Here is a 230,686-nt window from a genome sequence, read left to right as displayed (position 1 = left end):
TACAATTAGCATCGATCGGCTTTGACGTTTTCTTAGAGGAAATTCTACCGACATGGCTAGTTGGTGGTGTGGTTGTCCTACCACATGAAGCCAAAGTAATTACCGCTACACAACTAGAGCAAATCATCAGCCAGCAGAAAGTTACAGTCATGGAAATGACTACAGCGCACTGGCATGAGTGGGTATCGCAACTAACTAGCTTGGGGATGCGTCCACCGAGTTCACTACGCTTACTGTTGGTCGGTGGCGAAACTATCTTGTCCGAGTATATAAAGCAATGGCAACAATTTCATCTGCCCCTAGTTCATGTCTACGGTTTGACGGAGACGACCATCACCTCAACCATGTATCAGTTACCACCAGATACAGCGCCATTAGAGATGGGATACAAGTTGCCTATCGGTCGTCCCTTAAGTAATACCACACTCTATATCTTGGATGAAATGTTGCAACCAGTACCGATTGGAGTAGCTGGAGAACTCTATATCGGTGGTGATGGATTAGCCAGAGGCTACTTAAACCGTCCAAAATTGACTCAAGAAAAATTCGTTCCCAATCCCTTTTCCTCTGACAAATCAGCACGCCTATATAAAACAGGCGACCTCGCTCGTTATCTTTGTGATGGCAACATCGAATTCCTGGGACGCATTGACCATCAAGTAAAGATTCGCGGCTTCCGCATCGAACCAGGCGAAATCGAAGCAGCGTTGAATAATTATCCTCAGATTCAACAAGCTGTGGTCATAGCCAATGCAGATACTTCTGGAAATCAGCGCCTCATCGCCTATGTCGTCAGTGAAGAGGAAACCGTCAACACTCATCAACTACGGGAATTTCTCCAACAGCGACTCCCCGCCTACATGGTACCTGCGGTCTTTGTCATCCTTGATACCTTGCCGTTAACTCCCAACGGCAAAATAGACAGAAAAGCACTACCTGCACCCGATCCCGAGAGCGACAGAACTGGAGAATATGTAGCCCCTCGCACACCAAGCGAAGAAATCATCGCCGACATTTTTGGTGAAGTGTTAGGGATAGAAACTGTCGGTATCCACGACAACTTCTTTGAACTGGGCGGACATTCTCTCTTGGCTACCCAATTAATCTCCCGACTCAGACAGAGCTTTGAAGTAGAAATTCCCCTCAAAGCCGTCTTTACATCGCCCAGCGTCGCGCAACTCGACCAAACTATCGTTCAATTACGGACAGAGGGACAAAGCTTGAATCTGCCATTGATTAAGCGGATTGCCCCAGACACAGAGAAAATCCCCCTCTCCTTTGCCCAAGAAAGGCTGTGGTTTCTCAACCAACTCGAAGGAGCATCGGCAACCTATAATATGCCTGCCGCCTTGCGGCTGAGTGGAAGATTAAATCTCAATGCCTTGCAGCAAGCCCTAGCCGAAATCATTCGTCGCCACGAGGCACTGCGTACCAGTTTTGCCAACATTAATGGCACGCCGATGCAGGTGATTCACTCAACGGCTAGCATAGATATGGAAGTAGTGGATTTACAACACTTAGAAGAGAGCGAACGCAAACTAGTTTTAGAGCAACAATTACAACTTGCAGCGATTGCTGCCTTTGATTTAGAGAGTGCTCCCTTAATTCGGTGCAATTTATGGCAATTATCAAACAGCGACTACGTATTTGGCATCAACATACACCATATAGTCTCGGATGGGTGGTCGATGGGCGTGTTGATTCAAGAACTATCAGTGCTGTATAAAGCCTTTTGTGCTGGAGAATCATCCCCCCTACCAAATCTAGAGATTCAATATGCCGACTTTGCCCTGTGGCAGAGACAATGGTTGAGTGGAGAGATACTAGAGGAGCAAATACAATACTGGGTATCGCAATTACAGGGTGCACCAGAATTGCTGCAACTACCCACCGACCGCCCGCGTCCCAGCGTGCAAAGCTATAGAGGTGCAACGCAAAGCTTTGGATTGAATCGGGAATTAACTCAGAAATTAGAATCACTCTCAAGGCGGGCGGGTAGTACGTTATTTATGACCTTGTTGACTGCCTTTGCCACCTTACTCTATCGTTACACCGGCCAGTCAGATGTGGTCATTGGTTCAGCGATCGCCAATCGCCACCGCAGTGAAATAGAGCCATTGATTGGCTTTTTCGTGAATACCTTAGTCTTGAGAACTCGCTTAGAGGATAATCCCAGCTTCGAGCAGTTGCTCGCGCAAGTCAGAAAAACTACCCTCCAAGCTTATGAACATCAGGATGTGCCCTTTGAACACGTAGTAGAGGCATTACAACCCCAACGCTCTATGAGTTACTCCCCGCTGTTCCAAGTGATGTTTATGTTGCAAAATGCACCGATGGGCGAGCTGGAACTACCAGGAGTATCGTTGAGTGAGTTAGAGCAGGAAAGGACGATTGCTAAGTTTGATTTGACCCTAGATATAAGCGAAACTTCGGCGGGATTGGAGTGTGAATGGGAGTACAACACTGACTTGTTCGATCGCTCAACCATTGAGCGGATGGCGAGTCATTTTGAAAACTTGTTGTCAGCCATTGTGGACAATCCCCAGCAAAGGGTGAGTGAATTACCTTTACTGAGTCCTGCCGAACGCCAGCTGTTGTTAGTGGAATGGAATGACACCGAGTGGGAATATCCAAAAGACAAATGTATCCATGAGTTATTTGAGGAGCAGGTAGAAAGAACACCGAATGCTGTGGCGGTAGTATTTGAACAGCAACAATTAACCTATCAACAGTTAAATAGTCGAGCAAATCAACTGGCCCATTACCTGCAAACCCTCGGTGTGGGGCCAGAAGTCCTGGTGGGCATTTGTGTCCAACGTTCGCTGGAGATGGTGGTAGGACTTTTGGGGATACTTAAAGCTGGTGGTGCGTATGTGCCTGTTGACCCCAATTATCCACAAGAACGGTTAAGTTATATGTTGGCAGATTCGGGTGTTGAGGTGTTGTTGACGCAAGAAAACTTGTTGTCATCTGTGCCATCTCATACTGCCCGAACGGTTTGTTTGGATACTGATTGGGAGGTAATCTCGCAGCATAGTCAGGAGAATTTAGTAAGTAGTGCGGGTGCAGATAATTTGGCTTATGTCATCTACACTTCTGGCTCTACAGGTCAACCCAAGGACGTTGCCATCGAACATCACAGTGTGGTCAACTTCCTAAATTATATGAGTCATTTTCCAGGATTAACTCAAGAAGATACTTTCTATGCAGTCACTACTATTGCCTTTGATATTGCAGCCCTTGAGCTTTATTTACCATTGATAGTAGGAGCAAAAGTTATTGTCACTTCCCATGAAATTGCTACTGATGCCGATAGGCTGTTGTCTGAGTTGTGCGAATCAAAAACAACCCTTATACAAGCTACTCCAGCTACTTGGCAAATGTTATTAGCTGGGGGTTGGTCTTCTAATTATCCTCTAAAGGTATTGTGTGGTGGTGAAGCATTATCCAAGCGTCTAGCCCATCAAATTCTGGCAACTGGTAGCGAATTGTGGAATTTGTATGGTCCAACTGAAGCAACTATCTGGTCTACACTTGAACAAGTGAAAGTAGCAACTACCGAAGATAGACCTTCTTCTATTGGTCGTCCAATTGCCAATACTCAAATCTACATCTTAGATCGACAAATGGAACCAGTACCCATTGGTGTGCCTGGAGAACTATACATCGGTGGCAATGGTTTAGCTAGAGGTTATTTGAACCGTCCCGAACTCACTCAAGAAAGATTCATCCCCAACCCCTTCTTCCCTGACAAATCAGCACGCCTGTATAAAACTGGCGATCTGGCTCGTTATCTGTCTGATGGCAACATCGAGTATATTGGTCGATACGACCATCAAGTTAAAATTCGTGGTTTCCGCATTGAATTGGGAGAGATCGAAGGCACTTTGAGCCAACATCCCGATCTACAGCAAGCAGCAGTAATTGCTCGAGAAGATGCTCTAGGGAATAAACACTTGGTTGCCTATATAGTCGCCAATACAGAAGAGCGTAATCTGCAAGCACAAATAAATGAATTGCAAACTGAATATCTATCTGATACATATTTGGTTTGGCAAAATATGTACGAACAAAGTTATCAGCAAGTGCATCGAGGTCGAGACTGGTCTTTCAATATTACTGGTTGGAATAGTAGTTACACAGGTTTACCAATTCCAGATGAGGAAATGCGGCAATGGGTAGATTACACAGTACAACGCATTTTAGAGCTACAGCCCAAGCGAGTACTAGAGATTGGCTGTGGCATGGGACTGCTGTTATCTAAAATTGCGCCCCACTGTTATGAGTACTGGGGGACAGACTATTCAAAAGTAGCACTGCAATATGTTGAGGATATGCGGCAGCATGTTGGTGGCTTGGAAAATGTCACTCTTTTTCACAGAATGGCCGATGATTTTCAAGGCATTGAAGCAGAAGTTTTTGATACGGTAATTATCAACTCAGTCATTCAATATTTTCCGAACATCACTTATCTACTGCGCGTCATCGAAAATGCCGTCAGCATGGTTAAACCAGGCGGCTGTATTTTTATCGGCGACATCCGAAACTTATTGTTACTGGAATACTACCATGCTTCTGTACAGCTAGATCAAACGTCTGACTCTACCTCTATATCACAATTAAAAAAACGTATCCAACAGTGGGTCACTCAAGAAGAAGAATTATTAATCGACCCCGCCTTTTTCGCAGACCTTCGACAGCATTTGCCTTGTATTACTCAGGTGCAAATTCAGCTCAAAAGAGGCACTTATCATAATGAACTCACAAAATTTCGCTACGATGTAATTCTCCACATCGACAGTCAAGTACCTGCTGCTAGCACCACAGAGATTGACTGTTTGAATTGGCACACCGAACATCTCACCTTAGACAAGGTGCGGCAGCTATTAGAAAGCGATCGACCAGAAACTTTAGGGATATCATATGTCCCTAATGGTCGCCTCCAGAAAGAGTTACAAGTTTTAAATCAAAGCGATCGTCTGGAGACCGTTGAACAATTGCGGCAAGAAGCCATTCTGGTCAGTAATTGGGGAGTAGACCCGGAAGATTGGTGGAATTTAAGTCTCGACCTTCCCTATTCTTGCGAAATTATCTGGTCTAATTCTGGTACAGATGAGTCTTATGCAGTTATCTTCCAACTATCGTCAGCTCCTAAAATTATTGATGTACCGCCAGGCAGTCTCAGACCTTGGCATACCTATGCAAATAATCCGTTGCAAGGGAAGTTGACTAAAAAGTTAGTTCCCCAATTACGTCAATTTTTAGAAACACAACTGCCTGGGTATATGATTCCTTCTACTTTCAAATTGTTGGAATTCATGCCGTTGACTCCCAATGGCAAAATAGATCGCCAAAATCTTCCCATACCGAATATAAATCAGCAAATAACAGTCGATTTTGTCGCTCCCAGAACACCAATAGAAGAAATACTGGCTAATATTTGGTCAGGGATATTAGGATTAGAAAAAGTAGGCATTCACGATGACTTTTTTGAATTAGGGGGTCATTCTTTGCTGGCAACTCAACTCATGGTTCAAATTCGGGAAGCCTTTTCATTTTTAGTTGATTTACCCCTGCGTTTACTATTTGAAAAAACTACCATTGCGGAATTGTCTGAGTTCTTATTAAACCAACTTATGGAGCAGACAGAAAACGATTTGCTGGAAAAAGTCTTAGAAGAAATAAATAGATGAATCATTAAATAAATGACTATGCTTTGAAAAGTAATTGATATACTCTGCGTTTTTTGAATCAAATCCAGAAATTCCTCATATTAATTAAGACAAATATCATGAGCAATCTGCACGACCGATTAAGCAATCTCTCTTCAAAGGAACTTCAACTTCTTTTTAAGAAACTAGAGGCTAAAAAATCTACGATCGATAAACAAGAGAAAATTTCAGAGGGATATGCCCGTAGAGATCAGCCAACTCCTTTATCCTTTGCCCAAGAAAGGCTGTGGTTTCTCAACCAACTCGAAGGAGCATCGGCAACCTATAATATGCCTGCCGCCTTGCGGCTGAGTGGAAGATTAAATCTCAATGCCTTGCAGCAAGCCCTAGCCGAAATCATTCGTCGCCACGAGGCACTGCGTACCAGTTTTGCCAACATTAATGGCACGCCGATGCAGGTGATTCACTCAACGGCTAGCATAGATATGGAAGTAGTGGATTTACAACACTTAGAAGAGAGCGAACGCAAACTAGTTTTAGAGCAACAATTACAACTTGCAGCGATTGCTGCCTTTGATTTAGAGAGTGCTCCCTTAATTCGGTGCAATTTATGGCAATTATCAAACAGCGACTACGTATTTGGCATCAACATACACCATATAGTCTCGGATGGGTGGTCGATGGGCGTGTTGATTCAAGAACTATCAGTGCTGTATAAAGCCTTTTGTGCTGGAGAATCATCCCCCCTACCAAATCTAGAGATTCAATATGCCGACTTTGCCCTGTGGCAGAGACAATGGTTGAGTGGAGAGATACTAGAGGAGCAAATACAATACTGGGTATCGCAATTACAGGGTGCACCAGAATTGCTGCAACTACCCACCGACCGCCCGCGTCCCAGCGTGCAAAGCTATAGAGGTGCAACGCAAAGCTTTGGATTGAATCGGGAATTAACTCAGAAATTAGAATCACTCTCAAGGCGGGCGGGTAGTACGTTATTTATGACCTTGTTGACTGCCTTTGCCACCTTACTCTATCGTTACACCGGCCAGTCAGATGTGGTCATTGGTTCAGCGATCGCCAATCGCCACCGCAGTGAAATAGAGCCATTGATTGGCTTTTTCGTGAATACCTTAGTCTTGAGAACTCGCTTAGAGGATAATCCCAGCTTCGAGCAGTTGCTCGCGCAAGTCAGAAAAACTACCCTCCAAGCTTATGAACATCAGGATGTGCCCTTTGAACACGTAGTAGAGGCATTACAACCCCAACGCTCTATGAGTTACTCCCCGCTGTTCCAAGTGATGTTTATGTTGCAAAATGCACCGATGGGCGAGCTGGAACTACCAGGAGTATCGTTGAGTGAGTTAGAGCAGGAAAGGACGATTGCTAAGTTTGATTTGACCCTAGATATAAGCGAAACTTCGGCAGGATTGGAGTGTAAATGGGAGTACAACACTGACTTGTTTGATCGCTCGACCATTGAGCGGATGGCGAGTCATTTTGAAAACTTGTTGTCAGCCATTGTTGAAAATCCCCAGCAAAGGGTGAGTGAATTACCTTTACTGAGTCCTGCCGAAAGTCATCAGTTGTTAGTCGAATGGAACGATACACACACAGACTATCTTAAAGACAAATGTATCCATGAGTTATTTAAAGAGCAGGTCGAGAGAACACCGAATGCTGTGGCAGTAGTATTTGAACAGCAACAATTGACTTATCAACAGTTAAATAGTCGAGCAAATCAACTGGCCCATTACCTGCAAACCCTCGGTGTGGGGCCAGAAGTCCTGGTGGGCATTTGTGTCCAACGTTCGCTGGAGATGGTGGTAGGACTTTTGGGGATACTTAAAGCTGGTGGTGCGTATGTGCCTGTTGACCCCAATTATCCACAAGAACGGTTAAGTTATATGTTGGCAGATTCGGGTGTTGAGGTGTTGCTTACTCAACAATCATTGTTAGAATCTTTGCCACACAATCAAGCACGGGTGGTTTGTTTGGATACTGATTGGGAGTTAATAGCTAGTGAGTCTGATACCGACTCAAAGCCTCAAGTGCAGTCCGATAATTTGCTTTATATCATTTACACTTCTGGTTCTACAGGTTTGCCTAAAGGGAGCGCCTTATCCTATCGGGCGCTAAACAACCTCATCCAGTGGCATTTAGCAACAATGGCGACAGGGGTTGGAGTCCTTCAGTTTGCCTCCCTCAGTTTTGATGCCAGTTTTTATGAAATGTTTGTTGCTTGGTGTTCGGGAGGGACACTGTTTTTAATTCCAGAAAATTATCGTCTAGATTTGGATAAATTAATACATTTTTTAGCAGAAAACCCGATCCACAAGGCAGTCCTGCCAGTTGCCATTTGGCAGCAATTAGCACAAGCATATGGAGACCAACCCAAATTGTTTGGCAACCTTAGAGAAGCGATCGCTACAGGGGAGCAGCTTCAGATTACTCAACAGATGATCGACCTATTCTCTTGCCTTAACCACTGTAAACTTTATAACCAATACGGTCCTTCTGAAACCCATATCATAACTTCATACGTTTTCACCGATACCCCCCAGAGATGGCCAAATAATCCTCCTATTGGTAAGCCAATTGCCAATACTCAAATTTACATTTTAGATCGTAATCTCCAGCCAGTTCCCATAGGGGTATGGGGGTTTCTATTTATCAGTGGGGTCAGTTTAGCTCGTTGCTATCTCCACCGTTCTGATTTGACGAATGAGAAATTTATTCCTAACCCTTTTAACAATTCAAAATCGCAGCGTGCTGACGTATCAGAGCAATCTCAAAATTCAAAATTATTTAATAGCGGAGATTTGGCTCGCTATTTACCTGATGGCAATATCGAGTTCTTAGGACGGATGGACGATCAAGTGAAGGTTCGGGGCTTCCGTATTGAATTCGGTGAAATAGAGTCAGTACTTAACAAACATCCTCAAGTCAGTCAGGCTGTTGTGGTGCTGTATGGCTCAGAAGCACGAGAAAAACGTTTAATAGCTTATATCGTCTTAATTCAGGAGCAGATTATAACGAGCGAGCAGTTACGGGAGTTTCTCAAGCTCAAGCTACCAGAATATATGCTACCTTCCGCTTTTATTTTTCTCGACACTTTACCTTTGACATCCAATGGCAAAGTGAATCGACGTGCTTTACCTGCTCCTAATGAAGCTTTATCAAACCAGGGTCGCGCATTTGTCCCACCTCAAACCCCCGCAGAGGAGGTCTTAATTCAAATTTGGCAAGAAATTCTCAGTCTTGAGCGTATCGGCATTCACGATAACTTCTTCGATCTAGGGGGTCATTCTCTATTAGCAATGCAGCTAGTCAACCATATTCATCAGAAGTTCGATCTAGAGTTATCGGTGCGTCAGCTATTCCAGAGTCAGACAGTAGCTCAATTAGTAGATACTATGGCTCACATAGCGGGCGATCGCGATGTAATCGAAGAAATTGCTCGTACCTGGCAAGAAGTCGCTGCATTTTCTCCCGAGCAAGTACAGTCGATGGCGGCAGAACTTAAAACAGTGAACAGTGACCAGTGACGCTTTCTCGGGCTGGTGGGAGATTTAAACCCGCCACCAACGCTTTCTGTGTTCTTGGTGTGGTGTTTCCCCCAACGATGAAATTGATAACTGATAACTAGTAACTGTTAAAAAATAATAATCTAGGAGATTTAGAAATGATTGGACTAAAAACAAAAAAACTACCCTCTTCTATCCCGTTAAAAATGTCTTTTGATATTGAAAGAATTCAAGAAGAACTGAAAATAGTCAATTCCTTTACCTGGATAGCAGAGGAGCCTTTTTCATTCAAGGATTTATGGGGTTCTTCCCCAGAAGTTTTCCATGATGGCAAGTGGAAAGGTTTAAGTTTAAGATCGCAAGGAGGAAGATGGGATAAATCCGATCCAGGCGGTCCGGGTTTAGAGCCTTTTGAAGAAACAGCAATTCTTAAGCACACTCCTTACTTTAAAGAAATCATTGACAGCTTAAAATGCCATAAGCGAAGTGTCCGCTTATCTCTGCTACCAGCAGGGGCTTCTATTCAAAAGCACTGTGATACCTATCATGACTTTAAATACGGACAAATACGTTTACACATACCGCTTGTTACTCATGAAGATGTAGTAATAGTGATTGACGGCGATCGCTGTAAGTGGGAGGCTGGTCAACTTTGGTATGGTAACTTTTCAAAACCCCACTGGGTTGTGAATAACAGTTCTTTGGATAGGATACATATGATCGTTGATGTCATTATTAATGATTTTGTATTAAGCCTATTTCCTAAGGACTTTGTTTCTAAAGTTAGAGCTAATGGCATCATTGAGCATCAAGAGCCAGTAAATCTTTCTGAAAAAGATATCAATAAATTTGAATGTAAATTTATTATTCCTGCAGCTCTTATGAAGGGGATTTTCGAGACTGATGATGGAATTCCTGGTGAATTTGATGCAAGTATAAAACTACTAGACGGACAGCTTGTATTCTTCGTAGAAGAGAGACCATTGATCTCACTGGTTCCCATCTCTCCGACACGTTTTTGCTTTAATGGTTGGACTTGTGAGCGATACTTAGAATTTGAAGTTTTCAACAATTCAGTATGCAACCTACAGTTAGTTATACGAAGCGGATATCACAATACGAGGATTAATCTGCCCCTATTCAATTAAGAATGGGTACATTTTCACAAGATTCTGTTACGAAATTTGTCAGAAAGACCCTGCAAGGGGTTCAGAGACTTTTTATACCAAGTGACCAGTGATGCTTTCTCGGGCTGGTGGGGGATTTAAACCCGCCACCAACCCTTTCGGTGTTCTTGGTGTGGTGTTTCCCCCAACGATGAAACTGATAACTGATAACTGCTAACTCTTAAAGTCCCACTAATTATAAATAGAAAAACGAACTACCATGAAACTTACCCAAGATCAGATACGAAAGTACGAAGAGGAGGGGATGTTATTTCTTCCCAATTATTTATCTGAGGCAAAAGTTAGTGTTTTGTGCAAAGAACTTTCACAATTACCAGAGAACCTCGCTGGACGAATGATGGAAAAGAATAACCAAACGGTACGAGCCCTTCATGGGGTTCATGCCCACAGCAAAGTTTTCCAGAGTTTGATTCAACATCCACTTCTGTTAGAACCTGCTCAACAGATTTTAAGGGACTTTGTCTATCTTTACCAGTTCAAGATCAACATGAAAGCAGCTTTTACTGGCGATATTTGGCCTTGGCATCAAGACTATGTATTTTGGTACGAGGAAGATGGTATGCCAGAACCCAGAGCAGTCAATGTCGGCATCTTTTTGGATGAAGTGAATCACTTTAATGGTCCACTGTATTTAATTTCAGGTTCTCACAAAGAAGGACTTATCAAATGTGAGGTCCGTAAATCCTTAGTTGAAGGCGAAGATGCCGGCTGGGAAGCTAATGTCAGTACTAATCTTAAGTACTCTCTAGACAATGCAACTGTAACTCGACTTGTTGAGAAAGGAGGCATAATAGCTCCTGTTGGTTGTGCTGGCTCTGTTCTCTTCTTCCACAGCAATATAGCTCATGGTTCAGTTCCTAACATCTCTCCTTACCCTCGTAAACTGCTTATGATTACCTATAACAGCATCAAAAATATACCGCGCTCTTATCACAAACCAAGACCAGAATTCTTAGTCTGTCGAGATTATACGCCACTGCAACCCATAGGAGATGATGTTTTAATGCAACAAGTTGAATAAAAGAAAATGTCTTAAGAATCTTCGTCCCTTTAGGGCGGGGAGCGTCAATTTTTACAACTTCAAGCATAGAAACAAAGTTATGAGTACCACAAACCATTCTGTCTCCTCAGATAGTTTCTCCAACGATGCAAAGCATGCTGTGTTCAAACTCCTGCTGGAGAAAAAAGGAATGCGTTTCAACACCCAAATCATCCCTCGTCGAGATGGATTAACTTCTGTGCCTCTCTCCTTTGCCCAAGAGAGGCTGTGGTTCCTCAACCAACTCGAAGGAGCATCGGCAACTTATAATACGCCTGCCCCTCTGCGCCTAAGTGGAAGATTAAATCTTAATGCCTTGCACCAAGCCCTAGCCGAAATCATCCGTCGCCACGAAATACTCCGCACCAGTTTTGTTAATATCAATGGCACGCCGATGCAAGTAATTCACCCAGAAGCCAGCATGAATATGGAGGTGGTGGATTTACAACACTTAGAAGAGAGCGAACAGGAATTGGTTGTAGAGCAACAAATCCAACAATTAGCCATGACTCCCTTTGACTTAGAGAGTCCTCCCTTAATTCGATGTAGCTTATTGCGGCTATCAAACAGTGACTATGTATTCTGCATTGATATGCATCATATAGTGTCTGATGGATGGTCGCTTGGCGTGTTGGTACGAGAACTATCAGCGCTGTATAAAGCCTTTTGTGCTGGAGAATCATCCCCCCTACCAAATCTAGAGATTCAATATGCCGACTTTGCCCTGTGGCAGAGACAATGGTTGAGTGGAGAGATACTAGAGGAGCAAATACAATACTGGGTATCGCAATTACAGGGCGCACCAGAATTATTGCAACTGCCAACCGACAGACCGCGCCCCACAGTCCAAACCTTTCGAGGCACAAGGCAATCTATTGAACTACCTAAGACTCTGACTGAGGATATCAAGGCGTTAAGCCGTCGGGAAGGAACTACGCTATTTATGACTCTAGTAGCAGCATTTAAGAGTATGCTGCATTACTATAGTGGTCAAGATGACATTGTAATTGGTACTGATGTTGCCAATCGCAACCGTGTTGAGACAGAAGAAATTATCGGTTTCTTTGTTAACCAACTAGTATTGCGTACCGATTTATCTGGCAATCCTGCCTTTCGGGAGTTGCTCTGGCGCGTTCGCAAAGTAGCTTTAGAAGCTTATGACCATCAGAATATGCCATTTGACAAACTGGTAGCAGCCCTCAACCCAGAGCGCCATTTAAATCGCACACCACTGTTTCAAGCAAAGTTTGTCCTTCAGAATACCCCAATGCCAGATCTGGAGATTGAAAAACTGACCGTAAGCTTGCTAGAGGTTGATAACGGTACAGCCAAATTCGATTTGCTCCTAACCATGTGGGAAACAGAGCAAGGACTGAGTGGAGAATTGGAGTACAGCACAGATTTATTTAACGCTGCTACCATCGTGCGGATGTTAGAAACTTTTGAAACCATTTTGCATACTAGTATTTCACAGCCCAGTATCAAGCTAAACGCCCTAATAAGAATACTCAAAGAAGCAGAGAAGCAAAAACGGGTCGTAAAACAGAAAGAATTCAGAGAATTTCGTCGCAGTAAGATCGAGAACCTAAAACCACAACTTATTAATGCATCAAAATTGGAGAAGAAGGAAACAGGACAATGAAAAATATAGAAAAACAGAATCTTATTATCAAAAAATCGTGGGAGAATAAAAAAAGAACTTTCAAACCTGAAGCTATTAGCTTATCACATGAAGAATTACTTGAGGTATCTTATTTGCAACCAGAAGAACTGTTACCTCTCGTAGTTAAGCCTAAGTTAACAGATTTAAATCTAAAAATTTGGGCTCAGAGCAATATGGAATTCATTGAAGCGAATTTATTGAGGCATGGAGGAATACTATTCAGGGGATTTAATGTAAGTACACAAACTGATTTTGAGCAGTTTATCGATAGCATTTCTTCGCGGCTAATGCCTTATATGGAAGGTGCAACACCGCGTACTAAATTGAGCGAAAAAATCTATACATCTACCGAATTTCCTCCAGATCAATTCATCGCCTTACATAATGAATTATCATATGTTATGACCTGGCCCATGAACATATGGTTTTGCTGTATTAAACCTGCTAATCTGGGAGGGCAAACGCCGATTGCTGACATGAGAAAAGTTTTCCAACGCATTCACCCTCAAATTAGAAAGCGCTTTATGGAAAAGGGGTGGATGTTAGTCCGAAACTTTGGTGATGGATTTGGTCTTCGTTGGCAGAAAACCTTTAACACCACTGACAAGATGGCTCTGGAGGAGTATTGCCGTAAAGCCAGAATTGAAATTGAATGGAAAGGCGATAATCGCCTAAAAACTCGTCAGATTCGCCCTAGTGTGGCAAAACATCCAAAGACAGGTGAAATGGTTTGGTTCAATCATATTGCTTTTTGGCACATATCAAGTTTAGAACCAAAACTATGTGAAATGCTCTTAGCAGAATTCAACGAAGAAGACCTTCCATACAACACTTATTACGGTGATGGTTCTTCAATTGAAGCTTCAGTAATAGATGAGATTCGTGAAGCTTATCAACAAGAAACCGTTGCTTTCCCTTGGCACCAAGGTGACATATTGATGTTAGACAATATGTTGGTTGCTCATGGAAGGAATCCTTATGAAGGCTCTAGGAAGGTTTTGGTAGCGATGGGCGAACCATTTACCCGTACAGACATTTAAGTAGTTGAGAACTGTGTTCATCAAAAATTTTCAGCAATTATTAAAGCGAGGTATTCTCATGTCAAAAGAAACGATTCAAGGTTTTCAACTTTCACCTCAACAAAAACATCTGTGGCAATTGCAAGAATCTGATAGTAACCACCCCTATAAATCCTTATGTACCATCCTCATAGAGGGAAAAGTCGATACAGAAACTTTAAAAACTGCCTTAAATAATGTCGTTAATCGACATAATATTCTTCGCACTACCTTTCATTGCTTGCCTGGAATGAATATCCCACTTCAGGTGATAAATGATAGCAGTATACTATCCATTCAAAACCATAATCTGATTGGTTTAGAACCCCAAGAACAAGACTTGAGAATTGAAGAACTTTTTCAAGAAGCGAAGCAGCAAACTATTGACTTTGAGCAATGTCCACTATTGCACATATCTCTAATTACTTTGTCACCATCCAGGTATGTATTGCTTGTCAGCTTACCTGCTATGAACGCGGATGCAGCTACACTTAAGAATCTGATGCTTGAAATTAGCCAAGCTTATACAGCTTGCTTGTATGACGAGGTACTGTCTGATGAAGCAATGCAATACATTCTTGTCTCCGAATGGCAAAATGAATTGCTTGAAGCAGAGGAGGCAGAAATAGGAAAAGATTATTGGCGCAGGCAGAATATTTCTCATCTTTTCAACTTGAAGCTGCCTTTTGAAAATCAAACTGCTAGTAAAACCGGATTTAAACCTCAAATTCTGACTCAGACAATTGATCCTGATGTGGTGGTAAAGATAGAAGAGTTAGTGAGTCACTACGATACTTTATTACCAACATTCTTACTGTCATGCTGGCAAATCCTACTTTGGCATCTCAGTAAAGAGTCAGAAATTATTATTGGTACTTCCTTTAATGGCAGAACTGATGAAGAGTTCAAGGGAGCACTGGGGCTATTTGCAAAATATTTACCGCTTCATTTTTATCTTGATAGTAACTTCAAGTTTACTGAAGTCTTAGAGCAGGTTCAACTGGTTCAAAATGATGCATATGATTGGCAAGAATGTTTTGCTTGGGAGCAAATTTTAGGAACTGATGCAAAGTATACGCTTTTGCCCTTCTTCCCTTTTTGTTTCGATTTTGAGGAATTATCTACCAATTGCTCTTGTGACGAGATATGTTTTTCAATTTATAAGCAGTATACATGTTTTGACAGGTTCAAATTAAAACTCTTGTTTGTTCGTAAAAATGATTCTCTGATTGCAGAGCTTCACTACGATTCTGATATCTTCTGCCGAGAAGATATCAAACGCTTAATAGGACAATTCCAGACACTGTTAGAAAGTGTCATCGAAAATCCGCAAGCAGCACTGAGGAAATTAGACATAATTGATAGTGTTGAGCGTCACCAACTGTTGGTTGAGTTCAACAACACAAAAACTGATTACCCTCAACACAAGTGTCTCCACGAACTTTTTGAGGCACAAGTAGAGCGCACGCCAAAAAACATTGCTGTTGTGTTTGAAAAGGAGCAATTAACTTACTCTGAACTGAATGCTAAAGCAAATCAACTGGCACATCATTTAAGGAAACTAGGCGTAGGGAAAGAGGCACTAGTGGCAATTTGCGTAGAGCGTTCCTTAGAGATGATTATCGCCCTACTTGGCGTTCTCAAAGCTGGTGGGACATACTTACCTGTAGACCCCATGTATCCAAAGGAGCGGGTGGCATTTATGTTATCCGATGCTCAGACATCTGTGCTGTTAACACAGCAGCGGCTTTTGAAAAGTCTCCCCGAACAAGGGACGCAGATCGTCTGTCTGGACACTGACTGGGAAAGCATTGCCCAAGAGAGTGAGGAAAATCTTTGTCGGAATGGTATTCAACCAGACAACTTGGCTTATGTCATTTATACATCTGGTTCCACAGGCAAGCCTAAGGGAGTGATGATTTCGCACTCCTCAATTTGCAATCATATGTTCTGGATGCAATCGACTTTCCCCCTGACCAAAGAAGATAAACTGCTACAGAAAACTCCGTTTAGCTTTGACGCTTCGGTTTGGGAATTCTACGCACCATTGTTGATAGGAGCACAGTTGATTGTGGCGCGACCTGGGGGTCACCAAGACAGCGCTTATATCGTCAAGGCGATTACTGACCAGAAAATCACGGTTCTTCAACTTGTTCCAACGTTGCTGCGAATGCTCTTAGAGCAGGAAGGGATCGAGAATTGTAAATCCCTAAAACGCATCTTTTGTGGGGGTGAAGTTTTGCCTGTCGCGCTCCAAGAGCGGTTATTTGTTAACCTTGATGTAGAATTGCACAATCTTTACGGACCTACTGAAGCTTGTATTGATGCAACCTTCTGGACTTGTAAGCGCGGGATGCATCAACAATCTGTGCCAATTGGTCGCCCTATCTCCAACACGCAAGTTTATATTCTTGACTCCAATCTTCAACCAGTTCCCATAGGAGTTCCAGGCGAACTGTACATCGGCGGTGCTGGGCTTGCCCGAGGCTATCTCAACCGTCCTGACTTGACTAAAGAGAAATTCATTCCCAATCCCTTTAACGATGAGTCAGGTATGCGCTTATATAAAACAGGGGACTTAGCTTACTACAGAAACAACGGTACTATTGAATATATATGTCGTACTGATAATCAGGTGAAGATTCGTGGCTTCCGTATCGAACTGGCAGAGATCGAAGCAGTGCTGAGTAGCCATCCCCAGATTCAACAAGCCGTAGTCATTGCCACAGAAGATACTTTTAGTAATAAGAAACTAGTAGCCTATGTAGTCAGCGAGCAAGAAACTCTCAGCAACCATCAACTGCGGGAATTTCTCCAACAGCGACTCCCCGCTTACATGATGCCCTCTGCCTTTGTCAGCCTCGATACCCTGCCGTTAACACCCAATGGTAAAATAGATAGACTTGCCTTACCTGCACCTGATGGCGACATCGAACGAGAGCGCGAATATGTAGTTCCCCGCACGCCAAGTGAAGAAATCATCGCTGACATTTTTGCTCTAGTGTTAGGAATAGAAACCGTTGGCATTCATGACAACTTCTTTGAACTGGGAGGACATTCCCTCCTGGCTACCCAATTAATCTCTCGACTCAGACAGAGCTTTGAAGTAGAAATCCCCCTCCAAGCTGTCTTTGCAACGCCCAGCGTCGCGCAACTCGACCAAACCATCGCTCAATTACGGACAGAGGAACAAAGCTTGAATCTGCCACTGATAGAGCGGATTGCCCCAGACACAGAGAAAATCCCCCTCTCCTTTGCCCAAGAAAGATTATGGTTTCTCGACCAGTTAGAGCCAGATAGTGCAGCATACAACATGCCTGCCGCCGTCAGAATAGAAGGAAAGTTACAGCCGACGTCTTTCCAAAGGAGCATCAGTGAAATTATTCGTCGTCATGAAGTCTTACGCACCAACTTTGTCAAACAAGACGGGGAAGCAATACAAATCATTCATCCTGCAACTGACTGGAAAATGACCACCATTGACTTGCAAGCTCTGCCAGCCAACCAGCAAGAAACCGAAATTAAAAGCCTAGCCACCACCGAAGCCGCCAAGCCTTTTAACTTGGCAACAGACTCCTTAATCAGAGGTACACTACTAGCATTATCAGATAGCGAGCATGTCTTGTTACTGACAATGCATCATATTGTCTCTGATGGTTGGTCAATTGGAGTATTCATCCAAGAGATTGCCACCCTCTACTATGCATTTGTAGAAGGGAAACCTTCACCTCTGCCCGAATTACCGATTCAGTATGCAGACTTTGCAGTATGGCAACGTCAATGGTTGCAGGGAGAAGAATTACAAAATCAACTGAACTACTGGCAAAAACAACTGGCTGGCGCACCAGCCTTATTAGAATTAACTACCGACTACCCTCGTCCAGCAGTGCAGACCTTTCGAGGAGCAAGTCAATCTCTGCATTTATCAAAGACTTTGACTGAGGGAATTAAGACGCTAAGTCATCAAGAGGGAGTCACTTTGTTCGTGACACTATTTGCGACATTTACATGTTTGCTGTATTACTACACTGGTCAGGAGGATATAGTTGTAGGTACTGCTGTCGCTAACCGCAATCGTACTGAGGTTGAACAATTAATCGGCTTCTTTGTTAATCAGCTAGTTTTGCGAACCGATCTCAGCGGCAATCCTACCTTCGCAGAATTATTAGGACGAGTTCGCGAGGTGGCGCTGGGGGCTTATGCTCACCAGGATCTACCATTTGAAACGCTGGTAGGAGCCATGAAATCAGAGCGAGATCCTAGCCGAACCCCTCTGTTTCAGATAAAATTTGTTTTCCAAAATACTCCCATATCAGATATAAAGCTTTCAAAGCTCAATATAAATTTCATAGAGGTCGATAACAAGACAACGAAATTCGATCTTCTCTTAAATATGGAGGAGACAAAAACAGGATTGTTTGGCTTGTTGGAATACAATACAGACCTCTTTAAATCTACTACTATTACGCGATTTTTAGAACAATTTAAGACACTTTTGAGCCATATTGTAGTACAGCCTCATATCAGGTTGAACACCATCAAAGAAATACTTTCTGAGGCAGACAGACAAAGGCAATTGGTAAAAGAAAAAGAACTACAAGAGGTTAGCGTTCAGAAACTAAAAAAATCGCACAGACGTAACTTGAATAATTCACCTGAAATTGAGAACAGATTATGAAAATCATACAAACCACAGAAAACAGCATCAATAAGTTACACAATGCTAAGCGAAAGCCGATCGATAAAGATCGAGAAAAATTGATTGAGGAAAAATTTCTTGACTCTGACAACTTTCTTCCTTTAGTTATTTCACCCGTTCTAGATGGGGTTAATTTAGTAGCATGGACTGCCAAAAATCGAGATTTTCTTGAAGCTCATTTACTAAAATATGGAGGTATAGTTTTTCGGAATTTTAATGTAAATGGAGTGCAAGAGTTCCAGGAATTTATTGAGGCAATTTCTAGAGGAAAATTAGTAGAGTACAATTATCGTTCAACTCCACGCACTCAGGTAAACGATAAAATCTATACTTCAACTGAATATCCTGCCAACCAATCGATCCCTCTCCATAACGAGAAAGCTTATTCTTCTGTTTGGCCGATGAAAATTTGTTTTTTCTGCGCCCAACCTGCCAAAGAAGGCGGAGAAACACCGATTGCTGACAGTCGAAAAGTTTTTGCAAAACTCGATTCTGTCATCAAAGAAAAATTTATGCAAAAGAAGGTGATGTACGTTCGTAACTACGGTGACTTAGATTTGTCCTGGCAAGATGTTTTTCAAACCACAAATAAATCAGAAGTAGAAAGTTTTTGCCATAAAGAAGGGATTGAATTTGAATGGAAAAACGATCGCCTAACAACTCGTCAAGTTTGCCAGGCTGTTGCCAAACATCCTCGTACAGGTGAAATGGTTTGGTTCAACCAAGCTCATTTATTTCACATTTCAAGTTTGGAAACAGAAATACGCGAATCATTATTCTCTTTGTTGGCAGAAGATACTATTCCGCGCAATGCCTATTACGGTGATGGTTCTGCCATTGAACCCTCTACGATCGAAAAGATTAATCAGATATACCAACAGGAAAAGGTTATTTTTTCCTGGCAGAAAGGAGATATTTTGGTGCTGGACAATATGTTAACTGCTCATGGACGTATGCCTTTTGTCGGCGCGAGAAAAGTTTTGGTAGGTATGTCCGAATCTTGTTAAGTTGGAAGCATTTTTAGTAGAAAAAGGACGTAGAGATATGCAAAGTACAATTGGTGATGGGTTTCGTATTTCACCTCAGCAGAAGCATCTATGGGTGCTACAGCAAAACGATTACTCTAGTCGCGTAGGTAGAAGCGATGCCTTCGGCGGGCTACGCCTACGCCAGATCGCTTATTATTCTCAAATTGCTATACGTATTGAGGGAAATTTCGCTCCAGATATTTTAAAAGTTGCCTTAGAAAACATCATTAAGCGACAGGAAATTTTTCGTACCGTTTTCAATTATTTGCCTGAGGTGTCAATTCCGCTTCAGTTTGTAACCGAAAACAGTATGCTAATGTTTGAAGAGCGCGATCTAAGCAGTTTGGCTTCCCAAGAACAAAAGATTGCGATCAATGCACTTTTTCAAGATCGAGGTTGGCAAACTTTCGATTTGCAAAAAGGGCCTCTTTTGTATATAGTCTTAAATAAACTGTCATCAGGCGAACAGATCTTATTTATCAGCTTACCTGCCATTTACGGCGATTTAACAACGCTTCATAATTTGGTAAAAGAAATCTATTATTTTTATGAAGCATACTTGCACGGTAGAGAACTTGACGATGAATCGATGCAGTACGCAGATATATCTGCATGGCTAAATGAATTATTGGAATCAGAGGACACAGAAACAGGAAGAGAGTTTTGGCAAAAACAGGATGTTTTTTCGCTTTTAAAGGGGAAAATTCCTTTAGAAAATCACTCATCTGCCAAAGTACGATTCGAGCCTCAATCTCTAACACTAGAAATTAATTCCGATACAGTAACAAAGTTAGAAATGCTTGTTCGCAAGTATGGTACTTCGATTTCTGTATTCTTACTAGCTTGCTGGCAAATTCAACTCTGGCGTTTCACCGAACAGTCAGATATTATTGTCGGCACTGCCAGCAATGGGCGTAAATATCAAGAATTAAAAGATATTTTAGGATTATTGACCAAGTATTTACCCATCCATTCCCATCTTGAAGAAAATCTTTATTTCAAAGAACTGCTAGAAAAAGTTGAGGAAACTTTAAGCTCTGGTCACAAATGGGAAGAATATTTTAGCTGGGAGCAAGTTGCCGCTAAGAATGGAAATGGGACAGAGCCACCCTTTTTTCCTTTTTGTTTTGATTTTCAAGAACAGCCTGCAAATTGTGTTGTTGGTAACGTCTTATTTTCTCTGTACAAACAATATACTTGTATCGATCGCTTTAAAGTAAAACTTTCTGGGGTTCGTCTCGACGAGGGCTTGTTGCTGGAGTTTCATTATGATTCCAACTTATTTCCCCTCAAAAATATCAAAATCCTTTCAGAACAATACCTGACTTTACTCGAAAGCGCGATCGCTCACCCAGATAACGCGATCGCCGATTTAGAAATGTGTAGCGATCGCCAACGACAGCAGTTGCTATACGAATGGAACGAAACATTTACCAATTATCCTCAAGAACAGTGCATTCACTCCTTGTTTGAAGCACAAGTCGAACGCACGCCAGAAGGGGTAGCAGTGGTGTTTGAGGATCGACAACTGACCTACAGAGAATTGAACAATCGCGCTAATCAACTGGCACATTACCTAAAAACATTGGGGGTACAAACAGAAACATTGGTAGGTATTTGTGTAGAACGCTCGTTGGAGATGGTGGTAGGTATATTGGCAGTACTCAAAGCAGGAGGAGCTTATGTGCCACTTGACCCTAATTATCCATCAGAGCGTTTAGTCTATATGCTGCAAGATGCTGGAATTGTAGTATTATTGACTCAACATAAACTACAAAAAAATCTTACTGATTGTCAAGTTAATATTATCTGCCTCGACACAGATTGGGAGAAAATAGCAAGCGTTGCAAACGAAAATCCCAAAACTCAGGTAAAACCAGAAAATCTAGCTTATGTCATTTACACTTCTGGTTCTACTGGGTTGCCTAAAGGTGTAGCGATCGAACATCGGCAATTGTTTAACTATCTCAACAGCATCCAAACAGTACTTAATCTTCCTTTAAAAGCCAATTATGCGACAGTTTCTACCATAGCAGCAGATTTGGGTCACACTGTTATCTTCCCTTCCTTGTGCGGTGGTGGATGTCTGCATATAATCTCTTCCGAGCAAATCACTAGTGCCAAAGATCTGAGTGATTATTTCGGGTACAATTCAATCGATTGTCTTAAGATTGTTCCCTCGCATCTAAAAGCGTTGTTAACATCAGAAGCTGGCGCGCAAATTTTGCCACGTCAGCGTTTAGTTCTAGGTGGAGAGTCAACCAGTTGGGAGTTGATCGAACAAATTCAACAACTAGCTCCAGAATGTCAGATTATCAATCACTACGGACCGACTGAAGCTACGGTAGGGGTTCTTACTTACCAAGTTGAAGGAGTACCTGACACTCGACAATCTTCAACTGTTCCCATCGGTTGCCCCTTAGCCAACACTCAAATTTACATACTTGACTCGAAAAAACAGCCGACACCCATTAGTGTTCCTGGGGAAGTATACATTGGCGGTGCAGGATTAGCCAGAGGCTATCTCCATCGTCCCGAACTGACAGCAGAAAAATTCGTTCCTAACCCCTTCAGTGATAATCCACAATCGCGACTATACAAAACAGGGGACTTAGCTCGGTATCTACCAGATGGCAATATTGAGTATATCGGTCGTATTGACAACCAAGTCAAAATCCGTGGTTTTCGGATTGAATTAGGCGAAATTGAAGCAGTTTTGAGCCAATATCCCCATGTACAGCAGGTTACGGTAATTGCAAGCGTTGATACTCCAGGTGATAAACAATTAGTAGCCTATCTAGTGAGCGATGCCGAGGAGAACCCCAGTATTAGTGACTTGCGACAATTCTTGAAAGAGAAGTTACCAGAGTACATGGTTCCTGCTGCTTTCGTGTACTTAGATGCACTCCCCTTGACCCCCAATGGCAAAATAGATCGCCGTGCCTTACCCGTACCCGATCTTAATAATATTGCTGTGGACAATCGCTTTTTTCGATCGCTCGATCTCGTAGAACAGCAACTAGCAGAAATATGGTCACAAGTTCTAAATCTTTACCCCATCGGAGTCAAGGATAACTTTTTTGAGCTTGGCGGACATTCCCTTTTAGCTGTTCAACTGATGGCCAAAATCGAACAGCAATTCCGAATCAATTTACCCTTGTCAGTACTCTTTCAAAACTCGACTATTCAACAACTAGCGACTTTTCTGCGTCAGCCAGTAGATACATCGATCTGGTCTCCCTTGGTGGCAGTTAAGCCCAGTGGTTCCAACAAACCTTTCTTTTGTGTGCCTGGGGCCGGTGGCAATCCGATCTATTTCTACAATCTTGCTCATCATTTAGGCCCAGAACAACCTTTTTATGGACTACAAGCACTTGGTCTTGATGGAGAATCAGAACCACATACACAAGTCGAGATTGCAGCAACATTCTACATTCAAGCAATACAGTCTATTCAACCGAAAGGACCATATTTGTTAGGAGGTCATTCTTTTGGATCTAAAGTAGCTTTTGAAATGGCGCAGCAGTTACAAAAACTAGGTCACGAAGTAGCACTTTTGGCTCTTTTTGATACTGCTGCACCAAATGTTGATGATGTTGATGCCAAATCGCAACATGTTGGGGTGGATAATGCTTTTTGGTTAAAAGAGGTTGGCGTAGTAATGGAAGAACTTTACGAAACAAGCTTAGATATATCCTACGAAGTTCTTAAATCCTTTGAGTCAGAAGAAGAACAATTAAAGTATTTTCAAGAACGATTACAACTAGCCAATGTCCTACCCGCTGAGATTGGAATCAAGCAACTGCGGGGACTGGTTCAAGTTTATAAAACTCAGGTTGATACTATTTATCAACCAAAAAACACTGAGACTATAAATCAAATCACTTGTTTTATGGCTAGTGATGAGAAAAAGTTTTCTGAAGACTTAGAAAATAAAGCTTTAAGCTGGGGAAAATTTTCCAAATTACCAGTGAATATCCAAGTTGTTCCGGGCAAACACATAACAATGCTTAATGAACCTCATGTTCGAGTTTTAGCAGAAAAATTAAAAGATTGTCTTGAAAAAATTCAGGAAACTGGTTAGTCATATGATTCCACACAAAGTTAGATTCTTCTCAAAAAGATGCTTAAATCTTTATCTGTTAATCAAGCAATCAAAACTCTGAAACCATTTTTGATTGTTTGGTTTGGACAATCAGTTTCTCTAATTGGGTCTAATCTTACCAGTTTTGCTTTAGCTCTTTGGGTCGATCAAAAAAACGGTTCGATTAAGCTATCCGCCTTCATACCCGGTTTAACGGTATTAATGTATTTTATCGCTGATGCGATCGCCGTTCCTAAGTTACGCACTGCCGAACCCGCAGATATTTTTTAGAGACATTTAATATCACGTCGGATTAAACAACCGCAGTATAAGTTTTGTCAAATTAAAAGTTACCGCTTAGTTTTATTGTTGGCAATTTACCTGACTTGATATTAGCAGAGTTAAAAGAGATATCTGAGTCATAAACTGAGTTAATTTTGTCACAAGAAGGAGGAAATAAATGAGCAATCTAACAAATTTAAATAACTTTACAAATAAAATTGCACCTGCTCTCTTAGAAAATTGGATGAGAAATTATTACTTTAATACCGAAATTGATATCGGTAGTAGTGGTGTGGAGAACTTTTCACTAGCCCAGCTTTACGAACTCACTAATCTTACCCAAGAAGAACTCAATAGTGTAGTCTTCCACGATAGTTCTAGTCTGGGAAACTTGGAGTTGCGTAAAGTAATTTCCTCACGTTGGAGTAATGGAGATCCAGAGCAAGTTATGGTAACTCATGGCTCAAGCGAAGCCATTTTTTTAATTATGAATGGACTTCTTAATACCAATGATGAAGTAGTCGTCTTAGATCCTTGCTATCAACAACTCTTTTCTATTGCTGAATCTATTGGATGCCACTTAAAGCGTTGGCAACTTCGATTCGAGCAGAATTTTACTCCTAATATTGAGAAAGCCAAAAGCTTAATCAACTCACGCACTCGAATGGTAATTGTCAATTTCCCTCATAATCCTACTGGTGCTTCGCTGACTAAAAAAGAACAAGACGACCTAATCGACGCAGTAGCTGAGGTAGGAGCTTATCTCGTTTGGGATGCAGCTTTTGCCGATATCGTTTACGACGGTTTCCCACTTTCTAATCCCAACTTACGTTATGACCGCTCTATCTCAATGGGAACTTTTTCCAAATGCTATGGATTACCAGGGTTGAGATTTGGATGGTGTTTGGCTTCCCCAGAGGTAATGACACGTTTTATCCACCTGCGCGACTATACGACTCTCCATCTTTCGCCACTGGTTGAGCTGATTGCTCAGAGAGTCATAGAAAGAGCAGATGACCTCCTTAAAATTCGTTTGCAGCAAGCCCATACTAACTTAGAAATATTATCTAAGTGGGTTGAGCAACATCAAGAATTTGTAGAGTGGTCGCGTCCGCAAGGTGGCGTTTGTGCATTCTTGCGTTTGCGCGGCATTTCTAATTCCGAAGCCTTTTGTCATCATCTGGCGAACGTTCACAAAGTCTTGCTTGTACCAGGTACTTGTTTTAATCATCCCAGTCATGTGAGGTTGGGTTTTGGAGGAGCTACATCCAACCTTAATGAAGGTCTGAGTCGTCTATCCAAAGCTTTAGTTACAGACAGATTATATGTGCACTAGTCGGACTTGAAATGCGATTCTTGTTCGCTCGAATTAATTTGAATAAATTTTGAAACCCACATAGCTGAGACAAAAGAAACAGCAGGAAAATTAATAGGTAAAAATCATGGAAAAAATTGTTTTGTGCGATAGCGAAATTAACGAGATTAATTCACTTATAAAAAGTGTTGTTTTTCAATATTCTTCAGTTGAAAATAACGACTTTCTTAAAGATGCATTAATCATTGCTCACGAGCTTCCTAAAAGGATCCGTACATTTATTAACGATTTCAGACTATTAGAACCAGCATCAGGTGTGTGTCTAATTTCTGGCTACCCGATCTCAGACCAAAAAATTGGTAAGACACCATCTCATTGGCAGTGTAGACCAAAAATTTCACCTGCTTTAGAAGAAGAAATCATTTTTATGCTATTTGGCTCGTTACTAGGCGAAGTTATTGGTTGGTCTACTCAGCAAGCTGGACATATCGTTCATGATGTTATTCCTATTAAAGGTCACGAACACGAACAACTCGGTAGTAGTAGCGAAGAACTACTCTGGTGGCATAACGAAGATGCCTTTCATACTTTCCGAGGCGATTATTTAGGAATGATGTGCCTGCGAAATCAAGAAAAAGCGGTTACTACTGTTGCTCCCGTAGATACAAGTCAACTAGAGCCTCAAGACATAGAAATTTTATTTGAGCCACGCTTCACAATTCGTCCAGATGAATCACATTTGGTAAAAAATCAAGCCGATTCACACAAAGATCGCAATAAAAACGATAATTTGCTCAATTCTGCTTATCATAAGATCGATAAGATAAATAATGAACCAGAAAAAATTTCTGTGTTTTATGGCGATCCTAAATGCCCATATTTTCGTCTCGATCCTTACTTCATGGATATAGATAAACTAGAAGAAAAAGACAATAAAGCATTTAAAACATTGAATAAATTAATGAAATCGATTGAGAGTAACTTAACCGATGTTGTTCTACAGCCTGGAGATTTCTGCTTTATTGATAATTACAAAGCAGTACATGGAAGAAAACCGTACACAACTATGTATGATGGTCAGCATCGTTGGCTCAAGAGAATAATTATTACAGGAGATTTAAGGAAATCAAGAAGTGCGAGATGTACATGCACATCTCGAATCATTAACTAACTCTCTTTTATCACTCTGGTATCAGGACTTACGCAATGACCTGACGGGGAATGGCACTAAGATAAGCAAAAACGCTTATGACTCAAGCAGTAAGTGGCGCAGATCGGTGCGAAGGTATCACCAGTGGCAAGATAGGCTGAAAGTGTTTCATAGCAAACAACATCCAAAAAATATAGGAATGCAAATTTTTACTCTCATCTGCTTCGGACAGATGATTTCCCTGATCGGCTCTGGGTTAACTAACTTTGCCTTGGGTGTATGGGTATACCAGCAAACTGGTTCGGTAACGCAGTTCAGCCTCATCTCCCTATTTATAAGCTTGCCGATGATTCTGATTTCCCCTATAGCTGGCACAATGGTAGACCAATTTCCACGCCGTTGGATGATGGTATTTAGTGACTTGGGAGCAGGTATTGCTACAGGGGTGATTGCGTTTTTGTTCGCTGCTGACAACTTGACATTTTGGCATATATGTGCATATGTTACCATCAGTTCCTGCTTCAGCGCCTTTCAATTGCCTGCTTACATGAGTGCCGCTACCCTCCTCGTACCAGAGCAAGACCTTGCTCGTGCCAACGGTTTGTTGCAAGTAGCAGAAGGTGTAGGTTCGTTGGTCGGACCGATGCTAGGAGGTGTGCTGCTGCTGATTATTGGCATCAATGGCATTATCTTTATTGATTTTGCCACCTTTATTTTTGCTCTAAGTATTCTTTTATTAGTTCCGTTCCCAAAACAGTACATCGATCGACATCGTGCCGAAAAAACTCCTTGGTTCAAAGAAGCATCCTACGGCTTGGTATATCTAGTTAAAAGAAGAGGACTGTTTGCGCTGCTACTTTTCTTCGCCATTAACAATTTCCTCGTCGGAATTGTGCAGATGCTATTTACGCCCTTAGTATTGTCCTTTGCCTCAGCTACGGACTTAGGTACAATTTTGACTATTGGCGGTGTGGGAATGCTGGTAAGCAGCGTTCTCATCATTACAATGAAAATGCCACCATACTTAATTATAAGTATATTTGCCTTTAAGCTATTGGGTGGAATTAGCATTATGTATGCCGGGTTATACAAATCTGTCCCCCTGTTAGCGCTGATAGCCTTCTTCTTCTTCTTTGGTCTGCCAATCATTAAAAGTTCAACCCAAATTATTTTCCAAAAGAAAGTACCTTTTAATGTTCAAGGTAGGGTCTTTGCAACAATAGGGGCGATTTCCAGCGCATCGCAGCCTCTTGCTTACACAGTTGCAGGACCACTAGCAGATAAAATTTTCGAGCCATTAGTGACTCCTAACGGGCTTTTAGCAGGAAGTATTGGCAAAATTATTGGTGTCGGTCAAGGACGTGGTATCGGTTTGATGTTTATTCTGATGGGAATACTAACTGTATTGGCGACGATTATCGCCTATCAGTATAAACCGTTGAGACTATTAGAAAAGCAACTGCCTGATGCTCTAGCTTAGGATACCATAATGTCGGAAAAATTCTTGATTTTTAAGAGCGATCGCTGCATAAACGATTTAGATAAATACCCACTAAGTACAGCCGACCATAAAAAAGGGTCGGAAATCATGCCGCTTTCGCATCTACGATTTTAGTATATTGTTGGAATTAACACTTTCACACTTGGCAAGAATTTTTGTAGTTGATTTTTGACTCCAATTAAAAGGGTGTGCGATGACATTCCACTCATTAATGGGAGCAACGCGATTTTGTGATGTTGGACTTTAAAGGAGCGATCGCTAAATTAGTTTATTACGTACACATGAAGATTTAGTACACGTAAAGCAGGAATATTACTTAAGTTAGTTGCTAAAGCTATCCCTCTCCTAAGAAACAGTATTTGCTTGGGGCTGAGGAGAGGGATAGAATAATTGACTTTGACTGAGATAAAATTCGGCTAATAACCTTGGCTGCTTCCTTTAAATAGTGAAAATGGCATAGACCATGAGCAATTCCCGGTAATGCCACTTCAACGGCTTTGCGAATTGACTGTTGTCCGTCACTGATTACCCCATCAATCTCTACATCAAGAGTATTTTTTACCTCTAATAGCAAGGCGGCTAAATCCTCATTCCTTGACGATAATAAAGTTTTTGCCAGCAAAATTTCTCCTGATAAACTTTATACTCCTCATCTTCTCTGTGTTCCCTAGTTTACTTGAATATCTGAGCCTCTCTAACAAACTTTGCGGTTCTAGAAAAAAATTGAGTAATTACGCCAAAGGTGAATGCGTCTACGCATCCGTAGGCTGCGGGAGAACTTTATAAATAAGGGTTTTTGCAATCATTGAGTACAGCTTCATTAACTTTTGCTGTGTAATGAAGCTGTAACAATCATACTAGGCGAACAAATTAACCTACAACACTGCTAGAGAAAACAAAGTCATTTGCTGTGAGCTTAGTTGATGTAATTCCTAGCAATGAAACTAACTCGGTATTTCCGATTTTCACGATAGTATCACTACCCTGTTGCAATATTGTCAGGGTATTAAACTGAGTAACACCAATACCGCCCAGCCCGATTTTATCAATGCCAACTGTAAAATCAGTGACAATGTTCTTGCTAGTTGGCAGAGTGGCGTTAGCAATCCAGAACTGGTCAGTACCAGCACCACCACTCAGGCTATTACTACCTCCTTGACCAGCAAATAGCACATCATCACCATCGCCACCAAACAGGGAATCATTGACATTAGAGAAAAGTTTGTCATCTCCAGAACCACCGTAGAGACGGTTATTGCTACCGTTACTGGTGAGGGTGTCGTTACCTGAGCCACCGAATAATGATTGACGAGAACCTTCAATTACTGTGAGATTATCATCACCTGCCGCCCCAAACAAATTATTACTACCATTGGCTTCCACCACAGTAATAACATCATCACCACTGCCACCATCGACACTGGTATTTTGAGCCGAGCCATTTTGACCGATAAATATGCGATCGCTACCATCTTCCCCGAAAACTGAAGAGTTATTCCCTGCAAGCACTGTGTCATCTCCGTTTCCAGCTAGGATTGTGTTACCTTCAGCACCTTCTACAAAGTCTGCTCCATCACCTGCATTAAAGAATTGTCTTGGCTCAAGATTGACAGTATCGCTATTGCTAGAACCAAAACCGTTCGGGAAAGTAGGCTCTACACCTGTTAGGTTATTGGGTAATTCGAGAATACCCAGTTTTTCAGCAGCCGTATTACCTGTAATATTGAAATCGTTGTCGTTAATCAAGGCTAGAGTATTGGGTGCTACCAATGCTAGACCTTCTAATTTTTCCACCCCGGTGTAACCCAATTGAGCAGCATTAGCAATCAAACTCTTGCTGACAGGGGTAATCTTGGCAGCAGCTAACTCTGTAGAGGTCAGTTGTTCAATAGTTTTACCAACTGGCAAGGTAAAGTTAGCAGGGTTGTTGATGTTAGTCGCCCCAGCTAAATCAATTTGGTAAATTAGTTTATTGCCAGCAGATGTACCATTATCATCTCGTTCAACTACTGCAAATTTGCCGTTACCCAAAGAAACTGCATCGCCAATCTTATCGGTTCCTGGTAGACCTTCTAGGTGATATAAATACTCTCCTGTTACCTGCTTGGTGGCAATATCAAACTCCAGAATTCGCAGGTTGAGAGAAGCTTTGGAAGTCGCATCATTGGCGACATCTGGATCATCGATCGCACTCTGAATAAAGGCATATAATTTGTTACCTTCTAAAGCGACAGCTTCAAATCCTCGGTTATTGCGGCGTTGGGCATAAACTGCTGGCAATACCTCAGTGCCAAAAGTTCCAGGCGATCGATCTGGGTTGGTTGCTGTGGCAGTTCCTTGAGGAATAAAGCGGTCAATCAGTTTACCATTAGTGTCAAAGTGGTAAATTGCCGGACGGTACTCATCCACCAACCAGTAATCTCCATTTTCTGCAACGACAATGCCTTCTAAGTCAGCACCCAAAGGATCGTTAGGTAGAACATTGTTGTTTAAGTCAACGGCAATTTCATCTGTGTAGGCTAAACCGTTTCCTACAGCTTGCAAGTTAGGCAATCCCGTTAATGGGGTCGTTCCATCTTGGCGGAATAGTTCTGTTCTGTTGGTAATCTTGATTTCGCCTGTGGTGCGGTTAAGTTCAAAACTGACTATTTCTGGTTGGAAGTCGGGTAATAAAAATGGTCTTTTGACACCATCAGGTTCTCCATTGGGGCCACGATCTGTGTTGGTAACAAATTTCAGGTTGCCATTTGCCGCAAACCCTTGGAAATACAACCCAGAAAAACCACCCAAGAAAATATCTTGATTTTTAGAGGTTGTTCCTAACTTGGGTAGGTTTTCAAATTCATAGATAGTCAGCTTGGGTTGGGCAACAGGATTGCGAGGATCGTAACTAGTGGTATCGATATTTAGAGAATTGGGGAAGGCATTGGCAATATTTTCCCAAGGCACCAGTTTAAAGTTAGAGCTGATGTTTTCTTCTTCACCTTCATCGTTAACTATTTTGGCAGGTTCATTAGAGCCATCTTGAGTGACAAATAAACCAAATGGGAAGTTAGGCCCCAGTGGCACATTTATTACATCAGCCCCATCTGACTCTTGCACGCTGTCAATTGACCCATTGTTACCAATGGCAAAGTTACCCACGTATTCGTTGTTACCTTCACGTGTGTAGGCAACAAAGGTGCTATCGCCTTGGCTGGATGCTAATAAGTAGCCTGTGCCGTTTTTGCCGTAATAAATAGTCAACCCTTCGGCATCATCGGTAAGGTGAGAGCCACCCTCAAAACGGACGCGATCGATCGGCTTGCCTGTTGTGCCACCGTCCGGTTCTGCCTGGAATTTCCAGATGCCCACATCTTCTTGGGCGATGTAGAGAAAGCCGGTTTCTTGGTCAACCACCATACCCTCTGTTTGGGGAGAACGCCCTTCTGTGGTAGGCGAAGGGATGGTAAACTCCCGCACCAGTTCTGCGCCAATTTTGCCATTCCCTTTGTCAATCAATTTGAACTGAGCTATATCTCCAGTTTCTCGCCGACTGGTAAAGACATAGTAATCATTAGTTATGGGGCTACGGTATAAGGTAACTCCGTAAGAACTGCGAGTTGATGCAGAATAAGGAGGTTCAAAAGGTGATGCTTGGAAGATAGTACCAATATTGCGATCAGTGATATCTTCCAAGTATTCTCCGGGGGTGGTGGGATTGGGATTAATTTTGAAGATTGCTAGTTTATCATTTTGGCGATCGCTAGCTACGGCAATATCAATAGATTGATTGCCTAATTTAAAACCGTATTGCAGGTCAATGTTATTGTAGCGAATGCCACCAGGATTAACTGTTTGCAACAAATTACCAGACAAGTCATAAACCCGCAGTCCAGCATTTTTGACTGAGGTTAATACTAGACTATCGGAAGCATTTGTGGCGTTCACATAGATAGCAGGATCGTCAGCATCAGCACGTCGATCTACTGGTAGGGTTTCATCGTCTAATAAATCGGGACGAGTTTCTAATCTGGGTGCAGCAGTGGGAACTAAGTCTGCATTCAAAGTGAGGATTTGGGTAAATTGGCTTTGGTTGAAGTTGTTATCACTTACCAGCACAATCGACTGGCTACCATCTGCTAGTTTGGGGCCAAAGGTAATACCTTCGATGTTATCTGTACCGTTAGGCAGGTTTAAGTCATTTAAATTCAACAGCAGACGTTTTTGAGCGGGTTTGATAGCCGCTAGTTGTTCAGTACTCAAATTCTTGAGAGAATCGTAGAAGCTAATGTCAGTTGCACCTTGCAAAGAAATTTCGTAGATTTTGATCGTGTTACCTACACCTTGGGCAAAGGAACGTTCTAACGCTAGTAGTGTGCCACGATTATCTATTGCTAGTAAATCTGTCAAACCATTGTCAGCTGAACCTGTGCTAGGGTTGGGTGGTTCGGGAATTGCATCGGTAATATAAAGGTATTCTTTTTCTGGTTGTCCACTAACCAGATTGTATTGCAGAATTCGGGAAGGGCTGCCACTAGTGAGTGAAGCTTTTAATCCATCTTGGGACAGTGCGTTTTCGGTGGCGGTGAATAGAGTTTTCTGGTCGGGTGTAATGGTAAGGCTTTCAAAGGCTAAGTTATTGTAAACACCTGATGTCTGCGTATCGCCGGCATTGATAACACCATTGCCGTTGGTGTCTTCTACCACTGGTAGAAATTTGCGGGGAACAAATAGCGAAGCTACTTCTTGCCCTGTAGTCAAGGAAAATTCTTTAATGAAGGGATTGGTAACGCGACCAGCAGCAGGGTTTACTTCGCCTTCGGAAGAGATAAAGACTGTACCATTGTTGGTTAAAGCAATGCCTTCTGGGTCAAGGCTATTGAGTGCAAAGAATTTGCCACTGGTATCTTTTAGGGGTGTGACATTGGTAAAAGTCACCCTGGAATCAGAAGCAGTGAAGGTATAAAAGCGGGCAGGGGCAACTTGGGAGCGATCGTCTGAGATTGCATAGTAGCGGTTGTTAGCTGCATCGTAGGTGACACCAGATAGTCCTCCTAATGGAGTTGGTGTTCCGTTCACAGTTCCCGCCGCACCAGTAGGAATAAAGCCTGTAGTAAAAGTACTCTGCCCGACAAATCTTACATTGGGAATGGTTTTACCTGGTTCGGCTGCTCCTGTTTGCACATCTGCGAACACCAAGCGATGGTCAGAACTGGGGAAGGGAAAAGTACCTACCAAAGGAAACGTTGAATCAGTATTTAGAGGCCAAAATACTCCTGAGTTGTCAATTGTCAGGTTAGCGGAAGGTAGCACATAGTCAGTCCGCAGGTTTCCGGGAGTCGTATCGGCAAAGTCTGCGGTGTCAAAGCTAGGATTACCCTTTTGGCTAGCGTTTGCACCAGCTTGTAAGTCTGCTTGTTGGCGCGCACCCAGACTCGTAGGGATGACATTAGTATTGATATTGGGATTTTGCAACAGTTGACGAACAGCGTTGTCAAAACTATCACCATCTAACGGATCTGCATTTTGATCGCCCACAATCACAAAGCTCGACCCAGCAGCAATCCCACCAGTTTTACCTTCATCATCGTAAATGTAATTACCATTACCAGGGGTAATATAGTCTGCCCAAAAACGGATCTCGTCGTGGTTGCGCTTACCGTTGCGGTCTTCCACGCCATCAAAGGTTGGCGGTGTGGGGTGGCTGGCGAGGACATGAATTATCTCACCGTTTACTTGGATGGGTATATCCCAGTGACTTTTAGAAGAAAGGCGTAGAACTGCCAATTCCTCCTGAGAATACCAATCATTTGGCTGTGGTGTTGTCGGATCGTCAGGAAGCAAAGCATTAGGCATATCCTTCCAGAGAAAATTTTGAAAGGTGCGAATGTTGGCAGTGTCAATGGGATATTTGGACAACAGCAACATCCCGTATTGACCAGGGAAATTCCCGAATCCGAAAGCATCATCGCCATATCCTGATTCGCCTGGGGTTGTAACTGCTGTGCCATTGTTGTTCAAGTCAAAACCAGAGGCAATACCCGTATTGGAAGGAGCGATGTAAAAGTAGGGGTAGTCAACGGGTGTTGTACCATTCTGGCTAACGGCTAGGTAATTTTGCCGGAATAGTTGAACTGCCTCCGGGGAGTAGTCAAACTCGTTAATTAGCAACACATCCGGGTTATTACGCTGGATAATTTCTGCAACAGCTTTTGCTTGAGCGTTGTCAGGGGTAGACAAATCGCTGACTAACTGACCTTTGGCATTACGATTCAAAGAAGCGTTGAATTGAGAAAAGCGAATTGTATTAGTAGTTACCATGTTTAATTCTGAGATAGATTCTAGACATGAGACTGCTTTGAAAATCGGGAATAAGGAACCGCAGAGGCGCAGAGTACACAGAGAAATCGGAGTTGGATTAAATCTGCGTTAAATAAAGACGAAACGAGTAACAGCTACTTATTTTGTATTGTTTGAAAATTGCCTGAAAAGCTGATGTTCAGTAATAATTTGCAAACATAATCAAGTCACATTGACAATCGCAATATCACCCTTTCAGAAAAACTATTTTTAGTCAAAAAAGCTACTATTTTTACTAGTATTAATCCATATTCAGCAACCTCAAGTTATCTCAGCAACGTTAAGAAACTGCTAGCAAAAGGTTAAAAGAATAAATAATATACAGCTGGATTTAGATACCCGACATTTTTAATAAGTCCGAGGGACAGCAATTTTATGTGCATAAAAAAAGGCGGACAAGATGTCCGCCCCACGATAAGTAGTTGGATATTTTTTATTTGAAAGTCATTTTGTATTAAAAACCACTCTTGCTTACCGGAATTTACCAGGGTTGAGACGAACACCGTTGGGTTGAGACTGACGACGAATTGCAACTCCACTGCGCAAATTGTTTCCAGTACCACCATCTTGACGATCGAGGAAAGGTTTCAGATTAATCCCACTTCTAGATGAGCTAATCCGATTATTGCCACCGCCTAGAAGTGTGCGTCCTAAATTATATAATTCGTTGCCTCCACTACTGCGATCGCCATAAGTATTAACGGCAATAGTTTGTTGTCCACTGTCAGCAGTAGTCAAGTTTTGGAAAATGCTATTGCGGATAACGTAGGGATCTTTGCCACGCGGGACTGTTAACACAATTCTACAAGTTGGGTTAGCTTCTGTTGTGACACAGACAATATTTTCGTTATTTTCTACGGCTGTCTGGAGTTCTTGTAAACCATCTGGGCGATAAAGTTCCAAACGACTGGCAATTGCTGTACAACGCCTTTGTGCGTCCCAACCACCACCTAAAGCCGCAGGTGCTGCCCAAGCAAAGAATTGTCCTGGTTGACTTTGTGGCTGGTACATGACAGTATACTGTCCATTATAAGTCTGACAGGTAAACCGAGTTGTACCATCAGCAGAGGGTGAAGGTGGTACACCTGTCGATGTGTCTATTGGGACTGGTGCTGATGTGCCACCTGATGGTACTGTTGGTACTACTACACCATCGCCATTAGAATCATATTGCGCCATTGCTGCCGAATTGCCCAGACACAAAGATAAGCCAAGACTGCCCAAAGATATCAACCGCAGCATTTGTGATGACATAAATCATCCTCCAGGAGAAATAAGTAGGGAATTGATAGTTTAAGTGACGAATAATTCTGGCTTTTGATTCAGCAAAAACCTATTTTTTTCCTCTCGTGCCTTTTTCCCAGCGATTAGCTTTTTCAGCTGTACTTGAATTTCTGTATGATGCCCACTCCTTGATAAGCGCAACGGTTGTAGCACTTATTTGCTTAAACTGAGTCACTCAAATACTTGAAAATTTTATTTGTATATGCTAAGGCAAATTATTTGGATCGATACCTTGAGATTGTAGATAGGCAATTAGCCGTTCTTTTCGCTGGCGTTCCTGTTCGGCACGTTGGCGTTCCTGTTCAATTTGTTCCACTGCCCAAAGTAACAAATTACCTGCCTCATCCCACCAGCGCAACCAGTAACCAGTTCTGGCTTCTTTTGTTCCTTGCCAAGTTCCTAGAAATAAACCTATTGAATCAATCCAATGACGACCATTTTCATCAGGTTGCTTTAACTCGTAGCGCCTGTTTTCGAGTTGGTAAAATTCTAATAAACCACCATTTGGATCAAAAATTATGTAAATTGGGACTTGAAGAATCTGCTCGTAAAAAAACCATTTTCCTGGTGGATAGGTTCGTTTAAAAGAGTATTCTCCACCCTCCGTGTCAGATAGAAATTCCATCACAATTGCCGGAATATCTCCATCTAAATTAGGTGTATAGCTTTTGCGTTCTCCTAAAACCTGATTTACCGATGGCACATAAACCCAGTCGGGTGCTTTAGCTATAAATTGCCCGTTTATTGTCGCACAAAGTCCAAAATTTGAAGCTATTAACATCTGCGGTTGAATGAAACCACTTATCTCAAGGCTTTCGCGCAAAGCACCAGCTAATAGTGGCTGACCTGTATTTTCCACTGGTTCATCCTCTAGGTGAAAATCTGCGGGCAATGCTTCCCAAGATACTACTAGTTCTGTTGAAGATTTAGCGTCACCGAGTTGGGTTGCCATAAACACCCCCTTTTATTGATTTGTCTTTATTTTATGGCTGACCAGTGGTTTGTTGCTGACGGGGCGATAAAAAAAGCTAGGATGCAGATAAAATCGCACTGATTCTCAACAAACACAAAAAACCCCAGCTAATTTAGCCGAGGTAAAGTCGAGAAGTGAGATTGACGATGAGATACAGCGATACTGAAATCAAAAAATCTTAGCTAACGCTAAAACCAACCAAAACTAAAGCGGTGACGATTAAAGTTGCAAAAAGACCCTGTAAAACGTATTTACGTTGTTCCCAAATTGCTGGGTACTCAGAGTAGTACATCTTGGGTTCTGCTGCGTAGTTGTTGAGAATGCCGTCTTCGTTGGTGGTGGTGTACATAGCTTTTTCTTTTCTTTGTTTTGTTATCTTATGTAACTAAATATAACAATTTCGTTACAAATCGTCAATATGACTTGACAAAAAAAGACTGATAGTAGATATAAAAATGACTTATCAGCACACCATTAGCGTTTGGGATACGTAAAACACAAAAAACCCCGGCGAAACTAACCGAGGTGACAGAGAGAAGTATGAATGACAATGAGATACAGCGATATTGAAATCAAAAATCTTAGCTAACGCTAAAACCAACCAAAACTAAAGAGGTGACGATTAAAGTTGCAAAAAGACCCTGTAAAACGTATTTACGTTGTTCCCAAATTGCTGGGTACTCAGAGTAGTACATCTTGGGTTCTGCTGCGTAGTTGTTGAGAATGCCGTCTTCGTTAGTGGTGGTATACATGGTTTTTCTTTTTTTTGTTTTGTTATCTTATGTAACTAAATATAACAATTTCGTTACAAATCGTCAACAAGGCTTGACAAAAAAAAGACTGATGGTAATGATAAAGCAAACTTATCTGCGATCGCAGATACTGGCGAAACGATTCTAGGCAATGAAAGCAGCTTGTATAAGCTAATCAGCATTAAAGTTGCTCCCATCAGGGCGGGCAAGATGCCATTAGTGTCAACTTCAGGTTAAAACCAGTCTAGAAAAAGCTTTTAGTAGATTATCTCCTTCCCAGTCTCCGACTGGGAATACCCCTGATTGAGGCTCCGCCTCCCTTTCCTCGCGGCAGAATAGCATTTCCAGCCAGAGGCTGAAAACGAGATTTGAAAAGGGTTTTGGCTAAAGTTGACACCAATGGTAAGATGCCCACCCTACTAAAATTAGAGAATTTACGTCTGATGTGAATTAGAAACACCGCTTATTCTATAAGGGTTTCTAGATTCACTCAAAATCATAGTTTTGGGATTACCTATGAAATTACAAGGGTTTCAAAGCTTAATTCACATTAGGCGTAATTTATTTTTTAATATTCCCTAAATTTCTAACCCAACTACCATTAAGTCGGGCGGATGTTCAACATTAAACTGGTAATATATCTCTCGTCGCTCTTGGGCTGGAAGAGTTAACAGCCATTCTAAAATCCCCATTTCACCGAGTTGAATTTGTGGATTGCTGCGACTGAGACGTACTTTAATTTGCTCGTTGCGGCTAACTGGCAATTGTTCAGTTAATTTTAGATTTACTTCTTTCTCTAGTAAGTTAGTAACAATCAACCGATAACTATAAGTAATCCGGCGCTGGTTGCTAATTAATCTTTTATCTACCAGGCGTTCAACTAAATCGCGTTCAATTTTTAAACCTTCGTCAATTCCTAAGTTCAGTTTGAATTCTTGCCCTGGTGCAATATTTTCTAACCCAGTAGTACCGACAAAAACGTTATCGCGGAAAATATTCGCTTTGCCTGGTAACAAAGTTGCACCGTTGGGACTATTTTTCACATTCGCTTGCAGATAAGCAAAACTTACCAAGCGCGGCATTGCTACATAATCGAAGCTACAAGGATAATCATCGTTGAAAATCGTAGTCTTATGAGGTGCGCCATCGCTGGGAATATTACCACCGCCACTCAATTTAAAGGTGACTACACTCCCTTCTTTGGATACTTCTGCTGTAACGGTTTCTGCTGGGATGAGACTATCTTCTGTAACTTCATCTTGTTCTTGCCAATCTGCTCTGGCAGCAGAAGCAGGTGGTTCTGGTATGCTAGGTAGCAGTGGTGGCTGGGCAGTAAATCGTTGTCGTATTCTTCGAGGAAGTGGGCTATCAATATACCAGGGTTCAAGTTTGGGTGGAAGCGTACCTAACCCCGGTTTAGCGGTAGAAAGGGTGAGATTTGCACCAATCCAATCTTCACCAGTGCTTTGAGTGATTTCTGCAAGGTAACTCAGATGTACAATCTCGCTAGTAGTGCTAAAGCGCAAGTCATAAAGCGGATTCCAACTAGCGCGATTTACTATGTAGGATATCTCTAATTCAAATTCGCCTTCACCCGCGACTTCAACTGCTACAACTAAGCTAAAACTCTCTTTAGGATGGGGCGTTTGGATTATTTGCAATGAGGTGTGGAGTGCTTGCAGTTGTTTGTCTAATTCCTGCTGTTGAGTTTTGCACTCTCCAGATGCGATCGCATATTCACTATACTGGCTTCCAAGAAAGTTGAGGAAATCCAAAGTTTCGCTGAGGCTGAGATTTTTCCGAGACAAACTTTGTGCAAAGGGTTCTTCTGTTTTTTCGCGTAAGCCAGCGATAAAACTAGATTGCAATGCCAAAGCGTCTACTTGGGCTTGCAAGTGGCGTTTTTCTGCTTCTAATTGCTGAATTTGCCTTGTCAAATGTGCTACTCGTTCTGCTACAGGTTCAGTAGTGTAGATGCGATCGCTACTAACTCCCATCAAGCGCACCCCTACCGTACCTGTACCGCTAACCCTAACAGACTCAGTTTCTAGAGTCATTGGCACTGGGGTAATTACTAATTCCTGTTCAATTCCTGTTAAATCAACTACACCTCGCCGTGTAACCAATGCTCTGTCAGAATACACTGTAACAGCTACAATCTCGCTTTGTACTGTTTTGCGCCAAGATGGTATTTCCGGGTTAACCACTGCCAGTTTTCCCCCATTTTTAATGATTCTGCTGGTCAATTGTCAATGTTTATCGGTCTAACAGTCAACCCCTTTAGAGAATTCGTAATTCACAATTACGAACTACGAATTACGAATTCTCTTATCCATGAATTGGTTCAAAAGTACTATAAGCAGTATCAGCTTTTTGTTTAACAATATTTTTTGCTGCTGCTAGTAGATACTCATAATAGGCACGAGCGACAATAGATAGCTGCTTGCCAGATGGGTAAACCATGTACCAATCCCGCTGAATGGGGAAGTGTTGCACATCTAAAATGCTGAACTCTGAAGCGTCTGATAGTAAGGTATGACGGGATAAAACAGAAATTCCTAAACCACCTGCTATCGCTTGTTTAATTGCTTCGTTACTTCCCAATTCTAGCTTGACTTTTACTACTACCCCTTCTTCTTCAAAGAGCTTTTGGACGGCGCGACGAGTTCCGGAACCTGGTTCCCGCATAATAAAAGGTTCGTTAGATAGGCGTTGTATAGGAATATTTTTTTCTTTGGATAAAGGATGATTAGTCGGTGCAAAAACTATCAAAGGATTTTCTAGAAATGGTTCACAAGTCACATCGATATTGTCTGGAATTTGACTCATAATATATAAGTCGTCCAAATTTTGACTCATCCGCTCTAAAATTTGTTCGTGATTTGTTACTTGCAGCGAGATATCAATCCCTGGATAAAGGTCGCAAAATGGCCCTAACAAACGTGGGATAAAATATTTTGCTGTTGTAATCACTGCCAAACGTAATTGTCCCTGTTTTAGCCCTTTTAAATCTGCTACCTTCATTTCATACTGGGCGATATTGTGAAAAATCTGCCGACAAGTAGCAAACAATTCCCGTCCTGCCTCTGTCAGATACAATCGCTTCCCCACTTGCTCAAATAATGGCAAACCTACTGATTTTGTGAGTTGCTTGATCTGCATAGAAACGGTAGGTTGGGTGAGAAACAATTCCTCAGCAGCACGAGTAAAGCTACTGTGCCGTGCCGCTGCCTCGAACACCTTTAACTGGTGCAGCGTCGCTTGGTTCAAGAGTGATTCTCCTATATATAGCGATTAATAGATATAAAACTAGTATTACTGAACACTGGCAAATGATATAGTTATGCTCACAGAAAGTTACGAGTTTTATCATAGATAAAACTCTATTACTTATATTAAAACAAAAGTATTTACTTATGGATTGAAAAAGCTATTATTCAGAATAGCTAAAGCGTAAGATGCCTTCTATCTAAACGATGAATGCTGAACGATGATTTGACAAAATTCATCTATCATCATTCATCATTCCATAATTCTTCTTGAACTTTTGTCGGTAGCTTGGTTAAGTCTGGTAATCTCAGTACCTCGATTTCTGCAACTTGTTCTTTAATATTCACTGGCAAGTTTAACGGTTCGCGTTCTTCTATCCAGCAGCTTGCTAATGGCAAAGTTAACTCCATTTCGTCCAGCGGTCGGGGAATTACCATCACTGCATTCAATTCCCCAATGCGTTCTGCTTCAAACATTCCCGCTTCCACTGCTACCGCCACATTTGCTACAGAACCACGAATAATTGCTGTACACAAACCCCCACCAATTTTTTCATAAGCTGCTAAATGAACATCAGCAGCTTTGAGCATGGCATCACATGCTCCTACCATCGCCGGAAATCCTCGCGTTTCTACCAAACCAATTGCTTGGTTACTCAGACGGCTGGAATTGCCCTCTTGCATTAATTTAGTGAAACGGGTTGTGATGGGAAGTACTATATCTAGGTTGGGATAAGGTCGGGGAATCACTAAACTAGAAACCAACTGACCAAACTGTTCAGCCGTTTGCACGCCAGATTCTACCGCCAGACGCACGTCAGCAATTCCACCCCGAACGATCGCAGTACAATGACCACTACCAATTTTTTCATACCCAACCAGGTGAACTCCCGCTGATTTCAGCATCATATCGGCCGTCCCAACGATTGCCGGAAAGCTACGGCAAGAAACCAAACCCAAAGCAGTATCCTGAAAGGTTTCTTGAATACTCGCTCCCTGGCTCGCTCCCTGGATAGTACGAATCGACCGTTGATTATATGTTTCCATGATGAATTCTCCAAAATACGGAAAAAGGCGACACCTTACAATTAACACTTACTCTGACTAATCGTCAGGGTTTGGGTCGTTCAAGGATTGTCTGTGAGGAAACAATGTAGTCAACAGTCTGCTTATGCTCCCTTGTCCATAAATTTGAGTCCCAAAACCATTAGGGGATTCTAAGGCAGACTGACTGGGATCTGAATGATGTTCTGTTGACTCTTGGGATTCCCTTAAGGTGGAGTCAGTATCATTGGTCGGTTCTTCCATAGGAGGAGACTGACTTTCGGGAGTGGCGGGAGATTTAAAATAAGAAATCGACTTGTTTTGTTTGAAATCTACAAAAGCCGAAGCTGAGAAGTTAGTTGAGGAAATTACCTTTTCCTGACCTCCACCTGAGCTATTTTCTTCTTCTTTCGGTGGTGTATTTGTAGTAGAAGTTGGGTTATTTGTAGATGCTTCTAGCTGTTTTGTTGGCTCAATCTGCCGACTGGTATCTCCTAAAATTGAACCAGGCGGTACTACTTGTTCGGGTGCAACCGAATAGTTAAAAACTGTAGTCGCTGAACCAATACAAGCATTTGCGCCAATTTTGCCTTTGCCAATCATCAAAAAACCGGCTCCCAGGTTTGCACCTGCTTCTACCTCTAGGGTGCCTTCATGGACTTGGAGAATTGCTCCCATACCAATACAGACCCCTGGCCCAATGACGATCTTGCTGTTTACAGCCGCTTGGAGGATCACCCCAGGTGCAAGTACCGCGCTTGGATGAATAGTCACCTCACCACTAATGTAAGTATCAAAGTTATTGCTGAGGCGCAGTAGCGGCACAGACATGGAAATTTTAACCTCGCAAGCCCTAAGAAGATAGGAGTTAAAAGTGAGGAGTTAGGAGTTAGTTAAAAGTGGGGGAGTTATAAATTTTAAGTTTGGAGTTATCAATTAACAATCTTTTTTAACTCCTAACTTCTAACTCCCAACTCTTGTACAGACGCGATTAATCGCGTCTCTACTCCTAACTCCTTAAGGTCGTTGAATAATCGTTTCTAATACACGACGCTTGGCTTTGGGGTCAACACCAATTAAGCGCACATATTCACCTTGGTATTCGCCGAGTTGTCTTTCTATGGCGGCGATCGCTTCTCTTTCTGAGGAGGCTTGAATTTGACCAGTACTAGTCCAAGAACCTGTACGGAACCGTCGTTGATCTACGTGTTCAATACTAATTTTTGAGCCGCTAGCCAATAATTGCCGGAGTTGGTCTACTACTTCACTATTCAAGCGGGTAGCAGTCGCTGTGGCTGTGGCTGTAGGAGTAGTATAGGGAGCACTGCTAGTATATGATTTCTGACTACCAGAGGAGGCTACTTGACCATTTGGACGTTGGATAATAGTCTCTAATACCCGTCGTTTGGCTTTGGGGTCAATACCAATTAAGCGTACATATTCCCCTTCGTATTCACCGAGGTGTGCTTCTATAGCTGCGATCGCTTCTCTTTCTGAGGAGGCTTGAATTTGACCGATACTAGTCCAGGAATTTATACGGAAGCGGCGCTCATCCACGTGTTCAAGGCTAATTTTAGACCCACCAGCCAATAAATGCCGAAGTTGGTCTACTACTTCAGAACTCAAACGGTTACTGCTAGCTGTTCCCCTATCATAGGATGCTGCACTACTGCTAGTACTAGTATATGATTTCTGACCACCAGAGGAAACTGCTTGACCATTTGGACGTTGGATAATGGCTTCTAGTACCCGCCGTTTCGCTTTGGTGTCAATGCCGATTAAACGTACATACTCGCCTTGATGACTTGCGATACATTCTTCCAAAGCGGAGATGACTTGATTTGTGGAAGTTGCTTCAATTGGCTTGCAACTAGTCCAGGAACCAGTGCGGAAACGCCGCTCATCTACGTGTTCCATGCCAATTTTGTAACCACCTGCCAAGAGTTGGCGAATTTGCTCTAGAGTTTCGCTACTGACTTTGCCACTGCTAGAACCGTTACTATTACCATTATCATAGCTGTTGCTGTAGCTTCTGTAACTGCTATTACCATGACTAGCTGGAGCTTTAAAGCTGCTAGCTGGTTTTGGATCGTCATCGGGACGTTGAATGATGGCCTCTAACACGCGCCGTCTATCTTTGTCAATGCCAAATAGTCGGACATACTCGCCGCTATGCTCTTGTAGACAGCCTTCTAAGGCTGAGATCGCTTCACCAAGCGATCTCGGTTCGATTGGTTGGCAACTAGTCCAAGAACCCGTGCGGAAACGTCTTTGGTCTACATGTTCCGTACCAATTTTATACCCTTGCCCCAATAGATACCGCAACTGATCTATTGTTTCTCCACCCAAGCTATTGCTCGACACTTCACTACTCCTTTCCAACTCTAAAACAGTAATACCATTACCTGTATAAGATTTAGCGTTCTCATCCCGAATGGGTGCTATACATTTAGTATCCGCAGCACAGAGATAACCAGCTCGTAATGCCTGATTAATTCCAACCACATGATGAGCAAATTCTTTATCTTGATCTTGCACATCTGGCAAGCGATCGGCTTGCTGCTGGCTGGTAATTATCGCTCCCGAAGGTACATACTTCCCAGAGGGAATCTCTACGTCTTGAATCAAAGCGTGCATCATTACGATGCAACCTGCACCCACCCTGGCATTAAATATCGTAGAGCGAAAGCCAATGAAGGAATTATCACCTACATAAGCTGGCCCGTGAATTAGAGCCATGTGGGTAATGCAAGCGTTTTTACCAATCCATACTGAGTATTTATTTTGGTCATCGCCAATTACTCGACCTTGCTCCAACCCATGAATGACAACACCATCTTGAATGTTGGTGTTTTCACCCAGATAAAAAGGTGTGCCTTCATCCGCTCTAATCGTAGTCCCCGGAGCAACGATTACATTTGCACCTATTCGTACATCCCCAATCAGATTGGAGAATGAATGTACAAAAGCAGTTTCATGGATTTTGGGTTCAGCTAAATTCCTTGACCACGGGGTTGGGGGTGCCGCCGTGCTGCGGACTGCCATCGCGAGATTCCTCCTCTATTATCATTTGTCAGTTGTCATTTGTCAGTTGTCATTTGTCGACAGCTAATGACTAATGACCCTTCGGGTTCGCAGTTGCTCATGGGGGAAACCCCCTTGGCGCTAGCCTCTCCCTTTGGGAGAAGACCGCACTGGCTCACCAATGAGCAATGACTATCAATATTGATCTTTTTTGCTGTAAATGAGGCGATCTTCAACGTAAATAGTATCTATGATCGCCACCACTGCTGCATCCAATGGACGCTGTTCGTTGCCAACAACTTGACGAGCGGCACTACCACGAGTGATGAGTACCCACTCATCTACTCCTGCTCCCACAATATCTGCTGCTACTTCATACTCTGGTAGGATATTGCCGTTTTCATCTACTAATTGTAACAACAGTAGTTTCACACCTCTAAGAGTTGGCTCTTTTTGGGTGCTAACTACTGTGCCGCGAACTTTGGCAATTTGCATTACAAATTACGGTCTTCTACCGAAAGGACGAATTGCATTTACATTTTCCCGGAACTGCTCTACATCTTCGGTATAACGAATTGGGAGAACGTATTCCAAGTTTTCGTGAGGACGAGCAATGATATGAGTAGACAACACTTGTCCGCCGTTGACCCGCTTTACAGATTCAACCCCAGCAGCTACGGAAGCCTGCACTTCCGAAACGTCACCCCGAACAATTACCGTTACCCGACCACTACCGATTTTTTCATAACCTACTAAAGTTACGCGAGCAGCTTTCACCATTGCATCAGCAGCTTCCACCACTGCTGGAAAGCCCAGCGTTTCAACCATTCCCACTGCAATTGACATTAGTTTTAATCCCTATTTCAAAGTTTTTAGTCTTGGACAAAAGTTATGCTCTTTTCAGGCAAAAAGCATTAATTTCTTTGTTTAAACAGCTTTTAAGTACGGAATTGTTCCACCGCTTCTGTGTAACGTATCGGCAAGACGTATTCCAGGTTTTCGTGAGGACGAGCAATGATGTGAGTGGATAACACTTCACCACCAAAGACTCTTTTTGCCGCTTCAACCCCAGCTGCTACGGAAGCTTGCACTTCCGATACATCTCCCCGAACTATCACGGTGACGCGAGCGCTACCAATTTTTTCATACCCTACTAAGGTGACACGGGCGGCTTTCACCATCGCATCAGCAGCTTCCACCACTGCTGGAAAGCCCTTCGTTTCAATCATTCCAACTGCAATTGGCATCGCAGAACTCCTACAAAATTAATGCAATCTGTACTGTCGTTTGAATTTTTTGACGGGGAGAGCCTGATCTTATAGCTAAGAAAACACTTCCAAATTAAGCATAGGAAAGCTTGGCGTTCCTGGCAATATAAATTACTATAATAGTTTATGATAAGAAAGTTTTAAAAAACTTAACAAAAAGTTATCTAGGCTTCTGAGCAATTAAAGTTTACAGATTCCTTGACCAGGCACTTATGCTTTATAATTTCTTTATCACATTTACAAAACGACATTCATAACCAGGGCTAATCCTATCCGATAAAAGGTAAGCAGCGGCTGTATGTTTTGCTGTATCTATCTTTTCTTAAATATTTCTAAGTGTACAATGACTAGGTGAAACATACATAAGTTTTTTAAATATATCGTATAAATTACTTTGGTTAAAGTAGAAATACAAATGTAAAAAGGTCAGTGATATTAAGGCAAGTAAATGCTTTTGCTTATGTAAAGTTATATTTTAAGTATATTTAATAGGGTATCGTTAAGTAAAAGTACTTCTGGAAGTTCAGTTAAAATAATAGTAAAAAAACATCGGTAATTTTGGTAAATTAATTTTATTAAATAAATAATTGGTTAGAAATTTTTTAAAATAAAGGCTGAGTCATTAAGGGAAATTTAAATGGAGCAATTTCTATTTTCAACAAGTTGGTTTGTGCCTTTGTATAGCTTATCAGGCGCAATTTTGACCTTGCCGTGGGGAATAGGAATAATTAAGCGAACAGGGCCAAGACCTGCGGCATACTTCAACTTGTTGACGACCGTTTTAGCTTTTGTCCATAGCCTATTTATATTTAAAAATGTCTGGGATAGAGAGCCAGAAAACTTAGTAGTCAATTGGTTCAAAGCAGCAGATTTAGACTTATCTTTTGCCTTGGAACTATCGCCAGTCAGTATTGGGGCAACAGTTTTAATTACAGGGTTAAGCTTACTGGCACAAGTTTACGCTCTGGGTTACATGGAAAAAGACTGGTCGTTAGCGCGTTTTTTTGCGCTGCTGGGATTCTTTGAAGCAGCGCTATGTGGTCTAGCGATTAGCGATTCTTTGTTTCTCAGCTATGCCCTTTTGGAAGTACTGACGCTTTCGACTTATTTGCTGGTGGGTTTCTGGTACGCTCAACCATTAGTAGTGACGGCGGCGCGGGATGCATTTTGGACTAAACGGGTAGGAGACTTGTTGCTGCTGATGGCTGTAGTGACACTTTCTACCTTAGCTGGGAGTTTGAACTTTTCAGATTTATATGAATGGGCACAAACCGCTAATTTAAGCCCAATGACATCGACACTGCTAGGGTTAGCACTAATTGCTGGGCCTGCTGGTAAATGTGCCCAATTTCCACTACACCTGTGGTTAGATGAAGCAATGGAAGGGCCCAATCCTGCCTCGGTAATGCGGAACTCTTTAGTCGTAGCTGGTGGTGCTTATCTGCTGTATAGATTTCAACCATTATTAGCGCTGTCGCCAGTTGCCTTGAATGCCTTGGTAATCATGGGTACAGTAACGGCGATTGGAGCGACATTAGTATCCATAGCTCAAATTGACATTAAGCGATCGCTATCTCATTCCACCAGTGCATACATGGGCTTAGTGTTTTTAGCAGTGGGGTTACAGCAAGGGGGTGTAGCCTTGATGTTGCTGTTAGCTCATGCGATCGCTAAAGCGTTATTATTTATGAGTTCTGGTTCAGTCATCTTAACTACCCAAAGCCAAGACTTAACAGAAATGGGCGGTTTGTGGTCGCGGATGCCAGCCACCACCACAGCCTTTGTAGTTGGTTCAGCCGGGATGGTGACACTGCTACCCTTGGGAAGCTTCTGGGCAATGCTATCATGGGCTGACGGTTTCGTGAATATTAGCCCTTGGGTAATTGGGGTTTTAATATTAGTCAATGGTTTGACAGCATTGAATTTGACAAGAGTATTTAGATTAGTCTTTTGGGGGAAACCGCAACAAAAGACTCGTCGCACCCCAGAAGTTGGTTGGCAGATGGCCTTCCCAATGGTGTTTCTCACAGTGCTGACTCTGCTTCTACCTTTAATGTTACAGCAATGGTACTTACTACCAGATTGGGAAAGTATTAATTGGTATGTGGCGTTAGCCTTGTTTGGGTCTACCGTAGTGGGGGTAGGTGTAGGGTGTACAGTTTACCTGCACAAAGCTTGGTCAAGATCCAGAATCTTGACGTGGAGATTTCTGCAAGACCTGTTAGGTTATGATTTTTATATTGACCGAGTTTATTATGTAACCGTGGTAAGTGTAGTAGGACTGCTATCTAAAATTTCTGCTTGGAGCGATCGCTACTTGGTTGACGGTTTAGTAAACTTGGTTGGGTTTGCGACCATTCTCGGCGGACAAACTTTAAAGTACAGCATTTCTGGGCAATCTCAGGGCTATATGTTGACCATCCTAGCAGTTGTCAGCGTCCTGGGTTTTTTCATCAGTTGGTCATTGGGTTTACTAGATAAATTGCCTTTTTAGAGAGACGCGATAAATCGCGTCTGTACGTTTTGTAGAGACGCGATTTATCGCGGCTGTTATTCATGCCTCATCTCCCCTTACCCGAAGTCTATGCTTAGTGTTTTAATTCTAGTGCCGTTGATTGGCGCGGCTTTAATTGGTTTCTCGCCCTCTAGCATCAGTGGGAAATTCGCTCGTGTGGTGGCTTTGGTCTTTGCCATTATAGCTTTCTTGTGGACAATCGTATTAGTAAGTCAGTTCCATCCAGGAGAAATTACTCAACAGTTTGCTGAGTCTCTCCCTTGGGTAGATGCTATAGGGCTGAACTATAACCTTGGAATAGATGGTTTATCTTTGCCGTTGCTGGTTTTAAATGGATTGTTAACTGCCATTGCCATCTACAGCAGCGAAGAATCGCTACAGCGTCCTAAATTTTATTACTCTTTGATACTATTATTAAGCGCTGGGGTGACAGGAGCCTTTCTAGCACAGGATTTACTGTTATTTTTCCTGTTTTACGAATTGGAACTAATTCCACTGTATTTGTTGATCGCCATTTGGGGTGGCGCCAAACGGGGTTATGCTGCGACTAAATTTCTGATTTATACAGCCGTTTCGGGAATCCTGCTTTTAGCAAGTTTCCTCGGTATGGTTTGGCTGAGTGGTTCCTCTAATTTTGCACTAGCAACCTTGAACGCGACAACTCTACCTCTAGCCACACAGCTTTTATTGCTAGCGGGAATTTTGATCGGTTTTGGAATTAAAATTCCCTTGGTTCCCTTCCATACTTGGTTGCCAGATGCTCACGTTGAAGCTTCCACGCCGATTTCGGTGCTATTGGCTGGGGTGCTATTGAAGTTGGGAACCTACGGCTTACTGCGCTTTGGTATGAACTTGTTACCAGAAGCTTGGGCTTATGTGGCTCCTTGGTTGGCGATTTGGGCAGTAGTGAGCGTACTCTATGGTTCATCTTGTGCGATCGCCCAAAGCGATATGAAAAAAATGGTAGCATACAGCTCCATTGGACACATGGGTTACGTGCTTTTAGCGGCGGCGGCGGCCACACCTTTAAGTGTGTTGGGTGCTGTGATGCAAATGATTAGCCACGGCTTGATTTCGGCAATGCTATTTTTGCTGGTAGGGGTTGTGTATCAAAAAGCCGGAAGCCGTGATTTAGCAATCATCAAAGGATTGCTGAACCCAGAACGGGGTATGCCAGTAATCGGTAGCTTGATGATTGTCGGAGTTATGGCCAGCGCTGGTATACCGGGAATGCTAGGGTTTATTTCCGAATTCGTAATTTATCGGGGAAGTTTTGCAGTTTTTCCAGTGCAAACTTTGTTATGTATGGTTGGTACTGGTTTAACAGCAGTTTACTTCCTATTACTTGTTAATCGCGCCTTTTTTGGACGTTTATCTTCACCTGTTGTTAATTTACCACGTGTGTATTGGAGCGATCGCATCCCAGCTGCAATTTTAGCTGTGCTGATTGTGATTTTTGGCATTCAACCTAGTTGGTTAGTGCGTTGGACTGAACCAACAATTACAGCAATGATAAATACCCAAAACGTAGTAGTAGCAGTGTCCTTAGATAAAGCAATGGGGGCTAGTACCGCAAGGCGGAATTAAAAATTAAAAATTAAAAATGAATACAACGTAAGCGTTTCATAGATTTGAAATGGTGAGGCAGTCCGGTCTTCTTCAAAGGGAGAGGCTAGCGCCTTTCCTCCGGAACGCTACACGAACGCAAAGCGTATCGTAGAGAAGGGGGTTCCCCTATGAGAGACTGTCGTTAGCGCCGGCGGCAAGCGAGCCTGCGAGCGTCAGAGGTGGTTTACTTCCGACGTGCTTTACTAGGGATTAGGGACAAGGAGACAAAGAGAATAACCATACCAAATGACAAATGACAAATGACAAATGACAAATGACAAATGACTAATCCCTAAACTTTTTGGAGAGATGGCAATGGTAACTATTAAAAAGAAAGCTACTCACAATCCTTTAGCTGAGTATATTGAACGCCTACAAAATGGAGATGCATTACTCCCCGATAGTCCAGAGAATGTCCTGGAAGTTGTTGGTATTCTGAAAAGCTATGGGGTAGTTTTAGATGCTTACTCAATAAATCTTAACTATATTGCCGAGCATCAGTTTTTAGTATTTTTCCCATTTTTTAAATACTTTAATGGAGAGGTTTCTTTTCAGAAATTACTCCGTCACTGGTGGCATGACCGAATAAATTTTGAATATGCCGAATATTGCATGAAAGGCATGATGTGGCATGGTGGCGGCGGATTAGATACGTATTTAGATACACCAGAATTTCAAGAAAGAGCGCAAGCCGTTATTAACGCAAAATTTAAAAATAATCCTTTGATTCTGAGTATTAACCAACTGTTTCCAGATTTCTTAACAGAACAGTTGCGCGTCTCTGCTTACTACACCGGTTTAGGTCAATTCTGGCGAGTCATGGCTGATATGTTCCTCAACTTATCAGACCGCTACGATCGAGGCGAAATCAAATCGATTCCCGAAGTTGTAGACCATATTAAAGCCGGGTTAGTGGCAAATGCATCAAACCCAATTACCTACGCTGTCAAAATTCGAGGTAAGGTCTATGAAATAATTCCTAAAAGCGTTGGTTTGACTTTCTTAGCAGATACAGCAATACCTTATGTAGAGGCAGTATTCTTCCGGGGAACTCCTTTCCAGGGTACTGTTTCATACAACGCCCAAGCTTATCAAATCTCCCCAGATCAAAGTCGATTTCAATATGGTGCATTGTATGCCGATCCTTTACCCATCGGTGGCGCGGGTATTCCTCCTACCTTGTTGATGCAAGATATGCGTCATTATCTTCCAGAATATTTGCACGAAATTTATCGTCGCAGTCTTCGGGGTGAAGATGATTTGCGAGTTCAAATTTGTATGAGTTTCCAAAAATCGATGTTTTGCGTGACGACAGCAACGATTTTGGGACTGATGCCTCATCCTTTAGATACTAAAGATCCAGATGAGCAAAAAGTTAATCAAGTTTATTTAGAGAAGTGGATGAGTCGATTCCAAACTTCGCGGTTGCTGGATGTGAATAAATGACGGATGATTCCACCATTACTCACGAGGCATTCAAGCAATTCGAGCGTGACAAATTTTCTCTTGTAGCTCAAGAATACGATCGCGCGATCGCTGTTGTGACTTCTCAGGTAGATGAAGCCATATTGGATGCTGTGGGAGCTAAGTCTGGTATTCAATTGCTGGATGTGGCTTGCGGCACTGGCTGGCTTAGTGCCGCAGCACTAAAGCGGCAAGCTATAGTCACAGGATTAGACTTTGCAGAGAATATGGTGGCCATTGCCAAAGTGCGATGTCCTCAAGGGTCATTCTATCAAGGAGACGCTGAAAACTTAACTTTCGAGTCGGGCCAGTTTGAGGCGGTGGTTTGTAACTTGGGTATTCTCCATTTCCCAAACCCAGAAAAAGCGATCGCTGAATCCTTTCGCGTACTCAAACCGGGAGGACGCTATGCTTTCACTTGCTGGACACCGCCAACACGCAATCCATTTATGGCTTTGATACTGGGTTCGGTGCAGACTTATGGCAGCATGGATGTGAATTTACCTTCTGGGCCACCCCTGTTTCGCTTTAGCGATCGCACTGAATGTGAAATGGTTTTAAGCGCCGAGGGATTTACTCAAGTATCCGTCACCGAACTACCCATCACATGGATTTTCTCTACACCTGAAGATGTGATGCCAAAGATTACTGTAAGTTCGGTGCGTCTGGGGTCGATGTTGGCAATGCAAACCGATGAGCAACGGCGCAATATTGAAAACGCAATTATCGAGGGAGCTTCAAAGTATATCACAGAAAATGGTGTGGAAATTCCCGCTTCTGTGATGCTGACTCTCGCTTACAAAGCATAAGCTAGAACAACCTTTGAATTTAGTAATTTTTGTAAGGATTCAGGAGTCAGAATTCAGGAGTCAGAATAAATGAGACAGCCAGCTAAAACATTTCAAGATTTGATAGTTTAGCAAAAAGCACACCAGTTTGTTTTATTGGTATATCAATTTACTGGTCAGTTCCCTAAATCGGAAATATATGGACTTACTTCCCAATTTAGACGAGCAGCAATCTCTATTGCAGCAAATATAGCTGAGGGTTTTAAGAAAAAGGGAGCAGCAGATAAAGTTCGTTTTTTAAATATTGCACAAGGTTCTTTAGAAGAATGTCGCTACTATCTAATTCTTTCAAAAGACCTTGACTATGGTGAGGCAGCGCGGTCTTCTCCCAAAGGGAGAGGCTAGCGCCAAGGGGGTTTCCCCCATGAGCGACTGCCGGTGACACTTCAGGATTAATGCTTCAACTTGAGGAAGTTAGTAGGTTACTAACAAGCTATGCTAATTCCATTCTGAATTCTGACTCCTGAATTCTTACTAATTTTTTAAGTATTTTTCCATGACAAAATTTATCAGCTTTTGCCCTCTCCGCTCTACTTCTTGCTTTTTGATAATAATAAATCCCTGACTTTCAAAAAAAGGTTTAGCTGTAATACTAGCTTCTGTAAATAACTTTTCCAACCCTAAAGAGTTTGCTTTTAATTCAATCTGTTCTAAGATTTTCTTACCAACACCTTTCCTTTGAAAATCTTTATGGCAATAGAAACGGTCGATATGACCATTAGCCTCTAATTCTCCAAAACCTATAATTTTGTCTTCTTCTGCTACATAAGTAAACTTACTTCCTAAACTTTTAATCCAAACTTCAATATCCATATTTGCTGGTGCCCAAGCATCTACTTGTTCTTGTGTGTAATCGCGAATATTCACTTCATGAATAGTGTCGTAGAACAATTTCATAATTTCTTCAGTATCAGCTATTTCGTATATTCTTAATCTCATAAAAAAAGTAATTAATCACAAATAATCCCTCTTCTAAGAAACAAGGCAGAAGGGAGAAGGGAAATCCATAACGGAATGGATGTAAATAAGTAGTTGATTTTTGATCGATATTATGCTTCTGGTTCAATGCCGAGCGATCGCAATTGAGCAATTAGAATCTCATTTCGTTGGCGTTCTTGTTCAGCGCGTTGGCTTTCCTGTTCGGCTCTTTCATTACCAGTCAACAACAAATTACCTTGCAAATCCCACCAACGTAACCAAGGCAATTCCATATTCTGATAAACTCCATGCCATATACCTAGCTCAACGCCTAAAGGATGTATGAGATAATGTCCCCGTTCATTTGTTGGTAATGGCTGATACTTGCCCTCAATTAAGTGATACACTTCTGTGCTGGCTTTATCCACTTCATAAATGCCATAAAACGGAGTCCGAATTATTTGCTCATAAATCCAAAATTTGCCTTTCCAAGGAGTTTGATCTCGTTCCTCACTCCCATCTCCAGAGACAAATTCTAAGGCAATTAATGGGGCAATAAATTCTCGCCACAGTACATAAGACCTGCGTATTTGCCCGTCGAATAAGGACGGGACATTGGCGACATAAAACCAGTCCGGTGCGACTGCGCCTTTTTCTGGCGGGTCAGTTAAGCGCCAATAGATGCCACAATCTTGACCAATACAATATTGCCCATCAGGGTGAAGTTTTTGCAATATCGGTTGAATCGAGTCTGTTAGTAGAATGCTTTGGGGATGTTCCTGGAAGTTTTTCACAAATGTGCCATCAGACTCTGGTAGCTGCGTGTGGTCTGGGAAAGGGGTAAGGTCAGTGGGGTTGATGGCAGAGGTCATAAACTTACCTTTGCACTGGTAAAGGTTGTTTTTTAGTTTAGCAATAGATTTAAGCTTCTGGTTCAATGCCAAGCGATCGCAATTGAGCAATCAGAATCTCATTTCGTTGGCGTTCTTGTTCAGCGCGTTGGCTTTCCTGTTCAGCGCGTTGGCGTTCAAGTTCTGCTCTTTCATCACCAGTCAACAATAAATTACCTTGCAAATCCCACCAACGTAACCAGGGCAATTCCACGTTTTGATAAACTCCAAGCCTTATGCCTAACTCCACTCCTAAAGGAGATATAGGAAAATGTCCTCGTTCATTTGCTGCTAATAACTGGTATTGTCCACCAATCAATTCATACACTTCTATACTGGCTTTATTCACTTCATAAATGCCATAAAACGGAGGACGAATTACTTGCTCATAAATCCAAAATTTGCCCTTCCAAGGGGTTGTATCTCGTTCTTCACTCCCATCACCAGAGACGAATTCTAAGACAATTAATGGAGCGATGTGTTCTCGCCAAAATACATAAGAACGGCGCGTCAATCCATCTAGTAAGGGCGGGACATTTCCTACATAAAACCAATCCGGTGCTGCTGCTCCTTTCTCTGGAGGATCTGTCAACCGCCAGTAAATACCTAAGTCCTGACCTATACAATATTGACCTTCTGGATGTAATTGCTGGAGAATGGGTGTAATTGAATCCGTTAGTAAGATACTTTGGGGATGCTCTTGCCAGTTTTTCACAAAGGTGCCGTCAGAGTCTGGTAGCTGCGTGTGGTCAGGAAATGGAGTGAGATCGGTATCGAGGTTGATTGCAGAGGTCATAAGTTACCTTTGCACTAGCTAAAGGTTGTTTTTAGTTTAGCAATAGAGAGAGAAAAAAGCGTAGGCGTAGCCCGCACTTCGACAAGCTCAGTGACCATCGTAGACATCGCACCAGTTCTGTTAAGCTAGGCTCAAGTTATTAAGGCTCTCTTGTGTGAGAATTAATCTAAGCATTTTGGGAGTTGCAAAGATGGCTTGGGTAGCTGGCGATCGCTTGCAAGGTGGAAAATACACCATTGAAAAAGAGTTGGGAAGAGGACGCTTTGGCATTACTTATTTGGTAAAAAATAGGAATGGCGATCGCCAAGTCATTAAAACCTTAAATGACGATTTACTAAATTCCCTGAACCAGTTGGAACGCGGACGACTGGAAACAATGTTTTGGCAAGAGGCGGTAAAACTTACTCAATGTAAACACAAACATATTGTGCAGGTTGCAGAACCGTTCAAAGAAGGAGAACACTGGTGTTTAGTAATGGAGTATGTCGATGGTGTGAGTTTGGCTGACCGTCGCCAACAAATACTTTCTGAATCAGACGCTTTACGCTACATTCAACAAATTGGGGAAGCACTGATTAAAGTACATGAAAATCGGTTGATTCATCGAGATGTACATCCAGGAAATATCTTTTTGCGAGTGCGAGAAGGACAGCCGGAAGCGGTGCTAATTGATTTTGGTTTAGCTCTCGATTTCGACCATATCTTAACTACAAGTAGAACTAAGGAAACTTCTGAGGGATTTACACCGCCTGAGCTTTATGCTCAACATACTAAACCAACTGGAGCATATAGCGATATTTATTCTCTGGCGGCAACTCTTTATGTGCTTTTGACTGGAAAAACACCAGTCAGTGCGCTCAAACGTAAAGCGGACGATGCTCCTTTAGTGGAACCGAAAAAATATAATCCTCAAATTAGCGATCGCACCAACCGCGCAATTTTAACTGGTATGAAGCTAGACCCGAAACAGCGATCGCAATCGATGCGGGAATGGCTCGATTCTTTGGGTTTGACTGGAGAAAACTTGCAGCCTTCAGTAATTGAACCATCTAAAACTAACTCAACTTGGGAGCGAAACATCCAGTTTTGGGGAGTGGTGATAGCTGCGATCGCTGCTCTTGGAGCCTTACTAGCAGGCATAGCTCCTTTCTTAAATCAATCTCCACCTCCTAGCCCATCCTCAGTATCTCCCAGCCCATCATCTACCAAAACTCCATAGATTTAGGTACACTTTCATTAAAGTGCTGATATTATTTTTGAGCGTGCCTTAATTACGAATTACGAATTACGAATTACGAATTATTAGAGGTATTCATGCCCTGGATAGCAGGACAACAATTGCAAAATGGCAAATATGTAATTGAGCAAGTCCTGGGACAGGGGGGATTTGGGATTACTTATAAGGCTTTGCATATTGAACTAAACCAGACAGTTGTAATTAAGACACCTTTGGGCTGTGGGGCTGTGGCTTGGGCTGGGGCTGTGGGTGTGGGTGTGAGTGTGGGTGTGGCTGTGGCTGTGGCTGTGGCTGGAGATGAATTACAAAAATCTTTTAGCAAATTTCATACTTTTCTAATTTTAGCTAGCACTTCTAGTCTAGGCTTGGGTTTGGGATGGTTAGGACATAGGATTTTTGGTACAGGTTTATAGCTTGCTCCAGATATAGAATCTAAATGACAAAAGATTTTGTAGCTGTTGTATCGAGTAGAAAAGCGATGTCTAAGGACAGGCCGCTGTGCGTCTACGCACCTTTAACCTCATACCAAAATATAAATTTTTGGCTTAATACCAAACGCTGATTTTAAGAGCGTTGTTATAAAAGATAAACTAAGTAAATAAACTGATATCTACATTAAAATAGTCCGCCAATGCTTCTGCTTGAATTTTACTAATGGTGCCGCCATTAACAATTTGCAAGGCAATTTCCAATGAACCAATTACCTCAGCTAATGCTTCTGTTGTAGTATCGCGTGCGTCCATTAGATGTACTAACATCGAATTGGGTGTACCTTGGGGAATTGGGTAATGGGTTTCTTCAAACTGCTCAATTAAAGTCACCAACAGTTGCAACAGCATTTCTTCTTCTGCTGTACGATTGGGACGATGTTCTAAGGTTAATGCAAGTGCGTAGACGCAAAGCGGCTTGTCTTTGACATCGCTTGTTCGTTTTCTGCATCCGTGGTAATAATTTTTGGCTGATACTCGGCTAGCAATTTCCCATAAGATTCTGGATTAAAAGTACGGGTCATTTTTCCATTTATCCTTATCGTATTCAGCGTGAGTCAGGACATATTTAATATAGATTCTTTGAGTTTCGTAAACAATAAAAGTGACGCTTCTCTCTGTTATCTTTTTTCTATTGGTTCGCCACCTAACCAAGAATCTCCCGAATTCAATTCGGGAGAGTGTCAAAAAACCCAAATGTATTGTTTTTATAAAGCAACAACCTCTTGCTTAGGCTTCCGCACTGGACGCTTGCGTTCGCTGCGACGAACGCCCCCTGTCATTTTGTATTCATCACTATTCTTGCCATACTTTGCAGCTACACTGACTAACACATGTTCTGTTAGTTCCATCAGCAACTTTTCCTCTAATTCAAAGGCTCCCTGAGTTATATCCACAGTGGAGAGGCTGGAGTTATAAACTTCCAATTTGTCCTGTGTTTTTTTGATGGCGGCGGCAAAGGTGTCAATAGTAACTCCATTACCTAAATCTAAGGTGGGACTAATCGATTTCAAAGCCGCAATTCGACGCTGTGCCCTATCAAGTACTTTAGACCCACGTGTTCGACGTGACATAAATAACTTTCCTTTTATCGATCGTGTACTAAGATAAAAACTGACTTCTATCCTGTCTTTACACCATTAGGATAAACAAAATCGTGGCGAACGACACCAGCAATATTCAGTATATATAAACTATTTAATACAAAAATTATTATATTTATTACGTGAATTTATTGAAACTTATCCGAATTCAATAAACGCTTGCCCGAATTCAATAAACGCTTGCCCGAATTCAACAAACGCTCAAACGAATTCAATAAACGCTCGCCCGAATTCAACAAACGATCGCCCTGATTCCTCATACTCAATTTAAGTAAAAATATTTAGAAAAGTATATTTATAAGTATAAAAATATACTTTATAATAGATGCATAAGAAAGGCGATCGCCCTCGCGCAAGAGTCTGCGATCGCCTTCTTTTAACCCCAAAATCGGAGTCAAATATTATCATGACACAATCAAAAAAGTTCGCCAAATCACAACCAGCCCAGTTTCTCGGCACACAAAGCGGTGACGTACCTCCTTTGTATTCATCTTTCCAAGACTCATCACCCAGAAGAGAACGAATTAAACATTTATTAATTGGTTCACCCAAAGCTGTTACCGCCACCATTCACTTGTTGCATGTTTTGGGCTACGCAAATGTACGTGATTGGAGTCCACTACTACCAACAGCTAATTCCAATGAAGTTATGAGTATTTTAAACCGTCAGATTTTGACGCAATAATAGACTTCTTGGTATTTGTCGGGGAAAGGGTAAAGGGTAAGGGGGAAAGGAATAACAAAAAACCTTTAACCTTTCCCCTTTACCCACGAGAGTGCAAAAGTTACTTTTGCCAAGAGGTCTAATTCGCTGTGCTTCCCTTATTCTCTTTTAGGCATCATTATTATACAGTACAAATATACTAATTAACTGCTAAAATGCTTTAAAAGTCCGCTAGCCTTGCTTGAGGTAGTATGAAAAAAATTCCAGACACGGACAAAAAGCCCATTTTGCTGTTCCAGCCTACATTTGTAACTACTGCTATAGTGCCACTGCAACCCCAAGAAAAAAAAATCATCAGCGAAAGGGAGCGTTTCATAACACAAGTAGAACGCATTAATCAGATAGCGGCAGAGTTAGAAGCAGCGATATTAGAGTTAAAAGCGATCGCTAATAAAATGAATACTCAAAAACGTTGCCCATTCTTGATAAAGGAGATATGTAAAAATATTTGTCAGTATTTCGCAGTTAGCATCCCTTGGGTGAAACGAAAGTCTGACGAATCATTTATTTTGACAACGCGAAAAGTTGATTTATTTCGAGCCGAAAGGGAAGCTGCACTGCTAGCACAGCAACTTCGTCAGCAAACCAAAAAAAGATTAGCATCGCAGCGACACAGAAAAAACAAGAATGGGGCTGAAGCTGACACAAAACCCTTCTTCAAAAAGGTATTAGTCAACAAATCTTAAAATTATCAACATTCAACGGCAGATCGCCTCTGAGGTTGTAACAGTTATGCTGATTGAAGTGGCAGAAGGAACTTATTCCTCAAAATTGCTAGATACTACACTGCCATTATTTCTTTGCAACCATAGTTGGTGACAAAGAAACAAAGCCGCCCTAATATTTGCACTTCCGTAAAACCAGAGTGTAACATCAGGGACAATCAATCAGCGCCCAGAAGAGGTAAAAAGAAGGTGTTAAAAACACTTTTAGTGATTGCCGTTGGTTTTTTACCGTCCCTGTTTTCCTTGTGGATGATTCGTAGAACCCAGCGATCGCGCTTGCGGATGAGACAAGCAGCCATGAATTTTCCAGTGGTACAGGGACGGCAAAACCTTAGACCTGTGGAAGGCGATCGCTATTATTTAGAAGGGGTAGGTTATCTGATTGGCGATATCAGCTGCAAGTTTAATGCCCGATCTGGCTATATCCGCTGTGCTATTAATCCTGAAGGCCCGTGTAACGGTTGCCGTCACTACGAACCTAGAGAATTAACTGGTAATGAAAAAAGTAGTTAAGATTCCTCACTCAATACTTAACCTACCTAAAATTACCTAGTTAACACAGACGCTATGACGTAGATAGTTTTCTGGCGACTTCATAGCACTAGAACCAGGGAATGATAAAATCATTACTAATTATAATAATTTGTATTTACAAGCACTTTGAATATTTCTCTTTGCATGGTGAAATAAGAATGATTTAATAGAATTCGTGCAAAAGTGTAAATCTGCATCATTTTGTTTGCAGATTATGAAAATTACTATTAGCTTTTGCCGAATATCTCATAACTAGATGATTATCCAACGATGAACAACGCGATCGCTCGGACAACAGCATTATTATCAACTTGCGCTTTGCTACTAACAGGCTGTGGTGGTGGCACTAGCACAGTGACAAATTCTCCCACTAATAGTCCAAATACTAGTCCAAATAGTACCCCAAATAATACTGCAACCAATACCCCAGCAACAACGAATACATTATCAACTGCTATTCCCATTGGTATTGGTGTTGCCCAAACTAGCAATGTGGCATTACTGGGTCAAGAGCAAGTCGCTGGAGCCAAACTTGCCCAGAAGTATTTTAATAGTAAAGGTGGTGTTAATGGCACACCAATTAAATTAGTTTTTCAAGATACTAGCGGTGATGAAGCAGGAGCAATTAACGCTTTTCAAACTCTAATTAATAGAGATAAAGTTATTGGAATTGTCGGCCCGACTTTGTCACAGCAAGCTTTTAGTGCCGATCCCATTGGCGAACGGGCAAAAGTACCAATTATTGGCCCATCAAATACTGCTAAAAATATTCCCGAAATTGGTGATTACGTTGCTCGTGTTTCTGCACCAGTTTCCATCGTTGCACCTAATTCGGTGAAAGCGGCACTTAAGCAAAATCCCCAACTAAAAAGAGTCGCAGTTTTCTACGCCCAAAATGACGCATTTAGCAAATCAGAAACAGAAATTTTTCAGCAAACAGTTAAGGATCAAGGGCTAGAATTGGTAACAGTGCAAAAATTCCAAACTAGCGACACAGATTTTCAAAGTCAAGCAACCAATGCAATTAATCTCAAACCAGATTTAGTAATTATTTCTGGCTTGGCTGCTGATGGTGGTAATTTAGTTAGGCAATTGCGGGAACTGGGTTATAAAGGTTTAATTGTCGGTGGGAATGGTCTAAATACATCGAATTTATTGCCAGTTTGTAAAGCACTTTGTGATGGAGTATTGATTGCTCAAGCCTACAGTCCAGAACATCCAGGTGAAATTAACACGGCATTTCGTAAAGCTTATATTGAAGAATATAAAAAAGAACCACCCCAATTTAGCGCCCAAGCTTTTGCAGCAGTGCAGGTTTATGTCGAAGCACTCCAATCTTTAGATAAAAAGAGCAAAGTCAATAAACTACAGCTACCAGAATTACGGACGCAGCTAAACAAACAAATACTTGAAGGAACATACAATACACCATTGGGTGAAATTGGTTTTACTCCCACAGGTGAAGTTGTGCAAAAAGATTTCTATGTTGCCCAAATCAAAATGGAAAAAGACGGTAGTCAAGGTAAATTTACATTTCTAAAATAGTTGCTAAATGAATATTAATATCTTTTTGCAGCAATTATTAAATGGGTTATCCATTGGCAGCGTCTATGCAATTTTTGCCTTGGGATATACCTTGGTTTATTCGATTTTGGGCATTATTAATTTAGCTCATGGCGCGATTTTTACCTTGGGTGCATATTTCACTTATGCGCTGATGGGTGGGAACTTTGGATTTAATGGTTTGCTGGCTAATGCAGCCTTGCCGATAAAATTACCATTTGCTATATCCTTGATTTTAGGAAGCACCTTGGCAGGATTGGTAGGGGTAGTGATGGAACGCGTTGCTTTTCAACCTTTGCGTCGTCAAGGCTCCGATCCTTTACTGACTGTTGTTTCCAGCTTGGGGGTAGCAGTGGTAATTGTGAATTTAATTCAATATTTAGTAGGTGCGGAAAGTTATACATACCCCGCAAATACTTATGGTAATTTGCCACCTGCGATTAACTTTGGTAGTTCAGAAAACCCAATTCCGATTCGCAGCGTTCAGGTGGTAATTTTTACTGTGTCAGTAGCAATCGTGGTAATTCTTACCTATTTTATTAATCGAACTAAATATGGTAAGGCAATGCAAGCGATCGCAGAAGATCCAACTACAGCTAGTTTGTTAGGAATTAATAGCGATCGCTTTATCATCCTAACATTCTTCATCAGCAGTTTTTTAGCAGGATTAGCAGGAACTTTAGTTGCCTCTAGTGTTAGTATTGCAGGGCCATATTTCGGCATTGCTTTTGGTTTGCGCGGTTTAGCAGTAATTGTTTTAGGTGGTTTAGGTAGTATTCCTGGTGCGGTAGTAGGAGGTTTGTTAATTGGATTAGTTGAGGCATTTGTCCCTGTTGATTATTCTGGATATAAAGATGCAGTAGCTTTTGCAATTTTGTTTATCATGCTATTAGTTAGACCCCAAGGTTTGTTAGGGCGGCGGTTTATTCAGAAAGTTTAAAGAGAGTAGCGCTATGAAAACATACACCAAACAAAAATTAACTTTTGACCAATTTTTAGAACAGTATCCAGAGGAGGGTTTATATGAACTTGTAGATGGAGAAATTGTAGAAGTGCGTGCAACTAGAAATCATGATGATGTCGCTGACTTTACGGCTGACTTTTTCAAAGATGAAATTAAACGTCTAAATCTGAATTACGTAGTAAAAAACACAGCAGTCTTTAAAACTATAACTGCCAATGGCATAGAGCAAGGGCGCAAGCCTGATGTAAGTGTCATAGATAAAGATAAATGGCGCTCAAATCGTTCTGCTTATGCTGCACTTGAAGAACCTATCCAATTAGCTGTAGAGGTGACATCAACTAATTGGGAAGATGACTACATTGATAAATTAGATGAGTATCAACACTTAGGTATTATAGAATATTGGATTGTAGATTATTTGGCAATTGGGCTAAGAGAGTATTTGGGAAATCCAAAAGTTCCGGCTATCTTTGTTTTTTTATTAGATGCTGAGGGAAAATACCAATGCACACATTTTAGAGGTTCAGAACGAATTGTGTCACGAACTTTTCCTGAACTGACGCTGACAGCAGAGGAAATCTTAACGGCTTAAAAGTTGACAAAAGTGATAGTTTGATTGAGCTTATATAAAAATATTTTAAAATAAAATGGCTGATTTTTTTGCTACTTACGCTTCTTTAATTGTCTCTATGGTATTGGGGGCGTTACTAGGGTTATCGCTTTACTTACCGCTAATGACAGGACAATTGTCTTTAGCTAGTCCCGGATTTTATGCTTTAGGTGGATATATTGCAGCAATTTTATCCACAAAAGTTTTTACATCTAGCAGTAGTTTATTTCCAATTCCCTTGTTGTTATTGGAGATGTTAATTGCGGGTGTAATTTCTGGTTTTTTGGGTATATTAGTGGGAATTCCAGCGTTACGCTTGCGAGGAATTTATTTAGCGATCGCAACTATCGCTTTTGTAGAAGTTCTACGTGTCATCTCCCTCAATCTAGATATTACAGGCGGTGCTGTCGGAATTTTTGGTATTCCTCAACCTTTTCAAACACAACTTGAATATTTATGGATTGCTTTGCCATTACTATTAATTAGTATGGTACTACTTTATCGTTTAGAACGTATCCGCGTCGGCAGGGCTTTTATCGCTATCCGCGAAGATGAATTAGCTGCGGGTGCAATGGGAATTGCTCCCACTTATTACAAAGTTTTGGCGTTTACGTTAGGGGCTATGCTTGCAGGGGTTGTAGGTGCAATTAGCGCTCACTTCCTCAATACCTGGAATGCTCGTCAAGGTACTTTTGATGCCAGCATTATATATTTAACTTTTGTTTTAATTGGTGGTTCGAGAACTTTTTTAGGCCCGGTAATTGGAGGTATGGTATTTACAGCTTTACCAGAGATTCTGCGAAGCCTCGCCGATACTGGTGGTTTACCTAATTGGTTAGCACAGTTTTTGCGAGATGGTAGATTAATTATTTTTGGCTTTTTAATAGTAATAGGTACAATATTTTTCCCTCAAGGGCTAATTACTCCAGATGTTTTTCAAAGAAAAAAACGAACCGCCTTTCCTCCGGAACGCTAGGCGAACGCGAAGCGTCTCGAAGAGAAGGACGCCAAAGACGCAAAGGAATAAGAGTTTTAAAGAGTTATTGCGTAAGTTTTATATTCATAATAATATGCAAAAATGTCACATAGTATTTCAGTAACTAATAACAGTATTGTCTTAGAAGCAAGAGCATTAACTCGCCGCTTTGGTGGTTTAGTGGCTGTAAATAATGTATCTTTTAGTGTAAATAAACATGAGATTTTTGGACTGATTGGCCCTAATGGTGCTGGCAAAACAACACTGTTTAATTTAATTACTGCCTTCATTCCACCTTCTAGCGGTAAATTAATTTATCAAGGTGCAGCAATTTCTCAACTGCGTCCTCATCAAATTGCGGCTTTAGGTATCGCCCGTACCTTCCAAAATATCCGCTTGTTCGGAGAATTATCAGCCTTAGAAAATGTGATAATTGCCCGACATTTACACACTAAAAGTAATATGATTACAGGTGTTTTGGGATTACCACCAGCGCCTCGTGAAGAATTGAAGACTAAGCAAAAAGCTTTCGATTTATTAGATTTGGTGGGATTAAGCGATCGCGCTGACGAAAAAGCCAAAAACTTTGCTTACGGCGATCAGCGTCGGCTAGAAATTGCCCGTGCTTTAGCATTACAACCGCAAATTTTACTTCTTGATGAACCGGCGGCGGGAATGAACCCAAATGAAAAGCAGCAACTCAGTGCATTTATTCGCAGCCTGCGCAATGACTTCAATTTGACGATCGTTCTGATTGAACACCATGTACCATTGGTTATGGGTTTGTGCGATCGCATTGCTGTATTAGATTTTGGTCAATTAATTGCTTTGGGTGAACCATCTGTAGTCAGAAACGATCCGGCTGTAATTGAAGCTTATTTGGGAAATGATTGATATAGCAAGGGACTGGGGACTGGGTGAAAAGCCTTTTTGTGTCTAAGTTTTATCGTCTGTTGATGTCCTAACCACCAAAGCTTGTGCTATAACTAACTTGAGAATTATAAAATTTGTTGCAATTCCTCAATAGTATTTGCAGTGACAATATTCCGTAAAATTGTCTTTAAACGCTCTAAATCCTGAATCTGGTTAATTTCTGGCATCAATTGTAAGCCGCGATCGCCAAACTTCAACTCTAAATTAATTTCAATCGCAGAAAGTATTCCTTGCAGTTCCCCGCGTGCTTCTCCGCGTGCTTCTCCGCGTGCTTCTCCTTCGCGTAAAATTTCTTGATACCAAGGTGACTCACGTAATACGGCCATATCCCACCTCATGATTTCTTGAACGAGTGTATTCTCTAAAACAAACGTAGCAAAAAAAGCTAGAACTGTTTCTAGTTGGTTGAGTTGTTCATCAGCACGAAGAATTTGCAATGCTTCTCTAATAATAAATTCATTTTCACCACCTTTGAGAATGGGTACAAATGGCAGTAAGGATGGTAAGGGTTGTTGAAAAGCAATATTGACATCAATTTCCCACAGATTAATTACTCGATAATCTTGGATTGCCCGTAATCCGGCAATATTTGATGTAAAGCTTGTGGGTATTTCATTGTTACCAGTTTTAAGAATGTTGATCAGAACGGGGTATGTTGGTAAGTTATATTTTTCTTCTGCAAGCGCAGTATAAGCACGCATCCGACGCGGCATTTGGGATTTATAGCGTAATTGTAATTCGTTAAGAAGCAAAAATTCTCCATGTTGGGGACTACTGACACGGATTAAAACATCACTTTCCCGGCTAATCCACTGAAATTCACTATTTAGAATTTCCCCAGCAACAATATCAGGAATTTGTGTTACCCATCTTGCCCAGTTATTGGGTGCGAGGCTGATTAATTTTTTGGTACTGACATCAGCAGGCTTTGTCATCAGCGTGTAGATGCTCTCAATAAGTCAGATTTATCGTAACTTGAAGTGTGACATATTTATCAGGTAAAATTTTATCTAACTTATTCCTCAGCAATGTTGCTACTGGTGATGGGTTAGTGCGATCGCACCTGTAATATCTCACTTCATGATTTGTTGCACTAAAGGCGATCGCACCTGTGAAATTTACATAAACAAAATACTCACAAATTCCTCTAAAGAATTCACTGCGATCGCACTATCCATTAAATTTTCTAATTTTTCCACACTCTCGCCCTCAAACCTTACTTCTACTTCATGGGGAATTTCACCAAAGCGTTGTTCCAATACCCGAATTAGCTGCCGTCGCGCGCCTTGCTGAATACCTCTTTGCTCAATTTCGTGATACCAAGGCGATTCTCGCAATACTGCCATATCCCACCTCATGATTTCTTGCACTAAAGGCGTATCTAAGACAAAGCTAGCAAAAAATGCCAGCAATGATTCTAACTCGTTCAGCTGTTCATCTGCTCGTAGCGCCTCTAATGCGCGTTGCACAACTGATACCTCTTCTCCTCCTCGGAGGATTGGCACAAAGGGTAACAACGATGGTAATGGTTGCTCAAAGACTATTTCAGCATCGATTTCCCACAAATTGATCGTGCGATAATCTTGGATAGCACGTAATCCCAAAAATTCCTGCTCGTAACTACTGACAATAGTTAAGCTGGATGAAGGCGGTAAAATGTTGATCAGTACTGGGTAAGTTGGCAATCGATAGCGTTCTTGTGCCAAGGCAGCATAAACTCTCATCCGTAGAGGCATCTGTGTTGTGTAACGCAACTGTAGTTCATTGAGTACGAGAAAATCCCCGTGAGTGGCACTGTATGCTTTCACTAACACATCTGTTTCGCGGCTAATCCAGTGAAACTCAGAGCCGAGAATTTCTTTAGCCACAACTTCAGGACGCTGTGTTACCCACTGTACCCATGCATCGGGAGCTAAATTAATTAGTCCTTTGCTACCAATATCTGCTACTTTTGCCACTGGACGCTTGATATATTTATCAGTAATTAATGGTACATCATAAAGATTGCGGTATTATGGCGTTAGTTTGAAGTTGAAGCAATAGACTTCTTGGCACTGTTTTAAGAAATGTATGATTGATATATCTTAGAGGGTGAATGAACAAGTATTTTTGGTAGCATTTAAATCCCAGAAACCTAACCCCCCTAGCCCCCCTTCCTTCCCTACAAGGGAATGGGGGTTTAAAAGCCTCTATGCGCTTGCTTAACGGCAGGCTGATGCCAACGGGGAGAGGTTTTGAAAGGGGTTTATAGTATACTTTGCGACTTTTCAAACAACCTCTTAGATTTTGAATCAACATTTCTGGATGTAAACCGCCGATGAAAGCCGATAGTAAGCCAGACTATACAATTTTAGAAGTTCAAGAACTTGATGTTAATTATGGCGGCATCCAAGCTTTAAAAAAGATTAATTTAATTATCAAAAAAGGCGAGGTAGTTACTTTAATTGGTGCTAATGGTGCTGGAAAAACAACTACACTTCGCGCTATATCTAAAGTAGTTAATCCTAAAAGTGGCGGAATTATCTATAATGGACATAATATTACTCGTCGCCAAACTCACGAAGTTGTCCAACTTGGTATTGCTCATTGTCCTGAAGGACGTAGAGTATTAGCGCGGCAAACTGTATTTGATAATTTACTTTTGGGTGCTTATATTCGCTCCAATCAAGCCGAGATCAAAGCAGACATTCAGCGCCAATTTGAGCTATTTCCCCGCTTGTCACAAAGACGCAATCAACTAGCAGGAACCCTCAGCGGTGGCGAACAACAAATGTTAGCGATCGCTCGCGCTGTCATGAGTAAACCACAACTGTTGCTTTTAGATGAGCCTAGCTTAGGTTTAGCACCTGCGATCGTCCGGGAAATCTTTTCTATTATTGAAAATCTTCGGGCTACAGGCGTGACTATTTTGTTAGTTGAACAAAACGCAAATTTGGCGCTGCAAATTGCCGATCGCGGTTATGTTTTAGAAGCTGGTTCTATTACTTTAACAGGGGCAGCATCAGAATTGATTAGTGATGAGCGAGTTAAAAAAGCTTATTTAGGGTAAATATTATTCTGAATCCTGAGTTCTGACTTCTGAATTCTTCTTCAATTCCTTCCTCTCTCTATTGTTGTAACACCGAGAGAGTACCTTCTAGAATCACACCCAGCGGTGCAGTTAGTTCGCGAAGTAGACGTTCATCATTGGTATCAAAGGAGCTACCTCCTAGTTTGTTAGTCAATACCACCACTGCAAACACTTGGTTTTTACTATTGAACATGGGTAAGCAAAGGATATTACAAGTATGATATCCAGTTGCTCGATCGATTTCTCTATAGAACTGAGGATTTTGCTGAACATCAGTTATATTTACACTTTCACCAGTTGTGGCAACATAACCGCTAATACTAGCATTCATCGGCAGGAAAATTTCTACCGCTTCTTCATTTTCACTCCGGGAAACCTTAGACCAAAGCTGGTTTTTTTCCCGATCGACCACAAAGATAGTTGCTCGATCCGCAGCCATAATTTGGGCAATTTTCCAAGCTAACGCCCTAATCACTTCCTCAATGTTTGCTTTTAGCATTTGCTCGCTGAGAATATTCATTGCTTGCAAAACTTGTTCAAATTCTTCTTTGAGCTTTTGAAGCAAACTCAAAAACTGAGGGATTGTTAATTCTTCGAGCGTGCGGCTCAATTCCTCTTTTTTCGCTTTAACTAATGAGGTCGTTGTACTCTCAATGTCTAGAATTGCTTGCTCTGTAGGCGAGGCTAAACGACCATCTTCTAAATGAACGATGCGATCGGCAATATCTAAAATTCGGTTGTCATGTGTTACTAGCAAAATGGTACAATTTTGCTGCTTTGCCAGTTTTTGCATTAGTTCCACCACATCTCGACCACTGGCTTTGTCTAGCGCTGCTGTTGGTTCATCTGCCAAAATCAGTTTGGGTCGGTTTACCAAAGCCCGCGCGATCGCCACTCGTTGTTTTTGTCCGCCCGATAACTGGTGTGGATAAGAATGAATCCGCTTTTGCAGTCCCACTTGTTCTAATATTGCTTGCGATCGCTCTTGCGCTTCTTCCATTGCGATCGCATCATTCAACACCAAAGACATTTGCACGTTTTGGTTTGCAGTTAAGGAACCTAACAAATTATGAGCTTGGAAAATGAACCCTATCTGCTTGCGGACATTTTCCAGCAACCGATTGCTGGCTTTGCTTAACTCGTGTCCTAGTATCTGAAGGCTACCTTCTTGAACAGAACGCAATCCCCCAATTAAAGTCAGCAGTGTTGTCTTTCCAGACCCAGAGGGGCCGGACATAATCACAATTTCTCCAGGATAAATTTTCAGGGAAATATCAAATAATATTTGTTTGCGTAATTGACCCTTGCCATAATAATGGTTGAGGTTTTTGATGACAATAATTGGTTCGTTAGACATCGGTTTATATCAATATCTATTCAAAATCTTTGTTAATAAATATCAGCAGGATCTATTTTTTTAAGTTTTCTGCTGGCAATCAGTCCGGAAATCACACACATTAAAATTGTTAAACATAGCACGAGGCTGATAACTTTAAAATCCATTTCTAATTGCAGCCCTGTAGCCGTAGAAATTAATTTATAAAAAATAGTACTTAAGCAAAAGCCCGGAAAAAAACCAAAACATGAAAGAATTATAGATTGCAGAAAAACAATACTGACAAGATAAAAATTAGAATGGCCAATGGCTTTCAAAGTACCATATTGAGGTAAATTATCTGTAACATTACTATAGATAATGTTGTAAACAACGACAATACCAACCACAAAACCGATGATTGTTCCTAGTCCAAAAATAGCCCCAATTCCAGATGCTTGCATCCAATAATCTAGTTCTTTGGCAATAAAATGTTGTTTTGTGTAAACAACTATATCAGATGGTAAAGCTTGATTTAAAAACTTTTCTAGGCGATCGCTATTCGTTCCCGGAGTCACTTTGATTAGACCAATATCAACATCGTTGAGCGATGGACGAAGCTTGGAATCAATGCCAGAAGGTCTAGTTGCAAAGATTCTCAGAAAATTAAGATCGCTGACAATTAAATTGCCATCAGTTACAAAGTCAGCACCCAGTTCAAACGTGCCAATTATTTTGATGTTGACACCAGAAAGCTCAGTCGTCACACCCGGTTGCATAGAACCATAATCTTTGCGAGACCTGCTATCGGTCAATACAGTGTTGGGCATTTTGAGAACGGATTCAGCGGCTTGAATTTCAGGCAAAAGAAAAACAGGATCGTCTAAGTTAAATCCCAGTACTCTGATAGACCTTTCCTCAGCAGTTCCATAACGTCTCCAACTACCGAGAGTGATATAAAGAGGATAAGCGGCGGCAACGCCCTCAAATTGTCTAGCTTGATATAATCGAGTTCGATTAAAAGTTTCGTCAATAACGGTAACATAGCGTCGCTGACTGAGCATGATTAAATCAGCATTTAATACCTGAATAAACGCAACGTTACTATTCAACATTGCATTCTGAAATCCGAGTTGGGAAAACATCAGAAAAACTGCAAAGGCGATCGCGGCTAATGCTGTGACAAACTGCGATCGACGCTGGAGCAGGTTGCGCCAAGCAAGGGAAAACTTAAAAAGGACAACTCGAACCTTTTTCCTAGAAAACATCAGCGGGATCTGCAACTAATACTTTGCGAGCAACAATAAGTCCAGACGCACTACATGTCAGAATCGTCAAGCCAAATACTAATAACATCCGGCTAACAGTCATGGCGACTGGTAGTCTTGTGGAAATAAAAATGGCATGGTACATACCCAAAGCCAGAAGACAACCGGGAATAAACCCCAGCGCCGCCAGCACAACCGCTTCTTGGACAACGACTGTCAACAAACGCAGATTAGTATATCCAATGGCTTTTAAAGTTGCGTATTCGTGCAAGCGTTCAGTGACATCAGAACTCAGGACTTGATAGACAATGACAGTCCCAACTAAAAAAGCCATGACAACGGCAACACCAATGATATAACCGAGCGAAGAAGATTTAACCCAAAATTCCTGCTCTCTGGCCATGGCTTCCTGGCGATCGAACACCTTAATCGTTGCCGGCATGATTTGGCGTAAGCGTTGTACGACTTCATCAACGTTTACACCCGGCTCAACTTTCAGCAGCCCCAGACTCACATCATTTAGCGATCGCCCCGGATTGAGACGAATAAAATTTCCATCGCTAACAATCACAGTGCCATCAGCACGGATAGTGTTATTTAAGCTAAACAACCCCACAATCTCAACTTGTCGCCTGCTCAGTTCAGTTTTCAGACCTACTTCTCTCGGGCCAAATTCGGAGCGTGAAAAGCGATTCATTAGCAAGGTATCTTGGCGTTGCAGGTCTTGTAAATACGGATAAACTTCTGGCACGCGCAACACAGGATCTCGATAATTAAACCCCAAAACCAAAAGCGCTCGTATTCGCGTCGTTTCTACATTGCGCCACGAGCCAAATGACAGGTATAGCGGTCTAGCAGCAGCAACGCCATTCATCCCTCCCGCCTGATACAAATAACGTCGGGGAAAGGGTGGAACATTGGTAGACTCTGGCGACTTGGATGAAATCAATACAATGTCAAAATCGAGGCTGTCATAGAGGAGCGTCGCTCCCTTCATCACTCCGCCAAAGAGTCCAAGTTGCATAAATATTAAGGAAACCGCAAAGCTGATGGCTGAAACTCCCACGCTTAAGCGAGCTTTACTCTGCATTAAGTTGCGCCATGCCAACGGGGGCCCTTTCCAGTGTTTGCGGTGCTGACGTTTAGTCACTATATTTTTCCTTGCCTCCTATTCCCTGTTCCCTGTTCCCTATTCCCTTTTGAAAAACCTTTAGCGAATTAATTTAAATCAATCTCGGTATCTACTTGCAGATTACTTAGATCGGAGACAAGTTTGCTTCGATCTAAGCGGATTTTCACTTCTACCACTCGGACATCTGATTTTGCTGTCGGATCGTCCCCAATAATGTCGTTTTTGAACACCAGTTGACCAATTTTGGCGACAGTGCCAGTCATTTTTTCTTCAAAAACCGGACTGGTAATCGTTGCTCGCTGTCCGACTTTAATCAACTTAACGTCTGTTTCAAAAACCTCTGCCACTACATACATATTACGTGTGTTGCCTAGAGCCAGAAGCCCGCGATCGGAAATCACTTCTCCAGCCTGGGTGTAAATCTTCAAGACTTGGCCGTTTTTGGGCGCACGGATAATAGTTTGCTCTAACTGTGCCTGGGCCAGTTTTAAATTTTGGATGGCTGAAGTCAACCCACTATGGCTAGCGACTCGCTTTAAATTCATTTCTGAGCGTTTGAGGTTCTCTTGAGCTACTTTGATATCTTCTGTGCGGGTTGTGGTTAATTGCTCTAACTTGGCTCTGGCTTGACTTAAATTCTCCTGGGTTTGTACAACCAGTAACTTCCTAATCTCATAATCTTCTTTAGGAACTGCACCTTCAGCATAAAGTTTTGTATAGCGATCGCGTATGATAATTGCTTGATCCAACTCTGCTTGCGATCGGCGAACAGCAGCCTGTTGAGAGCTAATTTCTTGCAAACGAGGAGTAGAAATCTGACCAATCTGTGCTTGTGCTTGACCAATCTCAATTTTATTGAGGGAGCTATCTGTTTGTATCTGTTTTTGCACCTCCTCTAACTGGCTAGCAACCAAATTTCGTTTAGCCAGCATTTCTTGGTGACTTTTGAGATAAGCCAAAACTTGTCCGGCTTTAACCCAATCGCCCTCAGAAACTTTTAATTTATCAATCTGCGCCCCCACTGGAACTGCAACTTTGGTAATCTCCCCTTCTGGTTCCAACCGCCCCAATGCCAAGACTTTTGTTTTTTCAGGGGGCAACGATAACGAAGATGACGAGGCGTTGTTGGCGGGTGACGGGCTAGATACTTTAGACAGGAAAACGTATCCAGCCCCGATACTTAAGGCAAGTAGACCAGCAAAGATACTAAAATTGCGAGCAGTAACAGTAGGGGTCATAAGTAGTGAAAGTTACCAGTTCTTATTCGTTCTTCAAGTTCAGCCCCGATCGCTGAATTTCGCTTTTAAGTTCGTCTAGAGATTGCTTGAGATTTTGAATTTCTTCAGATGTCTGTTCTTGAACTCCCCGTATTTGTTCTTCGGTGGTCATCACAATCCCAGCTTCTTGTTCTTGGAGCATTTCTTGTAAAAAGATGCTGAGAATTCCTCTAATCGGTTGCCACAACTGATGCCATCGTTTTTTGTCTTCTTGGAGCAGTTGAATGTAGGTATCGAAGCTGTGAGGGAAAGGAATACCTCCCATAAATTCTGCCGCTCCCCCAAAATTCAGAGAGACACCGTGATTTCCCAGTCCGATTACGTGATGAACTTCTCCCACATGTTCGTAATTACCTAAGTAAAGTTCTCCCAATCTCAAGCCATTGCCAGCAACCATACTTAAAGGGAAAGGAAAGCTAAAAGGTACTCGAGTAAACAGATCCAGTTGATTTTCGACGCGGTAACTAAATCCTTCTCCTAATTGTTCGTTGTAGTAATTGGCAAAATGCTGATTGCCAACTTTCACAGATCCAAAGGTGTATACTTTAACTCGTAAAGCTGACTCTCCCAAAGAACTAAAACGGCGTTTTAAGAACAGAGCGCCGAGTTGAGCTAAACCACCGCCCAAACTATGACCGCCCACAAAAACCTCAAGGCGGCTGGTATTTTTAGGTATCTTAGATATAGAATTTAAGCTAGCGCCAGCCCTGCGACTATTCGATAACTGACTCATTTCTCTAGAGATATCTTCAAAGTTCAACAGTTCATCGCGGGCAAAACTCCAGGCTCGATTCAGGTTGCCGATCGCATCATAAGAGAAAACTTCCGAAATTAGTTTTTTTAATCGGCGCTCAAAGGCCAATCCGAATCGGATTCCTCCAGCCGCAGCAATGGCATGGGCAATAGCAATTTGTTTGCCAGAATTCAAGGTTTGAAATATCTCAAAATCTTGAGCATTAATTTGACCTAAGAGAACCTGGAAAAAAACAGCAAGTTCGTCTTTGACGGCTTCAAATCCTTCAAAAAATCCCCGTGCAACTTTGACTCGCGTATCTGGTAGAGAACCATAGTTAATTAATGACCAATTGAGATCGGTCAAAATATCCGTTAATTCAATTTGACCGCGATCGGTAACAATCGAGCCTCGAAAAATCACCGCAAATTGATTACTTCCTTCTCGTTTAAAAATGAAACCTCGGATATTAGTTTCATTATTATGCAAGCTATGAACTAATTTCCAGCCCTCATTCTTATACAGAGAGTTATAGATATCTTGGACTTCGGCATCCTCAACAGAGCCTCCTCCGACTTGAAATATTTCATAACTTCGTTTGGAGAACTTAGCCATTAAAATCGCTTCATCAAAGCTAAAACCACTGCGAAGCTTTAAAGGTATACTCATAAGAAGTAGGTCGGTGTGAATATTGATTAGTGGAATCGGGCAGAAGGTAAAAGGGTTTCAGCCTATTTTATTTTTCTTTACATAGTTTGGTTTTTTGAAACCGTTCTACTTATTGCTTGATTTTTTATCCTTTGAATATAGATAGAGACTTGATAGGATAATATCAGTTACTGCTGTTTTATAACTATCAGTAATCAAAGCGAACATTTTGGTTATTATTTATTTTTATAAATCTCCTGATAGTATTATCAAGCTAATACAAGCCTCTTAGAAAAGGGAAAATCTACAACACCTCCATCTTTTGAACCTGCACGCGATCAAGACAAGCTTTTAGCTTTTCGGCAAGTACCTCTACATGGGGCGGGAGAACTAAATTCAGATGGTTTCCCGGAATTTGATGAATCTCAACTCCGCCAATTGCTAGATCGCCCCAGCCAAGGGTTGCATCTTGGGGATTTTTTCCAGTTTGTTTGCTCGTCCGAAAGAGGGTAACTTTACCTGGATAAGGCTGTGGCTTGTATTTGAGGAGGGCTGAGTTGTTAGCTTGCATGACTTGGAATAGCCGTCGCGCAGCTGGTTGGAAAAGCTTACTCAGCCTGGACTGGTGGGCGACAACCTTAGCTATACTTCCTGGCTCAACTAAAAAATGCAATGGCTTCGAGGTCTTAGTTCCAATTTGTTGGGTGAGTTGTCGTTCTTCGACAGCAGTCAGAAAATGGTCTACTGTTTCATCCAGATAAGGGCCAAGATTGCGAAGCACGGAATTCAGTAGAAATTTAGCCATCTGGAAGAAATTCTGAGTGCGATTGTCGCAAAAGGCGGGAGTATCAATCAGTGCCAGTAAGACAATGGTCTGTCCTGCTTGCTGTAGCTGTTGGGCCATTTCAAATGCCACTAGCGCCCCAAAAGACCAACCTCCTAAACAATAGGGGCCTTCTGGCTGCACCTGTTGGATACCGTGGATATACTCAGCAGCAATGTCTTCTATACAATCTTTTGATTTGCCTTCGCCAGTAATCCCCGCAGATTGTAGCCCATAGAAAGGTTGTTCTTGACCCAATAACTCTGCCAGATCGGAATAAACGGAAGCGACACCCATCACCGGATGAATGCAGAAAAAGGGTAGCTTTTCGCCTTGCTGCTGAGAATTTACTCCAGTCAATTGTCTGAGAATTTGAGCAGCGAGATTTCTGATGGTCACACCTTCGAGAAACTTGACCACAGGAACATTCACTTCTAGATCGACTTCGATTTGATGTTTAATCTCGATCGCAGTCAAGGAATCGAGGCCTAGCTGATGCAAGGGTTGTTGGGGATGGAGTTTTGCCAAGTCAACTTTCAGTCCCCTTGCTAGTTTTGCTTGAATGTAAGACTCTAAGTGCTGCTGTCTTTGTGTGGGAGCGATCGCTAACAGTTCTGCTGCTGTGAGTTTATATTCGCTATCTGTGCTATCCCATTGGGGCAAGATGTCAGCAGCAATAATGTCCAAACTCTCTGTATGAAATCCATTGCGGCAAGCAGTACGGGAAATCTTACCACTTGATGTTTTGGGAATGCTGGCAGTCTTGAGCAGCAACACTGCATAAACTGATAACTCATGAACCTGTGACACCACTTGCCGAATTGCCGCGATCACTTCATCTGCATTGAGCTTTCTTAAGTAGGTGCGCTCGATTTCTTGAGCAACGACGATTCTTTCTTCTCCTTCTACCTCAATGGCAAACACTGCTCCACAACCTTGTCGGAGAGCCGAATGACTTTCCTGCACCGTCAGTTCAATGTCTTGAGGATAGTAATTGCGACCTCGAATCACAATTAAATCCTTGAGTCGCCCGGTAACAAATAATTCACCATTATGTAGAAATCCCAGGTCGCCCGTTCGCAGAAACGAACCCTCATCTGTATCGTCTAAACAGGCATAGAATGTTTCTTGCGTTTCTTGGGGTTTCTGCCAGTATCCTTGAGCAATACTCGCTCCTGTAACCCAAATTTCTCCAACTGTACCATCTGGACATCTCTGGAAAGATTGCGGATTGGCGATCGCAATTGTTTGACTTAACCCCGTCTTACCTTGCCCAACTATCTTGATACTATGCTGCTGTTGCTCTGCACACAGCACAACTTGGTTTTGTTCGAGAGCAGTACTTTCTACATTACACACTGTTGGGTAGCACTCTTTTACCCCCCCGGAAATCAACAATGTGCCTTCAGCCATCCCATAGCAAGGATAAAAAGCTTCAGGGCGAAAGCCGTAAGGCTCAAACTTGGTAGCAAATCGCTCTAGGGTCTGGGCACGAACTGGTTCGGCACCATTGAAAGCAACTTTCCAACTGCTCAAGTCAAGACCCACTAATTGTTCTGGCTGAATCTTCTGCACGCACAAATCATAGGCAAAATTCGGCCCGCCACTAATCGTCGCCTGATAGCAAGAAATTGCTTCTAACCAACGGTAGGGCTTCTGCAAAAACGCAACAGGCGACATCAAAATGATTGAGGAACCGGCGTAGAGGGGTTGGAGGATGCCGCCGATTAAGCCCATATCATGATAAGGGGGCAGCCAGGATACGCCTAATTCGTTGGCAGTGGTTTGGAAAAATTGATGAATCAGTTCTAAATTGTGCAGTAAGTTGCCATGACTGACCATAACCCCCTTGGGCATCCCGGTTGAGCCAGAGGTGTATTGCAAAAATGCGATCGCGTTTGCATCGAGTACGGGTTCGTGCCAAAACTCTGCTTGCTGATTAGCGATGGTGTCGGTAGTTAAAATCTGTTTTGTGGTCAGGTCTGGATGGTGGTTAAATTGAGTAGCGATCGTGGTGAGCAGAGAAGTTGTAGTCAGGGCAACCCTAGCTTGGGCATCTGCCATAATTGCCATCAACCTGGAGATCGACTGATTTTGTCGAGGCGGATAAGCAGGAACGGCGATCGTACCAGCATATAAGCAGCCAAAGAAGGCGGTAATAAAATCAAGACCAGGCGGGTAGAGAAGCAGGACACGCTCATGCTTGGCACTGACAGTTTGCAGCTGAACCGCGATCGCTCGTGCCGCTAGATCCAGTTCTCGATATGTGAGACTAATTACTTCCTTTTCTCCATCCACCAAAAAGGTGTAGGCGAGGCGATCGGGCTGTTGTTCGGCGCGATAACGCGTCAGTTCTACTAAATTTTTGACTGACAAACTAGATGTTAACAATTCATTGAATACCATATTCAGCCCTCTCCAAAACCCGATCTGCTTTTGCTTGTACTCGTCTCAAAACCGAATTGAGGCTAAAGTGTTAACTCCTCTATTTCTTCAACAAAATTAGCAATCTGAATAGTTGGTATCAAATTTTTCAAAATTAATTGTTCGTGGCAAGCTTGAGCTAATTCCGCAATGCTAGGGCTAGCAATGAACTGTTCGATTGGCAGTTCAATCTTTAAATTGGTGACAATGTGATTTCTCAGACTTACAGCCATCAGAGAATCGATGCCCATACTATTAAGTGGCTTTTGGACATCAACTTGAACAGGCTCACACTCTAAGGCTTGGACAATTTGTGCTTGAATGTAAGTGCTTAATAAATCGGTGCGTTGGCTATTTATCGCTACTGACCATTGCTTTATAATATCAATCTGTTCGGCAATCTTAGAATCAACCACACTAGAGGCTTGGGCTGTATTAGATTCTCCTAATCTATCTTGCCGTGAGGCTTCTGATTCGTGCCAGTAACGCTGTCGTTGCCACGGATAGGACGGCAAACGCACAAAAGAACCACCATGAGGATAAAGAGCATTCCAATCAATGGAATCTTCTAGGGTATACTGCTCTGCTAAGGAATTCAATATCTGAGCGCGTTCAGTAGCATAATTTAGAATTTTGAATTGAGGACTTCTCCTCTGCCCCTCTGCTCCCCTGCCCCTCTGCTCCCCCTGTTGCTCTACATAGCCGGAAAACATATAGGGGCGGTTTTCTTGTGCGAGAAAAGCCACTAAATGCTCGGCGAGTTGTTTCTTAGAATCAACCACCATTGCCAAACGGTAGGAATGATGGCTGCGGCGCAGACTAGTTGTATAGCAAATGTCTGCCAATGAAATTGTCGGGTTATCCTGGGCAGTAAAAAACTCAATATAAGCTTTAGCAAAGGCTTTCAAAGCCTCTGGACTACGAGCTGACATTAAAAACAGTTGTGGTTGGTTAGCGATCGCAGTATCAATTGGCAAGGATTCTACACCTTGCAGAATCACATGAACATTCATACCCCCCAGACCAAACCCATTCACACTGACGATTGGTGGTTGATTACCCTTATTCGTTAGTGGTTCTAAGGATTCTGGCACTCGCAACCGTAGTTCCTCCCAAGGAATTTTGGGATTGGGGGTTTGAAAATGCAGATTGGCTGGAATCTGACGATGGCTAACTGCTAGCGCTGCTTTAATCAGTCCGCCAATGCCAGCAGCCGCTTCCATGTGTCCAATATTTGTTTTTACAGATCCGATGGCGCATTCATTGCCCAAAGCGCGATCGCTGCCGATGACAGCCCCGATCGCTTTGGCTTCAATCTCATCCCCCATCGGCGAACTGGAGCCTTGCGTCTCTACATACTGCACCTGCTGAGGGAGAATTTCTGCCTGCCGACAGGCTTTTTGCATGACTGCTTGTTGTGCCAAACCATCGGGGGCTGTAAAACTGCTGCCGCGACCGTTTTGATTGACAGCACTGCTGCGGATCGTTGCATAAATAGGATCGCCGTCAGCAAGGGCATGAGATAGCGGCTTTAGAACAACAACCCCCACCCCTTCAGCCCGCACAAAACCATCTGCTGCGGCATCAAAAGTTTTGCAACGACCATCCGCAGACAGCAAAAATGCCTTACTCATGGCGATGCTGACTTCTGGTTTGAAGATGACATTGACCCCACCTGCTAGGGCAAGGCTACATTCCCCATTCCAGAGACTAGAGCAAGCAAAGTGAACGGCGACTAATGACGAGGCACAGCCAGCGTCAATCGGCAGACTGGGGCCTGTGAAGTCAAAGCAGTAAGAAATGCGATTTGGTACCAAGTTGAGGTTTGAGCTAACTATGGTATGGGCATTAATCGCATCGCGATCGCGCTCCCCCAATTGAATGTAATTGTAATCCCGGTTAAGTACCCCAATAAAAACCCCGGTATCGCTGCCAGCCAGATGTTCCGGCACAAGTCCCGCATCCTCTAGCGCCTCCCACGTTGTTTCTAACAAGAGTCGTTGTTGGGGGTCAATCCGAGCCGCTTCTGCACCAGAAATTCCAAAGAATTTGGCATCAAACTGGTCTATCTGGTCGAGAAACCCACCACAGCGGCTATATGTTTTACCTGGTTCCACCGGATCGGGATGATAAAATTTGTTAACGTTCCAGCGATCGCCAGGTATTTCGGTAATTGCATCCCTGCCATTTTGCAACAGGTTCCAGAAGCTACCTGGGCTTTGGACACCTCCAGGAAAGCGACAACCAATACCAACGATCGCGATCGGTTCTTGATTCATATCCCACTCACTCGCCGATGAATTTCAGGTAAAAGCTGAACGCCAGATTCAAAATCAACAGCTCTAGCACCCAAGTAAAACACGTACATTGTCGTCAGCCAGTTGGTAAATTCTTGCTTAGAACCTAAGTGCCGCTCCATATTCAGCATAATCCAGCCCATCTGCGACCAGGTTTGGTAACAGGTTGAGCAATCGGGATGTTCGCTGGTGCAGCATGTCCTGGTTGATTTGCCATCAGGATTGTAAGCGCGAAAGTGAAGATTATAGGGTTTACCATTTTGGAATCGGGCTGCATTCTCTGGGCGATTTTCACTAATGCAAGGACAGACATCATAGCCCCAGGTTTCATCGTACATTTGTCCTGTAGTAAATACTTGATTCATGTACGAGGTCATCAAGATGCGATCGGGATAGCGGGCAATCATCCGGTCGATTTCATGACGCACATCTGCAAACCCTTGTTGATTATCATAAACACCTCCTAACCCTGCCTTATCCCCGTAAAAGTTAAACATTACGCAATTACCGTTTTCGACACATTTTTCAACAACCCGTTCAATTTCATGGGCGTTACCAGCGGTCGTTGTGTAGTACCAAAAGGCTCGACGGTCGTCTTTGTAATTTTTGAGAGCCTTGCTGAAAACATCTAACTTGCCTTTTCCCCGCAGCTTTTTATCGGTTTCGCTATCTCCCCAAAGCGAAACACTAATAGCTGTATTTTCAAATCCCTCATAAGGAATTTTGATCATCCCGTTTGTGACAACAATCATCCAAAAATTTTGCGCCAGCTTTCGCAATCGATCCAGCATTAAGGTAGGCTCACCCCCAACTGCCGTAATGTAGTTAGTGCCTCTAGCTTTTTCTTGTGCAATTAAAGCCTCAAACTCAGCATCGTCTTTGGGTGCTGCATTTTGATCCAGGTCATCGGTGAAAAAACAACAACCCTCACACCGCAGATTACATAGATGAGTTAAGTCTACAGAGATTCCTTTAATAGCGCCCGCTTTTCTAATCTGTGCGAACAAGTGATACAGAAAGGGGTCTTCTAAATACTCCATTAAAGGATCTTGTACCTCGGTTTCTATTACTTGAGTAGCCATAGCAATTTATTTCCTTTGCGAAAAACCGAGCAATATAGAAACGAATAGATCCTGAATTACTAGCAATTTACTTTACTCTGTGCTGAGTCTTGAGTAAGGAAAATTACTCAATACTGATGGACACAGGTATTAGCTTTGACCCTTCCGGGCAGTTTTTTACTCAGCACTGGCTCAACACCCCGTTACTGCTAACGGAATTCAGTACTCTTGATTCGTTGATGAATTTCAGGTAAAAGTTGCACGCCGGATTCAAAGTCAACCATGCGGCACATCAGGTAAAACAGATATGTCGTAGTCAGCCAGTTAGTAAATTCTTGTTTGGAGGCGAGGTGTCGTTCTAGATTAATCATGATCCAACCAACCTGCGCCCAAGTTTGGTAACAAGTTGAGCAATCTTGATTATCACCTGTGCAACAACGCCGAGTTGATTTCAGATCGGGATTGTAAGCGCGATAATGGGGGTTATAACGTTTACCATTTTTAATCCGGTTTTGATTAATTTCATGATCTACAGTGAGACTAGTGCAAACTTCATAACCCCAAGTTTCATCGTAAAGTTGCTGTGTGGTAAACACGCTGCTCATGTACGAAGTCATTAAAATTTTGTCAGGGTAGCGGGCGATCGCTTTATCAATTTCACGCCGCACATCTGCAAATCCCAGATTGCGATCGTAAACTCCTCCTAAGCCCAGGCGATCGCTGTAAAAGTTAAACAAGACGCGATTACCGTTGGCTACGCACTGCTCAACAACGCTAGCGATTTCATGGGCGTTACCTGGTGTAGTAGTGTAATGCCAAATAGCACGCGGATCGTCTTTGTAATTTTTTAAAGCTTTGCTGAAAACATCAAGTTTACCACCTCCTCGGAGTGTCTTGTCAGTTTCACGATCGCCCCAAAGAGAGATCGCGATCGGCATTGTTTCAAATCCCTCATAAGGAATTTTGATCAGGGCGTTGGTAACAACCATTAACCGAAAATTCTGGTAAAGCTTCTGCAATCGCTCTAGCATCAGGCTGGGTTCTCCCCCAACCACTGTAATAAAATTTGTTCCTCTGCTCTTTTCGTGAGCAATAAATATATCAAATTCGGCTTCATCTTTGGGTGCTTTGAATTGATCCAATTCATCTAAAAAGAAATAGCATCCCTGACACCGAAGATTGCACGCATGGGTTAAATCAACTGATATCCCTCTAATTTGTTCAGCTTTTCTGATTTGTTTAAAAAGGTGATTTAAGAACGGATCTTCCAAGTATTCCATTAATGAATCTTGGACATCGGACTCGACAGTTTGAGTAACCATTTTCACCTGCTTACTGGTTAAGGTTTTTTGATGAAAGTTATAGATTACAAAGACGCAATTTATCGCCGTCTATACGAAGGATTGAGCGTTGTTATAGAGACAGCGATTTATCGCTTCTTGTACCTTAGAACAATTTTGACTGGGGAATTTTTATGGCGTAACTTTAACTTCTTGAGAAGCTTCGTCTTTAAACTTGGCGAACAGTTCCACCAAGTCATCGATTGTCTTAAAGCTAGAAACTTCTGTTCTGGGAATTTTTATTTTGAGTTCTCGCATACAAGCAGAAACAATTTCTACGCCGTCAAGACTACTGGCTCCATATTCTCCGATGGTTTTATGTGGATCTATTTCAACATTTTCCAGTCCATCTATGTTGAGCTTGATATGTTTAATTACGACATTTAATACTTGCTCTCGATCCATGATGTCTTGTCTCCTATATTGAAAATTAAAAAACAAAATTTAGGCTAAATAAGCCGCTTCGATGTGTGCCAATGTCCCTGGAACGCCAAAACAGATTTTGTGCATTAGGTGTTCGCGGGACAATGCTGCTTGGAGAGCTTGACGCCGGGGTAGACACAGGGTGTCTTTTACCATCTCCAAAACATGTCTGGGTTTTTCGGCAATTCTCCGTGCCATATCCAAGGCTAAAGTCATAACTTCCTCAGCTGGAACTATGTAGTTAAATAAACCTCGTCCCTTGAGTTCTTTGCCTTTGTAAAGCTTGGCACTGAGGAGCATCTCGCTAGCAAAGTGATGTCCAACCATTGCAGGTAAGACAGACAAGATACCCATTCCGGGGGTAAATCCCAAATCTGTAAAATTAACTCCGTACCGACTGTTTTCGGATGCGATCGCCATATCGCAGTAGAGTGCTAACGCTATGCCACCTCCCACAGCATGACCTTGCAAAGCTGCAATAATTGGTACGGGAAAGCTGAGTAGTTGGTTGGGGAGTGATAAATCTTTGACATCTGCATTGCCACTTACAACTTGTTTGATGGTGTCCAAGCTGGCTCCCGCGCAGAAGACATCCGATCGCCCACTCAAAATCAAGACTTTCAGGCTCGGTTCTGTCGCTAGATCGGTCAGGGCTGTCATTAATTCATCACATAGTTCTTCGCTCAAACGATTTTCGTTTTCAGGGTCATCGATTTGCAGTTGGAAGATACCGTCTTCTAGATTAGCGAGCAAAACTTTAGACATGGGTTTTTCCCCTGTACTTTTGAAACCAAGGTGGCGAGAATCCCTCGGTGAAACTTTGAATTCCTTCTAAGACCTCCGGTTGTGCTAACCATGAAACAAGTTGATTCAGGGCAATATTAATTTGTCGCTGTAAATCTGACCCATAGAGTTGTTCAAAATATTGTTTACTGGCAGCGATCGCTTCGGGAGAAGAACGAAATAGTCGTTGTAATTGTCGGTTCAAGGTGGTAGCCATACCTTCAGTTGCAACTTCATCCACTAACCCAAAGGCCTTGGCTTCTAGGCTGTCAATGCCCCGACTGCTGAGGGTTAAATACTTGAGCTGTGCTATGGTCAGACGATGCAGCAAGAACGGTGCAATCAAAGCCGGAATCATGCCAATGATGACTTCTGGCAACATAAATATTGCGTTCTCGTTGGCAATAACCAGATCGCAAGCCGCAACTAAACCTAGTCCTCCACCTGTAACATTACCTTCAACACAGGCGATTACGGGTAAGTGAGAATGGCAAATCAGTTGCAGACAATTTATAAAGGCTTGAAACAGTTCTATTTGAGGTCTTCCTCCCTGCTGTAATATCCATTCCAAGTCAAGTCCTTTGCAGAAGTCAGTTCCCTCAGCCCGAAGCACGATCGCCCGACAAGATGAATCAGCGATCGCAGCTTGTAACGCTTGACTAAGTTGATTAATTAAAGATGGATTGAGTGCATTACCTGTTTGGGGCTGCACCAAGGCAATCTGGGCGACTCCTGAATCGATTTTATATCGGACGGACTCTACTATTAACTCCATTGATATTGCCTATAGTAATTTTCAACATTGCTTAACACAAGTAAACCTTGGCCTCGATAGCGTTTTTCATAGCGTTCATCTAAATAGTTTTCTAAGTTAAAGTCCCGGCGATCGCTATATTTTTCACGGGTCAATTCACTAGCTTCATAATCTGCAACGGATAAACGAAGTCGCTGATTGAGGTGTTCGTCAATGTTGAGCGATCGGACAATTTCAGTTGCAGCCTTTCCAATGGTGGCGCTGTAGAATTCTGCTTGGCAACCACCACCATAAGCAAACAGGGAAATGCGATCGCCCGGATTAAGATCCTTGGCATAATTCAAAAGACTTAACAAACAAATAAAATTGGAACCTCCATAGGAACTACCAATTTGTTGAGCAAAATGTATACTCTCTGCAACTTTTGATTGAAAACTTAACTTAGCAGCCGCTTTGCCTACCGCCTCAAATCGGTTGAGTATGGTGCGATGTGCCTGAAATGTCATTGCTGGAAAGGGCGCATGATAAATGTGTTTTTGAAAATCAGCATCATAGTCTACAGAACCCACGATTTGCTCGTAGTGACTGAATGCTCCCTCCAAAGCATCTAAATAAGAGTAAAGACTCGTTTCACTTTTGATGACTTCGGTGTTGAAAGTGGGGCGCAGATAGTCAGAAATCTCCTTTGTCCAGTAACCCGCCTTATCCAGTTCAATTTCGAGAATTTGAGGATTAGTACTAACGAGCATCGCTACTGCACCACCGCCGCAGATAAACTCCTGGTCAGTATTGAGCGTGACGCTGCTGAAGTCAGTATTAATTACCAATGCCTTTTTTCCAGGTCTAGCCCCTGAAGCTACCCAGGAAGCGGCCATTTTGAATGCCGCAGTGCCACCGTAACAAGCGTGTTTCACCTCAAAGTTACGGCAATTTGGAGACAAGTTACAAAACCGATGTACCCAGGTAGACAGGGATTTGCCACAATCAACCGCAGATTCTGTACCGACAATTAGTAGTTCGATGTCTTGGAGGTCTTGAGGTGATAAGAGTTGTTTGGCTGCATTCACCGCCAGAGTAATCGCATCTTCATAGACCGGATAAACCGATCGCGTTTTGCACATTAAACTATCGGCAATGTGCTGGAAGTTTTTACCACGCGCTTCGGCAAGATCGGCAATATCTAGATAGAACTGCCCTGAGTACAGATTAAGTTTCTCGATTCCTATAGGCATAAAATGTTGGCTAATCGTTGACTGGTAACAGTGGGGTATTTTCTATTTGGAAGTTTTTCAAAGAGAGTCAATCAATTTTGGATTTTGGATTTTGGATTTGGGATTGAGGAATTTTTAATCTAAAATCGGCAATCTAAAATCTAAAATTTAAGCGGGGCGGGGCATGAACCAAAAAATCTAAAATCTAAAATCTAAAATCTAAAATTCATTGTCAATCCAACAGCGTTGGCGCTGGAAAGGATAAGTGGGCAGAGCAACTCGTTGTCTGGGAGAATCTCGATGAAATTCTGACCAATTAATGTTTATACCCTTCTCGTATAAAGTAGCTAAGGTGTCGAGCAGCGATCGCCAGTCATCATGTCCTTGTCTTAAAGAAGACAAGCAAGTAGCAGTGTTTTTAGGTAGACAGCGCTTAACCATACTTGCTAGGGTATCTGTTGGGCCAATTTCCAAGAAAATATTATACCCTGCTTCTGCTAAAGTTTGGATACCTCGATCGAAACGCACGGGCGATCGCAGTTGGGAGCGCCAGTAGTTAGCATCTAGTACCCCTGCCTCGAATTCTCCCGAAAGATGAGAGATAAAGGGTAGACAAGGTGGATAAAACTGCATTTTCCTCAAAGTCTGCTCAAAGGCATTTTGGATGGGGTCTACTAAGGGTGAGTGAAACGCGTGGGCAACATTCAACTCACGAGTCATAATGAAATCCGATTCCAGACGGGCGATCGCTGCTGCAACCGCTTGTCTATCGCCCGCAATCACAGTTTGGGTAGGGCCGTTAAAGGCGGCAATGGCAACAGCATCCTGGTAAGATGCGATCGCCTCCTCTACAATCTCCCTAGCTGCAAACACCGCCACCATTTGCCCTTCTCTAGCTTGCGTTGCCATCAGTCGTCCCGGTTCTGCGCTCAAGTACAGCCCTTCCTCTAAGCTAAATACACCTGTCACGCAAGCTGCTACATACTCTCCGACGCTATGACCCATCACTGCATCGGGTTCAATGCCCCATGACTGCCACAATTTCACTAAGGCATACTCTAGGGCAAATAGAGCAGGTTGGGCATAGGCAGTTTCATCTAGAAGATGAGGCACTAAATTTCTTTCCCTTTCCCCTTTCCCCTTTCCCCCTTTCCCTAAGTTTGGATACAGTACTTCCAACAGTGGCCGATCCAAATAAGAGCGTAAGATGCGATCGCAATCGTCTAAGGCAGCACGGAAAATAGGTTGGCTGTTGTAAAGTTCCCATCCCATACCAACGTATTGCGAACCCTGTCCAGCGAACAAAAATGCAATCTTCGGGCAATTATCCGGCTGTAGCCGTCCTGTTGTCTGTTTGCTAGTGGCGAATGTCCTCAGTTGAGAGATTAAATGGGGTAAATCGCCTGATGAAACGATGGCATGACGATAGTTAAAATGCGATCGACCGATATTAGTTGTGAAACAGATATCGGGAATCGATTGAGCAGCATGGTTTTCTAAACTATCTGCATAGCAACTTGCTAGTTCCCGTAACGCTGTCTCAGTTTTTGCCGAAAGCGTCAACAGCGATTTGACATGAAAATTTACTCCCCTGCTCCCCTGCCCCTCGGTCACTGAGCGTAGCCGAAGTGCTGCCCCCCTGCCCTCCTCTGGTGCTGCTTCCAGCACCACATGAGCATTAGTACCGCCAAAACCAAAAGAATTAACGCCAGCAAACCGAGGTTTGATATCTATCGGACGATCGATTGTAGGAACCAAGAATGGTGTTGACTTGATGTCAATATGGGGATTGATGGTTTTGAAATGGGGATGAGGAGGAATTTCTCCGTGTTGCAAACAGAGGACAGTTTTGATGAATGCGGCAATCCCACCAGCAGCTTCTAGGTTGCCAATATTAGTTTTCACAGAACCGAGTCCGCAGGGTTGCTCAAGGGTTCGCCCCTGTCCTAGCACCCCGAAGATTGCTTGTAGCTCGATGGCATCACCCATTGGAGTACCCGTACCATGTGCTTCAACATAGTCAATTTTATGGGGTGCCAGCTTCGCATTTGCTAATGCTTGCCGAATCACTGCTTGTTGAGCCAACCCATTTGGCGCAGTTAGTCCAACACTGCGACCGTTGTGATTTACGGCGGTTCCCCGTAGTAAAGCTAAAATGCGATCGCCATCTTTGACTGCATCTGAAAAACGCTTCAGGATAACTATCCCACATCCTTCTCCTCGGACGTAGCCATTGGCTGTAGCATCAAAGCTTTTGCAACGTCCATCAGATGACATCATGCCAGCCTGGGAAAAGGTAATATTCACCTCCGGTAACAACATAATATTCACACCGCCCACCAATGCCAGATTTGACTCTTGATGCCGCAGACTTTGGCAAGCGGTATGAATGGCAACCAGGGACGACGAACAAGCAGTGTCGATTGTCACACTAGGGCCTCGCGCATCCAAAAAATAAGACAGGCGATTTGCCGCCATACTGTTGGCAATCCCGGTGCCGGCTCTCGTGGGAATTGCGGTCATGGCTTTGTAATAATCACAAGTAGCAATTCCCACAAACACACCAGTCTGAGAACCAGCCAATTGTAAAGGGTCGTATCCAGCGTTTTCTAATGCCTCCCAACTTACTTCTAATAGCAGCCGTTGTTGGGGGTCAATGGTAGCTGCTTCGCTCGTGGAAATTCCGAAAAAGCCGGGATCGAATCGATCGATATTTGCTAAAAAGCCACCCCAACGAGTGTTAGTTTTGTCATAACTACTTAGATCGGGATCGTAGTAAGCATCTACATCCCAGCGATCGCTAGGAACTTCGGCGATCGCATCACCACCATTTTTGCATAACAGCCATAACTGCTCTGGAGAGTTAACTCCTCCAGGAAAGCGGCAACCAATACCGATGACTGCAATCGGTTCAGTTGCAGCATATTCGAGGGTATCGAGCTTTGCTTGTAAGGCTGATAGCTCCAACAATGCGTTCTGCATTAATTGCCCATAATCTCTGGTTTCGGAAGGACGACTCATAGCAGTTTTCCCTCTCTGATTGATGCTAGTTTTGCAGCCAGCAAATCTGCAATTTCGTCAAGCGATTGCTCCGGCGATGACAATCTCGCTCTGTTTTCTAATGATGATTCTTCCAGTAAGGCTTGTTGCTGGACACTCTCTGAGTTAGGGTTAGCCTCCTGGGCTGATGCTTGTGGATCTAACGACAACACTTGCGTTTCCAGATAATTCGCCAACGCTGCCACTGTCGGATAATCAAATAGTGTGGTTGAGGAAAGCGAACAGCCTAAACTATTTTGCAATTGGTCTTTCAACTCCGTAGCAGTTAATGAATCCATCCCTAATTCAAAAAATCCTTGCTGCAAACCGATGGACTGGGATTGCTTTAAGCCTAAAACTTTGGCTACCAATGAGCGGACATGAGTGACTAATTCCTCCTGTCGCGCTCGTGGAGGCTTTGATACTAGCGATTGGAGAAATATTGATTTTGGCGTGTTGATGGTGGCAGCAATGGGCGATGGAAGATGATTGTGGTTAACTGGGTTATCGGTGCTGATGCTCTGAGCCAGGATGACAACCTGTTGGAATGAATCGCCGATCGCTTCGCAATCAGGTGCAAGATGCACAGCTTCTTGAAACCCACAATCAGACAACAATTCCAGCCAGTCAGTCACCGCTAACAAAGGGTAGAATGGTCGCAACTCGTAGTCTGAGAATTTCCACCACCCTGGCGTTAATCCAAAGACCAAATCTAACCAGCGTCGGGGACTTGTTCCCTCCAGCAACACTAACAATCCTCCTGATGCTAACAGGCTGCGAACGTGACGTAAGGTTTGCTGTAAATCCTCAGTTGCGTGCAGGACATTTGCTGCCACAATGATGTTGTATTGATGGTTAGTAAATCCCTGAGATTGGGGGTCTTGTTCAATATCTAAAGACTGATAGCGGATAAATGGGTAATCCCGGAATTTCTCTTGAGCTTTGGCAGTGAACCAGGTTCCTAAGTCTGTGAAGACATATTCAGTTCGATCTGCTGGGAGATGAGGTAGAAGGTAAGCAGTTGTTCCGCCGGTTCCGGCTCCAATTTCCAAAATGCTGACTGTATCACTAGAAATCGCGGTTGAGATTGCCTTTTGGACTAGTGCGTTCATTACCTTTGCGCCAGGAGAGTCCTGGTAAAGCTGGGTTAATGCTGTCAAATCGCCTTGGGGAAATAGCAACTCCAGTGGGCGAGTTTCACCTTGGAGCACTTGAGCTAGGTGCGAACCGCAACGCTTTAGTAGTGTCAGTTCTGCATTTGCTTGGGGATATTGCGATCGCAAATTATCCAGTTGCGCTTCTGGTGTGGGTAACTCCAGTATTCGAGTTACTTCCCACTGATTACCAATTCGCTGAAGAATTCCTTCTTCAACCAGCATTTCCAACAGGCGCAGTGCGAGTTTCTGATGTTGCTCGATGACTCCTAGTTTGGTGAGTTGGGGGATGGAATAGCGATCGCCTAGCTGCAAATTCCACCCCATCTGCCGGAATGCCGCCACTACATAAAGAATACTTAGGGATTCCAAAGTACTTAGGGCTTCCCCATAGTCTTTTAGACTAAGTTGGGCTGTCAATTCAACCAACTGGGGCACGAGCAAACGCTTGATTTCTGCTGGCGAGTAGAGCGATTCTCTAGCAGTCACGCTACTAGATGCAGTTTCCATCCAGAAACGCGATCGCTCAAAGGGATAATTGGGCAACACTACCCGACGATGTTGAGAGCCATGATGGAAGCCTACCCAATCGACTGATATTCCACATTCATACAAAGTTGCCAAACTGGACAACATCTGCTGTGAATTCGATTCCTTTTTGAGGCTGGGAAGCCACACATAATCGTTACTCGGTAAGCACTGGCGACCCATTCCCAATAAAATCGGTTGCGGCCCTACTTCCAAATACGCTAAGGCTCCTAGTTCTGCCAGAGTTGCCATTCCATCAGCAAACCGGACTGGCTGCATTATATGTTTTACCCAATATTCAGGCGTGGCGATCTCTGCTTTTGCCAGTTGACCTGTGAGATTAGAAATAAAGCGAATATCGGGGTTTGGCGGATAGTAGTTTACTTGCTGGACAATTTGCTCAAACTCCGCCAGCATGGGTTGCATCAACGGCGAATGAAAAGCATGGGAAACCTCAAGTGCTTTTGTCTTGATTCCCTTTGCTTCTAACCGAGCCACAGCCGATGTCATAGATTGAGATCCACCTGAGACGATCAAATGTGCCCCGTTCATTGCGGCGATCGCCAAATCTGAATACTCATCGATGATGCTCGATACTTCTTGCAACTGGGCAAATACCGCTACCATTGCTCCCATAGACGGTAATGCTTGCATCAGTCTCCCTCGTGCAGCAATCAACTTCAGTCCATCTTCCAAACTAAACATTCCTGCTACACAGGCAGCAACATACTCACCGATACTGTGTCCCATCACCACACTCGGTTTGATTCCCCAGGACTGCCATAGTTGGGACAATGCATATTCCAATGCAAATAAAGCAGGTTGAGTATAAGCAGTTTCATTAATAGAAGCTTGAGTTGGGTTGTCTAACTGACTACTTGGATATAGAACCTCTAACAAAGGTTGATTTAAGTATGGCTGTAAGATTTCAGCGCAGCGTTCTATGGCTTGCCGGAAAACAAGTTGCGTGTTGTAAAGTTCCTGCCCCATACCGATATATTGCGAACCTTGGCCAGTGAACAGGAAAGCAACTCCCTGACAACGATCGCCTGTTCTAGAAGGCGGTGAATTATAAATGAACGCTGCGAGTTCCTCGCAAAATTCCTCAGAGGATTCTGCAACCAGAGCTAGTCGATGGTGAAAATGCGATCGCCCCACATTGCTCGTATAACAAATATCCCTCAAAGATACTTCTGAATCACATTCCAGAAACGCCACATACCGCCGAGCTAATTCCCGTAACGCCCTCTCACTTTTTGCCGAAATTGTCAACAGCGATTTTAAATGCTCCTCTGCTCCTCTGCTCCCCCGGTTACTGAGCGACTTGCCCTGAGCGTAGTCGAAGGGAGTCGAAGTATGCTCCCCTGCCCTCTGCCCCTCGGTCACTGAGCGTAGCCGAAGTGCTGCCCCCCTAGTCCCCCCCGGTGCTTCCTCCAAAACAACATGGGCATTCGTACCGCCAAAGCCAAAGGAACTTACTCCTGCAAAACGTTGCTCCCCAAAACCAGACCACTTCTGAGTCTCGCGGGGAATTGAAAAAGGCGTGTCTTGGATGGTAATCTTCGGATTTAACTGCTGGAGATGAAGCGTACCGGGAATCTCTTGATGTTGCAAAGCCAGTACAACTTTAATTAACCCTGCAATTCCGGCTGCTGATTCTAAATGACCGATATTAGTCTTCACCGAACCGATCGCACAAGGTTGTTTTGGAGAACGGCCTGACATCAGCACTGATTGCAACGAATTAACTTCAATCGGGTCGCCCAAAGCTGTACCTGTCCCATGAGCTTCCACATAGCTAATGGCTGCGGGTACGACTCCAGCATTAACAAGCGCTTGATGGATAACGCCTTGTTGGGCAATTCCTCTAGGAGCAGTCAGCCCATTGCTGCGACCATCCTGATTGACTGCCGAGCCGCGAATCAGCGCCAGGATATTATCCCCATCTTCGATCGCATCAGTTAAACGCTTCAGCACTACGATTCCACAACCTTCTCCCCGAACATAACCATCTGCATCCGCATCAAAGGTTTTACAGCGACCATCCCCTGACATGAATCTTGCTTGGGAGAGGGCGATTGTCATTTGGGGGGTGAGAATTAAATTCACACCACCTGCCAAAGCCAAGTCACATTCTCCTAACCGTAAACTTTGACAAGCCTGGTGAACTGCAACCAAAGATGAAGAACAGGCAGTATCGACCGCCCAACTGGGCCCGTGCCAATCGAACTGATAGGATAGGCGGTTAGCAGCAATGCTCAGAGCGTTGCCTGTGCTGGCATAGACATCAATATCAGACAAGCGATCGAACTGGAATCGAGCATAGTCATTGGTACTAATGCCGATAAATACACCACTGTTACTCCCTGTCAAGCGATCGCTTGCTAATCCAGCATTTTCTAATGCCTGCCAACTCACTTCTAATAACAGCCTTTGCTGCGGGTCCATCCGCTCGGCTTCACGAGGAGAAATGCCAAAAAATTGGGGGTCGAATTGGTCAACTTGCTCGATAAATCCACCCCAACGAGTACTCATTTTCCCTGGTTGGGCGGGGATGGGGTTATAGAAAAGATGAGAATCCCAACGATTGACGGGAATTTGCTCAATGGCACTTTTACCATTTCGGAGTAATTGCCAAAAGGCTTCTGGGTTATTAGCTCCGGGAAAGCGACAATCAAGACCAATAATCGCGATCGCCTCCACAGATTTAAGATTGCGTCTAGGTTCTGGAGATTCTCGCCGTTGGGATAAAGTTTCTGTGAGATAGGCTGATAGAGTTGCGATCGTCGGGTAATCGTAAGCCAAAGTAGGCAACAACTGACAACCTAACCAATCCTCTAAATCTGCCGACAGGCTGACTGCGGCAATAGAATCTAACCCGTAGTAAGCAAACGATTCACGCGGATCTATAGATTGGGGTGCAATGTTTTGTCGTTGAGCAATCTTATTTACCAACCAATCTTGAATTTCCGCCGCTCCCTTGTCTCCTGACTTGCGACTTCTCCCTGCTCCCCCGGTTACTGAGCGACTTGCCCTGAGCGTAGTCGAAGGGAGTCGAAGTATGCTCCCCTGCTCCCCTGCCTTCCTCCACTGTCCCACCACTTCCAAAGTCCCCGCCAAAAATCCTGCACGGGTGGCGTAGCGCTGAATCTTTCCACTGGAAGTCTTGGGGATACTGGCTGGCTTCAACAGCAAAACGGCATAAACTTCTAACTCGTGCTGTGTTGTGACTGCTTGTCGGATGCAGCCAATTACCTCACTTGCATCAAGCTTCCGCACAGCAGTTCGCTCGACTTCACACGCCACAACGAGTTGTTCTTCACCGTCTACCTCGATAGTAAATGCAGCTACTCCCTGCGTTCCCAAAGCCGAATGACTATTTGTAACTGTGAGTTCAATGTCTTGAGGATAATGATTGTGTCCTCGAATAATAATTAAATCCTTGAGTCTTCCGGTGATAAATAGCTCGCCGTCTTGTAAAAAGCCTAAGTCTCCTGTACGCAGAAACGGGCCTTCCCCTGTATCTGCTAAATAAGCTGCAAATGTATGTTTTGTTTCCTCATATCGCTGCCAATAACCTTGGGTGATACTCGCTCCCGCTACCCAAATCTCGCCCACTTCATCCGGTAAACATCGCGTCAATAATTCAGGATGAGCGATCGCAATTTGGGTATCGCCCTGCTGGCTATTGCCACATCCAACTAAAAGCCGCGTCTTGGAATCCTCTGCTGTTGCCAGCGCTACCCGATTTTGTGCCAGTGCGGTTGCCTCTACCTCGATCGTTATTGGCTGAGTTTGTGCCTCTACGGTAGTCACTTTCAGCGTCGCCTCAGCTAGCCCGTATGCTGGACAAAAAGCTGTTTCTTGAAACCCACAAGAAGCAAATGCTTTGGCAAACCGTTGGAGTGTTTCTGCTTTGACTGGCTCGGCACCATTGGAAGCAACTCGCCAAGAACTGAGATTTAGGCTAGCACGTTGTTCTGCGGTAATTTTCCGAAGGCATAGTTCATAGGCAAAGTTGGGTGCGCTGCTATGGGTTGCCTGATAGCGGGAAATAGCTTGCAACCAGCGAATCGGACGCCCAATAAAGGACACCGGCGCCATGATATAGCTAGGAAAGCCGTAGTACAAAGGTTGAAGTACTCCATAAATTAGCCCCATATCGTGAAAGAACGGAATCCACGTCACCATCACGCTATTAGCTGTGTGATTCCAACCTTGGTCAATGTAGGCTAAATTGTGCAGTAGATTGCTGTGGCTAACCATGACTCCTTTAGGCATTCCCGTAGAACCGGAGGTGTATTGCAGGAACGCTAAAGTATTTCCATTGATATTAGGTGGTTGCCATTCGCCTGCGTTTGCCTCAGAAATCGCATCGCTGGCCAAGACTTTTAGAGATGCTAGTTCTGGATTGTCTGCAAAGTAGTTCTTAACGATTGGCAATAGTGCTGTTGTTGTCAGGATGGCAATTGCTTGGGCGTCAGAAACGATCGCACCCAACCTAGCAATCGACTGATTTTGCCGAGGGGGATAGGCAGGAATCGCGATCGTACCAGCATATAAGCAGCCGAAAAAGGCAGTAATAAATTCTAAACCAGGTGGGTAGAGCAGGAGTACGCGATCGCCTGGCTTTGTAAATGTTTGCAAGTAGGTAGCGATCGCTCTTGCCTGTTTATCCAATGCTCCATACGTGAGTCTACTTCCCTCAGATTCACCATCTACCAAAAAGGTATAGCCTAGCGTCTGAGGTTGCCCAATAGCTCTGTAGCGCAATACGTCTACTAGCGTCTGACTAGTATGTTGTTTTTCCATGCACGGCTACTCCTAAAACCTGGAAATTGTTCAGAACGCTAATCTCTGGCACATTGACAAGCAAAGCCAACATCTGCGAGTAAATAATTGATGGAATTCAAAATCTATCAGACTGATGAAACCATAAGTTTGACAAATTTTGGTGTTCTCCGAGAAAATCTTGGTTTGGTGTTCTCCAAAAAATCTTAGTGTTCTCCGAGAAAATCTTGGTATTGTTTAGAATACCAAGATTTCACTCTTCATGCATAAATTTTATAAATTCTCAACTATTTAAGGGATGACTTTTATATCAAAATAACTTAATAGTTATCGCAGGAGACTTGTGGAATTTCTATTTAAATTAGCAGATGCATTCAATTTAGTGAAGCGATTGCCGTCCTGAATCTTACCCCAATAATAAAGCGACAGGTCTATTTTATGATCCAACGATCTTATGAAGAGAATGGCATAGCAGAGAATCAACAGCTAATTGAGGAACTGAAGGCTCTGCGGCGAGAGGTAGCTGAATTAAAAACAGAAAAAGCTGCTTTCCAAGCTCAAAAAAAGCTGCTGGAGCATTCAGTAGCAACAATCATCCGCGCTTCACCCGAAGAAGAGATGTTGAAAGCTACTTTACAAGACACGTTAGATGTTTGTAGTCAGCTTACTGGTGCCCAAAAAGGCAGTCTGTTTTTACTCGATCGCCAGGGTGCTGTCACCGATAGTATCCTCACCCAAAGGGAGACAACAGCACTGAAGGAGCGCGATCGCCTGATTGGTTGTGTTTTAGCACAGGGGCTTGCTGGTTGGGTATACAGACAGCGCCAGATCGGGTTGATTGTAGACACTGAAACCGACGAACGTTGGTTGCAATTGCCCAATCAGCCTTACACTGTACGTTCAGCATTAGCTGTTCCCATTCTCAGAAATGAAGAGGTTCTAGGTATTCTTACCTTACTACACCAAGAACCTGGGCACTTTAGCCCAGAAATTGCCCATCTGATGCAGCTCACTGCTGACCAAATCGCTATAGTTTTAGAAAATGCCCAGTTATATGGGAAAATTGAAACTTATTCCAAAGCGCTCAACTACGAATTAGAAAAAGGGCGGCAAATCCAGAGAGATTTTCTACCCAACGAAATCCCACAGCTACCTAATTTAGAGATTGCCACGTTTTTCTCTCCTGCGCGTCAAGTTGCTGGCGACTTCTACGACGTTTTCATGCTACCTGGCGACTATTTGGGGCTAGTTATTGCTGATGTCGCCGACAAAGGTGTAGGTGCTGCATTATTTATGGCTTTGTTCCGAAGCTTAATCCGTATTTTTTCGGGACAAATTAGTTTGGGCGGACTCTCTATTATTGCCAATGAGGCGGAATTATCGATTTTGCTGGAGTCAGAGATGGCAACCAATTTATACCAAATTAACCCCCTGAAAGCAGTAGCGCTCACGAATAATTACATCGCCCAGCAGCACGCCCAGATGAGTATGTTTGCTACGCTGTTTTTTGGCGTGCTAGATCCGGCAACTGGCATTCTCACCTACATCAATGGTGGACACGAAACTCTGTTTGTTGTTGGTGAGACTGGTATCAAAGCCAGTCTCAACTCAACCGGGCCAGCGGTAGGGATGATGCCTAATATGAAATTTAAAATTCAACAAGTACAGTTGGAACCGGGCGATATCTTAATTGGCTATACCGATGGAGTAACTGAGGCACGTAGTCCCAGCGGTCAATTTTTTACTGAAAAGCGACTGCGATCGCTCCTAGATCGAGCTGCGCTTTTGCCATCTCCCCTGCTAGAGCGCATTACAACTGATTTGTTCGCTCATATCAGCAACGCACCTCAGTATGATGACATCACAATGCTGATTGTGCAGAGAAAGGCATCAGACTAAAGTTTCATCCTTTCACTTACCCCCAATCTGTAAAATATGGAACCTTTAACTGTGCCTGGAACACTGGACTCTTTAAAGGCGATCGCAGAATATGTGATGGCAGCAGCAATGGTAGCAGGTTTGAATAAAAAAACCGCCTATAGACTGCGTTTGGCGGTAGATGAAATCGCTACAAACATCATTAATTACGGCTATAAGGCAGCAAATCGCCAAGGCATATTGATTTTAAAAGCCGATTTTGACGATCGCTCCTTGAGCATTACGATTAAAGATACTGGTGTTCCCTTCAATCCTACCCAGAAGTTAACTCCAAATGATTTAAACAAGTCGCTACAGCAACGCCAGATTGGCGGTTTGGGAGTTTATCTAGCTCTTAACAGCGTAGATCGATTTATTTACCAACAAGACGAAAACCAAAATTGTAATATTTTAATTGTAAATCGTGACGACGGATTGGGAATCAGTTAAGTAAGTTTGTAGGAATATAAATTATAAAAAAAGAACAATGAATTTAACAAGATACAACAAGAGTTACAAGTTCATTTATTTTTATTTACATAGTTTTGTTTTTCGACACCGTTGCACTTAAAACTGAATGATTTTTGGAAAAAAATCTTCCTAAAACTTGCTAGCAAATATTTACAAAGCTTTAAGTCTAATTTTTCCAGATTCTCTTTTCACGTCACTTGTTACAAATGGTCACGAAGTTAGTAACTACAAAAAAATTTCATGTATTCTCAATATTCACAAGGTAGCGACCTTAAACAGCAAATATGTCAAAAACGGCCAAAAAAAGCATATATAGCAGTTGCCTTGGTAGGTTAGGACATCAACCGATCGTCAAACCCCGACACCAAAAACTTTTAAGCCTGTTGCCTGTTATATCAAACCACCAACTAATAGGGTTGCTTGTAGAAGTGAAGACATCCCGCAACAGCAAACGTGTCTAAGTTAGTTTGGAGCTTATAGATGTTGGAGAAAATTAATACCCTCAATGGTTTTCAGGCAAACTTAGCAGACCAAGCAGCACTGGAAACTGCGCTCCTGAACCATCCAGAAATTGAAGAGTGTCGGGTATTAATCCGAGAAACAGAAACCGCAGATATGTGGTTAGTAGCCTACGTAGTTGCATCAGGAAAATGTTCGTTGGCACAGCTAAATGCATATTTGCAGGTTCATTTGCCAAACACTATCCTGCCTCAATCCTACGTTTGGTTATCCAGATTGCCGCTCACCAGTGAGGGACTGATTGACGATCGCCGTCTAACTGATTTAGCCGTGATTGACATAGATTTGGTCGATCGCTGGGAGTCGTCTTTGCGATCGCTCCCCTCGATTAACCAAGTCGCAGTTATTGTGGAAAACCAGACAAAACAACTGCCACCATTACACGTTTGGGATTTGCTAGGGAATCCACAAGCAACAAAACTCAATTTTCAATTAGAGGATTCTGGAGAAAAACTAGAATCCGGTGGTGTAAATCAACAATTTGAGCCTTTACAATCTCAGATTTCCCAGCCAAAAGCGAAAGCAATTAGTCATGGCGAACCTTTACAACTGGAAACAGAAGCAACCACTAACTTAACGAAACTCCTCCAAAGAGCAGCGTTACAAAGCTCAAAAGGAATTACTTACATCCAACCCGATGATACTTACCAAAACCAATCCTACGAAGAATTATTAGACGCAGCTCAACGGATTTTGGCGGGCTTAAGAAAATTAAGACTTGTACCTCAAGATAGAATTCTCTTTCAATTTGACCAACCTGAAGATTTCATTCCTGCCTTTTGGGGCTGTATTTTGGGCGGATTCATCCCAATTCCTTTATCCGTTCCTCAGAGTTACGATCGCTCTCATGGTTTCGTTAATAAATTAGCTCAAATCTCGGAAAGACTAGAACCAAGTTTAATACTGACTAGCGAGCGATTAGCACCTGAACTGAGACGTTCCCTGACAGATTTGCCACTTGACAATTTGGCGATCGCTACCCTCAATGAGTTGCAATCTTCCCATCTCGATCCTAACTGGTATGTTGCTGCCCCAGATGATATGGCAGTACTGTTTCTCACTTCTGGTAGTACAGGTACGCCGAAAGCAGTGATGCAAAGCCATCGCAGTCTCATCTGTCGGTCGGCTGCGAGTGTTCAGATGAATGGGTTTACCCAAGAAGATGTTTCCTTAAACTGGATGCCACTCGATCACGTTGCCGGATTAGTGTATTTCCATATTCGGGATGTGTATGTGGGTTGTCAACAAATTCATGCTGTCACCGATTGGGTGTTGCAACAACCCCTGAAATGGCTTGATTGGATGTCTGATTATCGCGTGAGTGTGACCTTTGCACCGAATTTTACCTATGGATTAATCAATGCAGCCGAAGCAGAACTTTCTCAGGGGCATTGGGATTTATCATCAGTGCGATACATCTTGAACGGAGCAGAAGCCATTGTCGGCAAAACTGCGAGAAAATTTCTCGAATTGCTGACAGCACACGGACTCTCGACTACGGCAATACATCCGGCTTGGGGAATGGCTGAAACTTGTTCGGGAGTGACTTACTCTCACAACTTTTCTGGGGAATCGACCACGGATGAAGATGCATTCGTAGAAGTTGGCGCGCCGATTCCCGGATTTTCTTTGCGGATAGTTGATGCTCAAGACCAGCTCGTTGAAGAAGAAGCTATCGGAAGGCTGCAAGTTAAAGGACTGACTGTAACATCAGGTTATTTTGGTCAACCGGAACTGAATTCGGAAGTGTTTACAGAAGATGGCTGGTTGAAGACGGGAGATTTAGCTTTCTTACGACAAGGACGTTTAACGATTACAGGCAGAGAGAAAGACGTTATTATCATCAATGGACTGAATTACTATAGTCATGAAATCGAAGCAGTTGTTGAAGAAATTGCAGGCGTAGTTGTTTCCTACACTGCCGCAGTGGCCGTGCATGATGGAGAAAGTTCAGAAAAGCTAGCTATCTTCTTCCATGCAGGTGAAGCGAATGAAATGCAAATTTCAACGTTGATGCAAACCATTCGCCAAAAAGTTGTCCAACGTTGTGGCATCAATCCCAGCTATGTAATTCCAGTTGAAAAAGCTGCGATTCCCAAAACGGCGATTGGTAAGATCCAGCGATCGCAACTGGTTAAACGCTTTGAATCAGGTGAATTTAAATTTATTCTCCGGCAGTTTGATATCCTGACTGGCAATGCTAACACAATACCCGACTGGTTTTATCGCCGAATTTGGTGTGTTAAGCAGTTAAGTCACAAGCATTTGGAGTCAGTTAAACTTCCGATTCAAAAATACCTTGTATTTCTCGATGATTTAGGTTTAGGAAATTACCTGTGTACAGAACTCAAACGCAATAATCAATCTTATATCTGCGTTGAAGCAGGTACGGATTTTATCAAATCTGAGCAAGGCGATCGCTTTACGATCAATCCCGAAAATCCCGATCACTATCGGCGGGTGCTAGAAGCTTTGGCATCGGATATTCCCACTCAGATTTTGCATTTATGGACTTATAACGAATCTATGGGTCAAGTGTCTAGTTTAGAAGAACTAGAACGCGCCCAATACTTAGAGCTATACAGCATCCTATTTTTGGTACAAGCCTTAGCTGTCAAGCAAAAAGACCGATTACTGAATGCAGATATACAGTTACAAATTATTTCTAACAACCTCCAGTTAACTAGCAGCGATGATGCGATCGCTTATGAAAAATCCACACTTATCGGATTGTTAAAAACAATTCCTTTAGAACTATCTTGGTTGCACTGTCGGCATATTGACTTAGAAATTGGGTCACTGGAAACAAATGCTAACTATGTGTTTAAAGAATTAAATGTTACTAAAACAGATAGTGAAATTGCTTATCGTCAAGGTCAACGGCTAGTCTCATCACTTGCCAAAGTCGATATGCTTGCTAGTCCAAGCCAGGAAATACCAATTAAAGCAGGGCAGACTTATCTGGTAACAGGGGGATTGGGTGGAATTGGGGCTTCCGTTTGCCAATATTTACTTAAGCAATTTGGTGTGCGATTGCTAATTGTTGGCAGAACAAGTTTGCCACCAGAAACAGAATGGTCGCAGCATCTCGAACAGAATACAGCGATCGCCAAGCGATTGAAAAATTATCGCTCGCTTATAGCAACAGGTAGTGACTTATTATACAAATGTGTTGATATCTGCGATCTAACTGGCTTGCAGCAGGCTGTAACTGAGGCAGAGTTGAAATGGAATCAACCCTTGGCAGGAATTATTCATCTTGCAGGTGAAGGCGATCTCAAACACCACTGGACGGTGATGGAAAATCACTGGATAGCTGTGGCTACATTAGAAAGCTTTCGTACCATGCTACGTCCGAAAGTTCAGGGAACTTGGACGCTTTTTCAACTGATTCGGAATCGCCCAAATGCCCTTTTCATCGGCTTTTCTTCCGTAAATAGTGTGTTTGGGGGAGCAACCTTTAGTGCTTATGCTGCTGCCAACAGTTTTTTAGATGGTTGTTGTCAGTATCAGCAATACCATTATCATCCTGATACTTACTGCTTTAACTGGAGCCAGTGGGATGATGTTGGTATGAGCGAAGGAAACCCCATTCACAGCCGGGAAGCAGCTCATCGCTTGGGGTATCAGAGTATTACTCAACAACAGGGTTGGCGTTCCTTACTGGCAGGTTTATCGCGTCATCAACCGCAGTTGATTGTCGGTTTAGATGGCAGCAATCCTCATATTCGTCGATATCTGAAGACAGAAGCCGATAACGTCGAGAAATTAACCGCTTATGTCACCACTGTGGATGGTGCAGGGTTGCATGGTTGGGAGCAAATGAGAATTAGCGATCGCTTTGGGACTCCTAGCCATTGTGAAATTGTACAGCTTGCGGAAATACCCTTAACACAAACGGGTACGATAGACATTGCCAAAATTATTGGCAGCAATCAAAGGCACAATCAACCTTGGCAAATCGTTTTCCCCCAAACTGACATTCAACGCCAGATAGCTCAAATATGGCAAGACGTATTAGGCATTTCTTCAGTGAGTATCGATCGCAACTTTTTTGAATTAGGTGGTAGTTCGCTCACCTTGGTTCGGGTTCACGATCGCTTACAAAAACAATTTGGGCAACATCTGTCACTGATTGACTTGTTCCAATATCCAACTATTCAGACGTTAGCAGAGTTTCTGAATCAAGCTCAAATGCCATTGCCGGAGCGATCGCAATTATCGCCATCCCATGACTTGGGTAAGATGAAAAGTACCCAGCAATTGGAAATTGCCATCATCGGTATGTCTGGGCGTTTTCCAGGAGCCAAAACACTCGATGAATTCTGGCAAAATTGCTGTAATGGCGTGGAATCGATTTCATTTTTCAGTGATGAAGAACTGGAGTTAGCCGGAATCGATTCTTCATCCTTGAATGATGCCAATTATGTAAAAGCCAGTGGTATCTTATCTGACATTGATTTATTTGATGCGGCATTTTTCGATATCTCTCCTAAAGAAGCCCAAATCATGGACCCGCAACATCGCCTGTTCCTAGAGTGTGCTTGGGAAACCCTCGAAAATGCGGGTTACGACCCTGCAACTTATACAGGATTAATAGGGGTTTATGCAGGCATGGGGATGAATCTTTATGCAGGTCGAACCTACTGGAATCACAATCTTTACCCAAATCGCGATCGCCTAGAACACGTTGATGACTCGCAACTAGCGATCGCCAATGGTACAGATTTTCTTCCCACGCGGGTTTCATACAAATTCAACTTGCAAGGGCCCAGCGTCAACGTGCAAACCGCTTGCTCGACTTCCTTAGTTGCCGTCCATCAAGCGTGTCGGAGTTTGATCCAGGGAGAATGCGATATGGCTCTGGCTGGCGCTGCTGCCATCGCCGTACCCCAAAAATCTGGTTATCGCTATCAGCCAGGAATGATTCTTTCACCCGATGGTCACTGCCGAGCATTTGACGCCAACTCACAAGGAACCGTTGGCGGCAATGGCGTTGGGATTGTGATGTTGAAACGATTGGCAGATGCGATCGCCGATGGAGATAATATTTACGCCGTGATTAAGGGTTCTGCGATTAATAACGATGGCTCCCAAAAAATCAGCTATACGGCTCCCAGCGTTCAGAGACAGGCAGCAATGATTGCCCAAGCCCAAGCGATCGCAGATATCAATCCAGAAACTATTACTTACATCGAAACCCACGGAACCGGAACGACTCTCGGCGATCCGATTGAAATTGCAGCATTAACCCAGGCATTTCGTAACAAAACACAGAAGCAACAATTTTGCGCCATCGGTTCTGTAAAGACTAACATCGGACATTTAGATACAGCTTCAGGCATAGCAGGATTGATTAAAACAGTTTTGGCACTCAAACACCGATTGCTGCCGCCTAGCCTAAATTTTAAACATCCCAATCCCAAGATTGATTTTGCTAACAGTCCATTTTATGTAAATACAACTCTATCAGACTGGCAAACAGACCAAACGCCTCGGCGGGCTGGCGTAACTTCCTTGGGTGTTGGCGGTACGAATGTTCATGTGATTTTGGAGGAAGCACTGGGGGAGAGTAGGGGGGCAGGGGAGCATACTTCGACTACGCTCAGTAACCGGGGGAGCAGAGGGGCAGGGGAGCATGTCTTGACGCTTTCGGCAAAAACTGAGACAGCTTTACGGGAATTAGCTCGGCGGTATGTGGGGTTTTTGGAGTCTCATTCAGAAGTATGTTTGAGGGATATTTGTTATACGAGTAATGTGGGGCGATCGCATTTTGAGTATCGGCTGGCTTTGGTTGCTGATTCTCGCGCACAATTGAGAAATCAACTCACAACATTTATTGCCGAAAATTCGCGCACTCGCTTTCCGGCTTCAGGGGTAGCTTTCCTATTCACTGGACAAGGTTCGCAGTATATCGGCATGGGACGAGAACTTTACGAAACCCAACCTGTTTTCCGACAAGCACTTGATCGCTGTGCTGAAATCCTGCACCCATTATTAGAGCAACCATTGCTAGAAGTGTTGTATCCATTAGGGGAAAGGGAAAAAAACTTAGCGCCTCATCTTCTGAATGAGACGGGCTATACCCAACCTGTCTTATTCGCTTTGGAATATGCATTGTCTGAGCTATGGCAATCTTGGGGTATCAAACCTAGTGTTGTGATGGGTCATAGTGTGGGCGAATATGTTGCCGCAACTGTTGCAGGTGTACTCAGTCTGGAAGATGGATTGAAACTCATCGCCGCACGGGGTAAATTGATGCAAGCACTACCGCAGACAGGGGCAATGGTGGCGGTATTTACTGATTTGGCGCAAGTCTGTGCAGCGATTGATTCATTGCCGGAGGTAACGATCGCTGCAATCAACGCACCAAGGCAAATCGTTATCTCTGGTGCAGCTGCGGCGATCGCATCGGCTGTGGCTATCTTAGAAGCCAGAGGAGTGCAAACAAAGTCACTGAAAGTTTCCCATGCTTTTCATTCGCCGTTGATGCAACCAATGGTGGCAGAGTTTGGGCAGATTGCCCAGCAAGTGAGCTACCGTACACCAAACCCGAATATTCGCTTCATTTCTAATATCACAGGGCAATTGGCAGGAGTGGAGATTAGCACGCCTGAATATTGGGTGCAGCATGTGTTGCAGCCAGTGCAATTTGCTAACAGTATTGTCAGCCTGTCAGCGTTAGGAAATTTGGCTTGTTTGGAAGTGGGGCCGCACCCAATTTTGGTAAGCATGGGTCGTCAGTGTATCCCAGAATCGGGACATCTGTGGCTGGCAAGTCTCAAATCGCAAGAATCAGATTGGCAGCAGATGTTGACCAGTTTAGCGGCGTTGTATGAGCAGGGAATATCGGTGAATTGGTCGGAGTTTCATCGGGGATCTGAGCATCGGCGCGTAGTGTTGCCGAATTATCCTTTTGAGCGATCGCGTTTTTGGATTGAACCAAACAAAGACAGCAGGCAAAAAAATGTTCAAATTTCCTCTGCAAATCTGAAATCTTCTCATCCTCTGCTCGGTTCTAGATTGCACCTAGCAGACTCGAAAGAGATTCGTTTTCAGACGCAAATCAATTCTCATTTTCCTGCTTTTTTAGCTGACCATCGCGTTTACGGAAAAGCGATCGTGCCAGGAACTGCTTATCTAGAGATGGTTTTAGGGGCAGCAGCGAAGGTTTTGAAATCTAAAAATTTAATTTTAGAAAATGTACTATATAAACGGGCATTAGTTCTATCAGAAAATGAAGTTAAAACACTCCAGCTAATTCTTCAGCCAACGGAACAACAGGGATATTCCTTTGAAATTTTTAGTTGTGAATTAGATGAGGAAGATTCACCATCTTGGATGCTGCATGTTTCTGGAAATGTCACTGCATCCAATCTCAAACCATCGATGGAACTTTTTGCAACGCAATGGCTCCCCAAGGAAGTAGCTTCCCACAACCAAGCCGAACATTATCACCAGTTTCTTCAACGGGGAGTTGATTATGGTGCTAGTTTTCGGGGAGTTAAACAGTTGTGGTTGAATTCAGAAGTAGTAACAGGGGAAATTGAGTTACCCCAAACATGCGTTTTAGAAACAGATACCTATCAGTTTCATCCAGCATTCTTGGATGCTTGTTTTCAGGTTTTGCAAGCTAAATTCCCACAAGATAATAGCAAAGAGGCTTATGTGCCGATCGCCATCAAGCGATTGCAAGTTTGCGATCGCCCCAGCAATCGACTATGGAGCATCGCCAAAGTACATCCTAGCCAAAACAGTAACAAAACACTGATTAGCGATTTGCAATTAATTACAGATGATGGTGAGATTCTAGCGGTTGTTGAAGGTCTGCAACTTCAAAGGGTCGCTGCGGCAACATTAACAGTTTCTCCTCAAGTTCCGCCAGATTGGTTGTATCAAATCGAGTGGCGACCTCAAGCCCGAATGGGGCGATCGCTCTCACCGGATTACCTGCTCAATCCCAAAGACATCAGCCAAAACCTGATTCCTCAATTGGCCGAACTTTTAACAACAACCTCATCAAACCAGGAATTTTTACCCCAACTCGAAGCCCTCAGCGTGTCTTATGTAATCAGTGCCTTACAACAACTAGGATGGGACTTTCAACTCGGATTGCAGTTTTCCTTTACAGAAATAGCAGAACAGTTGGGGGTGATTAGCCAGTATCACCAACTGTTACATCGGTTTCTGGATATTTTGACTGAAGCAGGGTGGCTTAGACCTCTTGATTGTGCTAACGGCAGACATCACTGGGAAGTAATTAGCGCCCTCGATCGCCAAACGCCGCAACCAGACCGATTGTTAGCCCGATTCCCTACCGGAGATACTGAGATTGCCTTAGTAGAACGCTGTGGTGCCAGCTTACCAGAGGTACTTCAGGGAAAACTTGACCCGCTACAATTACTATTTCCCAATGGTGATTTCACCCTGTTGACGCAACTGTATCAAGATGCCCCAGCTGCTAGAGTGATGAATACATTGGTGCAAAAGGCAGTTTCCGCAGCACTGCTGCGAGTACCACAGAAAAGTAAGATCCGCTTGCTAGAAATTGGAGCGGGAACTGGCAGCACAACCGCTTACATTCTGCCGCAATTGAATAATTATCAAGCTGAATACACTTTCACAGACATTTCACCTCTGTTTGCAGCCAAAGCACGGGAGAAGTTTCGGGATTACCCATTTGTCCGCTATCAATCTTTAGATATCAGCCGATATCCAGCGACTCAAGGCTTGGAAGGGCAACAATACGATGTGATTCTGGCAGCCAATGTCCTGCACGCGACACCAGATTTACAACAAACATTGGCCCACGTCCACAGCTTATTAGCACCAGGCGGAATTCTGGTGATGTTAGAAGTCACCGATCGCCATTGTTGGCTGGATCTGAGCTTCGGTTTGACGCCAGGTTGGTGGTTGTTTGCCGATCGCTGGTTGCGACCGAATTACCCGCTCTTAAGTAGTGCCGAGTGGCAAGATGTGTTGCAAGCGAATGGATTTACGTCGGCGGTGGCGATCGCACCTCAAAATCAAGTCATCGGTTCCCTGGCTCAGGCTGCGATTGTTGCCCAAAAAGGAACCGAGAGCCATATACCACAAAACTGGCTAATTTTAGCAGATAATCAAGGTATCAGTCAGAAACTTGCTCGACGGTTTCAAGAACGAGGAGATACCTGTACTCTAGTTTTTCCCGGACAGGAATACGAACTGTTGAGTGAGTTCGAGTTCAAGATTAATCCTCAGAAACCGGAAGATTTTCAGCAGTTGGTTTCGCACATACTTAGCAAGCGATCGCGTCTCTCAGGGGTGGTACATTTGTGGAGCCTAGAGAGTAAAGAAACTGCACCAACCTTAAGCGTCGAAGATTTGCAAGCAGCAACCCGTATTGGCTGTGGCAGTACTCTGTACTTGGTGCAAGCGCTAGTTAAAAAGATGGGTATAACGCCACCTCAGTTATGGGTAATAACTAAAGGAGCAGTTGCCGATAAAGCTGGATTAGTTCAATCGCCTCTATGGGGAATGGGGAAGGCGATCGTCAGAGAACACCCAGAATTACAGTTTCGCTTGATAGATTTAGACCTCCAAGAAAATTATCGGCTAAGTCAAAACCCTCTTGATGCACTATTTGCAGAGTTGACATCACCAGATCGAGAGAACCAAATTGCATTCCGTAATGGGATGCGTCAGGTGGCAAGACTGGTTCCTTACCGTAACTCTCATAATCGAGCAGATATCCCCATCCATTCAGATAGTACCTACTTAATTACTGGTGGATTAGGGGGACTGGGACTGCTAATTGCCGATTGGTTAGTAGAACGTGGGGCAAAGCACTTAGTTCTCATGGGACGCAAAGGGACAAGCGAACAGAGCGATCGCCAGATTCAGCAGCTTCAGGCACAAGGTGTATCGGTGATGGTAATGCAAGCTGACGTGTCTGTGCAGTCACAAGTGGCGGAGGTATTGGCAGAAATTGACCGCAGCCACCCGCCTCTACACGGCATTATCCATGCAGCCGGAGTTTTGGATGACGGTGTTTTACTCCAGCAAACTTGGGAGCGCTTTCATCGAGTCATGGCACCGAAAGTCCAAGGTGCTTGGAATCTGCACGCATTAACCCAAACCTTACCGCTTGATTTCTTCATCTTGTTTTCTTCGGCTGCTTCTGTTTTGGGTTCTGCCGGTCAAGCTAATCACTGCGCTGCCAATGCCTTTTTAGACGCTCTAGCACATTATCGTCATCAATTGGGATTACCGGGATTGAGTATTAACTGGGGAGCTTGGGCTGAAATTGGTGCAGCCGCCGAGCGTCAGTTCGGTAAGCAACTCCAACATCAGGGAATGGAAATGATATCGCCATCCCAAGGTTTACAGGCTTTGGAGCAGAGCTTTTTTTGGGAGGTTGCTCAAGTAGGTGTGATGCCGCTCAATTGGCTGACATTTATGCAGCAATTCTCACTGGGGAATTGTCCGGCATATTTGGCAGAGTTTTCTCAACTGGCGGTTACTCAATCGACATCACCACCACCGATGGAAATTCAGCAGCAATTGCAAACTCATGACTTCGGCGATCGCTTGCAGATTTTAACCATTTACCTGAAAGAAAAGATTGCCAAAGTGTTGGGTTGTTCTGTGGATCGAGTCGATGCTAATCAAGCACTGAGCAAAGCGGGACTAGATTCTTTGATGGCGATCGAAATTCGCAATCGGATCATCACAGAACTGGGAATTGACCTTTCTTTAGAAAAGTTTGTTGAAGGTTCCAGCATCAATCAACTAGCAGACCTGTTATTGAAACAGCTAGCCTTACAGGGACTCAACGAAAATTCGGCGATGGAAATTACTGAGGATGTGGAAGAAATAATACTATGAACCTAAATGCCCTTTTAGCCGAACTTTCAGACCGGGGAGTGAAATTATTAGTTGATGGGGAACAACTCCGCATTCAAGCACCTAAAGGAGTTATCACTCCCGATCTCCGAAATGCTTTAGCTAACAATAAAGTAGAGCTAATCCGGTTACTACATCAGAACAAAATCGGGGCTGCTTCCATCCCTTTGGTTCCGGTTTCACAAACGCAAAATGTGCCCGTATCCTTCCAGCAGGAACGCCTGTGGATTTTGGCCCAGTTAGCTGCTGTAGAATCTGCTCATAATATTGCTCAAGCCTTGCGGCTGAATGGCGATTTAGATTTAAACTGCCTCCAAAAAAGTCTTAATGAAATTTTCCGTCGCCACGATGTCTTTGGGACAACATTTGGGGTGTGGGAAGGTAATCCCGTGCAAAATATAACTGCACCAGAACCTTTTACATTATCTGTTTTAAATCTGGAGCATTTAGATGCAACCGAACAATTAAAAACTTTCTGGCAAATTGCCGATGAAGCAGCCGAAGCTCCCTTTGATTTGGCGAGCGCTCCTTTATGGCGGATTAAACTCATTCGCTTAAATGCACGCGAGCATATTCTCTTGCTCGTCATTCACCACATTATTAGCGATATGATCTCGATGGGTTTATGGATTCGAGAACTGGCGACAGTCTATAGTCATTTCTACAAGGGACAGCCTTCTCCACTGCTAGAACCTTCCATCCAATATCGAGATTTTGCCGTATGGCAGCGCCAGTGGCTCAACAATGATGCACTCAAAAGCGAACTAGCTTACTGGAAACAGCAACTAGAGGGGGCATCATTTGAATTAAAATTACCCATCGACCATCCCCGACCGCCACTCCAGAATTTCCAGGGCCGGCGAAAGTTTTTTAAACTCGATCCTGTGATGTGGGCTGCAATCAAACAACAAAGTCACGAACAAATGGGAATTACTTCCTTTATGACTTTCGTAGCAGCGTTTAAGGCTTTGATTTACCTGTGTTCTCAGCAGGAAGACATTTTAATTGGCTTTACCGCCTCTGGTCGAGTTCATCCGCAAGTTGAGTCCCTAATTGGTTTTTTTGGCTATCCTTTGTTGCTGCGTACAGATTTGTCTGGCAATCCCACTTTTACCGAAGTACTTAGCCGAGTGCGATCGGTGTTGTTATCTGCTTATGCTCACCAAAATGTCCCCTTTGGTAAAGTCGTTGAAGTCATGGGATCGAGTCGGGTTGCACAAGATACTCCCTTTTTTCAAACATTCCGCACCGGATTAAGCTATGTCAACAGCCAACTACCGAGCGACCTAACAAATTTACCCAATCTGACGTTTTCATTGATTGATGAAGGAATTTGGGGGCCGACTGATTTAGATTTATATACTTATATTTACGAAGTCGGAGCGGATTTACAAATAGGAATTGCATATAACACCGACATATTTGAAAGTGAAACAATCGACGCTTTTGGTAATGCTTTATTTCAAATATTAGCACAATGGGTTGAGTCAAAAGATGTTCGCCTCAATGAATTTATACTACCAACAGACCTTGAGAGAAAAGCCAGATTAGCTAGGAGCCGATATCAAAAACAAAAGTTGGCGATCGCAGCTACTTTTACTGCTGATTCGGTTGCAGATTCTCTAAAATTCTGGATGCAGCAACTCAATTTACCCTCAGAAATAACCTTTGCTCCCTATAACCAAGTTTTCCAACAACTGCTGACTCCTGATAGTCTGTTATCACAAAATGAAACGGGAGTTAATATTGTTTTAGTGCGGTTAGAAGATTGGGTGAGGTCGCAGGATTTACAAGAGTTATCTAGTAACGAACAAAAGAATTCCCTTGAGCGCAATACTCAAGATTTAATTCTGGCGTTACGTCAATCCTGCGAACGGACTCAAATTCCCAATTTGGTTTGTTTCTTGCCAAGTAATTCAATAATTGCTGATGCAGAAATGGCAACTTTTTTGCAATCATTGGAAGCAAACTTCTTAACAGAACTTGCTGATATTAGTGGACTGCATATTATTAATTATCAGGAGTTAGCAACAAGCTACCCAGTAACTAACTTCTATGATGCTTATAGCGATGAAATCGGACATATTCCATTTACACCAGCATTTTTTACAGCATTAGGAACAATGTTGGCGAGAAAAATTCACTGCCTACATAGACCGCCTTATAAAGTAATTGTCTTAGACTGCGATCAAACCTTATGGCAAGGTGTTTGTGGCGAGGATGGAGTTGAGGGTATTGTCATAGATTCATCCTATCAAGCATTGCAAGAATTTATGATTCAGCAGTGCGATCGCGGGATGTTGCTATGTTTGTGCAGCAAAAATAATCAAGCAGATGTCTTTGCTGTATTAGACCAACATTCCGGTATGCGGCTAAAGCGTCACCATTTGGCGGCTTGGCAAATTAATTGGCAGACTAAATCAGAAAACTTGAAATTGCTGTCTCAAGAACTAGGGCTGAGTTTAGATAGCTTCATCTTTATTGATGACAATCCCATCGAATGCGCACAAGTCCGCTATCAGTGTCCAGAAGTTTTAACCCTGCAATTGCCCACAAATGCCACTGAAATTCCCGAATTCCTGGCTCATATCTGGGCATTCGATCGTCTCAAGATCACTGTAGAGGATCGACAGCGAACGATTGTTTACCAGCAAAATCGCCAACGTCAGCAAGCGGCAAACGAATCTCTCACGTTGCGAGATTTCCTCAATAGCCTCAATCTGCAAGTGGATATTATGGAAATGCAGCCCTCCCAGGTAGATCGTGTTGTTCAACTAACGCAGCGAACAAATCAATTTAATACCACCACCTTACGCAGAACGTCGGCTGAAATCAAAGCCTTTTGCCTGTTAGATACTCATACTTGCTATGTTGTGGATGTAAAAGACCGCTTTGGTAATTATGGTTTGGTGGGCATGATGATGGTACAGGCCACAGCATCAGCCCTGGTGGTAGATACTTTATTACTCAGTTGTCGAGTGTTGGGCAGAGGAGTTGAATATCAAATGCTCAACTTCCTGGGTAAAATTGCCCTGGCACGCGGACTCAAGCAGATCGATATTATTTACAAACCCAGTTCCAAAAACCAGCCTATTGGCGATTTTCTTGAACAGTTGACAACCATTGCCAAGGAACCTTTAGCAGAAAGCTATTGCTATAAGTTATCAGCAGATGTTTGTCGGGCGATCGCTATTGCTTCTGAACGATTAGACAAAGAAGCAATACATTCGGCATCTGAAGGGAATTTAACCCCAAGCGATCGGGCAATACCCCAACAATCCGCAAATTACACCACCTTATTCCAAAAAATTGCTTCAGATTGGCATACACCAGAGCAGATTCTTCAGCACATGGAAGAGTCTCAAGTTCAATACCAACAACAGCATCAGACATTTGTTGCACCCCGCACCGAAACCGAGAAACACTTAGCCGACCTGTGGCAAAACTTACTTCACAAATCCCCACTCAGCATCTACGATAACTTCTTCGACTTGGGAGGCAATTCTTTGTTGGCAGTGCAACTGCTGTCTCGGTTGCGAGAAAGCTTCCAAGTGACTATACCCATTCATCAATTATTAGAAGTCCCAACAATTGCGGGAGTGGCTCAAGTAATTGAAGCGATCGCTCAGACAGGAGTGGCTACCAATTTAGCGATCGATTTGGCAGTAGAAGCTGTCTTAGATCCGGCAATTCGTCCAACTACACCATTCAAGTTTATCGCTCAACCCCAGGCGATTTTCTTAACTGGAGCAACTGGTTTTCTCGGTGCGTATTTAGTAGAGGAACTCCTGCAACAGACCACAGCTAATATTTATTGCTTAGTGCGAGCGCAGGATGTAAAACAGGGCATCCAACGTATCCAAAGCCATTTACAAGCATACGGACTTTGGCAAGAACAGTTTCGCTCCCGGATCGTTCCAGTCATTGGTGATTTGGCGTTACCCAACTTAGGTCTGAACGAGTCACAATTCCATCAACTTAGCGAGGAAATTGATGTCATCTATCACAATGGTGCTGTCGTCAATTTTCTTTATCCCTACGCCAAACTCAAAGCAGCCAATGTCTTGGGAACTCAGGCGATTTTGCGTCTAGGCGCTCAAACGAAAGTCAAACCCGTGCATTTTGTTTCGACGCTGGGCATTTTTTCGGCTCCTGCTTATGCAAACGCTAACTCCATTCCAGAATCCGATGAATTGGCAGAATTTCAAGGGTTGCAAGGGGGTTATTTACAAAGTAAATGGGTGGCAGAAAAGCTGGTCATGCAAGCAGGCGATCGCGGACTTCCTGTATGCATCTACAGACCAGGTGCAATCTCCGGACACAGCCAAACGGGAATCGCCAATGTGGATGACTTCTTTTGCAGCCTGACTAAAGGCTGTATCGAACTAGGTATGGTGCCGGATTTGGAATTCCCCCTCGATTTGACCCCAGTTGATTATGGTAGCAGAGCGATCGTCCACTTCTCTCAAAACCCTGACTCCTTCGGCAAGGCATTTCACCTTGTTTCTCCTGATTGTCTGTCTTGGGGTAAATGGTGTGACTTAGTTCGGTCTTTGGGTTATTCGCTAGAGCAAGTTTCTTACCATGAGTGGTATGCTAAATTGCTACACAATGCGAAACACAATATTCCAAATGCTTTACATGCTTTTTTGCCATTGTTAGACGAACAATTATTAAAGAACGTGCAGTTACCAGCATTTGATTGCCAAAATACATTGACTGGACTTGCTGACACCAATATTATTTATCCAACAATAAACACCGAATTACTCAATATCTACTTTGCATACTTCAAGAAAAGTGGATTTTTGATCGGAGTTTAGCTTTCTTTTGCCACCTTATAAGTAGGTGGTTAGCCATAACACGACCAAGCTACATTTTCTACAAAGGTTGAGCCGATCCAAATTAAGAACAGATGTGCTTTTAGAATTACCCAAGGAATGTTTATAACGACCAAAAAGCAGGTTATTAATCATGCGTTTAAGTTTTTGCATAAATCTGCTTCGGTTTGATTAGTTTTTATTAAAACATAAATCTTAATAATATGTTATATTATTCATCTCATTCTTAAGACGGATTATTAGTAAAACAATTAACTAAAATAGATCGATGATTTAAGTATGATTTTTTCGTCGGAAATTTGAAGTTAGCAAAAAGATATAAAAATATGCCTTGAATAGTAAAGCTTTGAGTGAGAGCAGACAGACTTTAGTTTTTAATAGCTGATGTTTGGAGAGTTTTAATCAACACTAATCATACTGTAGGTAGAGCCAAAATAAATGAGAAAATATTGAAAATAGAGTTACAAATATTAATAATTTCTGATCGTGGATGAAATCTTGTGTAGCTGCTCCTGGAGATGGAAAAATGGTTTTTATGGAAAGTAAACGCTTGCTCTTCGTTGCTGACTTTCCATCTGTACAGCAGGGTAAAGACTTTTCTCAAACTTTAGTCCAAATACCACCGTCACCGCATTGCGAAGTTTGTGTAATTGTTCCAGTTCGCAATGAAGCTCAGATGTTGGCAGCAACCCTTACTGCCCTGATACATCAAGTTGATTTACAAGGACAGCTTTTAGATCCCAGACGCTACGAGATAATTTTGTTGGCAAATAATTGTAGCGATGAGTCAGCAGCTATAGCCCGGAGTTTCGCCCAAGAACATCCAGATATAGCACTGCATGTAGTGGAAAAAACTTTGCCTCCTGCACAAGCTTATATTGGTCGAGTGCGTCAGATTTTAATGGATGAAGCACACCGCCGTTTGTGTAGCTTAGGACGCACAAGGGGAGTAATCGCTTCAACTGATGGAGACTCGCAGGTAAGCCCAACTTGGATTGCTGCCAATCTGTATGAAATTAACTGTGGTGCTGATGCTGTAGGTGGGCGAATTCTTGTTGAACGCACTGGTCGTGCGGGTCTACACCCTTACGCCAGAGCTTGCTATCTGCGAGAAGTGGGCTACCGCTATTTAATAACCGAGTTAGAAACTTATCTCGATCCCGACCCTGATGATAGATTTCCTAGACATTATCAACACTATGGAGCAAGTTTGGCAGTAACAGCAGAAATGTATGCACTGGCGGGAGGCTTACCACCAGTGCGGACTCCTGAAGATGTAGCTTTTTACCGTGCTTTGGTACGGGTAAATGCCCGTTTTCGCCATAGTTCTTTAGTGCGAGTAGTAACTTCGGCCAGACAAATTGGACGTACCAATGTTGGTTTAGCAAATCAGCTGAATGAATGGATAGAAATGGGACGGCAACAACAACCATTTGTAGTCGAGCCAGCAGGGGCTATCGAAACTCGTTTTGTTGCCCGCCGTCAATTACGAGTGATGTGGTGGTGCGTTCTTAATGGCTATCAACCAGATCGCAAGAGCGTCGTATCCTTGGCAGAGATGCTGGGAGTTTCAGTCCAATGGCTTTTAGAAAAATTAACCCAACCTTATACCTTTGGTCAATTGTTTGAACAAGTCGAAGAACGCCAGCAGTCAGAACAAATTTGGGCTTCGCGCTGGAAATTTGTGGAAATTGAACAAGCAATTGGAGACTTGCGCTTGCGTCTTGAGAGTTTACGGCTCAGTTACAGCAAACTCCACGGAAATTCGACCCAGGATGATTTGGAACTAACTAAAGAGCTTTACCCTACGAAAAGCCTAGAAAATGGGGGTCTTAAACCCTCGATCTAAGCGCGTCACAGAACAACCAATCACACAGAGCGTCGGGAGGAATGCGCGGTTGACGTAGCATTCGCTACGTCAACCAATCTCTTATCGGACATACAGACAACCTGTTTCTGATAAGCAATTCTGCGATAGCGAAGCGGTAGCGAGTATTCGAGCGTCGCGTCTTGATTCTGACGCCTTGGCGAAGCGTTTCCGGCTCCGCTCCTGAATTCTTCTTCAAGCGAAAAGTATTGCACGCTGTACGTGATAGCGTCGGCGTCGGGTAGTTTACACTCGCTCGAATAAATCAAGTCGATATTCTTCATCCCGTTGACCTTTTAAATGCCGCAGTTTATTTGGGGTCAACTCAAAAAAGGAATCATGAACTTCATCTCCACTCAATGGATAATCACGGGCATAAAGTATCCAATGAACTAAAAGTAGATGTCCTCCAGGTTCCAGGTGTTCCAGAATGTGCTGTTGGGATTTTTTCAGGTCTTCCCAGCACCAGTAATAGCCAACTTCTGAGACTAGGGTCAAATCAAACATTTCATCAGGATATTGCTCTGGGACACGCATAATCTGGAACTTGATATTGGAGAGATGCTGACAGCGCTCTTTTGCTCTATCCTGCGCCAATTTTGATACATCAACTGAGAGCAGTGAGTCACAACGTTCTTGCAGTTTTTCAGTTAAAACGCCAATGGAACCACCGATTTCAAATGCAGCCCGATAGCGCTCTTTGGGTAAAGCTGCGATTGTGGCAGCATATTTGTTAGCTTCGTAAACACTTGTCTCAAACTTCCACGGGTCAGGATTTTCGCTGTAGAGTTTATCAAAGTAACTAGGTGGTAGGGAATTAGATTGTAACGGGTTCATCGGTTTTCCTCTATATAAACTTCCCAAGGATGAGTAAAATTTGCTAACATTTCGGGAGTTAGGCGAAAGCCTTCTGGATCGTCATCAATTAAGTCTGTAGTTTGGGAACGATAAGCAGCGATCGCTTGCTGTTTTAACTCCACCACTGCGCTAATATTCAATCGCCAAGTTGTCACCTCAAGAGGTACTGGCAGACTCTCTCGTTGGTCAAAGTCCCAATCCCAAATCGGATACTCAATCAATCGGGGGGATAAGGGCAAGTCATTCAGCACTGTGTGAATTAACTTCCACGTCGCTCGGTGGTCTGTATGAGGGTCATATCGCCAGGGTAAAAAGATAATTTGTGGGGCGATTTCTGTAATGTAAGCACGACAACTAGCTACTGCACTTTGATACTGTGTTGAAATTGACCCATCCTGCATTCTACAGAAGGTGACATCATTCACCTCTACACCCAGCAATTTTAATGCTGATAGCGTTTCTGCTTCCCGCAGAGCTAGGAGTCTAGCTGCGGGATATTTCTGGGAACGAGGGTGTGAAAGACTACCATCACTGATGACTAACACTTGCACATGACAATTTAAAGACCGTAATAGAGCGATCGCACCTCCACAACCTAATGTCTCATCATCAGGATGGGGTGCAACAATCAGTACTGGGCTACAAGCGATCTCGTTCACTGAACGCCAGGGCAAAACATTATGATTGTCTAGTGGTAATGCAATCAAGCCAAATTCATTCATCATTCCAAAGTATTGAAGCCGGATTACTTTCATGCAAGACATATTGCCCGACATTTGCCAAGGCTGCATCAAAAGCAGGTTGACGCAGATATAGAGTCAAATCTCGGATAATTCGTTCCATCGGATTTGGTGGTAGTAAGCCGCGAGTTCCCACAGAACGTTGACACAAATGCATCACATCAATGCAAATTTGTTCAATTGCTGTCCTGACCATGTTGGCATAGGCGACGAGTTGGTTTGCTTGCGGGTGAACAATAGTGGGATCGCCACCAAACACTGGTGCATAGGCTGCTACTCGATCCGCAGCCCCCCGCAGCCAGAGATTACCACTTTCAATGGCGATCGCCATTCTGCCAAGCCGTTCCTGTTGATATGGATCGTTTGTATATTCCAACTTTTGTAGATACTGACGAGTTAGGTTAAACAGTGCTTCTGCTCCACCTAGTTGCACAGCAGCAAACCGAATTACCCCAACAGATAACCAAGGCTGTCGATAGTAATCTCCTGGCTGGCCGATTAAATAGCTCCGATCCAACTCGACACCGCTAAAATCCACTTTGTAACTAGCAGTAGCTCGCATCCCAGAAGGTTGCCACCAAGCGGGATCGCTAACTGTTGTCACTTCGTCCATTGGCACAATGCACATTTGCCAACCGCCCTCTGGCAATACTCCATTCACGAAAGGACGTTCAACATAGCCAGTACCAGTACAAAACGTTTTAGAACCTTCCAACCGATAACGCCCATTCTCACAAGGAATTATCTTCACACCATCAGAGGCTTCAGCATTCCAAACGCCAAATATTTTCTGGCGATCGCGGGCATCATCAGCGCAGCTTGCGATCTGTTCTATGGAACCAAAGGTCTGAATCAGTTGTAGGGCGTTGATATGTCCTTCATAAATTCGCCCAACTGCCAGATTGCCATGCCCTATCTGCTTTAATAGCATTAAAAGCTCGTAGGTAACATTAGCATCAATTCCTGCACCCCATCCGCCTAATTCTTTCGCTAATGGTGCAGCCAATAACCCAACCTTAGCAATTAGCTCAAACTCTTGCTTGGGAAAAGCAGTATTGCAATCGATTGCAGTGGCATTGTTTAAACAATAATCCGCAATTTCTGCGGCACGTTTGAGATCCAGAGCAATGTTGGAACTATGCCATTTTGGGATGACGACATTCTTTAATAATTGGATGCTAATAGCCGACTCCTTTCTGTAATATTTCTTTATATCTTGTTAATAATAATTAAATTAAATAAGTTAACATCTCTATCTTTTGTATGATTATATACCTAACAAAAGGGAGATTATTATATGCATAAATTATTTTTTGCGTAGGACAATGGAGTATACTTTAATTTTACCAGAATCACCAGAGTTTAACCATCAACTCTCATCTGCCAATATTAAACGTGCCAAATTAGAAGAATTTCGTTAAGCAGCGTATAACTATTGAGTTAGAGCGTATGATGCAACTTTTGAACTGATGGATGCGATATTGCTGACGCGAAACGCTTACAGTTTGGTAGATTTATTGCTATCACTGAATGTCTGCTTCATTAGAGTAGTGTTAAGTAGGGCGGCAGACAATACTTGTCGGGTTTTGGGGGAAGGAGAAAAGGTAAAAAACCCTTAACTTTTATCCTTGAGCAATTTCCCAACAATGAACGAGCCTAAAATCCTCTTCCTTCCTGCCCGATCGCAACTACTTAAATCTTACTAAGAATTACTTTGATTTCAGAACTTTTAGTAGTAAAGTAGATATAAAACAACCCATCTTCTATTGGTTTTTCTAAAACTTTAGCATAAATATCAACGCTTAATTCTTTTGAAGAATTTGGTGATAAAACTAATTTAATATTACTGAATAAAGAAGGGATGACATCTTTTTCTATATCCTTGGGACGTACCTCGGCTCCCTTAGTGGAAAGTTTAACTAAATTGCCTTGGAAAAGGGTTTTTTCAATGTGCTTTTCATCTAAAATTGTATATTCTATTGGTATTGCTTCAGCTAAGGGTAGCAATCTTTCTTCTTCTTGAGTTAGAAAGAGATTGTATTTTCCAATAATTCCCCTAACTTCGTAAATATTTATCGGTAGTTTAATTCCTTTTACTTGTACTTGCTTTTGTCCACAGATTTTAATAATTGACTCTACTTCTTTAAATGTCGATTCTGAAATAACAATCTGTCCTCCAATTGTATAGGATTCAATACGATAGGTGAGATTCACCTGGCCACCGACTACACCATATTTGGTTCGGATATAAGAACCAATATTTCCAACAACAACTTCACCGGTGTTGACAGCTATTCCCATTTCTAATGGTGGCAGATTCCACTGCTGCATCTTTTCATTTATATTCATCATTGCTAACTGCATAGCGATCGCACAAGCAATAGCCCTTGTAGTATCGTCTTCTTTAGCAGTAGGCGCACCAAACAACACTAAAATACCATCACCTGTAAATTCATCAATGGTTCCTTGATACTGGGTAATGATATCTGCCATTGATGCTAAATAAAAGTTGAGAATTTGAACAACCTTTTCCGGGGGTAATTGTTCCGAAATACTGGTAAATCCTCTTAAATCGGAGACGAGTATGGTGATTTTGCGCCGTTCGCCCCCAAGCTGTAAACCTTTTGGGCTTTCTAATAAGCTAGTGACTACTTCTTTGCTTAAGTAACGCCCAAATGTATAACGAATTTCTCCAGCAGTACGGGCGATGTAGACTGTAATCGCGATCGCAGATCCCAACAAAGCTAATAATGGTGGTACTACAGGTATCCACCAACTGGCGATAAAGGCTGTATATGTACTAGTCAATAGCACACCTGCTGCCAAAATGGGGCTAGTTATTTTCTGGAGGGATAAAAATTTTATCCCGCCTGCATATCGCCATTGCCAAGTTAGACTTGCACCCACAAAAGACCAGAGAAAAATCCATCCTATTTCTATTGGCTGCGACCAACTCTTAATTAGTGGGCGACCTACTGTAGCTGCACTGATAATTTGGCTAGCCATATTCGCGTGAATTTCTACCCCAGGCATAGGTTCTGGGGAAGTCAACAAACCACTACTATAGGGAGTGAAGAATAAATCCTCAAAACTCTCGCTGACGTTACCAATCAAAATAATGCGATCGCGTCCCCATTCTGGTGGTACCTTGTCTTCTAAAATATCTGTCATCGTGACTGTAGAAAAGCGCCTAGCTGGCCCCCTGTAATTTATAAAAATTTGGTAGCCACGGTCATCAGCTCGCACATAGCCGCCATCATTAGCGGCAAAGGGGATAAATCTTGTCTTTCCTAACTGCCAATTTTTTGTCTGTCCAGAAGTTTCTGGTGCAATGCCTTCGGCATCGAGATAAAGTAAAGCTAAATATAATCCAAAACTGTAAATAGTCTCTCCATTTTTATCTGTTAAGTAGAGCAAACTGCGTCTTACCTTTTTATCTGGATCTAAAACCAAATCATTTGCACCTACTTGCCCTTTATCTTTGAGTGCTGGTGGCGGGTCAATTGGCTCGCGTTGGTTATCTCCTACCACTCTTTGAATCCCGACTAAATTAGGGGTAGATGTAAATACTTTGGTTAATTCTTGATGTCCTGGTTCTACAGGTAAATCGCGGTAGATATCTAAACCAATAGCTCGTGGTTTCCTAGCTTTTAATTTTTGCAACAATTGAGCATACAAACCATCTGGAACGATTGGCTGACGAATTTTTTTCATGTCTGCAAGATTTACTCCCACAATGACAATTCGATCGTCGGGTGCTTCTTGGGGTCGCAGACGCATATATCCATCGAAAGCCTCTAACTCCCAAGGCTGCATTAAACCAGCAAAGCGTAATAAGATGACTACACCAGCCACACTAGGAGTAGTAATCAAAACACCGCGCCATTGCCACAGTAGCTTTTTCCACTTTCTCCAGATCATCTTTTTTATACCAAAATTAATTTTTCCGGGTAGCAAGGTAGCCGTTTTAACTTTGCTGTTCATCTAGCTGTACTGAGGTTAGCGATCGCTCGTGCAGCAGTCAAGGAAAGGTTCTTTGGCGATCGTTTCTAAACCGACTGATTGTAAAAGTTCTTCCCATTCAGTTGGCTTCTGGCGGCGCAATTGAGCAACGGTATTCAGTGCTTCCTGCCAAATTTGAGACTCTGCATAAATTTTTGCCTGTTCTAGAAGTCCTGCCCCAGCTAGCTGATTTTTCAGGGATGAACTTACTTCAGTACGCTGGAGTAATCCCTTGACAGATTCATCCTGAGAGCGGTCTTGAAAATCGCAAATCATCGTGAAGTACCATCGATAATACTTACCAATTTGGAGAGAAACATTTGCAGGTAATTCCAGTTTAATGATGCCGGGAGTACTAGGCAGTTTAAAAGTTGTCAGATAAACCTGATTTCCGGCTTCATCTGTCAAAGCCAATTCTCCAGATTGGGCACTATTTTCAGGAATGTACCAATATAGTGTGGGATTGGCTGCAATCGTTTTCCCAAAATTCTTTTTTGACGGCATCAAAGGCGTTATCGGTATTCCTCTCTCATCGATACAAGAAGAGCCACGCGTTCCTCCACCCAATGTTTGAGAGGGCGCTCCTCGGTCATCTACAGGTGGGAATTTGAGACTAACTTTCCACTCCAAGTCCGATGCCGATCGCCGTGATGGCAAGCTAGCAAAAGTGACAATGGTGGGAGAAAGTGCGCTAACAAGGATCGCTAAAAACAGAAAAGATTTTGGTAAATTCATGATCCGCGTAAGGACTTCTATTGAACGTAAATCTTTGAAGCAGTAAATCAGTCTTTTCAGAAGTATAGTTGAGTGCTGTTAGCGGATAGCTAAGGTTGAGCCAGTGCTGAGTCAACGAAGAGGACAAGGAGCAGGGGGCGGGGGGCAGGGGGAAGACAGAAAAAGATGATTCCAGTAAATTGGAGTGTTTATTTTCTGGAAGTCCCTTACCAGGGATTGCCGACGAGCGTGAAACCGCTCCAATAATAAGGATGAGCAAATTCTTTGTCTCCTATCTGTCTTAACTCCAGCGGTAAAGGAAAACTCTGACTCGCTGTTACCAACCGACCCTTCTCTAGTCGCACCTGACCCTTGAGCATTGCTACCTGTGCTTGCCGTAGAGCCTCTGCTTTGATGGGAGTTTCTTTCAATTTCTCGTAGAAACTTGTCATTAGTCCCATTGTGCTTTCATCGTTGACAGACCATAGACTGCCCATCGCTGATTTCACTCCTGCTAACACCGCCAAACCTGCAAATCCCAACTCCGCTTCTGGGTTCCCTAATGCTGTACGACAGGCACTCAAAACCAATAGTTCCACTGGTGGCTGACTTAATTTCAACTGCTGCAATTGGCTAATTAGTAATTTGCTATACCAAAACTCAATATAGGATTTATTGATATTACCAGGCTGAAAGTTGGCATGGGTAGAGAAATGGACAATACCAAACGTTTGTAAAGCGCGGGCTTGTTTGAGCTTTTCCACTGTGAAGTTTTCGTTAAGGAAAGACTTGCCAGGCCACAATTGACTGACGATTAAAGACAACTCTACTGAAGCTGCTGGTAAGGGCTTTTGATCGGGGAAGCGATCGGCTCCCATCGCTAAGACTTGCTGATTTCTCACATTTGCATAGCGAGTGTCAGTAAGTGATAGGCTGGGCATAAGACCAACGCTGTATCTTTCCACAATAAACCCCTGTCCGTCATGCAGGGCGGCGATGGGCAGGGAGCGTAAACCCGTGTCCATCAAAAAGCTAAGATTCGTGATTTTTTGAGCTTGTAAATCCTTTTCCAAAGGCCCAAGCAGCCACTTATAGAGCTTTTGAGCCAAAGCTAGATATGGGGGAGAGCGTTGAATGTTAGTGATAGCTGCTTGGAATTCTTGAGCGTTTTTGAGGACTTGCTCTCGCGTCGCTCCTTGAATCTGCCGTCTGATTGGTGTTCCAGAGGAAGTGACCATAACTAGTTCGAGCTGGTAGTTACCTTGAGCTTGTTGCGTAGTGGGTTGTACTTGCTGTCGGCGCTGCTCCAAACTTTGAGAATTGAACTCCCAAATAGGTTGCGGTTGCTTAATAGCCTCCTCTGGTTGAGATTTGGAGTCTTCCTCGGTTTTGGGTTGAAATAAGACATAAATCAGGGCAGATTTAATGCCAGTGGCTTGTTCAATTCGGCGCAATATAGCTTGGGCTTCTTTTAAGGTTTTGATGCGGACATTGCTGATGCCCAAATGGTTCTCAAAAGTCTTGGTGAAGGCTTCTTCCAGTTGTGGTAGGTTGGTGTCCGTTGCTGGTGTGGAGGCAAAGGTTACTTGTAGTGGCTGGGTAACAGGGAAGGGATTGCTGAGATCGACGGGATTAAAGTTAACAAGTGGAGTCTCAGTTGCAGGTGGTGGGGGGATAATAGAGATTTTCCCGCCAACGATCGCACCAGCTGTACCATTTACCGAGGCATTGCCAATCTGAAACGGATTTAAGCTGCCTCCCCCATGCCGGATCGTGATGTCTCCCCCACCATTACCCCCAAGGCTGGAAATGCTAGCCAGACCGTTGTTGCTGTCGGTGAAGGTGTCTGTGACGCGGAAAAATTGTCTAGCAGTGATATCTATGTCACCACCTCTACCGTTTTTCCCACCTTGGGCGTTAATCTGGGTAGCTTGAATGTCGCGGCTGGAGTCAAGGGTGACATTGCCACCGTTGCCGAAACTACTGCTGGAATCAATTGCGCCAGTGGTAATATTGGTGGCAGCTTTGGCGATGATGGCACCACCGTTAACTCCTGAACTGTTCAGGTTGCCCGTAGAAATGGCATCGCCGCTTTCGAGAGTGATCGCTCCCCCATTCCCAGTTGTAGAACTAGTGTTGAGAGTTCCCGCACTGGTATTGATATTGCCACTGGTACTGGTTATTCTAATCTCTCGACCTTGATTTACCACATCGCCAGTAGTAATATTTTGGTTGGCTTGCAGGTTAAGGATGGCATTGTCGGCTCCTGTGAGTTGAAATCCACTAGTGTTGATGGAACCTGAGCCAAAGGGCGATCGCAAAGTAACCGGATCGTTGAAAGTCACATCACCTGCCAAGGTAATGCTACCGCTGCTGTTATCTCGCCCGATCGATATTTGAGAAAAGCCATTTTGCCAGGTGTTTAATTTACTGGCATTTAGATTTAAACGGGCATCGTTAATGTTGCCACCCAAGGTAATGCCTAAGCTAGGAGTACGAGGCTGCAACTGAAGGATACCAGTACCTTTGATTTGGGTGGAGCCAAGGAAGTTCATTTCATCAGCAGTGAGGGCGATCGTACCACTGCCTGTTCCAGTGGGGTTAATCGAACTGTTCTTAATGCTAATTCCTTCTGTGCTGTTTCTACTAGCGCCATCTAAGCTTATATTTCCTGTTGCCGTCGATTCCACCTCTGCGCCGTCTTCCAGTAAAATGCCGAAGTTACGATTTCCCTCTCCATTACCGCCAGTACCCATGAGGTTGATATTTCCATTGGCTGAACTGACTTTGGAATTGCGACCGATATATATCCCCTCACTAATATCAGTCCCGACTCCGGCAATCCCCTCAAGATTAATTGTCCCCGTCTTAGTCGCGGTGATGATGCTACTGTTTACTTCAATGCCGTCGTTGTCGCTACCTCCTCTGGCGTTACTAGTACCTTGGAGTGTAATCTTTCCAGTACCCGTGGAACTCACCAGGCTATTGTTAAGCTGAATCCCGTTGTTATTGTTTCCATTCCCGTAGCCTATGCCTGTTAAGCTGATATCTCCATTTTCAGCCATGATGCTGCTATTATTCAGCCAAACGCCTTTCTGTTCGCTCGCATCAGCGTTGTTTCCCTGACCTTTAATCGAAATATTGCCAGTACCAGAGTTGATAGTAGCTCCATTAAGGCTGACTCCAATGGGATTTGCTGCTGTTCCTTGTGTCGGTTCGTTTAAGGGGTTACTACTACCGCCCAGAATTATATTGCCTCCATTAGAATCGATCGCAGCACCGCTTTTGAAGGCGATCGCTCCTCCATTGATCCCGTCTCGATTTGCATTGAGGGTGACATCCAACTTCCCCACACCACTGGCTGTTAGCTTGGCATTTGAGTTGATAAAAATACTGTTATTAGCTTCTAGCGTTAGATTTGCATTGGCAGTACTCGTTGTGCCGATGTTGGCATTGATGTTGATATTGCGATCGGCAGCTAATTTCAAGTCAGAACCGCTACTCCATGAGATCGGATTGCTGACTGTAATATCTCCTTTACCAGCCAAACCCGATGTTGTCGAAACGGTAACATTACTCAAAGCTAGTTGATTTTCTAGCGTAGTCGAGTTGAGATTAGAAGAGGTTGTGGTGGTGTCAGCAAATATACCTTTACCGAAGGTCATACTGTTGGTATCCATCGCGCTGCTGATGGTGATATCAGTCGGATCTAGCAGGAGCGTGCCGACTTCCCCCGCAGGCGAGAGCAAATCAACTAAGCCTTGAAATAAGAGCAATCCCTTGCTAGATACTTCTACTAACCCGCCATTCCCAGCATTAAGCCCGCCGATGGCGTCGATTTTACCAAAGAACTGAGTGTTATTATCTGACCAAACGATCGCCCGACCGCCATCACCGTTTCGCAGGGCGTTAGCATTAATTACCGAATCACTACTAACAAACGTCTGTGAGGCATTGGGCAAAATACCTTGACCTTTGTAGTCTCCCCCAATCCGAACGATGCCGCCACCAGCTGTGCCAGAGGCATTAATGTTAGCACCAATCAATCCGACGCGATCGCCCAAGACGTTTACTGTACCACCTGTCTGCATAACTTTTGTATTGGAAACATCTAGGGTTCCAGAAGCGATCGTAGTTCCTGCGGCAGTTGGGATAGTTGTACCAGATCGTGTTAACTGCACTGTGCCAGCATCTAAATTAGGTCTTACACCCAGATTGAGTCCCTTAGCCCCTTGGGTTAACAGCGTTGGCAAATCCAGAGGGTTAATTGCTAGGTGTTGGTCTGTTGTATTTCTTGGTAGTTCTAGCTCTAAACTCAGCAGGTTTCCCGCTTGAGAGATCCGAATCAGGTTTGTCCCCGGTACTGCTGCAAGAGTGATATTGCCGCCAGGTGCGCTCAATGTAGCCGTATTGATAATACTCCCACCGATTAAAGCCAGATTGTGTTTTTCTAAAACTGCCAAACTACCAGCATTGATAATAGTCCCAGGATTGGCGAAATCAAAGGCAAACCCAGAGGGATTGCCATTTAAATTTGAGTAATCATTTTTACCGACTGCATTAAACCAAAAGCGATTGTCAAAACCAATTGCTGTAGCAGTCGTTACTGTAAAGTCAGCCGGAAGGTTAATTTGGGCATTCGGCCCAAAAATGACTCCTGCTGGATTCATGATGAATAAGTTGGAATTTCCTCCAGTTACCTGAATCAATCCATTGATGGTTGAAGGATCTCCACCGACAACTCGTGTGAGAATATTGTGAATATCGGGATTCGAGAGAAAATTGGCAATCTGCTCTTGATTGAGTCCAAATTTCTCTAAGCTGTGAAATAGATTCGCCCGATCGCCAGAAAGTTTACCCCCTTGGATATCGATGCGATTACCTTCTTGAGTTACAACTGTCCCTGTCCCATCATTAGCTGGAACAATCGATTGTCCAAGTACGGGTTTGGCAGCAATGCTCCCTAACCAGAAGCATAGGGTAAGCACGATCGGCAATGCAGCATTCTGACTTCTAAACACCAGTGGCTTTTGCTGACAAAAACGCTGTAAGTAGCTTGCTTGCCCCAAAGGGTACAAGTGCGCAATTACCGACGCTCGATGACTCGCTAACGCTGCGCTAACGCTAACGCCAACGTACTGCCTTACCAACGGACTATTTCCTTTTGACTTTTGATTTTTTCTGTTCACTGCCAATTCCCCAAGCTTAAAGTTGATAATTCACTTGGAAATAAAAGCCATCATCTATGAGCGTTATTGCTATGTGCGATCGCCATAATTCTAGTGGTGCGCTACACAAACTTTTCCTCGTAGCCAGCAGAGGGGAAAGAACACTTGCGAACTATCTTCTTTTTGTCCAAAGTCCAAACAGTAGATATCTTTAAAATAGTATCATTCTAATATAAGAACATTAGAGAATATTTTTACACAAATATATGAGCAACATACTGAATTATCTTGAAGGCAATCCTAAAAAACAAAGTTTTTGATTAGTTTGGAATATGAACAATTACAACAATTAATTTTAAATACCCAATGATTGTATCATGAAAAACAAGCTTTATTAGAATTGAAAAAAGTGAAAATTATTGTTATACGAGGAGGTCGTAAACCAAAACTATCTATTAAAGAACAAATTATTTTAAAAGGCTCGACCTTAACTTCTCACGAATACATACTGCGTTGTCTTGTAGTCTAAAAATTTACTTTATAAATTGTCTCTTAATTAACGTAACCAATAATTAGTGATGAGCAGATGGGGTCATTAGCTTCATCTATTGTTACATTTCATACCCTAAAACCAAGTATGTCCTTTTGGAATTTAGCACGCGATGTGAAACAACAAATCGCTACGAATATCCAGCACAACGAGCTATTTAGTATGATGCTAGCGTCTGGACTAGCAGTGGCAACAAAGAGAATGCTCTGAAATCAAGTACTGGCAAGTGTTGGAGTCACTAAGCTTTGTTTAGTTAACATTTACGATCGCTACGGGGTATTTCAACTCGAAGAAATTAATGCTGTAGCTTCAGCATCGGTGTTTCCAGGTGTTTTTGTGGTTGAGGCATTAAGGTTTCAGAAAAATATGTTTTTTAATTTTATATTTTCTGAGCCTTCACTCAGTCAGGAAACGATCGCGGCACTTGCAGACGATGCTATTGTCTACCTAGTTGATGCTTGTGCAGATTAGAGTTTCTACCAGCGTAAATTTGTTTTTTTGCTAGTAACTAGTTGAGTTTCTGTAAGGATTCAGAATCATATTCATCAACTACAAGCAAGCTTTGATCAATTCCAGTTTTTTTGAGTGTTTCCAAGACCATTTCTTGCGGAGCAACTATGTAAATATTTGCATTAGCATCTATTGTTTGTTTAGCAAAAATAAGTACTCGTAGACCCGCACTGGCCATATATTCTAAGTCTTGCATCAACAACACGAGGTGTTTTGGATGCTCAACTGCTGCTTTCTCTACCTCTGTCTTGAAAATGGGTGCAGTCATTGCATCTAATTCTCCAGACAAAGTGATTTTAGCAACATCATTGACGATTTCTAGTGTAACGCTCAAAGCCATAACTTTTTCCTCTATCTCTATGCTTATTTATTTGAACCTATTCGTAAGATTTTAATGTCGGAGATAATTTATCAACAAGTAATTATAGTTAAAATATTGCTGAAAATTGGCGTTGGAAACATAATTTTTGAACAGGTGATGCCTACTTTGGGCAATGCCTACGCGTCAGGGACTTTCAACTCAAAAAAGATCCCATCGCTTTGTAGGCAGAGGAGCAGGGAGATATTAACAGTCTATACTTTGACGACGCTTTCAGGAGCTTGTTGCCGGATAGGCACTTGAATTATGAAATTAGTGCCTTGCCCAAGGCTAGAAAAACATAGCAATTTCCCACCATGCTTTTCCGTAATGATTTGGTAGCTGATTGCCATACCCATACCTGTTCCTTTGCCTACAGGTTTGGTAGTAAAAAATGGATCGAAGATCCGCTTTTGAACCGATTCTGGCATTCCTTGTGCATTATCAGCGATCGCAATTTCTATTGATTGTGAATCAACTACTGAAGTGCGGATAGTCATTTGACTGGGATTTTCTTGTATCTGTTGAGAGGTACGCTTGATGTCTGCTTCATCAAGGGCATCGATTGCATTTACCAAAATATTCATCAATACTTGGTTGAGTTGACCAGGATAGCATTCCACTTGTGGCAAGTTGCCATAATCTTTAATAACTTCAATTGCTGGACGGTCTGGTTTATCTTTAAGGCGATGTTGCAGAATCAAGAGCGTACTTTCGATACCTTCATGAATATCAACTGTCTTAAATTCCGCTTCATCCATACGCGAAAAATTCCGCAGCGATAGCACAATATTACAAATTCTTTCAGTCCCCATTTTCATCGAAGACAGCATCTTTTGTAAATCTTCGACAAGAAATTCTAGATCGATTTTCTCTGCTAATGCTTGAATTTCTGGGTCATGACTAGAATGGCGTTCTTGGTAGAGATAAATTATCTGTAACAAGTTTTCAGTATATTCATCCAAGTAAGTAAGATTGCCGTGAATAAAGTTGACTGGGTTATTGATTTCATGAGCAATACCTGCTACCAGTTGACCCAGACTAGACATTTTTTCACTTTGAACTACTTGTGCTTGGGTACGTTGCAATTCACTCAAGGCTGTTTTCAGTTCAACAGTCCGTTGTTCGACTCGCGCTTCTAGTTCTGCATTACTATTTTCTAAAGCCACAAAGGATTCGCGCAATTGTCCTGCCATGTGATTAAAAGAGTGAGCAAGAGTGTTGAGTTCATTGATATTCCCTTCTTCGAGTGTCTGTTGTAAATCACCAAATGCTATTGCCTGGGTAGTCTGATTCAAGCGCAAGATAGGATGGGCAATCCAACGCGAGGTAAATATGCCAATCGTTGTTGCGACTATCAGCGCCCCAAAACACAGCAGGATACTAATTTGGGTGTTTGCATGGATTTGCGCCATGTAAGTTTTTTCCGGAATACCAACTACCACTAACCAGTCCAAACCATGTTGGTCTCGCCAAGGTACAATATGCACATAGAAATTTTCCCCTTGAACATTAACTTTCAGTTTTTGGGTATTGGTAATCGACTGGAAATTTGGAATGCGCTGCTGAAGCTGCTTGGCAATGTTTTGTACCGCCGGATTGGGGCTGTCGATCGCTTTCAGGCGTTTAATTTGGTTATTGACTACAGTAAAAGGCTTTTCTTGAGCAGAATTGGCAACCAACATACCATCACGCTCCATAATAAAAACTTGTCCAAAGTGGCTGACATTTAATTTTTGTAAAAATTCACTGAGTTTCAACAGGTGAATTTCAGCCCCGACAACACCAATCAGTTTTTTGCTGGCATCATAAATCGGACGACCTGCCGATGCCACAATATAGGGGGGATAAGCAGGATCGTAATAAGTATAAATGCGAACCCAGATAGGTTTTCCGGCTTTTACAGGTTCAGTATAGGCAAGTTCATTGACGGTATCCCAAGTACTGGTTGTCATCACTTTGGTTGGGTTGCCATGATTATCTGTTAAGTAAGTTTTCGTATTTTTCGGCAGACTTGGAGTTTTGATTGCGTTATCATCGATTGTCACTGTTTTGCCATCGTAACGACCGGCTCCAGTTCCTTCTCCAGTTGCTAGGTTCAAGCTGATAAAGGTTAAGTCATAGGCTTGCATTTCGTGCCAGAAATACTTACCAACCTTGAGGCGATCGCGCACATCCAGCAATCCCATGCTAATTGCATCTGCATTTAACTGGATAACTTTATGGGGAATCGACAGGTAAGCATCCAAATGTTGATTTACTTCACCACTAGTTCGTTCCATCAACTGATCCGCCAGATCGTTCACCGCTTTCTCGCCATTTTTAAATGACACATACCCAACCAGTCCCACGATGGCAAAAACTTGCAATACGAAAGGAACGATCAGAACAAGGTGTAATGAAAATGCACGGACTTTGCTAGATGAATGTATCTTCATGAGTGGTAAATCTTGGTTCGCTCAGGTCTTGGCTTAACCTAGATTACCCATCACAAACTTCATACTATCAAATACCAGAAAAATCACTTAGTTGTATTTATACTTTATTCAGATAATTTGTGCTTCATCTTCCTGAACTTTATCCTCAATCAAGCTCGTTCTTTGCTTCTGAAAACAAGATAAATACCTGTGTGTTCCGCTACTTGGGATATTTAATCTGATTTACTAAGTATTAATATTTAGTAAGTAAGTTTACTTAAATATTAATACTTAGTAAATGTTTCGTTATTGAAAGATTACTTTAATAATCTTAATGAAATATAAATGTTTATAATGATTTAATATCTAAAGTAATAAAATTCAAGCTTCTTGGATTCCAAAAACCAAATTTGGCATTCTTGATTGCCAAAAACTTCATAAATTAACTATTTGCAAGTTCAGTCCTGATATCGGTATTCAGCAATCTTTGGTAATCAACCAAGCTAACTGAGTATCAATTTTCCCTTTGCTGTAATTAGAAATACTTGGTAATCAGCCCAGTGAAATGCGTATTAATTTTACGTATCAATTTTGCTTGGTTTTGATATTGCCGCTAGTATCACCTTTTTGATATTCACAGCAATTTTTGAGACAAATCGACCGAAACTACTTCAACTCTTGAAATGACTAAAATTGTGAACACATTCGATCGCCTAACTCAGCAGTTGAATCAACTGCTCGCTCAGGATTACCTGGCATTTAGTATTACAAACAATCCTGTTGCACAAATGCTCAGTCAAGCAAGCTTTGCTCAGATTGCTTATATCATGCAGCAATATTCGATTTTTCCAAAGGAGTTAGTGGGTTTCACAGAATTAGCAAGACAGAAAGCGCTGGTAGCAGAATGGGACATTGTAGCCCAAGAACTCAAAGAAAACATTGCCGAAGAGATGGGCAAAAGTACACAAGGAATTTCTCATTACACGCTTTTAGCTGAAGGGTTAGAACAAGGACTGAATGTTCCTGTGAAGAACGTAACGCCATCGATCGCTACATCCAAATTGTTAAGAACTGTGCAATCGATATTTGAGCAACAAATACCCTATGTATTGGGGGCAACCTATGCGATCGAGGCAACCTCAATTCCAGAATTAACTCTGATCGTGCAACTTGTAAATTGGTTGCTGGAAGGAGCAATGCCCAAAGATTTGGAATATTTCTTTAGCAAACATTTAGATGAGTGGGAAATTGAACATGAAGCGGGCTTGAGAACATCTCTGGCAGCGTACATACAACCCGAACAATTTGGAGAGTTTGCAGCAGGATTTCGGGCAACGATCGATGCGATGGAAGCTTGGTGGCAGGAATTAGCACAAGAGGCAATCTCATCTGGGGTTGTTCTGAGTACAGCGATCGCTCAATAGCACTGATTAAATAGAATTTAACAATATGATCTCGATCCATCCTTCATTTCTCGATCGCACTTCTAGTACCAATCAACCAAAATTTGGACTACCCGGTGATTACTACTTTAGCGAGCGAATTTTTGCTTACGAGCAGCAAACTATCTGGCGTAACACCTGGCAATTTGTAGGACGTGAATCCGATCTACCTAATCCTGGGGATTATTTAACTTGCCAAGTTGGCGATCAACCCATGTTCGTGATTCGCGATAATAATGGTGAATTGCAAGCAATGCACAATGTTTGTCCGCATCGCGGAGCGCAGATGTTGCAAGGGCAGGGTCATTGTCAACGGGTGCGTTGTCCGTATCATGGTTGGAACTTCAATTATGAAGGCAATCTTAAAGGTTTACCTCGCGCTGAGTGTTTTCCCAATTTAGATAAGTCGGCTGTCTATCTAGCTAAGGGACGAGTAGAGACATGGGGCGGCTTTATCTTTATTTGCTCAGAAGCAGAAGGCGAATCATTAATCAGTTATTTAGCCGGATTCTCAGACTATTTAGAGCAATATCAGCACTCCTGGCAAGAACTTCAGCAGGTCGATCGTTGGTTTTATGAAGAGCCAGCCAATTGGAAATTTCCCATTGAAAATTATCTAGAGTGTTATCACTTGTCAGTTGTTCATGCCCAAAGTTTAAAGTGTTTCGACCCGAAGAATATTATTTATACTCCAACTGGGCGACACTATCAGATATTTGTTCCTTTTACAGATGATGAATTTGTCAAAGATCACCCTGCTTTTGCTGGAGAACCAAGGGGACAATCGTATCAGGGCTTCATCTTTCCTAATATGATGGTGAATACTGCAAGAGACAAAGTTTCAGTTTTTCGGCTGACTCCTTTATCTCCCACAAGAACTAAGTTTGAGGTTTTTATTTATCAAACAAAAGCACAGATGGAAGCATTTCCTTATAAGCAAGATGAATTTCGACCGGAATTTGAGCGGGTGTTAAATGAAGACTTTGGGGTGGTGCGATCGCTACAAGCAAGCGTTCATTCCAAAGCTTATGGTGTACTTCAGTTTGCAGATATTGAATATGGAATTTCTCACTTCCATCAAGTTTTGTCGAAGTACTAATTTGTCATCAATTGCAACCAGAAATTGTTTATTTTTTATCCCAACGCCTACAGCGGGCGGTTACGCCATCACTCTGAAGGCGGGCAAAACAGTGCCTTCCAGTTAAAAAATAATTGTAGGGGTGCAAGGTCTTGTGCCCCTACAAATCTAGAAATAATTTAGGATAATTTATTTTTTGCAAATCCCTAAGAGACTATTATGTTCCCGGACGAGAGCGAATACGATCGGGTATATGATGGCGATCGCCTAATATTTCTAATAAAGGGCCATTAACGTCAAATTTAACCATACTTACCGAGGCGACCAAAATATTCACCCGATAGCGATAGCGTCCCAAATCAATTCCCAGTAAACTGCAAAGCATAATCCGAATCGTGGCTTTATGAGAAACTACTAAAACATTACCTTGGGGATGTTTTTCTTGAATTTCAGCAATTACAGGCATAGAACGGTTAGCAATATCTACCGCAGTTTCTCCACCTAGTGGTGCATTCCAAGCTGGTTCTGTCACCCATTTTAGATAATTCTCTGCGTAATTCTCTTGAGCAAACGATTTACTCTTAGTTTCCCATTCGCCGTAACTACCTTCTCTAAGTCCGTCACGCAACTGCATATCTATACCGATAGCATCACAAAATGGCTTGGCAGTTGCAATTGTGCGTTTCATTGGGCTAACATAAACCCCTTCCCACTTCAATTGTTGATAAACATCGGCAAAAGCAGATGCCATCTCCATCCCCTCTGTTGTCAACTCCGCATCAGTTTCACCGCAGAAATTACCACTTTGACTAAAGGTAGTTTCTCCATGTCGCAGTAAATATAAATTGAGTGTCATAACTTGTATCGCGATTGGGATAAAGGAGTTTGTGCAAAGATAAACTACCATCATCTCGCAATCGAGTCTGTGACACTAGGACAAAGTAATCAACCAAAAAAGTCAATCAACCACAATCCCCATCCCTTATCGTAAAATCTGGTCAATCATCCTATTGGCTTGCGAATCGTAACTACCCCCAAATAAATTGAAGTGATTCAAAATGTGATACAGGTTATAAAGCGTTTTTCTTTGCTCATAGCCTGCATCTAACGGAAACACCTCGTTGTAACCCTTATAAAACGCTGCGGGGAAACCACCAAATAATTCGGTCATGGCGATATCAACTTCTCTATCCGCAAAATAAGTTGCTGGATCGAATATCACTGGTTCCTCCGATGCAGTACACCCAGCATTTCCGCCCCATAAATCGCCATGTACTAAAGAAGGTTGCACTTGACGATCCGCCAATAGTTCCGGGATAGCTGCTAGTAACTTGTCTTGTTGGGGAAAATTACCTCTCCGTCGTCTTGCCAACTGAAATTGATAACCCAAGCGATGTTTAATATAAAATTCTGTCCAGTCTGCTGTCCAAGTATTAATTTGGGGTGTGGAACCAATGGTATTGTTAATTTTCCAACCAAAAACTTGACTACTGCTAACTTTATGCATCGCCGCTAACTTGCGCCCCATTTCTTGCCATGAATTGCTGTTACCGCTACCAAGTTCCAACCATTCCAGAACGATGTAGCTAGAATTATCAGCAGTACCCCAGCAAATTGGTTTGGGAACGCGAATACTAGCTGTTGCTAGCATTTGCTCTAAACCCAAAGCCTCAGCTTCAAACATTGCAACTTGGGATGCAAGATTTTGTTTGACGAAGTAGGTTATCTCACCATTAGAGACAGCATAACCTTGGTTGATGCACCCGCCACCAACCGATCGCCTTTGCTGACTTTGAAATTTTTTGCCAGTCACCTGGCTAATATGGGTGTCGATTTGAGTCCACATGATTAAATTGGGGAGTGGGGAATGGGGAGCAGAGGAGCAGAGGAGCAGGGAAGTAGAGGAGCAGGGGAAGCAGAAGAGATAATAATTCCTGACAAATGACAAATGACAAATGACAAATGACCAATGACCAATGACAAATTTACGGCTTGACAAAAACTACACCATAAGCATCTGGAGATAGATAATCTTTGGCTGCTTGCATCAAGTCTGTTGCATCTTGGCTCTGAACGATCGCTGGGTAGTTAAAGGCGGGTTCCAAATCTCCCACCAAAGATTGATAATAACCATACAACCCAGAGCGATCGCTTGGTGTTTCGTTGCCAAATATAAATTTGTTAGCTACTCGTTGCCGTATACGGGCAATTTCTGATTCTGTTATCAACTCTGTCTGTAGTTTGCTAATGTGTTGAGCGATCGCATCTTCTACAACTGGTAAATTTTCTACTGCGCATTTAGCGGAAATATAAAATACTCCTTGTAGCTCGTTGCTCATGTTGCTCACGGAAATTGAAGAAACTAATCCCCGTTCCTCCCGTAAATCCCTCACCAGTCTTGATGTCCGTCCGTGTCCCAAAATTCCTGCTAAAACATCCAATCCATAGGTACGATCTAACTGAGTCATTCCGGGAACCCGCCAAACCATTACTAGTCTTGCTTGTTGCAGACTTTCATCGAGAAATTCTCGACGAACAATTTCTGTAAATGGTGATTCAGGATTCAGTGACGAGTGGGCACAGACGCGATTAATCGCGTCTGTAGTGGGCAATGGAGAGTTGCGAGTAACTTTTGTAAATCCTTCCGCAACTGTTGCAATTAATTCTTCCACGGGCAAATTGCCCACAGCCACAGCCGTAATTGACTGGGGTTGATACCAATTAGTATGAAAATCTCGCATCTGCTGGGGTTTAAGTCCGGCAATCACCGATTCTGGCCCCAATACCGCACGGCGATAGGGTAGATAATCAAAAGCTGTCTCCATCGCCCGCCGATATGTACGCCGCTGGGGATTATCCTCTGAACGCCTAATTTCTTCTAAAACTACCAATCGCTCGCGTTCAAAAGCATCATCAGGAATACTCGCATTCGATACTACATCTATTTGTAGTGGCGCCAGCTCAGCAAAATCTTTGGGGGCAGTAGTTATATAGTAATGAGTATAGTCTTGGCTAGTAGCGGCATTAGTAACAGCACCCCGTTCTTCAATTCGACGTTCAAACTCGCCGCTTGCCAGTCGTTCTGTTCCTTTAAAAATCATGTGTTCTAAAAAGTGAGCCATGCCGTTAATCGCATCAGGTTCGACAGCAGAGCCAACTTTTATCCATAAGTTGAGGTTTACGGCTTCAACTGGCATTTGCTCGGCAATGATTGTCAAACCATTGGGCAATAGATGCAGCGTTGGAGCATTGAGACGGGGAAGTTTCCGCAGGGTTGAGGTCATTGCTACTTGTGTGTGAGGAGCGATATTACTCTCTTATCTTATCTGCGACTATAAAATAAACACTGCGATCGCTTCTCTACAAAAAAAGAAGCGATCGCATTAGCAAGATACACAAAGAAGACTTGACAGCTTGTGTACTTCATCAACTTGAAATTAGCTGTATATACCCGAAACATCTATCCAAAGTTTTTAAACGCTGGATAAATGCCAACTACACACGCACTCGAAAGCAATGTTTGATTAACATACATAGAAATCAATACCCTCTTAGAGTTGATAAGGGCTTTACTTATAAAAGTTAGCAGAAGTAAGTTTCTTAATTTCTGCTTAACTATCTATATTGATGCAATACCCAGTCTCCTATCTGTCATATCTGTCATATCTATCGTTTCGATCGTATCTGTCATATCTGTCGTTTCGATCGTATCTGTCATATCTGTCGTTTCGATCGTATCTGTCATATCTGTCGTTTCTGCGATCGCCAACTGAAAACTCAGCTCGGCAACCATTTTTCACCCAAATACGATTTCTCCGATAGCCCCAATTTCCTCTACAACTGGTGTTAGACAATTGCCTAACAAGCCTCACTCTGCCTCTTGCATTTACCGAACAAGTATTCCTTCGATTATTTTGGCTTGCACAAGTTATTATCTCGTCAGCTGAAGCTGGGGTAGCAATACTCAAAAGTGTACCTATACTAAGACTGGCCGCGACAAAGGTCGCAGCAATTGTGGGAAGGCGCATAATCATAATAAAATGCTAGATTTCTTCCAAATCTCAGAAACAAAAACTATAGTAATTCTAGCAAATTGCATTCAGAGCCAATGAATAAATCAGATTAAATGCAAAAAAAATTTGCACTTTTAACTTCATCAAAGACAACAGCTTCTATCAAGCACCTAAGCATTGCAAGGGGTGGAACTATTCTTGTGCTACAATATCTATTTCAATCGTTATTCAAAAATTGATACTATTAATTTTTATAAAGCTTTAAGAGGTAAAAAACTATCTAGTTCAATTGGAGATATTACATTTACAACCCATTATGTTGGGGAATTAATTTTAACTTCAGGAAGATTAGTAGCTTGCGCTCCACTTGCTTTTTCTAATAGTGAAGCTTTTCAAAAGTCTTTACCAATTGCTAAATATTCTGTTTTCTTAATTGTTGCTCTGTTAACTCTGTCACTGAGTTTTGAATATTAAAATAACGTGAGTTCGACGAGTGCTATTTTGACCTCTCCCCCAGCCCCTCTCCTACCAAGAGCTACGGTGTACACACATCTCTAAAAATCCTACCCACCCAATATTTCTGTTCAAGTGAAAGTCCCACACTGAGCAAATATCCCGCCCGGAACTAAAGTTCCGGGCTGATAAGCGAAAGGCTTCTAAAAGAAGACTAAACAAGAAATTTAGTTTAGTCTTCTTTTAGAAGCCTTTCGTTATGAGACTTGGAATTTATTCCGAGGCGGGATAGATACACTGCACCAACACTTGTGTGTACACCGTAGCCTACCAAGAGAGGGGAGCAAAAAGCTTCTAATCTTGTTACTCCTCGCTCTCCTAAAAGGCGAGAAAGGCTGGGAGGGAGAGGTCTGTCGAACTCACGTTACAATAATCAAATTGCAGTTGGATTATACAAGTAGTACTCCAACTCAAAGAGCGCAAAGGATTTGTTTTGCTTCCAAAACACTGGGTAATAGAGCGCACCTTGGGTTGGCTTGTTTGGTATTAGCAATGAAACAAACGATATTGCTGTTTATGCCGCCTAATTGGATAAAGTCGAGTTAAGACTTTGGTTTATAAGTCGAAGCAACGTGTAATTCTTTCAACTGTTTAGCATCTACACTTGAAGGCGCATCTGTTAACAAACAACGTGCTTGTTGTGTCTTCGGAAATGCAATGACATCCCGAATTGATTCTTCGCCAGCTAGCAACATTACTAAACGATCTAAACCGTAGGCGATGCCACCATGCGGCGGTGTACCATATTCAAATGCTTCTAAGAGAAAGCCAAATTTACTTTGTGCTTCTTCAGGAGATAACCCGATCGCTTCAAACACTTGCTGTTGAATTTCTCGCTGATAAATCCGCAGACTTCCGCCACCAATTTCTACACCGTTGAGTATCAAGTCGTAAGCTTGGGCGCGTGCAGTTTTTAAGTCGCTCAAATCATCAGGATGTGGTGCTGTAAACGGATGATGTAGTGCTTCTAGGCGCTTTTCGTCAGCATTCCACTCGAACATCGGGAAATCTGTAATCCACAGTAAGTTGATTTTTTCGGGATCGATTAAGTTAAATTCTCTAGCGATCGCTTGTCGTAATCTATCTAAAGTTTTATTAACTGTAACAGCTTCCCCTGCCCCAAACAATAGCAAATGTCCAGCTTTAGCACCTGTACGGCGCAAAATTTCTTGTTTTTGTTCTTCGCTTAAGTTGTCTTTAATCGCGCCAATAGTATCAATTTCGCCATCATCCCTGACGCGGATAAAAGCTAAACCTTTAGCACCGGCTTCGCTAGCTTCTTTAAATAAATCGCCACCTGGTTTAATACGGACATTAGAAATTACATCGTTCCCGTTGGGAATGGGCAGAATTTTGACGATACCACCATTGGTAACAGTATCCCGAAAGACTTTGAAACCAGAGTCTTTGACGATATCTGAGACATCAACTAATTCCAAACCATAGCGTGTATCTGGTTTATCACTACCGTAGCGTTCCATCCCCTCAACATAAGTGAGACGGGGGAAAGGGCGCTGTAACTCAATGCCTTTAACTGTTTTGTAGATATGGCAAATTAAATTCTCATTTAGTTCGATAATTTCTTCTTGGGACATGAAGCTCATTTCCATGTCCAACTGCGTGAATTCTGGTTGTCTGTCGGCGCGTAAGTCTTCGTCACGAAAGCAACGGGCAATTTGATAATATCTATCTAAGCCGGATACCATCAGTAATTGTTTAAATAACTGGGGTGATTGCGGCAAAGCATACCACTCACCAGGATTGACGCGACTGGGTAGAACATAATCCCGCGCTCCTTCTGGGGTAGAACGGGTAAGGATTGGGGTTTCGACTTCGATAAAACCTTCCAAATCTTCTAAATAACGACGCATGGCTTTGACAATCTGATGACGCAGTTGCAAATTTTGCGCCATACGTTCGCGTCGCAAATCCAAATAACGATATTTCAGCCGTAAGTCTTCTCGTACTGTTTCGGTGTCAGCTACAGAAACTTGGAAAGGTAACTGTTTGCGAACAGCATTGAGTAGTTCAATTTTATCAGCGTAAATTTCTACCTCGCCTGTGGGGATGCGGGTATTCAACGATTCTTCGGGACGTTGTGTTACTCTACCAGTAATTTCGACAACATATTCATTTCGCAGGGCGTTCGCATATTCGTAAGAATCTGGGGTGCGTTGCGGATCGCTGACGATTTGGACAGTTCCAGAGCGATCGCGTAAATCTAAAAATATTACACCACCATGATCGCGGCGACGGTCTATCCATCCGTAAAAGGTAACAGTTTCTCCAATATGTTCTTTTCGGAGTTCGCCGCAATAGTGAGTTCGCATAAGTCTTAGTTATTGTTTCCGGGCTAGATTGGCAAGAAAATGTCAAAGCCTTCCCATTATCTAGCATCAATAGTAATTGTAGTAGTTCTGGTGAAAGAAAAAATCAAATAATCTCACACTATCAGGACTTATGCATTCACAGACTGATAATAATGCGTATTTGAGATTGGTGTAGTCTACTCACAGGATTTGGAGAATAAGTTGCGCTCATTTTTCCATTCATGGATGATAAGCAGTATTAGCAAATAAACCACTCTTGGATATGACACCTGCGACAAATTCTTCAAACGAATCCCCGAAGCTGCAACGCAATACGCTGCAATTGCGCCATGCGATCGTCATGGCAGTCGCTGCGATGTCTCCGGTGGGTGCCATCTTTTTTAATACCATTCCACAAGCGGGACTCGTCGGTGCAGCAATGCCGTTGTGCTACATCATTGGTTTTGGGGTGGCTCTGCTGGTTGCTCATCAAATTAGCATACTTGCAGCCGAGTTCCCCACAAGTGGCTCATTGTATACCTTTGTGACTCAAGGATTAGGAGTGCGCTGGGGCTTTCTTGCTGGCTGGTTGAGTTTAATTTCCTTTGGTGTCGCTATTGCCTTTGTCTTTCTAGTAATGAGTGCAAATTTTCAAGATTTGTTGCTGCACTGGTTTGGCGTACACCTAAACTGGACATTATGGTATTGCTTGTTCGCTTTGATCGTCGGAGCAGTGTGTTATCGCGGCATTCGCTTCTCGCTGCAATTGGATCTGACGCTATTGATGTTTGAACTTGGCGTTTGTCTGTTGCTCGCGCTCATCGTGTTCATCCAAGCTGGTAAAACCGGACAACTGACGCTCGTCCCCTTCACGCTGACAGGGTTACCACAGCAGAGCAACCTGGTTAACGGTGTCATTTTGTCCATCCTCAGTTTCGTCGGGTTTGAATCTGCAACCACGTTGGGTGAAGAAATTCAAAACCCCCGCCAGTCAATTCCAAAAGCGACGACGATCACCCTAGTCTTAGTCGGCGTGTTCTATGTGCTGATGTCATATGTGGCAACGGTGGGATATGGCATTCATAATATGGCAGCCTTTGCCCAAGATGCTGCCCCCTTCGATACGATCGCGCGTCACGTTTGGGGGAATGGGTTTGCCTTATTGATTGATTTTGCCGGAATTATGGCTGGATATGCCTGTGCCGTTGCCTTTCTCAACGCTGCTGCTCGGATTGTCTATGCCATAAGTCGAGAAGAACTATTTCCCCGTTGGTTGATGCACATTCATCCCACCTATCACACACCGACAAATGCCATTCTCGCGTTGTGTGGCAGTTCTGCGGTGGGACTGGGGTTGGGAATGCTGTGGACACCGATTCAGGCGTTTGCCTTTCTGGGCACAGTTTTAACGCTCGCTGCTCTAGCGATCTATGGATTGACTAGTTTGGCGTGTTTTCGATATTTTTCGACAAACCGCCGCGCTCGGTTGGAACAAAACTCTACGATTCGCTTTGGTTGGTTGCGTTATGTTCTGCTACCTTGGCTCTCGATCATCGCGATTAGTGGTGTTATAGTTGGCACTCTTTATCCCCCTCCACCAGCACCGCTTTACTTAGCACCAGTTGTCGTCTTAATTTGGCTATTTATAGGCATTGGAGTGTTAAGGTTCCTGCAAACTCACAAACCCGAAGCTATTCGTCAGGCAGGTAGATTATTTGTCGTTGATGAAACTGAAACCCTCAGTTAGAAAAATGTACTACAGCCTCTTAATAAAAAGTAAAGACTTAGTACAATTTTGCGTAAAAGCGTAACGTTTTTAATACAGAGGGATACATTAACAATGCAGCCGACGCATTAACATTGTATCGGGATGCAATGACATTGCGGGGGCACGCATTGGCATTGTATCGGGACGCATTAACATTGTATCGGGATGTAATGGCATTACAGAGCGACGCATTAACATTGTATCGGGATGCAATGGCATTGCAGAGAGACGCATTAACATTGTATTGGGATGCATTGGCATTGCAAGGTATTGCTTTTCTTTAATTCGCTACGAATTAATAAAATGCTGTTCTTACTACAGGATTAACTTTTTGTTAATGCGTAAGTCCTATATTCAGCTATTTTGGTTGATTAGGACGATTTTCTTGGGGAGAGGCTCCGCCATCGCCAGGAGGATGAGGTGGAACACCTAGTGCATCGATCAACTGTTGTTCAGTGACACCCAGCTTTGCTGCTGCGGCTTTAAAATCAGGTCTGGGTGGGCGTTGATTGCGATCGCCTGGATTTGGTGGATTGGCTGGGACTCCCAATGCTGCCTTTAACTGGGCTTCTGTAACTCCTAATTTGGTTGCTGCGGCTGCAAAATCAGGTCTGGGTGGGCGTTGATTGCGATCGCCTGGATTTGGTGGATTGGCTGGAACTCCTAACGCCGCCTTTAACTGGGCTTCTGTAACTCCTAATTTGGTCGCTGCGGCTTTAAAATCAGGTCTGGGTGGGCGCTGATTGCGATCGCCTGGATTTGGTGGATTGGCTGGAACTCCCAACGCCGCCTTTAACTGTGCTTCTGTAACTCCTAATTTGGTCGCTGCGGCTGCAAAATCAGGTCTGGGTGGACGCGGCCGTTCGTTTGATGGTTCGTTGGGCGGTTGTTGCGCCTGTGCAATTCGCTCGAATTGATTAGCAGCATTTGCTTGATTGAGTGAAAGAAAACCAAATGTGCCAACCAAAACAGGAATCGCTGTTACTACTAGTACTCTACGAATATTCATCATTAAATCTCCAAAGGTTTATATTTCTAATTAAGTCTTCTCAAAATAACAGTTTGCCCTGTTTCTAAATTACAGTTTTGTAATTTAGAAACAACAATACTCTGACGAGATCGCCGCTGAGGGCAAGGCAAAATGCAAGGGTGTATAAATTAACGGTTATTGCGTTCTACCCGGTTTTGAACTGCTTCTTGATTATGAGGTTGGGGACGTTGGGGAGTACGCTTTTTCTGATGTGGACGGGGTTTAGAATGTCTGACTTGTGGTTTTTTCTCAGATATTTCTGGTTTGTTGGGCTGTTGTGAAATCTCGGCGTTCCGATGAGGTGGATTAGCGGCATTTGCCTGATTGGGTGCAACAAAACCGAATGTACCAATCAAAAAAGGAATTGCGGCTACAGCTAAGACTCGACGGATATTCATAAAAATCAACCTTTAAAAGCTGGGGTGTTCATATTTCTAATTGAGCCACCTCAAAATTACAGCTTTCCTATTTTCTAAATTACAGTTTTGTAATTTGAATAAAAAATAATGAATTTAGAATAGAAGAATATATGAATTAATAAATGCTGTGAACGTTCTGTTTGTTGAAGATGAAGCGAAAATTGCTAACTTTGTCCGGGCTGGATTAAAGGAGCAAGGATTTGTTGTAGACTACTGCGATAACGGTGATGACGGATATCTGCGGGCATTAGACAACGAATATGATGCGATCGTACTCGACATTATGATGCCGGGAAAAGATGGACTATCGATTCTAAAACTATTACGGCGGCAAGGTCGGAATGCTCCGGTGATTTTGTTAACGGCTCGGAATGAACTAGACGATCGCTTGCAAGGGTTAAATTTAGGAGCGGATGACTATATCGCTAAACCGTTTTTTGTGGAAGAGTTAGCGGCTCGAATTCATGCGGTTGTGCGCCGGAGTGTGAGCGATCGCCAAAATCTACTTTGCGTTGGCCCGATCAAACTCGATCGCATCACCAGAGAAGTCACTTGTAATCGCCAAGCGATAGAACTCACCAGCCGCGAGTTTAATCTTCTAGAATATCTCATGCGTTCTCCCGGACGGGTTTTCACTCGTACCCAAATTTTGGAACACGTTTGGGGCTATGACTTTAACCCTAATACCAACGTTGTGGATGTTTGTATCCAGCGAATTCGTAAAAAGATTGATCCCCTTGATGAAGCAGTCTGGATTGAAAGCATTCGAGGGGTTGGATATCGATTTCGCAAGCCAGATTCATCATCATGAAACTTCGTTCGTTTCGACTCCGCATTGCTCTGTTGTCTGCGGCTCTAGCTGGCAGCACATTAGTCGGATTTGGCGCGGTTTCCTGGTTTCAGATTTACAATGCTAAGATTAGCCGCCTGGATGCAGAACTATTAAATCACTTGATGCGGGAAACTCCGAACTTCCCTCCACGAGAGGAACCTCCCGCTAGCGCAGCCTCTCCCAGAAGAGAAAACTCACGCGAGCGATCGCGATGGCAGTTTTACGAAGATTCATTATCTTATTCCTTCGGAACCAATACAAAAACCCCTGTTGCCCTGGTGGTGCTGGACGAAAACAACAACATACTTTATCAATCAAACTCCCTACCTACCGACCTTGAGATCGATCGTCTGTTGCTGAAGCGTCTTGAATTGACACCTCTACCACCGTCCCCGAAGAGAGAACCACCACCTTTACCCTCCACTACCAATCCATCCTTCGAGCGGCCACCACTGATTCGTCCACGCCCACCTCAATTTGTTACCCAGCAGACAACAACAGCAGTCTGGCGGATTGGGGCAGCTAAATTTCCCAATGCTCAGATTGCCATTGCCGTTAGCTTGCAAGCCGTAGATCGAGATATGGCTACTATTCGCAATATCTTCCTGGTTTCAATTCCGGGAGCGCTGCTGTTGGTTGCGGTGGGAGCATGGTTAGTTTCTGGTGGTGCTTTGCGTCCCATCCGGCAATTAACGGGTGTAATTCAACAGGTAACTGTCAAAGGGCTAGATCAGCGAATTCCCATTGGCACAACTGATGTTGAATTTGTCGAACTCATTCAAGTGTTTAACCTGATGTTGTCACGCTTAGAACGGAGTTTTACCCAAGCTTCCCGCTTTAGTGGTGACGCGGCTCATGAACTAAAAACCCCACTAACTATTTTGCAAGGCGAACTAGAACGAACACTCCAACAGGTCGATCCCGGTAGTGAAGTACAACAGCGCTTAAGCAATTTGTTAGATGAGGTGCGCCGCCTGAGTGGAATTGTGCGAAAACTCTTGCTGCTATCTCTGGCAGATGCCGGAAAAATGAGCTTGTATCTGGTTGACGTAGATATGTCTGAGTTGCTGATGGAGATGCTAGAAGATGTGGAAATGCTAGCTCCCCATTTAATTGTGGAAACTGACTTTACTGATGGGTTGCGGGTAAAAGGCGATCGCGATCTTTTAATTCAAGTTTTGCAAAACCTATTTAGTAATGCAATTAAATATAATCTCGCCAACGGCTGGATACAGATTCGCGCTCATCAAACTCCAACAACTCTCTACGTCACCATTGTCAATTCATCAAAAGATATTCCCCTAAGCGATGCCTACGGCGCACGTGAACGTGAACGCGATCGCATTTTTGACCGATTTTATCGCGGCGATCCCTCACGTAACCGCAAGGTAGAAGGAATCGGACTAGGACTGAGCCTAGCCCGAGAAATTGCCAGGGCACATCGTGGCGACCTTACCCTTGATTTAACCCCTTCTGGTCAAACAGCATTCACCCTCACCTTACCGATGAAGTAATCTCTCTTTTGTTACTACAGGAAGTGGAAAAAGTAATACCAATTTAAAAAAAGAATGCGACAAATACACCATTTATAGAGACGCGATTCATGAGCCAGCGCGTTGCGGGGGTTCCCCCCGTTGTAGTGACTGGCGTCGCGTCTTTACCCAAGAATGTGTTGCAATCATTAATTGAATCGGTATAAGTACAATACCGCCTTTGAAAGAGCGATCGCGTAGTTCACACTTAAATCATAGTTTCTTACCAATGGCTTTTAGATGACTACAATAGCTAATTACACAAACCCTCTTGAAAAGTTTTTCAGGAGGGTTTTTTTGATTTATTTAGAGCGATCGCGCAAGCTTATTGCATTGGTTAATTCAAAGCATCAGCGATCTTAATCCCAAGGTGCTGCAATGCTTTTTCTTTGACAAATTCAGCTGCACTACGAGCCGATTCCGCCAAAATAGTATCAGTGTTTGGAGTCAACTTCAGCGCTCCTCCCAGATATCCCAAAGCTTTGCAGTAATCATCAGTTAAGTTGGTAGATGCCAGTCTCTTTACAGTTTGATAATCGCCACTCTGAAAAGCTGTTAACGCTTTGTGGTGTAAATCATTTTCTGGCTTTCCTAGTACTTCAAGAATTGCGCTCACAGCTTTATCAACTTTTTCTTGTGTTAGTTCTGTGGATACTGTTGCTTGCATATTTATCTCCTTTTGTTCATGAATTTGCAAGTTGTCGGTAGCGTTCTTGAACTTCCTGAATCGAAAACAAAGTTTCAAACTTCAACCCCGCTGACTCGTACAACTCACCTCCCCCTTGTTGTCGATCTACCAGTGAAATTACTTGATTTACGGTATAACCTGCATCTTTAAGACGCTCAACCGCTTTTAGAGCAGATTGCCCAGTTGTGACTACATCTTCCAAAACTACTACTTTTGCGCCCTCTGGTAAACTGGGGCCTTCTATATAAGCTTTTGTTCCATAACCCTTGGCTTCCTTGCGAATAATCAGCGCTGGTATTGGGCGGTTTTCATAAACAGAAACTATACTCACTGCTGTCACAATTGGATCGGCTCCCATTGTTAAACCACCTACAGCCTGTGTATCTACAGGTAATAAAGGAAATAATAATCGTCCGACTGCTAAAGCACCTTGAGGATGGAGTGTTACCTGTGTCTTATTGACGTAATAAGAACTACGCAGCCCAGAAGATAAGAGAAAATCACCCTCTTGATAAGCAAGTTGGCAAAATAAATCTAGTAACTTGTGGCGTAAAGTGGTTAACTCAGAAGTGGTTGCCCAAATATCTGAGTTGGTAAGAGTTTCAGTAGGATACGTCATTACAAAACATTAAAAGTTGTGCTACACCAAAGGTTGAACTCATCAGAGTTCTGAACTTCAGCATAAATTAAGATTCGCCTAAAGCAAAAGTTGAGGAGTCAAAAACGTGCGTATAAAATTTAAAACCTTTAGTGGTTTATTGTTGCTGCTTGCTGCTGGTATTGCTTTTCCCTCTATTGCATCTGCCCAAACGGCAACACCCAATTCTGAAACTATGAATGATGTATTTGAACGAGCTTATTTTCGTCACGATCGCAATTTCTACGAAAATAGTAGCAGCCTCAAGCGTCAGCTAGACTCATTTTTCGGATCTGGTTCTAGTTTCGGTGGTTCCTTCCCAGAAAATGAAATTGCCCGCGACGCTAACTTGGTTAATACTTTATATCATGATGCCCTGACTCAGCAAGTTGGCAACGATCCTTATATTCGTACTCCTGATTTACCAAATCCTTATGACACATCGTTGCTCGTGTCTCCTCGCTATAGCAACAAACTTAAAGTAGGAACAGAATTCAGGTTTGAAACTTTACCATCTCGGTAAGATTGGGGAGTGGGGCAGTTATTGCAGGGGGCAGGGGAGCAGGGTGCAGGGGGCAGGGAGATGAGGGAGATGAGGGAGACAAGGGAGACAAGGAGATAAATAAAACTCCTAACTCTTGTACAGACGCGATTAATCGCGTCTCTACTTCTAACTAAGCACTCCTAATGCCCTTCTATTACTATTTTTTGATGATTCAGTGCGCCCTGCTGGAATCGAACCAGCCTGAAGACGAATTATGAGTTCGTTGCCTCCCCAATCGGCCAAAGGCGCTTGTTTTTTGGGTTGTGGGTTGCTACGAGAAAATTACTTCAACTCTTAGGTCAACCTAATTTACTAATTTTAGAGCGAGCAAAATACCTCGCACACTGAGTTTAGCCAATTCCATGAATATAGCACAAATTTACCACGTGTGAATACTGGACAATAGTTTATTAGATTTTTATACTACATAATTTGATCATAGATATAGTGCAAACTAATATTGATTAAGTTCCTTTAAGGATTGAGGTCAAAAGCTTCACTATTCTTAAATAGACCAGCATTCTTATTGTGATAGCTTGTCAGCGATGAAAATAAATTCTACTGTACTTCTTACTTTGATTTTGTTAATTCTGATGATGGGAGCAGGTTCTGTGAGCGCGTTTTTGGGCTTTGAACTGGGGAGTTCAGCACTTAAAGGCGTGACTACACCAGATGGGCGTCCTACAACCAAATTTGCCAGTAATAAGGCAAATAGCTCTCAACAGGGAGGGCTAGTACTATTAAAAGAGGAAGAAATTCTGAAAATAGTCAAGGCGCGAATTGAGGGTAAGACTAAAGCCGCTAAATCGGAAAAGCCCGAAGAAGATGATGAAGAAACCAATAGCAGCAAGCAGAAGCCAGAGGAAAAACCCCCAGAAGTAGTTGAAGAAAAGCCCCTACCAGGTTTTCCGGTTACTGCCCAAAGTCAGGGTGTAACAATGACTGTGCAATCTGCTCGTTACTCTGGTGGTGATTTACTACTGAAAGTGAAAATGCAGAATAAAGGTAAGGATTCTGTGCGCTTCTTGTATAGTTTTTTAGATGTTACTGATGACAAAGGACGAACCCTGAGTGCAAGTACAGAGGGTTTACCAACAGAATTGCCTGTAAATGGGCCAGCATTTTCAGGTACAGTGAGCATTCCTACAGCTTTACTTGATGATGTCAAGAAAATATCACTTGCTCTGACTGATTATCCCGCTCAACAATTGAAGCTAGAGGCATCGAATATTCCTGTAGAAAGGTAGGAGAGGACTGGGGGCTGGGGACTGGGGACTGGGGACTGGGGACTGGGGACTGGGGACTGGGGACTGGGGACTGGGTAATAGGAAATAAATATTTAGGAATATTTTTTCATTACCTAATACCCAATACCCAGTCCCCAATCCCCCTAAATGGAGGGCGTGAGTTTTACACGAGCTTTGGTGGTGAGTGGTTTTCCTAATTTAAGTTTGATAGAAGTGGCGCTGCGGTTGTTATCAGTGTTACTACTGATTGCCATAAATGCCTTTTTTGTAACGGCGGAGTTTTCGATGGTGAGCGTGCGGCGATCGCGTATTCACCAGCTAGTTAAGGCTGGGGATATTCCCGCGATCGCTGTAGAAATGTTACAACGCAGTATTGACCGACTGCTATCTACCACCCAGTTAGGCATTACCCTCTCTAGTTTGGCACTGGGATGGATTGGTGAAAGTACGATTGTTGTGCTGGTGAAGGCCTGGTTGAGATCCTGGCCTTTACCCAGTGGGATGACTACCTTCCTCGCCCATTCCCTATCAATTCCGATCGCCTTTTTCTTAATTGCCTATTTGCAAATTGTGATCGGAGAACTATGTCCCAAATCCTTAGCCATGCTGTACTCAGAACAGCTAGCGAGGTTTTTGGGGCCTTTGGTAAAAGCGATCGTGCGTTTTTTTGGCCCCTTCATCTGGATTCTTAACCAATCAACTCGTTTTTTATTAAGGATTTTTGGCATCCAATACACAGGCCAAGGCTGGCGACCGCCTGTAACTCCCGAAGAATTACAACTGATTATCTCTACAGAATGGGGGTCTACTGGGTTACAGCGTGCAGAGCGAGAATTGCTCAATAATGTCTTTGAGTTTGGGGATGTCATGGCGCAAGATGTGATGATCCCGCGCACCAGTATTATCACACTGCCAAAAGATGCTACCTTCCAGACATTACTCAGGGAAATGGCTTCTACTGGTTACTCTCGCTATCCGGTGATTGGTGAATCTTTAGACGATGTTCGCGGTATTGTTTATTTTAAAGATTTGGCACAACCTTTGGCAGTCGGAAACCTCAGTTTAGAGACACAGATCCAACCTTGGATGCGTCCCGCCCGGTTTGTTCCAGAACACACGCCCTTGAGTGAACTTTTGCCCATGATGCAGCAAGAGAAACCCGCTATGGTGATGGTAGTGAATGAATTTGGCTCGACTGTGGGACTAGTGACAATCAAAGATGTGATTGCCGAAATTATTGGCGATTCCAGCGAACCTGAGAGCAATGACGACTTGCTAATTCAGATGTTAGATGAGCATAAATTTTTAGTGCAAGCACAAATCAACCTTGAAGACCTCAATGAAGTTTTGCATCTCAATTTGCCCCTGACCAGAGAATACCAAACACTAGGGGGCTTTTTGCTGTATGAGTTACAGAAAATTCCGGCCAAAGGCGAAATCTTTTGTTATCAAAATTTTGAATTCACCGTGATCTCAATTGTTGGCCCACGCCTGCATCAAATTCAACTGCGACGGTTAGAGGAAGAGGGGCAGAGGGGCTGGGGAGCAGGGGAGCAGGGGAGCAGAGGGGCTGGGGATAATAACTAATGACAAATGACAAATGACCCTTCGGGTTCGCAATTGCTCATGGGGGAAACCCCCTTGGCGCTAGCCTCTCCCTTTGGGAGAAGACCGCACTGGCTCACCAATGACAAATGCCTCTACTGTGCATACGCCACTGGATCGACAAGTCCCAATTCGGCAAAAGCTGCTAGCCGTAAGCGACAAGAATCACACACACCACAGGCAACATCTCCACCTGTGTAGCAAGACCAAGTTAATTCCCAAGGAACTCCCAATTGATCCCCCAGTTGGATGATTTCGGTTTTTTTCAGGTTGATTAGGGGTGCAACAATCTTAATTGGTTGTCCCTCACGCCCTTGTTTGGTTCCCAGGCGAAAAACTTCCTGCATTGCTTGGATATAGTCGGGGCGACAATCAGGATATCCTGAGTAATCGAGGGCATTAACGCCGATATAGACGCGCTCTGCGGCGATCGCTTCGGCATAACCAAGAGCAAAGCTTAAGAATATGGTATTACGAGCCGGAACATAAGTGACAGGAATATTTTGAGACATTTCATCCAGCGATCGCTCCTGGGGTAAATCAATGGCATTATCAGTAAGGGCCGAACCGCCCCATTGTCGTAAGTCAAAGTTAACTACCTGATGTTTTGCGATCGCAGCTTTTTGAGCGACACTGAACGCTGACTGTAACTCTCGTCGATGTCGCTGCTGGTAATCAAAGGAAATAGCATGACATTCACAGCCATCAGCTTGAGCTTTGTACAGAATTGTGGAAGAGTCCAATCCCCCAGATAACAAAATTACAGCTTTCATCTCGGTTGCAAATTTTGGATTTCAAATCACCGCATCAAACCTTAACAAGACGCCAGAAAGCGATGCCAAGGAGAATTTATACTTAAGTTTTACTGAAAGGTTTAAAGTTAATAAAAATACATATATTTTTGGAGAAAGTGCAAAATCCAAAGCAAACTCGAAATATCTATACAAAAGATATTTAGATTACGGGAACCGATCGCAAACTTTGAAATTCTTCATAAACATAGGCTCTATGTTACCATCTGGATGGTTTTAGACGGATCGTAACCGGCTTTCGAGTATAAACGCCAACGGCCGTAGCGTCTCTAAATTTGGTGGTTGAGGAGAGAATAATAGTGCAAAATAGCATGTCAGTGGCAGAACCGAATCCATATACACAGCGCAACCAGCCACGACCAATCCGCATAGGCGTGATTGGAGTGGGTAACATGGGACAACACCACGCTCGCGTGCTGAGTTCAATGAAAGATGTTGAACTAGTCGGAGTGGCAGATATTAACGTCGAGCGAGGATTAGAAACTGCCAGCAAGTACAAGGTGCGTTTTTTTGAAGATTACTGCGATCTGCTACCCCTTGTGGAAGCAGTTTGTGTAGCTGTTCCCACCCGTCTGCACTATGCCGTGGGCATCAACTGTCTGTTAGCGGGAATTCATGTTTTGATTGAAAAACCGATCGCAGCCAGTATTTCTGAAGCAGAGTCTTTAGTAAATGCCGCAGCTGAGTCTGGGTGTATCCTGCAAGTAGGCCATATTGAGCGTTTTAACCCAGCTTTTAAAGAACTGAGCCAAGTTCTAAAAACAGAGGAATTGCTGGCGCTAGAAGCCCACAGAATGAGTCCTTACTCAGATCGAGCAAACGATGTTTCAGTTGTGCTGGATTTAATGATCCATGACATCGACCTACTTTTGGAATTAGCTGCTTCCCCAGTCACAAAATTGACTGCTAGTGGTACTCGCTCCCTAGACTCTGGTTATTTAGATTACGTAACCGCCACCTTGGGGTTTGCCAATGGTATTGTTGCTACTCTGACTGCTAGTAAAGTTACTCACCGCAAAATTCGCCGAATTGTCGCCCATTGCAAAAATTCATTTACTGAGGCAGATTTTCTCAAGAATGAAATTTTGATTCACCGCCAAACGGCTGCCAATTCTCTCACCGACCACCGACAAGTACTTTACAGGCAAGATGGTGTAATTGAAAAAGTCTACACCAGCAATATTCAACCCCTAAGTGCAGAATTAGAACATTTTGTCAACTGCGTACACGGTGGCAATCAACCCTCAGTAGGTGGCGAACAAGCTCTCAAAGCCTTGAGACTCGCGAGTTTAATTGAGCAGATGGCGCTGGAAGATCGAGTTTGGAATCCCTTAGACTGGCAATCGGAACCAAGGGTACAATCTTTGACCCCCACAGTCTAGAAGAATAGGAGACAAGGGGGACAAGGGGGACAAGGTGAAATTTTCTCCCTTCTCTCCCGGTGCTACCCCACAGTCTCAACTTCAGCAGAAAACCTAGAATATGTTTTTAAATTTGCCATCAAATCTTTAGATCCTTCCTAGTCCCTTTAAAAAAGCAGGCTAAGGGGGATCTAAAAAATTAGAAAACAAAACCTAGTAGTTCGTTTGATTAATTTTGTGAGGTTTGTAGTGAGCGATAAATCGTTCAATCTCAAAGGTAGAGCTACTTACGAACTTTTATAACTCTCAACATTAATGAAACAGACACCTAGCTTCTACTTGTCTGACTCTGTTTTTCGGTTGTGATGGCAATTTTTAGTGCAGCCAAATTCCCTTGACTGTAGCAAGCGAGAATAATTACCCTTTAAAAAAGCTAAAGCTGAATTTAGCAACAAGACTAGTCCAGCAATTTCAGGAATTGACTCAATGCTTGAATGGATAACTAATACTATCAACTATTTTGGCTATTGGGGAATCGCCTTACTAATGTTTTTAGAGAACCTTTTTCCCCCCATTCCTTCAGAATTGATTATGCCACTGGCTGGATTTACAGCAAGTCCATATCAACCAGGAGAGGCAAAGCTGAATATTATTGGTGTATTTTTCGCAGGACTTTTGGGTTCTGTATTGGGCGCACTTATTTGGTACTATCCGGGTAAGTTTTTGGGTGAAATCCGTTTGAAAGCTTGGGCTGACAAGTATGGCAAATGGCTAGCTATATCCAGTAAAGATATTACCAAGGCCAAAGAGTGGTTTGACCGACAAGGTAGAACAGCAGTATTAATTGGTCGTCTTGTGCCAGGAATCCGCACCTTGATTTCTGTTCCCGCAGGTATTAGTAATATACCTTTGCTACCATTTTTGGTTTACACAACATTAGGTAGCGCTGCTTGGGTGGGTTTGTTAACATACTCAGGATACATATTGGGTAGTCAGTATGAACTTGTGGACAAGTACCTTGCTCCTGTATCTAAAATCGTACTTGGCGGTTTGGTTCTAGCATTTGTTTTCTGGATACTCAAGCGCCAGTTAAGACGCACTAGACGCACTAGAAGATGAAACACAAACGCTTTTGGTTTGAAAGCAGTGAAAGCAGGGGTTACATCTGGCCAAAATTCGCCTACACTATGCCAAATAATACTAGATGTGCGTTGGCAGAGCTTACCAGAGGTATCGCCGGAATTAATTTTTGGCGTATTTCTAGCTACACTTGACGCAACCTAGAATTTCTGGTTGCTCGCATTTTTGTAAGATGAGCATGACAACTTTTTACAGTTAAGTTTGAACTAGGAGCTTTCATGACAGACCAACCTTCCGCCGCTACCCCTATAAATGCTGCTGCTATACCCATGAATAGGCAGCCTTTAGCATCGACTCCCATAAATGCTGTTAATAATAATCCTCCCACTAGCAAGCCAGCCGGTGGTTCTGGGAAAACCATTCTCAGTGTTGATTTAGGTAGAACTTCCACAAAAACTTGTGTGAGTCGCGAACCAGGCAGTGTGGTGTTCGTACCTGCCAACGTCAAGCAGATGTCAATCGAACAAGTACGCGGTGGTGTTTTTGAAGCCAGGGCTACTGACCCCTTAATGGATTTGTGGCTGGAGTATCAAGGAAACGGATATGCTGTTGGTCAACTAGCAGCCGATTTTGGGGCAAATCTAGGAGTTGGACAATCTAAGGTAGAAGCTGCACTGGTAAAAGTTTTAGCAAGTGCTGGTTACTTCAAACTCAGAGACGATATCTCAGTTGTACTGGGTCTACCTTTTCTTTCCTTAGAGCAATTTGAAAAAGAAAAAGCACAATTGATTAGCCAAGTAGGTGGCCCTCATGTGTTGAACTTCCGAGGCGAATCTGTGTCGTTGAACGTCAGTAAGGTATGGGTAATGCCAGAAGGCTACGGCAGCCTGTTATGGTCTGAAGCTCAACCCAAGAAAAACCCTGGTAGTCCTGATTTTACAAAAATATCGGTGGCGATCGTCGATATTGGTCATCAAACCGTCGATCTTTTGATGGTAGATAACTTCCGTTTTGCCAGAGGTGCTTCTAAGAGCGAAGACTTCGGGATGAATAAGTTTTATGAATTGGTGTCTGCCGAAATCGAGGGAGCAGATAGTCAATCTCTAGCACTGATTTCTGCTGTCAACAAACCCAGAGGTGAACGCTTTTACCGTCCTAAAGGCGCTAGCAAGCCCACCAACCTAGATGATTTTCTTCCCAACCTTACAGAGATGTTTTCACGTGAAATCTGTAGCCGTGTGCTAGCCTGGTTGCCAGAACGCGTCACTGATGTGATTCTGACTGGTGGGGGTGGTGAGTTTTTCTGGGACGACGTTCAACGTCTACTCAAAGAAGCAAAGATTAATGCTCATTTAGCAGCACCTTCCCGTCAGGCGAATGCTTTGGGGCAGTATATTTATGGAGAGGCACAATTATCCTCCAATCGCGCTGCTAGGGCATAAAGCTGATGTTCCAATGGTCAAAAAAGGTAGTTAAATCCGTCACGTTCAACCCAGAGCTTGCTGATGAAAGCTTGTTAGCGCAAGTAGAAAGTTATTTGGAAAAACAACCAGACAAGACTTTCAGCGATCTCTGTAAAGAAGCCTTGTGGCAATCTTTATGTGTACCGGAAACTGTACAACCTGCTCCACAAACGGCAGTAAACACACCGATCGATCAACAAATCGGTGAACTGCAACGTCAAGTGGCTGGACTTGAGGAACGTTTTTTTGCCAAGGGATCTAATCGTTTGGAGACGATGGAACATCATCTACTGCAACTTTCTCAACAAGTTGCACAACTGGCGCTCATAGTCAACGATCGCTCGTTTGTTCCGTCTCCAACTCAATTAGAAGTAGTAAATAATACTTCTTATACTGTTGCTACCCCTCCTCAAGAGGTTGACCCCGTAATCAGTCGCCTTAGTCAGTTTCTCGATGATTTTTAAGGAAAAATCAAGTTTGTGAGCAGTTTTTGCTCATGTTAACAATCCTTAATAGTTAATACTATTAAGGATTATTAATGTTTATATTTTTTAGAAATGCGATCGCGTCTATTCAAGTTATACAAAGCGATATCCATTCACCAATCTCCTCACTAGACAACTAGCCAAAGCCCAAATAACCAAAACATTTCTGAGTAACCATTTAGCGCTCTTTTATTACTCTTAAAAAATCAAATATTTATAGGTTGGGTTTAACTTTGTTCAACTAAAAAAATCAAAGATTCTTAGTGTTTGGTTTTGTTCCTCTACCCAACCTACCCCTAAATTTTAAAAAATTAATCACAAATTTTGTATTGAATATTTTTAGTACATATTTTTACTAGATTCTTTTTTTACTTTATACACTGTATAAATGCTAGAATCCTCAAGTAGACAGTTAGGATACTTAGATGCCAGTTGTAACTAACTCAATCAAGTTTGGTACAGACGGCTGGCGGGGCGTTATTGGTGACGAGTTCACCTTTGAACGCCTAGCCCTGGTCGCGCCAGTTGCCGCAAAAGTATTATATGATACATATTTTCCTACAGTGGGTAGCCGGACAATAATTGTCGGTTACGATCGCCGATTCATGGCCGAAGACTTTGCTCGTGCTGTCGCCGATTCTGTCACATCTGTCGGCTTTGATGTGCTACTGAGCGAAACTTATGCGCCAACCCCAGCTTATAGTTGGGCAGCAAAACAACTCAATGCTTTAGGGGCGCTGGTAATTACAGCCAGTCATAATCCGGGAGCATATTTGGGTTTAAAAGTCAAGGGTTATTTTGGTGGTTCGGTACCGCCAGAAGTGACCAAAGAAATAGAAGCGCAGTTGTCGGTTGGAGTACCATTAGCAGCAACTCCAGGTAAGCAAGAGAAATTCGATCCTTGGCCTAGCTATACTCAAGCGCTAGAAGGTAAAGTTGATATCGCCAAACTTCGAGAAGCGATCGCCTCTGGTAAATTAACGTTATTTGCCGATGTGATGCATGGTGCTGCGGCTGGTGGATTGGCGAGACTACTAGGCAATCAAGTCAAAGAAATCAATAGCGATCGCGATCCCCTTTTTGGAGGCGGTGCGCCGGAACCATTGCCGAAATACCTTTCAAAGCTATTTGAAGTCATCAAGGCTCACCGAGAAACCGATAAATCGGGTTTAACAGTGGGGTTGGTATTTGATGGAGACTGCGATCGCATTGCAGCAGTCGATGGAGAAGCCAACTTCCTAAGTTCTCAAGTATTAATCCCGATATTAATCGACCATTTAACCCTGCGGCGCGACTTTAAGGGTGAAATAGTTAAAACTGTTAGTGGTTCCGACTTGATGCCGCTTGTAGCAGCACTACATAACCTGTCAGTATTTGAGACAGCAGTTGGTTATAAATATATTGCCGACAGAATGTTAGTCGCAAAAGTGTTACTGGGTGGGGAAGAATCGGGAGGTATCGGCTATGGTAGCCATATTCCCGAACGCGATGCACTGCTGTCAGCATTGTACGTACTAGAGGCGATTGTAGAATCTGGTTTGGATTTAGGGGAGTATTATCGCTACTTGCAGAAACAAACAGGATTTATCTCAGCATACGATCGCATTGATTTACCCTTAGCAAATATGGAAGTGCGATCGCGTCTTTTGCAACAACTGCAAACCCAACCCTTAACGGAAATTGCAGGGAAAGTAGTAATTGATTGCCAAACAATTGACGGCTACAAGTATCGTTTAGCTGATAAAAGCTGGTTAATGATTCGCTTTAGCGGGACTGAGCCAGTTTTACGCCTGTACTGCGAAGCCTCGACAATTGAGCAAGTGCATCAAACTCTTGCTTGGGCGAAACAGTGGGCAGAGTAGAATTAGTTATTAGTCATTAGTCATTTGTCCTTTGCAAGTGACTAATGCCCCATGCCCAATGCCCCATGCCCAATGCCCCATGCCCAAATTACTCGTAGTAGCCACAGGAAATCCAGGTAAGTTGCGGGAAATGCAAGCTTACTTGGAAAATTCTGGTTGGGAATTAACCCTTAAACCTGAAGAGTTGGAAATTGAAGAGACGGGCGAAACTTTTGCCGCTAATGCTTGTCTAAAAGCGTCACAAATTGCTAAAGCTACAGGAAACTGGGCAATTGCTGATGATTCAGGCTTGCAAGTAGATGCCCTAAATGGCGCACCAGGAGTTTATTCTGCACGTTATGCCAAAACCGACTCCGAACGCATTGCCAGGATACTCAAAGAATTAGGCAACGAGGTAAATCGGCAAGCTCAATTTGTTTGTGCAGTAGCGATCGCTCGTCCTGATGGTGCGATCGTATTAGAATCTGAAGGTGTTTGTCGCGGCGAAATTCTCCACGCACCTCGTGGTGATAGTGGTTTCGGCTACGATCCAATTTTTTATGTGCAAGAGTTGCAATTAACTTTTGCTGAAATGACACGGGAGTTGAAGAGGTCAATTAGCCATCGAGGCAAGGCTTTTACAGCTTTACTTCCGCAACTGGAGAGAATTAAGAGACGCGATTAATCGCGTCTGTACAACAGTTAAGAGTAGAGACGCGATTAATCGCGTCTGTTAGAAGTTATGAATTCTGCTAAATCTTCATTCATTAGTCTTGACTCATAACTCTTAACTCATAACTTTTTTAAACTGCTTCTGTGTTCTTTTCGCCAGTGCGAATCCGAATCACTTGCTCAACAGGCGAGATGAAAATTTTACCATCGCCGATTTCACCAGTGCGGGCAGCAGCAATAATTTTGTCTACCACCATATCAACCTGATTGTCGTCAACGACGATTTCCACTTTGAGTTTTTGGAGAAACTCAACGGTGTACTCAGAACCACGATACCGTTCAGTTTGACCTTTTTGCCGTCCGAACCCCCGGACTTCAGAAACAGTCATGCCAACAATACCAGCGTTAACTAAAGCAATTTTCACCTCATCTAGCTTAAATGGGCGGATAATAGCTTCTACTTTTTTCATCTTCTTGACTCCTGACTTCTACTAGCTTCGTTTATATATCTAACCAGATCCGCTGTCCGAAGCTGTAACTAGCAGTGCTTTTCCTAAAAAATATGTAATAATTACAACTTTTTTAAAGTGTAAGTGCTTTACTTGAGGGTTTATGACATAACAAGCAGCAAGGATTTATTTATTGGATAATCTTTGAGGTTCTAACATCAAGAAGTTGCTGTCAATTTAGCATTTTATGTAGCTTTTATAACCTAAAATAGCTTGTTTCCACCATTTAGCAGATTTGTTCAGATATTTAGAGAGCGATCGCAGCTAAATTATACGCTAGCCCGAAAGCCTGCAACTGCTGCTGACTATGGGAATGTCAACTAATGTTTCTGATGTTCAAACAAGGGACGCACAACGAAATATCCAGCACTAAAGGCAGTCAGCATGATTAACAAGATGGTAATAATTAACCACCAGCCATTGAGTCCCTTGACATCTGGCTCAGGAGTGGAATAATAACTGACTTGTTGCTCTTCGATAAAAACTGGTTCTGATATCGGAAAATTCATTGCCATTACAGGTGCAGAAAAGTCCTGGCGGCTTTTTTTAGCTGGTTGTTTGGACACAACAGATGAACGCGAACGAGAAACCTGCTGAGGTGAACGCGCTTGTGTTACTGGCTGTTTGGCAACACTTTTAACGTCACCAGAAGCTTGGTTAGCTTGGGGATAATTAGCTGTAGCATGGGAATCGACAAAATTTTGCAAACGAGAAAAAGACTCAACGACTTTGGTAATTTCTTGGCGTAATAGTTGATTTTCTTGTACTAGTTGCTGGTTTTGGGTGGTGAGTGCATTTAGCCTCGCCTGTGCTGCTTGCAGCTCTGTTGACAATTCCCTGTATACAGATAGTGGTACAGAGGGAGGATAGGCTTGAGTAGTCGGTGTTGGCGAATTTCTGTGAACAGAACCTATGGTTGTTCGCATCGGGGGCTTGGTATTAAAAATCAAAGTAATTAGATCGTACAGAGATGCTAACAGAGATAGTCACCCCTGAAACTATGCCCAAGAATAATAGAAAAATACCGAAAGGGCAAAGATTTTTTATTTGGGCATTGGAGATGAGGTACTGAGAACATTTTTCTCTAGTCTTCATCCCCAATGCCCAGTCTCCAATCCCTAATCCCTAGTCTCTAGTCCCTAGTTTCCACAATGGGAAGAAGTGTCCCACAGGGCCTTGTCCTTCACCAATATCTAGGGCATAAGTGAGTGCGGTAGTCACATATTCTTTTGCCTGTTGCACTGCTTGCCACAAATCTTTTCCTTTAGCTAGATTAGCAGCGATCGCAGCCGATAGTGTACAACCAGTACCGTGGGTATTTTTTGTCTCTACTTGCTGGCAAGTCAAAACTTCCAACTTGTCCCCATCAAACCAGATATCAACGCCACGCAAATCTCCCTGCATACCTCCGCCTTTAACTAAAACAACCTTTGTCTTTAAAGTCTTGTAAATAATTTCAGCAGCAGCTTGCATATCCTCTAAAGAATTAATTTGTAAACCGCTCAAAATCTGGGCTTCATAGCGATTGGGCGTAATCATAACCGCTTTGGGAATCAAGGCATGGCATAAAGTCTTTACAGCATCATCATCAATCAATTGTGCTCCCGTGCGTGACACCATTACTGGATCGACTACTAAATTATTGATTTGTAAAGCTTCTACTTGCTGGGCAACAGCAAAGATAATTTCCTGATTGAGCAACATTCCAGTTTTGGCAGCTTGTACGCCAATATCCTCAACTACTGCCTGAATTTGCCCCACAACAGCCTCTGTTGGCATAGCATCAACCCTTTTCACTCCTAGAGTGTTTTGTGCCGTGACGCAAGTTATAGCACTAGTACCGTGGACACAGTGAAAAGCAAAGGTGCGTAAATCAGCTTGAATTCCTGCACCGCCACCGCTATCTGAACCAGCAATGGTTAAAGCAACAGGTATTTTGGAGTTTATTTCAGCGTTCATATTATGAAGATTAAGTAAGTTGGTATCATCACAAACTATCTCAAAGATTGATGAACTAAGCTAAAATCCTCTTTCTCCTGTGCGATCGCCACCACAACCTGACTTGAGAGTTCTGAATTATTTAGAGAAAGTTCATCAAATTCTTGCACAAAGAGCTTTTTATGCTCATATCATTCTGGAAATTAATAGAACCCCACCAGATATATCCATAATTTTTTTAATTTTGTTGTAAAAAAACTTACTACATTACGGGCTTTTACTGATATCAAGTGCTATTTGTAAAGGTTAGTTTTAACTAAGTTCACAACGCTCAGTTACACCGCTTAAAACAGGTTCAACTAAGTTGTTACATTAGTCCCCTTAAGTTAAAGGGTCAACCTAACTAAAGTTTCAACCAATTTAACTTCGATCGCTTGAACTTTAAGTCCCCAGTTATCAGCTAAGGGTGAATTTTACCATGCAGATTTGGCAACCTCTTGACCTAAAACAACGCATAAAGTTCAGAGGAATTACTATGCCAAATACGATCGTTTTATTGAAAAAACCAGATGCTAAAGCTGGTTTACGAAGAGCAGCAATGTCTACGATGGTCTATGCCTTTGCATCTGGTAAAGATGAAGTCTGGAGTAGAAGTATCTACGCGCTAATCGTCCAATTAATCTCAACAAAACTCTGACGATTGACGGTATTGATATTCCTGATTTAACCATTAACGGTTGACAGGAGAAAAATTTTTCAGTTTGACAACAGTGTTTCTACAATCGACGCGATTTGAAGTCGCGATCGGATAACTGTGACTGTCCAGTGCCGATAGACGACTCATTCAAATAACTACTTAGCAACTGAAGAAAGTTGCTGAGATTGTACTACCAATTTCCACTACACATATTCGGAGTAAACAGATGGCTGGCAATACATATTATGTTTCTGCAACAGGTAGTGATAAAAATAATGGCTTAGACGAAGAATCTGCATTTCTTAGCTTGGGTAGAGCTGTATATGAGATGAAAGCAGGCGACACCCTCTACGTCATGAATGGAAATTATCAAATGAAAGGGGTTACGCTTTTCAACTTGAATGGCTCACCAGATAACTGGACAACAATAAAAGCTTATCCAGGGGCTAAACCTAAGATCACAACAACAGGAAATGGCATTACTATATTGAGTTCATCCTACGTGCGGATTGAAGGACTTGATATAAAAGGCAATCGGGAAAACATTACTCTCGAATATGCCTTACAAGAGAAGGATAACCTGAATAACCCCTTGACCAATAGTAATGGTATTGCTGTTAATGTATGGAAAAACGCTGATGGTGTAGGTGGTACTAATCCCCATCATATTGTCATCACTGGTAACACAATCCGTAACTTTCCAGGTGGAGGCATAGCATTCAGTAATTCAGACTATATAACTGTTGAGAAAAACATTGTGTCTGGAAACGCTTGGTATTCACCTCACGGCAATCAGGGAATAACCTCCCTCAACAGTTTTAATTTTGATAACAATACCACTGACTACAGAATGATTTTTCGAGACAACATTGCCTACGATAACCAAAGTTTAGTTCCGTGGAAAAATGGAGGTGTTGACAAAATCACTGAGGGACATGGGATTATGCTTGATACTACCGATATCAGCAAAGATAATGTGCCCTATACAGGTAAAGCATTAATTGCAAATAACATTACTTACAACAATGGAGGTGCAGGCATTAATGTTTTCAAAGCTACCAATGTTGATGTTATCAATAACACAGCTTACAAGAATGCCCAAGTTCTTCCAGATTCTGGAGAGATTGGTGTTACTTATTCGGAAAATGTACGTGTCTACAACAATATTTTGTATGCAAACGAAAATCAATATGCTAACAGAATTAAGTACGACACAAATGTAATTTTCGATCGCAATCTTGTTTATAACTCGAACCTATTCCAAGCTTCAGATAATTTAAACGCTACAGGGTTACAGAATCTTTTGGATCAAGATCCTCAATTTGTTGATGCAGACAATGGGAATTTTGCACTAAAACCTGGAAGTGTGGCGATTGATGGTGGTTCTAATGCCTTCAATAGCATCACTAAGAAGACTCCTCAGGATGGTGATGGTAATGGCAGTACAGTCATTGATATTGGTGCATACGAAGCTCCCCGCAGCTCCAGCAAAACCCCAGAAATTCAAGTTATCAATGGCAATATTGACATTATTGATGGCAACACCGCCATTAACTTTGGCGAGACTCTTGTTGGTGAACCTTTGATTAAAACTTTTACTATCAAGAATACCGGTATAGCTGCACTCAACCTAAGTAATCTTAAACTTCCCAACGGATTTAGTTTGGTTGGAACTCTTCCAACGAGTGTGGCAGTTAATGCTTCCACCACCATATCGGTGGCACTCAATCCTACTGCACCCGGCATCTATAGTGGCAGCCTCAGTTTAAACAACAACGACATTAATGAAAACCCTTTTGACTTTGCTATTAGTGGCACAGTTTATACCCCGGAAATTCAAGTTCTCAATGGCACTGTTGACATTACAGATGGTGACACCACCGCCATTAACTTTGGTGAAACGACAGTTGGTGACACCTTAACCAAAACCTTTACTATCAAGAACACCGGTACAGGCGCACTCAAGCTGAGTAAACTTGAACTTCCCGACGGATTTAGTTTGGTCGGAACTCTTCCAACGAGCGTGGCAGTTAATGCTTCTACTACCATATCGGTGGCACTCAATCCCACTACAGCTGGTAGCTATAGTGGCAACTTCAGTTTAAAAAACAACGATATTGATGAAAGCTCCTTTGACTTTGCCATTAATGGCACAGTCAGACCCGCTCCTGTCCAGGGAATTCAAGTTCTCAATGGCACTAACTTCAATGACACTTTTACTATCCGACGAGGCGATGGCAATTACAGCATCACTGACTTTGGTGGTGTAGGTACTAGTTCAAACCCTTCGGCTACTGTGGTTGGCAAGATAGACACCTTGCAATTTATTGGTAATGAATTGACTGCGAGAAATCTGCAATTAACTCAAAATGGCAGCAATTTAGAAGTCAGCTTTGGAAATGTGGCTAATACTAAAGTCACTCTGCAAAACTTTAAGTTAGAAAACCTAGACAACTTAGCCGCATCGACAACAAGACCTGCTATCGGCAATATCATCTTTGACGGAGAAGACAGTGTTACCAAAAGCTTTGATGTAATTAATGCCAACTCCACTCAAACGTATATTTCTACAGCAAACACTGTCACTTTCCTCAATGACTTGAACAATAACATCAGCGGTTTTTACGCTTCCAACGATGTGATTAATGGTCAGGGGGGTAATGATACCATAAATGGCAGCGGTGGTGACGACCTACTGCGGGGTGGTACTGGCAACGATCTTCTCATTGGTGGACAAGGCAACGATACTCTTGTGGGTGGTATCGGTGCTGACTCTTTCCTCTACGACACCAATTCCATCTTTAATAGTGCGGTTGTGGGTATTGATACTATTGCTGACTTCAATCGCTCTCAAGGTGATAAGATTATCCTTGATAAGACTACCTTTACTGCTATTACTTCTGTTGTGGGAACGGGTTTTAGTAACACCAGTGATTTTCAAATCAGCAGTTCAGGGGCACTTAGCAGTGCTGTAATTGTCTACGACCGTATGACTGGGCAGTTATTTTACAATCAAAATGGTAGTGCTGCTGGTTTCGGCAGTGGTGGTCAATTTGCACAACTTACTGGTGCGCCCTATGTTACTGCCTCTGACTTCATCATTCAAGCATAGCTGGGTCGGGTCAACTGAATGCAAGTGCCATCCAAACATGAATCGAGTTTTAAGGCGGCTTTCAATTAGATAGACCACATCCATAGGAGCGCAATAAACATAGGAGTGAAAAAGAATGTAGAGATGTAGCACGGCTACATCTCTATAAGGGTTTTGGATAACGTATATTGAATTTATGGAGATGTTTAATAAATGGTAGTCAAGTAAAAGCCATTCTAAAAAACATCTTTCCAATAAAAATGTCGTTGTCCATGAATAATATCACCATTAGCTATCTAACTTTTTGACCAGAAATAGCCGTATTATTTGGAACTTATAGTTTTAATATAACTACTGCTATGGTTGCGATCGCAAGTCTTGTAATACCCTCTGCAAAAACTTCCCCCATTCTGCTGCCAAAGGAATTTCTGTAAACGGAACCCGCACTGAGTTAGTAGATTCAGAAAATAGAAATTCTAATTCTATAGAACGACCTTTCTCAGGTGGATTGTTTACATCTACTGATTTTTCATCTACTAAAACCTGGATTTGTTTGATATCAAGCAAGGAGAATGTTTCTAGTTTAATCGGCCCTTGAGGCGTGGGTTTTCCCCAAGTGATATTGTTGTCTTTTTGACCTAATACAGCATAAATATCATACTTGGCTCGTTCAAATTGCTCTGCCCAAGTGCGATAGGCTTCGACTTTTTGATACTCCTTCGAGCCTTGCCAAGCCAACCAGAAAAACATTACTAACAGCGGCAACCACAAAAGACCACGTTCCATCGTTTAAAAAAATCCTCAGTTTTGAATGAAACTTGTAACTAAAAGTGCAAAATTTACCAACAAGGGGTCGAGATAAGTTATGGTATGAGCAAACTGGCAAAAAGCGGTGATGAGTTAATATGAGAAAACTTATATTATGGTGCTTGTTTGTCATTGGGCTGGGAGCTGCCATATTTGGTTTCCTGAATTTCCAGGGATTGGCAGCTAAAGGAGAGTTTGAGACGATTTTGCTTGATTTTCGGGAAGATATTCCATCACTTGTAGTGGAACAGAATTTGCAAGCGATCGCCAAACAATACAACGTTACACCCCAATTAGACAACAAGTTTTCCAAAAAAGATAATGTGTATATTATCAAAGGCGATCGCCAACGGCTCCAAGAACTGAAAAAATCTCAGTTTGCCCAAGCGACAGAATTGATTGAACCAAACTATATCTACAACAAGATTCCCCAACCAGGTAAAACCGCTTGGCTAGGTGAATTTTTAACACCCCAAGAAGATGAAGAAGCAAGTCCTTCATTGACTGGCCCTAATGACCAATATTACAGCAAGCAATGGAACTTGCACAAAATCGGTATTGAAGGCGCATGGAGTCAAATCAAAGGCAGTGGCATCACAGTCGCAGTGATTGACACCGGGATTACTAAGGTTCGCGACTTGTATGAGACAAAATTCGTCAAGGGCTATGATTTTGTTAACGACCGAGAAGAAGCCACAGACGATAACGGCCACGGTACTCATGTTGCCGGAACTATTGCTCAAGCCACAAATAACAAATATGGCGTCGCTGGAATAGCCTATGAAGCCAGTCTGATGCCCCTGAAGGTACTCAGTTCTTATGGCGGTGGTACCGTTGCCGATATTGCCGAAGCGATTAAATTTGCTGCTGATAAAGGCGCAGATGTGATTAATATGAGCTTGGGTGGTGGCGGTGAAAGCCAGTTGATGAAAAATGCGATCGAGTATGCCCATAGAAAAGGTGTTGTTATTATTGCCGCAGCCGGTAATGAAAACACTAACGGGGCAAGCTATCCAGCGCGCTATCCCTACGTTATCGGTGTTTCGGCAATTGGCCCAGATGGCGAAAGAGCGCCCTATTCTAACTTTGGTGCCGGGGTAGATATCTCTGCTCCTGGTGGTAGTGAAGCTGGTAAAATTCTCCAAGAAACCATCGATGAAAAGGGCGAAGGCGTATTTCTCGGTTTTCAGGGTACAAGCATGGCTGCTCCCCATGTTGCTGGTGTTGCGGCATTAATCAAAGCTGCTGGCATTAAAGAACCAGATGAAGTCTTAAAAGTCCTCAAGCAGTCAGCGCGAGTGATTCAGGATGATGGTTTGAACTATTATGGCGCTGGACAACTCAATGCAGAAGCAGCAGTCAAACTAGCCTTTAGCGGACAAATCAGTTTTCCAGATTTCTTTCGGTGGTTACGGGATAGCGGCTATCTTAACCCCGGCTTTTGGATTGATGGTGGTGCGGTAGCACTGTTACCCAAGATTTTAATGGTAGTTGGTTCCTATCTGCTGGCTTGGTTTTTACGCGTTTACTTCCCCTTCACTTGGAGTTGGTCTTTATCCAGTGGACTAATTGCAGGCAGTTCTGGGTTATTCTTCCTCAAGGGAATCTATATTTTTGATCTTCCCCAATGGCCTTTCCGGGTTTTGGGCAGTTCAATTCCCGAATTAGGCAATACCCTCCAGGGAACTGATGCATTAAATCCCCTATTTGCCAGTGTACTGATTCCCATTGCGTTAATGGCATTGCTGCTGGGACATCCTAGTTGGAAATGGTTCGCCATTGGTTCAACTTTAGGTGTAGCAGCGTGCTTAACTACAAGTGCATTTTTCGAGCCGACAGTTTGGGGATTGGGAAGTGGTAACTTAGCACGTCTCTTCCTCATTGCTAATGCCCTAGTCTGTTATGGACTTGTTCGTTTAGCATTGAAAAACGAAGAAAAAATAGCATAAATAGGGAATGGGGACTATGTATCTGGGATTGAGATTGGGAAAATTCTTCTCCAGTCCCCAGTCCCCAGTCCCCAGTCTCCAGTCCCCAACTCAGCACTTTTATGAGCATTACAATTACAGGTACAGTCGAACGTCGTGATATTGGTACGGGCGCATGGGCGTTAGTTACAGAAGAGGGCGTTACTTACGAAATCCTCAGAGGGGCTGACAAAGACCTACTCAAAGCGGGACAAAAAGCAAAAGTTAAAGGGCAGGTGCGTGAAGATATCATGACAACTGCCATGATTGGCCCTGCCTTAGAGGTCAAATCTTTTGAGGTAATTAGTTCTGATTAGCTGTGGAATTTAGAACCTCTTGCAGACGACTTCTAAATTCCCCTTTGGGATGACCTCCTTTTACTTCACCAACAATCTGAAATTCCCCCTCTGGAGAATTGCAGAGGATGTAAGTAGGCCATCCCATTTCTGATTTATCGGGATATTGAGTCAATAAAATCTTGCGATACTTGCGGTAAGCAGTCGTATCTTGCATTTTTACATCGATAAACTCTAAACCCAGTTCTTCAGCCACCTTTTTGTCATAAAAAGACATTTTGTGGCAGATGCCGCACTCTTCTGAAGAGAACTTAATTACAGCTAAACTCATGGGTTGGCTACTCTTTGATTATAAACAAAGTTTTTGAGCATAATGCCATGAAATATTACCATATAGCTGGTCATTAGTGTCAATCTAAGGCTGAAACCCCGATCCAGTATTTTTTCCTTATCCAAATCTCGATAAAAATAAGGTGCGTTAGCTTTCTTTGTAACGCACCATCTATTAGCAATTGCAGATTAATAAATCCGCATACTTTATTCTTCTGGCTCTAAATCGACTTCTTCCTCTTCATCTTCGTCACTAGCTTTAGCGACAGAGTTAGCAGAAACAACAGCACCTTTATCTAGCTTTTCACGCACTAGTTTCTTAATTTCTTCAGCAAATTCAGGCTTTTCTTCTAGATACTTAATGGCGTTATCTCGTCCTTGGGAGATATTATCGCCGTTGTAACTATACCAAGCTCCTTTGCGGATAATAATGCCAGTTTCTTCTGCTAAGTCAACAAGACAACCCAAGGTAGAAATGCCTTTACCAAAAATAATGTCAAATTCCGCTATTCTAAAAGGCGGCGCTACTTTATTTTTGGCGACTTTGACTTTAACGCGATTACCAAATTCATCAGTACCTTTTTTCAAGGTTTGAATTCGCCGAATATCCAAACGCACCGAAGCGTAAAATTTCAATGCGTTACCGCCAGTAGTCGTTTCTGGGCTACCGTAAGTAACACCGATTTTTTGTCGCAACTGGTTGATGAAAATTACTGTACAACCAGATTTACCAATATTGCCAGTAATCTTACGTAGGGCTTGGCTCATTAACCGCGCTTGCAGACCAACGTGAGCATCGCCCATATCGCCTTCAATTTCAGCACGGGGAACCAATGCTGCTACTGAGTCTATAACTACAATATCAACCGCAGCCGAGCGAACAAGTTGATCGACAATTTCTAAAGCTGATTCGCCAGTGTCAGGTTGGGAAATCAACAAATTGTCAATATCTACACCCAATGCAGCAGCATAAGTAGGGTCTAGGGCGTGTTCAGCATCAACAAAGGCAGCAATACCGCCATTTCTTTGCACTTCGGCGAGCGCGTGTAGCGCTACTGTAGTTTTACCAGAACTTTCCGGCCCATAAATTTCAATTACCCGACCTTTGGGTAAACCACCACCCAATGCTAAATCTAGGGTAAGCGCTCCACTGGAAATCGTTTCCACCCGCATCCGGGTAGCATCGCCCAAGCGCATGATTGCTCCTTTACCAAAGCTGCGCTCAATCTGGTTTAGCACCATAGTCAGTGCTTTTTGCTTGCCAGAAGTATCGGTGTTGATAGCCATTCCTGCCTCTAATGCCTCTTAATATATGGTTTTAAGGAGTGTTGGTGTCGGAGTTTGAGTAGAACAGATATACTATTTTAACCAGAAAATTCTGGAATAGGACTTCTCAAATCAAAAAAAGGGGTGTGACAAGATCGTAACTCGATCGCTACCAAATTAGGGTAGCTCTGCACAATGATACCAACTTACATTCAGAGATAGCTTCTTTTTGGCTGGGTAAGCAAGGGTTTTCAAAGAAAAAATTACCTAAACAACTGACCTGACGCAATGTACATAGTTAGACTGCTTGATTTTGGAGAGATAAAAGCTTAGTACAATGCGACGCGATCGATAAACCATTGAATTTTGCTGACTTATAACATAAATCGCAGTAGTCTCCGACATCGATAAGTTTAGTAAAGTTAGCGTTTTTATTAAATCTAGACTGTTGGCATAGGAATTTTATACCGATAGAATGGTGATATAAATCACATTTATTATTCTAAGCAAACGTGAATAAGTCACAGGCTATTAAGCTACTTGAAAGTGAGGCATGGACAAAAGCAGATGCTATGCGTGCTTTGGAAGTAATTGACTTTAGTACCAATCCTGATGAGATTACCATTCGTAGAGCTATTTCGCGTTTTGCTGGTTCTGAATTAATTAAGCGTCAGCGTCTTCAGGCTGTTCAGAAAGGACTGGTAACGAAAAAAACTAAAGAGATTGAGTTGAAGGAGCAAGAATATGCTGCCAAAATTGACCAATTTAATAAATATCTAAAACAGGAAAGAGAAAAATACGAAGTTGAAATTCAAACTTTGTCTCAGACAAATAAAATTTCAGAAGTTGAAATCAAGAAAATATATTCTCAAAATAAAAACTTAACAGAAGTAAATGAGCAACTTCAAAAAGACAATAAAGCTATGAAAAGTTTAGTTGATCAAATTAGGCTTCAGCTAGCTATGAATACTAAAAAAATTCTCCAATATGAAGATAGTGAGATTCGCAAGGCAGTTATTACTTTTTTTAAATGGACGCTAGGCTAAAGGGCTGATTCTATGACTGACAAAAAGGGGAAAAAAAGAAATTTTAAAGGAATGAGTTATCGTGATGTTCAACGTGCTAACTCAAAGAATCGAACTAAGCTTCATAAAGAAGATCGATTTTTCTTAAAAGAAAAACTTTATAAAAATATTGGATGGAATAATGTTATTAATCTTTATCAAAGAATAGAGGAAATTTTAAATAGATATCAGATTGAGGATTTAACGCTTGAGGAATTATTTTTAGAGGTTGATCGTATTGGAAATAAATACCTTACGATTAAAGAGATAGAAAATTTCAATCAAAATTTCTCTAGAGAAGTCAATGAAATTTCAGACGAAATAGATAAGCAGTTTCCTGATACAGAAATACAATTTATTGATTTTAGTAAACAGACTAGCAAAAGATATCAAAAAAAATCTAATCAAAAGTCATATAGAACTCTAAAATTTTAGTGAGAAAGATAGTGAGTCTTAAAGATAAAGAACTTAAAGAATTATTTGAGCTTGCGGATAAAATTGGTAGCAAGCGATATAACAGACTAACTAATCAAGATTTTGAAAATTATAGAAAATTCGATTACTGGCGATATGTTAATGGACATTTTGAGTGTGGAACAACTCAAGAAAGTAAAGATTGGGTGAGGGAAAATTCCAACTGGTACTGTCCAATTTGTGGATATCACTACTCTGATAAAGGTGGTAAGAACATAGATCACAAGCTACCTCGGTCACAGTATCCTTGGTTATCAATGGAATTCAAGAATTTATGGGTCATTTGCGAGGTTTGTAACAAAGAAAAGGGTGAAATGCATTGGTACAAATATGAACACTATATATTTGTTCACTATCCCGATATTTATCTTGCTGTAAAAATGGCACGTCCTAGCCAGTTACTCCAGTCTCTAAAATATTAAACCAAATAGAATAGCGTAATCAGTTATTACTTTTATACCTACTGGGAAATTTAACATTCAATAAATAGTTTTATATTTGCATTAGAGCATTTAGCTAATGGCGAAACTTGATGGCATTTCATCCATTTACATTGTTGCTATAAACGCCAGTTATCTAGCTTTAGTGAATAATTTAAATCCTGAATCCTTTGATAATGAGATAAATTACCCGTAACTAAAGTTAGATTATGACTGATGGCAATTGCAGCAATCATACAATCGGGATAACCAATTCTTTTTCCGGTTGTCTCCAAATCAGCGTAGATTTTTCTCGCTAATACTGCTTCTGTCAAGTCAAAGGATAATATTTCCTGTGAATTCAGTATAGCTAAAAATTGCTGAAGACGTTTTTCTTGCTTACGTTTTTGCCAGCCTTCTACAATTTCCATGACTGTAATTGCAGAAATTGTATATTTATTAAACTGATGTAAGTAACTATTGGCTTTGACAATAATAAGAGGATTTACTCGTTTAATAATTTCTGAAAGAATATCCGTATCAAGTAGAGACTTTTCTACTTCATTCATCTGTTTCAGTATATCCTCTTTTTTCCATCGCTTCAGCAACAATTTCATCAACAATTTCTGGAACATCAGCATATAATCCCATTAAAGGATTGTTTTTCTCCTGAACTTCTGCTAAACGTTCAATTACGTGACTAATCAATTCTGATAAAGTTGATTTATTGACTATTGCCAGAGTTTTTGCTCGTTCAAAGGTGAGTCTGTCTAGTTCAAGTTCTATTCTTTCCATTATCGTTTTAAACTCTATTTAGTGATTAATTTAAGTCTAATAGATTTTTCGGATATTTTCAGTTTGATTATTCAACAAAATAGCTATCAATTAATGTTATTTGCTAAAATTTGATTAGGCTTTTGCTTTCGTATATCTTTGATGACTCTCGACCTTCCCGACTCTCTGATTCTCGATACAGCGCTTTCAGTATCTGGATTAACTGACTATATCCGCTTGCTGTTAGAGCAAGATGAACAATTACGGCAAGTTTGGGTAACTGGCGAAGTTTCCAGTGCTAACAACCATCGCAGCGGTTTATTTTTCACGTTGCAAGATCCCGATCGCACCGCCGGCATTAAGTGTGTAGTATGGAATAGCCAATTGCCAAAACTCGCCCAAATGCCTGTTCCTGGCGAACAGATAATCATTTTGGGCAGCATTCGCGTTTATCCACAACGGGGAGAGTATCAGTTATCAGTTTGGCAGACTTTACCTGCTGGTGTTGGTTTACAAGCACTGCGCTATCAACAACTCAAAAATCGCTTGCTGGCTGAGGGGTTATTCGACGCGCAAAGAAAGCGATCGCTCCCAACCCACCCCCAAACGATCGCTGTTGTCACTTCACCAACGGCGGCTGCTTGGGGCGATATTCAAAAAACTCTCAAGCAAAGGTATCCAGGTTTACACGTTTTATTTTCTCCGGCGACCGTACAAGGCGAGCAAGCACCAGAATCTATCGTCAAAGCAATTGAGCGGGTGGAAAGAGATGGGCGCGCCGAAGTGCTAATTTTATCGCGGGGTGGTGGCGCGGTGGAAGAATTGGCTTGTTTTAATGATGAACGAGTGGTGCGATCGCTTGCTACTTGTTCTATTCCTGTAATTACTGGGATCGGCCATCAACGAGATGAATCTTTAGCAGATTTAGTCGCAGATGTATGTGTGCATACACCGACTGCGGCAGCAGAAATGGTTGTGCCATCACTTTCAGAGTTATATACTGAACATCGGCAGCGAGTTGTCGCTCTACATGACGCGGTACATGACTTTAGGGAAAATGCTGAAAATAAACTGCAAGTATTACGTAATCGTTTGCGACGTTTGCGGTTAGATCGGCAAGTGCAGCAGGAAGTGGAAAAGCTAGCTTGGAAGCGTCAGCATTTGGTGCAAATTACCACGGGGCGATCGCAGCAAGCAACGCAGCATTTAGAATTATTGCGGCAGAAGTTGGCTAGTCTTGACCCGAAAGCGGTGTTACAGCGTGGTTATGCGGTGGTGAGAAGGGAAGATGGGGCGATCGCTCGTTCGGCGGCGGAGTTGGAAGTGGGGCAAGAGTTAGTGATTCAGTTGGGGCAGGGTGAAGTTAAAGTGAAGGTTATGGAAGTGAACGAACCGCACAGACGCAGAGGACGCAGAGAGATTAATGGTTAAACGTAAAGGTGCTTCTAGTTCTGAGGAAGGTTGGAATTATGAGGCGAAGGTTGCTGAAATCGAGGGAATTATTACTCGCATTGAGGCGGGTGAATTGGAATTGGAAGCTGTGTTTGACCAATTTGCAACTGCTGTAGAGTATTTGCGTCAGTGCGAAGGTTTTTTGCAGCAGCGACAACAGCAGGTAGATTTGTTGATTGAAACATTAAGCCAAGAGTAGATGCCAAAGACTCTAGTTTGAGTCTAGGCTAGTGTGAATACAGGACTCAAAATCTTACTTAGATATAAAGAGTTTCTGCCTCCTGGAAGCCAGAGTTCTAATGAAGAGTTGGATAAACAGAGAATGACTGATGAGATCATTGATTTGACAAACTGCGATCGCGAACCGATCCACATTCCCAGTTTGATCCAGCCTCACGGGGTTTTACTGGTTTTGCAAGATCCTACCCTGGAAATCGTTCAGGTGAGCAGTAATACTCAGCAAGTTATTGGTCGTCAACCTGATGATTTGCTGGGCAAGTCGCTATCAGATTTACTCAATGTCAAGCAAATTAAACTAATTCAACAATGTCTTGCAGAGGATTTTGAGAGCGTTAATCCCCTAAATATAATCATCAAACATCAAAATAAATCAATTCATTTTGATGGCATTGTCCATCGTTTAGATACTATTATTCTTCTAGAATTGGAGCCGAAAAAAGCGAAGGAAAAAACAGGTTTTTTTGACTTTTATCAACAAGTAAGAGGAACCATTACCCGCATCCAAAAAGCACCAACGTTGCTAGAAATGTGCCAAATTGTGGTGACAGAAGTTCGGCGAATCGCTGGGTTCGATCGCGTTATGGTCTACCGATTCGATCGCGAAGGAGCAGGCAGGGTCATTGCTGAAGACACCAATCAGGAAACGCCCTATTTGGATTTACACTATCCGCCCTCTGACATTCCCAAGCAAGCCCGACAGCTATACACCTTAAACTGGCTGCGGCTAATTCCAGATGCTAGCTACCAGCCTGTCACCTTAATTCCAGCGAACAATCCCTTGACAAATCAACCGCTCGATCTCAGTTTATCTATATTGCGGAGTGTTTCTCCGATTCATCTAGAGTACCTGCAAAATATGGGCGTGACTGCCTCTATGTCTATTTCTTTAATGCACGAGCAAAAGCTTTGGGGATTGATTGCCTGTCACCATTCGTCACCCAAATATATTTCTTACAATATCCGCACCATCTGCGAGTTCATTGGACAGGTGATGTCTGTGGAACTAGCAAATAAAGAAGCAAGTGAAGATATTGATTACAAAAGTCAATTAAAGTTATTACAAACTCAATTTGTCGAAGGCTTGTCTCAGGCTGAGTATTTCCTGGATGGTATGGTGCAAATGAAATCTCAATTACTCAATCTGGTCAGCGCCACAGGAGCGGTGATATGTAATGGCGACCAGTATATTCAAGTGGGTAAAACGCCATCACAGTCAGAGATTCACGCCTTACTTGATTGGATTAAACCTCAACTGCATCATAACTTGTTTGAGACGCGATCGCTTACGAAAAATTACTCTGCTGCTGAATTATTTAAAGCGATCGCTAGTGGCGTGTTAGCTCTGGAAATTTCCAAAGTTCACCACAATTATATTCTCTGGTTTCGTCCAGAGGTGATTCAAACGGTGAATTGGGGCGGCAACCCCAACAAGCCTGTGGAAGTTTTCTCAGATGGCAGTTTAAGAATGTCTCCTCGCAAATCCTTTGAATTATGGCAAGAAACGGTGCAAGGAGCTGCCCTACCCTGGAAACCCTGTGAAATTGAGGTGGTAACTGAACTGCGAAGCCTGATTGTGGGCGTTGTGTTACGGCAGGCAGACAAACTGGCATCGATGAATTTTGAATTACAACGGAGTAACGAAGAACTTGATTCTTTTGCTTACGTTGCTTCTCATGACCTGAAAGAACCGCTGCGAGGCATTCACAACTACGCTAACTTCTTAATGGAAGATTATGCAGACGTACTAGATAATGATGGAATTGCCAAACTGCAAACCTTGGTGCGGCTGACGCAGCGAATGGAAGACCTGATCAATTCTCTCCTCCATTTCTCGCGGTTGGGACGCGCCGAACTGATCAGGGAATCAGTGAATCTGAATGAGTTAGTGCCCCAAGTAATCGCCATTTTGACCATTTCTCGACCGCAGAGCGAAGTTGAGTTTCGCATTCCTCAACCCCTGAAGAGCGTTCAAGGCGATCGCGCTCAGATTAATGAACTGTTCAGCAACCTGATTAGCAACGCTATTAAGTACAATGATAAACCTAAGAAATGGGTCGAAATAGGTTTTATTGAAGGCAATGGGGAAAGCAAAGTTGCTTCTAATTCTGTAACTTTCTACGTTCGTGATAACGGTATTGGCATCCCCCAAGAACATCTCGACAAAATCTTTCAAATCTTCCGCCGCTTACATGGACGGGATGACTTTGGCGGTGGGACTGGCGTCGGGTTAACCATTGCCCGTAAAATTGTGGAACGTCATGGTGGTAGAATTTGGGTGGAATCTACACTCACTGAAGGTAGTATGTTTTACTTTACCCTGTCGGCAGAGGCAAAAACATGACTCAAATTTCAGCCTCCCCGATCCTGGAAAAGCCACTACTTTTAATTGTCGAGGATAGCAATGAAGACTTTGAGGCACTGCAAAGATTTCTAGGGCGTTCTACCATTGCGATCGCTATTCAGAGGTGTGTGAATGGAGAAGAAGCCTTGGCGTTTCTTTATCGCACTGGTAGCTATGTGGAGCGCAAAAGTGCGCCCCGACCCGGCTTGATTGTGCTTGACTTGAACCTACCCGGAACCGATGGACGAGAAGTGTTACGCCGGATTAAACATGATGATAACTTGAAGATGATTCCGGTGGTGGTGTTTACTACCTCTAATAATCCCAAAGATATTGAAGTATGTTATCAATATGGTGTCAACAGCTACATCGTTAAACCAATCAATTTTGCTCAACTGAAAAGAGATATTCAGATGCTTGTGGAATACTGGTTTGAAGTGACGACACTGCCTGATTATCCCAAGGATTAGTCATGAATCATATCATGTCCGATTAAAGACTTATCGTTAAGACCGCAGGGGAGCAGCACTTCTGCTACGCTCAGTGACCGAGGGGCAGGGGGAAAGAGGGTTTTCTGGTTTCTGCATAGATTACGGGAATTATAACTAATTAACCGGACATGATATCAGAGATCGCCCATTGTCTTAATTGTTGATGATTGCCAGAAGATTGAGAACTCTATCTGCGATATTTACTGCGTGACCAGGAGTATTCCCATAGCATTTTAGCTCGACTTTATCCACGATTAAGAACTCGGTTTTCTGTATCCGGCAAAAACCCTAGCTGTTTAGCAAATAGTTTTTCCACATTACAGATTATCGATGAAGTTAAAAAGTAAAACTACTGTCCCATAAAGGTTGCATTCAAAAATACAGCATTTTGCGATCGCACTTGCAGAATGTGGATTATATCTTATATATAGGAATCATATTTGATTTTTGAACAAGACTCATACCAATTCAAAATTCACGCATTCAAAATTAGGGAAGCTAGACAGAACAAAGGTATGTCCCTATGTATCTGTCGCATTCTTTTTTGAAATTGGTATCAGTACGTATTTATCCCTTTTTTCTGTACCCTGTTCTCCTTTCCCTCTCCACGCAAGAAAATTCTCCGAATCAAATCGGATTCCTATATATATTACTTATTGAGTACATTTGCAATTGTAATAATGGCGATCGCATTCAATTTATAACAGAATTTAAACACGAGAATATTAGAAGATTCAAATTCCTTAATTATAAGCTTTACAGCGATTTTTTCTCCCAAATGATTTAGGATTGCTATTACGATCTTCATAGAAAATTTGTATGATTGAATGAATATTTATAGATGATTCTCTGGCAAAAGTGATATAAATTTTATAAGTAAGTTAAGAATTAAATTATACATTAATGTTATTAAATAAGTTGACGCAAAGCAGATGTAAAGAGCGAGCCAATAAATCTATCAACTATGCTAAAATCCAGGTATGATGAGGGTTTTAGCATTTTTATTTTAAATGTCAATTTTCTATGCCAACCTGCAAATGTGGGTTAACATCTACTTGATTAATTAATTCACAATGTCTCAGCAACAGCGCGCTCTCTTAATTGTCGATGATTCCCCAGAAGATCGAGAACTCTATCGGCGGTATTTACTGCGCGATCGCGAATATTCGTACACTATCCTAGAAGCAACGCTGGGACAACAGGGGCTAGAACTTTGGCAGCAACATCAGCCCGATGTAGTATTGCTTGATTATCGATTGCCCGACCTGGACGGACTGGAATTTCTGGCACAATTGCAACCCTCGACCCAACAGCCTTGCCTACCCGTGATTGTCGTCACTGGTCAGGGCAATGAAGCGATCGCAGTTAAGGCAATTAAAGCGGGCGCACAAGATTATCTTGTCAAAGAGCAAATTACCCCAGAAGGGCTGCAAATAGCAGTAAATGGGGCAATTGAAACAGTGCAGCTACGCACCCAATTACAACAGCGTATTGAACGAGAGCGCGTAGTCTCACATATTACCCAAAAAATTCACCAATCGCTAAATCTGGATGAAATTCTTCAGACAACTGTAACCGAAGTGCGAGAATTTCTGCACACCGATCGCGTCTTGGTTTTTCAGTTAAACCCTGATGGTAATGGCACAGTAGTAGCAGAATCGGTTGGGGCAGAGTGGCAATCGCTGCTCTCCCACACTATGTACGATCCCTGCCTCGCGGAAAACTACCTTGCATGGGATCGACCAGGAGTAAGCTACGATCCCGCCTTTGTCGAGAATTATATCCAACGCTATCGTCATGGTTACGTAACGGCAATATTTGATATTCAGGATAGCGGTATTGACCCCTGCCACATTGAATTGTTGGCTCAGTTTCAAGTAAAAGCTAATCTGGTGGTGCCAATTATTTACGACGATCGCTTTTGGGGATTGCTAATTGCTCATAATTGTGCAACTCCTCGAAGGTGGCAACCCTTAGAGATCGATTTGCTCAAAGAACTGGCGATTCAAGTTGGCATTGCAATTCGCCAAGCAGAACTTTATCAGCAGGCGCAGAATGAACTGACCGATCGCAGACGAGTAGAAGCAGAACTACGGGAGAGCGAACAACAGTTGCGATTGGCACTGTCAGCTTCTCGGATGGGAACGTGGAACTGGAACATCCAAACCGGAAAAATTTCCTGGTCGGATAACCTGGAAGGCTTATTTGGACTGGAGCCAGGAGAATTTGACGGTTCATTCGAGAAGTTTGCCGCGCGAGTCCACCCTCAAGATCGCGATCGCGTACTGACAGCCGTCGAGCTTGCTGTCGTCAGCGGAGAAGACTATGACATTGAATTTCGGGTAGTGCATCCCAACGGTAAAATTCGCTGGGCATTAAGCCAGGGTAAGGTGCTCTACGACCAACAGGGGCAACCAGTTCAGATGGCCGGTATCGATCTAGATATCACCGAACGCAAACGGTCAGCCGAAACTCTGCGCGAGAGTGAGGAACGTTTTCGGCAGCTTGCAGAAAATATTGATGCGGTGTTCTGGATCAAAGAAGTGTCGGAAAATCGAGTCAGCTATGTTAGTCCTGCATATAAACGACTGTGGGGATTGAAGCCGCAAGAATTGTATCAAGGACAACAAACATGGATCGATCGCATCCATCCAGAGGATCGAGAATCTACAGACAGAGCGTTTCATGAAAAAGCTGCCGCAGGTAAATTTGATGAGGAATATCGGATTATTTTACCCAATGGTAATATTCGCTGGGTTCACGATCGCTGCTTTCCCCTGCGAGATGAAACAGGAGAGATTTATCGGTTTGCCGGGATTGCCGAAGACATCAGCGATCGCAAACAGGCAGAGCAAGCTTTGCGAAACAGTGAAGAACGCCTGCAAATGGCATTGGAAGGTTCTGGTGGCGGTCTATGGGATTGGAACATTATTACTAATGAAGATTATTTAAGTTCCAGGTGGCTGGAAATGCTGGGATATGAAAAAGGAGAGTTACCGGATGACTTTAGCAGTTGGAAGCGACTAATTCATCCTGATGATAAAGTTTGGGTGATGGAACGGTTGAATGCCCATCTTCAGGACGATTCGGTGTCTTACAAATTTGAATACCGGATGTTAACCAAGTCTGGGGAGTGGAAATGGATTGCCAACCACGGAAAAGTGGTTTTGCGCGATCGACTGGGCAATCCCCTGCGAATGGCAGGCATCCATCATGATGTCACAGATCGCAAACAGGCAGAGCTTGCTTTGCGCCAGAGTGAAGAATTTAAGAACCGCATTTTAGAAAGCAGTACTGACTGCATCAAGGTATTAAGTCTTGATGGGCGGCTTCTGTACATGAATACAGGTGGACTGTGTTTGATGGAAATTGATAACTTAAATTCCTATCTTAATACTGAATGGCTCTGTTTCTGGGAAGGTAGTTCTCGGCAACAGGCAGAGGAGGCACTCGCTGCCACAAAAACAGGCAAAGTCAGCATTTTTCGCGGATACTGCCCAACTGCAAAAGGTACTCCGAAATGGTGGGAAGTGGTCGTTAGCCCGATCTTGGATGCCTCTGGCCAGCTGGAACGAATCTTGTTGATTTCACGAGATATTACCGATCGCAAAAAGATAGAACTGCTATTGCAGGAGAGCGAAGCCCGGTTGAAATTGGCGTACAAAGCTACACAATCGGGATTATGGGACTGGGACATTATCCGCAACAGAGCTCATGTATCTGAAGAGTACATTAATTTGTTTGGGCTTGACCCAAGCACAAAGGAAATCACTTATGAACTGTGGTTAAGTATCCTGCACCCAGACGATCGCACCTCAGCCGATGAAGCGGTGACTCACACCATCCAGCAACACCAAGAACACTATGAAGATGATTTTCGGATTATACATCCTGATGGCATTCGCTGGTTAGCGGCTAGAGGTCAGGTTTTCTACGATCTTGCGGGCAATGCAATCCGGATGGTAGGCAACGTCCGGGATATCACCGCTCGCAAACAAGCTGAAATCGAACGCGATCGCCTATTTCAACTAGAACAAGCAGCCAGAGCCGAAGCCGAACGCGCCAATCGAATCAAAGATGAGTTTCTGGCGATTCTCTCCCATGAATTGCGATCGCCTCTCAACCCGATTATCGGCTGGACAAGACTGCTGCAAACTCGCAAATTTAGTGAAACGAAAACGGCTGAAGCTTTAGCTACCATCGAACGCAACGCCAAACTACAAACTCAACTGATTGATGACTTGCTCGATGTAGCCAAGATTCTCCGGGGCAAACTCAGCATCGATGCGGCTCCTGTAAATTTGGCATTTGTGATTGAATCTGCGCTCGACACAGTAAATACAGCCGCCCTTTCCAAATCAATTGTGTTGCATTCAGTACTGCCGAATATTGGGCAAGTCTCTGGAGATTCCAACCGCCTGCAACAGATCGTTTGGAATTTACTTTCCAACGCGATCAAGTTTACTCCCAAAGGCGGACGGGTAGAAACCAAATTAGAGCGAGTTGACGATCGCGCACAGATTATCGTTAGTGACACTGGTAAAGGCATTAACCCAGATTTTCTCCCGTATATTTTTGAATCATTCCGTCAAGAAGATGTCTCAATTACTCGCAAGTATGGCGGGTTGGGATTGGGGTTAGCGATCGTCCGGCAGTTGGTTGAGGCGCACGGTGGCACCATCACGGCTGATAGTCCAGGTGAAGGCTTGGGAGCCACTTTTACAGTTCAGTTGCCACTGCTGAATGTGGAACCGGAAATCAAGCAGACAGATGAGTTGCCACAACCAGCACTCGAACTCAGCGGGATTCGAGTCCTCACAGTTGATGATGACCCCGATGCCCGTAAGCTATTAACAGTATTGCTTGCTGAATACGGCGCGCAAGTTTTGACTGTTGCTTCTGGGGCAGAAGTTTTAGCAAACTTAGAATCCTTTCAACCTGATGTCTTAGTCAGTGATATTGGGATGCCCGAAGTCGATGGCTATTCTCTGATTCAACAAATCCGCGCTTTAACTCCCGAAAAAGGGGGAAAGATTCCCGCGATCGCTTTGACTGCTTATGCTAGAGTTGAGGATTCCCAGCGAGCCATAAGCAGTGGCTATCAACGGCACGTTACCAAGCCCCTCGATCCAGAAGAGTTAGTTGAAGCTGTGGTGGCACTTGCACGCGGTAAACTAAACCATCTCATTCCTGAAAATGATTAGGTTTATTTAACCTTCAATCAACATCTGTGTTTGGATTGACCTTCAAAAGTACTTCTCGAATAATGGCAGAGGACTCCTTGGCAGAGTGTGCCTCCTCTTTGAATCGTGCCGCCAAGGTTTGATTGCGAGCCTCCATCCTTGAAGCCATACGATGTGATAAAGAAGCTTTCTCTTCCAATGCCCTCAAAGCGATCCATAGTGCATCCTCCAGCTTATCAGACTGCGTAGCCAGCAAAGTTTCTGCGGAATAAGCATGACCCGTGCGGCAGCGAAAGCGCAACAAATTTCCCTCTTCGAGTTCCCAGAGGATACCGCCGCAGTCAGGACAGCCAAAGGTTGATGGTTTACCAGGTCGATTGCTTTCGTTTTCTATTGCTTCCAAATCCAATTGCACTATTTTAGATTCAAACTCCATCTCGTTAGGTACTGGGTTTTCCGGTTGTATTTCCATTGCCGTATTAACTAGAGCTACTAAAGTAGAAGGAATATCTGAAAGTGGCAGAATATGGTCAATATCTTTTACGTTCTCGATCGCATTACGTGGCATATCAGGATACAAAGCATCGTCAGGATTTTGGACAATTGCCACACCACGCCGCATTTTTACAGCCATTAGTCCCGCCGTGCCGTCGTCAAGCAGACCTGTTAATAGCACAGCAATCACTCGCTGCCCATAAGTTCGCGCTGCACTGCGAAACAATGGATCGATAGCAGGACGACAACGGTTTTCTTTTGCACCCCGCGTCAAACGCAAATATCCTTTTTCTACCAGTAAATGGTGGTCAGGCAAAGCGACATAAATCCCACCAGGAACAATAGCTTCGCCGTCCTGAGCGTGAAACACTGGCAACTTGCCAGCACGACTTAATATTTGTGGCAGAAGACTCTTGCTGTGACTTGATATATGAAGGACTATAATTACAGCAGCATTGAGATCGGGCGGCAAATGCTTGACTAGATAAGTCAGCGCCTCAACTCCACCTGCTGATGTTCCAACGACTATAATATTGTGTTCAAGCATTAATGTAACAATTTCACTAGTATAGCAGCGTCGGCAACAAAAGCACATTTACCGCCAGTCTTAACATTAACGCAACCAAAGAATTTGCTCACCTAGCTTTGAGAAGATTATATTCTTTTTTGAGAAATAGGATTTTAGACAATAGCACGAAATGCAATTTCGCATCTTTAAAAGGGTTTTAAATACTTATCTGCTGAATAAACATCTGATGCTCTACTGAACTTAGCCCTTTTTGCAACACTGCCAAAACTTGTTGCATATTTCCTGCAACTAATGCTGATACATCAAGCCACAATCCCGGAAACACTTGACTTTGAATTATCCCTAACGCATTTGGGATCAGTGCTACGTATTCACCATTTTGCAAGCTGAACCAACTAACAGTGCTATCAAAAACCTGCCAAACAATATATTCCTGAATGCCATTGCGACGATAGGCACGTTTTTTATCATACAAATCTTTGCTAGCACTGCTGGCGGCAACTTCTGCTACTAATTCTGGCGCACCTTCCACGTATCCATCAGTACTTAGATGAGACGATCCGCCACACGCTGCATCGATTAACAAAATTGCATCAGGTTGAGGTTCATTATCTAAATCTAGCCGCACAGTTGGATTATCGCCCAATCTGACACCAGGTGTGGCTACTTTATAATTTCCCAGCCAAATCATTAAATTACCATGCGGTTCGGCATGTGGTTCAAAACGCAAAGGCGATCCCACGTAAACGACTCCTTCAATCAATTCGGCTTTCTTAAGGTTGGGCATGGCATTATAGCGACGCTCAAACTCTGGACGAATGAGGCGATCGCCACTCTCAAGAGGCGGAATGTCGGAGGGAGAATCAGTTGGAGTCGAATGTTGTGAAGAGGTGTTGACCACGAGCACAGGCAGTAGAGGTGGTTAAATTGATTGTATCGTAGTCGATTAAGCCAAAGAGACGTAGTACTAAGTCTCTACATTGTTTTTTGGTGCTAAGTCTCTTTCGACATCGCTCAAATTTAAACATTAGTTGTCAAAATTTGAGCGTTTGCAGCTAATGTTCTTCCATGTATAAGAAAGGTTTAAGTATTTGCAGTTAATGTATAATTATTTTTTGCAAAGGCTTAATACTTTGCAGCTAATGTTCTTCCATGTATAAGAAAGGTTTAAGCATTTGCAGCTTATGTATAATTATTTTTTGGAAAGGCTTAATACTTTGCAGCTAATGTTCTTCCATGTATAAGAAAGGTTTAAGCATTTGCAACAATCATTGTAATGGACTTATAAATCTATTTTTTACCTGAAATATAACAGATATCTTAAGAAGCTAGGGTGTACACACAAGTCCTAAAAAACTTGGTTTGATGAGGCTTGACTCGTTCCCAAGCGCCGCTTGGGAACGAGATAATGAACCAGTGAAATCGGAAATCGGAAGACTATATTATTAGAAGCTAAAAAATAATAGCCTAATCTTGTAAGAAATAATATGGGAATGATAGGACACTATAGACGTATCACACCCAATCGACTTACTGAATTACAAAATAATCCAGAGTCTATTGTTACCTTTTTATTCTCTGATGACGAGGCATCTGAATCAGATGGGCGCTATCTCAATATTGACAAGACATGGCATGGTCTCCATTTTTTACTTACTGGATCGGCACTCCCAAACGATCCGCCTTTAACAAATGTTGTCATGGGCGGTACTCCACTAGGCGATCCAGAAAACCCAGATTTTGATTTTGGCCCAGCCCGCTTCCTCTCACCTCAAGAAGTACAAGAAGTAGCAAAAGAATTAAGCAAGATTTCCAAGACCGATCTGGAAGCCCGCTTCGATCCTTCAGCACTTTTGACAGCAGACGTTTATCCACATATATGGCAAGAAGGAAAGGAAGCACTAGAGTACATAACTGATTACTATATCTACGTGGTAGAGTTCTTTCAAGAAGCAGCTAAGTGTGGTGATGTAGTTTTGTTATACATATCCTGAGCTTTACATAGAATACAGTTTAGTTAAGCATTAATCCTCTAATTTACTGTCTGATACAATATTTTGTTTTCAACAAAGAAATCTCTTGCAAAAGCCCCTTCACGCGGTAGAATAACGAGATTTTGCAAGAGGTATTAATCATGAAACCATTTCTGTTTGTAACCGATTTAGATGACACCCTCGTGTATCGCACCGTCGGTGATGACAGCGCTTTACCAGAACTAAATCAACTGTTGGAGAGACATCGCCAAGAATACGGTACTAAAATCGTTTATTCTACCGGGCGATCGCCTGTACTTTACAAAGAACTCCAAGCTCAAAAAAATCTTTTGCAACCCGATGCCCTCGTCCTATCTGTGGGTACAGAAATTTACCTTAATGGTACTGATACTCCAGACTCAGATTGGTCAGAAATCCTCTCTCCAGGATGGGAACGGGAAACTGTATTATCTATTACAAAAAAATATCCTCAGTTAGTTCGGCAACCAGATTCAGAACAGCGTCCCTTCAAAGTGAGTTGTTTTTTAGAACAAGAAGTATCTGCGAATGTTCTACCACAACTTGAAGCTGAGTTGCAAAAAGCTAAATTAAATGTAAAGTTAATCTACAGTAGCGGAATAGACCTTGACATTGTACCCCTGACCAGCGATAAAGGTCAAGCAATGCAGTTTTTGCGCCAGAAGTGGAAATTTGCAGCAGAACAAACAGTTGTCTGTGGTGATTCGGGTAATGATATTGCTTTATTTGCTGTAGGCAACGAACGGGGAATCATTGTGGGGAATGCCCGAAAAGAGTTACTCCAATGGCACAATGAGCATCCCGCAGACTATCACTACCTGGCAAAAGGATTTTGTGCAGGTGGAATTATCGAAGGCTTAAATTATTTTGGTCTCTTGTAATGATTAGTTATTTAAAAGGTATAGTCGCTGGTATCCAAACAATTGGCGCTAATCGCGTGATTCTGACTCTGGAAGTGAATGGCTTGGGGTATGATTTGCAAGTTCCCCAACGCCTAGCAAACCAGTTACCAGAATCGGGAGGAGTAACGCAAATTTTTACTCATTTGCAAATTCGTGAAGAAGTGCCCTTTCTTTATGGCTTTGCTTCCCCAGCCGAACGCGATTTATTTCGCCACTTGCTGACTGTCACAGGTATTGGTGCGGCCTTAGCGATCGCCCTTTTGGACACTCTGGAACTACCAGATTTAGTCCAAGCAATTATCGCTGGCAATACACAAATCCTCATTCAGGCTCCCGGTGTCGGTAAAAAAATCGCCGAACGCATCTGTTTGGAACTGAAAAGCAAATTAGTCGAGTGGCGCAAATCAGCCGGGTTCTTCGTCGCCACAGGCGGGCCAGCCCCAGGAATTCTCGAAGAAGTGCAAATGACTCTTTTCGCCTTGGGATATACTGCTCATGAGGTCAGTCACGCCCTGCATGTGGTCAGCGAAGACATCGGACTACCCAAAGATGCCTATGTCGAAGACTGGATTAAACAAGCGATCGCTCATCTCAGTAGCGAACAAGTTTAATTGTCATTTGTCATTTGTCATTGGTGAGCCAGTGCGGTCTTCTCCCAAAGGGAGAGGCTAGCGCCAAGGGGGTTTCCCCCATGAGCAACTGCGAACCCGAAGGGTCATTGGGAAAGAGGAGGCAGAAGGCAGCTATGCTGGAGGCAGAAGTTCTTTAATTTTGAATTTTGAATTTTGAATTTTGAATTCGGAGCGAAGCGACGCGATCCTTATGCTTGGCTAGAAAAGTCCTTAGCAACAATTCATCGGGCGGACTGGTATCGCTCAGTACAACCGATTGATGGTCGTTCGGGTGCAACGGTGGTTTTAGCTGGGCAAGAGGTAATTAATTTTGCCAGCAATGATTATTTGGGATTGGCTGGAGATGAGCGGTTGATAACAGCTGCAACTGCTGCGATCGCTGAATTTGGAACTGGTAGTACTGGTTCGAGATTACTCAGTGGGCATCGAGAGTTACACAGGGAGTTAGAAGAGGCGATCGCATCTACCAAACAAACAGAAGATGCTTTGGTATTTAGTTCCGGGTATCTAGCAAATTTGGGTGCAATTACCGCCCTTGTGGGCAAGCGCGATTTAATATTTTCTGACCAGTACAATCATTCCAGTCTGAAAAATGGAGCGATTCTTAGCGGTGCAGCAGTGGTGGAATATCCACACTGCGATCTGGCAGTATTGAAAACTCAGTTGAGTCAACAGCGACAAAACTACCGACGCTGTTTGATTCTTACTGATAGCGTTTTCAGCATGGATGGCGATTTATGTCCGTTGCCTGCACTGTTGGCGATCGCTGATGAATTTAGCTGTATGCTGTTAGTCGATGAAGCTCATGCCACTGGGGTACTAGGAAAAACTGGCGCTGGGTGCGTCGAACATTTTGGATGTACGGGAAAGCAGTTAATTCAAGTTGGCACTTTGAGTAAAGCTTTAGGTAGTTTAGGCGGGTATCTAGCAGGAAGTAGCGCCCTAATTGATTTCTTACGGAACCGCGCACCCAGTTGGATTTATACCACTGGGCTTTCACCTGCTGATACAGCCGCAGCCTTAGCAGCAATCAAAATAGTGCAACAAGAACCGCAACGCCGCGCCCAATTGTGGAGGAATATACATTACTTGAAAACTTTGCTGCAACAGTTACCTAACCTGAAATTGCTGCCTTCTGAATCACCTATATTATGTTTTCAATTGCCCAGTGCTACAGATGCGCTCAAAGCTGGAAAACAGCTAAGAGATGCTGGCATTTTTGCCCCAGCAATTCGTCCCCCCACAGTCCCCACAAGTCGAATCAGAATATCCGTGATGGCAACTCATGAAGCAGCACATATTGAAAAATTGGTAGCAGCGCTGAAGGAGTTTAGCTGGCGACAGTAGGGTATGATATCATGTCCGCATAATTAGTTACGATTCCCATAGTCATTGCACCCCACCCCCAACTCCTCCCCGCAAGCGGGGCTACGGTGTACACACATCTTTAAAAATCTTACCCACCCAATATTTCTGTTCAAGTGAAAATCCCACACTGAGCAAATATCCCGCCCTGAACTAAAGTTCCGGGCTGATAAGCCAAAGTCCTCTAAAAGAGGACTAAACAAGAAATTTAGTTTAGTCTTCTTTTAGAAGACTTTCGTTATGAGACTCGGAATTTATTCCGAGGCGGCATAGATACACTGCACCAACACTTGTGTGTACACCGTAGGCAAGCGGGGAACTCGGGGCCCCCTCTGGGGATTAGGGGCAGGGAGACAAAGCACAGCTTTGGCGGGGTGGGGTTCTTCGGGTTTAATAAGTGATTAAGCGGACATGATATGAGTTATAATGAACGAAGTTCAAAGGTGGATGAACGGGGTTCGCAATCTTCAATCCCTTTTACAAAACTGGTAATTGATTAAACAAAATCCAATAAAAACCAAGCTGCTGGACTGCTTGGTTAAATTGTTCAAAATCGACAGGTTTGACGATGTAGCTATTCACCCCAAGCTGGTAACTCTCGATCATATCCCGATCTTCAGCAGAAGAGGTCAGCACCACAACTGGAATCATTTGTGTACGTGGATCGGACTTGAGTTGGCGTAAAACTTCTAATCCACTTATCCTTGGCAGTTTCAAATCTAGCAAAATGACTTTGGGTTGATTCGTCATGCTACGGTGGGCGTACTCTCCCCGACAAAAGAGAAAATCTAAAGCTTCGGCTCCATCTTCAAGTAGTTGAATATTATTGCCAATTCTACCGCGACGCAATGCTCTGATAGTTAGCTCGGCATCAGTAGAATTATCTTCAACTAACACAATAGAAATTGGTTGCTCTAAAGATGGGCCATTGGGCCGATCGATGGGTTGGTCACTCATGGGTTATATTTACCCTTAAAGGGTGAAATAAAAGGTTGCGCCTCGATCGATCGCTGCTTCTGCCCAGATGCGCCCACCGTGGCGTTGAATAATGCGCTGCACGATCGCTAGTCCAATCCCCGTACCTGTAAACTCTTGTTCGCGGTGCAGACGTTGGAATACTCCAAACAGATTATTGGCATACTGCATATTAAATCCTGCTCCATTGTCTTTAATGAAATATACTCCTTCCCCATCCATAACCTCATAGCCCACTTGAATGTAAGCAGGGGATTTGTAGCGGGTGTATTTAATTGCATTCGATAACAGATTTATCCAGACTTGTTTGAGCAGTGAAGGGTCAGCCTGACATATAGGTAAATCGGCGATCGCAAATTCAATCTGACGATCCTTTAAATCTGAGGCTAAATCACTCAGCAATTGTTGAATTATCTCATTTGGCAAGACGGGCTGCCGAGTCATTTCCTTACGATCTAGGCGGGATAGGTTCAACAAATCGTCAATCAACTCACCCATGCGTTTGGCATTATCCCGCACAATTTTTAGATAACGATTGCCTTCGGCATCGAGTTGCTTACCGTAGTCTTCTTGGATCATTCTCGCAAAGCCAACGATCGCCCGTAGCGGTGCCCGTAAATCATGAGAAACAGAGTAAGAAAAAGCCTTCAACGCTTTGTTAGCAGCTTGTAATTCGGCAGTTCGCTGGATCACTCGTTCTTCCAATTCAGCATTGAGTTGACGGACTTCTGCCTCTATGGCTTTCAGGGCGCTGATATCGCGCATGATTGTAGAAAAATATTCCAGACTGCCATCTGTGGCTTTGTGAGCAAGGATCATTTGGGAAACCGGAATTTCTCTACCATCACTGCTTAACAAGGCGGTTTCACCAACCCAGATTCCATTTTGGATAGCTGCCGGAATGCCTTGATTTTGGATAATCTCTAATGCCCACTGGGGATGGTAGTTGGGGATGGTCATGGTAGTTATATCTGTATCCAGTGGTATGCCTGCCAATTTTCTGGCTTGAGTGTTATTCCAAAAAACATTGCCTTGGGGAGTGGCCATGCCAATATGATCGGTGGATGCTTCTAGGATGGTAATTAGGCGATCGCGGTCTTTCTCGGCTCGTTGGCGTTCGGCAATTTCAGCCCGTAAGGATTCATTTAGTTCTGCCTGCTGCTTCAACAAACGGGCATTGTCAATGGAAATAGCTGCCTGAGTAGAAAGTAAACTAAAGATTTCAATTCGTTCTGGGGTAAAGGCGCTGGTGGTGAGATTATTTTCTAAAAGGACAATTCCAGTTAGTTTTCCCTGGTTCAAAAGAGTAGCACAAAGAATTGACTTCGATTGGTGCTGAACAATCCAGGGTTCAAATTGAAAGTTGCCCAATTGAGCAGCGTTGTTGAGGATAACACTTTCTTGCGTGCGAATCACGTAATTAATCAGTCCAGTCGGCAAGTAAGGAGTGCTATCTGCTGATGTCGATTCCAGGGGAATGGATTGCAAAACGGCTACTGTTTCATTGCCAATCGACCCCATCGCCTCAACCCGCCATTCATCTTCTGTTGGTAAAATCAGATAACCCATTTGCGCTCCGGCATTCTCAATCAGAATGGTCATCAGTTTTGCCAGGAGTTTATCTAAGAGAATTTCACTGGCGATCGCTTGGGAGGCTTTCAACACCGTTTCTAAATCCAGTATTTCTAACTTACTTGAAGTCGATTGTGTGGTGTCAAGTTGACGTGTTCCGATTCTTTGCGATCGCAGTTCTAGCAGTTGGGGATAGCGTCTTTCTAAATCTTGGACTTTAGCAGTTGCTCCCCAGCGCAGGTACCCGTACCTTGCCTCTTGCAGATAGGCTTTGGCAATTGTCATCCGGTTGTTTGCCAGATAAAATTTTGCTGCTAGTTCGTTGGCTAGCGCCTCTTCTTGGAGGTATTCATTTTCTCTGGCCAGGTTAATGGCGCGATCGTAGGCATCCATTGCTTCCACCGCTCGATCCAACACCCGATACCGTTCTGCTTCTACCAAGTGCCACTTGTGTAGATAGTTCATCGGGGCATGGTGTGCCCAATTTTGCATTTTTGCCTGATTTTCTGCTACCCGCTGAAGCAACTCTGACTGTTTCAAGGCATTTGTGTCTGAATACACTGCCAGTCGGGACAGAGAATCATAGAACCGAAAGATGGCAACCAATGCGGCTCCGGTCATAGCTGGCAAATACTCTTGTGCGAGGACAGCATTTGCGTAAGCGTAGCCCGTCGCAGACATCGCCTGATTTGCATTGTCAAACAGGTAACACAGAAATAATTTATTCAGGTAAAAATAGAACAAACCTCCGTGAAAATTCGTTTGTTGCATTTGAGGTAGCCGGGTTGCTTCATCATAAACTTGACCCGATAAAATACCAGGATCGGGAACCTCTTGAATTAAGTTCAAAACAGTTTGCCCGCAAATCTCTATAAAATGAATGCCAGATGAGTGCTTGATTTGTTTCACTGCCTGGGCATAATTCGTCAGGTGTAGTTGTAGTTCAGGCAAGGGTTGACCTACTGCAAATGAATAACCACAGAAATGCATAGCAGCGTAGCCAGCAAACTCTAAATCGCCTTGATCGACACCAAGCTGATAGCAATCTTGGAGTGGCTTGAGGCTTTCTCTTAGATGTGTTTTCCAAACACTAATCTGGTTGCTAACTGCGAATAAGGTTCTGGCTTGAATGGGTTTCGCATCTAGCTGATCCAGCAGACGTAACGCCAGTTGACCAAATTGATACCCTGCTTCAATCTCAAATACAACTCCACAGAGAATAATCCCATAGGCGGCATAGGCAAAGGGAGCCAACATCATATTTCCGTACTCAACCAGCAAATCCACCATTTTAAGTACAATCAGCACAAATAGGGGAGGTACTGCCAAATAAGCTGATGCACAGATACTTGTCAAAAGCTGCATTGCCGCCAGCATCTCTGGCTCAGACATCATTGGCAGGTTTACTAAATCTTCAATGCGTCTGTTTGCTAATTTTGAAGCAGTTTCCGAGAGCGCTTGTTGAACATTCTCAGAGGTTGGCTGGAGGGGAAGGTGAACCCCTAATTGCTGAAGTAGCTGTAAAGCAATTTGAATTGCCTCTAGCAATTTACTTTGAGCAACACAAGTTTGGATCTTGACATCGTAGACTTTTAAGCTATCTAATAGGGTTCTGGCACGATCTAGTACCTGTTGGAACAGTGGCTCTACTTGCTCGATATTACCGCTAAGATAGGCTGCTTCTGCTGTGGCGCTATACAGGGTAAGGGTCAGTTCATAGTTTGTTTGCCAGCTATTTGTTGTCAGCAGCTCCAAACCAGTTTGCAAATATTGCCAGGCAGCTTCATAAGCGGCTGATGCCTTAGCTTTTTCCCCTGCCATCAGGTTTAACCGGGACAAATTATCCTGCTCGGATTGAGTTTTTATCAGTTTTCTGCCCAAGTTCAACTGGTTGGCGATCTCAAAAATCTTGTCTGCTAACTTTTCGGAGGGAGTCATTTGCAACAAACATTGCCCCACTTGCCAATGAGTATTGCTTTGCTGGGCTTTCGGAAGGAGAGAATAAGCTGCTTGCTGAATGCGATCGTGAGCAAATTTGTATTCTATTGGGGGGCGATCGGGAAGGGGCACATTCAAGACAACAGATTTGTGAGCATTACTCATGGGCAAAATCAACCCTTGAGCGATCGCTACTCCCAAAGCTTGCGCGGCTTCTTGTTGGGATAATTGGGCGGCAAATGCCAGGGTTTCCAAATCAAAAGAGTTGCCAATGCAGGCAGATAGCTGCAACACTTGCTGCGTCTTTTCGTTGAGCTTCTGAATCTTACCTGCCATCAACTCTACAATGTTATCGGTAATTTTGCGATTTTGAATTAGTTCTATCGACCATCGCCATTTCTTTGTTTGGCGATCGAATTCTACTAGCCCTTCAGTGTAGAGAGATTTCAAAAATTCATTGATGAAAAAGGGATTGCCACCAGTTTTTTGTTGCACCAGTGACGCTAAGGGCAGGGAATTCTCTGGTTGGCAGTGTAATGTATCGGCAATCAGCTGATTGATATCAGGTAAACTTAATGCTGCCAGAGAAAGTTGGTTCACTACTGCTCCAGCTTGGCGAATTTCCTCTACCATCTGGTTCAGGGGATGAGCTGCATTTACCTCGTTATCTCGGTATGCCCCCATTAACAACAATGATTGTTTTTCGATAGAGGTAGCTAGCAGTTGAATCAGCTTCAGCGAGGCATTATCTGCCCACTGGAGATCGTCTAAAAAAATGACGAGTGGATGTTCTGGCTGGCTAAAAACGCGAATGAAATTTTGGAAGACTTGGTTAAAGCGATTTTGGGCTTCTGTTGGCGGTAGAACTGGTACGTCTGGTTGATCGCCGACAATTAATTCCACTGTGGGAATTACTTGGGTAATGACGCGACTGTTTGAGCCGAGGGCAGTTAAGAGGTTGTCTCGCCACTGACACAGTTGTACATCCTCTTCAGTCAGTAATTGTTTGATCGGTGACTCAAAGGCTTGAGCGATCGCAAAGTAAGGAATATTGCGCTGATACTGGTCAAATTTGCCTGAAATAAAGTAGCCCCGTTGTTGCGTAATCGGTTTATAAATTTCCTGCACCAATGCTGACTTGCCAATACCGGAGTATCCTGCTATCAGCATCAGTTCAACTTGAGAAGAAGACAGTTCGTCCCTCTTACCTGCTACTCTGGCGATCGCGGCTAATAATGTCTCAATCTCCCTTTCTCTACCATAAAGTTTTTCCGAGATATAAAACTTATCAGAAATATCCTGTTGCGCTAACAAAAATGGCTCGATTCGTCCCGTATTTTCTAGCTGAATTAGACACTGTTCTAAATCAGTTTTAATTCCCCAGGCACTTTGATATCGATCCTCTGCTGTTTTAGCTAATAGTTTCAGGATAATTTCGGAAACGATCGCCGGAATTGCTGGATCGAGCGTATCTGGTGGAACAGGTTCCAAAGCCAGATGGTAATGAATCAACTCCAGGGCATCACTAGATTCAAAGGGTAGCCGATGGGTCAATAGTTGATAGAAGGTAGCACCTAATGAATAAAAATCAGTTCGGTAGTCGAGAGAACGGTTCATCCTGCCTGTTTGCTCTGGAGAGATGTAAGCTAATGTTCCCTCTAATACGGTTGGATTTTTGAGAGTTAATGTCTCCCGCGATCGGGCAGTTGAAATTCCAAAGTCAATAAATTTAATTTGTTGTGTTTCTAAATTTAAAACAATATTTGACGGATTAATATCCTTATGAATAATATTTGCACTATGAATTTCACTTAAAATCTCAGCAATCCGAACAGCTAACTTCAGAAACTCGATTAAGGAAAATTTTCTTGCTGCGATAATTTTTGTTAAGGATTCGCCTCCAAAGTCCTCCAGAACGATCGCAAAAGTGCTTTGATATTGCTGCAAGTCGTAAGCCTGGATAACACCTTTCAATGATAAGCTGCGGGTAATTTCGTATTCTAGCTTATAGCGTGTGATTTCCTCTGGTGTAGGGTAGTCTTTCTTCAAAATCTTGAAGATTAAAGGCAAACGATCCCGTTCCCGAATTCCCCGATAGATCCGTGAATTAGCACTTTCATGGATTTTTGCCCAAATTTTATATTTAGGAATTTCCAGCATGGTTCAACCGCCTTCAATTCTTACATTCAGGAGCAAAGTAAGGTTGACTCACAAGCCAGATTATACAATAGTTAAACTCTTAATTATTCATTTATTTAGCTCAAGAACTCCAAGAAATAAATTATCCAATCAATATTGTGGAGTAGGCGTCTCGTCATTGGTATCAAGTTCAGGTATCAAGATGTCAATAGAGCGAGCAGCCATTCGTCGGTGACGTTGACGGATGGCTTTAATCAAGCTCATCGAACAATTGACTAGTTATTTACCCCTGATTTACTTTAAAAAATAAGTTCCTAACTCTTTTATTCTCTCTACCCAACCTTTCATCTCATCAGCCACTTTATACTTCCATTGAAGTTGAAGTACTTCTCTAGTATGAGAATCATCAAATATAACTTTGTCTTTGTTTTCAAAGACTGGGGGAATAAATTCTACCTGAGCAGCCTGGGCAAACATTTTTGACACCTGGCTAATACTAAAATTTTCAGGTGCAGCAAGGTAGTGTCCTCCTTTGGAGCCAAATCGCGCTACCGCAATGTAGCAGTCTGCTAAATCTTCAACATGAATCCACGCCGTCATAAAATCTGGTGGAAATGGCTGATAGCCTTAGTATGGTTTCCCTGTAATGAACTGCTGAATGGCAAAATCCCAGAAACTGCCACGAGTTGGTGCTGAACCATACACTGATGAAGGATAGACAATCGAGGCGTTACCTCCATTGCTGATATATTCTTCTACCAGCCCATCTTTCAACACATTTACACCCACTAATAAGTCAATACATACTAAATATTCGGGCAGTGTATAGCCTTTTGGCGGAGGTATTTCTGTTATTCGTCCTCCATTGGCGGTAATCAAAGAGAAATTCCCACTGGTTGTAATTACATGAATATCTGGCGAAACTGCACTAGTACCGTATAAAGCGGCTTCTAATGCTATACGGTCTAAAGCGAATTGAGCTTCTTGGCTTGATTCTGGAGGCATGTGCCACGCTACATTAATTACTGTTGTAATATCATGCTTGCGAATTGCTTGTGCAACATCATTGCTGGAAATTTCTACCTCTTGAGAGCGGATTATTTCTTTGCAGAAAGGCTTTATACCCTCAATATCACTACTCGGACGTACAAGTGCCAATACGGCAAAATCTTGTGTCTGAGAAAACTTTTGACACAGCGCTCCGCCAATATACCCGGCTGCACCTATAATCAAGACATTTTTAACAGAAGAGCTTTTTTCGGATGAAAATTCTTTGTTGTCTGACATATTTGAAAGTTGTAGCTAATTAGGGTTTTTTATGTTTTTAAAATAGCGCTTAAGACAAATTAAATATCCGTTATCAGTAGAAAATAAATGCGTGGGGATTTTTATGTGTGTAACTAACTTACAATTTTTAGGTTGGCGATCGCAAGGTAGATAAATGCGAAATATTGACTTTTACCTTTGCTTTAACCCTTGAATTAGTCAAATTAGTGAAATCTATGTTTCTGTAGAGGTTTTATGAGTCTGATTCTTCCCAAACGTACCCTATCCCGTCGCCGGTTACTGCAAGTATCTGGACTTTCAGGGGTAAGCTTTCTTCTTGGTGGCTGTGGAACAAATTTGTTCTCAGATAATCTGCGGCAAATCTCTGAGCCACTAAACCAAAGTCTTGAAGCACTTCTGCTAACTCAAAAACCTATACCTGAATTTCCTGTCAGTGCCATAGAAGCAGATAAATTGCTGATTAATACCTTTGATTTTACCCCGCAAATCGATCCGGCACAGTTTCGTTTAATAATTGATGGTGAGGTTAATAATGCAATGCAATTGAGCATGGCAGATATTCAAAAACTGCCCTTGACTTCAATGGTAATTCGCCATGTTTGTGTTGAAGGCTGGGCTGCGATCGTTCAATGGGGAGGTGTGCGATTACGAGATTTAGTAGCGCTGGTACAGCCGAAGTCAAACGTCCGTTATGTCTACTTCAAATCTGCTGATGGCTACTATGAAAGCTGGGATCTTGCTTCTGCCATACATCCCCAAACTCTCATGGCTTATCAAAAGAATGGACAACCCTTATCAGTTGATAATGGTGCGCCAATGCGCCTAGCCTCCCCAATTAAACTGGGCTACAAGCAAAGCAAGTGGGTAACTCAAATTACATTCGTCAGCAATTTATTACCTACTAAAGGCTATTGGGAAGATCAAGGCTATGAGTGGTTTGCAGGGCTATAAAACAGGCAAAAAGCTAATCTAAATCGGGTTCAACACCCAGCGTTCGCAATTGTGCTATCAACCGTTCAGCCCGTTGTCTTTCTTGTTCAGCCCGTTGACTTTCCTGTTCAGCTCGTTGACTTTCTTTTTCAGCCCGTTGACTTTCTTGTTCAGCCCTTTGACTTTCTTGTTCTGTAGAAGTCAATACCCAGCAGCCTGTCCAATCATACCACCGTAACCAGGGCTGTTCTACATCTTGATAGCGTCCCTGCCAAACACCCAAGCCTAATTCTAGTTCTGGTATCCAGAAGCGTGAGTCTGACAATGTTATTTCAGCATAACGACCACCGTCTAACTTAAATACCCTTAACTCATATTTATAGCGATCGAATACTACATAATAAGGAACACGCAGAATCTGCTCATATACTTCCCATTTTCCTGGTGGTTGCTTGATATCCCGCAATGTCTGCCCCAAGTCTTCTTTTTCAGTACCTGGAGACAGCAACTCAACCACAATAAAAGGCTGAACTCCCTCTTGCCAAAGGACATAACTTAAGCGTAAATCCCGTTGTTCGTAGAGGCGGGAAACACCTAAAACGGCAAACCAATCTGGTCGCTTATGCCACAGTGGATGGCGCGGATCGTAATAAAGATTCAGATCGCTAGCAACAAATATCTCGTCGCTTGGATAATTCGGGGGACGAAAGGTTTCGTCTAAAAGACGAGGTTGCAATAAATGAAACTGATCGGGCAAACCAGGCTCCTCTGGGTCTTCACTAGGAAGATCGTACATGGTTGGCAATACATCTTTTGGCGATCGCGGCGGATCAGTTTGATACATCATAAAGCAATTCTGATGATGAAACTCTCAGTTCTATTATGATTCAATTCTTTTTTAGTAACTCAACACCTTGCAGAACGCGGCAGCATAAATTTCTCGCCTTCTGCTGCAAATTTACCACGAACCATCAGCACAGTTTCATCAAAAGTATGGGTGAATGCTTGCACATCATTGACATCCAGAAGTTCTGGACTAAAGTAAATCACCACTTCTTCAATATGTTGAGGGATCTTACTAAGAATATTCTTTAAAGAGCATATCTGCGTTGTCACTAAATCGAAAAGATGAAGTCGGTTATCTTCTATCTCCATACAGGCGATTAAATCTAAATCTTCTGCATAATATAAGGGACGACTTCCTTCATTGACACAGAACACAGGTTTTTCGTTGACTACGCCAACTATATTAGAGACAGGAATGCGTGTTTCCAAAAGTCTGTGTAGCAAGGTGTAATCTTTAATATTTGTAAAATTCAGTATTCTGAAGCTATCAGTGCCACCTGTGGAGTTACACTTAACTTTAAAAATGTGTTCTTCGACAACACGAAAGCCAAAAGGTAAGTAAAACTTCGGTTGTGGTGTCGTCAGTACCAGGGTTTCATAAAGGCGATCGCGATCGCAATACCCTAGCACTTCCTCCATCACTTCACGGTAATACCCTCTCCGGCGAAATTCTGTACGGGTAGCTACTCCATGAACTCCTCCGACAGTGAGCCTTTGTCCCATAATTTGCATGGGAATTTCTAACACTCCTACATGGGTAATAGCTATATCATCATGAAAGCGAATAAAGGGAGTTGAAGCTGTTTCCCAGGATGCACCTAGTTTTCTTGCACATTCTGCTAAACTGCTGAGTCCGGGAAATGTGACTTCCATCAAGTCAAAAAGCTTATCGCTTAAGCTGGGATCGGCAGAAAATGACTGTTTGAAACGATACTGGCTCATAGTTCAAGTATTACAATCAATTCAGTAGAGACTACAAAATCAATTCCAGCAAATCCAGAAACAGCTAAAATATAAATGGATAGCAAGGGCGTAAGGTGTTGCATTTCCAACGTTTAACGCAATATTTCTCAAGCCTGAGTCTCTTCAAATAAGACTAAGCCATATTTATCGCCAGTAGGCAAAAAGCCAATTCCTCGATAAACTCCAGAAGTTCTGGACTAAAGTAAATCACCACTTCTTCGATAGGTTAAGGTATCATTATCGCCTCGATCGCTAAAAATCCACGACGAAAACAACTCAAACTACGATGAATGTTATATAGCACTTGTTCATTCATCCTTTAAGAAGATGAATGAACAAGTATTTCATTGTGATTTTAGACTCTTTTATATTCCCCCTCCATTTTTAAAGGAGGTTGGGGGGATCGATAACGTTTTACTACTGACGAAAGGACTTTTAAAACATCCTCTTAAGATGTTTACAGTTTTTTCAACTCCTCCAGAATCAAAGTTAATTTTATTAGGTTGCTCTTTGAGATAATTAATAATATTAATAGCCAGATAATCAGGTTGCAAATAATTATGATTGATAAATTTGACTATTCCTAAGTCGCTTAACTTTTCGGCTCTAATTATTTGTTCTCGCTCTTGATTACCTGTAAAGGGAAGAATCATAGCTCGTACACCTGTGGTTAAAATATTCATTATGGTGTTATAGCCAGACATATTTATTGAAAGGTCTGCCTTTTTCATGTAATTTAGCAAGTAAGGAGTATAGCGTCGAATATAAATATTTTTACTAGATTTTGCCATTTCTTGCAGTTTGCTAAATTTTGAATTGGGGATGAATGGCCCAGTAAAAACCTGAATCTGATGTGGCAATAATTTCTCCAAAAAAGGGGCTGTATTAACTACACATTCAAGCAATTCATGACCAAATCTACCACCCCCTACACTAGCTAAAATCAGAGGTTTGTCTGATTTAATAATTCCCCGATCTTCATTAGTTAAAATAAGATTTGTTGGTGGGTCTTGCACGACATATCCGGTGTAATGTACTTGGCACTTTAGATCATTGACTCTAGAAAAGGTTGCTTCTAATGGGACTAAATCTGGGTCGCTGTGAACCAAGAGTATATCAAAATATTTCTTGATTAAATTACATACTTTTTCTTCGTGTTTTACTTTTTTTTCTGGTTTAATAACTACAATATCTTGCAAGCTAGAAACTATTTTAGTTGAGCCTTTATTTGATTTGGCTAATTCTAATAATGGAATTAATTCAAAAGAAAAGCGTCTTCTCCCAAAAGGAAATAACTCAACTATTAAAATATCAGGCTGGAATTGCTTAAAAATTTCCAGAAGTCGATTTTTTCTAATTTCTTTGGCTTCACTAAGGCTAAAGGCATCATTTACCACTTGTAGTTCAGCTAATTCTAGATCGGTTTTAATTGTAGGCAGATTGATAACTTCTACACCAGCAGGAATTTCAAATCCTTGAATTATTTCACCACCATTAATAAAACAAACTTGGAAATCTTTGGTTAAACCTCGCACAATTTCGCGGCTGCGAACCAGATGTCCCATACCTAAAATATGTTGACAGTAAAACATAATACGCTTCATAAAAATTTTACCTCTGTAAATTTGGATGGTTGGAAGAAGGCAAACAAAACATAAAATAAATACTTTTATTACTTTTTACTTCAACAGCTTTGACAATCGTCGTTAATTCCAGTAATTGTACAGCTAGGTTATAGCAAAATGGAATCACGCTCTTTTTTTTGCTAGTAAGGTAGAGATGTATTGGCTAATTTTGGGCAAATCATTGAGATTAATTTTAGGTTAGAAAATCTGCGGAGTTTGGAGTTATTGTAACAGCGATCGCAGTAATATATCTAAAGTCAGATCGTTTTGAATTGCTGCTAAAATCCCCAAATTTGCCAAATTTTCTGCACGAATGCACTATTCTCGTGATGGCTTAATTCTGGGTACTACTACTGATGGCTTACCCACTGAGAGAATCTCGCAAGTTGTTTTGTAGCCACCCATTGCGACTACGGCATCTGCGGCGATGTAACTGATTAAATCCGGTAAATTTGTCTATCTGCACTTAGGGATATACAGCAGCTTTCAGTTTCAGTGCAGCTTGGTGTTTTAGGGGCATTTCTGGGCCACATATAATTAAGCTTCGTAATTTATGGGACGCTGGTAACAATACCAAACTCGATAAATATGTGTCAATTAACCTGTAACTATCTTCCCCAGCACCCGGTTTAGGAAATTAAAGCGGACTTTTTCAAAACATCAAAAGTTTTTGAGAGATTAATCATCAATTAAATCTCCAGTTATATAACTATTGTCACGGTTATCTAACTGGAGATTCGCTATATTTAACAGTTAACGGCTAAAAGGAGTTAAAGAGATGGAAATTAAGCCAACTGACCCATCGCTAGCACTCATAGAAATTCCCCCAGGCTATCTCAATATTATGGGTTATGTCGATCAATCAGAAGTTAATGGCCCTGGTTGTCGTGCAGTCGTCTGGGTACAAGGTTGTCTGCGTGAATGTCCTGGCTGCTTTAATACTAACTCCTGGTCTTTTGAGGCTAACCAATTAATTGCTGTTGAGGCTCTTGCCGAAAATATTCTCAGCAATCCCCGCAACACGGGTGTAACATTTTCTGGTGGAGAACCATTTTGGCAAGCAGCTGCACTGGCATCTTTAGCTCGGAAGGTAAAAGCTGCTGGTTTAAATGTAATGTCTTTTTCTGGCTTCACTCTTAAGCAGCTACAGTCCCAATCTGCGCCGCCAGGTTCCCAAGCATTGTTAGAACAACTCGATATCCTGATTGACGGGCCTTTTGTACAATCTCTGGCAGTTAATTCTCCCAATTCTCCAGTTTCTTCTAGCAATCAACAGGTTAGGGTGTTGAACCCAGCTTTCCAAGACCAGATTACTTGGGCTAGCGACCAGATCGAAATCCACATCCTCAAGGATGGTGGACGCATTGTTACTGGCTATCAAGGTGGACTAGAACTAACGTAGGGGTACGGGGGCAGGGGGCAGGGGGCAGGGAGCAGGGGGCAGCAGGGATAAGAAATAAGGGTCAAAACTTAAAAATTGAGCTTCTGAGGGTCAACATTGAGCTTCTGAGGATCAACTTTCACCTTCAGAAGGTCAACATTGAGCTTCTGAGGGTCAACATTGAGCTTCTGAGGGTCAACATTGAGCTTCTGAGGGTCAACATTGAGCTTCCGAGGGTCAACATTGAGCTTCCGAGGGTCAACATTGAGCTTCTAAAGGTCAAATTTTTAGATTCCTGCTCTCTCATCGAAAAGCTATCTTTAAATGCAGCAAATGCAGCTTTGTTTGGGACAGATTATATTTAAAAAAAAGACATATCATAAATTTGACTAGACCATTTCAGAAAATTTTTACTGAACACCGCGTATTTTGGGCTGTTTTACTTTTTGGTACAGCACTGGTGGTAACGCTAGCGCTGTCACTTTCTCAAGGAGCAGTACCTTTAAATATGTCGGAATTTTGGCAAGCCATTCTCCACAAAGGCGATCCGGTTAAACAGACAATTCTCTGGGATTTACGTCTCCCGCGCATTACTGCTGCGATTATTGTCGGCGCAGCTTTGGGAATGTCAGGGGCACTGCTGCAAGGAATGTTACGTAATAGTCTCGCCGATCCATTTATTTTGGGCATTTCAGCGGGTGCGGGACTACTGGTAATTCTGATGATTGTGTGCCACATATTTCCGATCGCAATTCCTTTTGCAGCATGGATAGGAGCAATTTTAACTGCCGCGATCGTTATTTTACTCGGTCGTTCGGGGTCGGGAATTTCTGTTGAGCGCTTAATTTTAGGCGGAGTAGCGGTGAGTTCTTTATTTGGTGCTGTACAAAGTACATTGCTGCTTTTAGCTGAAGATGGGCAAATTCAAGTTGCGCTCAGTTTCCTGGTTGGTAGTCTTAATGGACGGGGTTGGCAAGAAATTGCTACAACTGGCCCTTATATCATCGTTGCATTGATTGGGGGATGCTTGCTAGCGCGATCGCTAAACATCCTGGCTTTGGGAGATGATTTAGCTGTGAGTTTAGGGCTTTCGTTGACGCGATCGCGCCTGTTAATTGGTGGTGTCGCCACTCTATTAGCCGCAGGTGCAGTCAGCATCAGTGGCTTGGTTGGATTTGTCGGTCTTGTTATCCCTCACGGTGTCCGCCTAATTGTTGGTACAGATAATCGCTTTGTTTTACCACTTTCCGCCCTTGCAGGTGCATGGTTACTCACTTTTGCAGATTTACTCTCTAGACTAGGAGCAGTAGAACTACCAGTAGGTTCCGTCACTGCCTTGCTGGGTTCACCCGTGTTTATCTGGTTACTTTATCGTCGTTCTGCTGGGTTTAATAAATTTTGAGCGCTCAGACCGCTATCCATCCCCACCATATATACGGATCGGGTTTTTTGCGCATTCTGATAAACTGATACAAAGCCTTCTTCAACTATTTAAACCAAAATTCTCCATAGGAAAACACAGCTCTATAACCACCCTACTTTCTTATACCAATTTGAAAAAAATGCGACAGATAATACTCCCAAACCTTTGTTATGTCATGGCTTTCTTAATTTTGAATTTTGAATACTTCGACTGCGCTCAGTACAAGTTTTGAATTTTGAATTGGTATTATCCCCCCTGCCCCCTCAAGGAGGTTAATCGATGTTATGTGTTGAAGAATTAATCAACTTAGACCCATTTCAACAACTTCCCAAAGAGCGATTGCAGTGGGTTTGCGATCGCGCTCAAACAGTTGAACTTTCCCCCGGAGATGTGTTGTCCTATGAGGGAGACCCTGTATGTCGCTTATTTATCTTAGTCAAAGGTAAAATTAACATGACCCGCCGCAGTGAAGGAGTGGAAATTCCTATAGGGCAACACGAAGCTCCATCCTTTTTTGGTGAAATTCCAGTACTCACAGATGAACCTGCACCTGTGACAATGCGGGCATTTTCAAATTGCCACATCTATGAAATGAAAGGAGAAGACTTCCGCAAACTGCTGCATGAATGTCGTGATTTTGAGCGGATGGTCTTCCGAATTATGCAACGTCGTGTCCGGGGGCTAGAGTCTTTCATTCGTGGGCGAGAAAAGATGGCAGCTTTAGGGACACTTGCTGCTGGTCTTGCTCATGAACTCAACAACCCAGCCGCAGCTTTGGTTCGGACTTTAAAAGAAATGCCAGCCGCCATCCTAGAGTTACAACGAATGAACTTAGTTTATGGGCAACGTAATGTTGACGAAGCCCATACTCAACACTGGTTGAGAGTACGCGATCTAGGCTATGATGCGATTTTGAATAATCGCCTAGATCCAGTGACACTAAGCGATCGCGAAGACATATTGCTGGAATGGTTAGAAGACTATGGTGTAAACCAAGCTTGGAAATTGGCAGAACCTTTAGCAGAAGGTGGTGTTGAAGTTGAAACCCTAGAGCAACTCATGGAACGTTGGCGCAACGACAACACAGAATTGCGAGAACTGGGATTGCACTGGCTAGCGCTTTCCTTTGAAGTCATGTCGATGATTAAACATGGTTTGCGAGGATCTGAGAGGATTTCCGAACTAGTGCAAGCGATGAAGTCTTATTCTTATCTCGATCGAGGCACTCAGCAAGAAGTAGATATACATCAAGGCTTGGAAGATACCTTGCGATTGTTTGCTCATAAACTCAAGTGCGGTGTCCAAGTGCAACGCAATTACGATCGAAGTCTTCCAAAAATCCTTGCCTATGGCAGCGAACTCAATCAAGTGTGGACAAACTTATTTGACAACGCCATTGATGCAATGGATGGTAAGGGACTGCTAGAAATTACAACACATCATTGCGATCGCTATGCCCATATTGATATCATCGATTCTGGCAGTGGAATTCCACCTGAAATTAAAACCCGTATTTTTGAACCTTTCTTTACCACCAAATCAGTAGGACATGGTTCAGGACTTGGTTTAGAAACCGTTCGCCGAATTGTAGAAAATCGCCATCACGGTACGCTTTCATTTGAGTCGCACTCAGGTAGAACTTGTTTTACCATTTGCCTACCCTTATCAAAGCAATAAATCAATCAGAAATGGGATTAGAGATGAAAAAAATGGGAACCAATGGTTCCCAAAATCTAGCAGCAAGTGAATATTTTCGTCACACTTCTAGTTTCTTATTGTCTCCTACACTAGAATTCGTCTTATAGTTATAAATCAATACAGTTCAAGATAAGCAACAAAACCTTCATGTAGAAACGCGATTTATTGCGTCTCAAAAGACCAATTATCTACACCAATAACCCTTAGAGGATGTCTGAAAAGTTCTTTTATATACATCTTACCTTTGGAGATCCCCCTAAATCCCCCTTAAAAAGGGGGACTTTAAGATTCTTATTCCCCCCTTTTTTAAGGGGGGTTAGGGGGGATCAATAAATATTTGATACTTCTCAGACATCCTCTTAAGCCAAGCGTATTGAGCTATAAATAAAATATTGGGGTAAAAAATTATTTATCTGATAATTCTGATCTTGTGGACTGTTGATCGGAGTTAATAAATTCAGTCTTAGGTGGTTTTCCTATAGTATTAGGAGGTTGTTTTTTTGTTTTGGGTTGTGGATTAATATTCTCGCTCATGTTAATTATCTCCTTAATAGCTTTAATTATTTGGCTGTTTTAAAATTTCTTGCTTGGAGTTGAACAAGCAAAAAATTCAGTGAACGCAATCAGTTTGTGTTCTGATGATTATGACTTCAAGCGATGCGATCGCAATTCCGTAATTCTGTTGAAAATTTTGCTCATTTCTATATTCTCAAAAAGGTAGATAGTGGAAAAACTCCTTACTATCTACCTCTTTAACCTTTCCTCTCTTTGGTCACAAATGAGTATCCAGAGTTAAGCGACTATACCAACAAACACTGTAATATTCCCTAATGCTAAATGGGAATGCTTAGTGTTGTATAAATTACAGTTACCAAAACTGAAACGCTTATCAAATCCCAAGCTGCTCAGGACTATTCTGGGTAAATAGTCAAATGTGACAGAAAAATTTAGTGTGAGGATTTAGCCGTGTCTTACCCGATTCCATCCAAAATGTGGCAGCAAGTCAGTATTGTAATATTGTTTTTATTGATACCCTCAATAGGAATCGCCGTTTTACGCCAGTCTGCCACGGTTGCAGTTCCAGCCAATCAAAATCCTGCCAGTTCTACTCCAAAAACTTCCATTCTCCCCAATCACCCTGACTACCAAGCACTCCAGACATTGGTAAAACAGTATAGTTGTGTCGTTCCCGTCCAAAATTTTGGCACTCTTCCTGTAACCCGAACTGAATTTGCTACAGTCTTGAATGCCTGTGTGAATCGGAGCAATGAGCTAATAGCGACCGATCCCAAGATAGTTACCCCAGCAGATATAAAAATTCTGCAACGCTTGCAGTCAGAATTTGCACCGGAGTTAGCAACCCTAAAAAGTCCAATAGAGGAATTGGAAGCTCGTAGTCCCATCACTTTGAATCAGCCTACCAGAGAACGTATTCAAACTGAGTCTAACCAAAAGACTCAACCCTTACCCACAGCCCTACCCCTTAGTATTCCGTCTGGCTCATCTGTGCAGGATCGAGTTGCTAACCGTGCGAATATGCCTAAACTCCAAACTCGTGACAGTATTGGAAGGGTTGCCCCGGAACCTCAAATAGGTAGCAGATTCAATACAGAAAACTACAACCGGATTGAGGATAATCCCTTTCATCGCGTTGGTAACGATCCCCTTTCCACCTTTTCCATTGATGTAGATACAGCATCTTACAGCAACGTGCGACGGTTTATTACTCAAGGGGAATTACCACCCAAGGATGCAGTGCGAATTGAGGAATTAATCAATTATTTTACCTACAATTATCCCCAACCAAAAGGCGATCGCCCTTTTTCCGTCACCACTGAAGTTGCTGCTGCTCCTTGGAATCCTCAACACAAGTTGGTACAGGTGGGTTTGCAAGGTAAACGCCTAGAAAGCAAAACCTTACCACCAAGCAACTTAGTATTTCTGATTGATGTCTCCGGTTCTATGGATGACCCGAATAAATTACCCTTAGTGCAACAGTCGCTCAAATTGTTGGTGAATCAACTGCGTCCTGAAGATCGGGTAAGTTTAGTAGTCTATGCGGGGAATGCTGGATTGGTGTTACCGGCTACTGCTGGTAGTCAAAAATCAACAATTCTGGCGGCGATTGACCGCTTAAAGGCTGGAGGCTCCACTGCTGGCGGTCAGGGTATTGAATTAGCTTACAAGATAGCCAAAGAAAGCTTCCTCAAGTCTGGTAATAACAGAGTCATTTTAGCTACCGATGGAGATTTTAACGTCGGGGTTTCCAGTGATGGCGACTTGACGCGATTAATTGAACAAAAGCGAGAGCAGGGAATTTTTCTGACGGTGTTGGGATTTGGCACCGGCAATTATAAGGATGGAAAAATGGAACAACTGGCTGATAAGGGTAACGGCAACTACGCTTATATTGATACCCTATTGGAAGCCAAAAAGGTTTTAGTTAACGATCTTAGGGGAACTCTGTTTACTATTGCCAAGGATGTAAAAATTCAGGTGGAATTTAATCCGGCGAAAGTTCAAGCATATCGTTTGATTGGTTACGAAAATCGCCTGCTGCAAAACCAGGATTTCAATGACGACAAGAAAGATGCAGGGGATATTGGGGCCGGTCATTCTGTGACAGCGCTTTATGAAATAATTCCCACTGGCACGAAAAGCGATGTGAAACTGCCAGAGATAGATCCTTTGCGGTATCAGCGTTCTAGTGAAACTGTCTCGGATGCTGCTGGTAATGAGTTGATGCAGGTGAAACTGCGCTACAAGTCGCCCCAGGACAGCACCAGTCAACTAATTACCCAAACCATCCAAGATGATGATTTGAGAACTGACCCCTCCACAAACCTGAAATTTGCTGCTGCGGTAGCGACCTTTGGGATGGTGCTGCGTGACTCTGAGTATAAGGGAGATGCTAATTATGATTTGGTGATGAAATTGGCAACCCAAGGGAAGGGGGAAGATCAGGAGGGTTATCGGGGTGAGTTTATTCGCTTAGTGGAGCAATCTAGAGGGTTGATGACAAAAAAATGATTTTAGACCATAAATGAGACGGCGAGTAGGGAGTTAATACTTTTCGGTTAATCGGGAAAGGGGAAAGGGAAAAGGAAAAGGGTTTGAATTTATCTTTCCCTCTTTGCCCTTTAACCTTTCCCCAGACCAAAAGAGAGATTATTGGGTTTATCCGAAAAGTATTGAGTAGGGAGTGGTGTAGTTGAATTACTTGAAAACAGTTATCATCTCTGGGAGATATGACAATCTACATCAAAGGATATCAAAGGCGATCGCTCTCCACTGTATTAGATATCTGCAATGAATATAGCAATTTAATTTCAGAAGAGAGCATTGCATATCTGCGAGATGTTTTGCGATCGCTGCTAATTACAAAACTTATTCCCTACTCTGCAAGACAAGAAAGAAGAAATGCTTAACTGAACTGTATTCTGCTGTGTAAGGTTTTGATTTGTTTCTATGTTCTCCCCTTTCTTCCCACTGGTATACACATCGGTGTATCGGAAACCGGGTCTGGAATAACCCGACATTCCAATCCAAACACTTCCCTTACCATCTTCTCAGTAATCACCAAATTAGGTTCGCCAACAGCAAAAATTTGACCTTCTTTCACTGCTACTAAATAATCAGCATAACGACAGGCGTGATTCAAATCGTGTAACACCATGACAATCGTTCGTTGCTGATTTTGGTTCAAATCATACAATAAATCTAAAACTTCTATTTGGTGCGCCAAATCTAAAAAAGTAGTTGGTTCATCTAACAATAAAATATCTGTATCTTGAGCTAATGCCATTGCAATCCAAGCACGTTGTCGCTGTCCACCAGAAAGAGTATCTAACTCGCGTTCTGCCAAATGTTTAATTCCAGTAATTTCTAACGCTAGTTCTACTAATTTTCCATCTTCTTTTGTCCACTGCTGCAACCAATTTTGATAAGGAAACCTTCCACAAACTACCAAATCTCGAACGGTTAATCCTTCTGGTGGAACCGGGCCTTGGGTAAGAATTCCTAATTTTTTAGCAACATCTTTTGTTGATAGCTTAAATAAATCTGTTGCATCTAAATAAATTGTGCCAACGCGAGGTTTTAATAATCTTGCTAAACCTCGTAATAAAGTGGATTTTCCAGAACCATTTGCCCCAACTAAAGCAGTTATTTTTCTTGGTGGTATATCTAAATTTAAATCCTTAATAATAGTTATATTATCATAACCCAAAGTCAAATTCTTCGCTGACAGTTGGTAATGTAAATTATCGTTCAAGAATAACATTGACATAATTAAACTTAAGAGAATCTTTGAGAATTTTGTAAGTATGTAATATCATATCTACTTCATTACTTAATTAAACTCAAAGAACCCCACCCCACGAAATCAGCGTTTTGCTTCCCCTTACCACAGGTAGATAAGGGATTAAAGGGAGCCAGCGCGGTCATGGCATGAGCAACTGGCGTGTAGGGTGCAAGTACTATAAGAATCATAACTAATTACCTTGCCAATATAGAACAATACTAATTACTACAGCAAAAACTGCACCTGCATTTACCCCCAAAATACCAGGATCGTCCAATCGATTGCGAGTCATACTCTGCATAATTGCACCAGAGTAGACATTAGACCTCTTGCAAAAGTTATTTTTGCAAGAGGTGGGAAAAGGGAAAAGGTTAAAGGGGAAAGGGAAAATAATAAACCTTTCCCCCTTTCCCCTTCCCCTTTTCCCGACAAAATCTATGCAGAAACCAGAAAACCTCTTTCCCCCTGCCCCCTGCGGTCTTAACGATAAGTCTTTAATCGGACACGATATAACTCATGGTTAGCGCAGCTCTCAAAAAGTTTTGCGTTCCTCCAAATGTGCTAGTACTTCTTTCCGAGTTCGCCAAACAGAACGCAATTGCTTGCGAGTAAACAGTGGTAGTTGGTCGGTAATGTGGGGCGAACCAGGTTGAGTAGCATTACCGTAGCTGATGAGAGCCATTGCTTTTACTGGTTGCGAAAACTCAATGGTTGCAACATAACTATCACCAGCGACAGCTTGAAAGCGTTCATTGTTAGCTGGAGCAAAATTGAGGACGCGGAATATTCCTAGATCCCCATCGCCACCATTGGCAGGTAAATCTAAGTTTCCGCTATGCACTCGAAAGACTTCACCCCAAGCAACATCTAGTTTTCCATAAGCTTTTTCGACTTTTGTTGCTGCTATTTGTAGCGCTTTCGCCGCACTTTCTGGATTTTTTAAACCATCGGGTGTGGTGCGCGGTGAGTTCTCACTCCAAGGAATACTGAAGGTTTGGTTTTTATCCATTTCTTGCCACCAAAAAGAAAACAATACCGCGCCTCGACTATCAGCATCAGCATTGCGATTCCAAGCAGCTAAAATATCAGCAGCACGACGGGCTAATTCATCGCCATATTTTTGAGCTGCGGGAATTAAATCATCGAGGATGCGTTCTGCAAGTTCCATTTTGGTGGAATGTTTGTACTTAATCATTTCCGCAAAAGAAATTTTTGGATCTTCAGCCAGTATTTTTGCAGAACTTTGTGCCCGGAAAGACATCTCTCCTCGTGGAGCCATATAAGCAGGGTAATCATCTGCTTTGATGACAACCGGGAAAGTCGTTGTCCAAGGTGGATCGTTGGCATTTTGCAACCAACCGCTAGGCGGGTCAATAACACGCGGTAAATCTTTGTATGGATGCATTTTTGTCCACAAAGTTTTAGATGTGTCGCCAGGAATTAAACCTTCCCAGTATTGAAAGTCTCCCTGTTGACGAATCGGCACCAGACCGTTGAAGAGGTGCATGATATGTCCGGCTCGGTCTGCATACATGACGGTAAACATCGGTAGTTGCAAGCGTTTCAATACCTTTTGAAATTGGGTTAAGTTTTGGGAACGCGCCATATCCCACCACTGTTCCAACACACCGGGACGGTCTGTACCGACAACCCGCAGTGCCACAGCAAACCCATCTTTTTCTTGAACGACTGCACCGTGGACGGAACTTTTGACTAATAATGGTTGTTCGACTAACGAGCCATTTTTTTGCTTAACTTTTAACAAAAACTTTGATGTTGTAAAAGGACGGACTTTGCCATCAAAAAGATAACCATCATCAGCTAATTTCAACTTATATACATCCCAACCATCATGAGTATTGACGGTATGAGTCCAACCCAAATAATCGTTAAAAGCGATCGCTAAAACTGGAATTCCCACTAGCGCTGCTCCCGAAGCATTCATTCCTGGGGCAGTAATTTGGGCTTCGTACCAGATAAATAAATCCGACCAAAACAAATGGGGATTTGCCAGCAACATCGCCTTGCCACTGGCAGAATGCTTAGGTGCGATCGCCCAACCGTTAGAACCAGCTTCCGATTGAGTATGAGTAATACCTGCTACCTGTTCTTGGTTGACGACAAAAGTAAAATACAGCACTCTTTGCAAATGCGCCAACACATCTTCTGGTTTGACAGGTAATACTATTTTTACTTGCTCGTCAATTAAATCAGGATGGGCTTTAGCATAAGTATTTATCCCACTGGCAAAGGCATTTATATAACTACGGAAAGCTGGACTTTGTGCCCGATACCAAGAATTAGCACGATCGGATACTCCCATCGTCAGTACCCATTTATCAGATTCTAAATACTCTTCTCCCCAGTATTCGGCTGCTTTTCCCCTAGCTTGACCATAGAGGCGCAACAGCAAGTTAGCGTGACTCTGCATTTGTGCCCAACCAAATGCAGAGAAAGCGCTTGCAGCATCTTTACCATATATATGCGGTATACCGTAAGTATCCCATAATATCTCTGTAGTTTTGGGTGCAGTCGCAAAACTGTTATTTGCCAAAACTACAACTAAAATGGCACTGAGGATAAAAGCTAAAAATCTAGAAAATTTTCTTTTTAGTATTGACCGATCGACTTGCCACAAATCAATTCTAATGTTCAACATGATGATTCGATTAAATGAATTTGACTAGAAAAATTTAGTGACTTTCGCCTATATTTCGTAACAAACAGACATTAAATCCATACTCACTAGCAACATACATAAAGAGGCATCCCAGCACCTTTGTTTATGCCACCATAAGTTGATAAAAATTCCATACTACTAGCGTGGAAATAATGCTTTTGAATTAGCATGAATCCCACAGATGCCGAATAGACGAGCAATTGTATATTATCGATAATGCTTAACACTAGTTCTAGAAATTCTCAAAAGCTATCTGCGACTGATTTGCATCTAATTCTAGTGCTATTAGCAGACATTATCATAAAGGCTACACCTGAGCAAGCATTTATCAAAACTTCTGAATTTTATAAATCTGACTAATGTTGTGCGATAAATCCTTATATATAAGTCTTGTTAAGGTATTAGCATAGCAAAAACTAGATTTTTAACTTAATTATGTTTTGTCATCTATCTTTTGACGTATTTATAGAATATTCTTGAGTAAAAGACAATAATAGTTTTTAATTAAAATTACTTGCTATCTTAGCTAAGTTGCTTTAAAATTATAAAGTAATTGCAAATTAGTAGCAATAGTAGCGATCGGTGTAAAACACAAGTAGCGACTCTAAATTATTGAGAATTAGATCGATATATTAGAGCGATCGCCATTTTAGTGGAAAATGACCAAATCCCTCATAACTACTGCACAGTAGTTTGAGGGATTTACGATCTGTTCTTTTCCAAAAGGTAAAAAAAGGGCTGTTCTTTCTAGCTAATTGCTTTCTTTTTCTTCAGCCATATTCCTAATAAACCAGCAGTAACAACTATTCCTCCAATAGTTGATGGCTCAGACACAGGTTTTACACTCACATTATCCAAGTATAAGAATCCATATTTATCCCAATACCCAAACTTTAACTCTGTGGATGACGCATCTGCTGTGAAATTAAACTTATATTGTGTGTATGGTTGAAAAGAAATGTCTTTTTGATCGAAAAGCTTATTTCCACCTACAAACGTCTGAAATTGATTATCAAGGTCAGGGGCCTCATCTATAGATGCTAAATAGTAACTAAGTTCGTATTGCTGACCAGGTTGTGTAGAAAGTGTTTGTGATATGTAGCTGAGGTCTATAAATCCACTAAGTGATAAGCCCTGATTACCACTACCATGCTGAGGAAAATTGCTTATTCTTATCCCTGATACATCCATCGGATCGCCAGATTTAGTCCAGTCTGTAATATTCGGATTTGTAGCGTTGGGATTGTTAGGATTTACCAGAGGATCGAGTTCAAAGCTTCCGTTTTTAACAAGTTCTGCTGCTTGTGCTGCTGTATTATAAATATTAGCGATCGCAGCAGTACTAATTAAGGTAGTAGTAAAACTAAAAACAATAATTGAGAGTTTTTTAGTTAATTTCATGAAACTTGACTCCAAATAATTTTAAATTTTGACAATGAAAACAAGTTGATAGTTACATCCATGCTGGCTGGCTTTCAGTAGTGTCAATAAAAATGAACACTTTCTTCTGGTTTCTAAGAGTTAGTTATAGATGTAGATAATGATTCATACATCAAGGCAATTTTTCTCAATAAACCCATAATGGAGTTTTTAAATCAGATGAATTTTAGTGGAATTCTTGACACTATTGAGCCAGACATTGCTTAGGCTTCTACCTGTGGTTTATCGATCTCTATAGTTTTTTCCTTGATGTTTAGGTAAAGCTTTGACACTCACATCATCCAAATATAAAAACGCATACTTGGCTTGGGAGCCAAATTTTATTTCGGTGGATCTTCCTTTTGCTCTAAAATTTAACGTGTATTGTGTGTAGGATTGGTAAGGAGTATCTTTTTGAACATAAACCTTTTTACCACCTATAAAAACCTGAAATTTGTTATTCAGATCGGGTGCTTCTTCTGTCGATGCAAGATAGTAAGTAAGTTTGTAGCGTTGACCAGGAAATGTAGGGATAGTCTGCGATATGTAGCTAATGCCTGAAAATCCACCAAGCGATAATCCCTGCTTACCAGTATTAGGAAAATTGTCAATTTTAGTACCTGATGTATCTATGGAATTACCAGATTTAACCCATCCTGTAATATTAGGATTTGTAGTTTCGGGATTAGTTGGATCTATAAGAGAATCATATTCAAATCCCCCGTTGATAATCAGTTCTTGTCTTTCAGCTTGTGCTGCTGACTTATAAGTATTAGTAATCACAGCAGTATGAAGGAAAGTAGTAGTCAAACTACAAACAATAATTGAGAGTTTTTTAGTGAACTTCACAAGACATAACTCCAAATAGTTCAAAATTCACGACAACGAGTACTTGATTGATTTACTTTCTGGTGATTAAGGCAGGATAAACCCGTAAGTATTTTTGAAGATATTCTGAGCTGTACTACCACTTAAGTAGTTAGAAAAACTCTGTGCTGTCGTTAAAACTTTAGTTCTGGTGAGTATACCCAGTGGATAAACAATCGAATCGCTTTCTGTTGTGAGGGCAATTTGTACTACTCTTACCTTGTTAGAAATGGCCGCATCAGTTTTGTAAACAACACCTGCGTTGATAGTTTTATTTACACCTCCAACTAGAAGAGTTTTATTTTCAACAGCAGTTAAAACGCTACGCACATTACTAGCACGGTATAATTTAGGACTGAGAGTGCTGAAAATACCTCGGCTAGTGAGAACTTGTTTGGCATAATTTCCTGCTGGCACAACTGGAGGAGTACCTGTGTAGTCACCTATGGCAATACCAGTAATGTTGGCATTGGTCAAACCATTGAAGCTAGTAAGACCAGCACTACCAACACTAACGGGAGGTGTGGTAGGCGCAATCAAAACTAGACGGTTTTTGACAACGTTTTTGCGGCTACCTGCAACCAATTTACTTGGGGTTGAATTCTGCAATACATCTATTTGGCTGTTAGCAGCAGAAATGAAAATATCTGCTGGTGCTCCTGCTTGTATTTGACTTAGTAAAGTACCAGAAGCACCAAATGTATAAACAACGTTGACGCCTGGGTTAGCATTTTGGTACTGAGTCTTAATGGCATTCAGCGCGTTTGTTAAGCTGACAGCTGCATACACGTTCAGTGTCGTTACAGAACTTGCTGGTGATAAATTAACGAACTGCAAGCCGATTACCAGCATCATGCTGCTAACTGCTGTAGCAATCCAAGCAATAAGTCTTCTTCTGTTCATGGTTATAGTTTGGGGAAAATATTACCTAAAAGTCTCATTGTTGACATACCTGACTTACGCACAGGCAACAGAAATACCAACCACACAGAAGGTAGAGGATATAGATAAATGGGAGTTATACCAATTCAAAATTCAAAATTCAAAATTAAGAAAGTGAGAATTAGCATAGGTTTTATGGTTTGCATCTATGTCATATTTTTTGTGAATTGGAATTAGAGAAGGTTTTGGCGTAAATCTTACGCATCATAAATTCTGGAAACGACAAACGGCCAATCACAATTGCTAAAAGCATTGGTATGATGGACCGTTTGTTATTTCCAAGTGGAATTACACAAACAGCGAGTGAAATGTATTTAGTGATGAAATAATATCAGTTAAATAAGCTTATTACCAACTTTTTTGGTTAACAAATCCTGACAAAAAGCTAATGCAAGTATATTTAAATTCTCTAAATAGCCCTTATCTATATATAGTAAGGATTATGCTATAAAATTTTTATATCGATACTAAATATCTAAAGCTTAATTTATACCAACTAAATATTTTAATCATCTATTTAACTAACTTTATTGGTATGCGATCGCTGCTCTGACAATCTTTGGATGCGACCTCTATCACTGTGTAAAAAAGAGCGATGCCTGCGGCGGTAAACTACGCATCCAGCACTGCCCATAAATCATCCACCTGGACGATATAGGTATAATTATTTACTTGTATAAGAATAGATATAAATAAAATCTTATGATATCAATAACAAAAATGATTTGACATACGCCTAATGATAGATAGATTTTATGAAGTGAATAGTTTAGATTTGTAACAAGTTACACAGAACTAGGTAAAACATATGGCCAACATAATTGACACTGCTACTAACAATGGTTCTTTTAACACACTAGTTGCAGCAATCCAAGCAGCTGGTCTGGTAGATACACTTCAAGGTGATGGGCCATTTACCGTTTTTGCACCCACCGATGAAGCATTTAATAAGCTTCCAGCAGGTACAGTAGACGCATTACTTCAAGATATTCCAAAGCTCAAGAAAATCTTGACCTATCATGTAGTTTCAGGCAAAGTACTGGCTGCTGATGTAGTTAAGCTAAAGACAGCTAAAACAGTTGAAGGTTCAGATGTAAAAATTGACGCTTCTAATGGCGTTAAGATCAATGATGCAACAGTTGCAACACCAGATGTTGCTGCTGATAACGGTGTCATCCATGTCATTGACACAGTTTTGATTCCTGCATAACCAAACGTCAGAATAGCGAACGCTATTTCTGGAGTGACGATTACTTATAGTCATTTCTTCATTACAGTCTGGTTGAATGTTTTTTAGTGAACATCAACTACCAACAAATCCATCTAGATGCTGTCTAGATGGATTTATTGTTTTATGCGTGTAGAAACTTTGCAATTGCTAGTCTCTCTTAATTAAATGCAATCAAATTTTTAGTTTTGCTAAACCCAAATAACGGATACCTTCGGGGGAAATTTCAAAACGACAAGGTAAAACTTCTAAACCAAGAGCGATCGCATCCCGCAATAATTTACCATATATAGGATCTGTGCGATCGCCAGGGGAGAACTCGATACAATCACCGCGATTGATAAAGTAAAGCATCACCGCACGAGTCAAAGGTAACAACGCCATCAGTTCTCGCAAGTGCTTTTGCCCTCTTGTAGTCTCCGTGTCAGGAAATAAAGCTAATCTCCCCTCAGACAAAGTTGTATTCTTCACTTCTAAATAAATCGGGCGTTCCTCATCACTTCCTGTCAAGAAGAAATCCACTCGGCTTTTTTTATCTAGCCCATAAACTACCTCACCCTTGATTTGGCTGTAGTTGCCCAATTCTGGAAAAAGATATTTCGCCAAAGCTAGCTTTACCACCCGATTGGGCAAAAAAGTATTTATGCCTACCCAAGTCGGCTCATTGTCATGTACCTGAATTAGTTCTAGAGTGTAAGCCAATTTGCGGTTAAGATTATCACTTTTGGAAAGCTGTACTGCACTTAGAGGTGTCGATACTCCAATCATTGGCCCTGTATTGGGACAGTGTGCTGTGACTATTTCGCCAGAAGTCAGTTGAACGTCAGCAAAAAACCGCTTGTAACGCTTGAGTAAAATACCGGAATACAAAGGCGGGTACTTATAAAGCCAATCTATCATTATGGAACCTTGTTGCTGTTTGTAAATATACGTCGATTCTTTGCCCACCGAACCCATATCTGCAAATCTTTTCAGCAGCTACTCTGCCCTGCGACAGAAGTTGAGTAACTTTATATATCATGGATTGTCAATTTTTGTAGTTAAATTGACAACATAGTAATAAAAAGTAGCATATACTAAGTATTACAAGCCTCCCATAAAAATCTGGGAGAATTTCAACGTGCAAGGAGGTAAATCCTATGCAAAAAGTGTGGACAGCAACGGAATTAGAATATGCTTTTCTGTTTACTCTCAGAAAGGTAAATTCTATCAATCCAGAAGGTTTTAAGGCATTTTTTAGTAATATGCCTATTGACCCTTATATCAAAGGCACTTATCGTTCCAGAAGATTATCTCGGTTTACAGTTTATGAAAATCAATTAATCAAATTACCTCATGGCTACCTCTTTCAAAGTAAAGAGTATAATCCATTAGTGGGTGACATAAAAAGAGAGTTTGCAGAATTAGAAGATGCACTTATAGAACTGGATATTTTTAAGAATCTTGTCTTAGCATTCAGTGATTCTTGTAAACTTCATCCGGAAGCTGAAATCGGAGTTCATCAAATTAGAACTATTTGTTCAGCGGATAATTTGGGTAATCCAGCACCTGAAGGTATCCATCAAGATGGTACTGATTTTATTGGTATATTTTCAGTAAATAGAGATAATATTCAAGGTGGAGAAACACATCTATATACTGACAAAAAACAAAAGCCCGTGTTTAGCAAAGTTCTTAATCCGGGAGAACTATTATTAGTCAACGATCGTGATTTTTTCCACTTTACCACTCCGATCAAACCACAGATTGATGCTCAAGGAAGTAGAGATGTTTTTGTGCTAACTTCTCCCAGCTTACTTTCAGAATAATTTTAGTCAACCGTAAATATTTTACAATCTACGAGATATGGGGAATTGAATGTAGTCATTTCCCCAGCTTTTTTATTTGGAATTGGAAATAATCGTGCTGATAGTGGTTTATCTAACTTGATAGCTAAAGTTGCCATATCAATTAATAAAGCTGTAATTTTTTCTATTGTGATATCACCTGGAATCGGAACTGTATCCAGTCCACAGCCACAAACTGCTGAATATAATAATAAATTTGTAATATTATATGTTTGCTCGTTAGCTCTGGTAGCTAGTCCAACATCCTCACAAACTGGAAGCATCAGTCCAGAATAACCACAGATTTTTACTGAGACATTTTTCAAGACGCGAGTCAGCATCCCAGAAATTGCGAGAGTTCCTGAATGCCCAAACTTGCCATTCATCAATTTTTCATAAGCAAAAGCAATACTATTTTCTTTATCTAAAGATGGAGCTAGAGATGTATCAATTCCTCTATATATAACGGCAAATTTATCGGAGATTTTTTCAGCAATCACTGCGATTTTATTTAATTCTAATTCTAAAAGTAATTGCAGGTTTTGCTCTGCTGTAAGAATATTCTTAGCTTGTGAAAATGCTTGCATTACCAAATTGCCTAACTCTAAACCTAGAGCAAAAGATGTATTGCCTGTATGGTATGCCGTAGGAAAAAATGGGATATCTGGCTGGCAGTTTGCCCATGCACAAAATTGAAAGTTACCATAGCCATTTTCACTTTCTTGAGAAATACGTTTAATAACTTTGGCAGATTCCTGAGCATTCTCAAAAATTATACCGTTTTCCCTATCCCCAATTTTACTAGAGCAATAAATAATTGATGTATTTTTATTGATATCTGGAATTATACCTATAGTTTCAAATTTGCTAGCATAACCAATATTGAAAAAGCTGATATTCAAACTTTGACAAAGTTGTTCGATAGCTTGAATCTCATTAATAATTTCGATTTTAGATAAACCTTGCAGATATTCTTCCCAGCTATTAGTAGTAATTCTAGTTGTTTGAACTTCATATCCTTGTTCTTCAAACAAAATCTGTACCTGCTGATTAAATTCAGCAGCTTGCTTAATTTTTTCCTGATATTGGAGAGATTGAATTGATATACCTGTTGTAATAGTTCTAATTTTCATGATTATAAATAATTAGTGAGATTTGAATTAAACTTAACTCTAGAATCTGGACACGTACAATATTCTATTGGATAAATTTCATTTATCACAACTTAGGATAGCGTGTTGTTTTTATTTCAGAAAAAATATGAAATATACTTAAAATATGAAGATGAGTGCATAAGTTAGGCTACAAAAGAAGTCTGCTGGAATTCAATGAACTGAATCAACCAAACAAATGCCATGAATGACGAATTCTACAATAGGGGATTGGAAAAGGCTAGGCGAAAAGACTACGCCGGAGCAATTGAGGAATTTAACCATGCTTTACAACTGACACCTTACTTTAGCGAAGCTTATTTACAACGGGGTTTAGCACATTATGACTCAGGATCAATTTTGAAAGCTGTTTCAGATTATACCGAAGCCTTGAAGCTGAATCCTGAGAGTGTAGAAGCATATTATTGTCGGGGATTGGCTAGAGTCGCGCTGAAAAATTTACCGGGGGCGCTAAATGATGTAGAACGCGCAATTCGTCTCAATCTCAATTATGCTGCTGCTTATAATCTGCGGGGAATGGTGCGGCGCAAACAGGGTTATATTCAAGATGCGATCGCTAACTTTAAAAAGGCTGCTGGGTTATATCTAGAGCAACAGGATAAAGAGAATTGTCGTCTGTCTTTGGAACGAATTAAACAGCTACAACCTAAAGAATTACCTGTCCTTGAGGAATCGCGTTCCACCAATGCGCCGATTTTATCTACCAATGATTATTTCACACAATTATTAGAAAAAGCTGAAAAGGGAGATACTCAAGAAGCACTAGCCGATTTAAACTGGGTATTAAAAGCCGATCCGCAAGATGCCCAAGCTTACTGCTGTCGTGGGGTTGTGCGTTGTAAAATGGGGAATTATCGAGAAGCGATCGCAGATTTTAATCAAGCATTACGACTAAATTTTCAAGATGCCATTGTCTATCGCAACCGAGGTAAAGCCCGTTCTCTCTTAGGAGATCATCAAGGTGCGATCGCGGATCTTAACCAAGCACTCCAGATGCAACCCGAAGATGGCTTAGTTTATATTGCCAGAGGTAATGTCTATCGGACAACGGGTAATTATCTCGGTGCGATTCAAGATTATACCCAAGCGCTGCAAATTAATTCTGATGATGCTCAAGCTTACTACAATCGCGCCATTGCCTATACTTGCTTAGAAGAAATACAAAACGCCGTGGAAGATTATCAACGGGCGGGGAGTATCTTTTGCGAACAAGAAGACTGGGAAAATTATCAACAAGTCTTAAATAGCCTCGAAAAAATTCAGAAATTTAGTCCAGAGTCAAAAAAGCAAAAATATCACCTGCTACGTCAGCGACTTTTACGAATGGTTGGAGGATATTGGGAAATTGCCGAACGATTGATTCAGCAAAACAAAGATTATTATCCTGGCATGTCAGACGAGTGGTATTTGCAAAAAGTGATTGATGATTTAGAACGCGATCGCAATAGATAAAATTTGAAGAAGAATATAGAATGCAGAATTCAGAATTCAGAATCAAGACGCTCTCTACGAGACGCTAAAAGCGTAGCTTGCTTCTCTGAAAGAGTACGACTACTCGCTTGCCATCGGCGCTATCCGCCAGCGATGCACTGAGCCGGTCGTTGTGTCATACAGAATACCCAACTGAATTCTGACTCCTGACTCCTGACTCCTGAATTCTGTTCGATAAATGCCACTACAAACGTAAAATCACCCGTACATTATTTATACGGGTGAAAATGCGATCGCTTGTTATTTTCCAATGAAACTAAATGCGCCTTATATTTAGCACCGTCTCAAAGTTTAGTTAGAAGTGCGACTTTGACGGCGACGGCGCAATCCAAACATACTAACTGCTCCCACCGCAAACATTGATAGAGTCACAGATGGTTCAGGAACGGTAGCACCAATTAACGCCTTAACATTTGCCTCACCGACATCAAGAACGACGACAACATCATTAAAGTCGCGATCGGAACCTTCATTCCACTTACCAGTTGCAGAATCTACCCCTGAAGCGTATAAATTTCCGTATAAATCCTCAAATGCCAGGAGGATGTAGTTGTTGTAAGCATAAGCAACTGCGTGCTGTAGTCCGTCAGCGTTAGAGGCAGTGTCAGTACCAAAGATATTGGCAGAGTTGCCACGGTTCAAACCATCAGCTCTCAACCATAAATCTAGTTGAGTACCTGCGGTAACATTACCAACTTTGACCCCATCACCTAGTTTTAGTGCGTTACCGCCCCAACCGCCAACACATCCATCTCCTTCACAGGAAATATCATTAAAAAGCAGCCCAGATTTGTTAGTAGTTCCTGTAGCTTCAAAGGCTAACTGGTTTCTATAACCTGCGCCCTCATTAATAAAGTAAACAGAAACATCGTGGTCGTATTTTAAATTTAATTTACTGGGGTCTAATTTAAATTGTCCGCTGTTTGGAAGAGCAACACTTTCTGCTTGGACAAATTGTTGAAAAGGAGTGTCGTTAAAACCAGTTTGAGACTTATTGTATACAGTTGGTTGAGTCCATGAACTATTCCAATTAAAATCAGCAGCAGATGCAGTTTCTACTTTGGAAACTAATCCGGTTAATGTAGCTGTAGCGGCAATCAAAGCAGTGAATAACTTAGGTTTCATATTATGAGCCATTAAGTAGGAAAGACAATTTAGATAATGCTTTTTTGAGCAGCTATCTCTCTTCAGTTGTCTCTTACTTCTAACAGCTAGACTTCAGCAACGTCAATCTGTCTATTTACTTTTGCTAGTATATTTAAATAGCGCTTTATCTAAAGTAGTTTTACCGAAAAAACATAATTTTTATCTAGTATGATACTGTTATCAACACTTAGTAGTTAAACTTATGTATGATTAAAACTTCATGAATAATATATAGTTTTTATGAAAATCAGATATGCAATTTCTATAGTGAAAAGCTAAAAGCTTTATCTATAGGCCTTTTCATTTAAATGAGGTAGATAAGTAATGGTGTGCCGTCATCCGTATTAACTAAGCCAAGGCTTAGTTAATACGCTGCTATACAAATAGAGCTGATCTCCGTACTTACGTTGGAAAACGTAGTAATCTATCAAATCAATGAAACGTGGGTAAATAAGTTTAGTCTTTGTTTTAAGCGCTAAAGTTTTTACTACGTACTACGCTTTAGTTGACTTGATTAACTAGTAGTCTGTCAAAATCGACTTCGGTATCGTCAGAATCTAAAAGTTATGCCGAGGATGGGAGACAATTTAAGGGGGTTCGACTTTAAAATGACAGTCTTTGCTTAGACTTGATGAATATCTTTTAAGGTTAAAATAATCAAGCTTTTCCAGAACTACACTCCCCTTTCACAGATAAAATCTATATATGAACGCTACACAAGAAAAACTAAAAGCTCTCTTAGAGCAGGCTTTAATCGCGGCTTTTGGCGCTGACTTTGTTGGAGTAGATCCAATTTTGGTTCCTGCTAGCAATCCTAAATTTGGCGATTATCAGGCGAATGTGGCTTTATCCTTGAGTAAAAAGTTAGGATTGCAACCAAGAGCGATCGCAGGTGCGATCGTTGAGAAACTAGATGTATCCGAAATCTGCGAACCGCCGGAAATTGCCGGGCCAGGATTTATCAATCTCAAACTGAAAACAGCATACTTAGAAGCCCAATTAAACGCGATTCAAGCCGATCCCAGACTGGGAGTTCCAGCCGCGAAAACGCCGAAACGGGAAATTGTGGATTTTTCCAGTCCCAATATTGCCAAAGAGATGCACGTCGGACATTTGCGTTCGACGATTATTGGTGATTCCATCGCCCGGATTTTAGAATTTCTTGGACATGATGTATTGCGGTTAAATCATGTGGGTGATTGGGGTACGCAGTTTGGGATGTTAATCGCCTATCTGCGCGAAGTTTACCCAGACGCCCTTACCACTGCGAATGCTTTAGATATTGGTGATTTAGTCTCTTTTTATCGCAAAGCCAAACTGCGGTTTGATGCCGATGAAGCTTTTCAAGAAACAGCACGCCAAGAAGTTGTCAGATTACAAGCAGGTACAGAAGATACACTCCATGCTTGGAAACTTTTGTGCGAACAATCACGGCGGGAGTTTCAAGTAATTTATGAGTTATTGGATATCAAGTTAACTGAACGAGGCGAATCTTTCTACAATCCCTTGCTACCAGGAGTTGTGGAAGATTTAAATAAATCTGGGTTACTGGTAGAAAACCAAGGGGCAAAATGTGTTTTCTTGGAAGGGTTTACAAATAGAGAAGGTGAACCTTTGCCCTTAATTGTGCAGAAATCAGATGGTGGTTATAACTATGCCACAACAGATTTAGCATCTCTCCGTTACCGGATTCAGCAGGATCGAGCAAAGCGGATAATTTATGTAACAGACGCTGGACAAGGAAACCACTTTGCCCAATTTTTTCAGGTAGCACGCAAAGCCGGATGGATTCCTGATGATGTGGAATTAGTGCATGTGCCCTTTGGGTTGGTGTTAGGAGAAGATGGCAAGAAATTCAAAACTCGTTCTGGGGATACTGTGCGGTTGCGGGATTTATTAGATGAAGCTGTTTCTCGTGCCCATGCTGACCTAAAAACTAGATTACAAAAAGAAGAACGCCAAGAAAGTGAAGAATTTATTAATGAAGTTGCTAGGGTAGTTGGAATCAGCGCAGTTAAGTATGCAGACTTAAGCCAAAATCGCACCAGTAACTACATCTTCAGCTACGACAAAATGCTGGATCTTAAAGGTAATACTGCGCCCTATATGCTGTATGTTTATGCACGGATTCATGGGATTAGCCGCAAGGGTGATATTAACTTTAAAGAGTTGGGAAATAATGCCGTTTTGTTGCAGCATGAAACAGAATTAGCACTAGCAAAATATTTACTTCAACTGGATGAAGTTATTAGTAGTGTAGAGCAAGACTTGCTGCCCAATCGTTTATGTGAGTATTTGTTTGAACTGAGTCAGAAGTTTAACCAATTCTACGATCGCTGTCCCATACTACAAGCTGAGGAACCGCAGCGCACATCCCGTTTAGTTTTATGTGATTTGACTGCTAGAACTCTGAAACTGGGATTATCTTTGTTGGGAATTCAGGTATTGGAGAGGATGTAATATTTTTTTTAACGCAAAGTTCCGCTGAGGTAGCGCAAAGGTACGCAGAGTAAGAGTTAAATTAAAGCTTCTTTGTGTACTTTGCGGTTTTTTAATTAGAATTGCTGGACTGGAGGCGATCGCTTATGGTACGGACACCATCTAAAAATATAACTTTGGCAGAGTTTCTAATGTTACCAGAGACGAAGCCCGCTAGTGAATATATCAATGGTGAAATTATTCAAAAACCTATGCCACAGGGAAAGCACAGTACAATTCGAGGTGAAATGATTAGCACCATCAGCTCAATAGTGAAGCCCAAGCGAATTGCTCGCGCTTTTCCAGAATTGCGCTGTACTTTTGGTGGAAGGTCAATAGTGCCAGATATTTCTGTGTTTACTTGGCAAAGAATTCCTCGCGATCAAAATGGTGAAGTTGCCAACGTATTTCAAGCAGCTCCTGATTGGACTATTGAGATTCTATCACCTGACCAAAGACAAACGAAAGTCACAAAAAATATCCTGCATTGCCTGAATTTTGAAACACAAATGGGTTGGCTGATCGATCCAGAAGAACAAACGGTATTTATCTACATCCGCAATCAACAACCAGTCATGTTGGATGAATCAGAAGCTTTACTTCCTGTGCCAGATTTTGCAAGTGAGTTGAGGCTGACTGTAGGAGATTTATTTGGTTGGCTGTTGGAGTAAACCAAATCTTGACGAATTGAATAAGGAATATACCAAGTGCAACAGGCTTTATGGGTAGGAATCGGTTGTAAACGGGGGACATCATGGGAGTCAATCGATCTGGCAATTGAGCAAATATTTCGAGAAAATCAACTTTTTCCAAGTGCGATCGCAGGTATTGCTACCATTGATACTAAAGCCTCAGAAGTTGGCTTAGTCAAACTTTGTCGCCTCCGCAATTTGCCCCTAAAAACCTTTTCTGCGGAAATACTTCGCTCTGTCTGTGTCCCCAACCCTGCCACAATTATCGACGATAAAGTAGGTACACCTAGCGTAGCAGAGGCAGCTGCTATTCTTGCAGCTTCTCAACTCACATCTTTGACTGTTTTCCCCTTTACAAACATAGAAGAATTGCGAGTGAAGTTTTTAGTTCCTAAACAAATTTTCCAAATACAAGAGCAACCAGGAGCGGTAACTCTTGCTGTTGCCCAAGCTTTAAATATTATTAGTATTACAAAAGTTCCTTAATTTTCTAGTCAACAACTCTCAAAAAATAGTTAATGATGCTAGAAACAATTGCTAGTACAATTGAACCTAACAAAGCAGGTAAAAAGCCCTGAATCTCAAAACCAGAACCAGGAGTTAGGACGCTTGCCAGCCAAAGGGCTAAGGCATTAATCACTAATGTAAATAAACCAAAGGTGAGCAAGGTAATTGGAAACGTCAAAATCTGTAAAATTGGTCTAATAAATGCATTAACCAAACCAATTACAAAGGCAGCAATTAAGGCAGTCACAAAATTCTTGATAAAGAATCCCGGAACGATATTAGCTGTAATGAATAACGCTACCGCAGTACCAAGCCAAGTTAATACAAAGTGTTGCATAAGTTTTTTTAGAGGAATTAACAGTAAGTTTAATTAATTTCACTATTGCCAGTTGTGATTTGTAACACTATCGAGTGTTGTTATGTTTGACTCCAAAAGTTGCCATCATCTTTTATCAGCCTAAAATCAATGTAATTTTTCAGTACTGGCAAGAGAGATATTTCTAATCGGTATATCTTTATCGTATTGCAGGATGTACCGCAGTGAACTACCCACACCGACCTGAGTACAATTTAAGTGGGGAACTTATACCATTTTAGATTTTGGATTTTAGACTTCGGCTCCTTTCGACTCCGCTCAAGGCAAGTCGCTCAGTCGAACGATCTTGGATTGGGAATTGCCTTGGTGCGTCTGGCTTGGTGTGAATCCATGTGTCACAATCATTTTTCAAAATGGTATTACGATGATTTAGTTAAATTCATAAAAAATGCTGTGAAGCGCAAAACCCTTACAGAGGTTTATTAAAGTTAAAAAACCTCTGTAACTTGGGGATTTCCAAAAAAGAAATAGGTTCTCAGAACTTCGGAGCATTTTGTCAGCGTTTTTGCTTACACGCAAAGGAGATGCTGGCTATGCTCATACTATGGCTAACGCCGCAAAAGAACCTCCCAGGTAGAGCCACCAACTACGCCGTCAGGTTCTAAACCATAGCGTTTTTGTGCAGCTTTCACTGCTGCTTCGGTTGTCTCGCCAAAGTCTCCATCGGCATCACCTTTTAAGAAACCAAGCTTTTTCAGTTGTTGTTGCAACTTAACAACTTCAGAACCACGTAATCCTATACGCAAAATTGGCAATCCTTCTGAGGTGTATTGAATACCAGGAGTTCGTTTTGTAGTTGTGTTTGACTGAGTTCTAGTAGTTGATGTAGTACGCTTCGGCGGTTTCTTGGTGCTAGAAGTTGTAGTTTTTCTGGGAGTAGCAGGTCTTGGCTCAGGATTGTTCGTAACTTGGGTTACAGCTTTTTTTGGGGTAGTAGGTTTTGGTTCTGGTCTAGTCGGAACTTGTGTTACAGCTTGTCTGGGAGGGTTGGGGTTGGGATTTCCAACGTTGGTGAGGTTACTAGCCTGGGTTGGAACAGGAAAATTTGTCGCTGAGTTAAATCTTGGCTGGGATGAAGGGGCAGTTGATGCTGCTACAGGTTGATTAGGAAAAAGTCGTTGCCAAGTGCTGGCATCAACGATGCCATCTGGATTCAAGCCAGCTGCTTGTTTAAATCGGGAAACAGCAGTAGCTGTATTTTCACTATAAATACCATCTACTGCACCAGAATAAAAACCCAAAAGTTTCAGAGCTGCCTGAAGTTCAGCTACACGTTCGCCTTGACTGCCAACTTTGAGGCTAGGGCGGTTGATGCTATTTCCAGGATTTACTTGGGCAATTTTTTGTGGCGCTGCTATTGATACTACAGCAGTTGAGGTAATAAGCAGAGGCGTAGCGGAGAACAAGAGTATTTTAATGGCTGATAAAGATTTAGACCTCTTTGGTCCCCAATCTTTTTGCCGTTTTTCCATTCTACAGCGATTTACAGTTGGGTCTAGTAATTTTAAGTAACTCAAAATACTTGCTGTCAGGCTGCTTTGCATGGAATTCACTCCCAGAATATTCTCATGCTAATGGTACAGCCGCTTGGTCGAAAAAACAGCTGCTAGATTTTACAATATCTGTGATGAGCGTAGCTGCGGCACATTCTCAGTTCGCGATCGCTCGATTAATTGCTTCTTCTTGACCAACTAAAGACAAGTAAGGCTCTTTTAAATACTTACGAGCTGAAGCGATCGCATCCTTGGCACTCACCGCCGCAACCAATTCTTGGAACTTGGTGTCAAAATCAATTCCTAAGCCCAAAATTTCATACCAGCCGTATATCTGAGCAATTTGCCCGTTGGTTTGTTTACCCAAGGCGTATTGCCCCAGGATCTTATTTTTAGCAGCTTGGAGTGCGCTTTCAGATACTTCGGTGGTACACAACAAATCTACTTCTGTACGCAGTCCTTCTAGGGCAATGCTGGTGTTTTCTGGTGCTGTACCCATGTAAACCACAAATGAGGCTGGAAATAGCCTTGTGGAGTAAAAAGCGGATACCTCGTAAGCTAAACCGCGTTTTTCCCGCAATTCGACAAACAAGCGACTAGAAAGCCCATTTCCCAAGTAGGTACACAGCAACTTCAAGGCGGCGTAGTCAACAGAACTCACCGATGTTCCTAGATAACCGAGCATCACAATTGATTGTTGTGTCTGTACTGGTTTTACCCTTACCTGCGGTTCTACCTTAATCTCAGGTAAATTCAGTATTGGTAGTGCTTGGGCTGGCGCTTGCCAATCAGCAAAAACTTCTTCCACCAACGCTACTGCATCTGTGGATGTGACTCTACCAGCAATACTAATTACTACATTATCTGGACGAAAATAAGTCTGGTGATACTCCACTAAATCTGCACGGGTTAAGCGGCTCATGGTGGTTTCATCTCCCAGCACTGACATGGAGTAGGGATGATTTTGGTACATTACCTGCCGCATTTGTTCAAAAGCGACATTGAACGGTTGCTCTTTTTGAGAGCGAATATCCTGGAGTGCTAAACGCCGTTCTAGTTCCACTTGAGTTTCAGGAAAAGTAGGCGATCGCAAAATCCGCCCTGCCAATGTTAAAATTTCCCCAAAATCAGATGTTACCGTCTTGAAAGATAGCAAAAAATAATCAGTGCCAGCATCCGCGCTCAAACTTGCCCCTACAGACTCAACAATTTCTGCAATTTCCAAGCTAGAAAGTCCATCACATCCTTTTGTGATTACTGCTGATAACAAATGTGCTAACCCTGCTTGCTCCCGGTTTTCGTTACAACTACCGGCACGCACAAAGATTCTCGCTGCAATAATGTCCGCAGCTGGATTTTCTGTCACCAGCACGACAAGGCCATTGTTCAATACAGTGCGATGGATGGGCGATTTTTGCAGCAAGGTTGTCATTTGTCATTTGTCCTTTGTCATTTGTTTTTTGTCATTCGTCTTTTGCTAATGCCCAATGACTAACACGGTTTAAGTATAGTAACTGCATAATTCTCTAATGAGAGATACTGTTTAGCTAATTTTTGCAGTTCTTTGGCATCAAAAGACTGAATCTGCTGGGGATATGTCACAGCTAATTCAGCTTGGGCAATGGTATTGTAATATCCATAAAGCCCTGTAAGTTGATTTGGCGTTTCGGTAGAAAACGCATACTCGTTACATAGCAACCTGCGTATCCGGGCAAGTTCTTGTTCGCTAATTCCTTTAGTCTGCAAATCATCCAAATGAGCGCAAATTAAAGACTCAACTTTCTCGAGATTTTCTGGTTCTAACCAGGCAGTAATTGTAAATAAACTTGATTCTCGTTGTAGAGAAAAACTACTGCAAATTCCCTGTACCAATTGCAAATCTTCTCGTAAATCACGCACTAAACGCGAAGTCCGCCCTTCTGCCAATAACACTGACAAAAAATCTAAACCATAGCCAGTACGGATATCTTTTACTCCGGGTACTAGCCACGCCATTAACAATCGCGCTTGCTCTATGCGTGGTAAACACAGTTCTTGACGGTGAATTCCGGCGATCGCTGGCTTTGTCACTTTCTCTAACTGCGGACAATTCGAGGGTTCGGCAAAATCACTAAATGAATGATTTACCATTTCCCAAGCTGGTTGCTGGCCTATACCCCCTGCAATTACCACCGTCATGTTTTCCGGCTGATAGTGAGTGCGGTGAAAACAGCGCATTGCTTCTGGTGATTGCTGCATCAGTTCTTGTTCAGTACCCAACACCGAACGTCCGTAAGGGTGATGCGGATAGATGCTTTGAATCAGTGCTTGAAATCCTATCCAGTCGGAATCGTCTTGACAAGAGCGAATTTCCTCTAGCACTACATCCCGTTCTCGGCTAAATTCATCTTCTGGAATTGCCGCATTAAGTAGTAGTTCTCCCAAGTAGGGCAGAGTATCTTTTAAATAAGGAGCAGCTGTGGTGAGTGAATAATGAGCATAATCATAGCTTGTTGCTGCATTACTGATGCCTCCTTGATTTTCAACTTGGGAATCGAACATTCCAGGGGGTAGCGTCGCCGTACCTTTAAAAATCATGTGTTCTAAAAAGTGCGCCATGCCAAACCACGGTTTTGGCTCTAAGCTGGCTCCAGCACGCACCCAAACATCCGCCACAACTACGGGAGTAGTGGGAATTTCTTGATGAATAAAAGTTAAACCACTCTCTAGTCGGAAGATCGAGGCTGGAAATACGGTATTAGTTAGTTGTTTTAACAATTTTTTGTAGTTTTAACCACAATTTAATGCAATTGTGTCATTTTAACTCTGAACGCTACTTCATTTAGAATCAAGTTATACAGATTTAGTAGAATTATGCTATTGCTGTTCTCCAGATTACCGAAAAATTAGAAGCGTTATGCATTGCGAGGAAAATCGCAATTTACTTAAAATACTGGAATCAAAACAAGAGCAAAAGCATTGATAGGTATAGTTTTGAGGGAAGAGTCTAGTCAACTTTTTCCATTGTGGCGTGGCGTTTACGATCGCTGATTTATAAAGCACGAGTTAATCCTGAGTTGCCCTGTGACACTGTTTTAGAAGCCTGTGAATGGCAGTCTTTATCTGCCACTATCAATAAAAATCCTATGCTACCTGACAAGCCACCATCTTGACGCCAAGCAGTACGCATAAGGGACTTCCAAATAAAAAAATATCCCATCGCTTTTAGGGCAGGGGGCAGGGAGCAGGGAGCAGGGGGAGAGAAAGTCGTTTTGATGGGCGTGAAATTGGATAATTTATTTCTTGGAAGTCCCTAATTGCAACTCTTGGTGGCTTTTTGGGACGCAAAGGCGATGATGAACTGGGAGTGAAAACCATTTGGCGTGGGCTGCGGCGATTACACGATATCGCTGCCACCTGGAAACTTCTTTACTCAGATTCCCCATCTCCATCTTTGTAGTTAACGAGCGTCTCTGGTGGACGTGCCACACTATGCCTACTACCTATACATTTCCTGTTGATTTTGTCAACTATGCCGCCGTTGTTTACTTCTCTCACCCCTTTAAAGCCTACTTTACGGCAATCTTAAGAAAGATGTGACTAATGGATAGTTTCTAAGGCGAGAGAGGCTGTCCGGGAGAGGTCTGTCGAACTCACGTTAAACATTAACGTGAGTTCGACGGTTAGAAAAAGGCAAAAAGCCTGCTATGTATAGATTTGC

The 230,686-nt window shown here is 42.5% G+C and carries 163 protein-coding genes, 1 tRNA gene and 6 pseudogenes (1 of these 170 cut by a window edge); 79 read left to right on the top strand and 91 right to left on the bottom strand.

Going from position 1 to position 230,686, the window contains the following annotated elements; genetic code table 11:
• The 13 genes and pseudogenes from RM368_RS01970 to RM368_RS01910 form a co-directional block, all read left to right on the top strand.
• A protein-coding gene (locus RM368_RS01970; RefSeq protein ID WP_322692482.1) for a non-ribosomal peptide synthetase crosses the window boundary here: on the top strand, positions 1-5,693 show its 3' portion. It extends 1,987 nt beyond the left edge of the window; 5,693 of the gene's 7,680 nt are visible here — the last part of the coding sequence; its start codon lies off the left edge, out of view; the stop codon is at positions 5,691-5,693.
• A gap of 239 nt (positions 5,694-5,932) precedes the next feature.
• Positions 5,933-9,220, top strand: a pseudogene (locus tag RM368_RS01965) (non-ribosomal peptide synthetase); the annotation flags it as partial.
• Positions 9,221-9,357: 137 nt separating this feature from the next.
• A complete protein-coding gene (locus tag RM368_RS01960; RefSeq protein WP_322692480.1) occupies positions 9,358-10,347 on the top strand; it encodes an aspartyl/asparaginyl beta-hydroxylase domain-containing protein in 990 nt (329 codons plus the stop codon).
• 238 nt (positions 10,348-10,585) lie between these two features.
• Positions 10,586-11,407 (top strand): phytanoyl-CoA dioxygenase family protein, encoded by an 822-nt coding sequence (locus tag RM368_RS01955; protein ID WP_322692479.1) that lies wholly within the window; start codon positions 10,586-10,588, stop codon positions 11,405-11,407.
• Between the two features lie 169 nt (positions 11,408-11,576).
• Positions 11,577-13,067: a condensation domain-containing protein gene (locus tag RM368_RS01950; RefSeq protein WP_322692478.1), complete on the top strand. Its 1,491-nt coding sequence runs from the start codon at positions 11,577-11,579 to the stop codon at positions 13,065-13,067.
• Positions 13,064-14,128, top strand: coding sequence for a TauD/TfdA family dioxygenase (locus tag RM368_RS01945; protein WP_322692477.1), 1,065 nt, complete (start codon positions 13,064-13,066; stop codon positions 14,126-14,128). Before RM368_RS01950 ends, RM368_RS01945 begins: the two co-directional genes overlap by 4 nt.
• A 58-nt stretch (positions 14,129-14,186) precedes the next feature.
• A complete protein-coding gene (locus tag RM368_RS01940; RefSeq protein ID WP_322692476.1) occupies positions 14,187-18,824 on the top strand; it encodes a non-ribosomal peptide synthetase in 4,638 nt (1,545 codons plus the stop codon).
• A complete protein-coding gene (locus tag RM368_RS01935; RefSeq protein ID WP_322692475.1) occupies positions 18,821-19,852 on the top strand; it encodes a TauD/TfdA family dioxygenase in 1,032 nt (343 codons plus the stop codon). Before RM368_RS01940 ends, RM368_RS01935 begins: the two co-directional genes overlap by 4 nt.
• 37 nt (positions 19,853-19,889) lie before the next feature.
• Positions 19,890-23,957, top strand: a complete 4,068-nt coding sequence (locus RM368_RS01930) for an amino acid adenylation domain-containing protein (RefSeq protein ID WP_322692474.1) — start codon at positions 19,890-19,892, stop codon at positions 23,955-23,957.
• 39 nt (positions 23,958-23,996) lie between these two features.
• Positions 23,997-24,248 carry a hypothetical protein gene (locus RM368_RS01925; protein ID WP_322692473.1) on the top strand — a complete coding sequence of 84 codons (252 nt, stop codon included), beginning with the start codon at positions 23,997-23,999 and terminating at the stop codon, positions 24,246-24,248.
• Between the two features lie 169 nt (positions 24,249-24,417).
• Positions 24,418-25,575 carry a capreomycidine synthase gene (gene vioD / locus RM368_RS01920; RefSeq protein ID WP_322692472.1) on the top strand — a complete coding sequence of 386 codons (1,158 nt, stop codon included), beginning with the start codon at positions 24,418-24,420 and terminating at the stop codon, positions 25,573-25,575.
• A gap of 106 nt (positions 25,576-25,681) precedes the next feature.
• Positions 25,682-26,725 (top strand): guanitoxin biosynthesis L-enduracididine beta-hydroxylase GntD, encoded by a 1,044-nt coding sequence (gene gntD, locus RM368_RS01915; protein WP_322692471.1) that lies wholly within the window; start codon positions 25,682-25,684, stop codon positions 26,723-26,725.
• A complete protein-coding gene (locus RM368_RS01910) occupies positions 26,688-28,184 on the top strand; it encodes an MFS transporter (RefSeq protein WP_322692470.1) in 1,497 nt (498 codons plus the stop codon). The genes gntD and RM368_RS01910 overlap by 38 nt, the downstream gene beginning before the upstream one ends.
• Before the next feature lie 445 nt (positions 28,185-28,629).
• On the opposite strand, the pseudogene RM368_RS01905 reads toward RM368_RS01910, so the two are convergent.
• The 14 genes and pseudogenes from RM368_RS01905 to RM368_RS01840 form a co-directional block, all read right to left on the bottom strand.
• A pseudogene (locus RM368_RS01905) lies at positions 28,630-28,842 on the bottom strand (ISNCY family transposase); the annotation flags it as partial.
• Between the two features lie 233 nt (positions 28,843-29,075).
• Positions 29,076-34,508, bottom strand: coding sequence for a phytase (locus RM368_RS01900; protein WP_322692469.1), 5,433 nt, complete (start codon positions 34,506-34,508; stop codon positions 29,076-29,078).
• A 510-nt stretch (positions 34,509-35,018) separates the two neighbouring features.
• Positions 35,019-35,801, bottom strand: coding sequence for a COP23 domain-containing protein (locus RM368_RS01895; protein WP_322692468.1), 783 nt, complete (start codon positions 35,799-35,801; stop codon positions 35,019-35,021).
• Between the two features lie 235 nt (positions 35,802-36,036).
• A complete protein-coding gene (locus tag RM368_RS01890; RefSeq protein WP_322692467.1) occupies positions 36,037-36,783 on the bottom strand; it encodes a Uma2 family endonuclease in 747 nt (248 codons plus the stop codon).
• 199 nt (positions 36,784-36,982) lie between these two features.
• Positions 36,983-37,153, bottom strand: coding sequence for a photosystem II assembly protein Psb34 (gene psb34, locus RM368_RS01885; RefSeq protein WP_322673543.1), 171 nt, complete (start codon positions 37,151-37,153; stop codon positions 36,983-36,985).
• Positions 37,154-37,385: 232 nt separating this feature from the next.
• Positions 37,386-37,556: a photosystem II assembly protein Psb34 gene (gene psb34, locus RM368_RS01880; protein ID WP_322692466.1), complete on the bottom strand. Its 171-nt coding sequence runs from the start codon at positions 37,554-37,556 to the stop codon at positions 37,386-37,388.
• Positions 37,557-38,134: 578 nt separating this feature from the next.
• Positions 38,135-39,763, bottom strand: a complete 1,629-nt coding sequence (locus tag RM368_RS01875; RefSeq protein ID WP_322692495.1) for a mucoidy inhibitor MuiA family protein — start codon at positions 39,761-39,763, stop codon at positions 38,135-38,137.
• A gap of 121 nt (positions 39,764-39,884) precedes the next feature.
• Positions 39,885-40,826, bottom strand: coding sequence for a LysR family transcriptional regulator (locus tag RM368_RS01870; protein WP_322692465.1), 942 nt, complete (start codon positions 40,824-40,826; stop codon positions 39,885-39,887).
• Positions 40,827-41,071: 245 nt separating this feature from the next.
• Positions 41,072-41,872 (bottom strand): BMC domain-containing protein, encoded by an 801-nt coding sequence (locus RM368_RS01865; RefSeq protein ID WP_322692464.1) that lies wholly within the window; start codon positions 41,870-41,872, stop codon positions 41,072-41,074.
• A gap of 57 nt (positions 41,873-41,929) precedes the next feature.
• Positions 41,930-42,700 (bottom strand): transferase, encoded by a 771-nt coding sequence (locus tag RM368_RS01860; RefSeq protein WP_322692463.1) that lies wholly within the window; start codon positions 42,698-42,700, stop codon positions 41,930-41,932.
• Positions 42,701-42,886: 186 nt separating this feature from the next.
• A complete protein-coding gene (locus RM368_RS01855; RefSeq protein WP_322692462.1) occupies positions 42,887-44,914 on the bottom strand; it encodes a ribulose bisphosphate carboxylase small subunit in 2,028 nt (675 codons plus the stop codon).
• A 174-nt stretch (positions 44,915-45,088) separates the two neighbouring features.
• Complete coding sequence (locus tag RM368_RS01850; protein WP_322673550.1) at positions 45,089-45,388, bottom strand: EutN/CcmL family microcompartment protein; 300 nt, start codon at positions 45,386-45,388, stop codon at positions 45,089-45,091.
• Between the two features lie 6 nt (positions 45,389-45,394).
• The gene (locus tag RM368_RS01845; protein ID WP_010995041.1) at positions 45,395-45,739 is read right to left on the bottom strand and encodes a carbon dioxide-concentrating mechanism protein CcmK; all 345 of its coding nucleotides are present in this window, start codon (positions 45,737-45,739) and stop codon (positions 45,395-45,397) included.
• A gap of 92 nt (positions 45,740-45,831) precedes the next feature.
• Positions 45,832-46,140, bottom strand: coding sequence for a carbon dioxide-concentrating mechanism protein CcmK (locus tag RM368_RS01840; protein ID WP_012410633.1), 309 nt, complete (start codon positions 46,138-46,140; stop codon positions 45,832-45,834).
• Between the two features lie 658 nt (positions 46,141-46,798).
• Between RM368_RS01840 and RM368_RS01835 the strand changes: the two genes are divergently transcribed.
• From RM368_RS01835 to RM368_RS38675, 5 genes are all read left to right on the top strand, one after another.
• Positions 46,799-48,655: an NAD(P)H-quinone oxidoreductase subunit F gene (locus RM368_RS01835; RefSeq protein ID WP_322692461.1), complete on the top strand. Its 1,857-nt coding sequence runs from the start codon at positions 46,799-46,801 to the stop codon at positions 48,653-48,655.
• A gap of 90 nt (positions 48,656-48,745) precedes the next feature.
• The gene (locus tag RM368_RS01830) at positions 48,746-50,263 is read left to right on the top strand and encodes an NADH-quinone oxidoreductase subunit M (RefSeq protein ID WP_322692460.1); all 1,518 of its coding nucleotides are present in this window, start codon (positions 48,746-48,748) and stop codon (positions 50,261-50,263) included.
• A 336-nt stretch (positions 50,264-50,599) separates the two neighbouring features.
• Positions 50,600-51,730, top strand: a complete 1,131-nt coding sequence (locus RM368_RS01825; RefSeq protein ID WP_322692459.1) for a CO2 hydration protein — start codon at positions 50,600-50,602, stop codon at positions 51,728-51,730.
• Positions 51,727-52,557 (top strand): class I SAM-dependent methyltransferase, encoded by an 831-nt coding sequence (locus RM368_RS01820; RefSeq protein ID WP_322692458.1) that lies wholly within the window; start codon positions 51,727-51,729, stop codon positions 52,555-52,557. The genes RM368_RS01825 and RM368_RS01820 overlap by 4 nt, the downstream gene beginning before the upstream one ends.
• A gap of 135 nt (positions 52,558-52,692) precedes the next feature.
• Positions 52,693-52,941 (top strand): four helix bundle protein, encoded by a 249-nt coding sequence (locus RM368_RS38675; RefSeq protein ID WP_416212204.1) that lies wholly within the window; start codon positions 52,693-52,695, stop codon positions 52,939-52,941.
• Positions 52,942-53,070: 129 nt separating this feature from the next.
• Here RM368_RS38675 and RM368_RS01810 read toward each other — a convergent pair whose 3' ends face one another.
• The 3 genes from RM368_RS01810 to RM368_RS01800 form a co-directional block, all read right to left on the bottom strand.
• Positions 53,071-53,535, bottom strand: coding sequence for a GNAT family N-acetyltransferase (locus RM368_RS01810; protein WP_322692457.1), 465 nt, complete (start codon positions 53,533-53,535; stop codon positions 53,071-53,073).
• A gap of 110 nt (positions 53,536-53,645) precedes the next feature.
• Entirely contained in the window at positions 53,646-54,386 is a 741-nt protein-coding gene (locus RM368_RS01805) for a Uma2 family endonuclease (protein ID WP_322692456.1), read from the bottom strand.
• Between the two features lie 49 nt (positions 54,387-54,435).
• Complete coding sequence (locus tag RM368_RS01800; RefSeq protein ID WP_322692455.1) at positions 54,436-55,200, bottom strand: Uma2 family endonuclease; 765 nt, start codon at positions 55,198-55,200, stop codon at positions 54,436-54,438.
• Between the two features lie 190 nt (positions 55,201-55,390).
• Between RM368_RS01800 and RM368_RS01795 the strand changes: the two genes are divergently transcribed.
• Positions 55,391-56,419, top strand: a complete 1,029-nt coding sequence (locus tag RM368_RS01795; RefSeq protein WP_322692454.1) for a serine/threonine-protein kinase — start codon at positions 55,391-55,393, stop codon at positions 56,417-56,419.
• 95 nt (positions 56,420-56,514) lie between these two features.
• Positions 56,515-56,649, top strand: a pseudogene (locus RM368_RS01790) (serine/threonine protein kinase); the annotation flags it as partial.
• A 378-nt stretch (positions 56,650-57,027) separates the two neighbouring features.
• On the opposite strand, the gene RM368_RS01785 reads toward RM368_RS01790, so the two are convergent.
• The 4 genes and pseudogenes from RM368_RS01785 to RM368_RS01770 form a co-directional block, all read right to left on the bottom strand.
• On the bottom strand, positions 57,028-57,276 hold the full coding sequence (locus RM368_RS01785; RefSeq protein WP_322692453.1) for a hypothetical protein: 249 nt from the start codon (positions 57,274-57,276) through the stop codon (positions 57,028-57,030).
• 38 nt (positions 57,277-57,314) lie between these two features.
• Positions 57,315-57,449 carry a hypothetical protein gene (locus tag RM368_RS01780; RefSeq protein ID WP_322692452.1) on the bottom strand — a complete coding sequence of 45 codons (135 nt, stop codon included), beginning with the start codon at positions 57,447-57,449 and terminating at the stop codon, positions 57,315-57,317.
• Positions 57,433-57,531, bottom strand: a pseudogene (locus RM368_RS01775) (type II toxin-antitoxin system HigB family toxin); the annotation flags it as partial. The pseudogene RM368_RS01775 and the gene RM368_RS01780, both read right to left, overlap by 17 nt.
• Before the next feature lie 101 nt (positions 57,532-57,632).
• Complete coding sequence (locus tag RM368_RS01770; protein WP_322692451.1) at positions 57,633-57,998, bottom strand: hypothetical protein; 366 nt, start codon at positions 57,996-57,998, stop codon at positions 57,633-57,635.
• A 436-nt stretch (positions 57,999-58,434) separates the two neighbouring features.
• Between RM368_RS01770 and RM368_RS01765 the strand changes: the two genes are divergently transcribed.
• The 8 genes from RM368_RS01765 (at position 58,435) to RM368_RS01730 (ending at position 65,018) form a co-directional block, all read left to right on the top strand.
• On the top strand, positions 58,435-58,713 hold the full coding sequence (locus tag RM368_RS01765; protein WP_322692450.1) for a hypothetical protein: 279 nt from the start codon (positions 58,435-58,437) through the stop codon (positions 58,711-58,713).
• Positions 58,714-58,943: 230 nt separating this feature from the next.
• Complete coding sequence (locus tag RM368_RS01760) at positions 58,944-59,438, top strand: hypothetical protein (protein WP_322692449.1); 495 nt, start codon at positions 58,944-58,946, stop codon at positions 59,436-59,438.
• A 228-nt stretch (positions 59,439-59,666) separates the two neighbouring features.
• Entirely contained in the window at positions 59,667-59,990 is a 324-nt protein-coding gene (locus tag RM368_RS01755) for a DUF6464 family protein (RefSeq protein ID WP_322692448.1), read from the top strand.
• A 291-nt stretch (positions 59,991-60,281) separates the two neighbouring features.
• Entirely contained in the window at positions 60,282-61,556 is a 1,275-nt protein-coding gene (locus RM368_RS01750; protein ID WP_322692447.1) for an ABC transporter substrate-binding protein, read from the top strand.
• Positions 61,557-61,563: 7 nt separating this feature from the next.
• On the top strand, positions 61,564-62,514 hold the full coding sequence (locus RM368_RS01745) for a branched-chain amino acid ABC transporter permease (RefSeq protein WP_322692446.1): 951 nt from the start codon (positions 61,564-61,566) through the stop codon (positions 62,512-62,514).
• Between the two features lie 13 nt (positions 62,515-62,527).
• Positions 62,528-63,130, top strand: coding sequence for a Uma2 family endonuclease (locus RM368_RS01740; RefSeq protein WP_322692445.1), 603 nt, complete (start codon positions 62,528-62,530; stop codon positions 63,128-63,130).
• A gap of 55 nt (positions 63,131-63,185) precedes the next feature.
• Positions 63,186-64,124, top strand: coding sequence for a branched-chain amino acid ABC transporter permease (locus RM368_RS01735; RefSeq protein ID WP_322692444.1), 939 nt, complete (start codon positions 63,186-63,188; stop codon positions 64,122-64,124).
• A gap of 102 nt (positions 64,125-64,226) precedes the next feature.
• Positions 64,227-65,018 (top strand): ABC transporter ATP-binding protein, encoded by a 792-nt coding sequence (locus RM368_RS01730; RefSeq protein WP_322692443.1) that lies wholly within the window; start codon positions 64,227-64,229, stop codon positions 65,016-65,018.
• Between the two features lie 104 nt (positions 65,019-65,122).
• Here the strand turns inward: RM368_RS01730 and RM368_RS01725 are convergent, their stop codons facing one another.
• Together RM368_RS01725 and RM368_RS01720 are read right to left on the bottom strand one after the other, a co-directional pair.
• On the bottom strand, positions 65,123-65,992 hold the full coding sequence (locus tag RM368_RS01725) for an Rpn family recombination-promoting nuclease/putative transposase (protein ID WP_322692442.1): 870 nt from the start codon (positions 65,990-65,992) through the stop codon (positions 65,123-65,125).
• 183 nt (positions 65,993-66,175) lie between these two features.
• Positions 66,176-67,015 carry an Rpn family recombination-promoting nuclease/putative transposase gene (locus RM368_RS01720; protein ID WP_322692441.1) on the bottom strand — a complete coding sequence of 280 codons (840 nt, stop codon included), beginning with the start codon at positions 67,013-67,015 and terminating at the stop codon, positions 66,176-66,178.
• A gap of 359 nt (positions 67,016-67,374) precedes the next feature.
• On the opposite strand from RM368_RS01720, the gene RM368_RS01715 reads away from it, so the two are divergent.
• Positions 67,375-68,106 carry an ABC transporter ATP-binding protein gene (locus RM368_RS01715; protein WP_322692440.1) on the top strand — a complete coding sequence of 244 codons (732 nt, stop codon included), beginning with the start codon at positions 67,375-67,377 and terminating at the stop codon, positions 68,104-68,106.
• A 58-nt stretch (positions 68,107-68,164) separates the two neighbouring features.
• Here RM368_RS01715 and RM368_RS01710 read toward each other — a convergent pair whose 3' ends face one another.
• From RM368_RS01710 to RM368_RS01640, 15 genes are all read right to left on the bottom strand, one after another.
• Positions 68,165-69,484, bottom strand: a complete 1,320-nt coding sequence (locus RM368_RS01710) for an ATP-binding cassette domain-containing protein (RefSeq protein WP_322692439.1) — start codon at positions 69,482-69,484, stop codon at positions 68,165-68,167.
• Positions 69,485-69,516: 32 nt separating this feature from the next.
• Positions 69,517-70,710 carry an ABC transporter permease DevC gene (gene devC / locus RM368_RS01705; protein WP_322692438.1) on the bottom strand — a complete coding sequence of 398 codons (1,194 nt, stop codon included), beginning with the start codon at positions 70,708-70,710 and terminating at the stop codon, positions 69,517-69,519.
• Entirely contained in the window at positions 70,700-71,860 is a 1,161-nt protein-coding gene (gene devC, locus RM368_RS01700) for an ABC transporter permease DevC (RefSeq protein ID WP_322692437.1), read from the bottom strand. Before devC (RM368_RS01700) ends, devC (RM368_RS01705) begins: the two co-directional genes overlap by 11 nt.
• Positions 71,861-71,928: 68 nt before the next feature.
• Positions 71,929-73,080 carry an efflux RND transporter periplasmic adaptor subunit gene (locus tag RM368_RS01695; protein WP_322692436.1) on the bottom strand — a complete coding sequence of 384 codons (1,152 nt, stop codon included), beginning with the start codon at positions 73,078-73,080 and terminating at the stop codon, positions 71,929-71,931.
• A gap of 22 nt (positions 73,081-73,102) precedes the next feature.
• Positions 73,103-74,521 carry a lipase family protein gene (locus RM368_RS01690; protein WP_322692435.1) on the bottom strand — a complete coding sequence of 473 codons (1,419 nt, stop codon included), beginning with the start codon at positions 74,519-74,521 and terminating at the stop codon, positions 73,103-73,105.
• 283 nt (positions 74,522-74,804) lie between these two features.
• Entirely contained in the window at positions 74,805-77,729 is a 2,925-nt protein-coding gene (locus RM368_RS01685) for an AMP-binding protein (protein ID WP_322692434.1), read from the bottom strand.
• A 62-nt stretch (positions 77,730-77,791) separates the two neighbouring features.
• Complete coding sequence (locus RM368_RS01680) at positions 77,792-80,026, bottom strand: type I polyketide synthase (RefSeq protein ID WP_322692433.1); 2,235 nt, start codon at positions 80,024-80,026, stop codon at positions 77,792-77,794.
• Positions 80,023-81,126: a hypothetical protein gene (locus tag RM368_RS01675; protein WP_322692432.1), complete on the bottom strand. Its 1,104-nt coding sequence runs from the start codon at positions 81,124-81,126 to the stop codon at positions 80,023-80,025. Before RM368_RS01675 ends, RM368_RS01680 begins: the two co-directional genes overlap by 4 nt.
• Before the next feature lie 188 nt (positions 81,127-81,314).
• Positions 81,315-82,427: a radical SAM protein gene (locus RM368_RS01670; RefSeq protein WP_322692431.1), complete on the bottom strand. Its 1,113-nt coding sequence runs from the start codon at positions 82,425-82,427 to the stop codon at positions 81,315-81,317.
• 150 nt (positions 82,428-82,577) lie between these two features.
• Complete coding sequence (locus RM368_RS01665) at positions 82,578-82,850, bottom strand: phosphopantetheine-binding protein (RefSeq protein WP_322692430.1); 273 nt, start codon at positions 82,848-82,850, stop codon at positions 82,578-82,580.
• A gap of 39 nt (positions 82,851-82,889) precedes the next feature.
• Positions 82,890-83,633 (bottom strand): polyketide synthase, encoded by a 744-nt coding sequence (locus RM368_RS01660; protein ID WP_322692429.1) that lies wholly within the window; start codon positions 83,631-83,633, stop codon positions 82,890-82,892.
• Positions 83,626-84,426 carry an enoyl-CoA hydratase/isomerase family protein gene (locus tag RM368_RS01655; protein WP_322692428.1) on the bottom strand — a complete coding sequence of 267 codons (801 nt, stop codon included), beginning with the start codon at positions 84,424-84,426 and terminating at the stop codon, positions 83,626-83,628. Before RM368_RS01655 ends, RM368_RS01660 begins: the two co-directional genes overlap by 8 nt.
• Complete coding sequence (locus tag RM368_RS01650; protein ID WP_322692427.1) at positions 84,417-85,637, bottom strand: hydroxymethylglutaryl-CoA synthase family protein; 1,221 nt, start codon at positions 85,635-85,637, stop codon at positions 84,417-84,419. The genes RM368_RS01655 and RM368_RS01650 overlap by 10 nt, the downstream gene beginning before the upstream one ends.
• A 198-nt stretch (positions 85,638-85,835) precedes the next feature.
• Positions 85,836-88,637, bottom strand: coding sequence for a type I polyketide synthase (locus RM368_RS01645; RefSeq protein WP_322692426.1), 2,802 nt, complete (start codon positions 88,635-88,637; stop codon positions 85,836-85,838).
• Positions 88,634-95,149, bottom strand: coding sequence for a polyketide synthase (locus RM368_RS01640; protein ID WP_322692425.1), 6,516 nt, complete (start codon positions 95,147-95,149; stop codon positions 88,634-88,636). Before RM368_RS01640 ends, RM368_RS01645 begins: the two co-directional genes overlap by 4 nt.
• A gap of 417 nt (positions 95,150-95,566) precedes the next feature.
• Between RM368_RS01640 and RM368_RS01635 the strand changes: the two genes are divergently transcribed.
• The 5 genes from RM368_RS01635 (at position 95,567) to RM368_RS01615 (ending at position 115,609) form a co-directional block, all read left to right on the top strand.
• Positions 95,567-97,027, top strand: coding sequence for a GAF domain-containing SpoIIE family protein phosphatase (locus RM368_RS01635; RefSeq protein WP_322692424.1), 1,461 nt, complete (start codon positions 95,567-95,569; stop codon positions 97,025-97,027).
• 36 nt (positions 97,028-97,063) lie between these two features.
• Positions 97,064-97,495, top strand: a complete 432-nt coding sequence (locus tag RM368_RS01630; protein ID WP_322692423.1) for an ATP-binding protein — start codon at positions 97,064-97,066, stop codon at positions 97,493-97,495.
• 501 nt (positions 97,496-97,996) lie between these two features.
• Positions 97,997-108,901, top strand: coding sequence for an SDR family NAD(P)-dependent oxidoreductase (locus RM368_RS01625; protein ID WP_322692422.1), 10,905 nt, complete (start codon positions 97,997-97,999; stop codon positions 108,899-108,901).
• Positions 108,898-113,742, top strand: a complete 4,845-nt coding sequence (locus tag RM368_RS01620; protein ID WP_322692421.1) for a thioester reductase domain-containing protein — start codon at positions 108,898-108,900, stop codon at positions 113,740-113,742. Before RM368_RS01625 ends, RM368_RS01620 begins: the two co-directional genes overlap by 4 nt.
• A 508-nt stretch (positions 113,743-114,250) precedes the next feature.
• On the top strand, positions 114,251-115,609 hold the full coding sequence (locus RM368_RS01615; RefSeq protein ID WP_322692420.1) for a glycosyltransferase family A protein: 1,359 nt from the start codon (positions 114,251-114,253) through the stop codon (positions 115,607-115,609).
• Positions 115,610-115,873: 264 nt separating this feature from the next.
• Here RM368_RS01615 and RM368_RS01610 read toward each other — a convergent pair whose 3' ends face one another.
• From RM368_RS01610 to RM368_RS01575, 8 genes are all read right to left on the bottom strand, one after another.
• Positions 115,874-116,464: a class I SAM-dependent DNA methyltransferase gene (locus tag RM368_RS01610; protein WP_322692419.1), complete on the bottom strand. Its 591-nt coding sequence runs from the start codon at positions 116,462-116,464 to the stop codon at positions 115,874-115,876.
• Positions 116,461-117,210: a PIG-L family deacetylase gene (locus tag RM368_RS01605; RefSeq protein WP_322692418.1), complete on the bottom strand. Its 750-nt coding sequence runs from the start codon at positions 117,208-117,210 to the stop codon at positions 116,461-116,463. The genes RM368_RS01610 and RM368_RS01605 overlap by 4 nt, the downstream gene beginning before the upstream one ends.
• Positions 117,200-118,324: an acyl-CoA dehydrogenase family protein gene (locus tag RM368_RS01600; protein ID WP_322692494.1), complete on the bottom strand. Its 1,125-nt coding sequence runs from the start codon at positions 118,322-118,324 to the stop codon at positions 117,200-117,202. Before RM368_RS01600 ends, RM368_RS01605 begins: the two co-directional genes overlap by 11 nt.
• A 593-nt stretch (positions 118,325-118,917) precedes the next feature.
• Complete coding sequence (locus tag RM368_RS01595; RefSeq protein ID WP_322692417.1) at positions 118,918-121,209, bottom strand: adenylate/guanylate cyclase domain-containing protein; 2,292 nt, start codon at positions 121,207-121,209, stop codon at positions 118,918-118,920.
• A 15-nt stretch (positions 121,210-121,224) separates the two neighbouring features.
• Positions 121,225-121,962, bottom strand: a complete 738-nt coding sequence (locus RM368_RS01590) for a DUF928 domain-containing protein (RefSeq protein WP_322692416.1) — start codon at positions 121,960-121,962, stop codon at positions 121,225-121,227.
• 206 nt (positions 121,963-122,168) lie between these two features.
• Positions 122,169-127,130, bottom strand: a complete 4,962-nt coding sequence (locus RM368_RS01585) for a CHAT domain-containing protein (protein ID WP_322692415.1) — start codon at positions 127,128-127,130, stop codon at positions 122,169-122,171.
• 1,037 nt (positions 127,131-128,167) lie between these two features.
• Complete coding sequence (locus RM368_RS01580) at positions 128,168-128,509, bottom strand: STAS domain-containing protein (protein ID WP_322692414.1); 342 nt, start codon at positions 128,507-128,509, stop codon at positions 128,168-128,170.
• 233 nt (positions 128,510-128,742) lie between these two features.
• Positions 128,743-130,965 carry a sensor histidine kinase gene (locus tag RM368_RS01575; RefSeq protein WP_322692413.1) on the bottom strand — a complete coding sequence of 741 codons (2,223 nt, stop codon included), beginning with the start codon at positions 130,963-130,965 and terminating at the stop codon, positions 128,743-128,745.
• Positions 130,966-131,627: 662 nt separating this feature from the next.
• Here RM368_RS01575 and RM368_RS01570 point away from each other — a divergent pair.
• Both RM368_RS01570 and RM368_RS01565 read left to right on the top strand, forming a co-directional pair.
• A complete protein-coding gene (locus RM368_RS01570; RefSeq protein ID WP_322692412.1) occupies positions 131,628-132,368 on the top strand; it encodes a DUF3865 domain-containing protein in 741 nt (246 codons plus the stop codon).
• Between the two features lie 25 nt (positions 132,369-132,393).
• Complete coding sequence (locus RM368_RS01565) at positions 132,394-133,485, top strand: aromatic ring-hydroxylating dioxygenase subunit alpha (protein WP_322692411.1); 1,092 nt, start codon at positions 132,394-132,396, stop codon at positions 133,483-133,485.
• A 196-nt stretch (positions 133,486-133,681) separates the two neighbouring features.
• On the opposite strand, the gene RM368_RS01560 is transcribed toward RM368_RS01565, so the two are convergent.
• The 5 genes and pseudogenes from RM368_RS01560 to RM368_RS38670 all read right to left on the bottom strand — a co-directional run.
• A complete protein-coding gene (locus tag RM368_RS01560; RefSeq protein WP_322692410.1) occupies positions 133,682-134,320 on the bottom strand; it encodes a histidine phosphatase family protein in 639 nt (212 codons plus the stop codon).
• 126 nt (positions 134,321-134,446) lie between these two features.
• Complete coding sequence (locus tag RM368_RS01555; RefSeq protein ID WP_322692409.1) at positions 134,447-135,310, bottom strand: fructosamine kinase family protein; 864 nt, start codon at positions 135,308-135,310, stop codon at positions 134,447-134,449.
• A gap of 139 nt (positions 135,311-135,449) precedes the next feature.
• On the bottom strand, positions 135,450-136,748 hold the full coding sequence (locus RM368_RS01550; RefSeq protein ID WP_322692408.1) for a pitrilysin family protein: 1,299 nt from the start codon (positions 136,746-136,748) through the stop codon (positions 135,450-135,452).
• Between the two features lie 335 nt (positions 136,749-137,083).
• Positions 137,084-137,257, bottom strand: a complete 174-nt coding sequence (locus RM368_RS01545; RefSeq protein WP_322692407.1) for a hypothetical protein — start codon at positions 137,255-137,257, stop codon at positions 137,084-137,086.
• A gap of 4 nt (positions 137,258-137,261) precedes the next feature.
• Positions 137,262-137,492: pseudogene (locus tag RM368_RS38670) on the bottom strand (DUF3011 domain-containing protein); the annotation flags it as partial.
• A gap of 171 nt (positions 137,493-137,663) precedes the next feature.
• Between RM368_RS38670 and RM368_RS01540 the strand changes: the two are divergent.
• Positions 137,664-137,951, top strand: a complete 288-nt coding sequence (locus tag RM368_RS01540) for a hypothetical protein (RefSeq protein WP_322692406.1) — start codon at positions 137,664-137,666, stop codon at positions 137,949-137,951.
• A 581-nt stretch (positions 137,952-138,532) separates the two neighbouring features.
• On the opposite strand, the gene aspS is transcribed toward RM368_RS01540, so the two are convergent.
• Complete coding sequence (gene aspS, locus RM368_RS01535) at positions 138,533-140,320, bottom strand: aspartate--tRNA ligase (RefSeq protein WP_322692405.1); 1,788 nt, start codon at positions 140,318-140,320, stop codon at positions 138,533-138,535.
• 262 nt (positions 140,321-140,582) lie between these two features.
• On the opposite strand from aspS, the gene RM368_RS01530 reads away from it, so the two are divergent.
• Positions 140,583-142,046: an APC family permease gene (locus RM368_RS01530; RefSeq protein ID WP_322692404.1), complete on the top strand. Its 1,464-nt coding sequence runs from the start codon at positions 140,583-140,585 to the stop codon at positions 142,044-142,046.
• 87 nt (positions 142,047-142,133) lie between these two features.
• Here the strand turns inward: RM368_RS01530 and RM368_RS01525 are convergent, their stop codons facing one another.
• The 3 genes from RM368_RS01525 to RM368_RS01515 form a co-directional block, all read right to left on the bottom strand.
• Complete coding sequence (locus tag RM368_RS01525; protein WP_322692403.1) at positions 142,134-142,322, bottom strand: hypothetical protein; 189 nt, start codon at positions 142,320-142,322, stop codon at positions 142,134-142,136.
• Positions 142,323-142,425: 103 nt separating this feature from the next.
• The gene (locus RM368_RS01520) at positions 142,426-143,079 is read right to left on the bottom strand and encodes a hypothetical protein (protein WP_322692402.1); all 654 of its coding nucleotides are present in this window, start codon (positions 143,077-143,079) and stop codon (positions 142,426-142,428) included.
• Positions 143,080-143,225: 146 nt separating this feature from the next.
• Complete coding sequence (locus tag RM368_RS01515; RefSeq protein WP_322692401.1) at positions 143,226-143,495, bottom strand: hypothetical protein; 270 nt, start codon at positions 143,493-143,495, stop codon at positions 143,226-143,228.
• Positions 143,496-143,643: 148 nt separating this feature from the next.
• On the opposite strand from RM368_RS01515, the gene RM368_RS01510 reads away from it, so the two are divergent.
• Together RM368_RS01510 and RM368_RS01505 are read left to right on the top strand one after the other, a co-directional pair.
• Positions 143,644-144,327, top strand: a complete 684-nt coding sequence (locus tag RM368_RS01510; RefSeq protein ID WP_322692400.1) for a response regulator transcription factor — start codon at positions 143,644-143,646, stop codon at positions 144,325-144,327.
• Positions 144,324-145,862, top strand: a complete 1,539-nt coding sequence (locus RM368_RS01505; protein WP_322692399.1) for a sensor histidine kinase — start codon at positions 144,324-144,326, stop codon at positions 145,860-145,862. The genes RM368_RS01510 and RM368_RS01505 overlap by 4 nt, the downstream gene beginning before the upstream one ends.
• 355 nt (positions 145,863-146,217) lie before the next feature.
• On the opposite strand, the gene RM368_RS01500 is transcribed toward RM368_RS01505, so the two are convergent.
• A complete protein-coding gene (locus tag RM368_RS01500) occupies positions 146,218-146,547 on the bottom strand; it encodes a hypothetical protein (RefSeq protein ID WP_322692398.1) in 330 nt (109 codons plus the stop codon).
• 16 nt (positions 146,548-146,563) lie between these two features.
• On the bottom strand, positions 146,564-147,187 hold the full coding sequence (gene pyrE / locus RM368_RS01495) for an orotate phosphoribosyltransferase (RefSeq protein ID WP_322692397.1): 624 nt from the start codon (positions 147,185-147,187) through the stop codon (positions 146,564-146,566).
• A gap of 106 nt (positions 147,188-147,293) precedes the next feature.
• Between pyrE and RM368_RS01490 the strand changes: the two genes are divergently transcribed.
• The gene (locus tag RM368_RS01490) at positions 147,294-147,728 is read left to right on the top strand and encodes a hypothetical protein (protein ID WP_322692396.1); all 435 of its coding nucleotides are present in this window, start codon (positions 147,294-147,296) and stop codon (positions 147,726-147,728) included.
• Positions 147,729-147,925: 197 nt separating this feature from the next.
• Here the strand turns inward: RM368_RS01490 and RM368_RS01485 are convergent.
• Positions 147,926-147,998, bottom strand: a tRNA-Ile gene (locus RM368_RS01485).
• A 296-nt stretch (positions 147,999-148,294) separates the two neighbouring features.
• Between RM368_RS01485 and RM368_RS01480 the strand changes: the two genes are divergently transcribed.
• Together RM368_RS01480 and RM368_RS01475 are read left to right on the top strand one after the other, a co-directional pair.
• Entirely contained in the window at positions 148,295-148,996 is a 702-nt protein-coding gene (locus RM368_RS01480; protein ID WP_322692395.1) for a hypothetical protein, read from the top strand.
• 147 nt (positions 148,997-149,143) lie between these two features.
• Positions 149,144-150,583, top strand: coding sequence for a hemolysin family protein (locus RM368_RS01475; RefSeq protein ID WP_322692394.1), 1,440 nt, complete (start codon positions 149,144-149,146; stop codon positions 150,581-150,583).
• Positions 150,584-150,696: 113 nt separating this feature from the next.
• On the opposite strand, the gene queC is transcribed toward RM368_RS01475, so the two are convergent.
• Positions 150,697-151,374, bottom strand: coding sequence for a 7-cyano-7-deazaguanine synthase QueC (gene queC, locus RM368_RS01470; RefSeq protein ID WP_322692393.1), 678 nt, complete (start codon positions 151,372-151,374; stop codon positions 150,697-150,699).
• 338 nt (positions 151,375-151,712) lie between these two features.
• Between queC and RM368_RS01465 the strand changes: the two genes are divergently transcribed.
• From RM368_RS01465 to rdgB, 6 genes are all read left to right on the top strand, one after another.
• A complete protein-coding gene (locus RM368_RS01465; protein ID WP_099102323.1) occupies positions 151,713-152,795 on the top strand; it encodes a Gfo/Idh/MocA family protein in 1,083 nt (360 codons plus the stop codon).
• Between the two features lie 465 nt (positions 152,796-153,260).
• The gene (locus RM368_RS01460) at positions 153,261-153,893 is read left to right on the top strand and encodes a DedA family protein (protein WP_322692392.1); all 633 of its coding nucleotides are present in this window, start codon (positions 153,261-153,263) and stop codon (positions 153,891-153,893) included.
• A 239-nt stretch (positions 153,894-154,132) separates the two neighbouring features.
• Positions 154,133-155,296, top strand: coding sequence for a ParM/StbA family protein (locus RM368_RS01455; protein WP_322673703.1), 1,164 nt, complete (start codon positions 154,133-154,135; stop codon positions 155,294-155,296).
• Between the two features lie 5 nt (positions 155,297-155,301).
• A complete protein-coding gene (locus tag RM368_RS01450; RefSeq protein WP_322692391.1) occupies positions 155,302-155,781 on the top strand; it encodes a plasmid segregation centromere-binding protein ParR in 480 nt (159 codons plus the stop codon).
• A 446-nt stretch (positions 155,782-156,227) separates the two neighbouring features.
• Positions 156,228-157,664, top strand: a complete 1,437-nt coding sequence (locus RM368_RS01445) for a phosphoglucomutase/phosphomannomutase family protein (protein WP_322692390.1) — start codon at positions 156,228-156,230, stop codon at positions 157,662-157,664.
• A 79-nt stretch (positions 157,665-157,743) separates the two neighbouring features.
• Complete coding sequence (rdgB, locus tag RM368_RS01440) at positions 157,744-158,328, top strand: RdgB/HAM1 family non-canonical purine NTP pyrophosphatase (protein WP_322692389.1); 585 nt, start codon at positions 157,744-157,746, stop codon at positions 158,326-158,328.
• 118 nt (positions 158,329-158,446) lie between these two features.
• Here rdgB and RM368_RS01435 read toward each other — a convergent pair whose 3' ends face one another.
• The 3 genes from RM368_RS01435 to thiD all read right to left on the bottom strand — a co-directional run bounded on the left by RM368_RS01435 (position 158,447) and on the right by thiD (position 160,783).
• Positions 158,447-158,785 carry a P-II family nitrogen regulator gene (locus tag RM368_RS01435; protein ID WP_012410794.1) on the bottom strand — a complete coding sequence of 113 codons (339 nt, stop codon included), beginning with the start codon at positions 158,783-158,785 and terminating at the stop codon, positions 158,447-158,449.
• Positions 158,786-159,144: 359 nt separating this feature from the next.
• Positions 159,145-159,750: a hypothetical protein gene (locus RM368_RS01430; RefSeq protein WP_322692388.1), complete on the bottom strand. Its 606-nt coding sequence runs from the start codon at positions 159,748-159,750 to the stop codon at positions 159,145-159,147.
• A gap of 199 nt (positions 159,751-159,949) precedes the next feature.
• The gene (gene thiD, locus RM368_RS01425; protein ID WP_322692387.1) at positions 159,950-160,783 is read right to left on the bottom strand and encodes a bifunctional hydroxymethylpyrimidine kinase/phosphomethylpyrimidine kinase; all 834 of its coding nucleotides are present in this window, start codon (positions 160,781-160,783) and stop codon (positions 159,950-159,952) included.
• A gap of 514 nt (positions 160,784-161,297) precedes the next feature.
• On the opposite strand from thiD, the gene RM368_RS01420 reads away from it, so the two are divergent.
• The gene (locus RM368_RS01420; protein ID WP_322692386.1) at positions 161,298-161,459 is read left to right on the top strand and encodes a hypothetical protein; all 162 of its coding nucleotides are present in this window, start codon (positions 161,298-161,300) and stop codon (positions 161,457-161,459) included.
• Positions 161,460-161,685: 226 nt separating this feature from the next.
• A complete protein-coding gene (locus RM368_RS01415) occupies positions 161,686-164,571 on the top strand; it encodes a choice-of-anchor D domain-containing protein (RefSeq protein ID WP_322692385.1) in 2,886 nt (961 codons plus the stop codon).
• 336 nt (positions 164,572-164,907) lie between these two features.
• On the opposite strand, the gene RM368_RS01410 is transcribed toward RM368_RS01415, so the two are convergent.
• The gene (locus RM368_RS01410) at positions 164,908-165,336 is read right to left on the bottom strand and encodes a hypothetical protein (protein ID WP_322692384.1); all 429 of its coding nucleotides are present in this window, start codon (positions 165,334-165,336) and stop codon (positions 164,908-164,910) included.
• Between the two features lie 119 nt (positions 165,337-165,455).
• On the opposite strand from RM368_RS01410, the gene RM368_RS01405 reads away from it, so the two are divergent.
• Both RM368_RS01405 and RM368_RS01400 read left to right on the top strand, forming a co-directional pair.
• Positions 165,456-167,306, top strand: a complete 1,851-nt coding sequence (locus tag RM368_RS01405) for a S8 family peptidase (protein ID WP_322692383.1) — start codon at positions 165,456-165,458, stop codon at positions 167,304-167,306.
• 101 nt (positions 167,307-167,407) lie between these two features.
• The gene (locus RM368_RS01400; protein WP_322692382.1) at positions 167,408-167,641 is read left to right on the top strand and encodes a hypothetical protein; all 234 of its coding nucleotides are present in this window, start codon (positions 167,408-167,410) and stop codon (positions 167,639-167,641) included.
• Here the strand turns inward: RM368_RS01400 and RM368_RS01395 are convergent.
• Complete coding sequence (locus RM368_RS01395) at positions 167,628-167,951, bottom strand: thioredoxin family protein (RefSeq protein ID WP_099103723.1); 324 nt, start codon at positions 167,949-167,951, stop codon at positions 167,628-167,630. The genes RM368_RS01400 and RM368_RS01395 overlap by 14 nt on opposite strands.
• Positions 167,952-168,157: 206 nt before the next feature.
• Positions 168,158-169,237, bottom strand: coding sequence for a recombinase RecA (recA, locus tag RM368_RS01390; RefSeq protein WP_322676991.1), 1,080 nt, complete (start codon positions 169,235-169,237; stop codon positions 168,158-168,160).
• Positions 169,238-169,728: 491 nt separating this feature from the next.
• Here recA and RM368_RS01385 point away from each other — a divergent pair, with 491 nt between their 5' ends.
• From RM368_RS01385 to RM368_RS01375, 3 genes are read left to right on the top strand one after another with little or no spacing between them, the layout of a single operon-like run.
• Positions 169,729-170,262 (top strand): hypothetical protein, encoded by a 534-nt coding sequence (locus RM368_RS01385; protein ID WP_322692381.1) that lies wholly within the window; start codon positions 169,729-169,731, stop codon positions 170,260-170,262.
• A 12-nt stretch (positions 170,263-170,274) separates the two neighbouring features.
• Positions 170,275-170,715 carry a hypothetical protein gene (locus RM368_RS01380; RefSeq protein WP_322692380.1) on the top strand — a complete coding sequence of 147 codons (441 nt, stop codon included), beginning with the start codon at positions 170,275-170,277 and terminating at the stop codon, positions 170,713-170,715.
• Positions 170,716-170,726: 11 nt separating this feature from the next.
• The gene (locus RM368_RS01375; protein ID WP_322692379.1) at positions 170,727-171,176 is read left to right on the top strand and encodes an HNH endonuclease signature motif containing protein; all 450 of its coding nucleotides are present in this window, start codon (positions 170,727-170,729) and stop codon (positions 171,174-171,176) included.
• A gap of 137 nt (positions 171,177-171,313) precedes the next feature.
• Here the strand turns inward: RM368_RS01375 and RM368_RS01370 are convergent, their stop codons facing one another.
• Both RM368_RS01370 and RM368_RS01365 read right to left on the bottom strand, forming a co-directional pair.
• Complete coding sequence (locus RM368_RS01370) at positions 171,314-171,742, bottom strand: type II toxin-antitoxin system VapC family toxin (RefSeq protein ID WP_322692378.1); 429 nt, start codon at positions 171,740-171,742, stop codon at positions 171,314-171,316.
• A complete protein-coding gene (locus RM368_RS01365) occupies positions 171,735-171,968 on the bottom strand; it encodes a hypothetical protein (RefSeq protein WP_322692377.1) in 234 nt (77 codons plus the stop codon). The genes RM368_RS01370 and RM368_RS01365 overlap by 8 nt, the downstream gene beginning before the upstream one ends.
• A gap of 141 nt (positions 171,969-172,109) precedes the next feature.
• Here RM368_RS01365 and xseA point away from each other — a divergent pair, with 141 nt between their 5' ends.
• The 5 genes from xseA (at position 172,110) to RM368_RS01340 (ending at position 181,675) form a co-directional block, all read left to right on the top strand.
• Positions 172,110-173,378: an exodeoxyribonuclease VII large subunit gene (xseA, locus tag RM368_RS01360; protein ID WP_322692376.1), complete on the top strand. Its 1,269-nt coding sequence runs from the start codon at positions 172,110-172,112 to the stop codon at positions 173,376-173,378.
• Entirely contained in the window at positions 173,371-173,598 is a 228-nt protein-coding gene (gene xseB, locus RM368_RS01355; RefSeq protein WP_099102361.1) for an exodeoxyribonuclease VII small subunit, read from the top strand. Before xseA ends, xseB begins: the two co-directional genes overlap by 8 nt.
• Before the next feature lie 123 nt (positions 173,599-173,721).
• A complete protein-coding gene (locus RM368_RS01350; protein ID WP_322692375.1) occupies positions 173,722-175,980 on the top strand; it encodes an ATP-binding protein in 2,259 nt (752 codons plus the stop codon).
• The gene (locus RM368_RS01345; RefSeq protein WP_322692374.1) at positions 175,977-176,450 is read left to right on the top strand and encodes a response regulator; all 474 of its coding nucleotides are present in this window, start codon (positions 175,977-175,979) and stop codon (positions 176,448-176,450) included. Before RM368_RS01350 ends, RM368_RS01345 begins: the two co-directional genes overlap by 4 nt.
• Before the next feature lie 1,094 nt (positions 176,451-177,544).
• Positions 177,545-181,675 (top strand): PAS domain-containing protein, encoded by a 4,131-nt coding sequence (locus RM368_RS01340; RefSeq protein WP_322692373.1) that lies wholly within the window; start codon positions 177,545-177,547, stop codon positions 181,673-181,675.
• A 13-nt stretch (positions 181,676-181,688) separates the two neighbouring features.
• On the opposite strand, the gene RM368_RS01335 is transcribed toward RM368_RS01340, so the two are convergent.
• Together RM368_RS01335 and RM368_RS01330 are read right to left on the bottom strand one after the other, a co-directional pair.
• Positions 181,689-182,696: a chemotaxis protein CheB gene (locus tag RM368_RS01335; RefSeq protein ID WP_322692372.1), complete on the bottom strand. Its 1,008-nt coding sequence runs from the start codon at positions 182,694-182,696 to the stop codon at positions 181,689-181,691.
• Positions 182,697-182,874: 178 nt separating this feature from the next.
• Complete coding sequence (locus RM368_RS01330; RefSeq protein WP_322692371.1) at positions 182,875-183,579, bottom strand: Uma2 family endonuclease; 705 nt, start codon at positions 183,577-183,579, stop codon at positions 182,875-182,877.
• A 592-nt stretch (positions 183,580-184,171) separates the two neighbouring features.
• Between RM368_RS01330 and RM368_RS01325 the strand changes: the two genes are divergently transcribed.
• From RM368_RS01325 to bioF, 4 genes are all read left to right on the top strand, one after another.
• Positions 184,172-184,672 carry a YfbM family protein gene (locus RM368_RS01325; protein WP_322692370.1) on the top strand — a complete coding sequence of 167 codons (501 nt, stop codon included), beginning with the start codon at positions 184,172-184,174 and terminating at the stop codon, positions 184,670-184,672.
• Positions 184,673-184,812: 140 nt separating this feature from the next.
• Positions 184,813-185,571, top strand: a complete 759-nt coding sequence (locus RM368_RS01320) for a sucrose-phosphate phosphatase (protein WP_322692369.1) — start codon at positions 184,813-184,815, stop codon at positions 185,569-185,571.
• A complete protein-coding gene (gene ruvA / locus RM368_RS01315; RefSeq protein WP_099101282.1) occupies positions 185,571-186,203 on the top strand; it encodes a Holliday junction branch migration protein RuvA in 633 nt (210 codons plus the stop codon). The genes RM368_RS01320 and ruvA overlap by 1 nt, the downstream gene beginning before the upstream one ends.
• A 174-nt stretch (positions 186,204-186,377) precedes the next feature.
• Positions 186,378-187,571 (top strand): 8-amino-7-oxononanoate synthase, encoded by a 1,194-nt coding sequence (gene bioF / locus RM368_RS01310; RefSeq protein WP_322692368.1) that lies wholly within the window; start codon positions 186,378-186,380, stop codon positions 187,569-187,571.
• A 495-nt stretch (positions 187,572-188,066) separates the two neighbouring features.
• Here the strand turns inward: bioF and RM368_RS01305 are convergent, their stop codons facing one another.
• The 4 genes from RM368_RS01305 to RM368_RS01290 all read right to left on the bottom strand — a co-directional run bounded on the left by RM368_RS01305 (position 188,067) and on the right by RM368_RS01290 (position 195,500).
• Positions 188,067-188,546, bottom strand: a complete 480-nt coding sequence (locus RM368_RS01305; RefSeq protein WP_322692367.1) for a response regulator — start codon at positions 188,544-188,546, stop codon at positions 188,067-188,069.
• A 15-nt stretch (positions 188,547-188,561) separates the two neighbouring features.
• On the bottom strand, positions 188,562-194,234 hold the full coding sequence (locus tag RM368_RS01300) for an AAA family ATPase (RefSeq protein ID WP_322692366.1): 5,673 nt from the start codon (positions 194,232-194,234) through the stop codon (positions 188,562-188,564).
• A 273-nt stretch (positions 194,235-194,507) separates the two neighbouring features.
• Complete coding sequence (locus tag RM368_RS01295) at positions 194,508-194,813, bottom strand: hypothetical protein (RefSeq protein WP_322692365.1); 306 nt, start codon at positions 194,811-194,813, stop codon at positions 194,508-194,510.
• Positions 194,814-194,840: 27 nt separating this feature from the next.
• Positions 194,841-195,500 carry an NAD-dependent epimerase/dehydratase family protein gene (locus RM368_RS01290; RefSeq protein ID WP_322692364.1) on the bottom strand — a complete coding sequence of 220 codons (660 nt, stop codon included), beginning with the start codon at positions 195,498-195,500 and terminating at the stop codon, positions 194,841-194,843.
• A 234-nt stretch (positions 195,501-195,734) separates the two neighbouring features.
• On the opposite strand from RM368_RS01290, the gene RM368_RS01285 reads away from it, so the two are divergent.
• Positions 195,735-196,451 (top strand): molybdopterin-dependent oxidoreductase, encoded by a 717-nt coding sequence (locus RM368_RS01285; protein ID WP_322692363.1) that lies wholly within the window; start codon positions 195,735-195,737, stop codon positions 196,449-196,451.
• A gap of 13 nt (positions 196,452-196,464) precedes the next feature.
• Here RM368_RS01285 and RM368_RS01280 read toward each other — a convergent pair whose 3' ends face one another.
• From RM368_RS01280 to RM368_RS38665, 4 genes are all read right to left on the bottom strand, one after another.
• The gene (locus tag RM368_RS01280) at positions 196,465-197,274 is read right to left on the bottom strand and encodes a Uma2 family endonuclease (protein WP_322692493.1); all 810 of its coding nucleotides are present in this window, start codon (positions 197,272-197,274) and stop codon (positions 196,465-196,467) included.
• Positions 197,275-197,336: 62 nt separating this feature from the next.
• Positions 197,337-198,218, bottom strand: coding sequence for a GNAT family N-acetyltransferase (locus RM368_RS01275; protein WP_322692362.1), 882 nt, complete (start codon positions 198,216-198,218; stop codon positions 197,337-197,339).
• 386 nt (positions 198,219-198,604) lie between these two features.
• Positions 198,605-199,843, bottom strand: a complete 1,239-nt coding sequence (locus RM368_RS01270) for a glycosyltransferase family protein (protein WP_322692361.1) — start codon at positions 199,841-199,843, stop codon at positions 198,605-198,607.
• A 339-nt stretch (positions 199,844-200,182) separates the two neighbouring features.
• The gene (locus tag RM368_RS38665; protein WP_416212206.1) at positions 200,183-200,269 is read right to left on the bottom strand and encodes a hypothetical protein; all 87 of its coding nucleotides are present in this window, start codon (positions 200,267-200,269) and stop codon (positions 200,183-200,185) included.
• Between the two features lie 373 nt (positions 200,270-200,642).
• Between RM368_RS38665 and RM368_RS01265 the strand changes: the two genes are divergently transcribed.
• The 5 genes from RM368_RS01265 to RM368_RS01245 all read left to right on the top strand — a co-directional run bounded on the left by RM368_RS01265 (position 200,643) and on the right by RM368_RS01245 (position 207,794).
• Entirely contained in the window at positions 200,643-201,266 is a 624-nt protein-coding gene (locus RM368_RS01265) for a 4Fe-4S single cluster domain-containing protein (protein ID WP_322692360.1), read from the top strand.
• 364 nt (positions 201,267-201,630) lie between these two features.
• Positions 201,631-202,647, top strand: a complete 1,017-nt coding sequence (locus RM368_RS01260) for an iron ABC transporter permease (RefSeq protein ID WP_322692359.1) — start codon at positions 201,631-201,633, stop codon at positions 202,645-202,647.
• A 300-nt stretch (positions 202,648-202,947) separates the two neighbouring features.
• A complete protein-coding gene (locus tag RM368_RS01255) occupies positions 202,948-204,345 on the top strand; it encodes an ATP-binding protein (protein WP_322692358.1) in 1,398 nt (465 codons plus the stop codon).
• Between the two features lie 987 nt (positions 204,346-205,332).
• On the top strand, positions 205,333-207,396 hold the full coding sequence (locus RM368_RS01250; protein ID WP_322692357.1) for a vWA domain-containing protein: 2,064 nt from the start codon (positions 205,333-205,335) through the stop codon (positions 207,394-207,396).
• Between the two features lie 218 nt (positions 207,397-207,614).
• Positions 207,615-207,794: a hypothetical protein gene (locus tag RM368_RS01245; RefSeq protein ID WP_322692356.1), complete on the top strand. Its 180-nt coding sequence runs from the start codon at positions 207,615-207,617 to the stop codon at positions 207,792-207,794.
• A gap of 38 nt (positions 207,795-207,832) precedes the next feature.
• Here the strand turns inward: RM368_RS01245 and RM368_RS01240 are convergent, their stop codons facing one another.
• The 7 genes from RM368_RS01240 to modA all read right to left on the bottom strand — a co-directional run bounded on the left by RM368_RS01240 (position 207,833) and on the right by modA (position 214,538).
• On the bottom strand, positions 207,833-208,654 hold the full coding sequence (locus RM368_RS01240) for an ABC transporter ATP-binding protein (protein ID WP_322692355.1): 822 nt from the start codon (positions 208,652-208,654) through the stop codon (positions 207,833-207,835).
• A gap of 59 nt (positions 208,655-208,713) precedes the next feature.
• Entirely contained in the window at positions 208,714-208,857 is a 144-nt protein-coding gene (locus RM368_RS01235) for a hypothetical protein (protein WP_322692354.1), read from the bottom strand.
• Positions 208,858-208,859: 2 nt separating this feature from the next.
• A complete protein-coding gene (locus RM368_RS01230) occupies positions 208,860-208,970 on the bottom strand; it encodes an iron chelate uptake ABC transporter family permease subunit (protein WP_416212203.1) in 111 nt (36 codons plus the stop codon).
• A 231-nt stretch (positions 208,971-209,201) separates the two neighbouring features.
• Positions 209,202-211,328 (bottom strand): acylase, encoded by a 2,127-nt coding sequence (locus tag RM368_RS01225; protein WP_322692353.1) that lies wholly within the window; start codon positions 211,326-211,328, stop codon positions 209,202-209,204.
• Positions 211,329-212,096: 768 nt separating this feature from the next.
• Positions 212,097-212,750, bottom strand: coding sequence for a DUF642 domain-containing protein (locus tag RM368_RS01220; RefSeq protein WP_322692352.1), 654 nt, complete (start codon positions 212,748-212,750; stop codon positions 212,097-212,099).
• Positions 212,751-213,011: 261 nt separating this feature from the next.
• Positions 213,012-213,617, bottom strand: coding sequence for a DUF642 domain-containing protein (locus tag RM368_RS01215; protein ID WP_322692351.1), 606 nt, complete (start codon positions 213,615-213,617; stop codon positions 213,012-213,014).
• Between the two features lie 66 nt (positions 213,618-213,683).
• Entirely contained in the window at positions 213,684-214,538 is an 855-nt protein-coding gene (gene modA / locus RM368_RS01210) for a molybdate ABC transporter substrate-binding protein (RefSeq protein ID WP_322692350.1), read from the bottom strand.
• A gap of 847 nt (positions 214,539-215,385) precedes the next feature.
• Here modA and RM368_RS01205 point away from each other — a divergent pair.
• On the top strand, positions 215,386-215,787 hold the full coding sequence (locus RM368_RS01205) for a fasciclin domain-containing protein (protein ID WP_322692349.1): 402 nt from the start codon (positions 215,386-215,388) through the stop codon (positions 215,785-215,787).
• Positions 215,788-215,979: 192 nt separating this feature from the next.
• Here RM368_RS01205 and sfsA read toward each other — a convergent pair whose 3' ends face one another.
• Complete coding sequence (gene sfsA, locus RM368_RS01200) at positions 215,980-216,705, bottom strand: DNA/RNA nuclease SfsA (protein ID WP_322692492.1); 726 nt, start codon at positions 216,703-216,705, stop codon at positions 215,980-215,982.
• 239 nt (positions 216,706-216,944) lie between these two features.
• Between sfsA and RM368_RS01195 the strand changes: the two genes are divergently transcribed.
• Positions 216,945-217,613, top strand: coding sequence for a 2OG-Fe dioxygenase family protein (locus tag RM368_RS01195; RefSeq protein ID WP_322692348.1), 669 nt, complete (start codon positions 216,945-216,947; stop codon positions 217,611-217,613).
• Between the two features lie 2 nt (positions 217,614-217,615).
• Here RM368_RS01195 and RM368_RS01190 read toward each other — a convergent pair whose 3' ends face one another.
• A complete protein-coding gene (locus RM368_RS01190; RefSeq protein WP_322692347.1) occupies positions 217,616-218,764 on the bottom strand; it encodes a DUF711 family protein in 1,149 nt (382 codons plus the stop codon).
• Positions 218,765-218,986: 222 nt separating this feature from the next.
• Between RM368_RS01190 and RM368_RS01185 the strand changes: the two genes are divergently transcribed.
• Complete coding sequence (locus RM368_RS01185) at positions 218,987-220,255, top strand: tetratricopeptide repeat protein (RefSeq protein WP_322692346.1); 1,269 nt, start codon at positions 218,987-218,989, stop codon at positions 220,253-220,255.
• Between the two features lie 330 nt (positions 220,256-220,585).
• Here the strand turns inward: RM368_RS01185 and RM368_RS01180 are convergent, their stop codons facing one another.
• On the bottom strand, positions 220,586-221,419 hold the full coding sequence (locus RM368_RS01180) for a DUF4114 domain-containing protein (RefSeq protein WP_322692345.1): 834 nt from the start codon (positions 221,417-221,419) through the stop codon (positions 220,586-220,588).
• Positions 221,420-222,145: 726 nt separating this feature from the next.
• Here RM368_RS01180 and argS point away from each other — a divergent pair.
• The 3 genes from argS to RM368_RS01165 all read left to right on the top strand — a co-directional run bounded on the left by argS (position 222,146) and on the right by RM368_RS01165 (position 225,096).
• Positions 222,146-223,900 (top strand): arginine--tRNA ligase, encoded by a 1,755-nt coding sequence (gene argS / locus RM368_RS01175; protein WP_322692344.1) that lies wholly within the window; start codon positions 222,146-222,148, stop codon positions 223,898-223,900.
• Between the two features lie 125 nt (positions 223,901-224,025).
• Positions 224,026-224,589, top strand: coding sequence for a Uma2 family endonuclease (locus tag RM368_RS01170; protein WP_322692343.1), 564 nt, complete (start codon positions 224,026-224,028; stop codon positions 224,587-224,589).
• A 36-nt stretch (positions 224,590-224,625) separates the two neighbouring features.
• Positions 224,626-225,096 (top strand): cobalamin biosynthesis protein, encoded by a 471-nt coding sequence (locus RM368_RS01165; RefSeq protein WP_322692342.1) that lies wholly within the window; start codon positions 224,626-224,628, stop codon positions 225,094-225,096.
• 4 nt (positions 225,097-225,100) lie between these two features.
• On the opposite strand, the gene RM368_RS01160 is transcribed toward RM368_RS01165, so the two are convergent.
• From RM368_RS01160 to RM368_RS01145, 4 genes are all read right to left on the bottom strand, one after another.
• On the bottom strand, positions 225,101-225,454 hold the full coding sequence (locus RM368_RS01160) for a phage holin family protein (RefSeq protein ID WP_322692341.1): 354 nt from the start codon (positions 225,452-225,454) through the stop codon (positions 225,101-225,103).
• Positions 225,455-226,041: 587 nt separating this feature from the next.
• Positions 226,042-227,037, bottom strand: a complete 996-nt coding sequence (locus tag RM368_RS01155; RefSeq protein ID WP_322692340.1) for a peptidoglycan-binding domain-containing protein — start codon at positions 227,035-227,037, stop codon at positions 226,042-226,044.
• 106 nt (positions 227,038-227,143) lie between these two features.
• Positions 227,144-228,418, bottom strand: coding sequence for a pitrilysin family protein (locus RM368_RS01150; protein ID WP_322692339.1), 1,275 nt, complete (start codon positions 228,416-228,418; stop codon positions 227,144-227,146).
• Between the two features lie 59 nt (positions 228,419-228,477).
• Positions 228,478-229,743 (bottom strand): pitrilysin family protein, encoded by a 1,266-nt coding sequence (locus tag RM368_RS01145; RefSeq protein ID WP_322692338.1) that lies wholly within the window; start codon positions 229,741-229,743, stop codon positions 228,478-228,480.
• Between the two features lie 248 nt (positions 229,744-229,991).
• On the opposite strand from RM368_RS01145, the gene RM368_RS01140 reads away from it, so the two are divergent.
• Together RM368_RS01140 and RM368_RS01135 are read left to right on the top strand one after the other, a co-directional pair.
• Positions 229,992-230,138 carry a hypothetical protein gene (locus tag RM368_RS01140; RefSeq protein ID WP_322692337.1) on the top strand — a complete coding sequence of 49 codons (147 nt, stop codon included), beginning with the start codon at positions 229,992-229,994 and terminating at the stop codon, positions 230,136-230,138.
• A 140-nt stretch (positions 230,139-230,278) separates the two neighbouring features.
• Positions 230,279-230,425 (top strand): annotated as a pseudogene (locus RM368_RS01135) (IS4 family transposase); the annotation flags it as partial.
• Between the last annotated feature and the right edge of the window lie 261 nt (positions 230,426-230,686).

Origin of the sequence: Nostoc sp. DedSLP03 (assembly GCF_034530815.1) — a bacterium.
Classification (GTDB): Bacteria; Cyanobacteriota; Cyanobacteriia; order Cyanobacteriales; family Nostocaceae; genus Nostoc.
The sequence above is the reverse complement of the archived record's forward strand: the minus strand, read 5'-3'. Positions and strand labels throughout refer to the sequence as shown.

Coding starts and splice junctions, on each gene's coding strand:
- RM368_RS01960 (WP_322692480.1), top strand. CDS start 9,358: ATGATTGGACTAAAAACAAAAAAACTACCCTCTTCTATCCCGTTAAAA.
- RM368_RS01955 (WP_322692479.1), top strand. CDS start 10,586: ATGAAACTTACCCAAGATCAGATACGAAAGTACGAAGAGGAGGGGATG.
- RM368_RS01950 (WP_322692478.1), top strand. CDS start 11,577: ATGCGTTTCAACACCCAAATCATCCCTCGTCGAGATGGATTAACTTCT.
- RM368_RS01945 (WP_322692477.1), top strand. CDS start 13,064: ATGAAAAATATAGAAAAACAGAATCTTATTATCAAAAAATCGTGGGAG.
- RM368_RS01940 (WP_322692476.1), top strand. CDS start 14,187: ATGTCAAAAGAAACGATTCAAGGTTTTCAACTTTCACCTCAACAAAAA.
- RM368_RS01935 (WP_322692475.1), top strand. CDS start 18,821: ATGAAAATCATACAAACCACAGAAAACAGCATCAATAAGTTACACAAT.
- RM368_RS01930 (WP_322692474.1), top strand. CDS start 19,890: ATGCAAAGTACAATTGGTGATGGGTTTCGTATTTCACCTCAGCAGAAG.
- RM368_RS01925 (WP_322692473.1), top strand. CDS start 23,997: ATGCTTAAATCTTTATCTGTTAATCAAGCAATCAAAACTCTGAAACCA.
- vioD (WP_322692472.1), top strand. CDS start 24,418: ATGAGCAATCTAACAAATTTAAATAACTTTACAAATAAAATTGCACCT.
- gntD (WP_322692471.1), top strand. CDS start 25,682: ATGGAAAAAATTGTTTTGTGCGATAGCGAAATTAACGAGATTAATTCA.
- RM368_RS01900 (WP_322692469.1), bottom strand. CDS start 34,508: ATGGTAACTACTAATACAATTCGCTTTTCTCAATTCAACGCTTCTTTG.
- RM368_RS01895 (WP_322692468.1), bottom strand. CDS start 35,801: ATGTCATCACAAATGCTGCGGTTGATATCTTTGGGCAGTCTTGGCTTA.
- RM368_RS01890 (WP_322692467.1), bottom strand. CDS start 36,783: ATGGCAACCCAACTCGGTGACGCTAAATCTTCAACAGAACTAGTAGTA.
- psb34 (WP_322673543.1), bottom strand. CDS start 37,153: ATGTACACCACCACCAACGAAGACGGCATTCTCAACAACTACGCAGCA.
- psb34 (WP_322692466.1), bottom strand. CDS start 37,556: ATGTATACCACCACTAACGAAGACGGCATTCTCAACAACTACGCAGCA.
- RM368_RS01865 (WP_322692464.1), bottom strand. CDS start 41,872: ATGGAAACATATAATCAACGGTCGATTCGTACTATCCAGGGAGCGAGC.
- RM368_RS01860 (WP_322692463.1), bottom strand. CDS start 42,700: ATGTCTGTGCCGCTACTGCGCCTCAGCAATAACTTTGATACTTACATT.
- RM368_RS01855 (WP_322692462.1), bottom strand. CDS start 44,914: ATGGCAGTCCGCAGCACGGCGGCACCCCCAACCCCGTGGTCAAGGAAT.
- RM368_RS01850 (WP_322673550.1), bottom strand. CDS start 45,388: ATGCAAATTGCCAAAGTTCGCGGCACAGTAGTTAGCACCCAAAAAGAG.
- RM368_RS01845 (WP_010995041.1), bottom strand. CDS start 45,739: ATGTCAATTGCAGTGGGAATGGTTGAAACGCTGGGCTTTCCAGCAGTG.
- RM368_RS01840 (WP_012410633.1), bottom strand. CDS start 46,140: ATGCCAATTGCAGTTGGAATGATTGAAACGAAGGGCTTTCCAGCAGTG.
- RM368_RS01835 (WP_322692461.1), top strand. CDS start 46,799: ATGGAGCAATTTCTATTTTCAACAAGTTGGTTTGTGCCTTTGTATAGC.
- RM368_RS01830 (WP_322692460.1), top strand. CDS start 48,746: ATGCTTAGTGTTTTAATTCTAGTGCCGTTGATTGGCGCGGCTTTAATT.
- RM368_RS01825 (WP_322692459.1), top strand. CDS start 50,600: ATGGTAACTATTAAAAAGAAAGCTACTCACAATCCTTTAGCTGAGTAT.
- RM368_RS01820 (WP_322692458.1), top strand. CDS start 51,727: ATGACGGATGATTCCACCATTACTCACGAGGCATTCAAGCAATTCGAG.
- RM368_RS01810 (WP_322692457.1), bottom strand. CDS start 53,535: ATGAGATTAAGAATATACGAAATAGCTGATACTGAAGAAATTATGAAA.
- RM368_RS01805 (WP_322692456.1), bottom strand. CDS start 54,386: ATGACCTCTGCCATCAACCCCACTGACCTTACCCCTTTCCCAGACCAC.
- RM368_RS01800 (WP_322692455.1), bottom strand. CDS start 55,200: ATGACCTCTGCAATCAACCTCGATACCGATCTCACTCCATTTCCTGAC.
- RM368_RS01795 (WP_322692454.1), top strand. CDS start 55,391: ATGGCTTGGGTAGCTGGCGATCGCTTGCAAGGTGGAAAATACACCATT.
- RM368_RS01785 (WP_322692453.1), bottom strand. CDS start 57,276: ATGCTGTTGCAACTGTTGGTGACTTTAATTGAGCAGTTTGAAGAAACC.
- RM368_RS01780 (WP_322692452.1), bottom strand. CDS start 57,449: ATGACCCGTACTTTTAATCCAGAATCTTATGGGAAATTGCTAGCCGAG.
- RM368_RS01770 (WP_322692451.1), bottom strand. CDS start 57,998: ATGTCACGTCGAACACGTGGGTCTAAAGTACTTGATAGGGCACAGCGT.
- RM368_RS01765 (WP_322692450.1), top strand. CDS start 58,435: ATGACACAATCAAAAAAGTTCGCCAAATCACAACCAGCCCAGTTTCTC.
- RM368_RS01760 (WP_322692449.1), top strand. CDS start 58,944: ATGAAAAAAATTCCAGACACGGACAAAAAGCCCATTTTGCTGTTCCAG.
- RM368_RS01750 (WP_322692447.1), top strand. CDS start 60,282: ATGAACAACGCGATCGCTCGGACAACAGCATTATTATCAACTTGCGCT.
- RM368_RS01745 (WP_322692446.1), top strand. CDS start 61,564: ATGAATATTAATATCTTTTTGCAGCAATTATTAAATGGGTTATCCATT.
- RM368_RS01740 (WP_322692445.1), top strand. CDS start 62,528: ATGAAAACATACACCAAACAAAAATTAACTTTTGACCAATTTTTAGAA.
- RM368_RS01735 (WP_322692444.1), top strand. CDS start 63,186: ATGGCTGATTTTTTTGCTACTTACGCTTCTTTAATTGTCTCTATGGTA.
- RM368_RS01730 (WP_322692443.1), top strand. CDS start 64,227: ATGTCACATAGTATTTCAGTAACTAATAACAGTATTGTCTTAGAAGCA.
- RM368_RS01725 (WP_322692442.1), bottom strand. CDS start 65,992: ATGACAAAGCCTGCTGATGTCAGTACCAAAAAATTAATCAGCCTCGCA.
- RM368_RS01715 (WP_322692440.1), top strand. CDS start 67,375: ATGAAAGCCGATAGTAAGCCAGACTATACAATTTTAGAAGTTCAAGAA.
- RM368_RS01710 (WP_322692439.1), bottom strand. CDS start 69,484: ATGTCTAACGAACCAATTATTGTCATCAAAAACCTCAACCATTATTAT.
- devC (WP_322692438.1), bottom strand. CDS start 70,710: ATGTTTTCTAGGAAAAAGGTTCGAGTTGTCCTTTTTAAGTTTTCCCTT.
- RM368_RS01695 (WP_322692436.1), bottom strand. CDS start 73,080: ATGACCCCTACTGTTACTGCTCGCAATTTTAGTATCTTTGCTGGTCTA.
- RM368_RS01690 (WP_322692435.1), bottom strand. CDS start 74,521: ATGAGTATACCTTTAAAGCTTCGCAGTGGTTTTAGCTTTGATGAAGCG.
- RM368_RS01685 (WP_322692434.1), bottom strand. CDS start 77,729: ATGGTATTCAATGAATTGTTAACATCTAGTTTGTCAGTCAAAAATTTA.
- RM368_RS01680 (WP_322692433.1), bottom strand. CDS start 80,026: ATGAATCAAGAACCGATCGCGATCGTTGGTATTGGTTGTCGCTTTCCT.
- RM368_RS01675 (WP_322692432.1), bottom strand. CDS start 81,126: ATGGCTACTCAAGTAATAGAAACCGAGGTACAAGATCCTTTAATGGAG.
- RM368_RS01670 (WP_322692431.1), bottom strand. CDS start 82,427: ATGGTTACTCAAACTGTCGAGTCCGATGTCCAAGATTCATTAATGGAA.
- RM368_RS01665 (WP_322692430.1), bottom strand. CDS start 82,850: ATGGATCGAGAGCAAGTATTAAATGTCGTAATTAAACATATCAAGCTC.
- RM368_RS01660 (WP_322692429.1), bottom strand. CDS start 83,633: ATGTCTAAAGTTTTGCTCGCTAATCTAGAAGACGGTATCTTCCAACTG.
- RM368_RS01655 (WP_322692428.1), bottom strand. CDS start 84,426: ATGGAGTTAATAGTAGAGTCCGTCCGATATAAAATCGATTCAGGAGTC.
- RM368_RS01650 (WP_322692427.1), bottom strand. CDS start 85,637: ATGCCTATAGGAATCGAGAAACTTAATCTGTACTCAGGGCAGTTCTAT.
- RM368_RS01645 (WP_322692426.1), bottom strand. CDS start 88,637: ATGAGTCGTCCTTCCGAAACCAGAGATTATGGGCAATTAATGCAGAAC.
- RM368_RS01640 (WP_322692425.1), bottom strand. CDS start 95,149: ATGGAAAAACAACATACTAGTCAGACGCTAGTAGACGTATTGCGCTAC.
- RM368_RS01635 (WP_322692424.1), top strand. CDS start 95,567: ATGATCCAACGATCTTATGAAGAGAATGGCATAGCAGAGAATCAACAG.
- RM368_RS01630 (WP_322692423.1), top strand. CDS start 97,064: ATGGAACCTTTAACTGTGCCTGGAACACTGGACTCTTTAAAGGCGATC.
- RM368_RS01625 (WP_322692422.1), top strand. CDS start 97,997: ATGTTGGAGAAAATTAATACCCTCAATGGTTTTCAGGCAAACTTAGCA.
- RM368_RS01620 (WP_322692421.1), top strand. CDS start 108,898: ATGAACCTAAATGCCCTTTTAGCCGAACTTTCAGACCGGGGAGTGAAA.
- RM368_RS01615 (WP_322692420.1), top strand. CDS start 114,251: ATGAAATCTTGTGTAGCTGCTCCTGGAGATGGAAAAATGGTTTTTATG.
- RM368_RS01610 (WP_322692419.1), bottom strand. CDS start 116,464: ATGAACCCGTTACAATCTAATTCCCTACCACCTAGTTACTTTGATAAA.
- RM368_RS01605 (WP_322692418.1), bottom strand. CDS start 117,210: ATGATGAATGAATTTGGCTTGATTGCATTACCACTAGACAATCATAAT.
- RM368_RS01595 (WP_322692417.1), bottom strand. CDS start 121,209: ATGAACAGCAAAGTTAAAACGGCTACCTTGCTACCCGGAAAAATTAAT.
- RM368_RS01590 (WP_322692416.1), bottom strand. CDS start 121,962: ATGAATTTACCAAAATCTTTTCTGTTTTTAGCGATCCTTGTTAGCGCA.
- RM368_RS01580 (WP_322692414.1), bottom strand. CDS start 128,509: ATGGCTTTGAGCGTTACACTAGAAATCGTCAATGATGTTGCTAAAATC.
- RM368_RS01575 (WP_322692413.1), bottom strand. CDS start 130,965: ATGAAGATACATTCATCTAGCAAAGTCCGTGCATTTTCATTACACCTT.
- RM368_RS01570 (WP_322692412.1), top strand. CDS start 131,628: ATGACTAAAATTGTGAACACATTCGATCGCCTAACTCAGCAGTTGAAT.
- RM368_RS01565 (WP_322692411.1), top strand. CDS start 132,394: ATGATCTCGATCCATCCTTCATTTCTCGATCGCACTTCTAGTACCAAT.
- RM368_RS01560 (WP_322692410.1), bottom strand. CDS start 134,320: ATGACACTCAATTTATATTTACTGCGACATGGAGAAACTACCTTTAGT.
- RM368_RS01555 (WP_322692409.1), bottom strand. CDS start 135,310: ATGTGGACTCAAATCGACACCCATATTAGCCAGGTGACTGGCAAAAAA.
- RM368_RS01550 (WP_322692408.1), bottom strand. CDS start 136,748: ATGACCTCAACCCTGCGGAAACTTCCCCGTCTCAATGCTCCAACGCTG.
- RM368_RS01545 (WP_322692407.1), bottom strand. CDS start 137,257: ATGGTTGCCGAGCTGAGTTTTCAGTTGGCGATCGCAGAAACGACAGAT.
- aspS (WP_322692405.1), bottom strand. CDS start 140,320: ATGCGAACTCACTATTGCGGCGAACTCCGAAAAGAACATATTGGAGAA.
- RM368_RS01530 (WP_322692404.1), top strand. CDS start 140,583: ATGACACCTGCGACAAATTCTTCAAACGAATCCCCGAAGCTGCAACGC.
- RM368_RS01525 (WP_322692403.1), bottom strand. CDS start 142,322: ATGCATCCCAATACAATGTTAATGCGTCTCTCTGCAATGCCATTGCAT.
- RM368_RS01520 (WP_322692402.1), bottom strand. CDS start 143,079: ATGATGAATATTCGTAGAGTACTAGTAGTAACAGCGATTCCTGTTTTG.
- RM368_RS01515 (WP_322692401.1), bottom strand. CDS start 143,495: ATGAATATCCGTCGAGTCTTAGCTGTAGCCGCAATTCCTTTTTTGATT.
- RM368_RS01505 (WP_322692399.1), top strand. CDS start 144,324: ATGAAACTTCGTTCGTTTCGACTCCGCATTGCTCTGTTGTCTGCGGCT.
- RM368_RS01500 (WP_322692398.1), bottom strand. CDS start 146,547: ATGCAAGCAACAGTATCCACAGAACTAACACAAGAAAAAGTTGATAAA.
- pyrE (WP_322692397.1), bottom strand. CDS start 147,187: ATGACGTATCCTACTGAAACTCTTACCAACTCAGATATTTGGGCAACC.
- RM368_RS01480 (WP_322692395.1), top strand. CDS start 148,295: ATGAAAATAAATTCTACTGTACTTCTTACTTTGATTTTGTTAATTCTG.
- RM368_RS01475 (WP_322692394.1), top strand. CDS start 149,144: ATGGAGGGCGTGAGTTTTACACGAGCTTTGGTGGTGAGTGGTTTTCCT.
- queC (WP_322692393.1), bottom strand. CDS start 151,374: ATGAAAGCTGTAATTTTGTTATCTGGGGGATTGGACTCTTCCACAATT.
- RM368_RS01460 (WP_322692392.1), top strand. CDS start 153,261: ATGCTTGAATGGATAACTAATACTATCAACTATTTTGGCTATTGGGGA.
- RM368_RS01455 (WP_322673703.1), top strand. CDS start 154,133: ATGACAGACCAACCTTCCGCCGCTACCCCTATAAATGCTGCTGCTATA.
- RM368_RS01450 (WP_322692391.1), top strand. CDS start 155,302: ATGTTCCAATGGTCAAAAAAGGTAGTTAAATCCGTCACGTTCAACCCA.
- RM368_RS01445 (WP_322692390.1), top strand. CDS start 156,228: ATGCCAGTTGTAACTAACTCAATCAAGTTTGGTACAGACGGCTGGCGG.
- rdgB (WP_322692389.1), top strand. CDS start 157,744: ATGCCCAAATTACTCGTAGTAGCCACAGGAAATCCAGGTAAGTTGCGG.
- RM368_RS01435 (WP_012410794.1), bottom strand. CDS start 158,785: ATGAAAAAAGTAGAAGCTATTATCCGCCCATTTAAGCTAGATGAGGTG.
- RM368_RS01430 (WP_322692388.1), bottom strand. CDS start 159,750: ATGCGAACAACCATAGGTTCTGTTCACAGAAATTCGCCAACACCGACT.
- thiD (WP_322692387.1), bottom strand. CDS start 160,783: ATGAACGCTGAAATAAACTCCAAAATACCTGTTGCTTTAACCATTGCT.
- RM368_RS01420 (WP_322692386.1), top strand. CDS start 161,298: ATGCCAAATACGATCGTTTTATTGAAAAAACCAGATGCTAAAGCTGGT.
- RM368_RS01415 (WP_322692385.1), top strand. CDS start 161,686: ATGGCTGGCAATACATATTATGTTTCTGCAACAGGTAGTGATAAAAAT.
- RM368_RS01410 (WP_322692384.1), bottom strand. CDS start 165,336: ATGGAACGTGGTCTTTTGTGGTTGCCGCTGTTAGTAATGTTTTTCTGG.
- RM368_RS01405 (WP_322692383.1), top strand. CDS start 165,456: ATGAGAAAACTTATATTATGGTGCTTGTTTGTCATTGGGCTGGGAGCT.
- RM368_RS01400 (WP_322692382.1), top strand. CDS start 167,408: ATGAGCATTACAATTACAGGTACAGTCGAACGTCGTGATATTGGTACG.
- RM368_RS01395 (WP_099103723.1), bottom strand. CDS start 167,951: ATGAGTTTAGCTGTAATTAAGTTCTCTTCAGAAGAGTGCGGCATCTGC.
- recA (WP_322676991.1), bottom strand. CDS start 169,237: ATGGCTATCAACACCGATACTTCTGGCAAGCAAAAAGCACTGACTATG.
- RM368_RS01380 (WP_322692380.1), top strand. CDS start 170,275: ATGACTGACAAAAAGGGGAAAAAAAGAAATTTTAAAGGAATGAGTTAT.
- RM368_RS01370 (WP_322692378.1), bottom strand. CDS start 171,742: ATGAATGAAGTAGAAAAGTCTCTACTTGATACGGATATTCTTTCAGAA.
- RM368_RS01365 (WP_322692377.1), bottom strand. CDS start 171,968: ATGGAAAGAATAGAACTTGAACTAGACAGACTCACCTTTGAACGAGCA.
- xseA (WP_322692376.1), top strand. CDS start 172,110: ATGACTCTCGACCTTCCCGACTCTCTGATTCTCGATACAGCGCTTTCA.
- xseB (WP_099102361.1), top strand. CDS start 173,371: ATGGTTAAACGTAAAGGTGCTTCTAGTTCTGAGGAAGGTTGGAATTAT.
- RM368_RS01350 (WP_322692375.1), top strand. CDS start 173,722: ATGACTGATGAGATCATTGATTTGACAAACTGCGATCGCGAACCGATC.
- RM368_RS01345 (WP_322692374.1), top strand. CDS start 175,977: ATGACTCAAATTTCAGCCTCCCCGATCCTGGAAAAGCCACTACTTTTA.
- RM368_RS01340 (WP_322692373.1), top strand. CDS start 177,545: ATGTCTCAGCAACAGCGCGCTCTCTTAATTGTCGATGATTCCCCAGAA.
- RM368_RS01335 (WP_322692372.1), bottom strand. CDS start 182,696: ATGCTTGAACACAATATTATAGTCGTTGGAACATCAGCAGGTGGAGTT.
- RM368_RS01325 (WP_322692370.1), top strand. CDS start 184,172: ATGATAGGACACTATAGACGTATCACACCCAATCGACTTACTGAATTA.
- RM368_RS01320 (WP_322692369.1), top strand. CDS start 184,813: ATGAAACCATTTCTGTTTGTAACCGATTTAGATGACACCCTCGTGTAT.
- ruvA (WP_099101282.1), top strand. CDS start 185,571: ATGATTAGTTATTTAAAAGGTATAGTCGCTGGTATCCAAACAATTGGC.
- RM368_RS01305 (WP_322692367.1), bottom strand. CDS start 188,546: ATGAGTGACCAACCCATCGATCGGCCCAATGGCCCATCTTTAGAGCAA.
- RM368_RS01300 (WP_322692366.1), bottom strand. CDS start 194,234: ATGCTGGAAATTCCTAAATATAAAATTTGGGCAAAAATCCATGAAAGT.
- RM368_RS01295 (WP_322692365.1), bottom strand. CDS start 194,813: ATGACGGCGTGGATTCATGTTGAAGATTTAGCAGACTGCTACATTGCG.
- RM368_RS01290 (WP_322692364.1), bottom strand. CDS start 195,500: ATGTCAGACAACAAAGAATTTTCATCCGAAAAAAGCTCTTCTGTTAAA.
- RM368_RS01285 (WP_322692363.1), top strand. CDS start 195,735: ATGAGTCTGATTCTTCCCAAACGTACCCTATCCCGTCGCCGGTTACTG.
- RM368_RS01280 (WP_322692493.1), bottom strand. CDS start 197,274: ATGTATCAAACTGATCCGCCGCGATCGCCAAAAGATGTATTGCCAACC.
- RM368_RS01275 (WP_322692362.1), bottom strand. CDS start 198,218: ATGAGCCAGTATCGTTTCAAACAGTCATTTTCTGCCGATCCCAGCTTA.
- RM368_RS01270 (WP_322692361.1), bottom strand. CDS start 199,843: ATGAAGCGTATTATGTTTTACTGTCAACATATTTTAGGTATGGGACAT.
- RM368_RS38665 (WP_416212206.1), bottom strand. CDS start 200,269: ATGGGTGGCTACAAAACAACTTGCGAGATTCTCTCAGTGGGTAAGCCA.
- RM368_RS01265 (WP_322692360.1), top strand. CDS start 200,643: ATGGAAATTAAGCCAACTGACCCATCGCTAGCACTCATAGAAATTCCC.
- RM368_RS01255 (WP_322692358.1), top strand. CDS start 202,948: ATGTTATGTGTTGAAGAATTAATCAACTTAGACCCATTTCAACAACTT.
- RM368_RS01245 (WP_322692356.1), top strand. CDS start 207,615: ATGACAATCTACATCAAAGGATATCAAAGGCGATCGCTCTCCACTGTA.
- RM368_RS01240 (WP_322692355.1), bottom strand. CDS start 208,654: ATGTCAATGTTATTCTTGAACGATAATTTACATTACCAACTGTCAGCG.
- RM368_RS01235 (WP_322692354.1), bottom strand. CDS start 208,857: ATGATTCTTATAGTACTTGCACCCTACACGCCAGTTGCTCATGCCATG.
- RM368_RS01230 (WP_416212203.1), bottom strand. CDS start 208,970: ATGCAGAGTATGACTCGCAATCGATTGGACGATCCTGGTATTTTGGGG.
- RM368_RS01225 (WP_322692353.1), bottom strand. CDS start 211,328: ATGTTGAACATTAGAATTGATTTGTGGCAAGTCGATCGGTCAATACTA.
- RM368_RS01220 (WP_322692352.1), bottom strand. CDS start 212,750: ATGAAATTAACTAAAAAACTCTCAATTATTGTTTTTAGTTTTACTACT.
- modA (WP_322692350.1), bottom strand. CDS start 214,538: ATGAACAGAAGAAGACTTATTGCTTGGATTGCTACAGCAGTTAGCAGC.
- RM368_RS01205 (WP_322692349.1), top strand. CDS start 215,386: ATGGCCAACATAATTGACACTGCTACTAACAATGGTTCTTTTAACACA.
- sfsA (WP_322692492.1), bottom strand. CDS start 216,705: ATGATAGATTGGCTTTATAAGTACCCGCCTTTGTATTCCGGTATTTTA.
- RM368_RS01195 (WP_322692348.1), top strand. CDS start 216,945: ATGCAAAAAGTGTGGACAGCAACGGAATTAGAATATGCTTTTCTGTTT.
- RM368_RS01190 (WP_322692347.1), bottom strand. CDS start 218,764: ATGAAAATTAGAACTATTACAACAGGTATATCAATTCAATCTCTCCAA.
- RM368_RS01185 (WP_322692346.1), top strand. CDS start 218,987: ATGAATGACGAATTCTACAATAGGGGATTGGAAAAGGCTAGGCGAAAA.
- RM368_RS01180 (WP_322692345.1), bottom strand. CDS start 221,419: ATGAAACCTAAGTTATTCACTGCTTTGATTGCCGCTACAGCTACATTA.
- argS (WP_322692344.1), top strand. CDS start 222,146: ATGAACGCTACACAAGAAAAACTAAAAGCTCTCTTAGAGCAGGCTTTA.
- RM368_RS01170 (WP_322692343.1), top strand. CDS start 224,026: ATGGTACGGACACCATCTAAAAATATAACTTTGGCAGAGTTTCTAATG.
- RM368_RS01160 (WP_322692341.1), bottom strand. CDS start 225,454: ATGCAACACTTTGTATTAACTTGGCTTGGTACTGCGGTAGCGTTATTC.
- RM368_RS01155 (WP_322692340.1), bottom strand. CDS start 227,037: ATGCAAAGCAGCCTGACAGCAAGTATTTTGAGTTACTTAAAATTACTA.
- RM368_RS01150 (WP_322692339.1), bottom strand. CDS start 228,418: ATGACAACCTTGCTGCAAAAATCGCCCATCCATCGCACTGTATTGAAC.